Source organism: Variovorax sp. V93, from assembly GCF_041154485.1.
GTDB classification, from domain to species: Bacteria; Pseudomonadota; Gammaproteobacteria; order Burkholderiales; family Burkholderiaceae_C; genus Variovorax; species Variovorax beijingensis_A.
Window position 1 is genome coordinate 727,875 of sequence record NZ_AP028669.1, and the last position, 226,672, is coordinate 954,546.

General features: G+C 67.6%; 199 protein-coding genes, 1 other RNA gene and 2 riboswitches (2 of these 202 only partly in view). Of the genes, 110 read left to right on the forward strand and 90 right to left on the reverse strand.

Going from position 1 to position 226,672, the window contains the following annotated elements:
- Positions 1–400 carry the beginning of an SMP-30/gluconolactonase/LRE family protein gene (locus ACAM54_RS03265; protein ID WP_369649814.1) on the reverse strand. 707 nt of this gene lie to the left of the window's left edge, so the window shows 400 of its 1,107 coding nt (coding positions 1–400); the start codon lies at positions 398–400; its stop codon lies beyond the left edge, outside the window.
- Between the two features lie 203 nt (positions 401–603).
- On the opposite strand from ACAM54_RS03265, the gene ACAM54_RS03270 reads away from it, so the two are divergent.
- The gene (locus ACAM54_RS03270) at positions 604–1,038 is read left to right on the forward strand and encodes a CBS domain-containing protein (RefSeq protein ID WP_369649815.1); all 435 of its coding nucleotides are present in this window, start codon (positions 604–606) and stop codon (positions 1,036–1,038) included.
- Positions 1,039–1,076: 38 nt separating this feature from the next.
- Here ACAM54_RS03270 and ACAM54_RS03275 read toward each other — a convergent pair whose 3' ends face one another.
- From ACAM54_RS03275 to ACAM54_RS03290, 4 genes are all read right to left on the reverse strand, one after another.
- Positions 1,077–1,295, reverse strand: a complete 219-nt coding sequence (locus tag ACAM54_RS03275) for a hypothetical protein (RefSeq protein ID WP_369649816.1) — start codon at positions 1,293–1,295, stop codon at positions 1,077–1,079.
- A gap of 84 nt (positions 1,296–1,379) precedes the next feature.
- Entirely contained in the window at positions 1,380–3,578 is a 2,199-nt protein-coding gene (locus tag ACAM54_RS03280) for a copper-translocating P-type ATPase (RefSeq protein ID WP_369649817.1), read from the reverse strand.
- A 118-nt stretch (positions 3,579–3,696) separates the two neighbouring features.
- Positions 3,697–5,220, reverse strand: a complete 1,524-nt coding sequence (locus ACAM54_RS03285) for an amidase (protein WP_369649818.1) — start codon at positions 5,218–5,220, stop codon at positions 3,697–3,699.
- A gap of 116 nt (positions 5,221–5,336) precedes the next feature.
- Positions 5,337–6,323, reverse strand: coding sequence for a Bug family tripartite tricarboxylate transporter substrate binding protein (locus tag ACAM54_RS03290; RefSeq protein ID WP_369649819.1), 987 nt, complete (start codon positions 6,321–6,323; stop codon positions 5,337–5,339).
- Positions 6,324–6,467: 144 nt separating this feature from the next.
- Here ACAM54_RS03290 and ACAM54_RS03295 point away from each other — a divergent pair, with 144 nt between their 5' ends.
- Entirely contained in the window at positions 6,468–7,382 is a 915-nt protein-coding gene (locus ACAM54_RS03295; RefSeq protein WP_369649820.1) for a LysR family transcriptional regulator, read from the forward strand.
- A gap of 103 nt (positions 7,383–7,485) precedes the next feature.
- Positions 7,486–7,863: an HU family DNA-binding protein gene (locus ACAM54_RS03300; RefSeq protein ID WP_021005443.1), complete on the forward strand. Its 378-nt coding sequence runs from the start codon at positions 7,486–7,488 to the stop codon at positions 7,861–7,863.
- 75 nt (positions 7,864–7,938) lie between these two features.
- Here ACAM54_RS03300 and ACAM54_RS03305 read toward each other — a convergent pair whose 3' ends face one another.
- On the reverse strand, positions 7,939–8,847 hold the full coding sequence (locus tag ACAM54_RS03305) for a LysR family transcriptional regulator (RefSeq protein WP_369649821.1): 909 nt from the start codon (positions 8,845–8,847) through the stop codon (positions 7,939–7,941).
- Positions 8,848–9,162: 315 nt separating this feature from the next.
- On the opposite strand from ACAM54_RS03305, the gene ACAM54_RS03310 reads away from it, so the two are divergent.
- The 4 genes from ACAM54_RS03310 (at position 9,163) to ACAM54_RS03325 (ending at position 17,578) form a co-directional block, all read left to right on the forward strand.
- On the forward strand, positions 9,163–10,104 hold the full coding sequence (locus tag ACAM54_RS03310; RefSeq protein WP_309923733.1) for a TRAP transporter substrate-binding protein: 942 nt from the start codon (positions 9,163–9,165) through the stop codon (positions 10,102–10,104).
- A complete protein-coding gene (locus tag ACAM54_RS03315; RefSeq protein WP_369649822.1) occupies positions 10,101–13,070 on the forward strand; it encodes an EAL domain-containing protein in 2,970 nt (989 codons plus the stop codon). Before ACAM54_RS03310 ends, ACAM54_RS03315 begins: the two co-directional genes overlap by 4 nt.
- Before the next feature lie 29 nt (positions 13,071–13,099).
- The gene (locus ACAM54_RS03320; RefSeq protein ID WP_369649823.1) at positions 13,100–15,505 is read left to right on the forward strand and encodes a diguanylate cyclase; all 2,406 of its coding nucleotides are present in this window, start codon (positions 13,100–13,102) and stop codon (positions 15,503–15,505) included.
- Positions 15,506–15,652: 147 nt separating this feature from the next.
- Positions 15,653–17,578, forward strand: coding sequence for a PAS domain S-box protein (locus tag ACAM54_RS03325; protein WP_369649824.1), 1,926 nt, complete (start codon positions 15,653–15,655; stop codon positions 17,576–17,578).
- A gap of 25 nt (positions 17,579–17,603) precedes the next feature.
- Here ACAM54_RS03325 and nadE read toward each other — a convergent pair whose 3' ends face one another.
- Genes nadE through ACAM54_RS03345 form a run of 4 tightly spaced genes read right to left on the reverse strand, consistent with a single transcriptional unit; the run spans position 17,604 to position 22,197 of the window.
- Positions 17,604–18,452, reverse strand: a complete 849-nt coding sequence (nadE, locus tag ACAM54_RS03330) for an ammonia-dependent NAD(+) synthetase (protein ID WP_369649825.1) — start codon at positions 18,450–18,452, stop codon at positions 17,604–17,606.
- Positions 18,453–18,470: 18 nt separating this feature from the next.
- Positions 18,471–19,640: a phospholipase A gene (locus ACAM54_RS03335; RefSeq protein WP_369649826.1), complete on the reverse strand. Its 1,170-nt coding sequence runs from the start codon at positions 19,638–19,640 to the stop codon at positions 18,471–18,473.
- Positions 19,637–20,095: a hypothetical protein gene (locus ACAM54_RS03340; RefSeq protein ID WP_369649827.1), complete on the reverse strand. Its 459-nt coding sequence runs from the start codon at positions 20,093–20,095 to the stop codon at positions 19,637–19,639. Before ACAM54_RS03340 ends, ACAM54_RS03335 begins: the two co-directional genes overlap by 4 nt.
- Positions 20,092–22,197, reverse strand: a complete 2,106-nt coding sequence (locus tag ACAM54_RS03345) for an ATP-dependent helicase (protein ID WP_369649828.1) — start codon at positions 22,195–22,197, stop codon at positions 20,092–20,094. Before ACAM54_RS03345 ends, ACAM54_RS03340 begins: the two co-directional genes overlap by 4 nt.
- 120 nt (positions 22,198–22,317) lie before the next feature.
- Here ACAM54_RS03345 and ACAM54_RS03350 point away from each other — a divergent pair, with 120 nt between their 5' ends.
- Complete coding sequence (locus tag ACAM54_RS03350; protein WP_369649829.1) at positions 22,318–23,331, forward strand: AEC family transporter; 1,014 nt, start codon at positions 22,318–22,320, stop codon at positions 23,329–23,331.
- A gap of 6 nt (positions 23,332–23,337) precedes the next feature.
- Here the strand turns inward: ACAM54_RS03350 and ACAM54_RS03355 are convergent, their stop codons facing one another.
- Positions 23,338–23,988 (reverse strand): hypothetical protein, encoded by a 651-nt coding sequence (locus ACAM54_RS03355; protein WP_369649830.1) that lies wholly within the window; start codon positions 23,986–23,988, stop codon positions 23,338–23,340.
- A gap of 255 nt (positions 23,989–24,243) precedes the next feature.
- Here ACAM54_RS03355 and ACAM54_RS03360 point away from each other — a divergent pair, with 255 nt between their 5' ends.
- Positions 24,244–24,453, forward strand: coding sequence for a hypothetical protein (locus ACAM54_RS03360; protein WP_012745878.1), 210 nt, complete (start codon positions 24,244–24,246; stop codon positions 24,451–24,453).
- A 30-nt stretch (positions 24,454–24,483) separates the two neighbouring features.
- Here the strand turns inward: ACAM54_RS03360 and ACAM54_RS03365 are convergent, their stop codons facing one another.
- From ACAM54_RS03365 to ACAM54_RS03375, 3 genes are all read right to left on the reverse strand, one after another.
- Complete coding sequence (locus ACAM54_RS03365; protein WP_369649831.1) at positions 24,484–26,598, reverse strand: primosomal protein N'; 2,115 nt, start codon at positions 26,596–26,598, stop codon at positions 24,484–24,486.
- A 475-nt stretch (positions 26,599–27,073) separates the two neighbouring features.
- Positions 27,074–28,186, reverse strand: a complete 1,113-nt coding sequence (hemE, locus tag ACAM54_RS03370; protein ID WP_369649832.1) for a uroporphyrinogen decarboxylase — start codon at positions 28,184–28,186, stop codon at positions 27,074–27,076.
- 33 nt (positions 28,187–28,219) lie between these two features.
- Positions 28,220–29,155 (reverse strand): LysR family transcriptional regulator, encoded by a 936-nt coding sequence (locus ACAM54_RS03375; RefSeq protein WP_369649833.1) that lies wholly within the window; start codon positions 29,153–29,155, stop codon positions 28,220–28,222.
- A gap of 77 nt (positions 29,156–29,232) precedes the next feature.
- On the opposite strand from ACAM54_RS03375, the gene ACAM54_RS03380 reads away from it, so the two are divergent.
- Entirely contained in the window at positions 29,233–29,952 is a 720-nt protein-coding gene (locus ACAM54_RS03380; protein ID WP_369649834.1) for an SDR family oxidoreductase, read from the forward strand.
- Positions 29,953–29,959: 7 nt separating this feature from the next.
- Here the strand turns inward: ACAM54_RS03380 and ACAM54_RS03385 are convergent, their stop codons facing one another.
- From ACAM54_RS03385 to ACAM54_RS03400, 4 genes are all read right to left on the reverse strand, one after another.
- Complete coding sequence (locus ACAM54_RS03385) at positions 29,960–31,330, reverse strand: MFS transporter (RefSeq protein WP_369649835.1); 1,371 nt, start codon at positions 31,328–31,330, stop codon at positions 29,960–29,962.
- Positions 31,331–31,435: 105 nt separating this feature from the next.
- On the reverse strand, positions 31,436–32,128 hold the full coding sequence (locus ACAM54_RS03390) for a thioredoxin family protein (RefSeq protein ID WP_186454149.1): 693 nt from the start codon (positions 32,126–32,128) through the stop codon (positions 31,436–31,438).
- 93 nt (positions 32,129–32,221) lie between these two features.
- Positions 32,222–34,432 carry a protein-disulfide reductase DsbD family protein gene (locus ACAM54_RS03395; protein WP_369649836.1) on the reverse strand — a complete coding sequence of 737 codons (2,211 nt, stop codon included), beginning with the start codon at positions 34,430–34,432 and terminating at the stop codon, positions 32,222–32,224.
- 52 nt (positions 34,433–34,484) lie between these two features.
- Positions 34,485–35,234 (reverse strand): alanyl-tRNA editing protein, encoded by a 750-nt coding sequence (locus ACAM54_RS03400; RefSeq protein ID WP_369649837.1) that lies wholly within the window; start codon positions 35,232–35,234, stop codon positions 34,485–34,487.
- A 166-nt stretch (positions 35,235–35,400) separates the two neighbouring features.
- Here ACAM54_RS03400 and ACAM54_RS03405 point away from each other — a divergent pair, with 166 nt between their 5' ends.
- A complete protein-coding gene (locus tag ACAM54_RS03405) occupies positions 35,401–36,747 on the forward strand; it encodes a sorbosone dehydrogenase family protein (protein WP_369649838.1) in 1,347 nt (448 codons plus the stop codon).
- A 10-nt stretch (positions 36,748–36,757) separates the two neighbouring features.
- Here the strand turns inward: ACAM54_RS03405 and ACAM54_RS03410 are convergent, their stop codons facing one another.
- On the reverse strand, positions 36,758–37,324 hold the full coding sequence (locus ACAM54_RS03410; protein ID WP_145742286.1) for a GNAT family N-acetyltransferase: 567 nt from the start codon (positions 37,322–37,324) through the stop codon (positions 36,758–36,760).
- A gap of 14 nt (positions 37,325–37,338) precedes the next feature.
- Positions 37,339–38,349 carry a zinc-binding alcohol dehydrogenase family protein gene (locus ACAM54_RS03415; protein WP_369649839.1) on the reverse strand — a complete coding sequence of 337 codons (1,011 nt, stop codon included), beginning with the start codon at positions 38,347–38,349 and terminating at the stop codon, positions 37,339–37,341.
- 97 nt (positions 38,350–38,446) lie between these two features.
- Here ACAM54_RS03415 and ACAM54_RS03420 point away from each other — a divergent pair, with 97 nt between their 5' ends.
- Positions 38,447–39,364 carry a LysR family transcriptional regulator gene (locus tag ACAM54_RS03420; protein WP_369649840.1) on the forward strand — a complete coding sequence of 306 codons (918 nt, stop codon included), beginning with the start codon at positions 38,447–38,449 and terminating at the stop codon, positions 39,362–39,364.
- On the opposite strand, the gene ACAM54_RS03425 is transcribed toward ACAM54_RS03420, so the two are convergent.
- The 5 genes from ACAM54_RS03425 to pgaA form a co-directional block, all read right to left on the reverse strand.
- The gene (locus ACAM54_RS03425; protein ID WP_145742281.1) at positions 39,348–40,145 is read right to left on the reverse strand and encodes an SDR family oxidoreductase; all 798 of its coding nucleotides are present in this window, start codon (positions 40,143–40,145) and stop codon (positions 39,348–39,350) included. The two genes, ACAM54_RS03420 and ACAM54_RS03425, sit on opposite strands and share 17 nt — an antisense overlap.
- An 82-nt stretch (positions 40,146–40,227) precedes the next feature.
- A complete protein-coding gene (locus tag ACAM54_RS03430) occupies positions 40,228–40,779 on the reverse strand; it encodes a PgaD family protein (protein ID WP_369649841.1) in 552 nt (183 codons plus the stop codon).
- Positions 40,763–42,046, reverse strand: a complete 1,284-nt coding sequence (pgaC, locus tag ACAM54_RS03435; protein ID WP_369649842.1) for a poly-beta-1,6-N-acetyl-D-glucosamine synthase — start codon at positions 42,044–42,046, stop codon at positions 40,763–40,765. Before pgaC ends, ACAM54_RS03430 begins: the two co-directional genes overlap by 17 nt.
- Positions 42,043–44,082 carry a poly-beta-1,6-N-acetyl-D-glucosamine N-deacetylase PgaB gene (gene pgaB / locus ACAM54_RS03440; RefSeq protein ID WP_369649843.1) on the reverse strand — a complete coding sequence of 680 codons (2,040 nt, stop codon included), beginning with the start codon at positions 44,080–44,082 and terminating at the stop codon, positions 42,043–42,045. Before pgaB ends, pgaC begins: the two co-directional genes overlap by 4 nt.
- Positions 44,082–46,415, reverse strand: coding sequence for a poly-beta-1,6 N-acetyl-D-glucosamine export porin PgaA (pgaA, locus tag ACAM54_RS03445; RefSeq protein WP_369649844.1), 2,334 nt, complete (start codon positions 46,413–46,415; stop codon positions 44,082–44,084). The genes pgaB and pgaA overlap by 1 nt, the downstream gene beginning before the upstream one ends.
- Before the next feature lie 340 nt (positions 46,416–46,755).
- Between pgaA and ACAM54_RS03450 the strand changes: the two genes are divergently transcribed.
- Positions 46,756–47,583 carry a creatininase family protein gene (locus tag ACAM54_RS03450; RefSeq protein ID WP_369649845.1) on the forward strand — a complete coding sequence of 276 codons (828 nt, stop codon included), beginning with the start codon at positions 46,756–46,758 and terminating at the stop codon, positions 47,581–47,583.
- Positions 47,584–47,587: 4 nt separating this feature from the next.
- Here ACAM54_RS03450 and ACAM54_RS03455 read toward each other — a convergent pair whose 3' ends face one another.
- From ACAM54_RS03455 to ACAM54_RS03500, 10 genes are read right to left on the reverse strand one after another with little or no spacing between them, the layout of a single operon-like run.
- A complete protein-coding gene (locus ACAM54_RS03455) occupies positions 47,588–48,565 on the reverse strand; it encodes a threonine dehydratase (protein WP_369649846.1) in 978 nt (325 codons plus the stop codon).
- 13 nt (positions 48,566–48,578) lie between these two features.
- Complete coding sequence (locus ACAM54_RS03460; protein WP_192325339.1) at positions 48,579–49,211, reverse strand: LysE family translocator; 633 nt, start codon at positions 49,209–49,211, stop codon at positions 48,579–48,581.
- Between the two features lies 1 nt (position 49,212).
- Positions 49,213–49,905: a VOC family protein gene (locus ACAM54_RS03465; RefSeq protein ID WP_145742265.1), complete on the reverse strand. Its 693-nt coding sequence runs from the start codon at positions 49,903–49,905 to the stop codon at positions 49,213–49,215.
- A gap of 11 nt (positions 49,906–49,916) precedes the next feature.
- Positions 49,917–50,840: a PhzF family phenazine biosynthesis protein gene (locus ACAM54_RS03470; protein WP_369649847.1), complete on the reverse strand. Its 924-nt coding sequence runs from the start codon at positions 50,838–50,840 to the stop codon at positions 49,917–49,919.
- 5 nt (positions 50,841–50,845) lie between these two features.
- The gene (locus tag ACAM54_RS03475; protein ID WP_369649848.1) at positions 50,846–51,487 is read right to left on the reverse strand and encodes a glutathione S-transferase family protein; all 642 of its coding nucleotides are present in this window, start codon (positions 51,485–51,487) and stop codon (positions 50,846–50,848) included.
- Between the two features lie 5 nt (positions 51,488–51,492).
- Positions 51,493–52,164, reverse strand: a complete 672-nt coding sequence (locus ACAM54_RS03480; RefSeq protein ID WP_369649849.1) for a LysE family translocator — start codon at positions 52,162–52,164, stop codon at positions 51,493–51,495.
- A 24-nt stretch (positions 52,165–52,188) separates the two neighbouring features.
- Positions 52,189–52,821 (reverse strand): DJ-1/PfpI family protein, encoded by a 633-nt coding sequence (locus ACAM54_RS03485; RefSeq protein ID WP_369649850.1) that lies wholly within the window; start codon positions 52,819–52,821, stop codon positions 52,189–52,191.
- A gap of 24 nt (positions 52,822–52,845) precedes the next feature.
- Complete coding sequence (locus ACAM54_RS03490) at positions 52,846–54,048, reverse strand: PLP-dependent aminotransferase family protein (protein ID WP_369649851.1); 1,203 nt, start codon at positions 54,046–54,048, stop codon at positions 52,846–52,848.
- Between the two features lie 30 nt (positions 54,049–54,078).
- On the reverse strand, positions 54,079–55,035 hold the full coding sequence (locus tag ACAM54_RS03495; protein WP_369649852.1) for a DMT family transporter: 957 nt from the start codon (positions 55,033–55,035) through the stop codon (positions 54,079–54,081).
- The gene (locus ACAM54_RS03500; protein ID WP_369649853.1) at positions 55,032–55,631 is read right to left on the reverse strand and encodes a LysE family translocator; all 600 of its coding nucleotides are present in this window, start codon (positions 55,629–55,631) and stop codon (positions 55,032–55,034) included. Before ACAM54_RS03500 ends, ACAM54_RS03495 begins: the two co-directional genes overlap by 4 nt.
- A 103-nt stretch (positions 55,632–55,734) precedes the next feature.
- Between ACAM54_RS03500 and ACAM54_RS03505 the strand changes: the two genes are divergently transcribed.
- The 3 genes from ACAM54_RS03505 to ACAM54_RS03515 all read left to right on the forward strand — a co-directional run bounded on the left by ACAM54_RS03505 (position 55,735) and on the right by ACAM54_RS03515 (position 59,310).
- Positions 55,735–57,150, forward strand: a complete 1,416-nt coding sequence (locus ACAM54_RS03505) for a PLP-dependent aminotransferase family protein (RefSeq protein WP_369649854.1) — start codon at positions 55,735–55,737, stop codon at positions 57,148–57,150.
- Between the two features lie 90 nt (positions 57,151–57,240).
- The gene (locus ACAM54_RS03510; protein ID WP_192325329.1) at positions 57,241–57,984 is read left to right on the forward strand and encodes a PhaM family polyhydroxyalkanoate granule multifunctional regulatory protein; all 744 of its coding nucleotides are present in this window, start codon (positions 57,241–57,243) and stop codon (positions 57,982–57,984) included.
- Between the two features lie 45 nt (positions 57,985–58,029).
- Positions 58,030–59,310 carry an FIST C-terminal domain-containing protein gene (locus ACAM54_RS03515; RefSeq protein ID WP_369649855.1) on the forward strand — a complete coding sequence of 427 codons (1,281 nt, stop codon included), beginning with the start codon at positions 58,030–58,032 and terminating at the stop codon, positions 59,308–59,310.
- An 18-nt stretch (positions 59,311–59,328) separates the two neighbouring features.
- Here the strand turns inward: ACAM54_RS03515 and ACAM54_RS03520 are convergent, their stop codons facing one another.
- On the reverse strand, positions 59,329–60,630 hold the full coding sequence (locus ACAM54_RS03520) for a D-amino acid dehydrogenase (protein WP_369649856.1): 1,302 nt from the start codon (positions 60,628–60,630) through the stop codon (positions 59,329–59,331).
- 91 nt (positions 60,631–60,721) lie between these two features.
- Positions 60,722–60,828, reverse strand: a riboswitch (glycine riboswitch).
- Between the two features lie 39 nt (positions 60,829–60,867).
- Positions 60,868–60,961, reverse strand: a riboswitch (glycine riboswitch).
- Between the two features lie 94 nt (positions 60,962–61,055).
- Here ACAM54_RS03520 and rfbB point away from each other — a divergent pair.
- The 9 genes from rfbB (at position 61,056) to ACAM54_RS03565 (ending at position 70,744) form a co-directional block, all read left to right on the forward strand.
- Positions 61,056–62,138 carry a dTDP-glucose 4,6-dehydratase gene (gene rfbB / locus ACAM54_RS03525; RefSeq protein WP_369649857.1) on the forward strand — a complete coding sequence of 361 codons (1,083 nt, stop codon included), beginning with the start codon at positions 61,056–61,058 and terminating at the stop codon, positions 62,136–62,138.
- The gene (gene rfbD / locus ACAM54_RS03530; protein WP_369649858.1) at positions 62,135–63,025 is read left to right on the forward strand and encodes a dTDP-4-dehydrorhamnose reductase; all 891 of its coding nucleotides are present in this window, start codon (positions 62,135–62,137) and stop codon (positions 63,023–63,025) included. The genes rfbB and rfbD overlap by 4 nt, the downstream gene beginning before the upstream one ends.
- A 44-nt stretch (positions 63,026–63,069) precedes the next feature.
- Positions 63,070–63,972, forward strand: coding sequence for a glucose-1-phosphate thymidylyltransferase RfbA (gene rfbA / locus ACAM54_RS03535; protein WP_192325321.1), 903 nt, complete (start codon positions 63,070–63,072; stop codon positions 63,970–63,972).
- Entirely contained in the window at positions 63,969–64,517 is a 549-nt protein-coding gene (rfbC, locus tag ACAM54_RS03540; protein ID WP_307698404.1) for a dTDP-4-dehydrorhamnose 3,5-epimerase, read from the forward strand. Before rfbA ends, rfbC begins: the two co-directional genes overlap by 4 nt.
- A 345-nt stretch (positions 64,518–64,862) precedes the next feature.
- The gene (locus tag ACAM54_RS03545; protein ID WP_369649859.1) at positions 64,863–65,975 is read left to right on the forward strand and encodes a glycosyltransferase family 4 protein; all 1,113 of its coding nucleotides are present in this window, start codon (positions 64,863–64,865) and stop codon (positions 65,973–65,975) included.
- Between the two features lie 10 nt (positions 65,976–65,985).
- Positions 65,986–67,236 carry a glycosyltransferase family 4 protein gene (locus tag ACAM54_RS03550; protein ID WP_369649860.1) on the forward strand — a complete coding sequence of 417 codons (1,251 nt, stop codon included), beginning with the start codon at positions 65,986–65,988 and terminating at the stop codon, positions 67,234–67,236.
- 37 nt (positions 67,237–67,273) lie between these two features.
- The gene (locus ACAM54_RS03555) at positions 67,274–68,203 is read left to right on the forward strand and encodes an NAD-dependent epimerase/dehydratase family protein (RefSeq protein WP_369651895.1); all 930 of its coding nucleotides are present in this window, start codon (positions 67,274–67,276) and stop codon (positions 68,201–68,203) included.
- A 41-nt stretch (positions 68,204–68,244) separates the two neighbouring features.
- Positions 68,245–69,438, forward strand: coding sequence for an FkbM family methyltransferase (locus tag ACAM54_RS03560; RefSeq protein WP_369649862.1), 1,194 nt, complete (start codon positions 68,245–68,247; stop codon positions 69,436–69,438).
- Positions 69,439–69,481: 43 nt separating this feature from the next.
- Positions 69,482–70,744: a glycosyltransferase family 4 protein gene (locus ACAM54_RS03565; protein WP_369649863.1), complete on the forward strand. Its 1,263-nt coding sequence runs from the start codon at positions 69,482–69,484 to the stop codon at positions 70,742–70,744.
- A gap of 450 nt (positions 70,745–71,194) precedes the next feature.
- On the opposite strand, the gene ACAM54_RS03570 is transcribed toward ACAM54_RS03565, so the two are convergent.
- Positions 71,195–72,091, reverse strand: coding sequence for an NAD-dependent epimerase/dehydratase family protein (locus tag ACAM54_RS03570; RefSeq protein ID WP_369649864.1), 897 nt, complete (start codon positions 72,089–72,091; stop codon positions 71,195–71,197).
- Positions 72,088–73,125 carry a GDP-mannose 4,6-dehydratase gene (gmd, locus tag ACAM54_RS03575; protein ID WP_369650942.1) on the reverse strand — a complete coding sequence of 346 codons (1,038 nt, stop codon included), beginning with the start codon at positions 73,123–73,125 and terminating at the stop codon, positions 72,088–72,090. Before gmd ends, ACAM54_RS03570 begins: the two co-directional genes overlap by 4 nt.
- A 402-nt stretch (positions 73,126–73,527) precedes the next feature.
- Between gmd and ACAM54_RS03580 the strand changes: the two genes are divergently transcribed.
- Complete coding sequence (locus ACAM54_RS03580; protein WP_369649865.1) at positions 73,528–77,577, forward strand: glycosyltransferase; 4,050 nt, start codon at positions 73,528–73,530, stop codon at positions 77,575–77,577.
- A gap of 56 nt (positions 77,578–77,633) precedes the next feature.
- Here ACAM54_RS03580 and ACAM54_RS03585 read toward each other — a convergent pair whose 3' ends face one another.
- Genes ACAM54_RS03585 through ACAM54_RS03595 form a run of 3 tightly spaced genes read right to left on the reverse strand, consistent with a single transcriptional unit; the run spans position 77,634 to position 80,608 of the window.
- The gene (locus ACAM54_RS03585; protein WP_307698395.1) at positions 77,634–78,383 is read right to left on the reverse strand and encodes an ABC transporter ATP-binding protein; all 750 of its coding nucleotides are present in this window, start codon (positions 78,381–78,383) and stop codon (positions 77,634–77,636) included.
- 3 nt (positions 78,384–78,386) lie between these two features.
- On the reverse strand, positions 78,387–79,193 hold the full coding sequence (locus ACAM54_RS03590) for an ABC transporter permease (protein ID WP_307698394.1): 807 nt from the start codon (positions 79,191–79,193) through the stop codon (positions 78,387–78,389).
- Positions 79,190–80,608 (reverse strand): mannose-1-phosphate guanylyltransferase/mannose-6-phosphate isomerase, encoded by a 1,419-nt coding sequence (locus ACAM54_RS03595; protein ID WP_369649866.1) that lies wholly within the window; start codon positions 80,606–80,608, stop codon positions 79,190–79,192. Before ACAM54_RS03595 ends, ACAM54_RS03590 begins: the two co-directional genes overlap by 4 nt.
- Before the next feature lie 175 nt (positions 80,609–80,783).
- Between ACAM54_RS03595 and ACAM54_RS03600 the strand changes: the two genes are divergently transcribed.
- The 3 genes from ACAM54_RS03600 to ACAM54_RS03610 are packed head-to-tail and all read left to right on the forward strand — an operon-like array spanning position 80,784 to position 84,766.
- A complete protein-coding gene (locus tag ACAM54_RS03600) occupies positions 80,784–82,664 on the forward strand; it encodes a glycosyltransferase (protein ID WP_369649867.1) in 1,881 nt (626 codons plus the stop codon).
- Positions 82,661–83,665: a glycosyltransferase family 2 protein gene (locus ACAM54_RS03605; protein ID WP_369649868.1), complete on the forward strand. Its 1,005-nt coding sequence runs from the start codon at positions 82,661–82,663 to the stop codon at positions 83,663–83,665. Before ACAM54_RS03600 ends, ACAM54_RS03605 begins: the two co-directional genes overlap by 4 nt.
- Before the next feature lie 39 nt (positions 83,666–83,704).
- Positions 83,705–84,766, forward strand: a complete 1,062-nt coding sequence (locus ACAM54_RS03610; protein WP_369649869.1) for a glycosyltransferase family 2 protein — start codon at positions 83,705–83,707, stop codon at positions 84,764–84,766.
- 24 nt (positions 84,767–84,790) lie between these two features.
- Here the strand turns inward: ACAM54_RS03610 and ACAM54_RS03615 are convergent, their stop codons facing one another.
- Both ACAM54_RS03615 and ACAM54_RS03620 read right to left on the reverse strand, forming a co-directional pair.
- Entirely contained in the window at positions 84,791–86,824 is a 2,034-nt protein-coding gene (locus tag ACAM54_RS03615; protein ID WP_369649870.1) for an acyltransferase family protein, read from the reverse strand.
- 83 nt (positions 86,825–86,907) lie between these two features.
- Positions 86,908–87,666, reverse strand: coding sequence for a glycosyltransferase family 2 protein (locus tag ACAM54_RS03620; RefSeq protein ID WP_369649871.1), 759 nt, complete (start codon positions 87,664–87,666; stop codon positions 86,908–86,910).
- 45 nt (positions 87,667–87,711) lie between these two features.
- Here ACAM54_RS03620 and ACAM54_RS03625 point away from each other — a divergent pair, with 45 nt between their 5' ends.
- Both ACAM54_RS03625 and argB read left to right on the forward strand, forming a co-directional pair.
- Complete coding sequence (locus tag ACAM54_RS03625; RefSeq protein WP_369649872.1) at positions 87,712–88,809, forward strand: glycosyltransferase family 4 protein; 1,098 nt, start codon at positions 87,712–87,714, stop codon at positions 88,807–88,809.
- 64 nt (positions 88,810–88,873) lie between these two features.
- Positions 88,874–89,767 carry an acetylglutamate kinase gene (gene argB / locus ACAM54_RS03630; protein WP_145742205.1) on the forward strand — a complete coding sequence of 298 codons (894 nt, stop codon included), beginning with the start codon at positions 88,874–88,876 and terminating at the stop codon, positions 89,765–89,767.
- An 11-nt stretch (positions 89,768–89,778) separates the two neighbouring features.
- Here the strand turns inward: argB and ACAM54_RS03635 are convergent, their stop codons facing one another.
- Together ACAM54_RS03635 and galE are read right to left on the reverse strand one after the other, a co-directional pair.
- A complete protein-coding gene (locus tag ACAM54_RS03635; RefSeq protein ID WP_369649873.1) occupies positions 89,779–90,165 on the reverse strand; it encodes a hypothetical protein in 387 nt (128 codons plus the stop codon).
- 112 nt (positions 90,166–90,277) lie between these two features.
- A complete protein-coding gene (gene galE / locus ACAM54_RS03640; RefSeq protein WP_145742198.1) occupies positions 90,278–91,315 on the reverse strand; it encodes a UDP-glucose 4-epimerase GalE in 1,038 nt (345 codons plus the stop codon).
- Between the two features lie 121 nt (positions 91,316–91,436).
- Between galE and slmA the strand changes: the two genes are divergently transcribed.
- The 5 genes from slmA to ACAM54_RS03665 all read left to right on the forward strand — a co-directional run bounded on the left by slmA (position 91,437) and on the right by ACAM54_RS03665 (position 96,165).
- Positions 91,437–92,090 (forward strand): nucleoid occlusion factor SlmA, encoded by a 654-nt coding sequence (gene slmA, locus ACAM54_RS03645; protein ID WP_145742197.1) that lies wholly within the window; start codon positions 91,437–91,439, stop codon positions 92,088–92,090.
- 97 nt (positions 92,091–92,187) lie between these two features.
- Positions 92,188–93,711, forward strand: a complete 1,524-nt coding sequence (locus ACAM54_RS03650) for a catalase (protein ID WP_369649874.1) — start codon at positions 92,188–92,190, stop codon at positions 93,709–93,711.
- Between the two features lie 150 nt (positions 93,712–93,861).
- A complete protein-coding gene (locus tag ACAM54_RS03655) occupies positions 93,862–94,464 on the forward strand; it encodes a DUF1326 domain-containing protein (protein WP_369649875.1) in 603 nt (200 codons plus the stop codon).
- Positions 94,461–95,285, forward strand: coding sequence for a DUF2182 domain-containing protein (locus ACAM54_RS03660; protein WP_369649876.1), 825 nt, complete (start codon positions 94,461–94,463; stop codon positions 95,283–95,285). Before ACAM54_RS03655 ends, ACAM54_RS03660 begins: the two co-directional genes overlap by 4 nt.
- Positions 95,278–96,165, forward strand: a complete 888-nt coding sequence (locus ACAM54_RS03665; RefSeq protein ID WP_369649877.1) for a DMT family transporter — start codon at positions 95,278–95,280, stop codon at positions 96,163–96,165. Before ACAM54_RS03660 ends, ACAM54_RS03665 begins: the two co-directional genes overlap by 8 nt.
- A 12-nt stretch (positions 96,166–96,177) precedes the next feature.
- On the opposite strand, the gene ACAM54_RS03670 is transcribed toward ACAM54_RS03665, so the two are convergent.
- From ACAM54_RS03670 to ACAM54_RS03695, 6 genes are read right to left on the reverse strand one after another with little or no spacing between them, the layout of a single operon-like run.
- Positions 96,178–97,236: a malate/lactate/ureidoglycolate dehydrogenase gene (locus ACAM54_RS03670; RefSeq protein WP_369649878.1), complete on the reverse strand. Its 1,059-nt coding sequence runs from the start codon at positions 97,234–97,236 to the stop codon at positions 96,178–96,180.
- A gap of 7 nt (positions 97,237–97,243) precedes the next feature.
- Positions 97,244–98,770, reverse strand: a complete 1,527-nt coding sequence (locus ACAM54_RS03675) for a UxaA family hydrolase (RefSeq protein WP_192325295.1) — start codon at positions 98,768–98,770, stop codon at positions 97,244–97,246.
- A gap of 25 nt (positions 98,771–98,795) precedes the next feature.
- Entirely contained in the window at positions 98,796–100,190 is a 1,395-nt protein-coding gene (locus ACAM54_RS03680) for a TRAP transporter large permease (RefSeq protein ID WP_369649879.1), read from the reverse strand.
- Positions 100,191–100,208: 18 nt separating this feature from the next.
- Positions 100,209–100,766, reverse strand: coding sequence for a TRAP transporter small permease (locus ACAM54_RS03685; protein WP_369649880.1), 558 nt, complete (start codon positions 100,764–100,766; stop codon positions 100,209–100,211).
- A 15-nt stretch (positions 100,767–100,781) separates the two neighbouring features.
- Positions 100,782–101,777, reverse strand: coding sequence for a sialic acid TRAP transporter substrate-binding protein SiaP (locus tag ACAM54_RS03690; RefSeq protein WP_369649881.1), 996 nt, complete (start codon positions 101,775–101,777; stop codon positions 100,782–100,784).
- Between the two features lie 48 nt (positions 101,778–101,825).
- Positions 101,826–102,539: a FadR/GntR family transcriptional regulator gene (locus tag ACAM54_RS03695; protein WP_369649882.1), complete on the reverse strand. Its 714-nt coding sequence runs from the start codon at positions 102,537–102,539 to the stop codon at positions 101,826–101,828.
- 143 nt (positions 102,540–102,682) lie between these two features.
- Here ACAM54_RS03695 and ACAM54_RS03700 point away from each other — a divergent pair, with 143 nt between their 5' ends.
- The 19 genes from ACAM54_RS03700 to ACAM54_RS03790 all read left to right on the forward strand — a co-directional run bounded on the left by ACAM54_RS03700 (position 102,683) and on the right by ACAM54_RS03790 (position 122,637).
- On the forward strand, positions 102,683–103,417 hold the full coding sequence (locus ACAM54_RS03700; protein ID WP_145742177.1) for an SDR family oxidoreductase: 735 nt from the start codon (positions 102,683–102,685) through the stop codon (positions 103,415–103,417).
- Positions 103,414–104,160, forward strand: coding sequence for an SDR family NAD(P)-dependent oxidoreductase (locus ACAM54_RS03705; RefSeq protein ID WP_369649883.1), 747 nt, complete (start codon positions 103,414–103,416; stop codon positions 104,158–104,160). The genes ACAM54_RS03700 and ACAM54_RS03705 overlap by 4 nt, the downstream gene beginning before the upstream one ends.
- 29 nt (positions 104,161–104,189) lie before the next feature.
- Positions 104,190–105,038, forward strand: coding sequence for a fumarylacetoacetate hydrolase family protein (locus tag ACAM54_RS03710; RefSeq protein ID WP_047786203.1), 849 nt, complete (start codon positions 104,190–104,192; stop codon positions 105,036–105,038).
- A 132-nt stretch (positions 105,039–105,170) separates the two neighbouring features.
- Complete coding sequence (locus ACAM54_RS03715; RefSeq protein WP_145742171.1) at positions 105,171–105,953, forward strand: GntR family transcriptional regulator; 783 nt, start codon at positions 105,171–105,173, stop codon at positions 105,951–105,953.
- 19 nt (positions 105,954–105,972) lie between these two features.
- Complete coding sequence (locus ACAM54_RS03720) at positions 105,973–107,175, forward strand: ABC transporter substrate-binding protein (protein WP_369649884.1); 1,203 nt, start codon at positions 105,973–105,975, stop codon at positions 107,173–107,175.
- Positions 107,176–107,458: 283 nt separating this feature from the next.
- Complete coding sequence (locus ACAM54_RS03725; RefSeq protein ID WP_369649885.1) at positions 107,459–108,331, forward strand: branched-chain amino acid ABC transporter permease; 873 nt, start codon at positions 107,459–107,461, stop codon at positions 108,329–108,331.
- On the forward strand, positions 108,328–109,308 hold the full coding sequence (locus ACAM54_RS03730; protein ID WP_369649886.1) for a branched-chain amino acid ABC transporter permease: 981 nt from the start codon (positions 108,328–108,330) through the stop codon (positions 109,306–109,308). Before ACAM54_RS03725 ends, ACAM54_RS03730 begins: the two co-directional genes overlap by 4 nt.
- On the forward strand, positions 109,301–110,062 hold the full coding sequence (locus tag ACAM54_RS03735) for an ABC transporter ATP-binding protein (RefSeq protein ID WP_369649887.1): 762 nt from the start codon (positions 109,301–109,303) through the stop codon (positions 110,060–110,062). The genes ACAM54_RS03730 and ACAM54_RS03735 overlap by 8 nt, the downstream gene beginning before the upstream one ends.
- Positions 110,063–110,188: 126 nt before the next feature.
- The gene (locus ACAM54_RS03740) at positions 110,189–110,899 is read left to right on the forward strand and encodes an ABC transporter ATP-binding protein (protein WP_369649888.1); all 711 of its coding nucleotides are present in this window, start codon (positions 110,189–110,191) and stop codon (positions 110,897–110,899) included.
- A 32-nt stretch (positions 110,900–110,931) separates the two neighbouring features.
- Positions 110,932–111,897, forward strand: coding sequence for a tripartite tricarboxylate transporter substrate binding protein (locus ACAM54_RS03745; protein WP_369649889.1), 966 nt, complete (start codon positions 110,932–110,934; stop codon positions 111,895–111,897).
- The gene (locus tag ACAM54_RS03750) at positions 111,894–113,183 is read left to right on the forward strand and encodes a 3-isopropylmalate dehydratase large subunit (RefSeq protein ID WP_369649890.1); all 1,290 of its coding nucleotides are present in this window, start codon (positions 111,894–111,896) and stop codon (positions 113,181–113,183) included. Before ACAM54_RS03745 ends, ACAM54_RS03750 begins: the two co-directional genes overlap by 4 nt.
- Entirely contained in the window at positions 113,180–113,710 is a 531-nt protein-coding gene (locus tag ACAM54_RS03755; protein ID WP_369649891.1) for a 3-isopropylmalate dehydratase, read from the forward strand. Before ACAM54_RS03750 ends, ACAM54_RS03755 begins: the two co-directional genes overlap by 4 nt.
- Positions 113,691–115,034: an MmgE/PrpD family protein gene (locus ACAM54_RS03760; RefSeq protein WP_369649892.1), complete on the forward strand. Its 1,344-nt coding sequence runs from the start codon at positions 113,691–113,693 to the stop codon at positions 115,032–115,034. The genes ACAM54_RS03755 and ACAM54_RS03760 overlap by 20 nt, the downstream gene beginning before the upstream one ends.
- Positions 115,035–115,064: 30 nt before the next feature.
- Positions 115,065–116,033: a Bug family tripartite tricarboxylate transporter substrate binding protein gene (locus ACAM54_RS03765; RefSeq protein ID WP_369649893.1), complete on the forward strand. Its 969-nt coding sequence runs from the start codon at positions 115,065–115,067 to the stop codon at positions 116,031–116,033.
- A 2-nt stretch (positions 116,034–116,035) separates the two neighbouring features.
- Positions 116,036–117,721 (forward strand): hydantoinase B/oxoprolinase family protein, encoded by a 1,686-nt coding sequence (locus ACAM54_RS03770; protein ID WP_369649894.1) that lies wholly within the window; start codon positions 116,036–116,038, stop codon positions 117,719–117,721.
- Complete coding sequence (locus ACAM54_RS03775) at positions 117,718–119,772, forward strand: hydantoinase/oxoprolinase family protein (protein ID WP_145742149.1); 2,055 nt, start codon at positions 117,718–117,720, stop codon at positions 119,770–119,772. Before ACAM54_RS03770 ends, ACAM54_RS03775 begins: the two co-directional genes overlap by 4 nt.
- A complete protein-coding gene (locus tag ACAM54_RS03780; protein WP_369649895.1) occupies positions 119,769–120,365 on the forward strand; it encodes a cysteine hydrolase family protein in 597 nt (198 codons plus the stop codon). The genes ACAM54_RS03775 and ACAM54_RS03780 overlap by 4 nt, the downstream gene beginning before the upstream one ends.
- A complete protein-coding gene (locus ACAM54_RS03785; RefSeq protein ID WP_369649896.1) occupies positions 120,362–121,777 on the forward strand; it encodes an FAD-dependent oxidoreductase in 1,416 nt (471 codons plus the stop codon). Before ACAM54_RS03780 ends, ACAM54_RS03785 begins: the two co-directional genes overlap by 4 nt.
- Positions 121,774–122,637, forward strand: coding sequence for an oxaloacetate decarboxylase (locus ACAM54_RS03790; protein WP_145742143.1), 864 nt, complete (start codon positions 121,774–121,776; stop codon positions 122,635–122,637). Before ACAM54_RS03785 ends, ACAM54_RS03790 begins: the two co-directional genes overlap by 4 nt.
- Before the next feature lie 9 nt (positions 122,638–122,646).
- Here the strand turns inward: ACAM54_RS03790 and ACAM54_RS03795 are convergent, their stop codons facing one another.
- A complete protein-coding gene (locus tag ACAM54_RS03795) occupies positions 122,647–123,534 on the reverse strand; it encodes a substrate binding domain-containing protein (protein ID WP_369649897.1) in 888 nt (295 codons plus the stop codon).
- Between the two features lie 130 nt (positions 123,535–123,664).
- Here ACAM54_RS03795 and ACAM54_RS03800 point away from each other — a divergent pair, with 130 nt between their 5' ends.
- The 13 genes from ACAM54_RS03800 (at position 123,665) to ACAM54_RS03860 (ending at position 137,208) form a co-directional block, all read left to right on the forward strand.
- Positions 123,665–124,423: an SDR family oxidoreductase gene (locus tag ACAM54_RS03800; protein WP_145742139.1), complete on the forward strand. Its 759-nt coding sequence runs from the start codon at positions 123,665–123,667 to the stop codon at positions 124,421–124,423.
- 131 nt (positions 124,424–124,554) lie between these two features.
- The gene (locus tag ACAM54_RS03805) at positions 124,555–125,253 is read left to right on the forward strand and encodes a TetR/AcrR family transcriptional regulator (RefSeq protein WP_145742137.1); all 699 of its coding nucleotides are present in this window, start codon (positions 124,555–124,557) and stop codon (positions 125,251–125,253) included.
- 58 nt (positions 125,254–125,311) lie between these two features.
- Entirely contained in the window at positions 125,312–127,108 is a 1,797-nt protein-coding gene (locus ACAM54_RS03810) for an acyl-CoA dehydrogenase C-terminal domain-containing protein (RefSeq protein ID WP_369649898.1), read from the forward strand.
- Between the two features lie 42 nt (positions 127,109–127,150).
- Entirely contained in the window at positions 127,151–127,585 is a 435-nt protein-coding gene (locus ACAM54_RS03815; protein WP_209537064.1) for a DUF2147 domain-containing protein, read from the forward strand.
- Positions 127,586–127,621: 36 nt separating this feature from the next.
- Positions 127,622–130,021: a 3-hydroxyacyl-CoA dehydrogenase/enoyl-CoA hydratase family protein gene (locus ACAM54_RS03820; protein WP_369649899.1), complete on the forward strand. Its 2,400-nt coding sequence runs from the start codon at positions 127,622–127,624 to the stop codon at positions 130,019–130,021.
- Between the two features lie 63 nt (positions 130,022–130,084).
- The gene (locus ACAM54_RS03825) at positions 130,085–130,504 is read left to right on the forward strand and encodes an endonuclease domain-containing protein (protein WP_369649900.1); all 420 of its coding nucleotides are present in this window, start codon (positions 130,085–130,087) and stop codon (positions 130,502–130,504) included.
- Positions 130,501–131,703, forward strand: a complete 1,203-nt coding sequence (locus ACAM54_RS03830; RefSeq protein ID WP_369649901.1) for an acetyl-CoA C-acyltransferase — start codon at positions 130,501–130,503, stop codon at positions 131,701–131,703. Before ACAM54_RS03825 ends, ACAM54_RS03830 begins: the two co-directional genes overlap by 4 nt.
- A gap of 19 nt (positions 131,704–131,722) precedes the next feature.
- Positions 131,723–132,628, forward strand: coding sequence for an alpha/beta fold hydrolase (locus ACAM54_RS03835; protein ID WP_145742128.1), 906 nt, complete (start codon positions 131,723–131,725; stop codon positions 132,626–132,628).
- Positions 132,629–132,660: 32 nt separating this feature from the next.
- Positions 132,661–133,494 (forward strand): acyl-CoA thioesterase II, encoded by an 834-nt coding sequence (locus tag ACAM54_RS03840; protein ID WP_145742126.1) that lies wholly within the window; start codon positions 132,661–132,663, stop codon positions 133,492–133,494.
- A 6-nt stretch (positions 133,495–133,500) separates the two neighbouring features.
- Positions 133,501–134,250, forward strand: a complete 750-nt coding sequence (locus ACAM54_RS03845) for an SDR family oxidoreductase (RefSeq protein ID WP_369649902.1) — start codon at positions 133,501–133,503, stop codon at positions 134,248–134,250.
- 256 nt (positions 134,251–134,506) lie between these two features.
- Positions 134,507–135,100, forward strand: coding sequence for a 2-hydroxychromene-2-carboxylate isomerase (locus ACAM54_RS03850; RefSeq protein ID WP_145742122.1), 594 nt, complete (start codon positions 134,507–134,509; stop codon positions 135,098–135,100).
- Positions 135,101–135,141: 41 nt separating this feature from the next.
- Positions 135,142–135,906: an enoyl-CoA hydratase gene (locus tag ACAM54_RS03855; RefSeq protein WP_124959754.1), complete on the forward strand. Its 765-nt coding sequence runs from the start codon at positions 135,142–135,144 to the stop codon at positions 135,904–135,906.
- Positions 135,907–136,101: 195 nt separating this feature from the next.
- The gene (locus ACAM54_RS03860) at positions 136,102–137,208 is read left to right on the forward strand and encodes an ABC transporter substrate-binding protein (RefSeq protein WP_369650943.1); all 1,107 of its coding nucleotides are present in this window, start codon (positions 136,102–136,104) and stop codon (positions 137,206–137,208) included.
- Positions 137,209–137,214: 6 nt separating this feature from the next.
- Here the strand turns inward: ACAM54_RS03860 and ACAM54_RS03865 are convergent, their stop codons facing one another.
- Positions 137,215–137,640, reverse strand: coding sequence for an acyl-CoA thioesterase (locus ACAM54_RS03865; protein WP_145742120.1), 426 nt, complete (start codon positions 137,638–137,640; stop codon positions 137,215–137,217).
- Positions 137,641–137,682: 42 nt separating this feature from the next.
- On the opposite strand from ACAM54_RS03865, the gene ACAM54_RS03870 reads away from it, so the two are divergent.
- Positions 137,683–139,518: an ABC transporter ATP-binding protein/permease gene (locus ACAM54_RS03870; RefSeq protein ID WP_209502752.1), complete on the forward strand. Its 1,836-nt coding sequence runs from the start codon at positions 137,683–137,685 to the stop codon at positions 139,516–139,518.
- Between the two features lie 35 nt (positions 139,519–139,553).
- Complete coding sequence (locus ACAM54_RS03875; protein ID WP_145742118.1) at positions 139,554–140,492, forward strand: 2-hydroxyacid dehydrogenase; 939 nt, start codon at positions 139,554–139,556, stop codon at positions 140,490–140,492.
- A 108-nt stretch (positions 140,493–140,600) separates the two neighbouring features.
- On the opposite strand, the gene ACAM54_RS03880 is transcribed toward ACAM54_RS03875, so the two are convergent.
- Positions 140,601–142,043: an amidase gene (locus ACAM54_RS03880; protein ID WP_145742116.1), complete on the reverse strand. Its 1,443-nt coding sequence runs from the start codon at positions 142,041–142,043 to the stop codon at positions 140,601–140,603.
- Between the two features lie 61 nt (positions 142,044–142,104).
- Here ACAM54_RS03880 and ACAM54_RS03885 point away from each other — a divergent pair, with 61 nt between their 5' ends.
- The 6 genes from ACAM54_RS03885 (at position 142,105) to ACAM54_RS03910 (ending at position 148,131) form a co-directional block, all read left to right on the forward strand.
- A complete protein-coding gene (locus ACAM54_RS03885; protein ID WP_192325231.1) occupies positions 142,105–143,091 on the forward strand; it encodes a LysR substrate-binding domain-containing protein in 987 nt (328 codons plus the stop codon).
- Positions 143,092–143,280: 189 nt separating this feature from the next.
- Positions 143,281–144,732 carry an aspartate ammonia-lyase gene (locus ACAM54_RS03890; protein ID WP_145742113.1) on the forward strand — a complete coding sequence of 484 codons (1,452 nt, stop codon included), beginning with the start codon at positions 143,281–143,283 and terminating at the stop codon, positions 144,730–144,732.
- A 172-nt stretch (positions 144,733–144,904) separates the two neighbouring features.
- On the forward strand, positions 144,905–145,807 hold the full coding sequence (locus tag ACAM54_RS03895; protein WP_145742111.1) for an amino acid ABC transporter substrate-binding protein: 903 nt from the start codon (positions 144,905–144,907) through the stop codon (positions 145,805–145,807).
- A 124-nt stretch (positions 145,808–145,931) separates the two neighbouring features.
- Complete coding sequence (locus ACAM54_RS03900; RefSeq protein ID WP_145742109.1) at positions 145,932–146,663, forward strand: amino acid ABC transporter permease; 732 nt, start codon at positions 145,932–145,934, stop codon at positions 146,661–146,663.
- A 1-nt stretch (position 146,664) separates the two neighbouring features.
- Complete coding sequence (locus ACAM54_RS03905) at positions 146,665–147,354, forward strand: amino acid ABC transporter permease (protein ID WP_369649903.1); 690 nt, start codon at positions 146,665–146,667, stop codon at positions 147,352–147,354.
- A gap of 39 nt (positions 147,355–147,393) precedes the next feature.
- Positions 147,394–148,131: an amino acid ABC transporter ATP-binding protein gene (locus ACAM54_RS03910; protein ID WP_018903696.1), complete on the forward strand. Its 738-nt coding sequence runs from the start codon at positions 147,394–147,396 to the stop codon at positions 148,129–148,131.
- Between the two features lie 59 nt (positions 148,132–148,190).
- Here the strand turns inward: ACAM54_RS03910 and ACAM54_RS03915 are convergent, their stop codons facing one another.
- From ACAM54_RS03915 to ACAM54_RS03975, 13 genes are all read right to left on the reverse strand, one after another.
- Positions 148,191–149,129, reverse strand: coding sequence for a nucleoside hydrolase (locus ACAM54_RS03915; RefSeq protein WP_369649904.1), 939 nt, complete (start codon positions 149,127–149,129; stop codon positions 148,191–148,193).
- 46 nt (positions 149,130–149,175) lie between these two features.
- Positions 149,176–150,213: a DctP family TRAP transporter solute-binding subunit gene (locus ACAM54_RS03920; protein WP_145742103.1), complete on the reverse strand. Its 1,038-nt coding sequence runs from the start codon at positions 150,211–150,213 to the stop codon at positions 149,176–149,178.
- A gap of 370 nt (positions 150,214–150,583) precedes the next feature.
- Complete coding sequence (locus ACAM54_RS03925; RefSeq protein ID WP_145742101.1) at positions 150,584–151,882, reverse strand: TRAP transporter large permease; 1,299 nt, start codon at positions 151,880–151,882, stop codon at positions 150,584–150,586.
- A complete protein-coding gene (locus ACAM54_RS03930) occupies positions 151,879–152,463 on the reverse strand; it encodes a TRAP transporter small permease (protein ID WP_145742099.1) in 585 nt (194 codons plus the stop codon). The genes ACAM54_RS03925 and ACAM54_RS03930 overlap by 4 nt, the downstream gene beginning before the upstream one ends.
- 113 nt (positions 152,464–152,576) lie before the next feature.
- Positions 152,577–153,590, reverse strand: a complete 1,014-nt coding sequence (locus tag ACAM54_RS03935; protein WP_145742098.1) for a tripartite tricarboxylate transporter substrate binding protein — start codon at positions 153,588–153,590, stop codon at positions 152,577–152,579.
- A 56-nt stretch (positions 153,591–153,646) separates the two neighbouring features.
- Entirely contained in the window at positions 153,647–155,590 is a 1,944-nt protein-coding gene (locus tag ACAM54_RS03940) for an acyl-CoA synthetase (protein WP_369649905.1), read from the reverse strand.
- Positions 155,591–155,642: 52 nt separating this feature from the next.
- The gene (locus ACAM54_RS03945; RefSeq protein WP_369649906.1) at positions 155,643–156,635 is read right to left on the reverse strand and encodes a Bug family tripartite tricarboxylate transporter substrate binding protein; all 993 of its coding nucleotides are present in this window, start codon (positions 156,633–156,635) and stop codon (positions 155,643–155,645) included.
- 40 nt (positions 156,636–156,675) lie between these two features.
- Positions 156,676–157,884 carry a CaiB/BaiF CoA transferase family protein gene (locus ACAM54_RS03950; RefSeq protein WP_369649907.1) on the reverse strand — a complete coding sequence of 403 codons (1,209 nt, stop codon included), beginning with the start codon at positions 157,882–157,884 and terminating at the stop codon, positions 156,676–156,678.
- Between the two features lie 62 nt (positions 157,885–157,946).
- Positions 157,947–158,759: an oxepin-CoA hydrolase, alternative type gene (locus tag ACAM54_RS03955; protein WP_369649908.1), complete on the reverse strand. Its 813-nt coding sequence runs from the start codon at positions 158,757–158,759 to the stop codon at positions 157,947–157,949.
- Positions 158,756–159,898 carry an acyl-CoA dehydrogenase family protein gene (locus ACAM54_RS03960; protein WP_369649909.1) on the reverse strand — a complete coding sequence of 381 codons (1,143 nt, stop codon included), beginning with the start codon at positions 159,896–159,898 and terminating at the stop codon, positions 158,756–158,758. The genes ACAM54_RS03955 and ACAM54_RS03960 overlap by 4 nt, the downstream gene beginning before the upstream one ends.
- Positions 159,899–159,910: 12 nt before the next feature.
- Complete coding sequence (locus ACAM54_RS03965) at positions 159,911–161,119, reverse strand: acyl-CoA dehydrogenase family protein (protein WP_369649910.1); 1,209 nt, start codon at positions 161,117–161,119, stop codon at positions 159,911–159,913.
- A gap of 10 nt (positions 161,120–161,129) precedes the next feature.
- Positions 161,130–162,320 carry an acetyl-CoA C-acyltransferase gene (locus ACAM54_RS03970; protein ID WP_369649911.1) on the reverse strand — a complete coding sequence of 397 codons (1,191 nt, stop codon included), beginning with the start codon at positions 162,318–162,320 and terminating at the stop codon, positions 161,130–161,132.
- A 29-nt stretch (positions 162,321–162,349) separates the two neighbouring features.
- Positions 162,350–164,485, reverse strand: coding sequence for a 3-hydroxyacyl-CoA dehydrogenase NAD-binding domain-containing protein (locus ACAM54_RS03975; protein ID WP_369649912.1), 2,136 nt, complete (start codon positions 164,483–164,485; stop codon positions 162,350–162,352).
- Between the two features lie 150 nt (positions 164,486–164,635).
- Here ACAM54_RS03975 and ACAM54_RS03980 point away from each other — a divergent pair, with 150 nt between their 5' ends.
- Both ACAM54_RS03980 and ACAM54_RS03985 read left to right on the forward strand, forming a co-directional pair.
- Positions 164,636–165,568: a LysR family transcriptional regulator gene (locus ACAM54_RS03980; RefSeq protein ID WP_369649913.1), complete on the forward strand. Its 933-nt coding sequence runs from the start codon at positions 164,636–164,638 to the stop codon at positions 165,566–165,568.
- A 318-nt stretch (positions 165,569–165,886) separates the two neighbouring features.
- Positions 165,887–166,405, forward strand: a complete 519-nt coding sequence (locus ACAM54_RS03985) for an ureidoglycolate lyase (RefSeq protein WP_145742078.1) — start codon at positions 165,887–165,889, stop codon at positions 166,403–166,405.
- Here ACAM54_RS03985 and ACAM54_RS03990 read toward each other — a convergent pair.
- The 7 genes from ACAM54_RS03990 to ACAM54_RS04020 form a co-directional block, all read right to left on the reverse strand.
- Entirely contained in the window at positions 166,402–166,764 is a 363-nt protein-coding gene (locus tag ACAM54_RS03990; RefSeq protein WP_145742076.1) for a TfoX/Sxy family protein, read from the reverse strand. The genes ACAM54_RS03985 and ACAM54_RS03990 overlap by 4 nt on opposite strands.
- Before the next feature lie 70 nt (positions 166,765–166,834).
- On the reverse strand, positions 166,835–168,016 hold the full coding sequence (locus ACAM54_RS03995) for an amidase (RefSeq protein ID WP_369649915.1): 1,182 nt from the start codon (positions 168,014–168,016) through the stop codon (positions 166,835–166,837).
- A 34-nt stretch (positions 168,017–168,050) separates the two neighbouring features.
- On the reverse strand, positions 168,051–169,073 hold the full coding sequence (locus tag ACAM54_RS04000) for an ABC transporter ATP-binding protein (protein WP_369649916.1): 1,023 nt from the start codon (positions 169,071–169,073) through the stop codon (positions 168,051–168,053).
- A 13-nt stretch (positions 169,074–169,086) separates the two neighbouring features.
- The gene (locus ACAM54_RS04005) at positions 169,087–170,124 is read right to left on the reverse strand and encodes an ABC transporter ATP-binding protein (RefSeq protein WP_369649917.1); all 1,038 of its coding nucleotides are present in this window, start codon (positions 170,122–170,124) and stop codon (positions 169,087–169,089) included.
- A gap of 345 nt (positions 170,125–170,469) precedes the next feature.
- Positions 170,470–171,381, reverse strand: a complete 912-nt coding sequence (locus tag ACAM54_RS04010; protein WP_192325199.1) for an ABC transporter permease — start codon at positions 171,379–171,381, stop codon at positions 170,470–170,472.
- A 5-nt stretch (positions 171,382–171,386) separates the two neighbouring features.
- Positions 171,387–172,340, reverse strand: coding sequence for an ABC transporter permease (locus ACAM54_RS04015; protein WP_145742068.1), 954 nt, complete (start codon positions 172,338–172,340; stop codon positions 171,387–171,389).
- 20 nt (positions 172,341–172,360) lie between these two features.
- Positions 172,361–174,019 (reverse strand): ABC transporter substrate-binding protein, encoded by a 1,659-nt coding sequence (locus ACAM54_RS04020; protein ID WP_369649918.1) that lies wholly within the window; start codon positions 174,017–174,019, stop codon positions 172,361–172,363.
- Positions 174,020–174,114: 95 nt separating this feature from the next.
- On the opposite strand from ACAM54_RS04020, the gene pyrC reads away from it, so the two are divergent.
- Positions 174,115–175,146, forward strand: a complete 1,032-nt coding sequence (gene pyrC, locus ACAM54_RS04025) for a dihydroorotase (RefSeq protein ID WP_369649919.1) — start codon at positions 174,115–174,117, stop codon at positions 175,144–175,146.
- Positions 175,147–175,167: 21 nt separating this feature from the next.
- On the opposite strand, the gene ACAM54_RS04030 is transcribed toward pyrC, so the two are convergent.
- Positions 175,168–177,345: a hypothetical protein gene (locus ACAM54_RS04030; protein WP_369649920.1), complete on the reverse strand. Its 2,178-nt coding sequence runs from the start codon at positions 177,343–177,345 to the stop codon at positions 175,168–175,170.
- A 237-nt stretch (positions 177,346–177,582) separates the two neighbouring features.
- Between ACAM54_RS04030 and ACAM54_RS04035 the strand changes: the two genes are divergently transcribed.
- From ACAM54_RS04035 to htpX, 3 genes are all read left to right on the forward strand, one after another.
- Positions 177,583–178,404 carry an NYN domain-containing protein gene (locus tag ACAM54_RS04035; RefSeq protein WP_369649921.1) on the forward strand — a complete coding sequence of 274 codons (822 nt, stop codon included), beginning with the start codon at positions 177,583–177,585 and terminating at the stop codon, positions 178,402–178,404.
- A complete protein-coding gene (locus ACAM54_RS04040; protein WP_369649922.1) occupies positions 178,401–179,141 on the forward strand; it encodes a DUF3025 domain-containing protein in 741 nt (246 codons plus the stop codon). The genes ACAM54_RS04035 and ACAM54_RS04040 overlap by 4 nt, the downstream gene beginning before the upstream one ends.
- Positions 179,142–179,295: 154 nt before the next feature.
- Positions 179,296–180,171, forward strand: coding sequence for a protease HtpX (htpX, locus tag ACAM54_RS04045; RefSeq protein WP_145742056.1), 876 nt, complete (start codon positions 179,296–179,298; stop codon positions 180,169–180,171).
- Positions 180,172–180,266: 95 nt separating this feature from the next.
- Here htpX and ACAM54_RS04050 read toward each other — a convergent pair whose 3' ends face one another.
- From ACAM54_RS04050 to cysK, 4 genes are all read right to left on the reverse strand, one after another.
- On the reverse strand, positions 180,267–181,079 hold the full coding sequence (locus ACAM54_RS04050) for a ProQ/FINO family protein (RefSeq protein ID WP_369649923.1): 813 nt from the start codon (positions 181,077–181,079) through the stop codon (positions 180,267–180,269).
- Positions 181,080–181,133: 54 nt separating this feature from the next.
- Positions 181,134–181,763: a flavin reductase family protein gene (locus tag ACAM54_RS04055; protein WP_369650944.1), complete on the reverse strand. Its 630-nt coding sequence runs from the start codon at positions 181,761–181,763 to the stop codon at positions 181,134–181,136.
- A gap of 11 nt (positions 181,764–181,774) precedes the next feature.
- Positions 181,775–183,415, reverse strand: coding sequence for an NAD(P)/FAD-dependent oxidoreductase (locus tag ACAM54_RS04060; RefSeq protein ID WP_369649924.1), 1,641 nt, complete (start codon positions 183,413–183,415; stop codon positions 181,775–181,777).
- A gap of 72 nt (positions 183,416–183,487) precedes the next feature.
- Positions 183,488–184,408: a cysteine synthase A gene (gene cysK, locus ACAM54_RS04065; RefSeq protein WP_369649925.1), complete on the reverse strand. Its 921-nt coding sequence runs from the start codon at positions 184,406–184,408 to the stop codon at positions 183,488–183,490.
- A 104-nt stretch (positions 184,409–184,512) separates the two neighbouring features.
- Here cysK and rnpB point away from each other — a divergent pair.
- The 6 genes from rnpB to ACAM54_RS04095 all read left to right on the forward strand — a co-directional run bounded on the left by rnpB (position 184,513) and on the right by ACAM54_RS04095 (position 190,153).
- An RNA gene (rnpB, locus tag ACAM54_RS04070) (RNase P RNA component class A) lies at positions 184,513–184,860 on the forward strand.
- 110 nt (positions 184,861–184,970) lie between these two features.
- Positions 184,971–185,450, forward strand: coding sequence for a MarR family winged helix-turn-helix transcriptional regulator (locus ACAM54_RS04075; RefSeq protein WP_145742050.1), 480 nt, complete (start codon positions 184,971–184,973; stop codon positions 185,448–185,450).
- Positions 185,451–187,529 carry an FUSC family protein gene (locus ACAM54_RS04080; protein ID WP_369649926.1) on the forward strand — a complete coding sequence of 693 codons (2,079 nt, stop codon included), beginning with the start codon at positions 185,451–185,453 and terminating at the stop codon, positions 187,527–187,529.
- A complete protein-coding gene (locus tag ACAM54_RS04085; protein WP_145742046.1) occupies positions 187,526–187,732 on the forward strand; it encodes a DUF1656 domain-containing protein in 207 nt (68 codons plus the stop codon). Before ACAM54_RS04080 ends, ACAM54_RS04085 begins: the two co-directional genes overlap by 4 nt.
- Positions 187,733–187,742: 10 nt before the next feature.
- Positions 187,743–188,678 (forward strand): efflux RND transporter periplasmic adaptor subunit, encoded by a 936-nt coding sequence (locus ACAM54_RS04090; RefSeq protein ID WP_369649927.1) that lies wholly within the window; start codon positions 187,743–187,745, stop codon positions 188,676–188,678.
- A complete protein-coding gene (locus ACAM54_RS04095) occupies positions 188,675–190,153 on the forward strand; it encodes an efflux transporter outer membrane subunit (RefSeq protein WP_369649928.1) in 1,479 nt (492 codons plus the stop codon). Before ACAM54_RS04090 ends, ACAM54_RS04095 begins: the two co-directional genes overlap by 4 nt.
- 42 nt (positions 190,154–190,195) lie before the next feature.
- Here ACAM54_RS04095 and ACAM54_RS04100 read toward each other — a convergent pair whose 3' ends face one another.
- Genes ACAM54_RS04100 through ACAM54_RS04110 form a run of 3 tightly spaced genes read right to left on the reverse strand, consistent with a single transcriptional unit; the run spans position 190,196 to position 193,174 of the window.
- Entirely contained in the window at positions 190,196–190,744 is a 549-nt protein-coding gene (locus ACAM54_RS04100; protein WP_145742041.1) for a hypothetical protein, read from the reverse strand.
- Between the two features lie 58 nt (positions 190,745–190,802).
- The gene (locus tag ACAM54_RS04105) at positions 190,803–191,516 is read right to left on the reverse strand and encodes an RNA pseudouridine synthase (RefSeq protein WP_145742039.1); all 714 of its coding nucleotides are present in this window, start codon (positions 191,514–191,516) and stop codon (positions 190,803–190,805) included.
- Entirely contained in the window at positions 191,513–193,174 is a 1,662-nt protein-coding gene (locus tag ACAM54_RS04110; RefSeq protein WP_369649929.1) for an MBL fold metallo-hydrolase, read from the reverse strand. Before ACAM54_RS04110 ends, ACAM54_RS04105 begins: the two co-directional genes overlap by 4 nt.
- Positions 193,175–193,293: 119 nt before the next feature.
- On the opposite strand from ACAM54_RS04110, the gene ACAM54_RS04115 reads away from it, so the two are divergent.
- A complete protein-coding gene (locus ACAM54_RS04115) occupies positions 193,294–194,337 on the forward strand; it encodes a Bug family tripartite tricarboxylate transporter substrate binding protein (protein ID WP_369649930.1) in 1,044 nt (347 codons plus the stop codon).
- A gap of 23 nt (positions 194,338–194,360) precedes the next feature.
- Here ACAM54_RS04115 and ACAM54_RS04120 read toward each other — a convergent pair whose 3' ends face one another.
- Positions 194,361–195,239, reverse strand: coding sequence for a TorF family putative porin (locus tag ACAM54_RS04120; protein ID WP_369649931.1), 879 nt, complete (start codon positions 195,237–195,239; stop codon positions 194,361–194,363).
- 172 nt (positions 195,240–195,411) lie between these two features.
- Here ACAM54_RS04120 and ACAM54_RS04125 point away from each other — a divergent pair, with 172 nt between their 5' ends.
- From ACAM54_RS04125 to ACAM54_RS04135, 3 genes are all read left to right on the forward strand, one after another.
- On the forward strand, positions 195,412–196,362 hold the full coding sequence (locus ACAM54_RS04125; protein WP_192328628.1) for a LysR family transcriptional regulator: 951 nt from the start codon (positions 195,412–195,414) through the stop codon (positions 196,360–196,362).
- Between the two features lie 71 nt (positions 196,363–196,433).
- Entirely contained in the window at positions 196,434–197,522 is a 1,089-nt protein-coding gene (locus tag ACAM54_RS04130) for an adenosine deaminase (RefSeq protein ID WP_369649932.1), read from the forward strand.
- Between the two features lie 14 nt (positions 197,523–197,536).
- Positions 197,537–198,526 carry a Bug family tripartite tricarboxylate transporter substrate binding protein gene (locus ACAM54_RS04135; protein ID WP_369649933.1) on the forward strand — a complete coding sequence of 330 codons (990 nt, stop codon included), beginning with the start codon at positions 197,537–197,539 and terminating at the stop codon, positions 198,524–198,526.
- Here the strand turns inward: ACAM54_RS04135 and ACAM54_RS04140 are convergent.
- Complete coding sequence (locus tag ACAM54_RS04140) at positions 198,486–199,475, reverse strand: DMT family transporter (RefSeq protein ID WP_369649934.1); 990 nt, start codon at positions 199,473–199,475, stop codon at positions 198,486–198,488. The two genes, ACAM54_RS04135 and ACAM54_RS04140, sit on opposite strands and share 41 nt — an antisense overlap.
- Before the next feature lie 138 nt (positions 199,476–199,613).
- On the opposite strand from ACAM54_RS04140, the gene ACAM54_RS04145 reads away from it, so the two are divergent.
- From ACAM54_RS04145 to ACAM54_RS04165, 5 genes are all read left to right on the forward strand, one after another.
- Entirely contained in the window at positions 199,614–200,816 is a 1,203-nt protein-coding gene (locus ACAM54_RS04145) for an amidohydrolase family protein (RefSeq protein WP_369649935.1), read from the forward strand.
- 117 nt (positions 200,817–200,933) lie between these two features.
- Positions 200,934–201,218, forward strand: a complete 285-nt coding sequence (locus tag ACAM54_RS04150) for a hypothetical protein (protein WP_369649936.1) — start codon at positions 200,934–200,936, stop codon at positions 201,216–201,218.
- 51 nt (positions 201,219–201,269) lie between these two features.
- A complete protein-coding gene (locus ACAM54_RS04155; RefSeq protein WP_369649937.1) occupies positions 201,270–202,016 on the forward strand; it encodes a hypothetical protein in 747 nt (248 codons plus the stop codon).
- A gap of 105 nt (positions 202,017–202,121) precedes the next feature.
- Positions 202,122–202,349, forward strand: a complete 228-nt coding sequence (locus tag ACAM54_RS04160; RefSeq protein WP_369649938.1) for a hypothetical protein — start codon at positions 202,122–202,124, stop codon at positions 202,347–202,349.
- A 47-nt stretch (positions 202,350–202,396) separates the two neighbouring features.
- Positions 202,397–204,763, forward strand: coding sequence for a phosphocholine-specific phospholipase C (locus ACAM54_RS04165; RefSeq protein WP_369649939.1), 2,367 nt, complete (start codon positions 202,397–202,399; stop codon positions 204,761–204,763).
- An 18-nt stretch (positions 204,764–204,781) separates the two neighbouring features.
- Here ACAM54_RS04165 and ACAM54_RS04170 read toward each other — a convergent pair whose 3' ends face one another.
- Entirely contained in the window at positions 204,782–205,696 is a 915-nt protein-coding gene (locus ACAM54_RS04170) for an alpha/beta hydrolase (protein ID WP_369649940.1), read from the reverse strand.
- A gap of 237 nt (positions 205,697–205,933) precedes the next feature.
- On the opposite strand from ACAM54_RS04170, the gene ACAM54_RS04175 reads away from it, so the two are divergent.
- Both ACAM54_RS04175 and ACAM54_RS04180 read left to right on the forward strand, forming a co-directional pair.
- Complete coding sequence (locus tag ACAM54_RS04175; protein WP_145740618.1) at positions 205,934–206,293, forward strand: hypothetical protein; 360 nt, start codon at positions 205,934–205,936, stop codon at positions 206,291–206,293.
- A 114-nt stretch (positions 206,294–206,407) separates the two neighbouring features.
- Positions 206,408–206,824 (forward strand): hypothetical protein, encoded by a 417-nt coding sequence (locus tag ACAM54_RS04180; protein WP_369649941.1) that lies wholly within the window; start codon positions 206,408–206,410, stop codon positions 206,822–206,824.
- A 426-nt stretch (positions 206,825–207,250) separates the two neighbouring features.
- Here the strand turns inward: ACAM54_RS04180 and ACAM54_RS04185 are convergent, their stop codons facing one another.
- The 3 genes from ACAM54_RS04185 to ACAM54_RS04195 are packed head-to-tail and all read right to left on the reverse strand — an operon-like array spanning position 207,251 to position 212,279.
- A complete protein-coding gene (locus ACAM54_RS04185; RefSeq protein ID WP_369649942.1) occupies positions 207,251–208,573 on the reverse strand; it encodes a hypothetical protein in 1,323 nt (440 codons plus the stop codon).
- Entirely contained in the window at positions 208,573–209,613 is a 1,041-nt protein-coding gene (locus ACAM54_RS04190; protein WP_369649943.1) for a hypothetical protein, read from the reverse strand. Before ACAM54_RS04190 ends, ACAM54_RS04185 begins: the two co-directional genes overlap by 1 nt.
- Before the next feature lie 26 nt (positions 209,614–209,639).
- Positions 209,640–212,279 carry a type VI secretion system Vgr family protein gene (locus ACAM54_RS04195; RefSeq protein WP_369650945.1) on the reverse strand — a complete coding sequence of 880 codons (2,640 nt, stop codon included), beginning with the start codon at positions 212,277–212,279 and terminating at the stop codon, positions 209,640–209,642.
- Between the two features lie 503 nt (positions 212,280–212,782).
- On the opposite strand from ACAM54_RS04195, the gene ACAM54_RS04200 reads away from it, so the two are divergent.
- Positions 212,783–214,915 (forward strand): alpha/beta hydrolase domain-containing protein, encoded by a 2,133-nt coding sequence (locus ACAM54_RS04200; protein WP_369649944.1) that lies wholly within the window; start codon positions 212,783–212,785, stop codon positions 214,913–214,915.
- Here the strand turns inward: ACAM54_RS04200 and ACAM54_RS04205 are convergent.
- Positions 214,878–215,819, reverse strand: coding sequence for a LysR family transcriptional regulator (locus ACAM54_RS04205; protein WP_145740631.1), 942 nt, complete (start codon positions 215,817–215,819; stop codon positions 214,878–214,880). The genes ACAM54_RS04200 and ACAM54_RS04205 overlap by 38 nt on opposite strands.
- Positions 215,820–215,880: 61 nt before the next feature.
- Between ACAM54_RS04205 and ACAM54_RS04210 the strand changes: the two genes are divergently transcribed.
- From ACAM54_RS04210 to ACAM54_RS04245, 8 genes are all read left to right on the forward strand, one after another.
- A complete protein-coding gene (locus ACAM54_RS04210; RefSeq protein ID WP_369649945.1) occupies positions 215,881–216,258 on the forward strand; it encodes an I78 family peptidase inhibitor in 378 nt (125 codons plus the stop codon).
- A 17-nt stretch (positions 216,259–216,275) separates the two neighbouring features.
- Entirely contained in the window at positions 216,276–216,935 is a 660-nt protein-coding gene (locus ACAM54_RS04215; protein WP_369649946.1) for a 2-hydroxychromene-2-carboxylate isomerase, read from the forward strand.
- A gap of 7 nt (positions 216,936–216,942) precedes the next feature.
- Positions 216,943–217,827, forward strand: a complete 885-nt coding sequence (gene dapF, locus ACAM54_RS04220; protein WP_369649947.1) for a diaminopimelate epimerase — start codon at positions 216,943–216,945, stop codon at positions 217,825–217,827.
- Positions 217,824–218,522, forward strand: a complete 699-nt coding sequence (locus tag ACAM54_RS04225) for a DUF484 family protein (protein ID WP_021005622.1) — start codon at positions 217,824–217,826, stop codon at positions 218,520–218,522. The genes dapF and ACAM54_RS04225 overlap by 4 nt, the downstream gene beginning before the upstream one ends.
- Complete coding sequence (locus ACAM54_RS04230; RefSeq protein ID WP_369649948.1) at positions 218,519–219,157, forward strand: YdcF family protein; 639 nt, start codon at positions 218,519–218,521, stop codon at positions 219,155–219,157. Before ACAM54_RS04225 ends, ACAM54_RS04230 begins: the two co-directional genes overlap by 4 nt.
- The gene (locus tag ACAM54_RS04235) at positions 219,141–220,184 is read left to right on the forward strand and encodes a tyrosine recombinase XerC (protein WP_369649949.1); all 1,044 of its coding nucleotides are present in this window, start codon (positions 219,141–219,143) and stop codon (positions 220,182–220,184) included. The genes ACAM54_RS04230 and ACAM54_RS04235 overlap by 17 nt, the downstream gene beginning before the upstream one ends.
- Entirely contained in the window at positions 220,181–221,401 is a 1,221-nt protein-coding gene (locus tag ACAM54_RS04240) for a class I SAM-dependent rRNA methyltransferase (protein WP_369649950.1), read from the forward strand. The genes ACAM54_RS04235 and ACAM54_RS04240 overlap by 4 nt, the downstream gene beginning before the upstream one ends.
- Before the next feature lie 85 nt (positions 221,402–221,486).
- Positions 221,487–222,539 (forward strand): GTP-binding protein, encoded by a 1,053-nt coding sequence (locus ACAM54_RS04245; protein WP_369649951.1) that lies wholly within the window; start codon positions 221,487–221,489, stop codon positions 222,537–222,539.
- Positions 222,540–222,666: 127 nt separating this feature from the next.
- Here ACAM54_RS04245 and ACAM54_RS04250 read toward each other — a convergent pair whose 3' ends face one another.
- Complete coding sequence (locus ACAM54_RS04250; RefSeq protein ID WP_369649952.1) at positions 222,667–224,136, reverse strand: YdgA family protein; 1,470 nt, start codon at positions 224,134–224,136, stop codon at positions 222,667–222,669.
- Between the two features lie 757 nt (positions 224,137–224,893).
- On the opposite strand from ACAM54_RS04250, the gene dksA reads away from it, so the two are divergent.
- Positions 224,894–225,517, forward strand: coding sequence for an RNA polymerase-binding protein DksA (dksA, locus tag ACAM54_RS04255; protein ID WP_012746056.1), 624 nt, complete (start codon positions 224,894–224,896; stop codon positions 225,515–225,517).
- 81 nt (positions 225,518–225,598) lie between these two features.
- A protein-coding gene (locus ACAM54_RS04260) for an STAS domain-containing protein (protein WP_261380236.1) crosses the window boundary here: on the forward strand, positions 225,599–226,672 show its 5' portion. The gene runs 573 nt beyond the window's last position; the window shows 1,074 of its 1,647 coding nt (coding positions 1–1,074); it begins with the start codon at positions 225,599–225,601; its stop codon lies off the right edge, out of view.

The window sequence follows — 226,672 nt, forward strand, 5'->3', positions numbered from 1 at the left end:
TGACCGAATGCTCGCAGGTGACGAGGCGGCCCTGGCGATCGCGCGTGTTGCCGTTGGCATAGTTGGCGTTCTGCTTGTGCACCGTGAACTTGCCGGTCTTCTCGTCGTACTTCATGAGCCGGTTGTTCGGAATGTCGCTGCACAGCAGGTAGCCGCCTTCCGGAAAGTACACCGGCCCCTCGGCCCAGCGCATGCCGGTGCCCAGTTGCTCGACGGTGCTGCTGTAGATGCGGTACTTGGCAAAGCTCGGATCCAGGATCAGCACCGACGGGTCCGGATAGCGCTGGCTGGGCTTGAAGTCGAAGGACTGCGCGCCGGCCAGCCCGGCGAAGGCGGCCAGTCCGGAGCCCGCGGCATTCTTCAGGAAGCGGCGGCGAGGCTGGAGGGCTTTGTTCTGCATCTGTAGATCTCCTTTGTCGTTGTGGAAAACCGGCGGACGCCGATCTTACGTACCCGCAGGGCGCAGCCGGGCCCTTCGCTGCGCGAAGTGCGACATGGCTTACTTGCGGTCCCCGAGACTGCCGACACAACCCGCCCGCCGCACGCCTAAGCTGGGCCTTGCAGCGAGCCTGCGATCCGACTCTGCTGCAGAAGGGGCATGCGATGACTCAGGTACATGAAGTGATGACGCGCGGCGTTCGCACGGTCGCACCGGGCGACACCATCGTGCAGGCGGCCAAGGCGCTCGAGGAGCTTGAGGTGGGCGTGCTGCCGGTCTGCGACGGCAACCGGCTGGTCGGCGTGGTGACCGACCGGGACATCGCCGTGCGCGGCGTGGCCCGCGAGATCGATCTGGGCGCTTCGCCGGTCAGGCAGATCATGACCGCCGACGCGTACTGGTGCTATGCCGACGACACGGTTGACGAAGCGCTCAGCCAGATGAGCGCGGTGCAGATCCGCAGGCTTCCGGTGGTCGACCGCGACAAGCGCCTCGTGGGCATCCTGTCGCTGGGCGACGTGGCGGCCAAGGGCGAGGCCGGTGCGGCGGCCGATCCGCTCGGGAAGATCTCCGAGCCTGCGCGGCCGAGGCACTTGTAGCAACGGCCCGCGGGCCGTGCGTCAGCGGCTGGTTTCTCTCAGGCGCTCTGGTTGGCGGGCTGGCTGGGCGCGCGCCGGCGAATCTCGCTGTAGAGCGCGCGCTGTCCCGCGGCCAGCGCGGCCTCATAGGTGTCCGCCGGATCGAAGGCGTCGCGAAGCACCTTGGGGTTCGCTCCTTCCGCATCCGTTTCGAGCAGGCGCCAGACAAATGAACCGAGGGCTGGCTCCTCGATGATGAGTTCGATGGGCTGTGTCATCCGTCCAACTTGCATGAATCCGCGCCAGATGTATGTAGGCCGAATTCGAATGCTGCCGGCCCGGCGCCCGATGGCGCGTCAAGGTCAGCCGGGCTTGCCGCCTGCGCCCTCTGCCCTCAGCCGCAATGCATTGCTGATGACCGACGCCGAGCTCAGGCTCATCGCCAGCGCCGCGATCATCGGCGACAGCAGCCAGCCGGTGAACGGGAACAGCACGCCCGCGGCCAGCGGCACGCCGAGCGCGTTGTAGACGAACGCGAAGCCCAGGTTCTGCTTCATGTTGGCGACGGTCTTCTCGGAGACGATGCGCGCCTGCGCAATGCCGCGCAGGTCGCCCTTGACCAGCGTGACCTGGGCGCTGTTCATCGCCACGTCGGTGCCGGTGCCCATCGCCACGCCGACGTCGGCCCTGGCGAGCGCGGGCGCATCGTTGATGCCGTCGCCGGCCATCGCGACGATGCGGCCTTCTTGCTGCAGCTTCTCGACCAGCGCCAGCTTGTCGGCCGGCTTGACTTCGCCGTGCACTTCGTCGATGCCCAGCCTGGCGGCCACGGCGCGCGCGGTGGTCAGGCCGTCGCCCGTGGCCATGATCACGCGCATGCCCGATGCCTTGAGCGCCGCCAGCGCTTCCACGGTGGTGGCCTTGATTGGATCGGACACGGCAAGCAGGCCGGCAAGCCTGCCGTCGGCCGCCAGGAACATCACGCTGGCCCCTTCGGCGCGCAGCGCCTCGGCTTGCGGCCTGAGCGCGTCGACCGGCACGCCAAGCTGATCCATCAGCGCGGTGTTGCCGAGCGCCAGCCGCTGGCCACCGACGCTGCCGTTCACGCCGATGCCGCTCGCGGACTCGAACTCGTCGGCCGCGGCCAGTGAGAGATTGCGCTCGCGCGCCGCACGCACGATGGCATGCGCCAGCGGATGCTCGCTGCCCTGGTCCAGGCTTGCCGCGAGGCGCAGCACATCGTCCTCGGTGAAGCCGGGCAAGGCCACCGCGCGTTCGAAGCTCGGCCTGCCTTCGGTCAGCGTGCCTGTCTTGTCGACGATGAGCGCATCGACCTTGCGGAAGTTCTCGATGGCGGCCGCATCGCGGAACAGCACGCCCTGCGTGGCGGCCTTGCCGGTGGCCACCATGATCGACATCGGCGTGGCGAGGCCGAGCGCGCAGGGACAGGCGATGATGAGCACCGCCACCGCATTGATGAGGCCGTGGGTCCAGCTTGGCGCCGGCCCGAAGAATCCCCACGCGAAGAAGGTCAGCAGCGCGATGCCGATCACGGCCATCACGAAGTAGCCGGCCACGTGGTCGGCCATGCGCTGCATCGGCGCGCGGGAGCGCTGGGCCTGCGCCACCATCTGCACGATGCTCGCGAGCACGGTCTGCGAGCCGACCTTTTCCGACTGCATCACCAGCGCGCCGCTCGTGTTGAGCGTGGCGCCGATGAGCTTGTCGCCCGCCCGCTTGGTCACCGGCAGCGGCTCGCCGGTGAGCATGGACTCGTCGACCGCGCTCGCGCCCTCGACCACCACGCCGTCCACCGGCACCTTTTCGCCGGGCCGCACGCGCAGTTTGTCGCCGACGTGCACGTGGGCGATCGGCACGTCTTCTTCCGTGCCATCGGCGCCGATGCGCCGCGCCGTCTTGGGCGCGAGGCCCAGCAGCGACTTGATCGCGGCCGAGGTCTGCGAGCGCGCCTTGAGTTCGAGGATCTGGCCGAGCAGCGTGAGCGAGATGATCACCGCGGCCGCCTCGAAGTACACCGCCACGCGGCCCATCGACATGAACGCGTCGGGAAACACGCGCGGCGCCACCGTGGCCACCACGCTGTAGGCGAAGGCCGCCGCGGTGCCCAGGCCGATGAGCGTCCACATGTTGGGGCTGCGGTTAGCGACCGATTGCACGGCGCGCCTGAAGAAGGGCCATCCCGCCCACAGCACGATGGGCAGCGAAATAACCAGCTCGATCCAACTCTGCGTGGCCATCTCGAACCACTGCAGCCGGTGCCCCGCCATGGCGAGCACGGCCACGGCGAGCGTGAGCGGCAGCGTCCACAGGAAGCGGCGCTTGAAGTCGCGCAGCTCGGGGTCTTCGCCCTCGTCGAGCGGCGGCATCTCGGGCTCCAGCGTCATGCCGCACTTGGGGCAGCTGCCCGGATGGTCCTGCCGGATCTCCGGATGCATCGGGCAGGTGTAGATGGTGCCGGCGGGCGCAGGCGCGTGCGCATGCGGCGCGCGGTGGCCTTCGTGATGCGGATGCTGCGGTGCCCCGGAATGCACGTGGTTCATCGAGTGCTCCAACGAGAAAACAGAAAGATGCTGCGCACCACGCGCAGCGCATCGCTAGTTTCCAGGTTGACACCGTGTCAAGGTCAAGGCCGGCACGGTGGCCGGCCGCGCGGCTTTCTCAGACGGCGGAGGTGGCGGCTGCAGGCGCGCTGCTGCCCGCACCGGGCGGCGCCGTGACGATCGACGTGAGCGCGGGTTCGGCCGCGCGCAGCGATGCGATGTCGGGCCGCGGGCGGCGCAATTGCGCGTCGGCCGCGAAGGCCTTTTCCATGGCGTGCGCCGCCGCAAGCACCTGGTGGTCGGCCCTGAACGCGCCCACGATCTGCAGCCCGAACGGCATGCCCGCGTGGTCGAGGCCACAGGGCAGCGCCAGCGCCGGATGCGTGGTCAGCGTGACCACGTAGGTCAGCGCGAGCCAGCGGTAGTAGTTCGCCTGCTTCTCGCCGTTGATGGTGTCCGCATACAGCTGGGTCCATGGAAAGGGCGACACCGGCGTGGTGGGCGAGAGGATCAGGTCGTAGTCGGCGAAGGCGGCCTGGAAGCGCTTGATGAGCCGGGTCTGCTCGGCCTGGGCCCAGGCGCTGTCGAGCAGGCTCATCTGCGCACCCATTTCGTAGTTGGCGCGGGAGTTGGGACCCAGGCTGGCCGGGTCGCGCTGGTAGGCGGCATGCATGCCGGCCACGAAGGCCTCGGCGCGCAGCACGTCGAAGCAGCGGTGCGCTTCGCCGAGGTCGAGTTCGATCTTGTCGCAGCGCTTGAACAGGTGCCGCATCGCGCCGATCTTTCCGCGCATGGTGGCGCGGATGCCGTCGTCCACCGCGCAGGTGCCGAAGTCTTCGGTCCATGCCACGCGCAGTTGGCTCAGGTCGATGCCGGCGGGCTCCAGGAAGCTGAGCGGATCGAGCGGATAGCTCAGCGGATCGCCCGCATGCATGCCGGCGGAGGCGGCCATCTGTAGGCAGGCGTCCTCCACCGTGCGGCCCATCGGGCCCACGACCGAGATCGGCGTCCAGCCCAGCAGCTTGCGCACGCTCGGCACGATGCCGGGCGAGGGCCGGAAGCCCACCACGCCGCACTTGGCGGCCGGAATGCGCAGCGAGCCGCCGGTGTCGGAGCCGGTGCACACGGGCAGCATGTCGCAGGCCAGCGCGGCGGCCGAGCCGCCGGAGGAGCCGCCGGCATTGAGGTTCGGGTTGAAGGGGTTGCCGGTGGCGCCCCACACCTCGTTGCGCGAATTGGCGCCGGCGCCCATCTCCGGAACGTTGGTCTTGCCCGCCACGATGGCGCCGGCCCTGCGAAGGCGCGCCACCAGCTCGATGTCTTCCTGCGGCACGTGGTCGCGGAAGATCGCGGAGCCCCAGGTGGTGAGCAGGCCTTCGGTAGGTTCGAGATCCTTCACGCCGAGCGGCAGGCCATGCAGCAGGCCCAGCGTGTCGCCGCGCATGACGGCGCTTTCCGCCGCCCGGGCCTCGGCCCGCGCGCGCTCGAAGCAGGTGGCGGTCACGGCGTTGATGAAGGGGTTCACGCGCTCGATGCGCGCGATGCAGGCTTCGAGCAGCTCGACCGGCGAGACCGCCTTGCTGCCGATGAGCCGGCGCAGTTCGACGGCGGAGTGTTCGATCAATTCGGTGTGGTTGCTCATGTCGGTTGTTGTTCCATCTGGCTGAGGCCAGCGCGCCCGCGGAACGGGCTTTGCCCGGCCGCCGGGTGCGCCCCCCAGTGGGGGGAGGCGCCGAAGGCGCTTCGGGGGGGCGTCCATCAGTCAGCGGTGATGTTGGCGCGCGCGGCGATGGCGCGCATCAGCGGCAATTCCTTGGCGATCAGTTCGCTCACGGCGGCCGAGTTGCTGTAGCCCGGCTCCAGGCCCTGGGCGGCGAGCTTGGCGCGCGTGTCGGGATCGGCCATGGTCGCGGCCAGCGCCTTTTCGAGCCTGACCTTCACGTCGGGCGGGAGGCCCTTCGGCGCCGCCAGCGCCAGCCAGCTGTCGGTGTTGATTTCGGGGTAGCCGCTCTCGGCCATGGTGGGCACGTCGGGCAGCAGCGTCGAGCGCTTGGCCGTGGTCACGGCAATGGCCTTGATCTTGCCGCTCTTGAGCTGCGGAATGGCCGCGCTCACGGTGTCGATGCTGAACGGAACCTGCCCACCCATGAGGTCGGTCATGGCCGGGGCGCTGCCCTTGTACGGCACGTGTGTCATCTTGAGGCCGGCGGCATGCAGGATGGTCTCGCCGGCGAACTGCGAGGTGGTGCCGGTGCCGTAGGACGCGTACGAATACTTTCCGGGCGAGGCCTTCACGTAGTCGACGAACTGCTTGACGGTCTGCACCGGCACTTCGCTGTTCGCAAGCAGGATGAGGCCCACCCGCCCGGCCAGGCCGATCGGCTCGAAGCCCTTGACCGGGTCGTAGGGCAGGTTGGGGCGGATGGCGGGATTCACCGTGAAGGTGGTGCCCGAACTGATCAGCAGCGTGTAGCCATCGGGCGCCGCCTTGGAGACATAGCTCGCGCCGATCACCGTGCCGGCGCCGCCGCGGTTCTCGATGACCACGGGCTGGCCGAGCTCCTTGCCCAGGCGCTGGGCAATCACGCGTCCGTTCACATCGGTGGCGCCGCCGGGCGGAAAGGGAATCACGAGCGTGACCGGGCGCGACGGAAACCCGGTGTCGGCGGCCAGCGCGGCGAGCGGTGCCAGGCCAAGGCAGGACAACAGCAGCACCATGCGGGCGAGTGCGGGGAGGCGTTTCATGAAGGACTCCTGGAGGAACAGAGCGGGGATGCAGGTTCATCCTAGGAGCCGCAAAGCGCTGCCACAAGCGCAATGTTTAGAATTGTTGATTGCCGATTCGGCAATCGACAAACGCGCGTCGCCCCGCTGCGACAAGGAAGAAACATGTCGCTTCACACGCTGCAGGAGACCGCGGTCCGCTACTTCCTGGAGGTGGTCAGGACCGGTTCGGTGAAGGAGGCCGCGCTCAAGCTCAACGTGGCGCCTTCCGCCGTGAGCCGGCAGGTGGCGCGCCTGGAGCGCGAGCTCGACACGCTGCTGTTCGACCGGCACGCGCGCGGCATGGTGCCCAATGCGGCCGGCGAGCTGCTGGCCGCGCATGCCAAGCGGGTGCAGCAAGACATCGAGCGCGTGGCCGGCGAGATCCAGGGCCTGCGCGGCCTGCGCAGCGGGCGCGTGCGCGTGGCGAGCACCGAGGGCTTCGCGTTCGACTTTCTTCCCACGCTGATCTCGCGCTTTCGCGCCAGGTACGAGGGCATCCGCTTTCATCTGGAGGTCTGTCCGCCCCACGAGATTCCCGGCCGCATCCGCGACGGCGAAGCGGACGTCGGCATCACGCTGAGCGCGGTGCCCGAGCCCGGCATCCGGATCGAGCTGCGCCACCCCAGCCCGATCCTCGCCGTGATGGCCAGCGACCATCCGCTGGCGGCGCAGCGGCAGCTCTCGCTGCGCCAGGTGGCGGCCTATCCGCTGGGCCTGCCGCCGCGGGACAGCTCCATCCGGCAGCTGCTCGACATCAGCTGCAGCCGGCAGGGGCTGCAGTACGTGCAGGCCATGTCGAGCAACCATGCGAATGCGCTGGTGAGCTTTGCGGCCGCGGGCGGCGGCACCATCGCCTTCTATGGCGAGCTGTCGATCCGCACGCAGCTGAAGTCGAAGGCGCTGGTGGCCATCCCGCTGAAGGACCGCGAGATGAACGAGCGCCACCTCGAAGTCGAGACGCTCGCGGGCCGCTCGCTGCCCGATGCAGGCAAGGCTTTCGTGCGGTTTTTGACGGATGCCATCCAGGCCTCGGCCTGAGGGCGGCCGCGCGTGCGCTACACTCCGCGCCGCTTGCAGCCGGCCTCAGCCGCTGCGCCGTCATTGGCAACATGACGAGAACAAACCAAAGGAAATTTTTCAAGTGAACCGTATCGAACTGGTCGAAAAGATCGCCACCGCCCACAACGTCAGCAAGGCCGAAGCCGCCCGCATCCTGGAAACCGTCACGGGCTCCATCGTCGCCGCAGTGAAGAAGGGCGACCCCGTCCAGCTCATCGGCTTCGGAACCTTCAAGCAAGTGGCGCGCGCCGCACGCACCGGCTTCAACCCGCAAGCCGGCGCAAAGATCAAGATCGCCGCGCAGAAGGTGCCCAAGTTCGTGCCGGGCGCAGCGTTCAAGGCCGCCATCGACCCCAAGGCTGCAAAGCGCAAGGCCGACAAGGCAGCCGCCAAGCCCGCCGCCAAGAAGGCCGCACCGGCCAAGAAGGCCGCACCCGCCAAGAAGGCTGCCAAGAAGTAATGAATGGATCGCAGCCGCAAGGCTGCCTCCACGCAGGACGGCCCTCGGGCCGTTTTCTTTTTTCCGGGGCGGCTCTCAGGCTGGCGTTCCCAGCCGCGCGAGGACCAGATCGTGCAGCGTCTGCGCCGCCACCGAGAGGCTGCCCTCCCGGCGCTGCACCAGGTAGATGGTGCGTGTGAGACCGGGCAGCGGCAGCGGCCGCGTCACCAGCGTCTCGCGCTGGAAATGGAAGAGCGTGAGCTCCGGCACCACGCTGATGCCGATGCCGGCCTCGACCAGCCCCATCACCGTGGCCAGGTGCTCGACCTCGAACACGGCGTTGAGCCGCAGCGGGTGCAGCGCCGCGTCGAGCGACTGGCGCACGCTGCTGTTGCGCGCCATCTGGATGAAGGGCCATGGCGCGAGCTGCCGTGCCGTGAGCCTGGCGGCGCTGGCGAGCGGATGGTCCTTGCGGCAGACCAGGTGAAAGCGGTCGCCGCAGAGCTTGCGGCCGCGCAGGTCGCTGGCTGCGGCGCCGCCGGCGCCGGTTGCCGCGAGCGCGAAATCCGCCTGGTGGCTGCGCAGCTGGGCAATGCAGGCGTCCGACAGCGCGTCGTGCAGCTCGACCGTGATGCCGGGCCACGCCTGCATGAACTCCGCCAGGATCGCCGGCAGCCGTCCTGCCGCCAGGGAGGGCAGGGCCGCCACGCTCACGCGGCCCTTGCGCCGCTGGGCATGGTCGGCCAGGTCGCCGATGGCGCCCTGCATGTCGTCCAGCAGCCGCCGCGCCGAGGGTTCGAACAGCCGGCCCTCGGGCGTGAGCTGCACGCTGCGCGTGTCGCGGTCGAACAGCCGCGCGCCGAGCGTTTCCTCGAGCGTGCGGATCAGTGCACTGAACGCGGGCTGCGACAAGTGGCAGGTCTGTGCCGCGCGCGTGAAGTTGCGCTGCTCGGCCAAGGCCGTGAACGCGCGCAGTTGGCGGCTGGAAAGCTCGGGCGCTGGCATCGGTCTGGAATCTGGGTGAGTGGAGCCGGGAATCCGGGCCTGTGGATGGTATTCCTGTGCCCTGTACGCAACGTGCCTTGGCGATTCCGGCCGGTGGGCGCCAGAAACGGCGTTTTTGTAAAAAATTTGTGACTTAAGGCCCAATTCGGCATCATGATCCGGGCCATGAGGTCCGGCGAAGTTTCTCCCGCTTGGCGACGCGTGCTCTGGGCGCATGTTGCCGTTCTTTTTTTTCTTGCTTTCACTGCAACGAACAGCAAGGCTCAGCAGCCGGCGTCTGCGCAGGGTCTGCGGATCGTGGGCGGGCTGGCGAGCGTGAGCCAGTACACGCTGCATGAAGAGCGCTTCTGGAGCCAGGACCTGCGCCGCCTGAGCGGCGGAAAGTACAGCGCGAGCATCGTTCCGTTCAACCAGGCGGGCGTTCCGGGGCAGGAAATGCTCAATCTGATGCGGCTGGGCGTCATTCCATTCGGCACCGCGCTGCTCAGCCAGGTCAGCAACGAGTATCCCGAGCTGGGCACGCCCGACATTGCCGGACTGAATCCCGACATGCCCACGATGCGGCGGGTGGTCGCAGCCTTCAGGCCCTACCTCGAGAAGACGCTGCGCGAACGCCATGGCGTCGAGCTTCTCGCGGTGTACGTCTACCCCGCCCAGGTGATCTTCTGCAAGCGGACCCTGACGCGGCTTTCGGACCTGGCGGGGCGGCGCGTCCGCGTTTCGGGCAGCAGCCAGGCCGACTTCATCCGCGCGCTCAACGGCGTGCCCGTCTTCACCGAATTTTCGGAGCTCATGGCCAACATGAATTCGGAGAACACCGAATGCGCCATCACCGGTGCGATGTCCGGCAACACGCTGGGCCTGCACAAGATGACGAGTTCGCTCTACACCATGCCCATCAGCTGGGGCCTGGCCGTCTTCGGCGCCAACGCGGATGCCTGGAATGCGCTGCCTGCGGACCTGAAGGCCCTGTTGAAAGCCGAGCTGCCGAAACTCGAGGCCGCGGTCTGGAACGAGTCGGAGCGCGACACCGGCAACGGCATCGCGTGCAACACGGGCGCCGCGACCTGCACGAAGGGCACCAAGGGCGCGATGGTCGAGGCGCGCCCGTCCGCGGATGACGAGCGGCGCCGGCGCGAGATTTTCGCCACCAGCGTGCTGAGCCGGTGGGTGCAGCGGTGCGGGGCCGTGTGCGCGGAAGTGTGGGACCAGACCGTCGGTCCCATCGCCGGGATCAAGGCGCCTGTCGGGCAGTGACCAAGCCTGTGCCCAGCCGCATCACCGGCTTCGTCTACGGCGTTGCGGCGCTGTTTCTCGCGGCCGTGCTCGCCATTGCCGGGCTGATGGCATGGCAGATGTACCAAAAGGAGATTGCCGACAGCGAGGCCCAGGCCGTGCGGTTCATCGGCACCTCGGAGGCTGCGCTCAACCGCAGCCTGCTCGGGGCGAACACGCTGCTGGCGGGCCTGGGGCAGTTTCTGCGCAAATCCGGCGAAGGCAGCATCGCAAGCGACCTCGCGCAGCCCGAGACCGCGCAATTGATCGAAACCAGCGTTCGCCAGAGCCTGCTGGCCCGGTACGTCGCCTTCCTGACGCCCGAGGGCCGGGTGATCGGGTCTTCCGACCGGCGGGGAGCGAAGCTGGCGGTACAGCTGCCCGACGGATTCCTGAAGGAGGCTCTGGCCCATCCCGGATCCGTGATGTCGATCAGCACGCCCTCGATCAGCCCGGTGACTTCCCAGCAGGTGCTGTATCTTGCGCGCGTCCTCACGCTCGCGGACGGCGGCAAGCTGGTCGCGGTGGCCGAGGTGCAAGTCTCGATGCTCACCACCATCCTTGCGCAGGGGGCCAACATCAGGGGGCTCGAAGTCACGCTGGAGCGCGAGGGCGGGCTGCTGCTGACCAGCATGCCGCCGCGCGACGATCTTGCGGGGCGCACCATCAGCCCCGCCCTGACGGACCAGGCGGACGGGCGTCCCCGGCGCATGCTTTCCCGGCTCAGCGGTGCGCCGGCCATCGTCGTTGCCCGGCCCACCTTGCACCGAAGCCTGCTGATCGTCGCGAGCATTCCGATCGAGTCCGCCCTCGCGGACTGGCGCAGGGACTGCAATGTCGTTGCGGCCGCGGCCCTGGCCTTCATGCTGATGATCCTTGCGGTCGCTTACTTTGCCCTCGCGCAGCTGCGGCGGCAGTGGCGCGCGCGCGCCGAGCTGCTGCGCTCCAAGGCCACGCTGGACCAGGCGCTCGAATCCATGGTGGACGGTTTCGTGCTGCTCGATCCCAATGACCGCGTCGTCACCTGGAACCGCCGCTTCGTCGATTTCTTTCCCTGGGCAGAGCCCTTGCTGGCCCCGCAGGTGCCGTTCCAGCGCATCACGGAACTGAACGCGCGCCACCTGATGACGCAGAACGAGCAGGAGATCACGCTGCTGAACGGGCAGGTGATCGTTGCGGTGAACAGTCCCACGCCCGACGGCGGCCTGGTGTGCGTCTACCGCGACGTGACCGAGAGGAAGCGCCACGTCGCCGACATCCTCGAAGGCAAGGCGCAGCTGCAGGCCACGCTGGATGCCTTGCCCGACGTGCTGATGGACGCCGGCATCGACGGCCGCTGCTACAGCTTCCATTCGCCGCGCCGCCCCAGGCCCGCGTTCAAGGTGCGCGAGCCGGTGGGCAAGCTGATGTCGGACCTGCTGCCGGCGAATGCCGCGGCCGAGGTGATGGTGGCGCTGCGCGATGCCTTCGAAACCGGCTTTTCCACCGGCCGGCAGTTCGAGATCCGGACCGCGCGGGGCGTCACGTGGTTCGAGATCTCGGTCTCCCGCAAGGTGATCGGCGAAGGCGCCGCCGCGCGCTTCATCGTCATCCTGCGCGACATCACCGAGAGCAAGCTGGCGGCCCGCGAGATCGAGCACCTGGCGTTCTACGACATTCTCACGGGCCTGCCCAACCGCCGGCTGCTGCTGCACCGCCTGCAGGCCACCATCGACGCGAACGTGCGGCGCTCGCGCCACGGCGCGCTGCTGTTCCTGGACCTGGACGATTTCAAGACGCTCAACGATGCGCTCGGGAACGCCACGGGCGATGAACTGCTCAAGCAGGTGGCGCTGCGGCTGCAGGACAGCCTGAAGGAGGGCGGCACGGTCGCGCGGCTGGGAGGCGACGAATTCGTGGTGCTGCTGGACAACCTCAGCGACGACGCCGGCGTTGCCGCGATGCAGGCCAATACCGCCGGCGAGGCCATCCTCACGGTGCTGAACGAGTCGTTCCAGCTCGCGGACCACCAGTACCACAGCACCGGCAGCATCGGCGCCGTGGTGTTCAGCGCCACGCAGCAGTCGCTGGAGGATCTGCTGAAGCAGGCGGACATCGCCATGTACTACGCCAAGTCCGCGGGCGGCAACGCGCTGCGTTTCTTCGAGGCCTCGATGCAGACCGCCATCACGGCCCGCGCAACGCTGGAGAGCGAGCTCCACGCGGCGCTGGCGGGCGAGCAGTTCGTGCTGCACTACCAGTCCCAGGTGGCCTCCAATGGCCACGTGGTGGGCGCCGAGGTGCTGATCCGCTGGCAGCATCCGGTGCGGGGCGTGGTGCAGCCCGGAGGCTTCATCGAGCTGGCGGAGGAAACCGGGCTGATCGTGCCGATCGGCATGTGGGTGCTGGAGACGGCCTGCCTCCAGCTCGAGCGCTGGAGCCACGATGCGAGGCGCCGGCACCTGCGGCTGGCGGTGAACGTCAGCGCGCGCCAGTTCCGCACCGACGACTTCGTGGACCGCGTGCGCGACGTGCTCCGGCGCACCGGCGCCGACCCGACGCGGCTGGAGCTCGAGCTCACCGAAAGCCTGCTGCAGGACAAGGTCAGCGAAACAATCTGCAAGATGCAGTCGCTCGCGGCGTTGGGCGTGCGCTTTTCCATGGACGACTTCGGCACCGGCTTCTCGTCGCTCTCCTACATGACCCAGCTGCCGCTGAACCAGATCAAGGTCGACAAGTTCTTCGTGCAGAGCATCGGCATCGATCCGAAGGTCGAACTGATCATCCAGGCCATCATCGGCATGGCCCGCAATCTCGATCTCGAGATCGTGGCGGAGGGGGTCGAAACGCAGCAGCAGTTCGAATTCCTCCAGGCGCACGGTGCCATGCTGTGCCAGGGCTACCTGTTCAGCAGGCCGGTGCCGCTCGATCAGTTCGATGCCCAGCTGGATGTCGAGATGGCGAGCTGAACGCACGCCGCGCTCTCCAGGCCACTGCGATGCGCCCTCCATTCCCCGCCGTCCCCCGCCTGAGCCTGCGCGCGCGCCTGTCCGCCGGCGTGCTGGCGATCGTCTTCCTGACGACCATGGGGGTCACCGCCGCCGCGCTCCATTTCCTCAAGCGCAACATGGAGGCGGCCATCGCCGGTGAGGAGTTCGAACGGATATCGGCCATTGCCGGAGCCGTGGACCAGAAGTTCCTGAGCCGGCGCACCCTGCTCAAGGCCTTCGGCGACGGCATCGAGAGCCGCAGCCTGGCCGGCCCCGGGGAACTGCAGGACCTGGTCATGCAGCACGGCTCGCTGAGGGAGGCGTTCGACAACGTGGCCTTCACCGGCATGGACGGCGAACTGGTGGCCAACCTCAACGGCACGCAGCCGATCGGCAAGGTCAACATCAAGGACCGCGAGTACTTCCAGCGCACGGTTGCCGCCCGCGCGGGCGTCATCTCCAAGCCCTTTCGCAACCGCGTGAGCGGCCTGGCGCAGATCGCCCTGACCGAACCCGTGCTCGATCGCGGCGGCAACGTCGTGTATGTCATTACCGCCTTCGTCAACCTCAAGGAAAAGAACTTCCTGGGCGAACTTGCCAACGTGAAGTTCGGCAAGAGCGGGTACATGTTCATCACGGACACGGACGGCATCGTCATCGACCACCCCGACAGGTCCCGGCTGCTTCAGCGCGCGGACGCCGGCGGGGCCCGCAACCCTGCCACCGAGCGCGCCATCGCCGGCTTCGAGGGCACGATGGAGGCCGTCGATCCCGCGGGCGTCCATGGTCTCTACGCCTTCAAGCGCATCGGCCAGACCAACTGGGTGCTGGGCGCGATGTATCCGCGGAACGAGGCCTTTGCCCGGATCGACCGGATCGAGCGCTATGCCTGGGCCGGCGCACTGCTGCTGACGCTGCTGGCCGGGGGGCTGGCCTTCATGACCGCGCGGGCGCAGCTCGCACCCCTGTCGCGCCTGCGCGAGCACATGCAGGTCTCGCGCGCCGCCACCGCCTATGCGCCCATGCAGGAGGCGCCGCCGGACGACGAGGTCGGCGATCTCTCGCGGACCTTCGACCTGCTGATGTCGGAGCGGCAGGCCGCCAACGAGAAGCTGGCCGCCAGCGAGAGATTCCTGCGCGACGTGACCGACAACCTGCCGGCGGTGGTGGCCTACTTCGACAGCAGCCAGCGCTGCCTTTTCGCGAACAAGGCCGGGCTCGGGATGCGCGGCAGGACCATGGCCGACATCGGGCGCATGACCATGCAGGAGTCGCTGCCCGACCACGTCTACCAGCAACTCGTGCCCGGCATCGCCAAGGTGCTCGCGGGAACGCCGACGCGCACCGAAGGCACCTACGAGCGCAACGGCAAGCTGGGCTTCTTCGAATGCCATCTGGCGCCCGACATCCGCGACGATGGCGTATTGGCCGGCTACTACGTGATGACCTTCGACGTGAGCAAGCGCAAGCAGGCCGAAATGCACAGCGCCGGAAGCGAGCGGCGCCTGCGCGGGCTGACCGACAACGTGCCGGCGCTTCTTGCCGAGCTGGACCTCGAGGAACGCGTGGTCTTCTGCAACGGCAAATACCAGGCCTGGCTCGGCGTCTCGCCGGAGGCGATGACGAACCGCCCCATCCACGAGGCCATCGGCGAGGCGCACTACGAAATCCGCAAGCCGCTGCTGGCGCGGGCATTCGCGGGCGAGGTGGTGTCCTTCGAGCAGACCGCCAGCCTGCTGATCGGCGAGCGGACCTTGCAGACCACCTATCTGCCCCAGCGCAATGCGCAAGGTGCGGTCACCGGGCTGTACATCCTGTCGAACGACGTCACCGAGCTCAAGCAAAAGCAGATGAAGCTGGATGCCCTCGCGCGCGAGGATGCGCTCACCGGCCTGCCCAACCGCCGCTCGTTCGAGGAGCATGCGCGCGACGCCATGGCCAGGTCCCGGCGCGCCGGCCTGCCGGTCTGCCTGCTGTTCCTGGACATCGACTACTTCAAGTCCATCAACGATTCGCTGGGCCATGCGGCGGGCGATGCGGTGCTGCGGGAATTCGGCCGCCGGCTGAGGGAGAGCGTGCGCGAAACCGACATGGCGGCGCGCTACGCGGGCGACGAGTTCGTGATCCTTCTCGAAGGCGCCAGCGGCGCCGCCGAGGCGCAGGTGGTGGCCGGCAAGGTGCTGGCCGCCATGCGGCCGCCTTTCCACCTGCCCGGCCGCACGCTGCAGGCCACCACCAGCATCGGCGTCGCGATTTCGGAGGAGGACGAGGATTTTCCGTCCCTGTTCGTGCGCGCGGACACCGCGCTCTATGCGGCCAAGAAAGAGGGAAAGAACCGCTTCATGATGGCGGCGCCCAGGCCCGGAAACCCGGGCGGTGCGCCGTGGCCGCGCGAAGAGCCTTCCAGCGCCTGAGGCCGGCAGCACCGCGCATGCGGTGCGCAATCTGGACCTTGTCCTACGCGAAAAGTAACCATGGCTGGCCTAAATTGGCACCACCGTTTCACGACGGGCACCGCACGCCGTGGCATCGATCGCGCGGCCACTGAAGGGAAAAGAGCAATGGCAGATCACGGCGCTGGGAGTGCACCCCTGAACCAACGCACTCTGACCGACGCCGATTTCAGGCTGATGGTCGATTCGGTCACCGACTACGCCATCATCGTCCTCGATCCTGGCGGCATCGTCATCAGCTGGAACGAGGGCGCCCGCAAGCTCAAGGGATACGACGCTCCCGAAATCCTGGGGCGGCACTTCTCGCTTTTCTATCCGACCGAGCTGCTCGAGCAGAACCGGCCGGAACACGCACTCGAAACGGCACGCCGCGATGGCCGCATGGAGGAAGAAGGCTGGCGCCTGCGCAGCGACGGCACGCGCTTCTGGGCCAGCGTGGTCATCACGCGGATCACCGGCTCGGGCGGAGAAACCCGCGGCTTTTCGCTGATCACGAGGGACCGCAGCGAGAACCGCCGCCAGGACGAGATGCTGCGCATGAGCGAGGAGCGCTTCCGGCTGCTGGTCGAGGGCGTGAAGGACTATGCGATCTTCATGCTCGACCCGGGCGGCCACATCGTGAGCTGGAATCTCGGCGCGCAGAAGAACAAGGGCTACGAGGCCTCGGAAATCATCGGACAGCATTTCTCCAGGTTCTATCCGCCAGAGGTCGCTGCCAGCGGCTGGCCCGAACAGGAACTGCGCAATGCGCTGCGCGACGGGCGCTTCGAGGACGAGGGCTGGCGCATCCGCAAGGACGGCAGCCGGTTCTGGGCCAGCGTGGTGATCACCGCGCTGCACGATGCCACCGGCAGGCACCGCGGCTTTGCCAAGGTCACGCGCGACCTCACGGAGCGCCGCCGCGTGACCGCGCTGGAGGACGAAGGGCGCCGCGTGACGAACTTCCTTGCGATGCTCGGGCACGAACTGCGCAATCCGCTGGCGCCGATCTCCAACGCGCTCGAGCTCCTCAAGCGGGAGAAGACGGAGTCGGCCGCGGTCGTGCACACCCGCGACATCATCGGCCGGCAGCTGCGCCAGATGACCCGGCTGGTGGACGACCTGCTCGACGTCGGCCGCATCACGAGCGGCAAGATCCAGCTCGAGAACAAGCCGGTCCGGCTGCGCGATGCCATCGCCGAGGCCATCGAGGCGGTGCGCCCGCTGATCGACGGCAAGTCGCAGACCCTGCACCTGCAGATGCAGGATGCGGACCCCTGGATCGCGGGAGACAGCGCGCGCGTCATCCAGATCGTCAGCAACCTGGTCCACAACGCCGCAAAATTTACCGGGAACGGCGGCAACATCCACGTGTCGCTCTCGCGAAGCGCAGCGGATGCGGACATCAGCGTGCGCGACGACGGGCCCGGCATACCGCCGCAGGACCTGCAGCGGATCTTCGACCTGTTCGTGCAGGGCGAGCAAAACCTGGCCAGGACGCAGGGCGGGCTGGGCCTGGGGCTCAGCCTGGTGCAGCAGCTGACGACTCTGCATGGCGGGCGCGTCAGCGCGTTCAGCACCGGCAGGCCAGGCGAGGGCAGCGAGTTCGTGGTGCAGTTCCCGACCACCCAGGCGCCGGTCGCCATGCTCGAGGCGCAGCCGCGGCCGGTGGGCGAGCAGCGCGTGCTGGTGGTGGACGACAACGTGGATGCGGCCGAGACCATGGCGATGCTGCTGGAGGCGCTGGGCTACAAACCCAGCGTCGTGCATGGCGGGCTGGCCGCCATCGAGGCGGTGAAGGCGCAGGACCCGGATGTGGTGCTGCTGGACATCGGCCTGCCCGACCTGAGCGGCCATGAAGTCGCGCGGCGCGTGCGCGCGGAGATGGTCAACCCCCCGCCGCTGATCGCCGTCACCGGCTACGGGCAGGCCAGCGACAGGGACACCAGCCTGGAGGCCGGCTTCCGGGCCCATCTGACGAAGCCGGTCGATGTCGACAAGCTCTCGGCGCTGCTCGAGCACCTGCTGGAGCCGCCTCGCTTCAAGGCCGCATAGAGGCGCGTAGAGCCGTGCTGGAAAGCTAGGCCGGCTGCGGCGGCTCCACCGGCAGCGCGCGCTTGTGGGCGCTCTTGCGGTGCGTGGCAAGAATGATCTCGCGCGCCGCCGCAGCCACCGGCTTGCCTTCGAGGAAATCGTCGATCTGCTCGTAGCTCACGCCGAAGGCGTCTTCGTCGGGCTTGCCCGGCACCAGCGACTCGAGGTCCGCCGTGGGCACCTTGAACACCAGCTCGTCGGGCGCGCCGAGCCGCTGCGCGAGGGCCCGCACGCGGCGCTTGTCGAGGCCGGTGAGCGGCGTCACGTCGGCCGCGCCGTCGCCGAACTTGGTGAAGAAACCCATCAGCGCCTCGGCCGCATGGTCGGTGCCGATGACGATGCCGTCGTGCGCGCCGGCCACCGCGAACTGCGCGATCATGCGCTGGCGCGCCTTGATGTTGCCGAGCACGAAATCTTCGTGCGCCGCGTCGCGGAAGGCCAGGTCCCCCTTCTTGAGCGCCGCGAGCATGCCGTCGGCCGCGGGGCGGATGTCGACGGTGAGGATGCGGTCGGGCCTGATCACCGCGAGCGAGGCCTGCGCCTCGTCCTCGTCCTTCTGCACGCCGTAGGGCAGCCGCATCGCGATGAAGGTGGCGCCGTAGCCCTGCGCGCGCAGCCTTTCGACGGCGCGCTGCGCGAGGCAGCCGGCGGTCAGCGAATCGACGCCGCCGCTGATGCCGAGCACCAGCGCCTTGAGGCCGGTGCCTCGCAGGTAGTCCGCAAGAAAGGCGGTGCGCCGCTCGATTTCCGCCGCGGCATCGAAGACGGGCGCAACATGCAGCGCCGCGATGATCTCGCGCTGTGTGGCGTCGACGGGAGTCAGGTGCTGATCCATGAAGCGATCCTTGCTTGCCTAGAAATCCACCAGGCTCAGGCCGATGCTGAGCACGGTGCGCTTGCGGTTGTAGTCCACCAGCGTGTCGCCGTAGCCGTGGAACAGCTGCGTATGGAAGCGCAGGTTGCTCTTGGTCGAATCGCCGATGGTCTTCAGCCACTCGAGCCGAATCGACCCGCGGCCGCTTTCGCGCAGGTTGTTGCGCACCGTGACGCCAAGGGTGTTGTCGCGGTTGAAGTTCCAGCGGCCCGTGACTTCGGCGCGGCCGATGTAGTTGGAGATGTCGGGGTTGTCGTCCTTCGCGGCTTCTTCCGAAACCCGTTGCCAGATGCGCCCGGTGAGGCTGAAGCGGTCGTCGAGTTCGGCGCCGCCCATCAGGTAGACGCGGTTCCAGCTGCGCGACAGCGGCAGGCTCTGGCCGTTCGACTGGTGCACCAGGCCCACGCCCGCATAGCGCCAGCGCCAGCCGCCGGGCAGGTTGAAGTCCAGCGGATAGACATACATCAGCTCGGGCTCGTGGTCCGTGGTGCGGAATGGCCGCGAGATCGAGCCGTTGAACAGCTGCCAGGTCGATTGCTGCGAGTAGGCGAACCACAGCGAGTCCTTCCTGGCGGGCTCGTTCTGCGTGAGCAGGCCCTGGGCGACCTTGGTGCGCACTGACAGGCCGATGCGCATTTCGTTGGCCTGGTAGGCCACGGGGGTTCCGGTGTGGCCTTCGGACGGCGACGTGGGCGTCTCGGGCTTGTTGCCGGCGGCCGAGACCGACACGTTCAGCGGCCGATAGCCGCGGAACCCGAAGGTGCCGCAATCGGTGCCGTTCTCCAGCTCCCAGAAGCGCGACAGCGCCGAGTACTGGCGGTCGCGGCAGCCTTCGTTGGTGTCGACCGAAATCACGCGGGTGGCCGGTATCGAGGCGTCCACCGGCGGTGCCGGCTGCGTGCTGGCCAGCACCGGCGGCGCCACGGGCACCGACACCGGAGGCAGCGTCTGCTGCTGTGCCCAGCGGTCGAAGCAGGCGAGGCGCGCTTCGTTGTTGTTGCCGAGGGCGGCGCATTGCTGCCATGTCAGCTGTGCGTCGGCCAGCGGGCTGCGCGGCCGGTCGACGGCCTGCGCATGCGCGGCGCCGCCGCCAAGGCAGGCTGCGAGGATCGCCAGCCCGGAGAAGATGGCGTGTGTTCGTTGGGTCATTGGTTTCCTTGCGTCCCCCCCGTTTTGTTCAGCACGAACGGATGCGTGCTTTCGTCCGCGGCGTTGCGCCACGTGCCCCTGAATTCCCGGCCGCATGAGCCGGGCTGCAGGGTGCCGGCCCAGACGCCGCTGATCGCGCGGCCGTCCAGCGATTCGTCGATGGAGAGGGCGCCGTCGTCGTCGACGTCGCCCGCGAGCTGCGCCACCTCGGGCCGGGCGCCGCCGTCCGCGGTGTGGCGCGTGATGGTGCCGCGCACGCCGGCGTAGTCGGGGTGTTTGCCGAGCTGCACCGTGGCCGCGGCGGGAGCGCCGTCGAAGCGCGCCTCCCAGCGGCCGTAGAGCGACTGCAGCGGCAGCTCGCGCGCATCGGCGGGGCAGCCGCCGCCCTGCGTTGCCGTGGCACAGCCCGTGGCGGCAAGAAGAACGGCGAGGAAGGCGGGCAGCAGCCTCTTCATGGCGCCGCCGCGGCCGCGGCCTTGGCGGCCGCGCTGTCCTGTGCCTTGCGCGCGAACTCGGCGCGCAGCGCCTTGAGCTTCTCGCGCGGGTCTTCGCGGGTGGTGGTCTTGTCCAGGCCCATCTCGGCGATGAAGCGGCTCGGCACGCAGGGCACCATCTCGCGGCCCTGCTTGCGCTTCTTGGTCCAGCTCACGGCCAGGCTGCGCTGCGCACGCGTGATGCCCACGTACATCAGGCGGCGCTCTTCCTGCAGCCGCTGCAGCGTGTCGTCGCTCACCTGGAGCTGGCGGCCGTTGTCGTCCTCGAGCTTGAAGGGCAGCAGGCCCTCGGTCACGCCGATCAGCATCACGTGCGGCCATTCGAGGCCCTTGGAGGCATGCAGCGTGGACAGCGTGACCACGTTCTGGTCCTGCTCGCGCTCGCTGATGGTCGACAGCAGCGAGATGGTCTGCGCCACCTCGAGCAGGCTCTTGCGCTCGGTCTCGATGTTGCTGTCGGCGCCCGAGGCGTCGTCGAGGGTGCCGCCGGCGCGCTGCGACATCCAGTCGACGAACTCCATCACGTTGGTCCAGCGCGCGGCCGCGGCCTGTTCGCTGTCCTCGCCGTCGTAGAGATGCTTCTCGTAGTCGATCTCCTTGAGCCAGTCGAGCATGAAGGTGCGCGAGTCTTCCGCGCCCATGGTGCGGCGCGCGCGGTATTCGAGGTCGTTGATGTAGCGGCCGAACTCGTGGATGCCCTCGAGCGTGCGCTTGGGCATCACGCTCGGCAGCGACGGGCTGAACAGCGCCTCGAACAGGCTCAGCTTGTACTGGCTGGCAAAGGTGCCCAGGCTCGCGAGCGTGGTGTGGCCGATGCCGCGCTTGGGCGTGGTGATGGCGCGCAGGAACGCGGGGTCGTCGTCGTTGTTGACCCAGAGGCGGAACCAGCCGCACAGGTCCTTGATCTCGGCGCGGTCGAAGAAGCTCTGGCCGCCCGACACCTTGTAGGGAATCTGCGCCTTGCGCAGCGCCTGCTCGAACACGCGTGCCTGGTGGTTGGCGCGGTAGAGGATGGCGAAGTCGCGGAACTCCTTGTACTGCTTGCCCTGCACGGCGGTGTCGCCCGCGCGCAGGCTGATGATGCGCGCCACCGCGCGCTCGGCCTCGTGCGCCTCGGAGTCGGCATCGACCACGCGCACCGGCTCGCCTTCGCCGAGCTCGGAGAACAGCGTCTTCGGAAACAGCTTGGGGTTGGGGCCGATCACGTTGTTAGCCGCACGCAGGATCGCGCTGGTCGAGCGGTAGTTCTGCTCGAGCTTGATGACCTTCAGGTTGGGATAGTCGACCGGCAGCTTGCGCAGGTTGTCCAGCGTGGCGCCGCGCCAGCCGTAGATCGACTGGTCGTCGTCGCCCACCGCGGTGAAGCGCCCGCGCTCGCCGGCCAGCGCCTTCAGCACCTCGTATTGCGTGGCGTTGGTGTCCTGGTATTCGTCCACCAGGATGTGGCCCAGCGCGGCCTGCCACTTGGCACGTACCTCGTCGAAGTCGCGCAGCAGCTTGAGCGGCATGCCGATCAGGTCATCGAAGTCGACGCTCTGGTAGGCCGTGAGCCGCTCCTCGTAGCGCGCCATGATGCGCGCGGTGATGCGCTCGTTGTCGTCCGCCGCGGCCGCCTCGGCCTGCGCGGCGTTCAGGCCCATGTTCTTCCACTTGCTGATGGTCCACTGCCAGATGCGCACGGTGGCGGTGTCGGTGGTGCCGCCCGCGTCCTTGAGGATCTTGGTGACGTCGTCGCTGTCCAGGATGCTGAAGGCCGGCTTCAGGCCGAGCACGGCGCCGTCCTCGCGCATCATGCGCACGCCCAGCGCGTGGAAGGTGCAGATCACCACATGCTTCGCCTCGCGCCCGATCAGTCCCTTGGCGCGCTCGCGCATTTCGCTCGCGGCCTTGTTGGTGAAGGTGATGGCCGCAATGCGCTTGGGCTCGAGCCCGGCCTGGATCAGGCGGCCGATCTTGTGCGTGATGACGCGCGTCTTGCCCGAGCCCGCGCCCGCCAGCACGAGGCAGGGGCCGTGCAGGTAGTTGACAGCTTCTTGTTGCGCGAGATTGAGACCGGAGGACATGGGGAGTGGGGACGGAAGGCCGCGAAGGAACGGCTGGCGCAAAGCGCGCAATGATACGGGGCGCATGTTTCCGGGTAGGCCGCCAGAGTTCACGATGCGGGACGCGGCGACAATCAGCGCGTGCTGCCTGTATTTCTCGTAACTTTTCCTTTCTTCGCGCTGATCGCGGCCGGCTACGGCGCCGCGCGCGCCCGGATCCTGCCGCTGGACGCGATTCCGGGCCTCAACACCTTCGTGCTGTACTTCGCGCTGCCGTGCATGCTGCTGCGCTTCGGCGCGGGCACGCCGATCGGGCAGCTGCTCGATGGCAGCGTGGCGCTGGTCTGGGGCCTGAGCGCGCTGGCCGTGGTGGCGGGCGTGGTCGTTTTCACCCGCAACGCACGCATCGGCTGGAACGACGGCGCCTTCGGCGCACTGGTCGCGGCCTTTCCGAACACCGGCTTCATGGGCGTGCCGCTGCTGGTGGCACTGCTGGGCGCGCAGGCTGCGGGGCCGATGATCATCACCATCGCGTTCGACCTGGTCGTGACTTCTTCGCTGTGCATTGCGCTGTCGCGCCTGGACGGCGCCGGCGGGCCGCACGGGCCGCGGCTGGCCGCGCGCCAGGCGCTGCGCGGCGTGCTGGTCAATCCGATGCCGTGGTCGATCCTGCTGGGCGTGCTGCTCTCGGCGGCGCGCTGGCGCCTGCCGGGGCCGGTGGAGCGCACCATCGCCATGCTGGCCGATGCGGCGTCGCCGGTGGCGCTGTTCACCATCGGCGCGGTGCTGGCGCGCTCGGCGCTGCTCGCGCGCGAGCACGGCGCCAGCGCGGCGGTGGCGGCCGCCATGGGCACGAAGTCGGCGGTGCCTCCCAGGGCGCCGCTGGCCGACGTGCTGCCGGTGGTGGCGGCCAAGCTGCTCGTGCATCCGGTGCTGGTCTGGGTGCTGGGGCAGGGGGCCATGGCCCTGGGCCTGCCGCTGTCTTCTTCGGCGCTGATGGTGATCGTGCTGGTGGCGGCGCTGCCGAGCGCGAGCAACGTTTCGATGCTGGCCGAGCGCTTCGGGGCCGACAACGGCCGTATCGCGCGCATCATCCTGTGGACGACGGTGGCGACCTTCTTCAGCTTTCCGTTCGCGGTCGGCGTGCTGCGCTGAGCGGCCTCAGGGCGTCAGCACGCCCAGCTTGAAAGGATCGGCATCGGACAGGCGCTCGCACTTGGAGAAGTCGCGGCCCTGGGTGCCGTCGCAATAGAACGCGTTGTAGATGCGGCCGAACAGCGTCGGGCTGGCTGTGAAGAGCACGCCGTGCTCGGGCTGCCAGTTGTCCCTGGAATTCTCCCTGGGTGTCCCGGCGGCGCGGGTTTCCGTGGGCTGGACGGGCGCGGCCGCCGCAATGGGCGTGAATTCCGCCAGCGTCTTGTGGGCTTCCTCGCCGCGCCAGCGCACCGCCAGCTCGGCGGCCGTGGGCCTTGCCGCCACCGGCAGCAGCACGCCGTTCACCTGCAGGCCGTAGCCGAAGCGATGCGCCTTGCCCGCCAGGAAGGCATAGGCGCAGGCGGCCATGCACTGGCCGCGGATCTCGGTGTCCACGCCGCTCGCGCGGATGGCGTCGGCAAAGGCGCCGGCCGCCTCGGCGGTACCGCCGAACGAATCCTCGAACACCACGGTGCGCACGGTGCCCCTGCCCAGGTGCTCGGTGAAAGTCTTGATGGCGCTGCCGTCGAGCATGCCCGACACCACGAGCCGGCTGCCCTGCAGGTCGAGTTCGGCCGCCGGGCATGCAAGGCATGCAAACAGGAAAACCGCAACCACAGCAGATGAAGGCAGTTTCACGACAGACGACCCCGAGGACCAGCGCGCTTTGCTTGAGGTGCGCCGCCGGAACGGGCGTCGCACAGCGACAGCTTGTGCAGCGCGCGGGGGCGCAGTCAACGGTTTTTTCAGAATATTTCCGCTGCCGAGTAACGGCCGTAAGGCATAGCTACTGCTACTACTTCAGATGAATACTTGAGTTTGCATAATGCCTGCTAGAGTGTTAACAAACCAATGTTTGAATGGGGCAGCACGATGGCAATACTTATTCGTATCCTGCTGTGGCTGGCCTGGGTTGCCGGCGTGAGCTGGTCCTGGCATGCCGACATGCTCGGGGCCGGCACTTCGCTCGCGCTGGGCGCCCTGAGCCTCGTGGTGTTCGCATGGCCCGCCAGCAGCGCGCGGCGCCGCAGCACCGAATTGCGCTACGTCGACGTCGGCAAGGAGCCTGCAGGCCTGTACTGAGTGTCGCGGCCGGGGCCTGCGAGGCAGGCCCTAGATGCTGTGCGGGTCGACATCGACCAGCCAGCGGATCACGCCCTTGCCTTCGGGCGTGCGCCTGAGGGCGTGCAGCAGCGGCTGCCACTGCGCCAGCAGGCGCTGCAAGGCGGCACGCGAGGGGCTTTCGATCAGCATCTGCGCCCTTTCCACGTTGGCCACGCGCTGGATCGCCAGCGGCACCGCGGGATAGCGCACCACCCGGTCGGCGCCTTCCAGCGCCTCGGCGGCGGCGCTGGCTGCGTTCAGGAACGCCTGCGCGGCTTCCTGGGTGCGCGCATCGGCCCGCAGCAGCGCCTGGAAGGCAAAGGGCGGCATGCCGGCGGCGGCGCGCTCCTCCAGCTGCTGCCGCGCGAAGGCCGTGTAGTCGTGCTTGCGCAGCGCGGAAAAAAGCGGGTGCTGCGCGTGGTGGGTCTGGATCCACATCTCGGCCGTGGCGCCCTGCGCCGCCAGGTAGGCGGCGTCGCGGCCCGCGCGGCCGGCCGACTGCATCAGCAGGCTGAACAGGCGCTCGGGCGCACGGAAGTCGCTGGAGAACAGCGCGCCGTCGGGGTTCACCGCCGCCACCAGCGTGATGCGCCGGAAGTCGTGCCCCTTGGCGATCATCTGCGTGCCCACCAGCACGTCGACCTCGCCCGAATGCACGGCCGCGAGCTGCGACTCGAGCGCGCCCTGCTTCCTGGTGCTGTCGGCATCGATGCGCGCAATCCTGACGGGCCCGGGCACCGCGCTGCCGTCGGGCCGCCTCACCGCGGCGAACAGTTCCGCGAGGTGTTCTTCGAGCCGCTCGGTGCCGCGGCCCACGGGCGCGATGTCGGGGTTGCCGCAGGACGGGCAGGCGCGCGGCACGCGCTCGGTGAAGCCGCAGTGGTGGCAGCGCAGCGTGCGGTCGATCTTGTGGAACACGCGGTAGGCGCTGCAGCGCGGGCATTCGCTTTTCCAGCCGCAGTCGGCGCAGGCCAGCACCGGCGCATAGCCGCGGCGGTTCAGGAATACCATGCTCTGCTCGCCGCGCCCGATGCGCTGGCCGATGGCGTCGAGCAGCGCGCCCGAGATCACGGTCTTGGGCGGCTGCAGGTTCATGTCGACCAGCCGCACCGTGGGCAGCTCCCCGGCGCCGATGCGCGACGGCATGGCCAGCCGCACATAGCGCCCGCCCGGGTCCTCGCCCTCGGCGGGGCGGCTTTGGTGCCAGCTTTCGAGCGAGGGCGTGGCCGAGCCGAGGATGACTTTCGCGCCCTCGCGCTGGCCGCGCCAGACGGCGAGGTCGCGCGCCGAATACCGCGCGCCTTCCTGCTGCTTGTAGCTCGGGTCGTGTTCTTCGTCGACCACCACGAGCTTCAGGCCCGGCATCGACGCGAACACCGCCATGCGCGTGCCCAGCACGATGCGCGCGGCGCCGCTGTGCGCCGCGAGCCAGCTCGCGAGCCGCTGCGGGTTGGTCATGCCGCTGTGCAGCGACACCACCGCGTCGTCGCCGAAGCGCGCCTTGAAGCGCGCTTCGAGCTGCGGCGTCAGGTTGATCTCGGGCACCATCACCAGCGCCTGCGCGCCGGGGTCGGCCGCGAGCAGGTCGGCCACGCAGCGCAGGTAGACCTCGGTCTTGCCGCTGCCGGTGCTGCCGACCAGCAGGAAGGTGCCGGCCTCGCCCGCCTCGATGCGGGCCAGCGCGGCGGTCTGCTCCGCGCTCAGCGCGACCGGGTGCGCGGCCTCGGCCGTCTCGGCCACGGGGCCGGCCGCCGTCTTGCGCTTGAGCCGGCGCGCCAGCTGCGTTCCGCTCAGGTCGCGCAGCTGCGGCGGCAGCGCGGCCAGGGCGATCTCGCCGATCGAACGCTGGTAGTAGCGCGCAGCAAAGGCCACGAGGTCGCGCCAGGCATTGCCGAGGGGGGCCAGCGCGTCCAGCGCGGCGCCCACGGGCTTCAGCGCCATGTCGGGCTCGGCATTGTCGAGCGGGACCGGCGGATTCCAGACCACGCCCAGCACCTCGCGCCGGCCCAGCGGCACCCGCACCAGCGTGCCGGGCACGAGGGGGATCGGGCTGGCATAGCTCAGCAGGTCGCCGAGCGCCGCATGGGCGGGCGTCTGCACCGCGATGTCGAGCCGCCAGGCCATTGCGGCCGGCCCGCTTGCCGCCGCCGGCGCGGAGCCGGCCGCTGGCGCTGCGGCTGTTTCGGAGGCAGGGTCGACGGTGGGAATGGGCGTCCTTGTTGGCAAGGTTTGTTAATGCGACTTTGAGCAAGATCGCTTAAGTCGTTGATTTTCCAGCGCTTTGGGAGCCATCCAGAGTTTCTGTGGATAACTTTGTTGACAACCGGGCTCGACACGCCGGCGAGCCTTGAAAATCAAGCCTCTGGCTGGATTGCCCTCAAAAAAAGCAAAGTTCAATTTCTATATAAATCAACAACTTAGCGTCGCTACTGGTTTAGGAGCAAAGAGGGGAGACCTACAGATAATCTTGCGCAGTGCAACACGTGTTTTGTGCATAAGTCGGTGTTCCTACACCGTTTTTATGCTTGACAAACGCCAGGAAATCGATTTTTGGGGCCGCGGCCGCGTCCCTGCGCGGCGGGCGGCTCGTTTACCGTTTTTAACCTTTGCGCAGGGCGCGCGATTGTGCATGCACCGCCTGCACCAGCGCCGCCACATGGTCCGGCGGCGTGAACTGGCTGATGCCGTGGCCCAGGTTGAAGATGTGGGTCGGGCCCTTGGAAGCGGCATCGGCATGCGGCTTGCCGAAGGCCCGCAGCACCTTCGCCACCTCGGCCTCGATCTGCGCGGGCGGTGCGAACAGCACGTTGGGGTCGATGTTGCCCTGCAGGGCCTTGGCCTTGGCATCCGAGCCTTCGCCGACCAGCCGGCGCGCGGCCGAGAGGTTCACGGTCCAGTCGACGCCGAGCACTTCGCAATCGAGTTCGCGCATGGCCTCGAGCCAGAGGCCGCCGCCCTTGGTGAAGACGATGCGCGGCACCGGCTGGCCGTCGGCACCGTTGCGCTTGAGGCCGGCCAGCACGCGCGCCGTGTAGGCGAGGCTGAATTCCTGGAACGCGCCGTCGGCCAGCACGCCGCCCCAGCTGTCGAACACCATCACGGCCTGCGCGCCGGCGTCGATCTGCGCATTGAGGTAGGCGGCCACCGAATCGGCATTGACCGCGAGCAGGCGGTGCAGCAGGTCGGGACGCGCGTAGAGCATGCTCTTCACGAGCCGGTAGTCGCTCGAGCCCGCGCCTTCGACCATGTAGCAGGCCAGCGTCCAGGGGCTGCCCGAAAAGCCGATCAGCGGCACGCGGCCGGCCAGCGCCTTGCGGATCGACGCCACGGCGTCGAAAACGTAGCGCAGCCTGGCCATGTCGGGCACCTCGAGCGCCGCAACGGCCGCTTCATCCTGCACCGGGCGCGCGAAACGCGGGCCTTCGCCGGCCTCGAACGACAGGCCCAGCCCCATCGCGTCGGGCACGGTCAGGATGTCGGAGAACAAGATGGCCGCGTCGAGCGGATAGCGCGCGAGCGGCTGCAGCGTGACTTCGGTGGCGTAGTCGACGTTGGTCGCCAGCCCCATGAAGCTGCCGGCCCTGGCGCGCGTGGCCACGTACTCGGGCAGGTAGCGTCCGGCCTGGCGCATGAGCCAGACGGGCGTGTGGTCGGTGGCCTGGCGCCAGCAGGCCCGCAGGAAAGTGTCGTTTTGCAAGGGGGCGAAAGGCATCCCCCGATTGTCGCAGGCGCCCGCGCCCGCGCCTCAGGCAAAAGCCTTGCCGCCGAAGGTCCCGGTCAGCAGGCCGATCAGCCATTGCAGGCCGGGATCGGCGTCGCGCACCGAAGGCCACATCGCCGACACCGCGTAGCCGGGGCTGTCGAAAGGCAGCGGACTCACCGCGAGCCCGAGCGCGTCGCGCCAGCTGCCGGCTGCGAAGGTCGGCACTGTGGTGATCGCGGCCATCTGCCGCACGATGAAGGGGCTGGTCGCGAAGTTGCGGCTCGAGAACACGACCCTGCGCGCGAGCCCCTTCCGCTGCAACAGTTCGTCGACCAGTCCGCTCAGGTCGGCACCGAAGGACGTGAGCAGATGCGGGTGGCTGAGGTATTCCTTCAGCGTCAGGTGCTTGCCGCGCGCCTTGACGAGCGCGGGGTTGTACACGCACACGAAATTCCAGTCGAACAGCGCGCGCTGCCGGTGCCAGGCCGCGCATTCGGTGAACACGCCCAGCGCAAGTTCGATCTCGGCCGCATCGAGCAGGTCGCGCGCCGTGGTGCGGTCCGCCGCCCGTGCGATCAGCCGGATGCCCGGCGCCTCGGCCGACAGCCGTTGCATGAGCGGTGGCATCAGCGCGATCTCGAGCGCATCGCTCAGGCCGATGCGGAACACCCGCTCGGCCGTTGCGGGATCGAAGGCGGGTTTCGAATGCAGCGCCTGCTGCAGCGACAGCAGCAGCGGCTCGATCGCACGCGACAGTTCGATCGCGCGCGGCGTGGGCGTCATGCCGTGCGAGGTGCGCACGAACAGTTCATCGCCAAAGGCCGCACGAAGGCGCTTGAGTGCACCGCTCAGGGCCGGCTGCCCGAGGAACAGGCGGTTGGCTGCGCGGGTGACGCTGCGCTCCTGAAGCAGTGCATGGAACACCAGAAGCAGGTTCAGGTCGAGCCGCCTGAAATCACTTTGATTGATGTTGTTCATGATTCCAAACGATTGGAATGATAAGCCTGCGATCCCTACGCTGAAGTCCTTGCAAAACATCTTGTGAAGGATCTGACATGGCTTTGGAACACCAGACAGTGGCGGTGATCGGCGGCTCCTCGGGCGTGGGGCTGGAAACCGTGCGGCGGCTCGCGGCGGCCGGCGCGCGCGTCTTCGCGGCGGGGCGCGACAGGGAGAAGGTGCGGCAAGCCACCAGCGGCCTGGGCGGCAGCGTGAGCGCGCATGGGGTCGATGCCTGCGATCGGGGGGCGCTCGATGCGTTCTTCGAGACCACGGGGCCCATCGACCATCTGGTGCTCACGCTCAGCGGCGGCGAGGGCGCGGGCGAGTTCGCGCAGCTCGACCTGTCATCGCTGCGGCGCGGCTTCGAGGCCAAATTCTGGCCGCAGCTCGAAGCTGCGCAGGCCGGCCTCAAGGTGCTGCGAAAGGGCGGCAGCATCACTTTCGTGACGGCGATCTCGGCGCGCAACGCATTGCCCGGCACGTCGGGGCTCGCCGCCATCAACGGGGCGCTGGAGGCCATGGTCGGCAGCCTCGCGCGCGAGCTCGGGCCGAGCCGCGTGAATGCGGTGTCGCCGGGGCTGGTCGATACGCCCTGGTGGAACCGCATGCCTGCCGCAGCCAAGGACGAGCTGTTCCGCCAGCAGGTCGAGCTGCTGCCCGTCGGCCGCGTCGGCCAGCCGCAGGACGTTGCGCATGCGATCGAGTTCCTGATCGGGAACGGCTACACCACGGGCACGGTCATCGAGTGCGATGGCGGCCTGCGGCTGGTCTGAAAAGAACTCAGACCAACGGCACGCGCTGCGCATCCTCCGGGTTCACGTTGCGCCGGTAAAGCATCAACGTCGCCACCAGCCCGCAGGCGGCGGCGGCCGTCATCCACAGGCCCGGCGCGCCCTTGTCGCCGGTCATCTCGATCAGCCCGGTGGCGATGGCCGGCGTGAAACCGCCGAACAGCGCCGTCGCGAGGCTGTACGCGAGCGAGAAGCCTGCAGTGCGCACATTGACCGGCATCACCTCGGTGAGCGCCACCACCATCGCGCCGTTGTAGCTCGCGTAGAGGAACGACAGCCAGAGCTCCACCTCCAGCATGCGAGCGAAGCTCGGCGCGCCGACCAGCCACTTGAGCGATGGGTACGCGGTCAGGATGGTCAGCACCGTGAACAGGATCAACAGCGGCCTGCGGCCCACGCGGTCGGACAGTGCGCCCATGACCGGCAGCCAGATGAAGTTGGAGATGGCCACGCACAGCGTGACGACCAGCGCATCGGTCGTGCTCAGGTGCAGCACCGACTTGCCGAAGGTGGGCGTGTAGACCGTGATCAGGTAGAACGACACGGTGGTCATCGACACCAGCATCATCCCGGCGACGACGAGGCCCCAGTTGGCCACCATCGACTGGAAGATCTCGCGCGCATCGGGCCGGTGCTTGCGCGCCATGAACTCCTCGGTCTCCTGCAGCGAGCGGCGGATGATGAACAGCACCGGCACGATCAGGCAGCCGACGAAGAACGGAATGCGCCAGTAGAAGTCGCCGATCTCCTGCGAGGTGAAGGTCACGTTGAGCCAGTAGCCGAGCGCGGCCGCCACGATGATCGCCACCTGCTGGCTGGCCGACTGCCAACTCACGTAGAAGCCCTTGCGCCCCGGCGTGGCCATCTCCGACAGATAGACCGAAACGCCGCCCAGCTCCACGCCGGCCGAGAAGCCCTGCAGCAGCCGCCCGACCAGCACCAGCAGCGGCGCCGCGAAGCCGATGGTGGCGTAGGCCGGCACGCAGGCGATGAGCAGCGTGCCCACTGCCATCAGCGCGAGCGTGGCGATCAGGCCCTTGCGGCGGCCCACGCGGTCGACGTACGCGCCGAGGAAGATCGCGCCCAGCGGCCGCATCAGGAAGCCCGCGCCGAAGGTCATGAAGGTCAGCATCAGCGAGGCGAATTCGTTGCCCGCCGGGAAGAAGGCCTTCGAGATCTGCGTGGCGTAGAAGCCGAACAGGAAGAAGTCGAACATCTCCATGAAATTGCCGCCCGTCACGCGCAGCACGGTGGCGAATTTCGAGGAGGAGGAAGAAAAGGCGCTGGAAGAAGCGGTGCCTGAAGCGGCGCGGTCGGCGGCCGCGGCCGATGGTTGCGCGGCGGATTGCGCAGGATTCATCTCGTTGTCCCCTTGGGCGGTGTCGTTCACCCGAGGGTAGGCCGGGGTTCCCGACCACCGCCTGACCGCGCGAGTCAGGTACCTGTCACTGCCCGTGGGGCGTCGTCAGCTCTTGTACTTCACCGAGCAGCCGTAGGGCCGCGTCGAGGCCGTCGAGATCGGCTTGCCGCCGAAGGCCTCGCCGAGCGCCTGGTTCACGTAGTTGGTCGCGCTCTTGATGTCGTCCGGCCGCGCCGAGGCGATGCTGTCGATGCCGCCGGCATACACCAGCATGCCCTTGGGATCGATGATGAAGATGTGCGGCGTGGTGCGCGCGCCGTAGGCCTGGCCGATCACGCCGTCCTCGTCCATCAGCACCGCGGTGGGCGCGGCCTTCTGCGACTTCATCCAGGCGTCGAGCGCGGCGGGCTGCAGGTAGTCGCTGGCCGCGCGCTCGGTGGAATTGACCGACAGCCAGACCACGCCCTGGGCGGTGGCGGCCTTCTGCGTGGCGGGCATGTTGCCGCTGTTGTAGTGCTTGCGCACGAAGGGGCAGCCCGGGTTGGTCCACTCGAGCACCACGAACTTGCCGGCAAAGTCGGACAGCTTGTGCTTGGCGCCGCTGGTGTCCACCGCAACGAAGTCGGGCGCCTGCTGGCCCACGGCGGGCGCGGCGAAGGCATGGTTGCCCATCAGGAAGGTGGCGCCCAGCGCCACGGCGGCCGCCACCACGGCGCGGCGCGAGGCGCGGCTGAGGGCCGCGCGGGCGTGGCGCGCGGCACGAATGGAACGCGAGTCGGACGATGGCGAAAGTGTCATGGCCAGCTGGAACTCCAAAAGAAAAAACGAACAACGGCGACAGCTTAGGCCGCTTTGCTCATGTGAATGTGACAACCCATGTCAGGCCGGGGGTCAAAGCGCGGCGAGCGCGGCGCGCACCTCGTCCTTGCCCAGGATCTCGGTCAGCACGACCGGCGCCTTGCCGGGCGCCTGCAGCACATACAGCGGCACGCCGCTGCGTCCGAGCGCGGTCAGGGCGGCGGTGATGGCGGGGTCGCGGCGCGTCCAGTCGGCGCGCAGCATCGCGACCTTCCTGCGGTCGAAATCGGCCAGCACCTCGGCATCCGCCAGGGTGGCCTTCTTGTTGTACTGGCAGGTCACGCACCAGGCGGCCGTGAAGTCGATGAACACCGGCTGCCCGGCGCCCGTGAGCTCGGCCACGCGCTCGGCCGACCAGGGCTGCCAGCGCTGCCCCGCGGTGGCCGCTATCTTGGCCGGCTCCACCGTCTGCAGCACGTTGCGTCCGATGGCCGCGGCCAGCACCGCGGTGAAGGCGACCATCAGCGTGGCGATCACCAGCCGCGTGCGGCCGCGCAGCGTCAGTGCCCAGACGATGGCGGCCATGCACACCAGCAGCGCGAGCAGCGTGCCCGCGCCGTCGATGCCGCTTTGCTGGCCCAGCACCCAGACCAGCCAGGCCACGGTGGCGAACATTGGGAACGCCAGCAGCCGGCGCAGCGTGTTCATCCAGGGGCCGGGCCTGGGCAGCAGCAGCGCCACGGCCGGGATGAAGCCCGCGACCAGGTACGGCAGCGCCAGGCCCAGGCCCAGCGCGGCGAACAGCAGCAGCGCCTGGGTGGCCGGAAGCCCGATGGCAAAGCCGAGCGAAACGCCCATGAACGGCGCGGTGCAGGGCGAGGCGATCACCACCGCCAGCACGCCCGAGAGAAAGTCGTTGGCAATGGGATGCCGGGCCTGGGCCGAGCACAGCGACAGGGGCGCCGCGCGGCCGAACTCGAACATGCCCGCCAGGTTGAGCCCGATCAGCGTGAACAGCGCCGCCAGCGCTGCCACCACGGCCGGCGATTGCAGCTGGAAGCCCCAGCCGAGCTGGGCGCCGGCCGCGCGCAGCGCCAGCATCGCGCCGCCCAGCGCGAGCACCGAGAGCATCACGCCGGCGGTGTAGGCCAGGCCCGCGGTGCGGTGCGCGCGGTGGTTGCCGGCCTGCCGCGCGAAGCCCAGCACCTTGATCGCGAGGATCGGGAAGACGCAGGGCATGAGGTTCAGCAGCAGCCCTCCGAGCAGCGCACCGAGCAGCGCGGCCATCAGCGTGACCGTGGGTTGCGGCGGCAGTTCCGAAGAGGTCGATGAAGGAGCGGCGGCCGCATTGGCGGCAAGGGCCGCCTGCAGCGCGGGCGAAACCTCCGCGCGCGGCGCAGCGGCGGGCCAGCTGCCGCTGACGGGCGCCTCGGCACGCCAGGCCACCGGCTGGCCCGGCTGCCGGTCGGCCTCGGCCAGCGCCACCACCAGCGGCAGGGTCGTCGGGCTGGCGCTGCGCTGGTCGGCCAGCGGCAGCGTGGCGGTCCAGGTGCTGCCTTGCCAGCTTTGTGTCCAGTCCTTGCCGGATTCGGCGGCGGTGCGGATCAGCTCGGGCGTTTCGGGGAAGAAGCCCAGGGTCTTGCCGTGGATCGAGGCGGGCAGGCCTTCCAGCCGCACCTGCAGCGTGTTGCCGCTGACCTCGACGGCGCCCGGCTTGCCCAGCGGCTGCGGCTGCGCGGCCTGCGCCGCGTCGAACTCGGCCTTGTGCAGCGCGGTCGAGCCCTGCAGCGGCAGCGCCAGGGTGAATTCGCCTTCCTCGGGAATGCATTCCTTGCGGCACACCAGCCAGCTGGCCTTGAGCCGCACGTCGAGCGCCGAAGCGCCGGCGCCCAGGGCCAGCGGCGGCTTGAAGTTGCTCGACACCTCGAGCGGCACCGGCAGCAGCACCGTGCCTTCGTAGCCGTAGTTGGCGAGGTTGCCGACCGGGATCTTGCGCGGCACGGGCCAGGCGATCTCGCCGGCCGCCACGCCGCTCGGCAGCGTCCAGTTCAGTTCGGTGGGCAGGCCCGAATCGCCGGCGTTCTTCCAGTAGGTGTGCCACTCGGGCTGGTGGGTGATCTGCAGCCCGACCCAGACCGGTGCGCCCGGCGCAACGCCCTCGGGCGCATGCGCCACCAGTTCGGCGCGCACGTGGGGGGTGGTGACCACCGCGCCCGGTTTTGATGCCAATTGGGCCGCAGCCGGCATGCAGGCTGCGGCGGCTGCTACCAGAAACGTAGCGATGTGAAAACGGGAAAAGATCATGCCGTCAGTCGGAGCAGGGGAGCGGTGCGAAGTTCCGGTCGATTGCGCGGGCTCAGGCGGCCCAGCCCAGCACCACGCGGCGGCTGTTGGCGCTCTTTTTCTCGATCTTGGTGACCATCACCGCGCCGATCTCGGCGGTGTTCGCAACATGCGTGCCGCCGCAGGGCTGGAAGTCGATCTGCGCCTCGCCTTCGCCGCCGATGCGGATGGTGCGCACCGTGCCCGTGCCGCGCGGCGGCTGCACGCTCATGCTCTTGACCAGCGCGGGATTCGCGTCGAGCTCCTCGTCGGTGATGGCGCCCACGGTCAGCGGATGCGCGGCTTCCACCAGCCGCGCGAGGCCGGCCGTCAGCGCTTCCTTGTCGAGCGGATCGGTCATGTGGAAGTCGATGCGCGCGTAGTCGGGCGTGATCGAGCAGCCGTTCACCGGCACCGGCACCAGGTGGCACAGCAGGTGGCTCGCGGTGTGGAAGCGCATCAGCCGGTGGCGGCGCTCCCAGTCGAGGCGCGCGGTCACGGCGGCGCCGGGTTCGAGCGCGGCCAGCAGTTCGGCCTGGCCCGGCGCGGGCACATGGACGACTTCCTGCGTGGGCTGGCCTTCCTCGTTCTTCGCCTTGCGGGTGTCGGCAATGACGATTTCGCGGCCGTCGGCCAGTGCCAGCACGCCGGTGTCGCCGGCCTGCCCGCCCCCCAGCGGATAGAACACCGTGCGGTCCAGCACGATGCCGGTATCGTCGATGCGCAGGATGCGGGCTTCGCAGGCGCGCAGGTAGGCGTCGGCGCGGAACAGGTCGTCGGTCATGCGGCCGATGGTAGCGGCGATGCGTGAACGGGGTGCGCCCACGCCCAAAAGCGCCCATGGCCGACAGCCCATGCCGGTGCCGTCCTCATGATTTGCCGAAGGAACGCCGAAGCGAACGAAGAAAGAAGAAAGGCGGCCTCCGCGCCGCAGCAACCAAGGAGCGCGAATGAAGGTACCGAGCATCGCCATTTCCCCGCTGGCCGCCGTGGCTGCAGCGCTGGCGCTGGCCGGCTGCGGCGAAACCGCCAAGCTGGCGCCCGAGGCCACCACCGGGCCGCGTCCGCAACTGGCCGAACCCCACAAGACGCTGATTCCCACCGTCAACGTGGCCACGGCGGTCGGCTGGACCGACACCGCCGCCCCCAAGCCCGCCCCGGGCCTGCGCGTGAACGCACTGGCGCGCGGGCTGGACCATCCGCGCTGGGTCTACACGCTGCCCAACGGCGACGTGCTGGTGGCCGAAAGCAACAAGCCGCCCAAGCCCGAAGGCAGCGACGGCGCCGGCGGCCTGATGGGCAAGATCCGCAACTGGGTCATGGGCAAGGTCATGGGCCGCGCCGGGGCCAACGTGCCCAGCGCCAACCGGATCACGCTGCTGCGCGATGCCGACGGAGACGGCGCGGCCGAGGTGCGGCAGGTGTTCCTGTCGAACCTGAGCTCGCCGTTCGGCATGGCGCTGGTGGGCAACGAACTGTTCATCGCCAACGCGGACGCGCTCGTCAAGGTGCCCTACACCGAGGGCCAGACCACGATCGGCGCAACGCCCACGGTGGTCACGCCGCTGCCCGCGGGCATCAACCATCACTGGACCAAGAACGTGATTGCCAATCCCGAGGGCACCAAGCTCTACGTCACGGTCGGCTCCAACAGCAACATCGGCGAAAACGGGATGGCCGCCGAAGAAGGCCGCGCCGCCATCTGGGAAGTGGACGTGAAGAGCGGCCAGAAACGCCTGTTCGCGGGCGGCCTGCGCAACCCCAACGGCATGGCCTGGCACCCGGAGGCCAAGGCGCTGTGGACCGTGGTCAATGAGCGCGACGAGATCGGCAGCGACCTGGTGCCCGACTACCTGACCTCGGTGAAGGACGGCGCCTTCTATGGCTGGCCCTGGAGCTACTACGGCAGCAAGGTGGATGCGCGCGTCACGCCGCAGAACCCCGAAATGGTGGCCAAGGCCATCGCGCCGGACTATGCGCTCGGCGCCCACGTCGCGGCGCTGGGCCTGGTGTTTTCGGACGGCCGCGGCATGCCGCCCCAGTTCGCGAGCGGCGCCTTCATCGGCGAGCATGGCTCCTGGAACCGCAAGCCGAAGTCGGGCTACAAGGTGGTGTTCGTGCCGTTCGCCGGCGGCAAGCCGAGCGGGCCGCCGGTCGACGTGCTGACCGGCTTCCTCTCGGCCGACGAAAAGGCGCACGGCCGCCCGGTGGGCGTGGCGCTCGACAAGAGCGGCGCGCTGCTGGTGGCCGACGACGTGGGCAACGTGGTCTGGCGCGTGTCGGCGCAGGCGAAGTAGCGCGCGGCCTTCATCGTTGTTGCGGCCGCGCGATGCGATAGAGCCGGTGCCGCCGCAACGCATGCCCCTCGGGCACGGCCGGGTGATCGAAGGCGCCCTCCAGGTCCTCGCGCATGCCCAGGCGCTCCATCACCGCCGCCGAGCGGTGGTTGCCGAGCGCCGTGAACGCCACGATCTCTTCGAATCCCAGCCGCTCGAAACCCATCTGCAAGGCGGCGCGCGCGGCCTCGGTCGCCAGCCCCTGGCCCCACCATTGGCGGGCGAAGCGCCAACCGACCTCGACGCAGGGCGAAAAGGGCAGCGCGGCCAGCGGCACGTTGAGGCCCGTGAAGCCCGCGAACTCGCCCGATGCCTTGTGCTCCACGGCCCAGAGGCCCCAGCCCTGCTCGGCGATGCGGGCGCTGATGCGCGCGGCCAGCGCATCGCTGTCGGCCCGCGTGGGCACCGGCAGCAGGAATTCCATCACCTGCGGATCGGCCGCGAGCGCGGCAAATGGCGCGAGATCGCTCTCGCGCCATTGCCGCAGCCGAAGGCGCGGGGTTTCGAATTCGATCGGGGGCTGGATGCTGTCGGCCATGCGGCCGATTGTGCTCAGAACCCCGCGAGCACCACCTTGCCCTGCGCCTTGCCGCTCTCGATCAGCGCATGTGCCTTCCTGAGGTTGGCGGCGTTGATGGTTCCGAAGCTGGCGTTCGCGGTGGTGCGGATGCGCCCCGCATCGACCAGCGCAGCCACCTCGGCCAGCAGCGCGCCCTGCTCGGCGATGTCCGGCGTTTCGAAGCGCGAGCGCGCGAACATCATTTCCCAGTGCAGCGAGATGCACTTGGTCTTGAGCGGCATGGCGTCGAGCGCCGGCAGGTCGTCGATCACCGCGAGCTGGCCCTGGGGCTTCAGGCTTTCGATGATCTGCGCATAGTGCTGGCCGGTCTGCGTGAGGCTCGCGACCATGTCGACCTCGCCGATGCCCGCGGCCTGGAGTTCGGCCGCGAGCGGCTTCGAGTGGTCGATGACTGCGTGGGCGCCGAGCGCGAGGCACCAGGCCCGCGTCTCGGCGCGCGAGGCCGTGGCCACCACGCGCAATTGCGTGAGCTGGCGCGCGAGCTGGATCAGGATCGACCCCACGCCGCCGGCCCCGCCGGTGACCAGCAGCGTCTGGCCCGCGCCGCCGTTCTTCGGCACCTGGAGGCGGTCGAACAGCAACTCGTAGGCGGTGATGGTGGTCAGCGGCAGCGCCGCGGCCTGCGCATCGTCGAGGCTCGTGGGCGCGAGCGCCACGATGCGCTCGTCCACCGCATGCAGTTCCGAATTGGCACCGGGCCGCACGATCGAGCCGGCGTAGTACACGCGGTCACCCACCTTGAAGTTCTTCACGCCGGCGCCGACGGCCTCGACCGTGCCCGCGGCATCCCAGCCCAGCACCTTGGCCTGGCCGGCTTCGGGCGCCATGTTCCTGCGCACCTTGGTGTCGACCGGGTTGACCGAGATGGCCTTCACGCGCACCAGCAGGTCGCGCGGGCCGGTCACGGGGGCGGGCAATTCGATGTCCTGCAGCGACTCGGGGTTGTCGATGGGCAGGGGCTGGTAGTAGCCGATGGCTTTCATGGGGAGGACCTTTCCTTGTGTGTTTCCCGGACGATGGCTCGACTGTAGGATGGCAACCAAGAATTGATAAGACCGCCTCGATGAGCAACACTTTCAAATGAAGATTGAAAATATCTCGGACCTCCAGGTGCTGGTGCAGACCGCGCGCGGCGGCACGCTCACGGCCGCGGCCCATGCGTTGGGCATGACGCCGGCGGCGGCCAGCGCCACGCTCAAGCGGCTGGAAACGCAGCTCGGCGCCCGGCTCTTCGAGCGCTCGACCCGCGCCATGCGCCTGACCTCGCAGGGCCAGACGCTGCTCGACTACGCCGTACGCGCCTTCGAGCTGCTGGACGAAGGCGAATCGCTGGTCACGGCCGAGCGCGGCGAGCTGGTCGGCACCTTGCGCGTGGCCGCCCCGTCGGACCTCACGCGCAGCACGCTGCTGCCCTGGTTCGACGAATTCCTGGCGCTGCACCCGGGCGTGCAGCTGTCGCTGTCCGTCGGCGACCGGCTGCTCGACGTCACGCGCGACGAGGTCGACGTGGCGCTGCGCTACGGCGCGCTGGCCGATTCGCGGCTGGTGGCGCGGCCGTTCGCGCTGACCCATCCGCTGCTCACCGCATCGCCAGACTACCTGCGCCGCCACCCCGCGCCGAAGACGCCGCAGGACCTGGTGCATCACAACTGCCTCACCTTCGACCGCGGCGGGCGCCGCCATCGCACCTGGCGCTTCGCGCAGAACGGGCAGTGGACCGAAGTGCGCGTGAAGGGCGACCGCAGCGTGGACGACGCTTCGCTCGCGCGCGAGTGGGCGGTGGCCGGCCGCGGCATCACGTTGAAGTCCGCGCTCGACGTGCGCAACGACATCAGCACCGGCCGGCTGGTGCACCTGCTGCCCGAATGGGACACCGAGCCCTACCCGCTGCACGCATTGCTGCCGAGCGGGCGCTTCGTGCCCGCGCGTGTGCGGGCGCTGGTGGATTTCCTGGCGCTGAAGTTCGAGGCGCTGACGGCCGTCAGATCATCGGCGTGACCGCGCCGTCCATCGCGACGATCGCGCCCGTCACATAGCTTGCCCTCGGCGAGGCCAGGAACACGACCGTGTTGGCAATTTCCTGCGGCGTGGCGATGCGCCCGAGCGGCAGCCGGGCCGTGGCGCGCTGCAGCGCCTCGTCGCTGCCGATGCCCTGCAGCTTCGCGTCCGCCTTCAGGCCTTCCTGCAGCCGCTCGGTCAGCGTGAGGCCGGGGTTCACCGCGTTCACGCGCACGCCCTTGGCCGCATAGGCCGCGGCCATGCCGGCGCTCACCAGCATCAGCGCCGCGTTGGCCGCGCCGCCGGCCATGTGCACCGGGCTCGCCACCTTGCCGCCCTGGCCGATCACGTTGACGATCGCGCCGCGGCCGCGCCGGCCCATGCGCTTGACCACCGGATCGATCATGTGGATGTAGGTGAAGTACTTGGCATCCATCGCGTCGTGCCAGGCGGCGGCATCCAGCTCGTCGGGCGGCGTGCGGCGCGCGGCGCCGGCCGAATTGACCAGCACGTCGACCGGGCCGAAGGCCTGCTCGGCCGCATCGAGCGCGGCCACGGCGCTGGCCGGATCCTTGAGGTCGGCCGCATGCACCGAGACCCGGCCCCCGGCCTGCGCGAACGCTTCGGCCAGCGTCTTGCGGCCCCGCTCCAGGTTCTGCAGGTCGCGCGACACGAGGCTCACGCGCGCGCCCTCCTGCAGGAAACCCAGCGCGCAGGCCAGGCCGATGCCCTTGCTGCCGCCGGTGATGAGAACGTGCTGGTCCTGGAGCTGGAGATCCATCGAAAAGTCCTTGAAGGGTTGCTGCGAACCCGGGCGATTGAATCACCGACGCGAAACCCCTGCAGCGATGCGGCCGTACCGGTCAGCGCGCGGCGGTGGCCGTTTGCAGCGCGGACTCCGGCAGGCCGCGGGCCGCGTCCTCGGCATGGCGCAGCTGACCGTCGCGGTCGTGGTGCACCAGCAATTGGCGGGCGCGCTGCCAGGTGGACAGGCGCGCCGGCGGCACCGCGATGTAGGAGGCCAGTGCGAACAGCGACGACTGCTCCTGGTCCGGCGGCGTCTCGCGCAACTGCTGCAGCCGGCGGAACGGCGCCATCAGCAGCATCGAGACCAGGATCACGCCGATCACGGTGGCATAGAGGCCCAGCAGGTGCAGCACCTCGGGCTGCGAGCGAGCGCCGAGCACGTAGGGCCAAGCGTACCAGACTGCGCAGAACCAGATCGCCACCGTGACGGCCGGGCGCAGCACGCGCAGCCACAGGTACATGGCCAGCGTGCGCCGCGGCGAGCGGCCACTGCCGAAGGCGCGCAGCGAAATGCGCGCGGCATCGATGATCGGCTCTTCTCCTTTGGGCTGGCCCCAGGAGCGGCGCCGTACCGGCGGCGGGGTGTGGGATTCAGGGTGGTGGTGCATCGGAAACTCCTCGGTCAGGGCTCGTCCACACCGCACGCTTGCCGCGGCGGCGCATCAGGGCTTTGGGAAGGGCGATGACGGTGGCCGCCATCGTGATGGTCCAGAAAGCGATCGGGTACCAGATCGTTCCGGCGAAATAGCGCAACAGGTCGCGGTCGTAGCGGCGATCGATCCACAGGCTCAGCAGCATCTGCAGGATGCAGGTCATGGCCAGCAGCGTGCCCTGCCAGTGCGGCAGCAGCGCCGAATGCCAAGCCGACGCCGCGGGCAGCCACGGCCGCAGAAAGCCGATGAGCAGCACCAGCGCCATCGCATAAGCCCACACCACGCTGACCATGTACTCCGCATAGATCAGCCACATGCGCCATTGCCGCGGCCGCAGGATGCGCGTGGTGTAGCGCAGCATGGTCTGGATGCCGCCGACGGCCCAGCGCAGGCGCTGCTTCCAGAGGCCGCGCAAGGTCTCGGGCATGAGGATCCAGCACAGCGCGCGCGGCTCGAAGCGCAGCTGCCAGCCGCCGAGCTGGAGCTTCCAGCTCATGTCGATGTCCTCGGTGAGCACGTCGGGGCTCCAGAAGCCCACGTCGATCACGGCGCGGCGGCGGAACATCGCGATCACGCCCGACACCGTGAACAGCGTGCCCACCAGCTGCTGCGAGCGCTTGATGAGTCCGATGATCGAGGAGAACTCGCCCACCTGCATGCGCCCGAGCAGCGTGGTGCGGGTGCGGATGCGCGGATTGCCGGTCACGGCGCCGATGCGCTCGGACTCCAGCATCGGGTTCAGCATCCAGGCAATGGCGTTGGCGTCCACCAGCGCATCGCCGTCGATGCCCAGGATGTACTCGCCGCGCGCGAGCTGGCAGGCGGTGTTCAGGCCCACGGCCTTGCCCTGGTTGCTGGCGTTGTGGATCACGCGCAGGCGGCTGTATTCCTGCGTCATCGCATCGAGCAGCTCGCCCGTGCCGTCGGTGCTGCCGTCGTTGACCGCGATCACCTCGAAGTTCGGATAGCGCGTGCGCATCAGCTGCTCGATCACTTCGCGCAGGTGGGGCGCCTCGTTGAAGCAGGGCACCACCACCGTCACCAGGGGGCGCGACGCAAGCAGGTCCAGCGGATCGATTTCGACGTCGCGCCGGCGTTCGAACACCCAGGCATGCGACAGCCCGCCCGCCATCCAGACATAGGCCATGAAGAAGGGGTAGTAGAAGACGAAGCCGAACAGCAGCGGTGGCAGCGCCTCGGACAGGGCGTGGAAGGTGGTCATGGCGAGCGGCCCTCTTCGGGTGGCGGCGCCAGGGCGGGCAGCGCGCGCGGCAGCAGCGCGCGCACCGAGATCGCGCGGCGCACCACCTCGAGCGAGGGCTGGTTGGCGAGGAAGTCGTCGGGGTAGTAGCCCAGGTGCCGCACGCCCATGCGGTGCAGCAGCGTCCACTGGCGCGCGAGTTCCTCGTCCGGCACGGGGCGGCCGGTGCGCCAGTCGCGCGCCTGCAGTTCGAAGACGGTGCCGTCCAGGCCGCGCGGCGTGCCGGCCGCGCGGCGCGCAAGGCGTGCGAGCCAGGCCTGCGCATCGGCCTCGTGCTCCATGCGCGGCATGGCCATCAGCGCCACGTAGTCGTAGGCCGCGAGCGCAGCTTCGTAGTCCTGCGCGAACCATTGTTCCGCCGCGGGTTCGAGCACCGGCCGCGCATAGAGATTGCGCGCGGTTTCCAGCCCGGGCCGCCAGGCGCCCACGCGTGCGGCGAGCTCCTGGGTGAATGCCGTCAGGTACCGCGTCTTGGCACGGGTCCAGCGCGCCATCAGGGCCGGGTCGGCGCGGATGGCCGCCACGTCGGCCGGCAATCCCCAGCGGCCGTATTCGGCGAGCGCGGGCGGGCTGGCGTCTTCGTCGTCCGACAGCATCGCGTCGTCGTGGAACAGCAGCCCCTCGAAGAAGGCATGGCGCCCGAGGTCTTCGTAGATGCCGCCGACCAGCGCGCGCACTTCGGGGTCGAAGGGCGAGAGCCGGTGGTAGCGGTCCGCGGGTGTGCCACCGTCCGCGGTGCGTACCGTATGCGCCGCGAGCGGGTTCGACGCCGGCAGGCGAAACGCCATCACCGGCATCCAGGCATAGACCTTCACGCCGGTGCGGCTACGCAGCTGCCAGGCCGCGCGGCCGAAGAGGTCGGCGCGCATCGGCAGCTGGCGGTTCGGAAAATAGAGCGCATCGGCCACGCCGTCGCCATCGGGATCGGCATAGGCCTGCAGGAACACGGCGCGCGGACGTATGGCCGCGACGCGGTCGAGCAGGGCCGAGAGGTTGCGCTCCTGCTGTGCCGGATCGGGGTCGTAGACGTAGTCCAGGTCGACGTGCATCACGCGGTTGACCGGCCGCAGCTCGCCGCCCACGGGGCTGCTCAGCAGACGGGCGTATTCGGGCGCCTCGTTGTCGTAGGCCACCAGCGCGCGGCGGATCCGCGACAGCGGCACCGAGGCCGTGTTCGGCCCGTCGTCGAGGGTGAAGGTGACGGGCATCCCCGCGCGCTCGGCGGCCTTCAATGCCGCGCTGTTGTAGGCGCCGTAGGGCCACACCATCGCGCGCACCCTGGCGCCGGTGCGGGCCTCGATGATGCCGCGGCTGCGGCGCAGGTCGGATTCGATGCGCTGCACGTAGGCGGCGTCGTCCTCGTAGCGGCCCGTGGCCGGGTCGTAGCGGTGCGTGGCGGCGGCCGGCAGCATGTTGCCTTGCGGATTGGCCGGCACGCCGTTGTGCATGGCATGGCTGTGGCTCGCCAGCTCGACCAGGCCGGAGCGCGCCATTTCGGCGGCCTCGCTCCAGCGCAGGAAGTCGCCGCGCGGCGCGGGCTTGTCGCCGTAGGGAACGCTTGCGCCCTCCGGCACGTCGAGCCAGCTCGTCACCAGCGCCAGCAGCGCGGGATAGCCGAAGCGCTTGAGCAGCGGGAAGACCTTGGTGTAGGCGCTGCGGTAGCCATCGTCGAAGGTCAGCAGCACGGGCTTGGGGGGCAGCGGCCGGCCGCCGGCGCGCGCATCGATCGCCTGCTGCAGGCTGATGGGGTGGTAGCCGTTGTGCCGCAGCCAGGCGAACACCTCGGCCAGCGTGCGCTCGTCGATGGCGGTGCCGTCGGGCGAACTCTCGAAGCTCGCGCGCACGTTGCTGCGCACGTCGTGGAAGGAGAGCACGCGAAAGCTCAGGCCGTCGTCGGTATCGGCGGGCGGCAGCGGCTGGGCCGCGCCGGGCAGCGCGAGCGCCAGCAGCAGCCAGGCCATGGCCGCGCGCAGCAGGGTGGTCAGGTCGGTTCGCATCAGGGCAGGGGCATCGAAAGATTCAGGAAGACGCTGCGCTGCCGTTCGCGCACGCCGTCATAGGGATGGCTGGAGATACCCAGCCCGTAGCGCAGGGTCAGCTTCGGCCCCAGGTTCCACCTGTGCTCGTAGCGCACGCTCCACAGCGGGCCAGTGCCGAAGCCGGCCTGGCGATAGCTGCCGCCGCCGATCTCCACGGCCTGGAAGAACTGCCTGTCGTCGCTTTTCCAGTGGAGCCATTGCGCACGCACGGTGAGCAGGGCGCTGGCATCGCGGGGCGGGCTGAAGTACGCAACCTCCTGCTGCCGGCCGCGGCTGGCGCCGGCGCTGAGCCGGGTCTCGAGCTGGAAGCGCGGCGTGCTGACCCAGCGTTCGCGCCACGTGAAGTCGAGGGCGTTGCGCAGGTTGCCGTCGCTGAAGTCGAGCCGCTGCCATTGCAGCTCGAAGCGGCGCGACTCGTTGACCACGTGGCTCACGCCCAGGCCGGTTTCGCGCGCACCGATGCGTGCAATGCGCGCCTTCCAGGGCAGCTCCTTGCTGTCGCCGTCGAAGGTGGCCGAGAGCCGCCATGCGTCCCCGGCGCGGTAGTCGACGCGCGCGGCCGCGCTGGTGCGATAGGGTCCGGTGTTCGAATGCTGCACGGCGCCCTCGGCCAGCCAGCGGCCGCGCTGCCAGGCGAGTCCGATGCCGCCGCGTGCCCAGTTTCCGTTGCCGTCCGAAGTGTCTGCGCGGCCCAGCACCTGGTCGTAGAAGATGCGCCATTCGTCGTCGATCAGCCCCGAGCTGAGCCGGCTCGCAACACGCCATTCGCGGTTCGCGATGGCGGCGGCGCCGGAGGCTGCCTCGGCATCGAGGTCGAGCCGCGGGCCGGTGGCTGCGCGCCGCTTGCGGGCCAGGTCGCGCACCTGGGCGGTGTCGGGTGCGTCGGCCTCGAGCGATTCGGCGCGGCGGCGGGCCTCGCGGAATTCGCCGGCATCGAGCAGCGCCTCGACATGGCCGGCGCGTGCGCCGATGTCGTGCGGGTGGTCGGCGGCCAGTGCTTCATAGCGCGCGAGCGACGCCTCGGGGTGGTCGCGCAGCCGTTCGGCCAGGCCTGCGCCGGCGGCGAAGCCGGCGTTGAGAGGCGCTTCGCCGGTCAGCAGCGCGAAGCGCCGCTGCGCGAGCGCATGCCGGTCGCCGTAGAGCAGCAGCATGGCGCGCATGCCGTTCGCTTCGGTGTACTCGCCATTCGGCAGGCCCGCCTCGGGCGCGAGGCGCAGCGTGGCGGGCGTGGCGCCCTCGATGCGCGCGAGCAGCGCATCGGCTTCCTCGAATCGGCCGGTATCGAGGTAGGCGTAGGCCAGCCCCTGGTAGATCGGATCGGCGGCCGGCAGTGCCGGGCCGCTGCCGGCCACAGCCGCCTCGAACAGCGGCACCGCATCGACCGAGCGGCGTTCCTGCGCGAAGGCGCGGGCCGCGGCGCCGAGCGCATAGGGCGGCAGCACCGATCCGTCGGCGCGCAGTGCCTCGAACAGCGCAATGGCGTCGGCCGGGCGGCCGCGCTCGACCAGCGCCAGCAGCCGATCGGACTGCAGCTGCAGGCGAACGGAGCGCCACGCATCGGCATCGGCAGGGTCGGCGTGCAGTGCCGATGCATCGAGCCGGGCCAGCGCGAACTCCTGCTGCGCCAACACCTTGTCGAGTGCGGCCACGCGCGCCGCACCGACGCGCTCGTCGCGCTCCAGCACCGCCCAGCGCAGTTGCTGTGCGAGCGCCTGCTGCTGCAGGGTGCACAAGACCAGCGCCGTGAAGGCGCCGGGATTCGCGCGCTCCGCCGCTTCGGCTTCCTCGAAGGCCGCGGATGCGGCACCGCTCGACGCCAGCAGCAGTTCGGCTTCGCGCTGCGCATCGCGCGAAGCCGGCAGGCGGGCGCGCCAGACGGCGATGGCCTCGCCCTGCAGCGCGAGGTCCTGCGTGCGGCGCGCCGCCAGGGCCAGCGCGCCGAGCGCGTAGTCGTGCAGGCTGGCAGGCGGCCCTTGGCGGCCCAGCGCCGCGGCATCGGCGAACTGGCCGTCTGCGGCAGCGATCGCCACGGCATCGGAAATGATGCGTTGCCGCTCGGCATGGCCCGGCGCTGCCGCCAGCCATGTCCTCAACTGCTGCAGCGCCTGCAGCGCCTGCAGCGGCGCGATGCGATGCGCGCGATAGGCGGCGATCAATGCATCGTGTTGCTGCGGCGTATAGATGGCCGCAGCGTGATCGGCTGCCGCGGGCGAGGCAATGGCAACCGGGGCCGCCGGTGCGGCGGAGGCGCCGAACGCCAGCAGGCAGACGACCGGAGGCAGCTTCCGCAAAGCCTGTGTGAGGTATCGAGGCCATGGGTCGGCCGGCGCCGCATTGCGTCCAGCCACGACCGTGCCTCCATCGTTCTTGTGGATTGACACTCTGCTCCCTTTGATAGCACTCCTGCACGGCGAATCGCCGTTCAGGGCAGAACTTCTCGAAGCCACGAAAGCTGTATTGAAAAGTTCCTAGAAAGTGACTCTATGGGAGTTTGTTAACAAACTACTCACAAGCGATGAAAGATGTGACCAGAGCGTGAACTGATTCGCAGATCAAGGGGCATCGAGGCTTCCACGTGCGCTTCGCACGGGCCATCTGGGCGCCGGCAGCGCCTCAGCCTAAGATCGCGAGATGCACGCACAACCGGCCTCCCTGCCCCGCTTCTGGTCCCAGCTCACCACGCGCGATTTCGCGGCGCTCGACGCGGCTGCCACGGTCGCGGTGCTGCCCCTCGGCGCCACCGAGCAGCACGGGCCCCATCTGCCGCTGGGCGTGGACACGGTGCTGGCCGACGGCATCGTCGCCGCGGCGCTGCCGCTGCTGCCGGCCGCGCTGCCGGTGCTGTTCCTGCCGACGCAGCAGATCGGCCTGAGCCCCGAGCACGCGCGCTTCGCGGGCACGCTCACGCTGTCGGCCGAGACCTTGATCCGCATGTGGAAGGAGATCGGCGCCGGCGTGGCGCATGCCGGCGTGAAGAAGCTGGTGCTGTTCAATGCGCACGGCGGCCACGTGGGCGCGATGGACATCGTGGCGCGCGAGCTGCGCGCGGCGCACGGCCTCATCGTCTACAGCGTGAGCTGGTTCAACCTGCCGCTGGGCGATGCGGGCGCGCAGTTCGGCGCCCACGAACACCGCTTCGGCGTGCATGCGGGCGAGATCGAGACCTCGATGATGCTGGCCCTGGCGCCGCAGCAGGTGCGCATGGGCGAGGCGAAGAATTTTCGCTCCACCTCCGAGCAGCGCGCGGCCGGCTACGCGATTCTCGGCAACGGCAAGAGCGCCAAGCTCGGCTGGGCCATGGAGGACTACAACGCACAGGGCGCGGCCGGCAACGCCGCCGCCGCGACGGCGCCGCGCGGGCAGGCTGTTGTCGATGCGGCTGCGGAGCAGCTCGCACTGTTGCTGGCGGAGGTGTCTCGGATGCCGCTGGATACGGCCCGTACGGGGCCGCTGCCGTAGCCGTTCAGGCCGCCCAGCCAACGCCCCCCAGCACCTCGGCAAACATGCCGGAATCGACATTGCCGCCGCTCAGGCAGATGCCCAGCGTCTTTCCGCGCCAGCGCTCCTGCTGCTGGAGCGCACCCGCCAGCGCCGCGGCGCCAGCGCCTTCGGCCACGTTGTGCGTGTCGCTGAAGAGAATGCGCATGGCCTCGGCCACCTCGTCGTCGGTGACGGCGATCACGTCGTCGGCCTCGCGCAGGATCACCTCCAGCGATTCGGGCACCGGCGTGCGGCAGGCCATGCCGTCGGCCAGCCGCGTGCCGGCCGGCGACTCGACGGGCCGGCCTGCGCGGAACGAATCGCGGTACGCCGTGGCATGCGCCGACACCACGCCGACGAGCCGGGTCGACACGCCGCAGTGCGCCCGCGCGGCGGCCCCGGCCGCGAAGCCGGAGCCCAGCCCGATCGGGATGAACAGCACGTCGGGCGGCGCATCTTTCAGTGCGCTGAAGAATTCGACATACGCCGTCGACACGCCGCGCACCAGCTCGCGGTGGAACGAGGGCACGCGGTGCATGCCGTCGCGCTCCGCAAGCAGGGCCGCATGCTCCGCGGCCGCCTGGAAGTCGTCGCCATGCTCGACCAGCTGCACGCCCAGTGCGCGCATCGCGGCGTTCTTCTCGAGCGAGTTGCCATGCGGCACCACGATGGTGGCCGCGAGCCCGTGGCGCCGCGCCGCAAAGCCGACCGACTGCCCGTGGTTGCCGCGCGTGGCGCTGATCGCATGGCGCACGCCGGGTTGCTCGCGCGCCAGCGTCTCGAAATAGGTCAGCCCGCCGCGGATCTTGAAGGCGCCCGCGGGCGTGTGGTTCTCGTGCTTGGCCCACACCGTGCAGCCGAGGCGCTGCGCGAGCAGCGGCCATGCGTACTGCGGCGTGGGCGGCATGGCGGCACCCACGGTGCGCTGCGCGGCTTCGATTTCTTCGCGGCTGAATCTCACGCGCTTTCCTTTTTCACTTGCGTTCCGTCAGCGCCACGCGCACCGCCAGTGCGGCCAGCACGCTGCCCATGACGTAGCGCTGCGCGCGCAGCCAGCCGGCGCTTTGCGAGAGCACGGCCGTGATGCTCGCGGCGCCGAGGATCATCACGGTGTTGACCGCGGCGCTGCTGGCCATCTGCGCGACGCCCAGCTGCATGCTCTGCAGCAGCACCGAGCCGCGCTCCGGATGGATGAACTGCGGAAAGAACGAGAGGTAGAACATCGCGACCTTCGGGTTCAGCAGGTTGGTGAGAAAGCCCATGCGAAACAGCTTGCCCGGCGGATCGGCCGGCAGCGCGCGCGGCTCGAAGGGCGCATTGCCGCCGGGCCTGACCGCCTGCCATGCGAGCCACAGCAGGTAGGCTGCGCCGGCCAGCCGAATGGCGTCGAACGCGAGCGGCACGGCCAGCAGCAGCGCGGTGAGGCCGAGCGCGGCTGCGAACAGGTGCGCAAGAAAAGCCATCATCACGCCGCCGAGCGAAACCAGTCCGGCGCGCCGGCCCTGGATCAGCGTGCGCGACACGCAATAGATCATGTTCGGCCCCGGCGTGAGCGCCAGCAGCAGCGAGGCGAGTGCGAACCAGGCGATTTCGGTCAAGCTCAGCATGTCAGAGTCCTTCGGATTGAAGCGTGACGGGGCCGCGGGGCGTGTCGAGCACGGCCGCCAGGTTGGGCGCGCCGGCCTGCACCGCCAGGCCGGCCATGCCGATGGCCGACAGCGCCGCAGAAAGGTCGGCCGCGCGCGGATGCGTGGCCTGCAGCGAGCGCATCGCCAGCCCCGAGGCCGGCATGGCGTCGGTGGGGTGCACCGGGCCCCACTGGATCAGCGTGGGCAGCGCGCCGTAGAAGAGGCGCTGGCCATCGTCGCGCACCGTGATCTGCCATTCGAGCCGGCCGGCGGGCGTGTCACGCGAGGCTTCGAGCAATTGGCCGCGGTCGATGTGCGCGTGCTCCTCGCGCGCCAGCGCCTGCAGCGCGGCGTGGGCGTCGGGCACGCGCGCGACGAAGTGCACCAGCCGCGGTCCGCGCCGCACAAGCCCGGCCTGCAGCACGGGGTCGTCGAGGTCGAACCAGCGGCGCGTGCCGGGGCGCGAGGGCCGCTTGCCGGGCTCGATCGCGATGATTTCGAGGTAGGCCTGCGGGAACGCCTCGGCCGCGATGTTCAGCAGCCGGTTGTGCGTGCCCATCAGCGGATGTGAGCCACCAGGGCCCGGCGTGACGCCCAGCGTGGCCTCGCACCACGCCACGCCCTCAGCCAGCGAGGCAGCGGCGATCACCAGATGGTCGAGTTGCGCGCGCATGGTGCTTTGCCTTACAGCGTGACCTGGCCGTCGATGCAGGTCACGGCATCGCCGCCGACCCACACCTTGCCGTCGGCGTCGCGCTCGATGTACACGCGCCCGGAACGGCCGAGGCACTGGCCCTGCGCGGCCGTGTAGCGCGCGGGCATGTGGCCGTCGGCAATCAGCCATTCGGCCAGGCTGGCGTTGAGGCTGCCGGTGACCGGGTCTTCCTCCACGCCGATGGGCGCGGCAAAGGCGCGCACCTCGAGGTCGATCTTCGGGTCGTCGTCTCCGGTGGCAACGGCCTTGCCGCCGAAGGCGCGCGCCTCGCGGTTCGAGCGGCCGATCAGCATCGACGAGCCCTGCTCGGCGGGCATGCCCGCCACGCCGGCCTTCACGCCCAGCTCCTTGAGCATGCGGTGGTCGGGCACGAGCCGCAGGACCGTGTCCGCATCGCTCAGCAGCAGGCCGAACCACACCGGGCCGTTGTCGAGCACCTGGGCCGCGACCACCTGCTGCGCCTTCAGGCCCAGCGCGCCCGCCACCTTGGCCAGCAGCGTGGGGCTGGGCGCGCTGCGCTTGAGCGGCGGGGCCGAGAAGGCCAGGCGTTCGCCTTCATGGCGCAGCGGCACCAGGCCGGCCGCGCACTGCTGCACGATCCGGCCCGCCGCCTTGGGCTTGCCGCCGGCCTGCAGCCAGGCGTGGCAGCTGCCGATGGTGGGATGGCCGGCAAAGGGTAGCTCGCCGCCGGGCGTGAAGATGCGCACGCGGTAGTCGGCCGTGGGATCGGTCGGCGGCAGCAGGAAGGTGGTTTCCGAAAGATTGGTCCACTGCGCAAAGCGCTGCATCTCGGCGTCGTCGATGCCACCGCCATCGAGCACCACGGCGAGCGGATTGCCGAGGTAGGGCGTGGCGGTGAAGACGTCGACTTGTTTGAACGGGCGGGGTTTCATGGGTTTCATTCGAGCGGAAGATCGAGCACGCCGCGCGTGCCCGGCCGGGAGATCAGTTCGCCATACCAGCGTTCCAGGTTCGGCCAGCTGGGGCGCTGGTATTCGGCGGGTGGCAGGCCGAACCAGCGGTGCGCCTCGCAGCCGATGGGAATGTCTGCCATCGTGAAGCGGTCGCCGGCCATGAAGGGCTGCCGGGCCAGGTGCGCGTCGAGCATCGCGAACAGCGCCTCGCTTGCATGGACCGAGGCCGCGATCAATGCCGGTTCGCGTTCGGCCGGCAGCGTGCGCACCCATTGCACGAAGGCGTCGCGGCTTGCGCGGTTGAGCGTGGTCTGCTGCCAGTCCATCCAGCGCTCGGCATCGAAGCGCGCGGGCAGTTCGCTCGGGTAGAACTTGCCATGCGAATGTTTGGCGCAGAGATAGCGCACGATCACATTCGACTCCCACAGCGTGACGCGATCGCTGCCTTCGCCGTCGTCGATGGTGGGCACCGTCGCATTCGGGTTGAGCGCCAGGTACTCGGGCGTCTGCACCACGCCGAAGCGGCCGCCGGCCTCGGTGCGTTGGAAGTCGAGCCCGAGTTCCTGCGCGCACCAGACGACCTTGCGCACGTTGATCGAACTGATGCGGCCCCAGATGTTGAGCATGGTGTTCAGCTTCCTTGGACAGGTGTGGCGGACAGGGCGGATGGCACGGCGGGACGGTCGAGCAGCAGCAGGCGGATCGCCAGGCCGACCATCACCAGGGCCAACAGGCCGCGCTGGAACTTTTCAGTCCCCGGGCGCCGCTGCAGCCATCGGCCGACCTGCCCGCTGCAGGCGCCGAGCAGCGTGTTGAACGCGAGCGCGGCTGCCGACAGCATGACGCCGAGCTGCACCAGTTGCAAGGGCACGCTGCCGCGCGCCGGGTCGACGAACTGCGGCAGAAACACCATGAAGAACAGCAGCGCCTTCGGATTGACGAGGTTGTTCAGGAAGGCCATGCGCACGATGCGTGCGAAGGCGGACGGCTGCGCACGCGCGCCCGCGAGGAGCCCGCCGCCGCTGCGAACGGCCTGCACCGCAAGCCACAGCAGGTACAGCGCGCCCGCGTAGCGCAGCAGGTCGAAGGAAGGCGGCCAGGCCGCCACCAGCGCGGTCACGCCCGTGGCGGCGAAGAGCGTGTGCACCAGGTCGGCCGACGAAATGCCGAGTGCCGCCGCGAAGCCGCCGCGCGGGCCATGGGCCACGCCGTGCGAGAGCACGAAGGCCATGTTCGGCCCCGGCGACAGGAACAGCGCGAGAACGGCCAGCAGGAAGAGCGCGAGCGTGGCGAGGCTGATCATGATGTGCGTCCTGCAGCGCTTCCTTCAGGCCGCGTCGGCCGTGGCCGCCGCAACCGTGGGGAGATAGGGCGCGATGTTGCACAGGGTGCGCGCCACGTAGTCTTCCTTCTCGCCCACCGGCGCAACATAGTGCAGCGCGCTCTTCGCGGCCTCGATGCCTTCGCTGCGTGCGATGAGCCAGGCTGCAAGGTAGGGCGCCGACAGGCAGCCGCCCGCCGTTGCCACGTTGCCGCGCGCGAAGAAGGGCTGGTTGAGCACCTCGACGCCGGCCTCCTGCACCCAGGGCTTGGTCGTGAGGTCGGTGCAGGCCGGCACCGCACCCAGCAGGCCCAGCTTGGCGAGCAGCAGCGTGCCCGAGCACTGCGCGCCGATCAGCTGCCGCTTCGCATCGAGGCGGCGCAGCGCGCCCATGATGGCCGGATCGGCCGCGATCTCGCGCGTGCGGATGCCGCTGCCGACGAGCACCGCGCCGGCTTCGGCGGCCGCTTCGAGCGTGGAGCTCGCATGCACGGTGACGCCGTTCATCGAGGTGACCGTGGCGCTGGGCGCGGCCAGCGTCACGCGCCATCCCGGCCTCTTGATGCGGTTGAGCACCCCGAGCGCGATCAGCGAGTCGAGTTCGTTGAAGCCGTCGAAGGTAAGGATGGCGATGTGCATCGTGACGTATCTCTGCTTCGTGGCTCAGACAGGTTGGGGCGCGAGCTTGCGCTCGCCCAGCAGCGCCAGTTCCTCGCGCAGCGTCAAGGCCAGCGCGGCGATGGCGGTGTCGATTTCCTCGACGCTGGCCGTCACGAACGACAGCCGCAGCGTGCGCGGATCGCCCTGGTCCGCATAGAAGGGCGCACCCGGCACGAAGGCCACGTTGCGCTCCACCGCCTTGGGCAGGAGCGCCACCGTGTCGATGCCCTCGGGCAGGCGCGCCCACAGGAACATGCCGCCCTTGGGCGCGTTGAACTTCACGTCCAGCCCGGCCATCTCGCGCGTGAGCGCGGCCATCATCGCGTCGCGCTGGCGCTTGTAGAGCGCGCGGATGGTCGGCACGTGGCGCTCGAGGAAGTTGTCCTTCATCACGGCCGAGACCATGCGCTGCGTGAAGATCGGCGTGTGCAGGTCGACCGCCTGCTTGGCCTGCAGCAGCTTCGGAAAGATGGCCTTCGGCGCCACCAGGAAGCCCAGGCGCAGGCCCGGTGCGAGCACCTTCGAGAACGAGCCCAGGTAGATGCAGCCTTCGGGGTTGCGCGCGGTCAGCGGCAGCGGCGGGGCTTCGTCGAACCACAGTTCGCCGTAGGGGTTGTCCTCGACGATCGGCAGGCCGGCGGCGGCCGCGGCGGCCGACACGGCGGCGCGGCGCGCCTCGGTCATGGTGCGGCCGGTGGGGTTCTGGAAATTGGGCAGCAGGTAGATGAAGCGCCCATCCTTCGCCTTGGCCACCAGGTCTTCGACGATCACGCCTTCGTCGTCGCTCGCCACGCTCACCGGGTTCGGCTCCATCGGGCCGAAGGCCTGCAGCGCGCCCAGGTAGGTGGGCGTTTCGACCAGCACCTTGCTGCCCGGATCGATGAGCACCTTGGCCACCAGGTCGAGGCCCTGCTGCGAGCCGGTGGTGATGAGCACCTGCGCGGGATCGACGTTCCACGGCAGCATGTCGGCCACGGCCTGGCGCAGCGGCGCATAGCCTTCGCTCGCGGCGTATTGCAGCGCCGCCTGGCCGTCGTTGTGCAGCACCTCGGCGCAGGCGTCGGCAAAGGCCTGGATCGGGAAGGTCTTGGGCGAGGGCAGGCCGCCGGCCAGGCTGATGATGCCGGGGCGCTCGGTGACCTTGAGGATTTCACGCAGCACCGACGGATTCATCTTGGCGGCGCGGGCGGCGAGTTTCCAGTTCATGGGGTTTTCTTTCAGGCGGGTGAGGTGAGATCAGGATTGTTCGGCATGCGCTGCACGCGGTGAAACGGCAGGAACGGGCTGCGGCTGCGAAAGGCGCTTGCCGAGCACCACCGTGCAGACCACGGCCATGGCAAAGCCCAGCGTGACCACGTCGAGCGGTTCGCCCAGCAGCGGAATGGATGCAAGGATAGAGAGAAAAGGCTGCAGCAGCTGGGTCTGGCTCACGCGCAGCGCGCCGCCCAGGGCCAGGCCGCGGTACCAGGCGAAGAAGCCGATCCACATCGAGAACACGCCCACGTAGACGAAGCCCAGCCAGGCCGAGGTGGCGATGGGCTCCGTGGGCCACATGGCCAGCGTGGCGGGCAGCGTCACGGGCAGCGCCATCACGCAGACCCAGCAGATCACGCGCTCCGCGCCGAGCGACGGCGTGACCTGCGCGCCGTAGATGTAGCCGAACGACGCCGCGACCACTGCGCCGACCAGCAGCAGGTCGGCCCATTCGAAGCCGAAGCCATGGCCGCCCTGGCTCGCGCGCAGCACCGAGAACATCACCACCAGCAGGCTGCCCGCGATGGCGCAGAGCCAGAAGCCGAGCCGCGCGCGCTGGTGCAGCACCCAGGCCGCGACCGCCGCGGTGACCAGCGGCAGCAGCGCCGTCACCACCGCCGCGTGGCTGGCCGTGACGACGCGCAAGGCGTAGCCCAGCAGCAGCGGATAGCCGATCACGTTGCCGAGTACCGCCATGCCAAGCGGCTTCCACTGGTGCGGCGCGGGCCGCGGCGAGCGCGTGGCGAGCAGGAAGACCGCGGAGAGAATGCCCGCCAGCGCGGCGCGTCCGAGCGTGACGAACCAGGGCGACAACTGCGGCGCGTCCTGCGTGCCGGTGGCCAGCCGCGTCATCGGCAAGGTGACCGCGAACAGCGCCACGCCGATCACGCCAAGCCACATGCCGAGCGTCTCGTCCTTGATAAGGAGGCGGCTGCTCATACGCTCAGCATCCACCAGGCCGTAAGCACCAGCACCAGCCCCATCGCACGGTTGAACCACAGCAGGCGCTTTCCCTTGGAGAGCCATTCGCGCAGCAGCGCGCCGGCCAGGGCGTAGGTGAAGTTGCTGATGAAGGCGTAGACCAGCATCACCGGCGCGACGATGGCAAAGCGCCCGAGCGCATCGGGCTGCCCCGCGATCCAGCCGGCCACCAGCGTGAGCGCGAGCAGCCAGGCCTTGATGTTGACGAACTGCAGCATCACGCCCTGGCCGAAACCGACAGAGAGGCTGGCGCCGTCGGCCCTGCCGAGCGTGCTGCTGCCGCTCAGCTTGCAGGCCAGCCACAGGAGGTAGCCCACCCCCAGCGCCTTGATGCCCAGGCGCAGCGAAGGCACTGCCACCACCAGCGCGCCGATGCCGGCTGCGCACAGCACCAGCAGCAGCGTCCAGCCGACCGGCACGGCCACCACGAAGCGCATGGCGCGCGGCAGGCCGCCGTTGGCCGCCAGGGCGGTGGAAAGCGTGGTGTTGGGACCGGGCGAGAAACTCATCGCCGTGGCCAGCACCAGCAGCGCGGTGAATTCTTGCCAGTTCATTGCATACACTCTAAACTTTCACACCATTACAGTTCCAATACAGTTGATCGAACATATTCGAAAACTGTATTGGTCTTTCTTTCGACACAGAAGCCCGGCGCAGATGCTGACACGAACCTCCACCCAGTCGCTCACGGGGCAATTGGCCGACCGGCTGGCAGAACGCATCCGCACCCGGCTGCTGCCGCCCGGTGCGCGCCTGCCCTCGGTGCGCGAATGCGCGCGCCAGCAGGGCGTGAGCCCCTACACGGTGGTGGCGGCTTACGACCAGCTGCTGGCGCAGGGCCTGGTCGAGGCGCGCCGCCAGCGCGGGTTCTACGTGCGCGATTCGGCGCCGGCGCAGGATGGCCGCCCGCCCAATGCGGCGCCCATGGTCATCCAGATGATGGCCTCGCGCGTGCCGGCCGATGCGAGCTCGCTCATCCGCAGCATGTTCCACCGGCCCAGCGACAAGCCGCAGCCGGGCATGGGGGTGTTTCCGCCCGAATGGATGTCGTCCACCTTCATGCCGACGGCCGTGCGCCGCATGACCAGTACAGCGGCGCTGCAGGAGCTTTCGCTCCAGTACGGCGAACCCTCGGGCGACGCCGCGCTGCGGCGCAGCCTGTCGAACAAGCTGGTGGGCATCAACGTGCCCGCCGCGCCCGACCAGATCGTGACCACGGTGGGCGCCACGCACGCGCTGGACATCGTGAGCCGCACCTTGCTGCGCGCCGGCGATCCGGTGATGGTCGAGGAGCCCGGCTGGGCGCTGGAGTTCGCGCGGCTCGAGGCGCTGGGCATGCGCATCCTGCCGGTGCCGCGCCGCGCCGACGGGCCCGACCTGGAGGTAATGGCGCAGTACTGCCAGCTGCACAACCCCAAGCTCTTCGTCAGCGTGAGCGTGCTGCACAACCCGACCGGCTACAGCCTCACGCCCGGCAGCGCGCACCGCGTGCTCAAGCTGGCCAACGAGCACGACTTCCACATCGTCGAGGACGACACCTACAGCCACCTCGCGCCCGAGCACGCCACGCGGCTCAGCGCCCTCGACGGGCTGCAGCGCACCATCTACGTCAGCGGGTTCGCCAAGATCCTGGCGCCCAACTGGCGCATCGGCTTCCTGGCTGCCTCGCCGGAACTGAAGGAGCGGCTGCTCGAAACCAAGCTGCTGGCCACGCTCACCACGCCCACGCTGTTCGAACGGGCGCTTTCATGGTGCATCGACCAGGGGCAATTGCGGCGGCATTCCGAGCGCGTGCGCATCCGGCTCGACGGCGCGCGCGGCCGCGCGGTGAAGCTCGCGATGGCGCACGGTTGCAGCTTCGCGTCGGAGCCGGCGGGCCTGTTCGGCTGGGTCGACACCGGCGTGGACACCGACGCGCTCACCCAGCGCATGCTCGACCAGGGCTACCTGCTCGCGCCGGGCTCGCTGTTCCATGCGCGGCGGCCGCCGAGCACGATGATGCGGATCAATTTCGCGACCTCGCAGGACGCGGCGTTCTGGAAGGTGTTCAGCAAGGTGCGCGCGGAACTCTGACGGCTCGAACGGGCGGGGCTGGCAGGCCCAAAACGGCGGTGCCTTGGAGTAAGCTGGCATCACAAGAAAACCCAACCCGGAGACCTCCGCATGAGCAATGCCAGCCAACCCTTCGACTTCAGCCAATTCGTCCCCGGATTCGATTTTCTGAAGAACCTTGCCGGCGGTGGCGCCGGCGGTTCGGCGGGCGGCGCGGTGCCCGGGTTGCCGAGCCTCGCGAGCTGGGTGGCCCCCACGCTGAGCGTGGAAGAGGTCGACAAGCGCATCCAGGAACTCAAGACGGTGCAGTACTGGCTCGAGCAGAACGGCCACGCGCTCAAGGCCACCATCCAGGCGCTCGAAGTGCAAAAGATGACACTTTCGACCTTGCGCGGCATGAACGTGCGGATGGAAGATATCGCCAGCGCGTTCACCAAGCAGGCGGCCGCCGTGGCGCCTGCCGCTGCTGCGCCGGCACCCGCACCGGCGGCTGCGGCGCCGGCCGAACCGGAAGCCGAGCCCGAAGAAGCCCCGGCGCCTGCGAAGAAAGCGCGCAGCAAGCCGGCTTCAGGCGGTGGTGGCGGCAATGGCGGCGCCGGCGTGATCGATCCGATGCAATGGTGGGGCTCGCTGACCGAGCAGTTCCAGCAGATCGCGAGTTCGGCGCTGCAGGATGCGGCCCAGCTCAAGGTGCCGGCCATGGCCCAGCCGATGGCCGATGCGGTGGGCAAGGCCATGGGCAAGCCGGCGGCGGCTCCCACGGCCTCGAAGCCCGCGGCCAGGAAGGCGGCAGCGCCCGCCGCCGCAAAGAAGGCATCGGCCGCCGCGCGCAAGCGAACGGCCGGCCGGCGCTGACGTCATACACACACATTTCTTGAAGAGAACGGGTTGGCACGCATCATGAAGCTGTTTCCTTCCGGCCATGCCACCCACCCGCAATGGCGCATGGCAGCCGGCCTCGTGCTGGCCCAGTTGCGCGCGCAGATGGCGCTGCCCGACTACGCGCCGTCGCCCACGCTCGGGCTGCTCTACATCACCGACCACTACGCGGCGGACGCGCAGGACATCCTCGACCACCTGAGCGCCGAACTGCCCGAGGTCACCGACTGGTCCGGCACGGTCGGCATCGGCGTCTCGGCCAACAATGCCGAATATTTCGACGAGCCCGGACTCAGCCTGATGCTCTGCGCGCTGCCAAGCGACCAATACCGCGTGTTCTCCGGCGTGGCGCCGCTGGGCAATTCGGAAATGAGCGGCTTCGAGGCCCATACGGCGCTGGTGCACGCTGACCCCGCCACCCCCGACCTGACCGAACTGATCGGCGAGATGGCGGGCCGCACCAACACCGGCTATCTGTTCGGCGGGCTCTCGTCGGGACGCGGCGGCGCGCTGCAGTTCGCGGTGGGCGGCAACGGCAACATCCGCGGGCATGGCGCCGCGGGCGGCGTGTTCTCGGGCGGCTTGTCGGGCGTGGTGTTCGGCGAGGGCGTGCGGCTGGTGTCGCGCGTCACCCAGGGCTGCCAGCCGCTGCGCTCGGGCGCCGGGCGCGAGCGCGAGATCACCGAAGCCGACGGCAACCTTCTGCTCAAGCTGGACGGCGAACCCGCGCTCGACGTGCTGCTGGACGACCTGCAGGTGTCGCTCGAGCGGCCGCAGGAGGCCATCGACGCCGTGCGCGCCACCCTGGTGGGCCTGGCCGACGCGGGCAGCGACGGCATCCGCCGCACCGGCGACCTGGGAGCCGACGTGCTGGTGCGCCACATCATCGGCCTGGACCCCACGCGCCGCGGCATCGCCATTGCCGACGTGGCGGAGGCCGGCATGCGCCTGACCTTCTGCCGCCGCAATGCGCAGGCCGCGCGCGCCGACCTGATGCGCATCTGCGCGGAAATCCGCGAGGAACTCGAGCCCGAGGAGCAGACGCTGGCCACCGCGCGCGCCGTCGCGGCCGGGGAGGCCGAAGCGGCGCCGCATCCGGCGCGCCGCATCGCGGGCGCCGTGTACGTGAGCTGCTCGGGGCGCGGCGGGCCGCATTTCGGCGCACCGGGCGCCGAGCTGCAGATCGTGCGGCACGCGCTGGGCGACGTGCCGCTGGTCGGCTTCTTCGCCGCGGGCGAAATCGCCCGCCACCATCTTTACGGCTACACCGGCGTGCTGACGGTGTTCACCAGCAAGGACTGAACCCAGCCCTGCCTGTGTTCAGGCCGGTTGCAGCACGCGCGCTGCCGGCGCAGGCAGGCCGGTGAACGCAAAGTCCACCTCGGGCGCGAGCCCGCTCACGATGCGCGCGATCGACTTGCCCGAACCGCAGGCGTGCGTCCAGCCGAGCGTGCCATGGCCGGTGTTCAGGTACAGGTTCGGCAGTTTCGTCTTGCCGATCAGCGGCACGTTGCTCGGCGTTGCGGGGCGCAGGCCGGTCCAGAACTGGGCCTGCGTGGTGTCGCCGGCGCCCGGAAAGAGCTCCTCGACGCGCCGCACGATCGCCTCGCAGCGCACGCGGTTCAGGTCGCGGTCGTAGCCGTTGAGCTCGGCCGTTCCGGCAATGCGCAGCCGGTCGCCCGAGGCCGAGGTGTAGCGCGAGAACACGAGCTTGAACTCGTCATCGGTCAGCGAAACCTGGTGGGCCCTGGAGGCGTCCTTCACCGGCAGCGTCACCGAATAGCCCTTGGCCGGATAGATCGGCAGCCGGATGCCCAGCGGCGCGGCAACGATCGGGCTCAGCGAACCCATCGCGAGCACGAAGGCGTCGCCGCGGATGCGCTGGAAGCGGCCTTCGCAGTCGGTGGCTTCGACATGGTCGATGCTGCCGCCGGCCTCGCGCAGCGCCGTGACCGTGTGGCTCATGAGGAACTTCACGCCCGCTGCGGCCGCGCGCTTCGCCAGCTCGCGCGCAAAAAGGTTCGCGTCGCCGGACTCGTCCTCCGCCGTGTAAGTGGCGCCGGCCAGCTTCGGGCGGATGTGGGCGAGGGCGGGCTCGATCTTCACGGCCTCGTCGGCCGAGATCACCCGCCGCTCGCAGCCGAGCGCGCGCATCTGTTCGGCCGGCTCCAGGGCGCCGTCGAACTCCTTCTGCGTCGTATAGAAGTGCAGGATGCCCTGCGTGCGCTGGTCGTAGTCCAGGCCGGTGTCGCGGCGCAGCTGCTGCAGCACGTCGCGGCTGTAGGTGCCCAGTCGCACGATCTGCTCGATGTTGTGCCGGGTGCGCGCCGGCGTGCATTCGCGCAGGAACTGCAGGCCCCAGAGCCACTGGCGCATGTCGGCGCGGATGCGAAAGAGCAGCGGCGCATCTTCCTTGCCCAGCCATTGCAGCACCTTGAGCGGAGCGCTCGGGTTGGCCCAGGGCTCGGCATGGCTGACCGAGATCTGCCCGCCGTTGGCAAAGCTGGTTTCGGCGGCCGGCGTGGCCTGCCGGTCGATCACGGTCACCTCGTGGCCGAGTTGCTGGAGGAAGTAAGCCGAAGTCACGCCGAGCAGGCCGGCGCCAAGAACGATCACGCGCATTTCAAGTACCTTTTGAAGATGGGCACTTGAACGGCGGACTTGGTGTGCTACTGATTCAATAGCGAGCAACCGGACGAACGCCGTCCAAGTCGCCGCTCCCCCTGTCCTTGGTACCTGAGAGATTCACCTGTTGCACCTTGCAACGGGTTTGCTCCTTCGGTGCATCGCGCGGGGCGATGGCTCTCCAGACGGCCTGTCAATTGATGCAGTACATGCCACGCAACTCTTTGAAAGAACTTCAAGGTTACGTTCGGCCGACCTGAGCGTTTATGGGAGTTTGCGCCTTCGGTGGAGTAGCAATAAGTACTACTCGCTCTCCTGCAATGAAACGATTGTAGGCGGAGGCCGCAAAGCCGCCAACCATGAATTTTGACAATTCGGAGCAATGGGATAATTGTCATCGATTCGAAACTTCGGGGAGACTCATGATCCTGGTAACCGGCGGCGCGGGCTTCATCGGCGCCAACTTCGTACTCGACTGGCTGGCGCAGGGCGACGAGCCTGTCGTGAATCTCGACAAACTGACCTACGCCGGCAATCTCGAGACGCTCGCGTCCCTCAAGGGCGACCCGCGGCACATCTTCGCGCAGGGCGACATCGGCGACAGCGCCCTGGTCGATCGCCTGCTGGCCGAGCACAAACCGCGGGCCATTGTGAACTTTGCCGCGGAATCACACGTCGACCGCTCCATCCACGGCCCCGAAGACTTCGTGCAGACCAACGTGCTCGGCACCTTCCGCCTGCTCGAGTCCGTGCGCGGCCACTGGAGCGCGCTGCCGGCCGAGCAGAAGGCCGCCTTCCGCTTCCTGCACGTGTCCACCGACGAGGTCTACGGCTCCCTCTCCAAGACCGACCCCGCCTTCACCGAAGACAACAAGTACGAGCCCAACAGCCCCTACTCGGCCAGCAAGGCCGCCAGCGACCACCTCGTGCGCGCCTGGCACCACACCTACGGCCTGCCGGTCGTCACCACCAACTGCTCCAACAACTACGGGCCCTTCCACTTCCCCGAGAAGCTCATCCCGCTGATGATCGTCAACGCCCTGGCCGGCAAGCCCCTGCCCGTGTACGGCGACGGCATGCAGGTGCGCGACTGGCTCTACGTGAAGGACCACTGCAGCGCCATCCGGCGCGTGCTCGAAGCCGGCAAGCTCGGCGAGACCTACAACGTCGGCGGCTGGAACGAGAAGCCCAACATCGAGATCGTCAACACCGTCTGCGCCCTGCTCGACGAACTGCGCCCGCGCGCCGACGGCAAGCCCTACAAGGCGCAGATCAGCTACGTCACCGATCGCCCGGGCCACGACCGGCGCTACGCCATCGACGCGCGCAAGCTCGAACGCGAGCTCGGCTGGAAGCCCGCCGAAACCTTCGACAGCGGCATCCGCAAGACCGTCGAGTGGTACCTTGCCAACGGCGAATGGGTGCGCAACGTGCAAAGCGGTGCCTACCGCGAATGGGTCGAGAAGCAATACGACGCCGCACCCGCGGCCCAGGCCGCGGCATGAAGCTGCTGTTGCTGGGCAAGGGCGGCCAGGTCGGCTGGGAGCTGCAGCGCAGCCTCGCACCGCTGGGCGAGCTGGTCGCGCTCGATTTCGACAGCACCGATCTGAATGCCGATTTCAGCCGCCCCGAGCAACTGGCCGACACCGTGCTGAAAGTGCGCCCCGACGTCATCGTCAATGCCGCAGCCCACACCGCCGTCGACAAGGCCGAGAGCGAGCCCGAGTTCGCGCGCAAGCTCAACGCCACCTCCCCCGGCGTGGTGGCCGAAGCCGCGCAGCAGATCGGCGCGCTCATGGTGCACTACTCCACCGACTACGTTTTCGACGGCAGCGGCAGCACGCCCTGGCAGGAAGACGACGCCACCGGTCCGCTCAGCGTGTATGGCCGCACCAAGCTTGAAGGCGAGCAACTGGTGGCCAAGCATTGCGCGAAGCACCTGATCTTTCGCACCAGCTGGGTCTATGCCGCGCGCGGCGGCAACTTTGCCAAGACCATGCTGCGCATCGCCAAGGAGCGCGATCGCCTGACCGTCATCGACGACCAGTTCGGCGCGCCCACCGGCGCCGAGTTGCTGGCCGACGTCACGGCGCACGCCATTCGCGCAACCCTGCAGGACCCCGCCAAGGCGGGGCTCTATCACGCGGTGGCGGGTGGCGTTACCACATGGCACGGCTATGCGCGCTTCGTGATCGAGCAGGCGAAGGCGGCGGGCGTGGAACTCAAGGCAGGTCCGGAAGCGGTCGACCCCGTGCCCACCAGCGCCTTTCCCACATCCGCGACACGCCCCGCCAACTCGCGCCTGGACACGCACAAGTTGCAGTCCACCTTTGGCCTGGTGCTGCCGCACTGGCAGCAGGGCGTGGCCCGCATGCTGCGCGAGACCCTTTGACAGCAGCGCTAGCGAAGCACGCAAGAAGCGGAGAACACAACACAATGACCACCACGAAGACCACGCAACGCAAGGGCATCATCCTGGCCGGCGGCTCCGGCACCCGGCTGCACCCCGCCACGCTCGCGCTCAGCAAGCAGCTGCTGCCGGTGTACGACAAGCCGATGATCTATTACCCGCTCAGCACGCTGATGCTCGGCGGCATGCGCGACATCCTGATCATCAGCACGCCGCAGGACACACCGCGCTTCCAGCAACTGCTGGGCGATGGCAGCCAGTGGGGCATCAACCTGCAGTACGCGGTGCAGCCCAGTCCCGATGGTTTGGCGCAGGCCTTCATCATCGGCGACGAGTTCCTGGGCAATGCGCCGAGCGCGCTGGTGCTGGGCGACAACATCTTCTACGGCCACGACTTCGCGCACCTGTTGGCCGACGCCGATGCGAAGCCCTCCGGCGCCACCGTGTTCGCCTACCATGTGCACGACCCCGAGCGCTATGGCGTGGTGGCCTTCGATGCGCAGGGCAAGGCCAGCAGCATCGAGGAAAAGCCGTTGAAGCCCAAGAGCAGCTATGCGGTGACTGGCCTGTACTTCTACGACAACCAGGTGGTCGACATTGCCAAGGCCGTGAAGCCCAGCGCGCGCGGCGAGCTGGAGATCACGGCCGTCAACCAGGCCTACCTGGACCGGGACCAGCTCAACGTGCAGATCATGCAGCGCGGCTATGCCTGGCTGGACACCGGCACGCACGAGAGCCTGCTGGAGGCCGCGCAGTTCATCCAGACCCTGGAGCATCGGCAAGGCCTCAAGATTGCGTGTCCGGAAGAGATCGCGTGGCGCAACGGCTACATCGACAGCGAGCAGCTGGCCAGGCTTGCCGCGCCGCTGCAGAAGAACGGCTACGGCAAGTACCTGAACCACCTGCTGGCCGAGGAGGTGCGCTCGTGAAGGCCACGCCGACCGCGATCCCCGAAGTGCTGATCATCGAGCCGAAGGTGTTCGGCGATGCGCGCGGCTTCTTCTACGAGAGCTTCAACGGCAAGGCGTTCGACGAGGCCGTGGGGCGGCACGTCGAGTTCGTGCAGGACAACCATTCGCGCTCGGCCAAGGGGGTGCTGCGCGGCCTGCACTACCAGATCCAGCAGCCGCAGGGCAAGCTGGTGCGCGTGGTGCGCGGTGCGGTATTCGACGTAGCTGTGGACATCCGCAAGTCGTCGCCGACGTTTGGTCAATGGGTGGGGGTGGAGCTCAGCGAGGACAACCACAGACAGCTGTGGATACCGGCCGGGTTCGCACATGCCTTTCTTGTGGTTAGCGCGACAGCAGACTTCCTCTACAAGACCACAGACTACTATGCGCCGGCGCACGAACGCTGCATAGCGTGGAACGACCCGAAAGTCGGTATTGCATGGCCAGACATCGGGATGGCGCCCATGCTGTCCGCGAAAGATCAAGCCGGCGTTTCACTGAATCAAGCCGAAATCTTCGACTGAAAAGTAGCGAAGAACCGGTTGCGATGTAGTCGGTCCTGCAATTTCCTCGCCTCCCGCATGAATTACTAGTTTTGCAGGAGCGGCGACGGTGCACCCAGTCCTCGAGAATCGTTGGAAGATGGATTAATTTCTGAGGGATTCGCGTGATGACCGGGCGCAGCGACACGAGCGAGCATGTAGTGCATTTTTTATCAAATTGGTCGTATTTCCTCCGGCAAGCCGATGCGGGTGTCACTGGACCGGGGGGCACAATCTTCATTCAGATATCAAGGGGGCAATCAAATGTATAAACACACGAGGCCCGCGCTTAAACAGTTTCAACCAAATTCTTGAATTAAGGGCGCCATGAAAAGCGGTGAGAAGTTCCGTATTGCGCATCTGAGTCCAGCGTATTTTTCTCCAGACTCGTATGTGGGCGGCGGGGAGAGATATGTTGACTATCTCACGCAATCCTTGCAAACGGTCGCAGGCTTTGAGCAGGCCATATTTTCGATTGGACCAGATGATCAATTATTTTTGCGAAATGGCATCCCGGTCCGTGTTCTGAAAAACGAATCTTCACATCCGGGTATGACAAACGCACTGTCGACACGGCTGTGGCGCGAGCTTGACGGGTTCGATCTCGTTCACATACATCAGTGCTTGACGTTATTCGGCGCGTTCAGCACGTCTATCGTTCGCTCGTTAAAAATCCCAGCTATTGGTACCGATCTTGGCGGTGGAGAGGACCCGCAGATGTTGCGCGGTCGAGGAATCGAGCTTTTGGACGGACTGATTTCTATTTCGAAGTATGCCCACAATCTAGTGGGTTCGCATTTCAAGGGGCCGCACGAAATTCTCATTGGGCCTGTGGATACTGACCGATTCGTGCCGGCCTCACGGGAACCGTCTGCCAATGTAGGTCAAATTTTGTGTGTCAGCCGCATATTGCCACATAAAGGAATCGACCGTGTGATTGCAGCGCTGCCCTCCTCCCTTAATTTGACGATCGTTGGCCGCCCTTATCATCAGCCATATTACGAACTGCTTGTAAAAATGGCGGAAGGAAAAAACGTCCGGTTCGTTCTAGAAGCCGACGACGACGCCCTTCTTGATATATACAATAATAGTGCAGTGTTCGTGCAAGCTTCCACGGCCCGTGATATTTATGGAAACAATATTGCGAAGCCTGAATTGATGGGTCTGACTACCCTGGAGGCGATGTCATGCGGTTTGCCTGTTATTGTATCCGACGCCGGGTCTCTGCCGGAACTGGTGACCGATGCTCGATTCGGTCAAGTGTTTTCCTCGCACGATGATTTGGTAGCGATTTTCGAAAAAGTGGCTGCCGGAGCCTGGCCGGCATCTGATGCCGGAGAACTTGCGCGTTCACACGTTATTTCTCATCATGGCCTCAGTGCAATTGGAGCTCGTTTGGCTGCCTTTTACAGGCGCACCATAGTGAGTCGAAAAAACTAAGGGTACAGCATTGCGAATTCTGTTTCTCACCAATCTTTACCCGCCACTCATAATAGGTGGCTATGAAATTGCTTGCGCGCAAACTGCAGAAGCGATGCGTAGTCGCGGGCATGAGGTCCAAGTCCTCACCACCTGGAGCCATGTTCCGCAGGAAACAAAAACGCCGGACTGGATCCGTAGGCGTCTCGATCTGCACTGGTATGTTCCTCATACTCCAAACCAGACCCTAGAAGCTCGTGATCTCCACAGTGCGGTCTGCTCGTCCTATGCCAACACACTCCATTTGTTGGATGCCTTGTTAGATTTCCGTCCAGATGTTGTGTCTGCATGGAATCTGACAGGAATAGGTGGGTTGGCCATGATGGACTTGTTGAATCATCTGGACGTGCCTTGGACGCTTTATTTGGGAGATAGAGTGCCGGTTGATATTGCAGCCAATGTCCCGGCCGACGTCAGAGGAATATTTAATGCTCGAGGAGGCGAGGTCTATGAGAAAGCGCGTATTTTCTCTGTAAGTCAAAATCTTCTTGATGAGATCGAGACCGAATCAAGTATATCGTTTCCCCAGGGTGCTGATATTGTGGCTGGGTGGGCTGATCTTTCTCAATCATTGCCACACCAGCCGTACTTGCAGAATGGGAAAGCGCGGTTCGTGGCAGCAAGTTCCGTTGCGCCTCACAAAGGCACTGATCTAATTATCGAGGCCAGTGCGCAGTTACAGGAGAGCGGAGTTGATTTTTCAGTCGACATCTTTGGTGAAGGCGATTTGCCACGCTATGTAGATATGGCAAAGCGGCTGCGTGTGGAAGAACGTGTCCGATTTCTTGGTTCGCTGCCCTACATGGATCTCTTGAGGGCGTATTCAGCGTATGACGCATTTCTTTGTCCCACCTGGGAGAGAGACCCGTTCCCCTTTGCGCCCCTAGGGGCTGCGGGTTGCTACACCCCGCCGATATTGACCCGGAATTGTGGAACTAGCGAGCGACTAGTCGACGGTGTCCACTGCATAAAGATCGAGCGCACAGCAGAAGATCTTGCAAGAGCAATGGCCGAAGTTGCGGCTGGCCAAGTGAATTTGGCAAAGATGGGCCGGGCCGGTCGACGTTTAGTCGAGAGCGATCTGTCTTTTGAGCGTCATCTGGACAAAATGGAACGTGCATTTGAGGAGTGCGCGCGCTCTTGGGAGATGCCCGAAGATCCGAAGCTTCCGCTGCTTCTGTTTCTGAAGCACAATTTGTCGGTGAGGTTGCGCTTTGGGTGAATTTTATCAAACAGGACAGGCACAGCGGCACCTAATTTTGGGTGGGGACGGTTTTATCGGTCGCCATGTGGCGTTGCTGTTGGCCCGCAAAGGCTTCAGTGTGACAATTGCCACGCGGTTACCTCAAACTTTTGCTTTCCCGGATGCCGAAGCTAGTCGCATTTCGAGAAAATCCTTCGAGTTGGCTTCGGCCGATTGGGACGAGCTTGTAAAAGACGTCGATGTGGTGCACCACTACGCTTGGAGTTCCATACCTGCTAGCGCAAATGCTAATCCGGCCGGCGATCTTCTTTTGAACGTTTCCGCCACCATCGGACTACTTGACGCGTTGAGACGAAAAGGCCAAGGGCGCGTTGTATTTACATCTTCGGGCGGAACTGTATATGGAAAGGTAAACAGAACCCCAATCGATGAAGACGTCGTGCTTAGACCGATTACTGCCTACGGGGCAGGAAAGGTGTCCGCGGAGATATATCTGAGTTTATTCCGCTCCATGCATGGCATCGACTGCAGGGTCGCTCGGATTTCTAATCCATATGGCGCGGGTCAAAATGTGGAGCGAGGTCTTGGGGTAATTACAACATTCTTGCATCGCTCATTGACTGGAGAGGACATCATTATTTGGGGCGACGGAAACGTAACGCGCGATTTCATTCACATCGCTGATCTGGCTGCTTGCTTGGCCAATCTGGCCGTGGCGCCACCTTCGGATCAGTTCATCTTCAACGTCGGCACCGGCCTTGGTGTGAGTCTGAATCAGGCCGTCGATGAAATTGAGAAAATTTTAGGTCGCCAGCTCACCGTCAGGCGCTCTCCATCCCGCCTCATTGATGTACCAGTCAATGTTCTCGCCATTGATCGGGTATGTCGAGCGCTAGGCTGGGAACCACAGGTTTCATTGTCGGCAGGAATTGATAACACCATTAGAGACTTGAAAGCTGGCTGCGCGTTTTCCAGTCTGATCTAATGTAGGCATTCTTTTAATTGTAGTTTAAGATGGAGAAATAGATGGAGCTTGGAAATCTATCGGAGTTTGGGCGATCAAGATCTTCAACTCGGTGGGCAACGAATCCGGTGCGGAGGTTTGTTTGGTGGTTAATTGCCCCATATTTTCGCGGTGCTGAGGGGCGGATCGCCGCCAGAATTGATGCGGTTGATTTGGGTATTCGTAACCAAATCCCGGAAATCTCAGCTGAGATTGAAAAGGTCGCGGTTGAGGCGGAAAAAAGGGCTTCCGCCAAGGTTGACTCTTTGACAGGCGGATTGCGAAAAGACGCATTTGCCATCGCAAATCGTATTGCGGGTCTCGAAGAAGAAGCAGGTGTCCTGAGCGGCAATCTCTCTACATTAGACCGAAAAATTCAGTCGATTGCTCATGGAGTGGAGGAGCGCATAAGTAAGCTTGAAATTTCTCTCCAAAAATATGAACAGCTGGGTGCAAATCTGCCGCAGGAAAAAAATTCGAACGGTTTGATTATCGCCAAGGGGCAAGCGGCCGAGCGACTGCTCGTGCGGCAAAATGATCATATTGGGAAGCGGATTATTGCGGGCGAAGAGTGGGAGCCGCATGTGCGAAAAGCAATAGAAGAGGCCGCCAGACCAGATGGGGTCGCAATTGATGCGGGCGCGTATATTGGCATACACACACTTACGATGTCGCGCTGCTTTTCCACCGTTCATGCGTTTGAGCCGCAACTGGGGATCTTTCAGGTTCTTTGTGGCAATTTAGCCTTGAATGAGCGTTTGAACGTCGTCACGCACAACGGAGCACTATACGATCGTAGCATCGCGATGCGACTCGCCCCACAGGACCATCAAGAAATAGGTGTTCCGATGGTTGGTGGTGATATTGATTACAACCGAATTGAAAATGCTGCGGCTTTGTCGTTCGAGATTGCGGCTCCGGGCGATCCGCACGTTGATGCAATCGCTCTCGATGATTTGGCGCTCGAAAATGTCTCGTTGATTAAGATCGACACTCAGGGCTCGGATCTCCGAGTGCTGGCCGGTGCGGAACGCACAATTGCCAAATCAAAACCAGTCGTTCTCTTTGAGTGGGAGCGGGATTTGGCGGCACTTCATGGGGCTACGCTTGAAGGTTTTTTTGCGTTTTTTGAGAAGCTCGACTACGCGGTCGAGGTTTTGCATGAGACCTCTCCTGGGCGGCAGGCTGACTATATTGCCAAGCCTCGAAGCAGTTGAGATTCTCGATGTCTAACGGTTTTCTTGAAATTCGATAAACGTAATGCGGATATTGATTCTGGCTCCCTGGCCATATCGCCATCCTCGTAATGGCGGACAACTTCGCGCCGCGTCTATAACAAGGGCCTATGAAGACGCCGGCCACGAAGTGCGGTCCGCGGGCCTATACATTCCCAGTGGATGCCGGGCTGATGACGTCGGGCCGACGGACATTGCCCTGAGCGGTGGAGCCGCGGAATTCCATGGAGCACTCCCAAGCGATAGGCGACGTTCGGAGATGTCTTGGTGGGAAGCTGTGGCGGCAGCACCAGAGAGCTTTGCTGCTTTTGCCGAGATCGTGCGTGAATATCGACCAGATCTATTGCAGTTTGAAGAAATTGCGCTCTGGCCTGTGGTGAGGCGACTAAAGCGCGAAAGATATTTGGAAGGCGTGACGATCGTACATTCGTCTTATAACTTCGAAACTATTGCATGGGGCCATAGGAGCGTTGCCGCGGGCGATGTAACGCCAGAGACGCTTCGCGATATCGCACAGATCGAGCAAGACATTGCCTCGGAGGTAGATCTTATAGTCGCTGTCTCGGACGGCGACGCTCGGGAATTCGTCAAACTTAATGCTGCAAAGGTGTGCGTTGCACCAAATGGCGTCGCTTGCGTTCAAAGCTCGACTATGGAGTCGGTTTCGTCATATCTGCCGGCTAGCTCGCCTTATGCCTTATTCGTTAGCAGTGCTCATCCGCCAAATGCACGAGGTATTGTCGATTTCGCCGCGGGAGCTTCCGGCCATCCGCTGCGCCACGGCGAGATTATGGTTTGTGGAAAAGTTGGGGCGCTCATGGAAGTTGCTCCGCAATTCAGAAAGGCGACGAAGATTCTGGGAAGATGCCGCTTCCTGGGCTGGGTCGATGACGTTGCGCTAAACGCGCTCTATAGAAATGCCAGAGTAGTAATTCTTCCAAAAATGTATTCGGGAGGATCGAATTTGAAGACGGCGGAAGCTATTGTCAGTGGCCGTCCTATAGTTGCGACTAAGCTTGCCTTTGAAGGTTTTGAACAGTGGATTGGCCTGCATGGCGTTGCAATAGCTGATGACCCCGACGAGTTTTGGAGGCTTGTCGATAGCTACCTGATGAACGAGCATGTCGAGCAACCCCGGCTACAGGAGACTGTCGAGGGATTGCTATGGAAAAATTGTCTTAAGCCTATGATTCGCGCAGCTGAATCAGCCCGCGCTCACGCGACACGTATCGACCCGCTGGACGGATCAATGAGGGCCGATGCGTCAGCTGTGGAGGAACACTTGTAGGTCGCCGGCTCGTTTGGAGAAAGTGTTTGCTAAGTGGTGGGCCCTGTAATTCCCTCGCGCGCCGCATGAACACTGGTTTTGCGGAGCGCTGGCGGCGCACCGAATCCTCCGAGAATCGTTGGAAGATGAATTGATTTCCGAGGGATTTACGTGATAATCGAGGCCAGCGACGCGCCTGACTTTTCCGTCAGCGATTGGTCGAGATGATTGAATTGCGCCGCGCTCGCGATGGCCTTGTCATCGAATAAGACGACCTGTTCGGTTCGAGCTTGCAGATCGCCGGCGGTGGTATTCGCTGCAGCGGGCCGGCCCACGCCTGCCAACGCGCCTGATGGTCAGCCTGCTGCATCTGAAGCACACCTATGAATTCAGCGATGAAGAGCTCGTCATTCTTCAAATAGACAGGCTCGCTGCGTGCGCATCACGAAGATCGACGATCGGCATGGATGCTTAGCCGAGGACCTGTGCGGTTGCAAGGCTCCTGTCGAGCGCTGGTAACAACATGCGCCGTAGCGTTTCCTCCAAAGTGGGGGCTTCAAGTTTGGCGCCATATCTTGATAGCAACGCATTCAATTTCGCCGGACTACCGCAAAGCCGATGTACCTCATTGCCTCGGACAAAGGCCGGATTGACAGATACCTCCATTTTGTGGCCCGTTATCTGAGTGAAAGAGTCGATTACGTGCTGAAGCTCGTAAGGTTGACCTGAACACACGTTGTAGATTTCACCGGGCTCACCATACGCGAGCAGCAAAAGATACGCGCTGCACACCATCCGAACGTCGTTGAACTCCCGCTCTACATGGAGGTTGCCAAGCGCAATAGAGGGTGCTCGGTTGGCAAAGTGCATGGCCAGCTTCGGAATCAGGAAGTTCACGTCTTGACCCGGCCCCGTATAGTTAAAGGGGCGAGTGATTATCAGATTCAGTCGATCCTCATATGTCCGGGCCATGCATTCCATGGCGAGCTTGCTCGTGGCGTAATGATTGACCGGCGCGGGTGGCTGGGCCTCACTGATCGGCGACTGCGCTGTGTTGCCGTAGATGTTGGCGCTGCTGGCCAGAAGCACACGTTGGGGCGGCGCGGGCAGCCTGGCGAGCGCATCGAGCAGGTTCGTGGTGCCCACCACGTTGACGGCATAGAACGCCTTTTCGTCCGCATGCCCGACGAAGCTGATCGCCGCCAAGTGAACTACCGCGTCAGGTGACGCCTCGAGCACTTCCTGGCGAAGCGCGTCGCTGTCCGTCAGATCGGATTGCAGCGCAATGACCGAGTTTCCCTCGGCCAATGCGCGTTCGGTGAAATGCCGACCGGTAAAACCCTCGGCGCCGGTTAGCAGGATTCTCAAAACGAGAAGCCCTGGCGATTGCGCCGCAGGTCTGCCTCGACCATCATCTGGCAAAGTTCCTCGAGCGTGGTCTTTGGCTCCCAGCCGAGTTTGGCCTTGGCCTTGGCCGGGTTCCCGATCAGTAGTTCGACTTCCGCGGGTCGATAGAACTTCGGGTTGATGCGCATGACAGTCTTTCCGGTGGCCGTGTCCACGGCGGACTCGCCTTCGCCGCTGCCCTTGAAATCCACTGCGATGCCCGCGCCCTTGAACGCCATGCTCACGAAGTCTCGGACGGTTTCGGTGCGGTTGGTTGCCAGCACATACGTATCGGGCGTGTCGATCTGCAGCATCCGCCACATGCCCTCGACGTATTCTTTCGCAAAACCCCAATCGCGCTTGGCGTCGAGATTGCCGAGTTCAAGGGTGTCGAGCTTGCCAAGCTTGATCTTGGCGACGCTGTCCGTGATCTTGCGGGTCACGAACTCGCGCCCGCGCAAGGGGCTCTCGTGATTGAACAGGATGCCGCTGCAGCCGAAGATGTCATAGCTCTCGCGGTAGTTGATGGTCATCCAGTGGGCATAGAGCTTGGCAACGCCGTAGGGACTGCGCGGATAGAAAGGTGTGTCTTCCACCTGCGGAATGGCCTGCACCTTGCCGAACATCTCGGAGGTGGACGCTTGATAGAAGCGAATTTTCGGGTTGACGAGGCGGATGGCTTCCAGCAGGTGCAGGGCGCCCACGCCTGTGATCTGCGCAGTCGCTACAGGCTGGTTGAAGCTCACGCCCACGAAGCTCTGGGCCGCTAGGTTGTAGACCTCGACCGGTTCCGCTTGGCGGATCAACTCGATCGAACTTCCCAGGTCGGTCAGGTCGTACTCGATCAGATGCAGGTCGGGGTTGTTCTGAATGCCCAGTTCCTCGATGCGCCAGAAGTTGACCGAACTGGTGCGCCGATAGGTGCCATAGACGACGTATCCCTTGGCGAGCAGCAACTCGGCCAGATAGGCGCCGTCCTGGCCGGTGATGCCCGTTACAACGGCATGTTTCTTCATGAGAACCTTCTCTGTATTGTCTAAAGATCGCGTGACGCGGTGGCTTGTGCCATTCATCGGGAGGCGCCGCGAATGGATAGGCCGTCGAGCCCCGATTTTGCCAAATCGGAGAGGCCTGATTCAGGGCATATTTGGTTACGTAACTTGCCAGCGGATGGGTATTCAGGGGTTACAGCGATCAACGGCAGCGCTTTCGACTCGTTGTAGGTCGGGCGAGGCACGCGCAGAGCCCGCAACTGCAACACCTTTCAAGATTTGCGTGGCTGAAAGCCAACAGTCAATGGGGATAATAAATGTGAAGAGCGCCGGACATATGCACCAAGGGGCGTGCCCGACGCAGGGAGCAAGGACTGGCATCGAACGGGGCAGGCCCGCCAAATGCTCCAGATATACAAAGCAAGTATGAGTGACACACCACGAGACGCAGAAAAACTCGCCGAAGCGGAGCGGCAGATCGCCGCACTGAAACTACGGTTGGAGTTGCAGGAGCGACTCGTACTAAGCAGCGACGACTCCTTTGAGGCCCAGATCGAATCGGCAAATCAGCGCGTGGCGCTTGCGCTGCAGCAGCAGAACGAGTTGCTCCGATCGGCATCCTGGCGCCTGACAGCTCCGTTGCGGAGGGTGTCGGCGGCGATTCCTTCGTCTTGGCGTGGGTATCTGCGCCGCGCGGCGAAGGCAACATGGTGGGCAGCGACGCCCTGGCGCTTGCAGCAGCGGCTGCAGTTTCTCAAGGAGCGTCGCCGAACGGATGACACGAATGCCTCTCGCGTTGTGCCCGCCGCAGGCACTGATGCCGGCTGCGACGGCCAGAACGCCTATCGCCAATGGATCGCCGAGAACGAGCGTCGCTCGACCGCGCTTGTGGGGGGGGGCGCGAGTCCGCGGCTGAGTTTCCTGCTTTGTGCAAGTGGTGCGCAGCTAGAGATGCTGGGCGAGACGGTGAAGTCGATTCGTGCACAAGACTTGCCCCAGTGGCAACTCGTCGTCGCCAACACGAGTGATCATGCCGACGCGCTTGATGAGTCCCTTCGTGCGTTGCAGGACGAAGAGCTGCGCCTCATCCCGGTACCCGCTCATGGCAAGAGCCGCGCCGAAGCGCTGGCCGCCTGCCTTTCGCATGCCGACGGCGATTTCATCGCGGTGCTGGATGCCGGCGATGTCATTGCACCGGGCGCTGCTATCGAAATCGCAAATGCGCTGGCCGAGGCGCCGGCCAGCGATATTCTTTATTGCGATGAGGACGAGCTGTCGGTCGAAGGCGGCCGAATTCGGCCCTACTTCAAGCCGAGTTGGTCGCCGGAACTGCTCTATGCCTTCAACTACTTCGGACGTTTGACGCTGCTGCGTCGGCAGCTCGTCGAGGCCGCGGGGGGCATCGACTCCGAAGCGGGTACCGGCTTCGAGTGGAATCTGAATCTGCGCGCGAGCGACATTGCGCAAACCATCACCCGCATTCCCAAGGTGCTGTGCCACCGCGCGGCCGGCGGCCACCGAGACAGGCCAGCCGCCGATTCGGCGGAGGCTGCAGAACAGCGCGCGGCATTGCGCAAGTTCTGGGCGCAGAAGAGCATTGACGCTTCCGTTCAGACGCAACCCGATGGCACCCAGCACGCGACCTGGACGATTGACCAGCCACCGCTCGTTTCGATCGTGATTCCTTCCAAGAACAAGGACCACCTGCTGCGCATGTCTGTTGGCGGGTTGCTGCGGGGAACGGCATACGCGAACAAGGAAATCATCATTGTGGACACCGGCTCTACCGAGCCGGAAACGCTGGCGTATTACGCCGAGCTCGCATCGGAGCCAAGCGTTCGCATCGTTCATTTCAACAAGACCTTCAACTATTCCGCGGCGTGCAACTACGGCGCTGCGTTCTCGCAAGGCGAGATCCTGCTGTTCCTGAACAACGACATCGAGGTCACCTCTCCCGACTGGCTGCACGAAATGGTGCGCGTCGCGATGCGCCCGGGCGTCGGAGTGGTCGGTGCCAAGCTGGTGTTTCCTTCGGGCGAACTGCAGCATGGTGGCGTGGGCGTCGGCATTCACCTGTGTGGCCTGATGTATCGCAGCGCCGAGGGGCGCGGCTGGGGCATCTTCGGCTCGCCGGACCACGCCCGCAACTGGCTCGCGATCATGGGCGCATGCCAGATGGTGCGGCGCGATGCCTTCGAACGCGTTGGCGGCTTCGACGAGTCGTATCTGATCGCAATGAGCGACGTTGCACTCTGCCTGAATATCTGGCGCGCCGGCTACCGAACTGCCTACGTACCGCAGGCGCGTCTCGTGCATCACGAAGGTGCGACGCGAGGCAACAGCAACCCCGGGATTGACATGTGCCGGGTGGCTGACGACATTCGTGCGCTGGGTATCGACGACGACCCTTATCTTCATCCCGAGCTGGACGCGAACCACGCGATTCCGGCCCTTCGAGTCGGCGCGGCGCCCGCGGTCCGCGAGAAGCTCAAGGCCAGCCTTCGCGAGTTCGGGTCGCCAAGGCCGCAGGTACAGACTCTCGATCTGTCGAATGACGGCGCATGCCTGGCCGTTGCCATGCTGCCGCGCGAGAGCGTGATCTGGATGCCCCAGCCCGCGCACGGAGTGCGCGACGTCTGGTCTGCGGCCAGGTGGTGTCTGGATCTCTTGCGTACGTGCGCGGATGTTCGCCTGCGTTTCCCCGCTGCGCTGTCCGAAGGCCCCGGTGGCGCATTCTGCCGCTGGCTCGAAACTGAAGGCGCGGGCCGTTTCGGACTCAGTGAAGAGGCGCTCTCCTCAATCCGCATGTTGTGGTCGGAGGATCTCGCGGCTCGTGCACGGCAGGTGTTTCTCTTTCACTCGGAAGTCAGGGCCGTGCTGCCTCATGGCCTGCTGCCCATTGGCAGGCGCGAACTGTTCCACTGGTTCATGCAGCACGGCCGGCGCAATGCGGGCCTGAGGCTGGAGGAAGTCTGGTGGCTGTTCTGGACGGCCGCGGAAACACCCGAGGCCGAACTGGTCAGGGCCTACGAATTCACGGCAGACTGGCAAAAGCTCTACCCCGACGGGTTGACGGTTTTCGGCCGCCGCGCGTTTGCCTCCTGGTTCTGCGCAAATTACCGCGTGGCGGAATTGTGGGCCGACCCGACGCGCTGGCCGGTCGACATCCCGCCCGCTCGGCAGCTTCGATCGGCCTATCGCGCGCGCGAGCAATGGCAGCGCGCACATCCCGAAGCACTCGACAAGATTGAGGCCGCCAAGGCGCTGATCGAATGGCTCCAGTTGCCCGAAGCTATGCAGCCCGAGACGGTGCGCGCATGGTGCGCCGGTCTCGACAAGGAGGCCGTGGCGGCCGAAATGACGGCGCTCGGCATCAACGTCATCGGTCATTTCTCGTATCCGTCTGGCCTGCGGGTTTCCGTGGAGGCGCTGGTGAAGGGCTTGCGCACTGTGGGCGTACAGACAGCGCTGCGCGACCTCCGCACGGACAGGAAAGACGACCCGGTCCACGCGCAGTTCCGCGATTTCGAGGACTTCGAAACAACCATCATCCACACACAGCCCGAACCGTTTTTCAACGAGGCCTACAGCCGCAGCGATATGAGCGAGCACGTGCCGCGCACCTATCGGATTGCTTACTGGTACTGGGAATTCGACTCGATTCCCGATTCGTGGCTCGATGCGGCCGCCAAGGTCGACGAAGTCTGGACGGCCACCGAATTCGTTGCCAAGGGCCTGCGCGAGCGGCTTTCGATTCCTGTGCGGACGATGTTCCCTGGCGTTGCGCTTGGTAACTATCAGCAGCGAGAGCGCAAATACTTCGGCCTGAAGGACGGCAGCTTCACATTCCTCTTCACGTTCCACATGATGAGCGTAATGGAGCGCAAGAATCCGCTTGGCCTTATCCAGGCATTCAAGACGGCGTTCTCTGCGCAGGACGATGCGACACTGGTGCTGAAAACGTCGTTCGGGGACCGTCATCCGGCGCAGCTGCAGGAACTGCGCGCTGCCGCAGAAGGCCACAACATCGTGGTGATCGATCAGGTCTACAGCCCCGACGAAGTGCTGTCGCTGATGGACGCGTGCGACGCTTATGTGTCCCTGCATCGCAGCGAAGGATTGGGCCTCACGATGGCCGAGGCCATGCTGATGGGAAAGCCGGTCATCGCCACCAACTACTCCGGCAACGTCGACTTCATGGGCGAGGAAGACAGCCTGTTGGTGCCCTACAAGTTAGTGAGGCTTGGTCGTCCGATCCCGCCTTACGACGAGAAGCTCAAGTGGGCGGAACCGTCGACAGAGCATGCGGCCCAATTCATGCGGCGCCTGTACGAAGACCGCGAATGGGCGAAGCAGATCGGTGCGCGCGGCAAGGCCCGCGCAGCGATCGACCTTTCCCTGGAAACGGCGGGCCGCAGGGCCGCTGCGCGGTTGGCTGAGATCCGGGCATTGCTTCGGACCACTTCAAAGGGCTGAGCCAAAGGGCGCCGGGGCGACGCCTGCGGTGCGCTCAATGGCTGTTGATCAATCGATCAGACGGTCAACCGCCGCTCAGCCAACTCGGCCATGTACTCTTCCATATCCACCGCTTCGAGCCGGCCATGATTGAGCTTCACAACCTTGTTGCATTCTTTCGCGATCAGATCGGGCGAATGCGAGGCGAGCACCAGAATGCCCGATTTGGATACCACATCGCGCATCCGCTTCTCGGCCTTTTCGGTGAATTCCGCATCGCCCACTGACAGCCACTCGTCCATGAGCAGGATGTCCGCCTCGACGCTGGTCGAGATCGAGAAGGCCAGGCGCATCATCATCCCTGTGGAGTAGGTGCGCACAGGCATGTCCACATACTGGCCGAGTCCGCTGAATTCGCAGATCTCGGGCGTACGCTGGTCGATCTCTTTCTTGCTCATGCCCATTACCAGGCCGCGCAGCATGATGTTCTCTACGCCCGTCGCGTCCATCTCGATACCTAGTGATGGATCGATAAGGCTCGACACGCTTCCTTCACGCCGGAACTCACCTGCCGAGGGTTCGTAAACACCAGCCAAGGTGCGCAGCAGGGTCGACTTGCCGGCGCCGTTGTGGCCGATGAGTCCCAACCGATCACCGCTGCGAAGTTCGAGGTTGATGTCGCTCAGCGCCTGGACGACGGTAACGCCTGTCTCCTTGCCGAAGCGCCCGCCCGTGACGGATGCCGCAAGCGTTTTCTTCAGCGAGGCCGCGCCCGCACCATAGATGGGGAAATTGACTGCGACGTTCTTGAGTGAGATGGATGCCATATATCAGAGCCAGTAAACGACGCGCCGACGGTATTTGACGAAGAGCAGCGTGGAGGCGACAACGCTCACGGCAGTCCATGCCAGGATGCCGAGCCAGCTATGCATTTCTGCCACGCCGCCCATCAGCGGAGTGCGCAGCAGGTCGAGCATCTGTGCGAAGGGATTCCACAGGATGTACTGAGCGCGCCCCGGAAGGCTCTCAGGAAGCCAGAAAACGGGCGTCAGAAACATCAACATCTGCATCACGCTGGTCACGATCTGGGTCACGTCCCGATACCGCGTGCAGATCAGGCCGAGCAGCAGGCCGAGAGCGTGCGCGTTGACGACCAGGATCGCGAGGGCCGGCAGTACGAGCAGTGCCGACCATGACAGTGAAATGCCGGCCCAGAGCGCCACCGGGATATACAGCACGATCTGGTGCGCGAACTGAATCAAGTTGCGCGCGATGCTGCGCCAGACGAACAGGCTGATCGGGAAGTAGCCCTGTTTCAGGTAATTGGACGAGCCCACGAATGCGTTGCACGCCTCGGATACCACGCTGGAGAAGAAGCCCCAGAAGATGATCCCGAGTGCGAGGTGCGGAAAGAACTTGGACAGTTCCGTGCCGAAGAGCGAGCTGTAGAGCGGGCCCATGCCGCCGATCATCGCGCCCATGCTCAGTGTGAGCCAGAGCGGGCCGAGCATCGAGCGCCGATAGCGCAGCACGATGTCGAACCACGCCAGGGTCCACCAGATGTCGGTGCGGCGCGTACCTTCCCACCAGTCGGACAGGGCGCTGCGGTGGAGGTTGGAGTGAATTTCTTGGGTCATGTGCGTCCGTAGGTGTCTGCGAGCCTGACGATATCGTCCTCGCCAAGGTAAACACCGCACTGGACTTCGATGAGCACCAATAGTTCTTCGCCGATGTTGGTCAAACGATGTTTCTCCTTCAATGGGATGTAGCGATACTCGCCCGGCTTCGTGACATGTTCGGTGTCGCCGATCTGGACGATGCCTCGCCCTTGCACCACGACCCAATGCTCGGATCGCTGGTGGTGATATTGCAAAGACAGCGATTCTCCGGGCTTGACGGTGATCCGCTTGACTTTGTAATCGTTTTCTTCCTTCAGCGTTGCATAGGTGCCCCATGGGCGATGCACCACCGAGGGCAGGTGAACCGCCTCATGCTTTCGCGCCTTCAGTGTGTCGACAACCTTCTTGACTTCCTGTGCGCTGTCTTTGTGGGCAACGAGAAGCGCGTCGGGAGTGTCGACGATGACGAGATTGTGAACACCCAGCGTCGCCACCAGCTTCGGGATGTGGCTGTCGACCTGCACATGGGTGTCAGTGGTGTCGATCGCCACGACGTCCGATGGCATCGTGTTGCCGCTCGCATCGGGCGGCTGAGCTTTTGCGACTGCGGGCCAGGAGCCAACGTCGCTCCAATGGAACTTGGCCGGCACGACGTGCACATTGTCGGCAGGTTCCATCACTGCATAGTCGATGCTGATGTCGGGTTGGAGTCCAAAGGCGTGCAGGTCGAACTGGATCAAATTGCCCTCGTGTTCCGATGTCCGCAGTGCCTTTCTGGCGGCGACCAGCAGTTCGGGCGCGTACTTCTCGAAGGCGGCCACAATTGCGTCTGCCGTAAAGCAAAACATGCCACTGTTCCAGTAGTAGCGTCCTGTTGCCAGATATTCCTGCGCGGTCTGCAGATCGGGTTTCTCGACGAAGCGCTTGGCTGGTTGGCTGGAGCGCGAAACCTGGGCCACTTCGATATAGCCGAAACCGGTGTCCGGACTCGTCGGGCTGATGCCGAAGACCACCAGCGCGCCTTGCGTGGCGAGCTTGAAGGCCTGATTGGCACTTGCGACGAAGGCTTCGACGTCGGGCACAAGGTGGTCGGCGGACAGCACGAGCATCACGGTGTCGCCGCCGAATTGCTCGATGCATTGCAGCGCTGCAAGCGCAATGGCCGGGCCGGTATTGCGGCCTTTGGGCTCGAGCAGCAGGGTGGCATCGGGCGGATCGGCCATCTGGTCCAACACATCCTTGGTGAGGAACAGATGATCCTTGTTGGTGACGATCATCAGATCGCCAGTGCCGCAGGCTTGGCCGCGTTCGATGGCCTGCTGCAGCAGCGTCGAACCGCCGAGCTTCATGAAAGGTTTGGGAAATGCTTGCCGGGATGCCGGCCAGAGCCGGGAACCCGCTCCCCCTGAGAGCACAACTGATAGAACGTGCATTTTTCTTGTGGGTGTGAAGAAGGGGATAATTTTACCGGCCCGGCTCCGACAGGCCCGTAACCAGTGGAAGCATCTATTTTCGTGATATCGAGCAATGTTCAGTAAGCCTACGCTGCCAGCCGCACAGCCCCAACAGCGGCGCCGCGGGCTCGATGGACGCTCGAGCAACGCTCAGTTGCAACGCCAGGTCGATGTGCTGGAGGGCCGGATCGGGGCCTTGCAGGAACAGATCCGCACGCTGACGCAGTCCACCAGCTGGCGTGTGACGGCACCGCTGCGCTGGGCGACTGATTGTCTCAGGCGAATCACGAGGGGCACCGGCGTCCGGGCAAACGAGCCCGCCCAGGGCGGGCCCTACTCGGAATGGGTTGCACACTACGACGCCCCGGACGCAGCTTCGCTCGACGCTGTCCGGCTCGAAACCGGCAGTTGGGCGATGCGCCCGCGCTTCTTGATCCTGGTGAATGGCGATGCCGCCGGCGCGCCGGTGCTGCAAGGCGTGATCGGTTCGCTCCTGACGCAGACCTACGCTGAATGGCGGCTCTGCCTGGTGCGGGAGGACGCACCGGGCGAGGAAATCCGGAGCCTGCTCGACAATCTTGGCGCAACTGATGCCCGTATCCGGCGCCGCGCGATCAATGCCGTCGAAGCAGCCTCCGCCTTCGGCCCTGCCGACTGGGTCGTGTGGCTCGACAAGGCCTGTATGCTGCCGGCCCACGCGCTGTTCTGCGTGGCCAGGGAGATCGTCGAGCATCCCGCGGCCTCCATGATCTACGCTGACGAAGACCGGATCGACGCCGAAGGAAGGCGCAGCGATCCCTTCTTCAAGCCCGACTGGAACCCCGATCTTTTTCTCGGCCGCAATCTCTTTTCCCCGCTGGCCTGCATCCGGGTTTCACTGTTCGAAGACGCCGGCGGTTTGCGCCAACCATTCGACAAGGCCCCTGGCCTCGATCTGGCGCTGCGCTGCACCGAGCGCGCGAGCGCAGAGTCGATTCGACACATTCCCCGCGTGCTTGCGAGTGTCTTCGGCTCGACGTCTCCCGTGGCAGATCAGAGTGCCGGCGAACACGCCCTGAATCGACACTTCGAGCGGATCGGCGTCGCCGCCACCGCCAAGGCCACGCCTTTCGGCTTTCGCACCCGCTATGCCCTGCCGACGCAGCGCCCCTTTGTCTCGCTGGTCATCCCCACGCGCAATGCCCTGGACCTCGTACGCCAGTGCATCGAGAGCATCGTCATGGAGACGGCCTATCCGAACTACGAAATCCTGCTGGTCGACAACGGTTCGGACGATCCCGAAGCCCTGGCCTACTTTGCAGCATTGAATGCGCAGCAGAACATCACCGTCATCCGCGACGAACGCCCGTTCAACTACTCGGCGCTGAACAATGCGGCCGTGGCAAGAGCGCGCGGAGAGCTCATCGGCCTCGTCAACAACGATATCGAGGCAATCTCGCCCGATTGGCTCGACGAAATGGTGTCTCTCGCGCTGCAGCCCGGCGTAGGCGCGGTCGGCGCCAGGCTGCTTTACCCCGACATGACCATCCAGCACGGAGGCGTGATTCTCGGCGTGGGTGGCATCGCGGGGCATGCCTACAAGCACCTGCCTTCGACCGCGCCGGGCCATGGGGGGCGGGCCCAGCTCGTGCAGTCCTTCAGCGCGGTGACCGCCGCTTGCCTGGTCGTGCGCAAGTCGCTCTATGAACAGGTGGGCGGCCTCGACGAGGAGCATCTGGGCGTGGCTTACAACGATGTCGACTTTTGCCTCCGGCTGCGCGAGGCGGGTTTTCGCAACGTGTGGACGCCTTACGCAGAGCTGCTGCATCACGAATCGGCCACGCGCGGACTTGAAGTGGCCGATGCGTCGCGCCATCGCCTGGCGCATGAGGCCGAATGGATGCAGCGCCGCTGGGGCGCGCTGATTGCGAACGACCCGGCCTACAACCCGAACCTGACGCTGAATTTCGAAGACTTCGATCTGGCGTGGCCACCGCGCGTGGCACCCATCGCTTCGCCGCATCCACAACCCGCTCCCAAGGCGGGCAATCCATGAGCATCCCCCCTTCCCTCGAAGTCTCCGTCGCCCTGTGCACCCACAACGGCGCGCGTTTCCTGCGCGAGCAGGTGCGCAGCATCTGCCTGCAGACCCTGCCGCCGGTGGAGATCGTGCTGTCCGACGACGCATCGACCGACGGTTCGGTGGACGTGGTGCGCGCCGCGGTGGCCGAGTGCGCGGCCGAACGGCCGGAACACCCCGTGGCCCTGCGCATCTTCGAGAACAGGCCCGCGTTGCGCGTGGTCAAGAACTTCGAACAGGCGATCGGCGCCTGCACCAGCGAGCTGATTGCGCTCAGCGACCAGGACGACGTCTGGCTTCCCGAGCGCCTCGCGCAGATGGTGCCGCATTTCGAGCACGACCCGAAACTGCTCCTCCTGCACACCGACGCGCGCCTGGTTGACGCCGAGCTACGCGACATCGGCCACACGCTGTTTCATGCGCTCGAGGTGACTCCGTCCGAGATCGAGCGCATCCACGGCGGCAAGGCTTTCGACGTGTTCCTGCGGCGCAACCTTGTGACAGGCGCGACCACGCTGTTTCGCCGCGCGCTGCTCGAACATGCCATGCCTCTGCCCGTCGAATGGGTGCACGACGAGTGGCTGGGCATCATCGCGTCGGCCATCGGCCGGGTCGATCTGCTGGAGCAGCCGCTGATCGACTATCGCCAGCATGCGTCGAACCAGATCGGGGCGCGGCGCGACACCTTCGAAGCCAAGGTGCGCAAGGCCCTGGCTTCCAGGGGCAACACGCACGTCGAGCGGGCCATCAAGGCCGAGCTCCTCCTCGCGCGGCTGCAGAAGATCGGAGGCCGGGTGTCGCAGGAGATTCTCGAGAAGGTCCGCAGCAAGATCGAGCACCAGCGCTTCCGCGCCGCCTTGCCCGCGTCCCGGCTCGCCCGTTGCCTGCCGATCTTCCGCGAAGCCATGACCGGCCGCTACGACAAGTTCGGCCGTGGCTTCCGGGGCGTGGTGCGCGACCTCTTCGAATCTGTGTAGGCTTGCGCCCCAAGCGAATCGCGTCACTTCAGAAAAACAATGACCCCCACGAATCCCTCTCCAGCAACCATTGCCGGCGCTCCGGGCGCTTCACCCAGCGTGGTGGTGATCATCCCGTTCTACAACGGCGCCGATTTCATCGAGCGCTCGGTTCGCAGCGTGTTCGAGCAATCAGTGCCCGCGAATGAAGTGATCGTGGTCAACGACGGCTCCCGGCCCGAGGAGCGCGCGGCGCTCGATGCCCTTGCGCAGCGTTATCCATTCCGCATCCTGGACAAGGAGAACGGCGGCCAGGGCTCCGCGCGCAACGCCGGGGTGGCGGCTTCCACGTCCGAGTTCATCTGCTTCCTCGACCAGGACGATTTCTACCTGCCGAACCACATCGAGACGCTCGTCACCTCGATCCCTCCCGACGACCGGCTCTTCGGCTATATCTACGCCGACCTGTACGAGGCCGACGGCGACGGCAACGTGATCCGTACGGGCGTCATCAAGGACCATGCACAACACCCGAAGCGCAGCATCTTCGACCTGTTGCGCTACGACATGTTCGTGCTGCCCTCGGCCACGCTCGTGAGCCGCAAGGCATTCGAAGCGGTGGGCGGTTTCGACTCGCAGTTCATGGGCTACGAGGATGACGACCTCTTCCTGCGCATTTTCCGCAAGGGCTACAGCAATCACTTCGTGGACAAGGCGGTGACGGTCTGGTGCATCCACACGGCGAGCACGTCGTTCGGCATCCGGATGGTTCGCAGCCGCTTCAAGTATTTCAAGAAACTGCTGCAGATGTTCCCCGACGAGCATCAGCGCGGCCGCTACTACCTGCGCGAATACCTGATGCCGCGCTTTCAGCTGTTCTTCGTCAATGAAGCGATCGAGGCGATCAAGAAGGACGACCAGTACCGGGGGGAGATGAGCGCGGTGCTGGCCGAGTACGCTGCCATCGTCTTTGCGAACCCTTATGTGGGCCGCAAGAAGAAGCTGCGCCTCTGGATCACGCTCTTCCTGCTGCGCCACAGCACGCCGGGCATGGTCCGCTTCGTGGGCGCGGTCACTCGGCTGCCGGGCATCCGCAGCCTGCGGCGCATCTACAAGAGCTGACGCAGCGGCTCGCCGCCGGGCCAGCTAGCGAGCGGCCGCCGCGGGCTGCTTCTGCGTCGTCATCGCCACGTCGATGTAGGTGGCGAACTGGCGTACATATTCGGCCCGCAGGTGGCCGGAGTCCTTGTAGATCGGCGTCGCGTCCGCGTCCGCCCGGGTGCACTGGTCGTTCTTGCAGAGTGTCGGGATCGGATCGATCACGATCGCACCGCTGCGCTTCGCGATCTGGCGCATGCGTTCGTGGAGCTCCTTCTGCACCGGCGTCCAGGGTGCGGTCGGCGACATGCGCGCCACTTTCATGTCTCCAAGCCGCCCTCCCTTGATGAATTCTTCGGGCCCAAAACCTTCCCCCACCGGATTGTCCAGCACCAGATAAACCTGCTTGTGCTTGGCAAGGTTCGTCATTACCGCCTCGAGCATGTTGAGCGCAAGGTCCACGCCGCCGCCGCCCATGAAGCGGTGTTTGGTCTTGCCGTCGGAGTAGTAGTAACGGTCCGCGTCGGCGTTCGCGGCATTGGGCTTGCCGGTCTCCGAGAAGTAGCAGTTCCAGCAGCCGCCGAACACCACCGCATCGAACTTGTCGCTGATGGCCAGGCGCATGGCGCCATCGCGGCGCTCGCCGCACAGGTTGTTCTTTTCGTCGACCACGTTGGGAATGGGCGGGCAGGCGCCCCAGGTGGCGAAGGAGAGCGAATCGAGCGTGTCGGGCGCGATCTTGCTGAGTTCCACGGCGCGCGGGCCGTATTGCTCGATGTGGCTGTCGCCGAAGAGCAGCACCCGGCGCTTGCCATGGCCGATCTGCTGGAGCACCTCGCCGTCGACCTTGATGGGGCTCAGCCCGTCCGGGTAACCCCAGTCCTTGGCAGCCGCGGCCGTCTTGTTGAAGTAGGGGTCGCTGTGCCGCCCCACGTAGTAGCGCGTGGCCGCCAGGGTGCCCAGCACCACGAAGCCCACCATCAGCGCCACCAGCACCGAGATGACGGTGTCGTTCTCGCTGCGGCGCGTGCCGCGCTCGACGAAACGGTAGGTCAGCCAGGCCAGCACGACGGCCGCCAGCAGCATCAGCGCGCGCAGGCCATTGGAGGGCAGGTCGCCCTCGACGATGCGCGCATACACCAGCAGCGGCCAGTGCCAGAGGTACAGCGGATAGCTGATCAGGCCGACCCATACCATCGGCTTCGAGGCGAGCACGTAGCGGTTGAGCACGCCGGTCGGGCCGGCCGCGATGCAGTAGAACGCACCCAGCGTGGGCAGGATGGCCCAGAACCCCGGGAATGCCTTGCCGCCGCGGATGAACGCGAGGCCCAGGCCGATCAGCACCAGCCCGGCGATCGACTGCGCATGGCGGCCCCAGCCCGGCTTGGGCAGGGGCCGGTGCAGCCGCATGTACGCCAGCATGCCGCCGATCATCAGCTCCCAGAAGCGCGACAGCGGCGAATAGAAGGCCGCCGTGCGGTGGCTGTGGATGGTCGTGACGTTGAGCAGGAACGACAGGGCCGCCACCGTGCCCACCACCGCGAGCACGCGCCACTTGCGCTTCCAGGCCAGGCCCAGCAGCACGGGCCAGAAGATGTAGAACTGCTCCTCGATGGCCAGCGACCACAGGTGCAGCAGCGGCTTGGTTTCGGCCGCGTTGTCGAAGTAGCCGGCTTCGCTCCAGAAGGCGAAGTTCGAGACGAAGCCGGCGCCCGCCGCCACGTGCTTGCCGAGCTGCTCCCACTCGTGCGGCAGCAGCGCATACCAGCCGAAGGCAAAGGTCGCGGCCAGCACCAGCACCAGCGCCGGGAAGATGCGCTTCACCCGCCGGGCGTAGAACTCGCGGTAGCTGAACCCGTCGCCCTCGAAGCTGCCCAGGATGATGGTGGTGATCAGGAAGCCCGAGATGACGAAGAAGATGTCGACCCCGATGAACCCGCCCTTGATCCACTGCGGAAACGCGTGGTAGCCGAGCACGGAAAGCACGGCGACGGCGCGCAGGCCGTCGATGTCGGGTCGGTACTTGGGATGGAGCAGGTGGGCGTGTTCCTGCGGGGCTGTCGGGCTGCTCGTGGTCGTCATCGTCGTCGTTGGGGAGGGGAAGGCGCCTGCGGTCTCTGGCTTCCCGGCCCCGGATTGTCTTCGCAAACGCACAAGCGCCTTTTTCAGGCCTGGCGGGATCGGGCCCGCAGGTAGCGCCAGAACGCACCCGAGGTCCACACCTTGAACAGGCTGGTCACGTGCCAGTAGAGGTGCTTCCTGCTGCTGCGGCTGGCGCGCTGGGCCTCGTGGCGCGCGAGCAGGTCTTCGCCCACCTGCAGCTTCCAGCCCGCCAGCTGGGTGCGGGCGCAGATGTCGAAGTCTTCGCCGTACATGAAGAAGCGCTCGTCGAAGCCCCCGATCTGGCGGTAGGCCTGGCTGCGGAACAGCATGAACAGGCCCGGAATCCAGTCCGGCACCGCCGGGCGCACGTACCCCGGCTTGCGCCGCGTGAGGATCTCGAGCGGCGTGATGATGGCGCGGTGCTGCTCGGGCGTGCTGCGGCCGGGCTCGAGGATGCGCGGCGTCAGCAGGCCGGCATCGGGCGCGGCCTGGGCCATCAGCGGCGCCAGCACGTCGCCGTCCAGGCGGATGTCGGGGTTGAGCACCAGGAACCACGGCGTATCGCAGTGCCCGAAGGCCTGGTTGTGGTTGGCGCCAAAGCCCTTGGGGCTGGCGTTTTCGATCCGCTCGACCGCAAAACCCCAGTCCAGGCCGGCCAGCACGTCGGGTTCGGGGATGTTCAGCGTGAGCACGACCTTGGCGGTCGAACTGCGGCAGAAACGGTCCAGCTGCTCGAGCAGCGGGCGCACCAATGCCAGCTGGCCGTGGCTGACGATCGAAATGGTGATCGGGGGGGAAGAAGGGGAAGGGGGCGCTGGCATGGTCTAATTTCGCTCGGGAATTCTAGGGTTCCCCAACACCCACACATGATTGCTCTGATCGTCATCAGTTTCTTCGTCTCCGCCTTCGGGGTCCAGGTGTTCATGCGCCGCGCGCGCAGGCACGCCCGGCTCTATGGCGCCGACATGCCCCAGCGCTTCCACAAGGGCCACGTGCCGCGGCTCGGGGGGGCGGGCATCCTGCTCGGCATGGGCGTGGCCTGGATGGCCTCCGGCATCACCGGTACCGACCCGTTCAACGTGTCCTGGCCGCTCAAGACCTCGATGCTCACGCTGCTGTGCATCGCGCCGGCGGTCCTCGGCGGCATCGTCGAAGACGTGACACAGAACGTCAAGGTGCGCTGGCGGCTGGCGCTGACCATCGGCTCTGCGCTGCTCGCGTGCTGGGTGCTGGGCCTTGGCCTGTCGCGCACCGGCATCGAGGTGGTCGACGGCTGGCTGGCCATGGTGCCGTACGGCGCCGTGCTGTTCGCGGCCCTGGCCATCGGCGGGCTGCCGCATGCCTTCAACATCATCGACGGCTACAACGGGCTGGCAGGCACGGTGGCGGTGCTGGTGTGCCTTGCCATTTCGCACGTGGCGCTGCAGGTGGGCGACCGCCAGCTCGCGGCCATGATGGTCTGCCTGGTCGGCGCCACCATCGGCTTCCTGATCTGGAACTATCCGCGCGGCAAGATCTTTGCCGGCGACGGCGGCGCCTACGTATGGGGCATGGTGATTGCGCTGGCCTGCGTGACGCTGGTGCAGCGCCACCGCGTCGTCTCGCCGTGGTTTCCGATGCTGCTGCTGATCTACCCGGTCTGGGAGACGCTGTTCTCCATCTACCGCAAGCTGGCGCGCGGGCAGTCGCCCGGCACCGCCGACGCGCTGCACTTCCACCAGCTGATCTTCCGGCGCATCGTGCGTGTGGCGTTCGCGGACGACGAGGCGCGCCAATTGCTCGCCCGCAACAACCGGACCTCGCCCTACCTCTGGATGTTCGCCGCGCTGTCGGTGGTGCCGGCCGTGCTGTTCTGGAACAACACCATCGTGCTGATGCTGTTCTGCCTGCTGTTCGTCACGACCTACGTGGGCGCCTACCTGATGATCGTGCGATTCAAGGTGCCGCGCTGGCTGCGCCCGTGACGGCTTCCTTGCTGCAAGAATTCCTTCTTCCCATCGTCCTCACCGTTTTGGAGCCTGCCCGCCCATGACCGATCCCGTCCTCAACATTCCCCCGCGCGACAAGGCCGAGATCCTGGCCCAGGCGCTGCCGTACATCCGCAAGTTCCACGGCAAGACCATCGTCATCAAGTACGGCGGCAACGCCATGACCGATCCGGCCCTGCAGGCCGACTTCGCCGAAGACGTGGTGCTGCTCAAGCTGGTCGGCATGAACCCGGTGGTGGTGCACGGTGGCGGCCCGCAGATCGAGGCGGCGCTCAACCGCCTGGGCAAGAAGGGCAGCTTCATCCAGGGCATGCGCGTGACCGATGCCGAGACCATGGAGGTGGTCGAATGGGTGCTGGCCGGCGAGGTGCAGCAGGACATCGTGGGCCTGATCAACCAGGCCGGCGGCAAGGCCGTGGGCCTGACCGGCCGCGACGGCGGCATGATCCGCGCGCAGAAGCTCAAGATGGCGGACCGCGCCGACCCCACCCTGCACCACGACGTGGGCCAGGTCGGCGACATCGTCTCCATCGACCCCAGCGTGGTCAAGGCGCTGCAGGACGACGCCTTCATTCCCGTGGTGAGCCCGATCGGCTTCGGCGAAGAGAACGAGAGCTACAACATCAACGCCGACGTGGTGGCCGGCAAGCTTGCCACCGTGCTCAAGGCCGAGAAGCTCATGCTCCTGACCAACACGCCCGGCGTGCTCGACAAGGACGGCAATCTGCTCACCAACCTGAGCGCGCGCGAGATCGACGACCTGTTTGCCGACGGCACCATCTCGGGGGGCATGCTGCCCAAGATCGAGGGCGCGCTCGATGCCGCCAAGAGCGGCGTCAACGCGGTGCACATCATCGACGGCCGCGTGCCGCACGCGATGCTGCTCGAGATCCTGACCGACCAGGCCTACGGCACGATGATCCGCGCGCGCTGAGGCCCGCAGCCTCAGCCGTTCACGTTCACCCTCCCAACCGCGGGTTTCCGGCCCAGGAATTCGAATCCCGCGGCGCCCACCTCCTGCACCGACTGCGGCAGCTTCTCGAAATCGGTCCAGAGCGGCGTGCCGCGCAGCGACGGATCGCGCCACAGGTCCACGAGCTCGCCCGCGGGGGCCTCCCGGAAGCGTTCCGCGGCTTCGTCGGACACGTTGGCGCGCAGCGCCTGCTCGCACTCCGACGCCAGCCAGCTGACGGAGTGATTCGGCGCGAAATTCTCCGACACCCGCACGCGCTCGGCCTCGAACTCGCGGAACCACTGCTCCAGCCCGTAGCGGGTGCAGTTGAAGAAGTGCCAGGGCCGCTCGTGCAGCGGCTGCATGAAGGCCGTGCGCACCAGGATGCGGCCGCCGGACTTGAGCTTTCCCGGCAGGTTCCCGCGTGTGCATTCGTTGCATGCCCGGGAAGGGCGGGGGGCTTCTTTCCGGGGGGGGCACAGCCGGGAGCGGTCAGCCGGCGGTCAGTGACCTTTCGTAGCCGTTCGGATTGCCCTGCTGCCAGCGCCAGCTGTCGGCGCACATCTGGTCGAGCCCGCGGTGCGCGCGCCAGCCGAGCGTGGCTTCCGCCAGCGAGGGATCGCCCCAGTAGGCGGGCACGTCGCCGGGCCGGCGCGGACCGATCTCGTAAGGCAGCGGACGCCCGCTCGCGCGCTCGAAGGCATGCACCACCTCCAGCACCGAGGCGCCACGGCCGGTGCCGAGGTTCAGCGTGACCAGGCCCTCTTGGCCTTGCGCATGCCGAAGCGCCGCCACATGCCCCTCGGCGAGGTCCATCACATGCACGTAGTCGCGCACGCCGGTGCCGTCGGGCGTGGGGTAGTCGTTGCCGTGGATCAGCAGCTTGTCGCGCTGCCCCACGGCCACCTGGCACACGAAGGGCATCAGGTTGTTCGGCTTGCCCTGCGGGTGTTCGCCGATCAGCCCGCTTTCATGCGCGCCGACCGGGTTGAAGTAGCGCAGCAGCGCAATGCGCCAGCCGGGCTGCGCGCGCTGCAGGTCGGCCAGCGCCTCTTCCACCATGCGCTTGGAGCGGCCGTAAGGATTGGCCGGCCTGCAGGGCGCGTCTTCCGGAATGGGCGAATGGTCGGGTTCGCCGTACACCGTGGCCGAGGACGAAAAGATCAGCGTCCGCACGCCCGCCTGCTGCATGGCCGAGGCGAGCACGAGGCTGCCGTGCACGTTGTTGTCGTAGTAGGTGAGCGGGTCGGCCACCGAGTCGCCCACGGCCTTGAGGCCCGCGAAGTGGATCACGGCCGAAAAGCCTTCTTCGCCCAGCACGCGGTCGAGCAGGGCCCGGTCGCGCACGTCGCCCTCGATCAGCCGCGGCGCGCTGCCGGTGATCTGCCGCAACCGCTCCAATACCCGGATGTCGCTGTTGCCCAGATTGTCGAGAATCACCGGTGTGTATCCGGCGGTGGCCAGCGCGACGCAGGTGTGGCTGCCAATGAAACCTGCACCACCCGTCACCAGAACGCTTTTTGGGGCCATGAGAACTCTTGCTTGGTTGGATGGGCCGATTCTGTACGAGCTTTCCCCGGGGCCGGTTTGCGCGCGCTCACTGCGCGGCCCTGTGCGAGAATCAATTGATTACATCTTTGCACGCGCTTCCATGCAGAACGAAGAGACAAGCCATCCCGGCACAGAAACCCCTACCGAGACGTCGACGCCCGTCGCGCCGGTCCGAAAGCGTCCCAAGCCCGGGGAGCGGCGCGTGCAGATCCTGCAGGCGCTGGCCGCCATGCTCGAGCAGCCCGGCGCCGAGCGGGTGACGACCGCGGCACTGGCCGCGCGGCTCGACGTCAGCGAAGCCGCGCTCTACCGCCACTTCGCGAGCAAGGCCCAGATGTTCGAAGGCCTGATCGACTTCATCGAGCAGAGCGTCTTCACGCTGGTGAACCAGATCCTCGAGCGCGAAGGCGCGACGGGGGCCCAGCAGGCCGCAAAGATCCTCACGCTGCTGGTGCAGTTTGCCGAGCGCAACCCCGGCATGACGCGCGTCATGGTGGGCGACGCGCTGGTGTTCGAGAACGAGCGTCTCCAGCAGCGCATGAACCAGTTCTTCGACAAGATCGAAGCCACCCTGCGCCAGGTGCTGCGCGGGGCAGCCGCCGCGGACGGCTCGGCCACCCCGAGCGTCGATGCGCAGGTGCGCGCCGCCGCGCTCACGGCCTTCGTGGTCGGGCAGCTGCAGCGCTTCACGCGCTCGGGCTTCCGCCGGGCGCCGTCGGAGCACCTCGAAGCCACGATCGCGCTGATCGTCTAGGTCGGCCGCCTATCGAGGCGATAGCTCAATGTGATGCAGCAGGGCTGCGTCCATTGAGAGAATGCATGGGCTCATCAACTCAAGAGGAAGCCCACCCATGACCGATTCCCGCAAGCTCACCACCGAAAACGGCGCGCCCGTCGAGAACAACCAGCAGTCGCAGACGGCGGGCCCCGGCGGCCCCGTGCTGATGCAGGACCACCACCTGATCGAAAAGCTCGCCCGCTTCGACCGTGAGCGCATTCCGGAGCGCGTGGTGCATGCGCGCGGTTCGGGCGCCTTCGGCACCTTCGAGGTCACGGCCGACGTGTCGAAATGGACCAAGGCCAGGTTTCTGAGCCAGGTCGGCAAGAAGACCGAAGTGCTGGCGCGCTTCTCAACCGTGGCGCTCGAGCTCGGCTCGGCCGACACCGTGCGCGACCCGCGCGGCTTCGCCCTCAAGTTCTATACCGAAGAAGGCAACTACGACCTCGTCGGCAACAACACGCCGGTCTTCTTCATTCGCGATCCGCTCAAGTTTCCCGACTTCATCCACTCGCAGAAGCGCGATCCCTACAGCCATGTGCAGGAGCCCAACAACGCCTGGGACTTCTTCTCGCATTCGCCCGAGGCCACGCACCAGTTCACCTGGCTGTTCGGCGACCGCGGCATTCCGAAGAGCTACCGCCACATGGACGGCTTCGGCTCGCACACCTTCCAGTGGGTGAACGCCAAGGGCGAGGCCTTCTGGGTCAAGTACCACTTCAAGACCAACCAGGGCATCGAGACCTTCGTGGCCGAAGAGGCGCAGCGCGTGGGCGGCGAAAACCCGAACCACCACCACCTCGACCTGCTGCATTCGATCGAGCGCGGCGAGTTCCCGAGCTGGCGCGTCCAGGTGCAGATCATGCCGGTGGCCGAGGCGCAGACCTACCGCTTCAACCCCTTCGACCTGACCAAGGTCTGGTCGCACAAGGACTATCCGAAGATCGACATCGGCATCTTCACGCTCAACCGAAATCCCGACAACTACTTTGCCGAGATCGAGCAGGCCGCGTTCAACCCGGCCAACTTCGTGCCCGGCATCGGCCCTTCGCCCGACAAGATGCTGCAGGGCCGGCTGTTCAGCTACGGCGACACGCAGCGCTACCGCCTGGGCATCAACCACACGCAGCTGCCGGTGAACCGCCCGCACGCCACCACGGCGCAGAACTACGGCCGCGACGGCGCGATGCGCGGCGACGGCAACGGCGGCCGCGGTCCCAACTACGAGCCCAACAGCTTCAGCGACGCACCCAAGCAGAGCAACGAGCCGGTCTACGCACCGCTCGAGATCCATGGCTGGACCGGCAGCCACCAGTGGCAGAAGCACCCCGAGGACAACGACTTCGTGCAGGCCGGCGACCTCTACCGCCTGATGGACGAAGCCGCCAAGGAGCGGCTGGTGAACAACATCGCGGGCGGCCTGGGCGCGGTGACGCGGCAGGACATCATCGACCGTTCGGTGAGCTACTTCCGCCAGGCCGATGCCGACTACGGCGCGCGGCTCGACAAGGCCATCAAGGCCGTGCAGGCGAAGCTCAAGGGCGAGGAAGTGAGCGTGCAGGTCGGCAAGCCGGCGCACGACGCGAGCCGCAGCTGATCCGAGGCGGCAATGGGGTACCCAGGGGAGGGCGCGAGGCGCGGCATCGCACTCGACTTGCTTCATCGCGAAGCGTAGGATCAGCGCCCCCCTTGCCGCTGAGTCGCGGCGACAAGCCTGTGTTCGTGTGGCTTCTGAACGGAGGTTCGTATGAGCTATCACCTGGAAGGTCGCCTGCTCGAGGTGTGCAACTGCAACGTCCTGTGTCCCTGCTGGATCGGCGAGGATCCTGACAACGGCACCTGCGACACCATCGTCGCGTGGCGCATCGACAAGGGAACCATCGACGGCGTCGACGTTGGCGGCAACACCATCGCGGCCGTGGCGCATGTGCCCGGAAACATCCTCGAAGGCAACTGGACGGCCGCGATCTTCGTCGACGAAAACGCCTCCCAGGCGCAGGAAGAGGCGCTGCTCAGGGTCTACACCGGCAAGGCCGGCGGACCCATCGCCGATCTGGCCGCCCTCATCGGCCAGGTGGTGTCGGTCGAGCGGGCGCCGATCCGCTTCACCGTGAACGAAGGCAAGGGCGAGTTGGAAATCGGCAAGGACTACTACGCCGAACTCGAGCCCTACCGCGGCGCCACCGGCGGCCAGACCACGCTGTCGGACACCGTGTTCTCGACGGTGCCGGGCGCGCCGGTGTTCGTCGGCAAGGCGCCCACCTACCGCTCGAAGAACCCTGCCCTCGGCATCGATCTCGACATCAAGAACCACAACGCCCTGCAGAGCACCTTCGTCTTCGACGCATGAGCCTCCGCCCGGCCGTTCCGAAGGGGGCTGCTCGCACTGCCGTGAGCCACCGACGCGTGTTCCTGCCGGTTCTTGCCGCGCTGGTCATGCTCGCGTGGGTGGTGTTGTGGGCCTGGGCGCGCAGCCCTTACGGACGCTATCTCGAACACGGCGACTGGACCGCCTCCGGGCCGGCCGCGTTCCTGTGCCAGGCCATTCCCGCCGGCGGCGTGGTCGTGCCTGCTGTGCTCTATGCCTTTGCGTGGATCCTCATGACAATGGCCATGATGCTGCCGACCACGCTGCCGCTGTTCAACGCCTTCGACCGCCTGACCGCGGCGCGCTCGGACCACGCGCGCCTGCTCGTGATGCTGGGGCTCGGCTACATGGCCGTGTGGGGTGCCTTCGGGCTGCTGGCGCACGGGCTCCACAGCGCGGTGCTGGCGCTGCTCGCGAGTGCGCCCACGCTGGCCTGGCACGGCTGGGTGATCGGCGCCGCGACCATCGCGCTGGCCGGCGCCTTCCAGTTCAGCAGCCTCAAGCACAAGTGCCTCGAGAAGTGCCGCACACCGCTCGGCTTTGTCATCGAGCACTGGCGCGGCCGTGCGCAGGCCCGCCAGGCCTTCGCGCTGGGCCTGCACCACGGCCTGTTCTGCGTCGGCTGCTGCTGGGCGCTGATGCTGCTGATGTTCGCGCTCGGCACCGGCAGCCTGGGCTGGATGCTTCTGCTGGCCGCGGCCATGGCGCTGGAAAAGAACGTTCCCTGGGGCCATCGCCTGAGCGCACCGATGGGCTTCGCGCTGCTGGGTTGGGCGGCTTTCGTGGTGGCGACGCATGTCTGAAGCCATCTCCGAGGTGCGCCGCGCGCCGTCCACCCTGCAGACCGTCGCGCTGACCGCGGTGGCCATGGTGGCGTTCGCGGCCAATTCGCTGCTGTGCCGGCTCGCGCTGCAGCAGCGCGGCATCGACCCGGCCAGCTTCGGCAGCATCCGGCTGGTGTCCGGTGCGCTCACGCTCGCGCTCGTCGTGCAGTTCCGGGCGCGGCCTGCTGTGCCCGGCCGCGCCGACTGGCTTGCGGCCGCGATGCTGTTCGCCTACGTCGCGTTCTTCTCCTTCGCCTACCTCAGCCTTTCCGCGGGCACGGGCGCGCTGATCCTGTTCGGCGCGGTGCAGCTCACGATGCTGGGCGCGGGCCTGGGCTCCGGCGAGCGCTTCGGGCCCGTGGCATGGCTCGGCTTCGTGCTGGCGGCCGGCGGGCTCGTCTACCTGGTGCTGCCGGGCGTCGCGGCGCCGCCGCTGCTCGGCGCCGTGCTGATGGCCATCGCCGGCGTGGCATGGGGCGTGTATTCGCTGCGCGGCCGCGGCGTGCCCGATCCGCTGGCCGCCACCGGCCGCAACTTCATGCGGGCCGTGCCGCTGGCCCTGGCGCTGAGCCTTGCCTTCATGATGCGCGCCCATGCGGATGCCACCGGCATCGCGCTGGCCGTGGCCTCCGGCGCATTGACCTCGGGCCTCGGTTATGTCGTCTGGTATGCGGCGCTGGCGCGCCTTTCGGCCATGCAGGCAGCCACCGTGCAGCTGTCGGTGCCGCTGCTGGCCGCGTTCGGCGGCGTGCTGCTGCTGTCGGAGGCGATCACGCCGCGGCTGGCGGCCGCCTCGGTGGCCATCCTGGGCGGCATTGCGATCGTGCTGAGCCAGAAGTCGCGCAAGGCGCGGCGTTAGAAGCGCGGGCCTTTACGCGACCGCCACGCCCACCTTCGCCCCGGCCGCGACGATCTCGCCCCAGGTCGCATCGTCCAGCCAGATGCCGTTGCGCTCGCGCGCCACGCGTGCGGCGCGCTCCGGTTCGCCCGCGATCTGCACCTGGTCGAAGCCGGCGCCCGGCGGGCTCTGGCGCAGCCAGTCGACGAAGGCCGTCGCTTCCTGCGCGAAGCTCTCCTGGGTACCGAGCCTGGCGGGGTCGATCAGGATCGTCAACATGCCGTTGAGCACCGTACGCGCCGTGTCGGCCGGGCGGTGCCAGGTGCCGCCGCCGGTGAGTGCGCCGCCCAGCAGCTCGCAGGCCATCGCCATGCCGTAGCCCTTGTGTTCGCCGAAGGTCATGAGCGCGCCGAACAGGCCATTGGACTGCGGCACCACGACCACGCCCGGGTCGTTGGTGGGCGCGCCGCGCTCGTCGATCAGGTAGCCGTCGGGCACGCGCTCGCCCTTGTTGTGGGCGACGCGCATCTTGCCCTGCGCCACGCGGCTGGTCGCGAAGTCGAGCAGGAAGGGCTCGGCGCCCGCCAGCGGAATGCCGATGCAGCACGGGTTGGTGCCGAAGCGTCCGTCGCCCCCGCCCCACGGCGCCACCACGGGCCGCGACAGCACGTTGACGAAGTGCATCGAGACCAGGCCCTCGGCCGTCGCCATTTCGGCGAAGTGCCCGATGCGGCCCAGGTGGTGCGCATTCGCGAGCGTGAAGATGCAGCTGCCGTGCTGCTTCGCCCGCTCGATGCCGAGCGCCATCGCCTGCACGCCCACGATCTGGCCGTAGCCATGCTGGCCGTCGAGCGCGAGCAGGGTGCCGATGTCCGTGTTGACCTTGACCGCGGCATTCGGCACGAGCCCGCCTTCGGCCACGGCGTCGACATAGCGCGGCAGCATGCCCACGCCGTGCGAGTCATGGCCGCTCAGGTTGGCCAGCACGAGGTTGGCGGCCACCTGCGCGGCTTCGGCCGGCGTGCTGCCGGCGGCTTCGAGGATGCGGGCGCAGTGCGCCCGGAGAACAGAGGAGGAAAGAGTTTGGGGCATAGGTTCCTTACATCACTGCGCCGACTTGCCAGGGCACGAATTCGTTCTGGCCGTAGCCATGCTTCTCGCTCTTCGAGGGTTCACCGGATGCCGTGGCCAAGACCAGTTCGAATATCCGCTGGCCCATCTCCTGGATCGAACTGGTGCCATCCACGATCTCGCCGCAGTTGATGTCCATGTCCTCTTCCTGCCGCTGCCACAGCGCCGAGTTGGTCGCGAGCTTGAGCGAGGGGGAGGGCGCGCAGCCATAGGCCGAGCCGCGTCCGGTCGTGAAGCAGATGAGGTTCGCGCCGCCCGCGACCTGCCCGGTGGCGCTCACGGGGTCGTAGCCCGGCGTGTCCATGTAGACGAAGCCGTGCGCCGTGACCGGCTCGGCGTATTCGTACACCGCCTCGAGGTTGCTGGTCCCGCCCTTGGCCACCGCGCCGAGCGATTTTTCGAGGATGGTCGTGAGGCCACCGGCCTTGTTGCCCGGCGAGGGGTTGTTGTTCATCTCGCCTTCGTTGATTGCGGTGTAGTGCTCCCACCACTTGATGCGGTCCACCAGCTTCTGGCCGACCTCGCGCCGGACGGCGCGGCGCGTGAGCAGGTGCTCGGCGCCATAGACCTCGGGCGTTTCGCTCAGGATGGCCGTGCCGCCGTGCGCCACCAGCAGGTCGACCGCCGCACCCAGCGCCGGGTTGGCGCTGATGCCCGAATACCCGTCCGAGCCGCCGCACTGCAGCCCGATCGTGATGTGCGCCGCGCTGCAGGGTTCGCGCTTGACCGCATTGGCGCGCGGCAGCATCTCGTTGATCAGCGCGATGCCTTTGTCGACCGTCTTGCGCGTACCGCCGGTGTCCTGGATGTTGAAGGTGCGGAAGTTCTCGCCTTCGGCCAGGTGGCCGGTCGCGAGCCAGGCATTGATCTGGTTCGCCTCGCAGCCCAGGCCCACCACCAGCACGCCCGCGAAGTTCGGGTGCGTGGCATAGCCCGTGAGCGTGCGCTCCAGGATCTGCATGCCCATGCCCTGCGTGTCCATGCCGCAGCCCGTGCCGTGGGTGAGCGCCACCACGCCGTCGACATTCGGGTAGCCGGCCAGCGCCGATGGATTGGTCTTGCGCGAGAAGTGGTCGGCAATGGCGCGCGCCGCGGTGGCCGAGCAGTTCACGCTCGTGAGCACGCCGATGTAGTTGCGCGTGGCCACGCGGCCGTCGGCCCGCTTGATGCCCATGAAGGTGGCCTCGCGCTTCGCGGGCGCAGGCTTCACGTCGGCGCCGAAGGCGTAGTCGCGCTCGAAGTCGCCCTTGTCGGGGCCCATGTCGAGGTTGTGCGTGTGCACGTGCTCGCCGGCCGCGATCGGCTTGCTCGCGAAGCCGATGATCTGGTTGTAGCGGCGCACCGGTTCGCCAACAGCAATGGCGTGCGTCGCCACCTTGTGCCCGGCGGGAATCAGGCCGCGCACGGCAAAGTCTTCGACCTTGGCGCCGCCGACCAGCTGGCTGCGCGCGATCACGACATCGTCGGCCGGATGCAGGCGAATGAAGGGATTCATCGTGGAACTCGTGTTGTGTTGGGGATCAGAAGAACATTTTCGGCAGCCAGAGTACCAATGAAGGTACATAGGTGATCACCACCAGTGCCAGCAGCAGCGGGATGAGCCACGGAAGAATGGCCATCGTCGTGCGCTCGAAGCTCAGGCCCGCCACGCGCGCCAGCACGAACAGCACCATGCCCATCGGCGGATGCAGCAGGCCGATCATCAGGTTCAGCACCATCACCAGGCCGAAGTGGATCGGGTCCACGCCGAGTTGCGTGGCAATCGGCAGCAGGATCGGCACCAGGATGGTGATGGCGGCCGTCGGCTCCAGGAAGCAGCCCACGAACAGCATCAGCAGGTTGGCCAGCAGCAGGAACACCCAGGCTTCCTTGGTGAAGCCCAGCACCCAGCTCGCGATGTCGGTGGTCACGCCGGTGGCGGTGAGCATCCAGCCGAAGATCGACGCGGCCGCCACGATGAACAGCACGGTGGAGGTGGTCTCGATGGTGTCGAGGCAGACCTTGACGAACATCTTCCACGACAGCGTCTTGTACCAGCCAAAGCCCAGGATCATCGCCCACACGCAGGCGGCAATCGCGCCCTCGGTGGGTGTGAACAGGCCCGTGCTCATGCCGCCGATCAGCAGCACCGGCGTCATGATGGGCAGCAGCGCCTCGAAGCGGAAGATCCGGTCGAGCACGAACAGCGATGCGAGGCCCCCCAACACCGTGAGCTGCGGCGGCGTGCCCAGCTTGGCCACCAGCAGCCACATCAGCAGCGGCCAGGCGATCACCACGGCGAGCTCGCACATGGCCTTGAAGAAGCGCGTGCTCGAGAACTTGACGTCGCCGCCCCAGCCGTTGCGGTGCGCAAAGTAGGCCACCGTGAGCATCATCAGGATGGCCAGCAGTGCGCCGGGCAAGATGCCCGCGAGGAACAGCGCCCCCACCGACACATTGGCCATCATCCCGTAGATCACGAAGGGCAGGCTGGGCGGAATGATCGGGCCCAGCGTGGCCGAGGCGGCCGTCACGCCTACCGCGAACTCGGTCGAATAGCCGTGCTCCTTCATCGCCTTGATCTCGATGGTGCCCAGGCCCGCGGCATCGGCAATGGCGGTGCCGCTCATGCCCGCGAAGATCACCGAGCCGAGCACGTTCACATGGCCCAGGCCGCCCTTGAGCCAGCCCACCAGCGCGAGCGCGAAGTTGTAGATGCGGGTGGTGATGCCCGCGTTGTTCATCAGGTTGCCGGCCAGGATGAAGAAGGGCACCGCCAGCAGCGGAAAGCTGTCGATGCCGCTCACCATGCGGTGGATCACGACGAAGGGCGGCAGGCTGCCGCTCGCGAGGATGTAGGCCAGCGAGGCACCGGCCATGGCCACGGCCACCGGAATGCCGCCCGCCATGAAGACAAGAAAGAATATTTTCAGCATGCAGATGTTCTCGGGGGCTCAGCGGTCGGCGAGCGTGGACTCGGGGCGTTCGAGCACGCTGTAGCCGCGCTTCCAGTGGATGCGCGCGACCTGCACCGAGCGCCAGGTCATCGCGATGAAGCCGAACAGGCACAGGCCGTAGACGATGTTCATTGGCGCATCGACGATCGTCATGCGCGTGGTGTTGCCGATCTTCAGCATCATCTGCACCGTCATGACCACGGCCGCGGCAAAGAAGGCGGTGCGCAGCACGTCCACCGCGCGCGAGATCCAGCGGCCCATCGCCGCCGGCATGTGGCGGTAGAAGAAGTCGACCTGGATCTGGTTGTTCTTCGCGACCCCGATGGCGGCGCCGATGAAGACCACCGCGATCAGCATGTAGCGCGCCACCTCCTCGGTCCATGCGGCCGAGTCGTTCATCACGTAGCGCGTGACGAACTGGTAGAACACCGTGAGCGCGAGCATCCAGAAGATCGCAAGCGAGATCCAGCCTTCGGCGATGGTGTGGGAAAGGTCGACGGCCTCGTCTTCCGCGTGGAAGTGCCCTTCGTCGTCGATGATCTTCGGTTCAGTCATGCCGGCGCCCTGGGTTTACTTGATGCTCGTGATGCGGTCGTAGTCCTGCTGGCGGTAGCCGTGGTCGGTGGGCTTGGTGTTCTTCAGCACGGCTTCGCGGAACGCGGCCTTGTCCACGGTGATCACGTTGTTGCCGCGCTTCTTGAACTCCTCGACCAGGCGGATTTCCGAGGCGATGATGTCGCGGCCGGTCTTTTCGGCGGCCTCCTGCATCACGTCGGTGAAGATCTTCTTCTCGTCGGCCGAGAGCTTGCCCCACAGCTGGCCGGAGACCACGGTCAGCAGCGAATCGACGATGTGGCCCGTGAGCGAGATGTTCTTCTGCACCTCGAAGAACTTCTTGGCCTCGATGGTCGGCAGCGGGTTCTCCTGCGCATCGACCGTGTTGTTCTGCAGTGCCAGGTAGACCTCGGCGAAAGCAATGGGCGTGGCGTTGGCGCCCAGGGCCTTGGGGAAGGCCAGGTAGGCCGGTGCGTCGGGCACGCGGATCTTCAGGCCCTTCATGTCTTCGGGCTTGGCCACCGGCCTGGCGGCGCTCGAGGTGACATGGCGCGCGCCGTAGTAGTTGAGCGCCGTGATGTGGTTGCCGCTCTTGTCGTCGTAGCCCTTGGCGAGCTCCTGGAACACATCGCTCTTGGCGTACTTCAGCAGGTGCTCCGCATCGCGGAAGATGAACGGAAAGTAGGTCACGGCCAGCGGCTTGTAGGTGTTGCCCGCGAAGCTGGCACCGGTCAGCACGATGTCGACGGTGCCCAGCGTCAGGCCCTGGTTGATGTCCGACTCCTTGCCCAGGCTGGAGGCCGGGAACACCTGGATGTCGTACTTGCCGTTGGTGCGCTTCTTGATTTCTTCCGCGGCCCACACCGAGTACTTGTGGAACGGCTCGGAGGTTTCGTAGACATGCGCCCACTTGAGCTTGGTCTGCGCGCCGGCGATGCCGGCCGTGCCCAGCGCGGTGGCCGCCAGGGCGCAGGCGGCGATGGCCTTGAGGGTGTTGCGTTTGCTGTTCATCGGTTTGTCTCCGTTGGTGTGATGTGTTGAAGAAGTCGCCGGCGCGGTTCAGGACGAGGCTTTCCTGGCGCGGCGCCAGCTCGCGCTGAACCGCTGGTGCGAGTTGTCCATGTGGGCGTGCATGGCGGCGCGCGCGGCCTCGGCATCGCGTGCGGCCACGGCGTCGCGGATGGCCTCGTGCTCGGCAATGGCCGAGCGCCAGGAGGCCACCGTCTCGAAGTAGCCGCCCAACCGCGTGAAGATCGGTCCGTTGCGCGAATCCCAGAAGCTCTGCACCGTTTCCACCAGCACGGCGTTGCCGCTGGCATTGACGATGGCCACGTGGAATGCGCGGTCGCCTTCGAGCGGCAGTATTTCGCGGTCGGCGAGCCCGCGCATCGCTTCGATGGCGCGGCTCATGGCGTCGATGTCCTTGCGCGTGCCCACGGCGGCCGCAATGGCGGCGGTCTCGCCCTCGATCACGCGGCGTGCGCGAATCAGCTCCAGAGGGCCCCATTCGGTGGGCGCCACCGGCTTGCTCGCGCGGTGCGAGCGGTCCAGCACGTACACGCCCGAGCCCGTGCGGACCTCGACCCAGCCCTCGACCTCGAGCGCGATCAGCGCCTCGCGCACCGAGGGCCGGCTCACGCCGAGCTGCTTGGCCAGGTCGCGCTCGGCCGGCAATCGCGCGCCGGCCAGGAACTCGCCCTTGCCGATCAGTCCTCGGAGCTGGTCGGCAATCTGGCGATAGAGGCGCTGGGGTTCGACGGTCTGGAGCGGCACGGCGGGGGGGGGGGGGTTAAGGGTTGTCCTGAATTGGACAAGTGGTAAGGCCAATTCAGAATACGATCCGCACTGCGCCGCTGCCATCGGGCCAAACCCTGAACGTCCGGCAGCCAGCGCCCCATTTTTCCAAGGAGACATGCATGAGACTCAAGGGCAAGACCGTGCTCGTGACGGCAGCCGGACAAGGCATCGGCCATGCGAGCGTGCTCGCGATGGCCGCCGAAGGCGCGCAGGTCTGGGCGACCGACGTGAACGAGAAGTTGCTCGAGCGCTACACGGGCGTCGCCAACGTGCGCACGGCCCGGCTCGACGTGCTCGACAAGGACGCGATCGTCGCCTTCTTCAAGAGTCTTCCCGCGCTCGACGTGCTGTTCAACTGCGCCGGCGTGGTGCACAACGGCACCGCGCTCGAGGCCACCGACAAGGACCTCGAATTCGCGTTCGCCCTCAACGTGCGCGCGCAGTTCTGGACCATCCAGGCCGCGCTGCCGGGCATGCTGGCCGCAGGAAGCGGCAGCATCATCAACATGGCGAGCGTCTGCTCGAGCATGAAGGGCCTGCCCAACCGCTTCGTCTACGGCACCACCAAGGCCGCGGTGCTGGGCCTGACCAAGAGCGTGGCGGCCGACTTCGTGGCGCGCGGCATCCGCTGCAATGCCGTGTGCCCCGGCACGGTCGACACGCCCTCGCTCGGGGAGCGCATCAATGCCAACGAGGACCCCGAGGCGGCGCGCCGCGCCTTCATCGCGCGCCAGCCCATGGGCCGGCTCGCGCAGGCCGAGGAAATCGCGCCCGTGGTGGTGTTCCTGGCCAGCGACGAATCGGTGTTCGCCACCGGCCAGGCCTTCACGGTCGACGGCGGCATCACCATATGAACCAGCTCGATTTCGCGGGCCGCCACGCAGTGGTGACCGGCGGCGCGAGCGGGCTGGGCTACGGCATCGCCGAGCGGCTGATCGCGTCGGGCGGCAGCGTCACGCTGTGGGACCGCGACGCAGCGGCCGCGCAGAAGGCCGCAGCGGCTCTGGGCGGCAAGGCCTTCGCCGTGACGGTTGACGTGGCGCAGCAGCCTTCCGTGGCCCGGGCAGTGGCGGCCACGCTGGCGCATGCGCCGCGCATCGATGCGCTGGTCAACAGCGCCGGCATCACCGGCCCCAACACGAAGCTGTGGGACTACCCGGTCGACGACTGGCGGCAGGTGATGGAGGTCAACATCAACGGCGTGTTCCTGTGCTGCCGCGAAGTGGTGGCGCAGATGCGCGCGCAAGGCTACGGACGCATCGTGAACATCGCCTCGGTGGCCGGGAAAGAAGGCAACCCCAACGCCAGCGCCTACAGTGCGAGCAAGGCCGCCGTCATTGCGCTCACCAAGTCGCTCGGCAAGGAACTGGCCGACACCGGCATCCGCGTCAACTGCGTGACGCCCGCGGCGGTGAAGACCGCCATCTTCGACCAGATGACGCCGGAGCACATTGCGTTCATGCGGTCGAAAATACCGATGGGCCGCTTCGGCACGGTAGAGGAAGTGGCCGCAATGGTCGGCTGGCTCTGCACCGAAGATTGCTCGTTTTCCACCGGCGCCGTGTTCGACCTGTCCGGCGGCCGCTCCACTTACTAGATAGTCAGTCTCCCCCAAGAAAGGACCACATGAAACTCGTTCGCTATGGCAATCCCGGCAAGGAAAAGCCCGGCCTCATCGACGACAACGGCCAGCTGCGCGACCTGAGCGCGCTGGTCAAGGACATCGGGCCCGAGCAGCTCGGCGACGCCGCGCTGGCCAAGCTGCGCAAGCAGAAGGTCGACAAGCTGCCGCTGGTCAAGGGCAAGCCGCGCTTCGGCAGCCCGGTGGCCAACGTCGGCAAGTTCATTGCCATCGGCCTGAACTATGCCGACCACGCGGCCGAGTCCGGCCTGCCGATTCCGAAGGAGCCGGTGGTCTTCATGAAGGCCACCAGCTGCATCCAGGGCCCGAACGATCCGGTCATGCTGCCCAAGAACTCGGTCAAGAGCGACTGGGAGGTCGAGCTCGGCGTGGTCATCGGCGCGCGCGCGCGCTACGTCTCGCAGAAGGACGCGCTCAACTTCGTGGCCGGCTACTGCACCATCAACGACGTGAGCGAACGCGAGTTCCAGATCGAGCGCGGCGGCACCTGGGACAAGGGCAAGGGCTGCGACACCTTCGGCCCGATCGGCCCGTGGCTCGTGACGCGCGACGAAGTGCCCAACCCGCAGAAGCTGTCGATGTGGCTCGACCTCAACGGCAAGCGCATGCAGACCGGCAGCACCAGGACGATGATCTTCAGCATCGCCAAGATCGTGAGCTACCTGAGCCAGTTCATGACGCTCTTGCCCGGCGACGTCATCACCACCGGCACGCCGCCCGGCGTGGGCCTGGGCATGAAGCCGCCGCTCTACCTGAAGAAGGGCGACGTGATGACGCTGGGCATCGAAGGCCTGGGCGACCAGCGCCAGGAAGTGATTCCGTTCAAGCTGTAAGCGGCAAGCGAGCAGCCCCAAACGGCGCGGCGGGCATTGGCCCGGCGCGCCGTTCTTCTTTGTGCCGCTGCGGTTTTAAATGTCCCATTGACAGAACATTGAAACTGCAAAAACATCAAAGGCATGTCGCAGATGCCTTTGCCGAAGTACCACCAGATCTACCTGGTCCTGCGTGAGCAGCTGCACGAAGGCCGATTTGCGGAGGGGCTGCCCGGCGAGCTCGCGCTCATGGCGCAGTTCAACGTGGCGCGCGTCACGGTGCGGCGCGCGCTCGAGCAGCTGTCTTCCGAAGGCCTGATCGCGCGCAACCCGGGGCGCCGCACGCGCGCGCTGCCGCCCGTGCCCGCGGGCGAAGCGAACAGCGGCAGGAGCATGGAGCGTGCCAATCTGCGCGGCCTGCTCGAGAACCTGGTGACGATGGGCCTGCACACCTCGGTGAAAGTGATCGAGGTCGCCACCATCACGGCCTCCACCCAGGTGGCCGAGGCGCTGCAGCTGCAGCTGGGCGACCCGGTGCAGAAGGCGGTGCGCGTGCGCTCCACCAAGGAAGGCCCGCTTTCGCACATCACCACCTACGTGCCCGATTCCATCGCGCGCCGCTTCGGCCGCCGCGAGCTGTCGAAGAAGCCGATCCTCGTGCTGCTCGAGGAGTCGGGCGTCAAGGTCGGGCGCGCGCACCAGACCATTTCCGCGCGCCTGGCCGACAGCCTGATCGCGCAGCACCTCGACGTGTCGGTCGGCTCGGCCCTGCTCGCGGTGCGCCGCCTGATCTACGACGAGGACGAGCGGCCCGTGCAGTGGCTGCACGGCCTCTACCGCCCCGACCGTTACACCTACGAGATGCAGCTCTCCCGCGTGGGCGGCATCGACGCGAAGGTGTGGGTCAGCAAAGACGTGTCAGCCAAGTTCAACTGAAGAGAAAAAGGAAAGCCCCATGCAGAACCGCCGCAGTTTCGTGTCGCAGTCCGCCGCCCTGGCGACCGCCGTCGCCTTCCCGCTCGTGGCCGGCGCGCAGCCCAAGACCGTCAAGGTCGGCGTGCTGCATCCGGTCACCGGGGCGTTGGCCTACTCGGGCCAGCAGTGCCGCCTCGGCGCGCTGATGGCCATCGAGGACATCAACGCTGCCGGCGGCATCAAGTCGCTCGGCGGCGCGAAGCTCGAGGCGCTGCTGGGCGACGCGCAATCGCAGCCGCAGGCCGGTGCGGCCGAGGTCGAGAAGATGAACGAGGCCGGCGTCTCGGCCATCGTCGGCGCCTACGCCTCGGCCATCTGCCTGGCGACCACGCAGGCGGCGGCCAAGTACAACCTGCCGCACGTGGTCGACGTGGGCGTGGCCGACCAGATCGTCGAGCGCGGCCTGAAGAACACCTTCCGCTTCGGCCCCGGCTACAGGAAGTCGACCGAGGTGGCCATGGCCAACCTGCTGGTGCTCAACAAGGCCGCGGGCAACCCGGCCAAGACGGTGATGATCATCCACGAGGAGTCGCTGTTCGGCGCCGGCACCGCGCAGCTGCTCTCGCGCGAACTGCCGGGCTACGGCTTCGAGGTGAAGGAGGTGGTGAAGCACGCCAACCCCACGCGCGACTTCAACAACATCGTGCTGCGCATGAAGTCGGTCAACCCCGACATCGTGATCCCCGCCAACTACTACAACGAGTACGCGCTGCTGGTGCGCACCATGCAGCAGCAGAAGGTGGTGCCCAAGGCGATCTTCTCGGTGCTGGGCGGCGCCGCGTCGAGCTACAAGTTCATGAAGGAGTTTCCGGACGCGGCCAACGGCATCATCGACTGCAACCACTGGTTCAACCCGAAGGACAAGCGCTCGCAGGAGCTGCGCAAGCGCGTGGAGGCCAAGGGCCAGTTCTTCAGCTACGAGGTCTTCATGACCTACACCTCGATGTGGCTGCTGGCCGATGCGCTGGAGCGCGCGAAGTCGGCCGAACGCGCCGCCATCGTCGATGCGCTGGAGAAGAGCACCTTCTCGAATCACATCATGCCGTACGGTCCGACGAAGTTCGTCAACGGGCAGAACGAGGGCGCGCAGCCGTTGATGACGCAGGTGGTGAAGAACGACATCAAGGTGATCATCCCGCGCGACTACCGCGAGGTGGAGCCTGTGTTTCCGCTCAGGGCATGAACACGTTACCGCATGGTGTGGGCACGCTGCGGGTGCGCCCTTCGTATTCCGGCCGCGCCTGTTCCACCCTGGAGCCCGGTATGCGGTGCGGGCCGGGCGATCCCCTCTGCGCGGCCGAGGAGCGCAGCGTTTCGCGGATCAGGGCTCGCAGCTGTTTGAGCGAAGCGAGTTCTGCGAGACCCCGCGAAGCGCGAGCACCGCAGGGCAGCCCGAAGGGCCGGCGCAGTGGGGTCGCACGGCCCGCACCGCATACCGGGCGGACCCCACAAAGCGCACGAAACAAATGTTCGACTTAAGCATCCTCTTCCCCTCGATCCTGAACGGCCTCACCACCGGCGCCGTGTACGCATTGATCGCGCTGGGACTCACCCTGATCTACGGCGTGCTCCACATCATCAACTTCGCCCACGGCGCCTGCCTGATGCTGGCGCTGTACGCCGTCTACTTCCTCAAGGAGCGCTGGGGCATCGACCCCTACATGGCGCTGCCCATCGCCATCGCCGGAATGTTCGCGCTCGGCTACGGCCTGCAGCGCATCGTCATCAACCGCGCCGGCCACGGCAAGGACGAGAACATCCTGCTCGCCACGCTCGGCATCGCCATCGTCATGGAGAACCTCGCGCTGCTGTTCTTCAAGTCGGACACCCGCAACATCGACACCGCCTATTCGCTCAGCACCGTCGCCATCGGCCCCGCGATGATCGCCGTGCCCAAGCTCGTGGCCTTCGCGGGCGCGCTTGTCGTCTCCGGCATCCTGTTCTGGATCATGGGCCGCACCGATCTCGGCCGCGCCATCCGCGCCGTCGCCAAGGAGAAGGAAGGCGCCAAGCTCATGGGCATCGACGTGGACCACGTCTACGCCATGAGCTTCGGCATCGGCCTGGCCTGCCTCGGCGCGGCGGCCTGCTTCCTGCTGCCGGCCTACTACGTCAACCCGCAGGTAGGCGGCGGCTTCGTGCTCGTGGCCTTCACCATCGTCGTGCTCGGCGGCATGGGCAGCTTCGTCGGCGCGCTCGCCGGCGGCTTCCTGGTCGGCGTGGTCGAGTCGCTCGGCGGGCTGTACCTCGGCGAATCGCTCGGGCAGATCGGCATCTTCGCGATCTTCATCGGCGTGGTGCTGTTCCGGCCCCAGGGCATGTTCGGAGCCAGGGCATGAGCAGCGCGCACAGGCAACTCGCGGGCATCGCGCTCTTCGCGGTGCTGGCCGGCTGCGTGCCGCTCGTCACGAAGTCGGGCGTGACGCTGAACTTTGTGATGATGGCGCTCTACGCCACGCTCATTGCGCAGGCCTGGAACATTCTCGGCGGCTTCGGCGGGCAGTTCTCGTTCGGGCATGCGCTGTTCTTCGGCACCGGGGCCTACATCCAGGCCATCGCGCAGCTGCAGGGCGGCATCAACGCCTGGGTCGCGCTGCCGCTGGCGGTGGCCGGCGCCGCACTGGTCGGGCTCTTCGTCGGCGCGCTCACTTTCCGCTACGGCCTCAAGGGTTCGTACTTCGCGCTCGTCACGCTGGCCTTCGCGGAGGTGTTCCGCATCCTCGCGCTGTCGGTGAACTTCACGGGCGGCGGCGTGGGCCTGATGGTGCCGCTGCGCGAATCGGCGGCCAACCTGCAGTTCGCCTCGCGCGCCGGCTACCTGTGGGTGGTGCTGGCCATGGTGGTGCTGGCGCTGCTCGTGACCTGCTGGCTGCGCAACGGCCGCTTCGGTGCCTACCTCCAGGCCGTGCGCGACAACGAGGATGCGGCGCGCGCCGTGGGCGTGAACCCGTTTCGCGTCAAGCTCGCGGCCATCGGCATCTCGGCCGCCTTCATGGGTGCGGCCGGCGCCTTCTACGTGCAGGTGTTCCAGTACATCGACGCCGGCATCGCCTACGGCCCGGCGGTGTCGGTCGAGGCGCTGGTGGCGGCCATCGTGGGCGGCATGGGCACGCTGTGGGGCCCGGTGCTGGGCGCGGTCGTGCTGCACCTGCTGTCGGACCTCACGCGCAACCTGTTCGGCGAACTGCCGGGCATCAACATGGTGATCTACGGCATGGTGCTGGTCGTGATCGTGATCTTTTTGCCGCGCGGCGTCGCGGGGCTGGGGCTGTCGGTGCGGCAGCTGTGGAGCGCGAAGGGAGGCCGCCATGACTGAGGCGCTGCTGGCCGTGGGCGGTCTCTCGCGTTCCTTCGGCGGACTCAAGGCGGTGCAGGACGTGAGCCTGTCGGTGAAGGAGGGCAGCCTGAGCGCGCTGATCGGCCCCAACGGTGCCGGCAAGACTACGCTGTTCGCGCTGATGTCGGGCTTCCTCAAGCCCGATGCCGGCAGCGTGCGCTTCGCGGGCCAGGACATCACGGGCCGCGAGCCGCACCGCAATGCGCTGCTTGGCATGACGCGCACCTTCCAGATCGTGAAGCCCTTTGCGGCGCAGACGGTGCGCGAGAACATCGCGGTCGGTGCGCACCTGCACCAGCGCGGCCGCCGCGAGGCGCTGGCGCATGCCGAGGCCATCGCGCTGCGCGTGGGCCTTGCGCCGCAGCTCGACAAGCCCGCGTCGGACCTCACGGTGGCCGGCCGCAAGCGGCTCGAACTGGCGCGTGCCCTGGCCACGCGCCCGCGCCTGCTGTTGCTCGACGAAGTGCTTGCCGGCCTCAACCCGCAGGAGATCGCCGAGATGATGCCGGTGGTGCGCGGCATCGCCGACAGCGGCGTCACGGTGCTGATGATCGAGCACGTGATGCAGGCCGTGATGCACCTGGCCGAGCATGTGTGGGTGCTGGCGCAGGGGCAGTTGATTGCCGAAGGCAGCCCGGCGCAGGTGACCTCCGACGACAAGGTCGTCGAAGCCTACCTGGGCCATGGCACCGCGGCGCGGCTGCGCAAGGCCGCTTCGGGAGTCCAGGCATGAGCGCGCGCCGGGCCGCTCCCAAGCAAGCTCGCACCGCAGTGCGAAGCACGGAGGTATTCGAATGAGCGCGCGCCGGGCCGCTCCCAAGCAAGCTCGCACCGCAGTGCGAAGCACGGAGGTATTTGAATGACCGCGTTGCTGGATATCCAGGGCCTGCGCGGCGGCTACGGCCGCGTCGAGGTGCTGCGCGGCGTCGACCTGCAGGTGAACGCCGGCGAAATGGTCGCGCTGCTCGGCAGCAACGGCGCGGGCAAGTCCACCCTCAACAAGATGGTCTGCGGCCTGTGCCCCGCCTGGAGCGGCAATGTGCGCTTCGACGGCAAGGATCTGAGCGGCGCGCACTACCGCGACGTGGTGAAGGCGGGCCTGATCCAGGTGCCCGAGGGCCGCAAGGTGTTTCCCAACCTCAGCGTGCTGGAGAACCTGGAGCTCGGCTCCTTCACGCGGGCGCGCGAGCGCCGCGCGGCCAACGTCGAGAAGATGTTCCACATCTTCCCGCGGCTGCGGGAACGCATGGCGCAGCTCGCCGGCACCATGAGCGGCGGCGAGCAGCAGATGCTGGCCATCGCGCGCGGACTCATGGCCGAGCCCGTGCTGCTGATCCTCGACGAGCCCTCGCTCGGGCTTTCGCCGCGGCTGGTGGAGGAGATGTTCTCGCTGATCCGCGAACTGCGCGACGGCGGCCTCGCGGTGCTGCTGGTGGAGCAGAACGTGGGCCAGTCGCTCGAGATCGCGGACCGCGCCTACGTGCTGGAGAACGGCAGCGTTCGTTTTTCGGGCCTGCCCGGCGAGCTGCTCGGCAGCGACGAACTGCGGCGCGCCTACCTGGGGCTCTGACGTGCCCTCAAAAAAATGAGCCAGGAGACTTCATGAAACGCCGCGACATCCTCATTTCGTCCACCGCGCTGGCCTCGCTGGCCATGGCCGGCGGTGCACGCGCGCAGATCGGCAATGCGCCGGTCCGCATCCTCGTCGGCGCCCCCGCCGGCGGCTCGACCGACACGCTGGCCCGTTCGCTGGCCGTCAGCATGGGGCCGGCGCTCGGCCGCACGGTGATCGTCGAGAACCGGCCCGGCGCGGGCGGCAACATCGCGGCCGATGCCGTGGCCAAGGCCGCACCCGACGGCAACACGCTGCTGATGAGCTTCACCAGCCATGCGATCAATGCCACGCTCTATCCGACGCTGCCCTTCGACCCGGTGAGGGACTTCACCGCGCTCACCTGCGTGGCGACCTCGCCCTCGATCCTCGTCGCGCATCCGTCGGTGCCTGCGAAGGACGTGCGCGAGCTCATTGCACTCGCCAAGGCGAAGCCGGGCCAGCTCAACTTTGCGATCGGCGCGGTGGGCTCGTCGCTGCACATGGCGGGCGAGGCCTTCAAGATGCAGTCGGGCGTCGACATCGTGAACATCCCCTACAAGGGCACCTCGCCCGCCGTGCAGGACGTGCTCGCCGGCCAGGTGCAGCTGATGTTCGCGGCCGTGGGCAACGTCAAGGCGCACATCCAGGCCGGCAAGCTCAGGGCACTGGGCGTGACCACGGGCAAACGGCTGCCGGCCTTTCCCGACGTGCCCGCGATCGCCGAGGCGCTGCCGGGCTACGAGTCGAGCGCATGGTTCGGCCTCTTCGGCCCGGCCCGCATGCCGGCGGACCGCGTGAAGCAGATCGGCGACGCCGCGCGCCATGCGCTGCAGCAGGCCGACATGCGCCAGCGCCTCGACACCGAGGGTGCGATACCGGTGGGCAACTCGTCCGAGCAGTTCGCCGCCTTCGTGCAGAGCGAGATCACGCGCTGGGCCAAGGTCGTCAAGTTCTCGGGAGCCAAGCCGGAATGACCTTCAACGCTTCAGACCGCGCGCTGGCGCAGCAGACGCTGGCGCAGAAGCTCATCGCGCGCGCCAGCGGCCGCGCGCAGGTGGCGGTGGGAGAGATCGTGACCTGCGGCGTCGACATGGCCATGTTCCACGACTCCTCGGGTCCGCGCCGGCTGCAGCCGATGCTCGAGGAGCTCGGCGCGCAGATCTGGGACCGCTCCCGCGTGGTGCTGGTCATGGACCACTACGTGCCCGAGCGCGACGACGACTCGCGCCGCATCGTGCGCATCGCGCGCGACTGGGCGCGCGAGCAGCAGCTGCCGCACGTGTACGACAGCCAGGGCATCTGCCACGTGGTGGTGCCGCAGCACGGCCACATCCGCCCCGGCATGCTGTGCGTGGGCGGCGATTCGCATTCGCCCACGGGCGGCGCATTCGGCGCCTACATGTTCGGCATCGGCAGCACCGAGATGCTGGGCGTGATGGTCATCGGCGAGATCTGGCTGCGCGTGCCCGAGACCATCCGCATGTGGTGGGACGGCGCGCTGCCCGCCGGCGTGACCGCCAAGGACATGATGCTGCACATGATCGGCCGCTTCGGCATGAACGGCGGGCGCTACCAGGCGGTGGAGTTCGCGGGTCCGGCCGTCGCCGCGCTGTCGATGCAGGAGCGCATGACGCTCTCCAACATGAGCGCCGAGCTGGGTGCGCAGGCCGGCCTGATCGCGCCCGATGCCACCACCGCCGCGTTCCTCGCACAAGCCGGCGCCCCGCCGGTCGACATGGCACCCTGGTTCACCGACGAAGGCGCCGCGCTCACGCACCACCGCTTCGACGCCGCCACGCTCGAGCCCTACGTCGCCGCGCCGCACAGCCCGGCCAACGCGCACGGCGTGAGCCGGTACCTGGGCACGCATGTCGACGTGGCCTACATCGGCGCCTGCACCGGCGCCAAGCTCGACGACCTGCGCGCCGCGGCCCAGGTGCTGCGCGGCCACAAGGTGGCGGCGGGCATCCGCCTGATCGTGGCGCCGGCCAGCCTGCACGACCAGGAGCGGGCGCGCGAAGAGGGCGTGCTGCAGGTGCTGATGGACGCTGGCGCCGAACTGTTCCCGACCGCCTGCGGCGCTTGCTCGGGCTACGGCGATCCGATGGGCGACGGCATCACGGTGATCTCGACCACGGCACGCAACTTCAAGGGCCGCATGGGCTCGCCGACCGCGCAGGTGTACCTGGGCTCGCCCTACACGGTGGCGGCGGCCGCACTGCGCGGCTGCGTGACCGATCCGCGCGAGGTGCTCGCATGACTACCGACATCCTGCACCGCCCGCATCGGGTCTGGCGCCTGGGCGCCGACATCGACACCGATGCGCTCGCGCCCGGCCATGCGATGAAGCACGGCATCGACGTCATCGCGAAGCATTGCCTCGAAGCCATCCGCCCCGAGTTCGCAAGCAAGGTGCAACCGGGCGACGTGATCGTGGCCGGCCCCAACTTCGGCATCGGCTCGTCGCGCGAGCAGGCCGTGGCCGTGCTCGTTCAGCTGGGCGTGGCCGCGGTGATTGCGCCTTCATACAGCGGCCTGTATTTTCGCAATGCCTTCAACGTGGGCCTGCTGCTTCTGACCTGCGCCGAAGCCGAGTCGCTGCAGGACGGCGAACGCATCGTGCTCGACACCCGCACGCCCGCCGTGCGCACCGCCGATGCGCACACGCTCGCCTGCGAGCCCGTGCCGGGCTTCCTGATGGAGATGGTCGATGCCGGCGGCCTGCTGCGGCTGTTGCGCCGGCGCATGGCAGCGAAGAAGGAAGCCGATGCACAGCACTGGCACTGAACACGATCCGCAACGTGCCGTGCTGCAGGCCACGGTGGCGCTGCACGCGGCGCAGTCGGCCACCGCCGAGGCCGCGTCGCAGGCGCGGCGCCTGCTGGTCGACACGGCCGGCTGCGCACTCGCGGGCCGGCATGCGAGCGAGGTGCAGCGCCTCGAAGCCGCGCTCGCGGCTTGCGAGCCCGGCGATTTCGCTTTCCCCGGCGGCCCGCCGATGGCGGTGCAGGCCGCCGCGCAGGTGCTGGCCATGGCCGCGACCTGGGACGAGGCCTGCGAGGGCCATGCACTCGCGCACGGCCGGCCCGGCGTGCCGCTGGTGGCGGCGCTGCTGCCACTTGCGCTGCGGCGCAGCGCCAGCCTTGGCGAGTTCATCGATGCCTTCGTGCTCGGCTACGAGGTCGGCGCGCGCTGCGGCGCCTGGCTGCGCATCCGGCCCGGCATGCATGTCGATGCGAACTGGCCCGCGCTGGGCGTCGCGGCCGGCGTGGCGCGCCTGCTCGCGCTGCCGCCGGCGGGCATCGTGCAGGCCATCGACATCGCGGCCTGCCAGCTCGCGACCAGCCTCTACCTGCCGGTGCAGCAGGGCCGCACCGCGCGCAACACCTACCTCGGCCACAGCGCATCGCTGGGGCTGCAGGCGGCCTTTGCCAGCGCAGCGGGCATCGACGCGCCGGACGGTGCGCTGGATCACTACGCGCACACGCATTCGGCAGCGACCGCGCAGCCGATGCCCGGTGCGGCGACGCCGCTGCTGCGCGATGCCTATCTCAAGCCCTTCGCGGCCGTGCGCCACGTGCACTACGGTGCCACTGCCGCGCGCCAGATCCGCGAGCAGCTGGCCCGGGACACCACCGGCATCCAGGGCATCGTGCTCAAGATATACGAAGAGGCGATCGTCTACTGCGGCAACCGCGCGCCGCGCACGCCGATCCAGGCGCAGTTCAGCCTGTCTTTCGGCGTCGCGGCGATGCTGCGCTTCGGCGATGTCGATCCCTCCGTTTATGCCGTGCCGCGTTTCGACGACCTCGAACTGCGTCGGCTCGAAGCCCTGGTCGTGCTCGAAGCCGATGCCGGACTGACGGCACGCGGGCAACGCGGTGCCACGCTCCAGGTGTCGCACGCGGGCGGCACGCTCGAGGCAGCCGTCGGCACCATCGCGGGGGACGCTGCCCGCCCGCTCGACCGCGCGGCGCTCATCGCCAAGTTCGCGCACTACGCCGCGCACAGCGTGCCGGGCCCGAAGGCCGCGCGCTTCTGCGAAGGCGTGCTGGACGCGCCCGCAGGCACCAGTCTCCGCGAGCTGTGGCAGCAGCTTGCCGACGCCTGAACCACTCATCACTCTCACCACCTACCCACCATGAAACTCCTGCGCCATCTCGCGAGCACGCTCCTTGTCTGCCTGCCGCTGGTCGCCGCCGCGCAGGCGGGCGATTTTCCGAACAAGGCGATCCGCATCGTCGTGCCGTTCCCGCCGGGCGGCGCCACCGACGCGGCGGCGCGGCTGGTTGCCGTGAAGATGGGCGAGCACTGGGGCCAGCCGGTGGTGGTCGACAACCGTGCGGGCGCGGGCGGCAACGTCGGCTCCGACCTCGTCGCCAAGGCGCCGGCCGACGGTTACACGCTGGTGATGGGCGTGACCGGCTCGCATGCGATCAACACCTCGCTCTACAGCAGGATGCCCTACGACCCGGTGGCCGACTTCGTCGCCATCAGCCAGGTGGCGGTGGTGCCCAACGTGCTGGTGGTGCATCCCTCGGTGCCCGCGAAGAACCTGGCCGAGCTCATGGCGCTTGCGAAGAAGGAGCCCGGCAAGCTCAACTACGCCTCGCTCGGCAACGGCACGGCCGCGCACCTGGGCATGGAAATGCTCAAGTCCGAGGCCGGCGTCGACATCACGCACGTGCCTTACAAGGGCAGCGCGCCGGCGGTGTCCGACCTGCTCGCGGGGCAGGTGCAGATGATGGTGGACGGGCTCCCGTCGGCGCTGCCGCACGTCAAGGCCGGCAAGCTGCGCACCATTGCGCTCACCAGCCTGCGCCGCGCGCCGTCATTGCCCGACTTGCCGACCATCGCCGAGACCTACCCGGGCTTCTACGCCGATGCATGGTCGGGCCTGTTCGCGCCCAAGGGCACGCCGCAGCCCGTGGTGGACAAGCTCTCGGCCGAGGTGCAGCGCATCCTGAAGCTGCCGGAGGTGCGCGAGAAGCTGACGGCGCTGGGCGCGGAGCCCGTGGGCTCCACGCAAGCGGAATTCGCCGCGCACGTGAAGCGCGAGATCGACAAATGGGCCAAGGTCGTCAAGACCAGCGGCGCGAAAGTGGACTGAACATGAACGACACCCTCGACCCCGTCACGCTCGCCGTGCTGCGCGGCCGCCTCGAACAGGTGGCCGACGAGATGGACGCCACGCTCTACCGCAGCGCGTTCAATCCCATCATTGCCGAGGCGCACGACGCCTGCCACGGCCTCTACGACGCCACGACCGGCGACACGCTGGTGCAGGGCAAGTCGGGCCTGCCGGTGTTCGTGGGCGCGATGGCCTTCGCGGTGCGCGCCACCGCCAAGGCGGCCGCGCCGCGCGGCGGCATGAAGGACGGCGACATCTGGATCAGCAACGATGCCTACGACGGCGGCACGCACGCCAACGACTTCAAGCTGGTCAAGCCCTTCTTCCGCAACGGCAAGCTGTATTGCTACATGGCCTCGGCCGCGCACTGGCACGACGTGGGCGGCGCGGTGCCCGGCAACTACAACCCCGCGGCCACCGAGTGCTGGCAGGAGGCGGTGCAGATTCCGCCGGTGCGCATCGTGCAGGGCGGCGTGCTCGATGCCGACGTGCTCGCCATCCTGCAGGCCAACACGCGCCTGCCCGACAGTCTCTGGGGCGACCTCAACGGCCAGCTCGCCGCGCTGGAGCTCGGTGCGAAGCGGCTGCACGGCCTGCTCGACGAATACGGCGACGGCCTGGTGCTGAATGCGCTCGGCGAGCTGCGCGGCCGCGCGCTGCGCCTCATGCGCTCGCACATCGCCTCGCTGCCCGACGGCCGCTACAGCTTCGGGGACGTGCTCGACAACGACGGCATCGTCAACCAGCCGCTCACCATCGCGCTCGACATGACGGTGGCCGGCGACCGGCTCACGCTCGACTTCTCGCGCACCTCGCCGCAATGCGCGGGGCCGGTGAACATTTCGCGCGCCACGGCGGTCGCGGCCTGCTACGTCGCGCTCAAGCACCTGTTCCCCGACGTGCCCGCGAACGCCGGCGTGCTGGACGCGGTGGACTTCGTGATTCCCGACAAGCTGGTGATCAGCGCCGAGCGCCCGCGCCCGGTCGGCGGCTACACCGAGACCATCCTGCGCATGATCGACGTGATCTTCAGCGCCGCCGCGCAGGCCGACCCCACGCGCGCGGTGGCGCAGGCCTACGGCACCATCAACGCGCTGTCGATCGCGGGCCACCGCAGCGACAAGGGCCGCGAAGGCCAGCGCTGGGTGATGTTCAGCTTCTTCGGCGGCGGGCACGGCGGCCATTCGGGCGGCGACGGCCTGTCGCACGGCAACGCGCCGATCTCGACCGCGACGATTCCGCCGCTCGAAATCCTCGAGGCCGCCTACCCCGTGCGCTTCACCGAATGGTCGCTGCGCGCCGATTCGGGCGGCGACGGCCGGCACCGCGGCGGCCTCGGCGCCGTCTACGAGATCGAACTGCTCGAGACGGACGCCGAGGTGTTCGTCTTCGGCGAGCGCGGCACCTCGCCGCCCAAGGGCATCGCGGGCGGCGGCCCGGGCGCCCTCAACGTGTTCCGCTACGAGAACGCGGGCGAATGGCACACGCCGCCCATGGTGTCGAAGATGCGCGGCATCCAGCTCGCGCGCGGCGAGCGCGTGCGGCTCGAAACGCCCGGCGGCGGCGGCTGGGGCCGTTCCGGCGAGCGGCCCGCTTCGCAGCGCGAAGCCGATGCTGCCATGGGCTACGTCACGGCCGCTAGCGGCGGCAAGAAAGCATCCGAATGAGCACCACAAGCAAATCCCTGGTCGTCGGCGTCGATGTCGGCGGCACCTTCACCGACCTGTTCGTGCTCGATGAGGCCAACGGCAGCGCGCGCATCGTCAAGGTGCCCTCCACGCGCGGCGAGGAAGCGCGCGGCTTCATGAACGGCGTGGCGCGCGTGGCCGATTCGGCCGCGGCCATCGCCACCATCGTGCATGGCACCACCGTCGGCACCAATGCGCTGCTCGAACGCAAGGTGGCGCGCACCGGCATCATCACCACGCGCGGCTTTCGCGACGTGCTCGAGATGCGCCGCCGCGACCGGCCCGAGACCTGGGGCCTGCGCGGCAGCTTCGTGCCCGTGGTGCCGCGCGACCTGCGCCGCGAAGTCGACGAGCGCGTGCTGGCCGACGGCACGCTGCACACGCCGGTCGACCTGGACCAGGTGCGCGCCGAAGCACGCTCGCTGCTCGAGGCCGGTTGCGAGGCCGTCTGCGTGTTCTTCATCAACACCTACGCCAACCCCGAGAACGAACGGCTCGCCGTGGCGGCCGTGCGCGCGCTCTGGCCCAACCCGCACGTCACCTCGGCCAGCGAGGTGCTGCCCGAGATCCGCGAGTTCGAGCGCTGCTCGACCGCCACGCTCAATGCGGCGCTGCAGCCGGTGGTCGGCAGCTACCTCGGCCGCCTCGAAGCCGACCTGCGCGCGCAGGGCTTCGCGGGCGAGCTGCTGGTGGTGCAGAGCAACGGCGGCGTGATGTCGCGCCAGACCGCGAGCGACCTGCCGGTGCGCACCGCGCTCTCGGGCCCGGCGGCCGGCGTGATCGCCTGCGCGGCCATCGCGCGCGCCGCGGGTTTTCCGAATGCGATCACCGGCGACATGGGCGGCACCTCGTTCGACGTGTCGCTGGTGGCCAACGGCGAGGCTGCGCTGGCCGCGCAGACCGCGATCGAGTTCGGCATGGTGATCCGCTCGCCGATGATCCAGATCGAAACCATCGGCGCGGGTGGCGGTTCCATCGCTTCCGTGGATGCGAGCGGCATGTTGCAGGTTGGCCCCGAGTCCGCCGGCAGCGTGCCGGGACCGGCGTGCTACGGGCGCGGCAACATGCGCCCGACCGTGACCGATGCCAACGTGCTGCTCGGCCGCATCGCCGCCGACCGGCCGCTCGGTGGCGGGCTGCTCGCGGCGTTGGACGCAGAGAAGTCCCGGCAGGCCATCGAGGCGCACGTCGCGCGCCCGCTGGGCCTCGATGTGCACGCCGCGGCCGAGGCGATCCTTACCGTGGCCAATGCGCGCATGGCGGGCGCGATCCGCCTCGTGTCGATCGAGCGCGGGCACGATCCGCGCCGCTTCGCGTACATGCCCTTCGGCGGCGGCGGTGCGCTGCATGTGTGCGCGATGATGCGCGAGGTGGGCGTCGCCACCGGCATCGTGCCGCGCTATCCCGGCGTGACCTCGGCGCTGGGCTGCGTGATCGCCGACATGCGCCACGACGCGGTGCAGACCCTCAACAGGCCGCTGGCCGAACTCGACGTGGCCGACCTGCAGCGCCGCATCGACGAACTTTCGGCCGCCTGCCAGCAGCGCCTCGACTCCTCGGGCGTGCGCTTCGACGAAGTGCGCGAAGTGATCGCGCTCGACATGCTCTATACGGGCCAGACCCACACGCTGCCCGTGGTGCTGGCCGATGCGGGCCGTACGCCGATCACCGCGCAATCCATTCGCGCCGCATTCGAGGCCAGTTACAGCGCCGCTTTCGGCCGGGTGCTCGACGGCATCCCGATCCGCGTGATGAACCTGCGCTATGCGCGCATTGGCGTGCGGCCCAAGTTCGACCTGAAGGTGCTGGCCCCCGAAGGGCAGGGCAGCACCGCGCCGCTGGGCACGCAGCGCGTGTTCCACCATGGCCAGTGGCACGAGGCCGTGCGCTACGCGCGGCTCGAGCTGCCGGTGGCCGCGCGCATCGAAGGGCCTGCGATCCTCGAGCAGGCCGACACCACTGTGTGGCTCGAACCCGGCTTCCACGCCGAGGTCGATGCGCACGGCAACCTGCTGGTGAGGCCGTCATGAGCGCAGCGAAGACGGCGCTGGTCATCATCGACCTGCAGAACGACTTCCTCGATGCCAAGGGCGCCTATGCGCGCGGCGGCGACACCAACCCGCCGGCCTTGCTTCTGCCGGTGCGCGTGGCCGAAGTGGCGCGCGCGCTCAAGGCCGCGGGCGGCCTCGTGGTGGCCAGCCAGTTCACGCTGTGGCCCGATGCGGCCGGCGAGCCGATGGTGTCGCCGCACCTGAAGGCGCTGCGTCCTTATCTGAGGAAGGGCGACTTCGCGCCCGGCAGCTGGGGCCAGGCGAATGTCGATGCGCTGGCCGGACTCGTCGACGTGGCGGTCAGCAAGGTCGCGTATTCGGCCTTCTTCAACACCCAGCTCGACTGGGTGCTGCGCCGCGCGGGCATCGACACCGTGGCGGTGTGCGGCATCGTGACCAACGGCGGCGTGGCCAGCACCGTGCGCGATGCGCACATGCGCGACTACCGCACGCTGGTGCTGGCCGACGGCTGCGCGGCCTTCGGCGAAGAGCGCCATCAGACCTCGCTGGCCGACATGCGCAACGTGGCCGAGGTGATCGACTGCGCGGCCTTCATCGCATCGCTCGCATGACGGCAAGCCCCTCGCGCCACATCCGCCGCGCGGCACAGGTCAGGGCCGAGGTGCAGGTGCCGGTGGCCATCGTCGGCGGCGGTGCCTGCGGGCTCACGGCCGCGCTGATGCTGGCCGATGCGGGCGTGGACTGCGTGGTGCTGGAGCGCGATGCGTTGCCGAGCGGCTCGACCGCGCTGTCCTCGGGCTTCATTCCCGCGCCCGGCACGCGCACGCAGCGGGCGCATGGCGTGCAGGACGACAGTGCCGAGCGCTTCGCCGCCGACATCCAGGCCAAGGCCCATGGCCGCGCGGCGCCCGCGCTGGTCGAGGCCTATGCGGCCGCCATCGGGCCGGCGCTCGATGCGCTGCAGGAGCGGCACGGCCTGCAGTGGATGCTGCTCGACGGCTTTCTCTATCCGGGCCACAGCGTGCATCGGATGCATGCGCTGCCGCAGAAGACCGGCGCATCGCTGATGGCGACACTGCAGGCGGCCGTCGAGGCCGCGGGCATTCCGGTGCTGACGCAGGCGCTGGTCGACACGCTGGTGCTCGACGACGGAGACCGCGTGATCGGCATCGACTGTGCGCGGCCCGGCGGCAGCCGCGAAACGCTGGGCTGCGGCGCACTGCTGCTCGCCTGCAACGGCTTCGGCGGTAATTCGGAAATGGTCCGCACGCTGCTGCCCGAGATGGCCGAAGCCACCTTCGGCGGCCATGCCGGCAACGACGGCAGCGCGATCCTCTGGGGCGAAGCGCTGGGCGCACGCCTGCGCGACCTGGGCGGCTACCAGGGCCATGGCTCGTGGGTCACGCCGCAAGGCGCGCTGATGTCCTGGGCCGTGATGATGGAGGGCGGCGTACAGCTCAACCGCGAGGGGCGGCGCTTCCACGACGAGACGCAGGGCTACTCGGAAGCCGCCGTGCACGTGCTCGCGCAACCGGGCGGCATTGCATGGAACGTGTTCGACACGCCGCTGCTTGCACTGGCGCGGGGCTTTCCCGACTTCTGCGAGGCCGAAGCGGCAGGTGCGCTGCGCCGCTGCGAATCGGTGGCTGCGCTGGCGGATTGCATCGGCTGCGAGCCTTCCGCCTTGCAGGGCACGCTCGACGCCATGCGCGCCGGCACGCCGCCGCCCGATGGCCGCGTGTTCGCACGCGCACTCGAAGCGCCGTACTTCGCAGTCAAGGTCACGGGTGCGTTGTTCCACACCCAGGGCGGCCTCGACACCGCGCCCGACATGCGCGTGCTGCGGCACGACGGCACGCCCTTCGCCAACCTGTTCGCCGCCGGCGGCGCGGCGGGCGGCGTGTCGGGCGATGCGGTGTGGGGCTATCTCTCCGGCAACGGCTTGCTGAGCGCCGTGGCCGGCGGCTACATCGCGGCGCGCACGGCGGCCGCACTGATCCAATCGACGGAAGCATCCGCATGACGAATCCATCCTTCAAGACCCGGCTCGCGCGCAACGACATCGTGCTCGCACCCGGCGTGTACGACGCCCTCAGCGCCCTCGTGGCCGAGCAGGCCGGCTTCGAGGCGCTGTACCTCTCGGGCGCATCGATCGCCTACACGCGGCTCGGCCGCTCCGACATCGGCCTGACCACCTTCACCGAGGTGGCCGACACGCTCGCGCGCATCACCGAGCGCGTGAACCTGCCCGTGATCGTCGATGCCGACACGGGCTTCGGCAACGCGCTCAACACGCAGCGCACCGTGCGCGGATTCGAGCGCGCGGGCGCGGCGATGGTGCAGATCGAGGACCAGACCTTTCCCAAGCGCTGCGGCCACCTCGACGGCAAGACCGTGGTGCCCGAGCGCGAGATGGTCGGCAAGTTGAAAGCCGCGCTGGACGCGCGCACCTCGAGCGACACGCTGATCCTCGCGCGCACCGATGCGGTCGCGGTCGAAGGGCTGGAGGCCGCGCTCGACCGCGCCGAGGCCTACCTCGCCTGCGGCGTCGATGCGCTCTTCATCGAGGCGCTGCGCTCGCCCGGGCAGATGGACGCCGCCTGCCGGCGCTTCGGCGACCGCGTGCCGCTGCTCGCCAACATGGTCGAAGGCGGCAAGACACCGATCCAGGATGCCGATGCGCTGCAGGCCCATGGCTTTCGCATCGCGATCTTTCCGGGCGGCACCGCACGCGCCGTGGTCCATACGCTGCAAGGCTACTACGCGAGCCTGCACCGGCACCGCACCACGCAGCCGTGGCGGCCGCAGATGCTGGACTTCGACGCCCTCAACGAGGTGATCGGCACGCCGGAACTGATGCGCACCGGACAGAAGTACGACTGACCTGCCGCCTCAGCGCAGCACGCGGACCAGCTCGTCATACACCAGCCGCACGCGCGCGGGCACCGGCGCGCGCTGCGAGCGGTAGACGTGGATCGGCCAGGGCTCTGGGGCTTCGGCTTCGAGCACCGCCACCAGCTCGCCCGACTGCAGCAGCGGCTCGGCCAGCGGCCCCACGAGCTGGCCGAAGCCCAGGCCCGCGCGCACCGCGGCGCATTCGGCATCGACGTCATCGGTGACGAAGGCCGGCGCGGCGACCGGCACCTGCCGCCCCTTGCTGAAGAACCAGGACCACGGGCGGCCCGAGCTGCGGTCCATCAGCGCGGTGAGCGGAAAACCGGGCAGCATGTCGAGACTCTTCGGGATGCCGGTGCGCTCGACCAGCGCGGGCGCGGCCACCACGTGGAGCCGCATCTTGCCGACCGTGCGCGCAACGAAGCGCGCATCGCGGATCGGGCCCGCGCGCACGCCGATGTCGATCTGTTCGTCGACCACGTCGGCATGCGCCTCCGACAGCCGCAGGTCGAGCACCAGGCCCGGATGCGCGGCCAGCATCGGCGCGAGCGCTTCCGGGATCAGGCGCCGGCCGAACACGTTGGGCGCGGTGACGCGCACCGTGCCCGCGTGCTGCGACAGCGCGCGCCGGTCGGCGCGGTGGAACAGCGCATCGACGCCGCCGACCGCGGCACGCGCGCGCTCGGCGAGCTGCCGGCCGAAATCGGTGAGCTGCACGCCGCGCGTGCTGCGGTGGAACAGCGGCTCGCCCAGTTCTTCTTCCAGCTCGCGCACCGCGCGCGTCACGACCTGCGGCGAAACGGACAGGCGCGCGGCGGCCTCGCGGAAATTGGCAGCGGCGGCGGCGGTGCAGAACACGCGCAGGGCTTCGAGACGGTTGGCCATGGGGGGCTTTCAAGAGAAGGTGTATTCCAGGTCAAGGAATTCTGAAGTCGCCAGAGTTTCATTTACGGGAACGCGTGGATTTTCCACACTGCATGCACTTCTTCAACAACACATCCGAAAGGAATTTCCCATGACATCCGTTCAAGACAACATCCGCGGCAAGGTCGCCATCGTCACCGGCGCGAGCAGCGGGCTCGGCGAATCGACAGCGCGCCACCTGGCCGCGCGCGGCGCCAAGGTGGTGCTCGCGGCGCGCCGCACCGACCGGCTGGAGAAGGTCGTCGCCGAGATCCGCGAGGCCGGCGGCGAGGCCATCGCCGTGGCCACCGACGTGGCCAAGCGTGCCGACCTGGAGCAGCTTGCCGCAGCGACGGTCGAGGCCTTCGGCCGCATCGACGTGCTGGTCAACAACGCGGGCGTGATGCCGCTGTCGCCGATCGAGAAGCTCAAGGTCGACGAGTGGGACCGCACCATCGACGTCAACATCAAGGGCGTGCTCTACGGCATTGCCGCGGTGCTGCCGCGCATGCAGGCCCAGGGCGGCGGCCACATCGTCAACGTCGCGTCGATTGCGGGGCTCAAGGTGTTCACGCCGATCGGCACCGTCTACAGCGCGACCAAGCATGCGGTGCGCGCCATCTCCGAAGGGCTGCGCGTCGAGATGGGCAACAGCGGCGTGCGCGTGACCATCGTCTCGCCCGGCGCGGTGGAGTCGGAGCTGAAGTTCGGCAGCACCGACGCCGAGAGCGCGGCCGGCGTGAAGGCGTTCTACGAGGCCAACCAGATTCCCGCCGATTCGGTGGCGCGCGCGGTGGTCTATGCCGTGGAGCAGCCCGCGGACGTGGACATCAACGAGGTGGTGCTGCGGCCGGTCTCGCAGGAGTTCTGATTCGGGAGGGCGGGGCTTGGCGGCCCCGCTGCGCACCCATTAACCTTCAACCGTAGAAGGTCATTGCCAGCCAAAAGTGCAAAGCCCCTGCAAAATAGAACGACCGTTCGTTTTATTCCGGAGCTTTCACGATGTCTGTCAATGCCGTTCCCGCCAAGCCGGCCCGCGCCGCCCAGAAGGGCCAGCAGACCAAGGCCGTGATCGTCGACGCCGCGCTGGCGCTGGCGGCGCAGATCGGGCTCGAGGGCCTGTCGATCGGTGCCGTGGCCGAGCTCACCAAGATGAGCAAGTCGGGCGTGTTCGCCCACTTCGGCTCGCGCGAGGAACTGCAGATTTCCGTGGTGCGCGAGTATCACGCACGTTTCGAACAGGAAGTGTTCTTTCCCGCCCTCGAGGCGCCGCGCGGCCTGCCGCGCCTGCGCGCCATGTTCGCCAACTGGATGAAGCGCACCTCGGCCGAGATCGACTCGGGCTGCATCTACATCAGCGGCGCCTCCGAATTCGACGACCGTCCCGGCCCGGTGCGCGATGCGCTGGTGGAGTCGGTCAGCATCTGGCAGGCGGCCGTGCTGCGCGCGATCGTGCAGGCCAAGAGCGAAGGCCATCTGCGCGCCGATGCCGATGAGCGGCAGCTGGCCTTCGAGATCCACGGCCTGATCCTCGCGCTGCACTACGAAGCGCGCTTCCTGCAGGTACCGGGTTCCATCGGCCGCGCCAACGTCGGCTTCGACAACATCCTGGCGCGCAGTGCCACGCCCGATGCGCCGCCCGCCGAAGCCGCGGCAGCGGCCAAGCCCGCCGCCTCCCGCCGGCTCAAGCCGGTGCGCTGAGCGGCCCCGTTTCCCTTTTTTCTTTTTCCCTTTCAGTTTTCGACCAGGAGAGTCCCGGATGCCCAGCTACAACCCACCCTTGCGCGACATGCAGTTCGTGCTGCACGAAGTGCTCAACGTCGCCGACGAACTCAAGGCGCTTCCGGCCCATGCCGAGACCGATGCCGACACCATCAACGCGGTGATCGAGGAGGCCGGCAAGTTTGCCGCCGAGGTGACCTTCCCGCTCAACATCAGCGGCGACGAAGAGGGCTGCACGCTCGACAAGGCCACGCATGAAGTCAAGACGCCCAAGGGCTTCAAGGACGCCTATGCCAGGTACGTCGAAGGCGGCTGGCCCGCGCTGTCGTGCGACCCAGCCTTCGGCGGCCAGGGCCTGCCCTTCGTGGTGAACCAGTGCCTGTTCGAAATGCTCAACAGCGCCAACCAGGCCTGGACCATGTACCCCGGCCTCTCGCACGGCGCGTACGAAGCGCTGGTGGCCCACGGAACCGAAGAACAGAAGAAGACCTACCTGCCCAAGCTCACGAGCGGCGAATGGACCGGCACCATGTGCCTGACCGAGCCGCACTGCGGCACCGACCTGGGCCTGCTGCGCACCAAGGCCGAGCCGCAGGCCGATGGCACGTACCGTATCACCGGCAGCAAGATCTTCATCTCGGCCGGCGAGCACGACATGGCCGACAACATCATCCACCTGGTGCTGGCCCGCCTGCCCGATGCGCCCAAGGGCAGCAAGGGCATCAGCCTGTTCGTGGTGCCCAAGTACAAGGTGAAGGCCGACGGCTCGCTCGGCGAGCGCAACCCGATCTTCTGCGCCGGCCTCGAGCACAAGATGGGCATCCATGGCAATGCCACCGCGCAGATCGTGATCGAAGGCGCCACCGGTTCGCTGGTGGGCGAGCCCAACAAGGGCCTGCAGGCCATGTTCGTGATGATGAACGCCGCGCGCCTGGGCGTGGGCAACCAGTCGCTCGGCCTGACCGAAGTGGCCTACCAGAATGCGCTGGCCTACGCCAAGGACCGCATCCAGATGCGTTCGCTCTCGGGCGTGAAGGCCAAGGACAAGGAAGCCGATCCGATCATCGTGCACCCCGACGTGCGCAAGATGCTGCTCACGGCCAAGGCCTACGCCGAAGGCGGCCGCGCGCTGCAGATCTTCTGCACGCTGCTGCTCGACAAGGCGCACAACCATCCCGACGAGAAGGTGCGCAAGGATTCGGACGAACTGGTGGCGCTGCTCACGCCGATCGTCAAGGCCTTCATCACCGACAACGGCCACATCGCGACCAACGCCTGCATGCAGGTGTTCGGCGGCCATGGCTTCATCAAGGAATGGGGCATGGAGCAGTTCGTGCGCGACAACCGCATCAACATGATCTACGAGGGCACCAACACCATCCAGTCGCTGGACCTGCTGGGCCGCAAGGTGCTGGGCAACAACGGCGCGTCGCTCAAGAAGTTCGGCAAGCTGGTTGCGAAGCTGGTGGAGGAAGAAGGCGTGAACGAGAAGATGGCCGAGTTCATCAACCCGATCGCGGGCCTGGGCGACCAGCTCACCAAGTTCACCACCGAGATCGGCTTCAAGGGCTTCCAGAACCCCGACGAAGTGGGCGCCGCCGCGGTCGACTACCTGCGCGTGGCCGGCCACTTCGTGTTCGGCTACCTGTTCGCGCGCATGGCGCAGGTCGCGCTGCGCGAGATCGCGGCCGGCAACACCGACCCGTTCTACGTCGCCAAGCTGCAGACCGCGCGCTTCTACTTCGCCAAGCTGTTCCCCGAGACCGCGACGCTGATGCGCACCGCGCGCGCCGGCAGCAAGGTGCTGATGGACACCGACGCTGCGCTGGCCTGAAGCCTTCGTCCGTTCTTCTCATCGTCCGACCGGGAGCCGTTCATGAAATCGACGCTTGCAGCCATCGTCCTTGCCGCCACTTCCGCCGTGGCCGCGGCCCAGACCACGCCAGTGGGGCTGTGGCGCAACGTCGACGACAAGACCGGCGAGGCCAAAGCCGAGATCCGCATCGGCGAGGCCAACGGCGCGCTCATCGGCCGCATCGAGAAGTCGCTCAAGAAGGACGCCAAGCCCGATGCGATCTGCGACGAATGCAGCGACGACCGCAAGGGCAAGCCCATCACCGGGCTCGACATCATCCGCGGCGGCAGGAAGGCCGAAGGCAAGGACGTCTGGGAAGGCGGAAAGATCCTCGACCCCGAGAACGGCAAGGAATACCGCGCGAGCTTCACGCCGATCGAAGGCGGCAAGAAGCTCGAGGTGCGTGGCTACTTGGGCCCTTTCTGGCGTACCCAGACCTGGAACCGTGTCCAGTAGACCGCCGCGTTTTCAATCCAAGAAATACCAATCAACATGTCCCGATTCCAAGTGAAGAAAGTCGCCGTGCTCGGCGCCGGCGTGATGGGCGCGCAGATCGCGGCCCACCTCGTCAACGTGCGCGTGCCCGTGGTGCTTTTCGACCTGGCCGCAAAGGAAGGCCCGAAGAACGGCATCGTCTCGCGCGCCATCGACAACCTCAAGAAGCTCAAGCCCGCGCCGCTCGGCGACGTGGCCGACGCGGTGCTCATCGAGCAGGCCAACTACGAAGACGACCTCGCCAAGCTCGGCGAGTGCGACCTCGTCATCGAAGCCATTGCCGAGCGCATGGATTGGAAGCTCGATCTGTACAGGAAGATCGCACCGCATGTCGCCAAGCATTCGATCCTGGCCTCCAACACTTCGGGCCTGTCGATCACCAAGCTCAGCGAGGCGCTGCCTGAAGCGCTGAAGCCGCGCTTCTGCGGCATTCACTTCTTCAACCCGCCGCGCTACATGTTCCTGGTGGAGCTGATCAACACGCCCACCACCGAGCCGCAGGTGCTCGACGATCTCGAGGCTTTTGTGACCAGCACGCTCGGCAAGGGCGTGGTGCGCGCGCACGACACGCCCAACTTCATTGCCAACCGCGTCGGCATCGCCGGCATGCTGGCCACGCTGAAGGAAGTCGAGAAGTTCGGCCTGACGCCCGACGTGGTGGACGACCTCACCGGCAAGAAGCTGGGCCGCGCGAGCTCGGGCACCTTCCGCACCGCCGACGTGGTGGGCCTGGACACCATGGCGCACGTCGTGAAGACGCTGCAGGACAACCTCAACGCCGAGACCGATCCGTTCTATGCCAACTTCTCGACGCCGCCGGTGCTCGCCAAGCTGCTCGAACTCGGCAACCTGGGCCAGAAGACCAAGGCCGGCTTCTTCAAGAAGGTCGGCCGCGACATCCTGCGCTTCGACCTCCAGAGCGGCGAGTACGTGCCCGCCGGCGCCAAGGCCGACGAGGTGTATGGCCGCATGCTCAAGAAGCCCGCGGGCGAACGCCTGAAGCTCTTGCGCGAGAGCGAAGGGCCGCAGGGGCAGTTCCTCTGGGCCATCCTGCGCGACGGCTTCCACTACGCCGCGGTGCACCTGGCCGACATCGCCGAGAGCGCGCGCGACATCGACTTTGCGATGCGCTGGGGCTTCGGCATGAAGCAGGGCCCGTTCGAGCTCTGGCAGGAAGCCGGCTGGGCGCAGGTCGCCAAGTGGGTGCAGGAAGATATCGACGCCGGCAAGGCGCTGAGCACGGTGCCGCTGCCCAAGTGGGTGTTCGAAGGCCCGGTGGCCGAGGCCGGTGGCGTGCACACGCCCGAAGGCTCGTGGAGCGCATCGCAGAACAAGTTCATTCCGCAGCGCAAGCTGCCGGTACACGGGCGCCAGCTGTTCCCCGAAAGCGTGCTCGGCGCGAACGCGGCGGATGCCAACACGGCCGGCACCACCATCAGCGACGAAGGCGATGTGCGCGTGTGGACGCTCGACGGCGAAGTGCTGATCGCGAGCATCCATTCGAAGATGCATGCGATCAGCCCCGACGTGGCCGAGGCGCTGGGCGCCGCAGTCGACCTGGCCGAAGCCGAATACAAGGGCCTCGTGATCTGGTCGCCCGATGAGATGTTCTCGGTCGGCGCCGACCTGCAGGCGATGCTGCCGGCCTTCGTGGTCGCGGGCATCGGTGCGGTGGAGGGCGCGGAAGAAGAGCTGCAGAACGTGATGCTCAAGATCCGCTACGCGAGCGTGCCGGTGATCTCGGCCGTGCGCGGCATGGCGCTGGGCGGCGGCTGCGAGCTGGCCATCCATTCGGCCAGGCGCGTTGCCGCGATGGAGAGCTACATCGGCCTCGTCGAAGTGGGCGTGGGCCTGATCCCCGGCGCCGGGGGCCTGACCTACATCGCACGCCGCGCGGCCGAGAACGCCGCGGCCTCGACGGGCACCGACCTGCTGCCGTTCCTGACCGAAGGCTTCACGGCCGCCGCGATGGCCAAGGTGGGCACCGGCGCGCTCGATTCGAAGAAGCTGGGCTATCTGCTCGACAGCGACGTGATCGTGCCGAACAAGGACGAGCTGCTCTACGTGGCGCTGCAGCAGGCGAAGGCCATGGCCGATGCCGGCTACCGCCCGCCACTGCGCCGCAGCTTCCGAGTGGCCGGCCGCAGCGGCGCCGCGACGATCAAGGGCCAGCTCGTGAACATGCGCGACGGCGGCTTCATCAGCGCGCACGATTTCCACATCGCGAGCCTGATCGCGCACGTGGTGACCGGCGGCGACGTGGACGCGGGCTCGCTCGTGACCGAGGAATACCTGATGGCACTGGAACGCAAGGCGTTCTGCTCGCTCATCGTGCATCCCAAGACGCAGGAGCGGATCATGGGGATGCTGAGCACGGGGAAGCCGGTGCGCAACTGACCTGCATTTCTCCTTCCCCCTCCGGGGGAAGGCAGGGATGGGGGCGACCTCCAACCAAGCACGATGCGAAACCAGTCCACGCCCCACGCACGCGCAAACGCGCAGGTGCTTCGCCGCGAGATGACCGATTCGGAGCGAAAGCTCTGGGGCGGACTGCGCGCTGAGCAGCTGGGTGTGAAATTTAGGCGCCAGCATCCGCTGGGCAACTACGTCGCGGATTTCGCGTGCCTTGCACCCAAGCTGATCGTCGAACTCGACGGATCGCAGCATCAGGTGCAGCAAGGCTACGACGCGCGACGTGACGCATTCTTCCGCGCGCAGGGTTTCGATGTGCTGCGCTTTGCATCGAACGATCCGTTCACCAATCTTGATGGGGTTCGCCAGGCCATTGCCAATCGGCTTGCCGAGTTGATGCCGCCGGCCCCCATCCCAGCCTTCCCCCGGAGGGGGAAGGAGCAAGAAAATCCAGGAGCTTCTTCATGAGCAGCAAACAAGTCCAAGACGCCTACATCGTCTCCGCCACCCGCACCCCCATCGGCAAGTCGCATCGCGGCTACTTCCGCAACTACCGCCCCGACGACCTGCTCGCGACCACGCTCAAGGCCGCACTCGCCGCCGTGCCCGGCCTCGATCCCAAGGCCATCGAGGACATCATCTGTGGCTGCGCGATTCCCGAATCACAGCAGGGCCTGAACGTGGCGCGCATCGGCGCGGTGCTGGCGGGCCTGCCGACCAGCATCGGCGGCATCACCGTGAACCGCTTCTGCGCCTCGGGCCTGTCGGCCGTGCAGATGGCAGCGGACCGCATCCGCGTGGGCGAGGCCGACGTGATGATCGCGGCCGGCGTCGAAAGCATGAGCATGGTGCCGATGATGGGCAACTCGCCCTCGCTGTCGCCCTCGATCTTCGAGCGCGAGGGCGACGTGGGCATTGCCTACGGCATGGGCCTTACGGCCGAAAAGGTCGCGCAGCAGTGGAAGGTGAGCCGCGAGGCGCAGGACGCGTTCGCGCTCGCCTCGCACCAGAAGGCCCTGGCCGCGCAGAAGGCCGGCAAGTTTGCCGACGAGATCACACCCATCGAAGTGACCGACCGCACGCCGGACCTGGAAACCGGCGAATCGATTGCCAAGACGCGCACCGTGAATCTCGACGAAGGCGCGCGTCCCGACACCAGCCTCGAAGGCCTGGCCAAGCTGCGCACCGTGTTCGCCGCCCGCGGCACGGTCACGGCCGGCAACAGCTCGCAGACCTCCGACGGCGCGGGCGCGCTGATCCTCGCGAGCGAAAAGGCGGTGAAGCAGTACGGCCTCACGCCGCTCGCGCGTTTCGTGAGCTTTGCCAGCAAGGGCGTGCCGCCGCACATCATGGGCATCGGCCCGATCGAGGCCATTCCGGCCGCGTTGCGCTATGCGGGGCTCAGGCACGAGGACATCGATTGGTTCGAGCTCAACGAAGCCTTCGCCGCGCAGTCGCTCGCCGTGATCGACACGCTGGGGCTCGACCCGAGCAAGGTCAACCCGATGGGCGGCGCGATCGCCCTGGGCCATCCGCTCGGCGCGACCGGCGCAATCCGTGCGGCCACGGTGGTGCATGCGCTGCGGCGCGAGAACCTGAAGTACGGCATGGTCACGATGTGCGTGGGCATGGGGCAGGGCGCCGCGGGAATTTTCGAACGCGTCTGAGCGTTCCACCCCCTGCCGCATGCAAGCGCACCAGCACCAGAAACTTCGGGTGGACGACGAGACGCAGCTCGCCGTGCGCCGCTATGAGCCGGCGGGTGAGGCTCGTGCCAGCATCGTCATCGGCGGTGCGATGGGCGTGCGCCAGTCGTTCTACGAACCCTTCGCGCAGTGGCTCGCGCAGCAGGGCCTGCGTGTCTGGACCTTCGACTACCGCGGCTCGGGCGATTCGCGCAACGGCGCCTCGCTGCGCGGCTTCGAGGCCGACCTGTTCGACTGGGCGCGCGACTACGAAGCGGTGATCGACGCCGCCAAGGCCGCGCTGCCCGAACAGCCGCTCTACCTCCTCGGCCACAGCCTGGGCGCGCAGCTGCCGGGTTTCCTGCGGCGGCCTGAACAGGTCGACGGCCTCGTCAGCATTGCGGCCGGCAGCGGCTACTGGCGCGAGAACGCGCCCAAGCTCAGGCGCAGCATCCTCTACTTCTGGTTCGTGCTCGTGCCGCTGGCCACGCGGCTGTGCGGCTACTTTCCGGGCCGCCGGCTCAAGAAGGTGGGCGACCTGCCGCGCGGCGTGATCCTGCAGTGGCGGCGCTGGTGCCTCCACCCGCGCTACAGCGTGGGCGCCGAAGGCGATCTGGCGCTGCAGAGCTACGGGCGCGTGCGCTTCCCGGTGCTCGCGCTGTCGATCACCGACGACGAGCTCATGACGCTCGCCGGCACCGAAAGCCTGCTGAGCTTCTATGCCGGCGCGCCGCGCGCCATGGAGCGCATTGCGCCGGCCGACGTGCAGGCGCGGCGCATCGGGCACTTCGGCTTCTTCCGCGAACAGTTCAGCCAGAGCCTGTGGCCGAGCACGGTCGAGAAGCTGCACCGGCTGGCCGCGCTTACCGCAGTGCAGCAAGCCGGCGTCCCGCACACGACTGCGTGACGCCATCCACCGGAGGCACACTGCAAATCATCATGAGCATGCAACACCCCTTCGACAAGGCCATGGCCCTGCAGCACAGCGACATCCGCGTGGGCCATTTCACCGGCGCCACGAGTCCGGACTACTGGAACATGGTCGGCCCGTTCGGCGGCGCCACCGCGGCCATCGCGCTGCAGTCGGTGATGCAGCATCCGGATGTGCTGGGCACGCCGATCGCGCTGACCGTCAACTTTGCGGCCGCGCTGGAGGCCGGCGCATTCGACGTGCAGGCCACGGCGGTGCGCACCAACCGCTCGACCCAGCACTGGACCGTGCAGATCACGCAGCCCGGCGCAGGCGGCGCGCCGAACATGACCACCACTGCCACCGTGGTGACGGCCGCGCGCCGCGACACCTGGGGCCAGAGCGACCTGCCGATGCCCGAGGCGCCCCGGCCCGAGACGGTCGAGCGCCTGAGCATCGGTCCGTCCGGCGTGGCCTGGCTCGACCAGTACGAGATGCGCCTGTTCAGCGGCCGCATTCCCGCGAAGTGGGACGCGAGCCTGCATCACAGCGAAAGCCGGCTCTGGCTGCGCGACGCGCAGGCGCGGCCGCTCGACTTTGCCTCGCTGGCCGCCATGAGCGACGTGTTCTATCCGCGCGTCTGGCTGCGCCGCGCCAAGCATGTGCCGGCCGGCACGGTGTCGATCACCACGTATTTCCATGCCGGTCCGGCGCAGCTGGCCGAGGTCGGCACGGGCTACCTGCTGTGCCGGGCGGCGGGGCAGCAGTTCTTCAACGGCTTCTTCGACCAGGCGGCGCATCTGTGGAGCGAGCAGGGCGTGCTGCTCGCCACCTCGAACCAGATCGTCTACTACAAAGAATAGCGATCGATGACTTCCATGCAAAAGACCGCACTCATCGTCGGCGCCGGCGACGCCACCGGCGGTGCCATTGCCCGCCGCTTCGCACGCGAAGGCTATGCCACCTGCGTCACGCGCCGCAGCCTCGACAAGCTGCAGCCGCTGGTCGCGCAGATCGAGGCCGCGGGCGGCCGTGCCCACGCCTTCGGCTGCGATGCGCGCAAGGAAGAAGAAGTGGTGGCGCTCGTCGAGCAGATCGAATCGACGATCGGCCCGATCGAGGTGATGGTGTTCAACATCGGCGCGAACGTGCCCGAGAGCATCCTGAGCGAGACCGCGCGCAAGTACTTCAAGGTGTGGGAGATGGCCTGCTTCTCGGGCTTTCTGAACGGGCGCGAGGTGGCCAGGCGCATGGTGGCGCGCGAGATGACGAAGAGCGGGCATCGCGGCACGATCATCTTCACGGGCGCCACGGCCTCGCTGCGCGGCGCGGCCAACTTCGGCGCGTTTTCGGGTGCGAAGATGGCGCTGCGTGCGCTGGCCCAGTCGATGGCACGCGAGCTCGGGCCGCAGGGCATTCACGTGGCGCACGTGGTGGTCGACGGCGCCATCGACACCGAGTTCATCCGCAGCAATTTTCCCGAGCGCTATGCGCTGAAGGAAAGCGACGGCATCCTGAACCCCGAGCACATCGCCGACAGCTACTGGATGCTGCACTCGCAGCCGCGCGATGCCTGGACGCACGAGCTCGATCTGCGGCCTTGGTCGGAGAAGTTCTGAGATGACTTCGTGCTGTTCGATTCGTCGTGTTGTGTTTGAAGTTCTTCGTTCAGGGCGCGCTCCCGCCGACGGGGTACCTTGCTCCGCGAATGTCCTCCGGCCTGCGGCCTCCCCCTTTATTTCGCTGCGCAAGGCACCCCATCGACGGGAGCGTTGGACAGAGCGGTCGTTGATCGCAAGATCATTAGCAGCGTGCCCTGTGCACGCGCCCTGAACAACAGCGCCAAGAACAAGAGCACCTCATAAGGAGACCCCAATGACAAAAACAGTCGAGTTCTATTTCGACTTCGGCAGCCCCGCCGCCTACCTGGCCGCCACGCAGTTGCCGCACGTGTGCGCCGACACCGGCGCCGAGCTGGTGTGGAAGCCCATGCTGCTGGGCGGCGTGTTCCAGGCCACCGGCAACCGGTCGCCGGCCGAGGTCGTGCCCAAGGCGCCGTACATGACCATCGACCTGCAGCGCTTTGCCAAACGCTACGGCGTGCCCTTCGTGCACAACCCGCACTTTCCCATCAACACGCTGCTGCTGATGCGCGGCGCCACCGGCATCCAGATGAAGGAGCCGGCACGCTTCGGCGCGTATGTCGATGCCGTCTTCCATGCGATGTGGGTCGAGCCGAAGAACATGAACGACCCGGCCACCGTGGCCGCCGTCTTGCAGAATGCGGGCTTCGACGCCGCCGCCTTGCTTGCGCTGGCCGGCACGCAGGACGTGAAGGACCGCCTGAAGGCCGTCACGCAGGAAGCGGTGGCGCGCGGCGTGTTCGGCGCGCCCACCATGTTCGTCGGCGACCAGATGTTCTGGGGCCAGGACCGCCTGGATTTCGTGCGCGAAGCCCTCGACGCCTGATCGCGCCGCCATCAAAACCGTTTTATCCAAGGACCATTTCCATGAGCGACATCCTCGTCCACACCGAAGCCGGTGTGATGACTCTCACCTTCAACCGCGTCGACAAGAAGAACTCCATCACCAGCAGCATGTACGGCGAGCTCGCCGATGCACTGGCTGCAGCCGAGGGCGATGCGGCCGTGCGCTGCGTGCTGATCCAGGGCGACCCCACCATCTTCAGCGCGGGCAACGACATCGGCGACTTCCTGAACGCGCCGCCCGCCGGCAAGGATTCGCCGGTGTTCCGCTTCCTGCGCGGCATCGCGGCCTTTCCGAAGCCCATCGTCGCGGCCGTGTGCGGCCCGGCCGTGGGCATCGGCACCACGATGCTGTTCCATTGCGACCTCGTCTATGCGGGCGACAACGCAGCGTTCTCGATGCCTTTCGTGAACCTGGGCCTGTGCCCCGAGGCGGCGTCGAGCCTGCTGGTGCCGCAGATGCTGGGTTACCACCGCGCGGCCGAGGCACTGCTGCTGGGCGAGCCCTTCATGGCCGAGGCCGCGCTCGAAGTGGGCCTGGTCAACCGCATCGTGCCGCCCACCGAAGCCAATGCCATCGCGCAGGTGCAGGCCCGCAAGCTCGCGGCCAAGCCGTTGAGCGCGCTGGTCGAGACCAAGCGCCTGCTGAAGAAGGCGCAGATGCCTGCCGTGCTCGAACGCATGGACGAAGAAGGCGCGAGCTTCGGCCGCATGCTGCGCGAACCCGCCGCACGCGAAGCCTTTGGCGCGTTCATGGAAAAGCGCAAGCCCGATTTCTCCAAGGTTTGAGGCGCGTTTCGCGCTTGCCCGCAAACGGTGCATGCGTACACTGTCGCCGTGCAAGTTTTCGAGACAAGATCGCCGGCAACGTCCACCCGGCGCACGAATGATGCTACTGAAAAAGTAGCAATCGACACCACGCGCAGGCGTACTTTAGGCCTGCTCGCAGGCACCCTGGCCGCGCCTTCGCTGGCCTTGGCCCGCGTGCGGCCGCTGCGCATCGGCGTCATCGGTTCCTGGTCCGGCCCCTATGCCGCCGGCGGGCGCCAGTTCGATGCCGGCATGTCGGTCTGGCTCGCCGCCCATGACCAGCGCATTGCGGGGCGTCCGGTCGAGCTGCTGCGCCGCGACGTGCCCGGCAGTGCGCCCGAGCAGGCGCGCCGCCACGCGCAGGACCTGGTGGAGGGCGAACGCGTGGACCTGCTCGCGGGGCTGGACTTCAGCTCCAACGCCTATGCCGTGGGTGCCGTGGCCACGCAGGCCAAGGTGCCGCTGCTGGTGATGAATGCGGCGTCGTCGGGCATCACGGCGCGTTGCCCGTTCGCGGTGCGGGTGTCCTTCACCATCGCGCAGGTCACGATGCCGCTGGCGCGCTGGGCGATCCAGCAAGGGCTGCGCGACGTCTGCACCGTGGTGGCCGACTATGCCTCGGGTGTCGATGCCGAGAGCGCCTTCGTCTCGGCCGTCACCGCCGGCGGCGGGCGCGTCGGCGCGATGCTGCGCGTGCCGCTCAACACGCTGGACTATTCGGCCTACATGCTGCGGCTGCGCGAGCTCAGGCCGCAGGCGGTGTTCTTCTTCCTGCCTTCGGGCCAGATGCCCGCGACCTTCCTCAAGTTCTGGCGCGACCGCGGCATGGCCGACACCGGCATCCGCCTGCTCGCGACCGGCGACGCCACCGACGACCACTACCTCGAAGGCATCGGCGAGCTGGCCGATGGCCTCGTGACCAGCCACCACTATTCGTTTGCCCACGAGTCGGCGGCCAACCGCCGCTTCACCGGCGTCTTCGAGGCCGAGTACGGCAGCCACCTGCGGCCCGGCTATTTCGCTGTGGCGGCGCACGATGCGCTCGCGGCGGCCGATGCCGCGATGAGTTCGCCGGCCGCGCGCAGCGGCTTGAGCGGCGAACGGCTGGTGGACGCTTTCCGGGGCCTCCAGCTCGAGAGCCCGCGCGGCCCGATCGAGATCGACGCCCACACGCGGGACATCGTGCAGGCCGTCTACATCCGCCGCACCGAAAGGCTCGACGGGCGCTGGGTCAACCGCGAGTTCGAACGCTTCGAGCGGGTGCGCGAGCCGGCGCTGTGAGCGCGCTCAGGGTTGCTGCTCGATCGGCCGGGGCCGGCCGTTGTCGTCGATGGCCACGTAGGTGAAGGTGGCTTGGGTCACCTTGACGTATTCGCCCTGCGCCTTGAAGCGCTCGGCGAAGACCTCGACCGTGACGGTGATCGAGGTGCGCCCGATGCGCACCAGCTTCGAATAGAAGGACAGGATGTCGCCCAGCCGCACCGGCTGCTTGAAGATGAATTCATTCACCGCGACGGTGGCCATGCGCCCCCTGGCGTAGCGTGCCGGAATGACCGAGCCGGCCAGGTCGCACTGCGCCATGACCCAGCCGCCGAAGATGTCGCCGTTGGCATTGACGTCGGCCGGCATCGGGATGACCTTGAGCACCAGCTCCATGTCGGCGGGCAGGCTCTTGAGGGTTGCGGCAGCGGCGGTGCTGGAAATATCGGACATGGGCACAATCTGGAACAAACGAAGCAACCACGATTGTCCCTCATGCGCCGCAGCGGCGAAGCCCTACCTCCTCCCCCCCACAGCGCCGCCGGCCATGCGCCGGCGCGCAGCGACCGCTCCGACTGGGCGACGCTGCGCCGCCTTTTCCCCTATCTCTGGCAGTACAAGTGGCGGGTGATCGCCGCGCTCGGCTTCATGGTGGGCGCCAAGGTGGCCAACGTGGGCGTGCCGGTGCTGCTCAAGAACCTGATCGACACGATGACGCCCAAGCCGGACATGGCGCAGGCGCTGCTGATCGTGCCCATCGGGCTTTTGCTGGCCTACGGGCTGCTGCGCTTTTCGACCGCGCTGTTCGGCGAACTGCGCGAGCTGATCTTCGCCAAGGCCACCGAGGGCACGGCGCGGCGGATCGCGCTGGAGGTTTTCGGCCACCTGCATTCGCTGAGCCTGCGCTTCCACCTGGAGCGCCAGACCGGCGGCATGACGCGCGACATCGAGCGCGGTACGCGCGGGGTGCATTCGCTGATCTCGATGTCGCTCTACAGCATCGTGCCGACCCTCATCGAGCTGGCGCTGGTGCTCACCATCCTGGGCGTGAAGTTCGATTCGCTGTTCGTCTGGATCACGGGCGCGGCGCTGGTGCTCTACATCACCTTCACGGTCACGGTGACCGAGTGGCGCACCCAGTTCCGCAAGACCATGAACGAGCTCGACTCCATGGCCCAGAGCCGCGCGGTCGATTCGCTCTTGAACTACGAAACCGTCAAATACTTCAACAACGAGGAGTTCGAGGCCAGGCGCTACGACGCCAGCCTGGACCGCTACCGCAAGGCCGCCATCAAGAGCCAGCGCACGCTGAGCATGCTCAACACCGGCCAGCAGCTGATCATCGCGACCAGCCTGGTGCTGATGCTGTGGCGCGCGACCTCGGGCGTGGTGGAAGGGCGCATGACGCTGGGCGACCTGGTGATGGTCAACGCCTTCATGATCCAGCTCTACATTCCGCTCAACTTCCTGGGCGTGATCTACCGCGAGATCAAGCAGAGCCTGACCGACCTCGACAAGATGTTCGTGCTGCTGGAAAAGGAGCGCGAGGTGCGCGACGCGCCCGGCGCGCCGCCGCTCGCGGGCGCCGACTCCACCGTGCGCTTCGAGGACGTGAGCTTTGCCTACGAACCCGCCCGGCCCATCCTCAAGCACGTGAGCTTCGAGATCCCGGCCGGCAAGACGGTGGCCGTGGTGGGCCCCTCGGGCTCGGGCAAGTCGACGCTCGCGCGGCTGCTCTACCGCTTCTACGACGTGCAGCAGGGCCGCATCACCATCGGCGGGCAGGACATCCGCGAAGTGCAGCAGTCGAGCGTGCGGCGCGCGATCGGCATCGTGCCGCAGGACACGGTGCTGTTCAACGACACGGTCGAATACAACATCGCCTACGGCCGCCCCGGCGCCACGCGCGAAGAGGTGGAAGGCGCAGCTCGCGCCGCGCGCATCCACGACTTCATCTCGGCCACGCCCAAGGGCTATGAAACCACGGTCGGCGAGCGCGGCCTCAAGCTGTCGGGCGGAGAGAAGCAGCGCGTGGCCATTGCGCGCACGCTGCTCAAGAACCCGCCGATCGTGATCTTCGACGAGGCCACCTCGGCGCTCGACTCGGCCAACGAGCGCGCCATCCAGTCGGAGCTCAGGAGCGCCGCGCAGGACAAGACCACGCTGGTGATCGCGCACCGCCTGTCGACCGTGGTCGACGCGCACGAGATCCTGGTGCTCGAAGCGGGCGTGATCGTCGAGCGCGGCACGCATGCCGAGCTGCTTGCGAAGCAGGGCCGCTATGCGCAGATGTGGGCCTTGCAGAAGAGCGAAGCCACACCGCTGATGTAGCCCGACCATTTTTGATATCGATGAGGAGTTCAGACGTGTCGACCAAGATTCCCCTGCTGGTGCTCAACAGCCTTTCGAGCGCCCACCAGGCCCAGATTGCCGAGGTCTACGACATGACCTATGCCTTCGACCCCGCCGCGCGCGCCGCGGCGATTGCCGAGCACGGCAAGAAATTCCGCGCGGTGCTGACCATCGGGGTGATCGGCATCACGCCCGAAGAGATCGCGGCCATGCCGGCGCTCGAGCTGATCTGCTGCCTGGGCGCGGGCTACGAAGGCGTGCCGCTCGAAGTGACGCGTGCGCGCGGCATCGCCACCGCCAATGGCGCAGGCACCAACGACGACTGCGTGGCCGACCATGCCTTCGGTCTCTTGATCGGCATCGTGCGCGAGTTCCGCAAGCTCGACCGGCTGTGCCGCGAGGGCGTGTGGCGCGAAGCCATTCCGCAGCCGCCGAACGTGTCGGGCAAGAAGCTCGGCATCCTGGGGCTCGGCACCATCGGCCAGAAGATCGCGAAGCGCGCGGCTGCCTTCGACATGGAGATCGGCTATCACAACCGCAAGCCGCGCGAAGGCGCAGCGCACCGCTACTTCGATGACCTGAAGTCGCTGGCCGCCTGGGCCGATTTCCTGGTGCTGGCCGCGCCGGGCGGGCCTGCCACGCGCCATCTCGTGAATGCCGAGGTGCTCGATGCGCTCGGGCCGCAGGGCTACCTGGTCAGCATCGGGCGCGGCAGCGTGGTCGACACCGAGGCGCTGGCGTCGGCGCTGCGCGAGCACCGCATTGCCGGGGCCGGCCTCGATGTGTACGAGAGCGAGCCGAATCGTCCCGAACCGCTGGTCGGCCTCGACAACGTGCTGCTGACGCCGCACATGGCGGGCTGGTCGCCCGAGGCCACGCAGAAGTCGGTCGACCATTTCCTTGCGAATGCCGAAGGGCACTTCGCGGGGCGCGGCGTCCTCACCCCCATCTGAATCCTTGCTCCTTCCCCCTCTGGGGGAAGGTTGGGATGGGGGCAGGCAGAGCGCTCGATGGATGCGCCGCGTGCCCCCACCCCAGCCTTCCCCCAGCGGGGGAGGGAGTCAAGCCAATACGGGGGGGTGACGAGAGCCCCAGCCGCAGGCCTGGTCATAGGCATGCCCCAGCCGCAGCACCTCGAGGTCCGCATGGATCGGCCCGGCCAGCTGCAGCCCCATCGGCAGCCCGCCTTCGCCGAAGCCGGCGCGCACGTTCAGCGTCGGCAACCCGGCCAGCGTGAACGGCGTGACGATCTCCATCCAGCGGTGATACGTGTCGCTCGCCACGCCAGCGACTTCCTTCGGCCAGTGCAGTTCCGCGTCGAACGGAAACACCTGCGCGGTCGGCGCCAGCACGAAATCGAAGCGCTCGAACAACTTGAGGAATGCACGGTACACGTTCGAGCGGTAGAGCGAGGCCTGGTAGAGCGAGGCCGCATCGAGATGCCGGCTCTGCTCGATTTCCCACTGCGCTTCCGGCTTGAGCTGCGCGAACAGCTTCGGGTCGCTCAGGTAGGCGCCGAGCTTGCCGCCCACCAGCAGCTGACGCAGCCGCAGCCAGGCGCTCCAGTTGTGCTCGCGCGGCACGTCGAGCGTGCAGGGCTCGACCTCGCAGCCGATGGCGCGGAAGGTGTCCAGCGCCTTCTCCCCGAGTTCGCGGATGCCGGGCGCGAGCGGCAACTCGGGCCAGAGGCTGCCGAGCCAGCCGATGCGCAGGCCTTTTCCATCGCCGTCAAGCGCGATGGCGTCGGGCGAGGGCAGCGCCTGCGGCGACGACAGCGGGACGCGCGTGTCGAAGCCCGCCTGCACCGCGAGCAGCCGCGCGGCGTCTTCCACCGTCCGAGCCATCGGGCCTTCGGTGCCCAGCTGCTGGAAGAACAGCTCCTGCTCGGGATCGCCAGGCACGCGGCCGCGCGAGGGCCGCATGCCGATCACGTTGTTGAACGCGGCCGGGTTGCGCAGCGAACCCATCATGTCGCTGCCGTCGGCCACCGGCAGCATGCCCAGGGCCAGCGCCACGGCCGCGCCGCCGCTGCTGCCGCCGGCGCTGCGCTCGGGCGCATAGGCGTTGCGCGTGATGCCGAACACCGGGTTGTAGGTGTGCGAGCCCAGGCCGAATTCGGGCGTGTTGGTCTTGCCGATCACGATGGCGCCGGCCGCGCGCATGCGCGCGACGTGCAGGCTGTCGGTGCGCGCCGGCGAGCGCGGCGACAGCGGCGAGCCCATCGAGGTCGGCAGGCCGGCCGCGTGGCTCAGGTCCTTCACCGCCAGCGGAAAGCCATGCATCCAGCCACGCCGTTCGCCGCGCGCCAGCTCGGCATCGCGCTCGCGGGCTTCGGCCAGCAGGGCCTCGGGCTCGCGCAGCGAAACGATGGCGTTGAAGCGCGGGTTGAGCGCCTCGATGCGCGCCAGCGAGGCTTGCATCAGTTCTTGGCAAGACACGCTGCGGGCCGCGATGCGGCGCGAGAGTTCGGTGGCGCTGAGGTCGAGCAGGTCGGCTGAAGGCATGGCGAATGCGGGAAAAGGAGGGGGAGCCCAGTATGGCGCGGCGCTCGCATAATCGCCGCGTATGGAAACAAAGTGGCTCGAAGACTTCATCAGTTTGGCGGAAACGCGCAGCTTCAGCCGCTCGGCCCAGTTGAGGCACGTGACCCAGCCCGCGTTCTCGCGCCGCATCCAGGCGCTCGAAGGCTGGGCCGGCACCGACCTGGTCGACCGCAGTTCCTACCCCACGCGCCTCACGCCTGCGGGCCAGACGCTCTACAGCCAGGCCATCGAGATGCTGCAGTCGCTGCAGAGCACCCGCGCCATGCTGCGCGGCCACTCGGCCGCCGGGCAGGACGTGATCGAGATCGCGGTGCCGCACACGCTGGCCTTCACCTTCTTTCCTTCGTGGGTGACCAGCCTGCGCGAGCACTTCGGCCCCATCAAGAGCCGGCTCATCGCGCTCAACGTGCATGACGCCGTGCTGCGCCTGGTCGAGGGCAGCTGCGACCTGCTGATCGCCTACCACCATCCGTCCCAGCCGCTGCAGCTGGACGCCAACAAGTACGAGATGGTCAGTCTGGGCGAGGAAACCGTGGCGCCCTGGGTCAAGGCCGATGCCGACGGCGCGCCGCGCTTCCGGCTGCCCGGCCGGCCCGGCCAGCCGCTGCCCTACCTGGGCTATGCGCCCGGCGCCTACCTGGGGCGGGTGGTCGACCAGCTGCTGAAGGAGTCGGGCACCGCCATCCACCTCGACCGGGTCTATGAAACCGACATGGCCGAGGGACTGAAAGTCATGGCGCTCGAAGGCCACGGCATCGCCTTTCTGCCGCAGAGCGCGGTGCGCAAGGAGATCAAGGCGCGCAAGCTCGTGAGCGCGCTGCCGCCCGAGATCGACAGCCTGGAGGCGACGATGGAGATCCGCGCCTACCGCGAGCGGCCCGGCGCGCCCGCGCCGGTGAAGACCGGCACAGGCCGCGCCGCGAAGGCTTCGGCCTCCGAGGGCCTGCAGCCCAAGCGCACGGCCGATGCGCTATGGTCGTATCTGGTTGGCGCCCAGCCCGGACGCTGACATCCATCGATTGACGCGCGGAATTTGTGCGCTGCACAATCTATAAATGCAGCGCATAACACTCCCCGCAAACGGCATTGGCGCCGCGGGCCGGGCGGCACTACAGTCGCGGCAGTTTTTTGCCGCTGTCACACAGCAATCTTTACGGCACGCGCCATCCGCGTGCTTTTTTTTAGCCGAGGAACCTGTATGAGCCCCAATTTCAGGACCGAACACGACTTTCTCGGCGAGAAGCAGATTCCTGCCATTGCCTACTGGGGCGTGCACACGGCGCGCGCGGTCGAGAACTTCGCCATCTCCGGCACCCGGGTGTCGGCCATGCCCGACCTGGTGCGCGCGCTGGCCTTCGTGAAGAAGGCCGCCACCCGCGCCAATGCCGACCTCGGCGCCATCGACCGCGAGCGCGCAGCCGCCATCATCCTGGCCTGCGAGGACCTCATCGAGGGCAAGCTGCTCGACGAATTCGTGGTCGACGTGATCCAGGGCGGCGCCGGCACCTCCACCAACATGAATGCCAACGAGGTGATCTGCAACCTCGCGCTCGAGAAGCTCGGCCATGAGAAGGGCCGCTACGACGTTCTGCATCCCAACGACCACGTCAACGCCTCGCAGAGCACCAACGACGTCTACCCGACGGCGGTGCGGCTGGCGCTGTGGTTCGCCATCGACAAGCTGCTCGAATCCATGGCCGAGCTGCGCCGGAGCTTCGAGGCCAAGGCGCTCGAGTTCAAGGACATCCTGAAGATCGGCCGCACCCAGCTGCAGGACGCCGTGCCCATGACGCTGGGCCAGGAGTTCCTGACCTACGCCATCATGATCGGCGAGGACGAGGCCCGCCTGGGCGAGGCGCGCGCGCTCATCGAGGAAATCAACCTGGGCGCGACCGCCATCGGCACCGGCATCAACGCGCCGCACGGCTACGCCAACCTGGCCTGCCAGTACCTGGCCGAGCAGACCGGCGTGCCGCTCAAGCAGTCGGCCAACCTCATCGAGGCCACGCAGGACACCGGCGCCTTCGTGCAGCTGTCGGGCGTGCTCAAGCGCGTGGCCACCAAGCTCAGCAAGACCTGCAACGACCTGCGCCTGCTCTCCAGCGGTCCGCAGGCCGGCTTCGGCGAGATCCGGCTGCCCGCGCGCCAGGCCGGCTCGTCGATCATGCCGGGCAAGGTGAACCCGGTGATCCCGGAAGTCATGAACCAGGTGGCCTTCGAGGTCATCGGCAACGACATCACCGTGACCATGGCGTCCGAGGCCGGCCAGCTGCAGCTCAACGCCTTCGAGCCGATCATGGGCTGGAGCCTGTTCAAGAGCATCAAGCACCTGGGCAATGCCTGCACGACGCTGCGGCAGAACTGCGTCGACGGCATCGAGGCAAACCGCGAATTCCTGGCCAAGCGGGTGCGCGAATCGGTCACGCTGGTCACAGCGCTCAATCCGCTGATCGGCTACGAGAAGGCGGCGCTGATCGCAAAAACCGCGCTGGCCACCGGCGGGCCCATCGACCTGGTGGCCGAATCGCTCGGCATCATGACGCGCGCCGAGATGGAGGCGCTGCTCGTGCCCGAGAACCTGACCCAGCCCGTGCGCCTGTCCGCGCCGGTGCCGGCGGCTGCCGAGCCCTCGGGCACAAAGGCTGCTTAGTGAAAGTCGGACAATGCCAATGGGTCCACCTGCACCACGACGGCGCTTCGATGCGCGTGGTCGGTGCTGTCGCCATCGAGAATGCACCGGGTTGGTCCGGGTATTCCCCATGACGTGAATGTCTAGAATTTCGTTGTATCTGTATCTTCCAGTCACCTCAGGAGTTTTCCGTATGAACAAGCAAGTATTGGCATTGGCAATCGCAGCCCTGGCTGCCGGCGGCGCCTTTGCACAGGCCAATGACACCCTGGCCAAGATCAAGGCCTCGGGCGCTATCACCGAAGGCGTGCGGGAATCCTCCGGTCTGTCGTACACGCTGGGCAATGGCCAGTACACCGGCTTCCACTACGACGTGTGCGCGAACATCATCAAGGACATCCAGAAGCACCTGGGCCTTGCCAAGCTGGAAACCAAGTACCAGCCCGTGACCTCGCAGAACCGCGTGCCCCTGGTGCAGAACGGCACCGTCGACCTCGAGTGCGGCTCCACCACCAACAACGCCACGCGCCAGAAGGACGTTTCCTTCGCGGTGACCACCTACGTGGAAGAAGTGCGCATCGCGGTCAAGGCCAACTCGGGCATCACCTCCATCAAGGACCTCAACGGCAAGACCGTGGCCACCACCACCGGCACCACCTCGGTGCAGACCCTGCGCAAGAACGAGCGCGCCGGCGGCATCGACTTCAAGGAACTCTATGGCAAGGACCACTCCGACAGCTTCCTGCTGCTCGAATCGGGCCGCGCCGACGCCTTCGTGATGGACGGCTCCATCCTGGCGTCGAACATCGCCAAGTCGAAGTCGCCCGCCGACTACAAGATCGTCGGCGAGGTGCTCAGCGTCGAGCCCATCGCCATCATGATCCGCAAGGACGACCCCGCCTTCAAGAAGGTGGTGGACGACAGCATCAAGGCGCAGATCAAGAACGGCGACCTCGCCAAGCTCTGGGACAAGTGGTTCCTGAAGCCGATTCCGCCGTCGAACGTCACGGTGAACCTGCCGCTGTCCGAAGCCACGAAGGCGGCCTGGGCCAACCCGAACGACAAGCCGATGGAAGACTACGCGGCCAAGAAGTAAGCACGGCAAGGTCATCTGCGCAACGCCCGCCGCCCCCGGCGGGCGTTTGTTTTCGCAAATGCGGCGCGCGGGCACGGCCTTAGCTAGCCAGCAGTCTGGAAATCTGAAAAAAGGAGAGTCCCCGATGGGATCAAACTGGGATTGGCAGGTCTTCTTGCAAGACCCGGGCGGGAAGTTCCCGACCTACTGGCAGTGGATGCTGTCCGCATGGGGCTGGACCGTGTCCGTGGCCCTGCTGGCACTGATCGTCGCGCTGGTGCTGGGTTCGCTCATCGGCATCATCCGCACCTTGCCCGACAGCCCGTGGCTCGTGCGCTTCGGCAATGCCTGGGTCGAGCTGTTCCGCAACATTCCGCTGCTGGTGCAGATCTTCCTCTGGTACCACGTGATCCCGGCGCTGGTGCCGGTCATGAAGGGCGTGCCCAGCTTCGTGCTGGTGGTGCTGGCGCTGGGCTTCTTCACCTCGGCGCGCATCGCCGAACAGGTGCGCTCGGGCATCCAGGCGCTGCCCAAGGGCCAGCGCTACGCGGGCATGGCGGTGGGCTTCACCACGCCGCAGTACTACCGCTACGTCATTTTGCCCATGGCCTACCGCATCATCATTCCGCCGCTCACCAGCGAGACGATGAACATCTTCAAGAACTCGTCGGTGGCGTTTGCCGTGTCGGTGACCGAACTCACGATGTTCGCCATGCAGGCGCAGGAAGAAACCTCGCGCGGCATCGAGGTGTACCTGGCGGTGACGGGGCTCTACGTGATCTCGGCCTTTGCGATCAACCGCATCATGGCGTTCATCGAGAAGAAGACGCGCGTGCCGGGCTTCATCGTCTCGGCCAGCGGCGGCGGGGGACACTGACATGATGAATCTCGACCTGTCGTTCTACAACTGGGACGTCATCAGCAACTTCGTCGTCAAGGGCTTCTACTTCAGCATCATGCTGACGATCGTGGCCACCATCGGCGGCGTGATCTTCGGCACCGTGCTGGCGCTCATGCGGCTGTCGGGCAAGAAATGGCTCGACGCGCCCGCCGCCGTCTACGTCAACGGCATGCGCAGCATTCCGCTGGTGATGGTGATCCTGTGGTTCTTCCTGCTGGTGCCGGCCTCGTTCTACGCGGCCTTCGGCTCCGTCGGCTCGAACTACCGCTCGGAAATCTCGGCCGTGATCACCTTCATCGCGTTCGAGGCGGCCTACTTCAGCGAGATCATGCGCGCGGGCATCCAGTCGATCCCGCGCGGCCAAGTGTATGCGGGCCAGGCGGTCGGCATGACCTACGGCCAGAACATGCGCCTCGTGGTGCTGCCGCAGGCCTTCCGCAACATGCTGCCGGTGCTGCTCACGCAGACCATCATCCTGTTTCAGGACACCTCGCTGGTCTATGCCATCGGCGCCTACGACATGCTCAAGGGCTTCGAGACCGCGGGCAAGAACTTCGGCCGCCCGATCGAGGCCTACCTGCTCGCGGCCGTGGTTTACTTCATCATGTGCTATGCCTTGTCGTGGCTCGTCAAGCGCCTCCACAAGAAGATTGCCATCATTCGCTGATCGAGTGGCTGAACCGGAGAGAAAGAAATGTCCGAAAAAATGATTGAAATCAAGAACGTCTCGAAGTGGTATGGCCCGGTGCAGGTGCTCAACGATTGTTCGGTGAGCATCTCCAAGGGCGACGTGGTGGTGGTGTGCGGGCCCTCGGGCTCGGGCAAGTCCACCCTCATCAAGACCGTGAACGCGCTCGAGCCCTTCCAGAAGGGCGAGATCACCGTCAACGGCATTCCGCTGCACGACCCCAAGACCAACCTGCCCAAGCTGCGTTCCAAGGTCGGCATGGTGTTCCAGCACTTCGAGCTGTTCCCTCACCTGTCGGTCACCGAGAACCTCACGATCGCGCAGATCAAGGTGCTCGGCCGCAGCCCCGACGAAGCCAAGACCCGCGGCCTCAAGATGCTCGACCGCGTGGGCCTGATGGCGCACAAGGACAAGTTCCCGGGCCAGCTCTCGGGCGGCCAGCAGCAGCGCGTGGCCATTGCCCGTGCGCTCAGCATGGACCCGATCGTGATGCTGTTCGACGAGCCCACCTCGGCGCTCGACCCCGAAATGGTCGGCGAAGTGCTCGACGTGATGGTGAGCCTGGCCAAGGACGGCATGACCATGATGGTGGTCACGCACGAAATGGCTTTTGCCCGCAAGGTGGCGAGCCGCGTGATCTTCATCGACGTGGGCGGCAAGATCCTGGAAGACTGCCCGAAGGACGAGTTCTTCAGCCATCCGGAGAACCGCCAGCCGCGCACCAAGGACTTCTTGAACAAGATCCTGCAGCACTGATCCGCTGCGGCGCAAGGACAAGAGCCACGCTGTTTTGCAGCGTGGCTTTTTTTTAATGCCTACGGCAGCCGTGCGATGTACTCCGTCAGCAGGTCGAAGAAGCCCTGCGCATCGCCATCGGCGATCCAGTTCACGTTGGGCGTGCGATGCAGGCTGCCGTGCCAGTCGGCCGCCGTCTGGCCAAAGCCCATGCCCTCGCGGCTGTCGATCTCGACGTGGATGGGCCTGCCCTTGAAGAGCGAAGGCCGCAGCAGGTAGGCCGTGACGGTGGCGTCATGCACCGGCCCGCCGGGCATGCCGTAGTGCTGCATTTCCTGCGGCGCGTAGGCGTCCAGGATGTCGGCGACGATGGCGCCGGCCCGGTTGCCGAGGCCGCGCAGCCGCGCGATGCGCTCGTCGCTCGTGAGGATCTTGTGCGTGACGTCGAGCGGCAGCATGGTGATTGGCACGCCGCACTTCAGCACGGCCTCGGCCGCATGCGGATCCGCAAACACGTTGAACTCCGCCGTGGGCGTGATGTTGCCGCCGTTGAAGTGCGCGCCGGCCATGAGCACCAGTTCGCGCAGGCCGCGCGCAATGTCGGGCGCTTGTTCAAGGGCCAGCGCCAGGTTCGTCTGCGGCCCGAGCATCGCGAGCGTGATGCTCTTTTCGGGCGCGGCGCGCAGCGTGCGGACCAGGTAGTCGACCGCATGGCCTTCGGCCAGCGGTGCGGCGGGCTCGTGCACCTTCACGCCGGTGATGCCTTCGCGGCCATGGATGTTGGCCGCGTAGATCGGCGTGCGCCGCAGCGGCCGTTCGGCGCCCGCATACACCGGAATCTCCGGCCGGCCGGCCCATTCGCAGGCGAGCCGCGCGTTGCGCGAGGTCTTGGCCAGCGGCACGTTGCCGGCCACCGTGGTCAGCGCCTGGACCGCGAGCGATTCGGGCGCCGCCAAAGCGAACAGCAGCGCGATCACGTCGTCCGCGCCGGGGTCCGTGTCGATGATCAGGGTGTGCATGGCCGCATTGTCGCGGCCCCCGCCCCGGTCCACGGGGACGCGGGCTTTACTTCTGGCGCGCCGCGATGGCTTTCTCGGCCTTGGCCACGAGGTCCGCGCCCACGGTCGACTTCCACTTGTCGTACACCGGCCGCGTGGCCTTCACGAAGGCGTCGCGCTCGGCGGGCGTGAGTTGGGTCACGGTGACGCCCATGGCGGCAATGTCCTTGAGCACCGGCTTGTCGGCTTCCACCAGGCCCTTGCGCGCGAGCGCGATTTCCTGCTTGCCGGCGTCGACGGCGGCCTGGCGCACGATGGCCTGGTCGGCCGGCGTCCACGAGGCCCAGATCTCCTTGTTGACCACGAACACCAGCGGGTCGGCCACATAGCCCCAGGTGGTCACGAATTTCTGGCCCACGGTGTGCATCTTGAGCACGGTGAACAGGAACAGCGGGTTCTCCTGGCCATCCACGGCGCCGCTGGCGAGCGCGGGCTGCGCGTCGGCCCAGCTCATTTGCGTGGGGTTGGCGCCGAGCGCGGTGAACATGTCGGAATAGATCGGCGAGCCGACCACGCGGATCTTCATGCCCTTCAGGTCGGCCGGCGACTTGATCGGCTTCTTCGAGTTGGTGATCTCGCGGTAGCCGTTCTCGCCCCAGGCGAGCGGCACCACGCCGGCCTTGTCGAGGGTCTTGAACATGTCCTTGCCGACCTCGCCCTGGGTGAGCGCGTCGATGGCCGCGTAGTCGGGCATCAGGAAGGGCATGGAGAACAGGTTGAGCTGCTTGACCTGCGGCGACCAGTTGATGGTCGAGCCCACGGCCATGTCGATCACGCCCTGGCGCAGCGCGCTGAACTCGCGCGTCTGGTCGCCCTGGATGAGCGACACACCGGGGTACAGCTTGATGTTGATCCGGCCCTGGGTGCGCTCCTTCACGAGGTCGGCCCAGATCTTCCCGGCCTGGCCCCAGGGCGTCGGCGGGCCGAGCACCAGCGACATCTTGTACTCGGGCTTGTAGGCGGCCTGCGCCATGGCGCCGGTCGAGAACAGGCCCAGGGCGGTGGCTGCGGCGGCAAGGCCGAGCAGGGTGCGGCGGAATTTCATGAGAGGTCTCCTTGTTTTCTGAACACAACTAAGCGATGGATGTTTTCGGGAACGGTACTGGGCTGGAGGTGTTCTTGGCGGTGTTGTTCAGGGCGCGTGCACAGGCCACCGGGTACTCCCCTCCGCGAATGTCCCCCGGCCTGCGGCCTCCTCCTTGATTTCGCTGCGGGAGCACCCGATGCCCTGTGCACAGTGGACGCGGCTCTGGTGCTGGCCGATCAACGACCGCTCTGACCAACGATCACGTCGATGGGGTGCCTTGCGCAGCGAAATCAAGGAGGAGCCCGAAGGGCGGGGGACATTCGCGGAGCAAGGCACCCCGTCGGCGTGATCGCACCCTGAACAAAGCATCCAAACGCACCGCCCCATTTCAGTACCCCAGCTTCCTCGGAAGCCACAAGGCAAGTTCCGGGAACGCAATCACCAGCACCATCACCACGAACATCGAGAACAGCATCCAGCCGACCCACTGCACGGTCTCTTCCATGCGCACCTTGGCGATGCGGCACGACACCATCAGGTTGACCGCGAGCGGCGGCGTGAACTGGCCGAGCGCCACCTTGAGCGTGAGGATCACGCCGAACCACACCGGGTCCCATTTGTAGTACTGCACGATCGGCAGCAGCAGCGGCACGAAGATCAGGAAGATCGATACGCCGTCCAGGAACATGCCGACCGTGATGAGCAGCAGGATCAACAGCGCCAGGATGCCGTATTCGCCCAGGCCCGAATTCACGATGGCGCGCGTCACCGGGTCGATGATGCCGAGCGTCGAGAGCGAGTACGCGAAGATGCCCGCGAGCGACACCACCAGCAAAATCACCGCCGAGAGCTCGCCCGATTCGCGCAGGATGACGAACAGGTCGCGCACCTTGATGGTCCGGTGCACGCACATGCCCACGAACAGGCCGTAGAACACCGCCACCACCGCGGCTTCGGTGGGCGTGAACCAGCCCGCGCGCATGCCGCCCAGGATCAGCACCGGCGCCGCCAGGCCCCAGCTTGCATCGCGAAAACTCTTCCAGAACGGCGGGCGCGGCAGCGTCGCTTCGAGCGCGCCCATCTTGTGCTGGCGGGCCAGCAGCACGGCCGGGATCATCAGCGCCAGGCCGGCCATCACGCCCGGAACCATGCCGGCCGCAAAGAGCGCCGGCACCGAGGCGCCGGGCACAAGCACCGAGTACACGATGAACGCGACCGAAGGCGGAATCAGGATGTCGGTGGCCGCCGCGGCGCCCACCACGCTGGCCGAGAAGGCGGCCGGGTAGCCCGCGCGCGACATGGCCGCGATCATCACCGCGCCCACGGCGGCGGCATTGGCCGGGCCCGAGCCCGAGATGCCGCCGAGGAACATCGCCACCGCAATGGCCACCAGCGGCAGCATGCCGGGCCCGCGCCCGACGATGGCGACCGCAAAGTTCACGAGCCGCAGCGCCACGCCCGAGCGGTCGAAGATGGAGCCCACCAGCACGAACATCGGAATGGCCAGCAGCGGGTACTTGCCGAGGCCGGCATAGAAGTTCTGCGGCACGGCCAAGAGGCCGAACCACTGGGCGTCGCTGTTGGCGAGCGCGATGCAGGCGGCGCCCGCCAGGCCCAGCGCGGCGCCGATGGGCACGCCCACCAGCATCATCGCGACGAAGGCGACGAAGAGCAGGGTGGGGATCACGATGCGTCGCCCTTGCCGCCCGGGTTCTTCGTGTCGCTGCGGTATTCCTTGCGGCCGCGGCGGACCATGAGGCCCACCGCGCGCAGCGCGATGGCGAACGACACGACCGGCAGCCAGATCGAATACCACCAGGCCGGCAGGCCGATGCCCGGCGTGGTCTCGTCGAAGCGGTAGTCGTCCCACACCATGCGGATGCTGAGCGCGCCGATCAGCGTGAACAGGATGGCGATCATGAGCGCGCCGAACTGCGCGAGCCGCTTGCGCCGCGCCATCGAGCCGCTTTCGGAAAAGTATTCGATGCGGATGTGACGGTCGCGCGCCACCGCGGCCGAGCCGGCCACCAGCGCCAGCATGATCATCAGGAAGACCGAGAACTCTTCGGTCCATGCGAACGAAGAGTCGGTGAAGTAGCGCACCAGCACGTTGGCAAAGGTGATGAGCGCCAGCGCGCCCATGATGATGACGGTGAGCCAGTCCTCGATGGCGAGCGGCACCCGGGTGGGCTCGTCGGCGGCTTCGATGTCTGGGGGAAGGGGGCTGGCGGCGTCCAGCAGGGGGCCGGACTCGTTGGGAGTGGTCATCGAGAGGGAGGGGGAAAGCAGCTATGGATGGTAACGATCCATGTCCATTCGTTCATCGGGGTTTTCCTAAGCTGCGGCCCCGCTCCGCTCTCCTCCGGCCCTCCCGGAACGGGCTACTCGAGCTTGGCGCCCGACTCCTTGATCAGGCGCTCCCAGACCGGGCTTTCCTTCTTGTACACGGCGGCAAAAGCCTCGGGCGAACTCTCCTTCAGGTCGAAGCCCATCGCCGCCACGCGCGCCTGCACGTCGGGCTGGCGCGTGGCCTTGCCCACCTCTTCGGCAATGCGCTGCACGATCGGCTTGGGCGTGCCGGCCGGCATGGCAATCGCGAGCCAGCCGGCCACGCGGTAGGCCTCGTCGTCCAGGCCCTGCTCGGCCAGCGTGGGCACGCTGGGGAGCGTGGCCATGCGGCGCTCGCCGCTCACGCCGATGGCCTTGAGCTTGCCGGCCTCGATGTGCGGCTTGGCCACCAGCGCGCTGGCAAAGGCCATCTGGATCTGGCCGCCGATCAGGTCCTGCAGCATCGGCGCCTCGCCCTTGTAGGCGACGTGGTTCATCTCGGCCTTCTGCGTGAGGCTCATGTGCGCGCCGGCCAGGTGCGGGTAGGCGCCCACGCCGTACGAACCGTAGGCCACCTTGCCCTTGTTGGCGGCCACGTATTTCAGGAGCTCGGGCCCGCTCTTCACGGGCACGCTGGGGTGCACCACCAGCACCAGCGGCGCGGTGGCGATCTGGTAGACCAGCGTGAGGTCGCGCTGCGTGTCGTAGGGCAGCTTCTGGTAGAGGAACTGGTTGGTGAGCAGCGAGTTGCTCAGCGCCAGCACCAGGGTGTAGCCGTCGGCCGGCGCCTTGGCCACCGCGTCGGTGCCGATGATGCCGGCGGCGCCGGGCTTGTTGTCGATGATCACGGGCTGGCCCAGGCCCGCCGCCATCTTCTCGCCGATCACGCGAGCCAGCACGTCGGTGGCGCCGCCCGCGGCAAAGGGCACCACCATGCGGATCGGCTTGCTCGGATAGGCCTGCGCCCAGGCGGCCGTGGAAGTGGCCGCGATCGCGAGCGAGGCGATGCCGCAGTGCAGGGCGCGGCGGGTGATCCCGCGCATGGTGGTGGTGAAAGTTGCGCTCATGTTCGATGTCTCCGGCTGTCGTTGTTGTCTGTCGAAAAAAAGAAGCGGGCGCGCGGCTATTCGGCCAATACCTGGGTCTTGAAGGGAAGCGCCTCGAGCGCCGTGCGGATTCGCGCCTGCAGCGGCGCCGCGAGCGCGCCCGCGGCCGCGGCATCGATGCGCACCTGCACCAGGCTGTCGCCCTCGCTGCGCACGCGCGGCCGGGCGGCCGGCGCCACGCCGAGCTCGCCGCAGACCTGCGCCACCGTGGCTGCCACCACGCGGCTGGCGGCCATGGCGCGCAGCTCGGGCTTGTAGATCTTGCCGACGTTGGTCATCGGCATCTGCTCGATGACGGTCACCGAGCGGGGCCTGGCCGGCGCCTCGTCGACGCGGGCGGCGGTGAAGGCCAGCAGTTCGTCCTCGGTGGCCGAGGCGCCGGGCACCAGCGTGGCGAAGACCACCGGCAGCTCGCCCGCATAGGCATCGGGCGCACCCACCGCGGCGCACAGCTGCACCGCGGGATGCGCGCCCAGCGCGTCCTCGATCACCTTCGGGTCGATGTTGTGGCCGCTGCGGATGATCAGGTCCTTCGAGCGGCCGCTGAGGTTGAGCCTGCCCTCGCCGTCGATCCAGCCCAGGTCGCCGGTGGCGAGCCAGCCGTCGGCCGTGAAGGCCTTGGCGTTGTCGGCCGGATCGACGAAGCCGGAGAACAGGTTGGGCGACTTGAACAGCACCATGCCCTGCTCGCCGGGCGGCAGCTCGCGGTCGCTGGCGTTGCCGTTCTCGTCGAGCGCCACGATGCGCATCCGCATGTAGGGCAGCGCAAAGCCGACGCAGCCCGCGGGCCCGACCACGCCCGGCGGCGTGATGGTCGAGATGCCGGCCATCTCGGTCATGCCCAGGCTCTCGTGCACATGCAGGCCGAACAGGCGCTCGAAGCGCGCAGCCAACTCGGGCGAGAGCACGGCGGCGCCCGTGCGGCAATAGCCGATCGAGGAGATGTCGGCGCCGTCCAGCGGCACGTTCGCCAGCGCCGCCAGCACCGTGGGCACGGCCGAGAGCGAGGTCGGCCGGAATTTTTCGACCAGCTTCCAGTAGTTGGCGAGCACCTCCTTGTTGCGCAGCAGCGAGGTGGTCGGAATGATCACTTCCATGCCCGCCGAGAGCGAGGCCAGCGAGGCCGGCAGCACGCCCGCCACGTGGAACAGCGGATAGCCGTTGATCGAGATGCCCTGTTCGTTCATGCCCGCGACCTGCACGCTGGCCCAGGCCGTGAACACCTGCGCGCCGTGGCTGTGGCGCGCAAGCTTGGGGGCGCCGGTGGTGCCGCCGGTGTGGAAGTAGGCGGCGATGTCGGCCGGCGCGATGTCACGGCCGCTCACGAGGCGGTCGGAAGGCTGTGCCGAACGCAGCAGGTCGAAGTCGGCCACGCCTTCAGGCAAGGGACCTGCTCCGCCCGGCGCTTCGTCATGCGGCGCCACGCGCAGCACGGTCGCGAGCGTCGGCACCTGGCCGCGCAGGCGCATCGCCTTCGACCACATGCCCGATTCGCCGTCCGAACCGTAGGCGACCAGCACCTTGGCGCGGCCGGCGGTCATCAGCGCCACCAGCTTCTCATCGGTGAGCAGCGGATTGAGCGGCTGCACGATGCCGGCCGCCTCGCCGCCCCAGAGCGCAAGGTGGTATTCGAGGCAGCCCGGCAGCAGCACCGCCACCGCATCCTGCGGGCCCACGCCCAGTGCGTGCAGCATGTTCGCGGTCTGGTGGATGCGCGCCAGCAGTTCGGCGTACGACCAGCGGATCGGCGCGTCGGCCGGGTTGCCGGTGCGCAGGAAGGTCAGCGCGGTCTTGCCGCCGAAGGCCGCGCCCGCGTTGCGGAAGATCTCGTAGGTGCTGCGGACCGTCAGCGCCTCTTCGAGCGGGGTCTCCTCTAGCTTGCGGATGTCGGCAAGGCTGCGGACCGGGAGCGTCGGGCGAAAGGGTGCGCCGGCCGCGTTCGTCTTGTTGCTGTCTGCCATGGCGTGTCTCCTGGATATTGTTGTGTTGCCGGCCGCGCGCAAAAGCGCTGTTCTACTGGTTCGTGATCTTGTTGTCGCGGATGACCTTGCCCCAGCGCTCGAAATCCTGGCGCATGCGCGTGCCCGTCTGCTCCGGCGTGCCGTAGGCCGCGAAGGAACCGACGCCCTCGAGCTTGTCCTGCACTTCCTTGTCGGCCAGCGCGGCCTTGAGCTCGGCGCTCATGCGATCGACCACGTCCTTGGGCGTGCCCGCCGGTGCCAGCAGGCCGCCCCACGAGGTCGCATCGAAGCCCGGGAAGCCCTGCTCGGCGACCGTCTTCACATCGGGCAGCAGGCTCACGCGTTTGCCCGAGCCGACCGCGATGGCGCGCAGCGTGCCCGAGCGGATGTGCGGCATCACCGCCACCAGGTCCGAGAACATCGCGGGCACCTGCCCGCCGATCAGGTCGGTCACCGCCGGTGCGCTGCCGCGGTAGGGCACGTGCTGCATCTCGAACTTGCCGATGTTCTTGAGCTGCTCGGTCGTCAGGTGGCCGAAGCTGCCCGCGCCGGCCGTCGTGTAGTTGAGCTTGCCGCCCTCGGCCTTGGCCTTGGCGATCAGGTCCTGCAGGCCGTTCACGCCGGGCAGTACCTTGGGGTTGACCACCATCACGATCGGCAGGTCGTACACCGTGCCCACGGGCGTGAAGCTCTTGAAGATGTCGTAGGGCGTCTGGCCGTACAGGTGCGCGGCCAGCAGCGTGGGCGTGGCCAGCATCACGAAGCTGTAGCCGTCGGGCACGGCCTTGGCGGCCGCCGCCGCGCCGATGGTGCCCGAGGCGCCGCTGCGGTTGTCGATCAGGATGTTCTGCTTCAGGCCCTGCGACATCTTCTGCGCCACGATGCGCGTGGCGACGTCGGTCGGTCCGCCGGGCGGAAAGGGCACGATCAGCGTGATCGGCTTGGCCGGCCAGGCCTGCGCGAAGGCGGCGCCGGCGACGAGCGGAAGGGCGAGTGCGAGAAGGGCGCGGCGAACGGGACTGCGGGGGGAGGAAAGGGATGCCATTGGGTCTTGTCTACTTTGGAAATGCGGGCGCCTGTCTTGTTCAGACGACGCCACTTGTCTTCAATGCCGCCAGCTTCTCGTCCGACAGGCCGAGCAGGGACTGCAGCACCTCGTGCGTGCCTTCGCCCAGCTGCGGCGGCGCGCTGCGCACGGGCAGGCGCTCGCCGTCGAAGCGGTAGGGCGGCGCCAGCACGTTGACCTTGCCGGCCACCGGATGCGGCTGCTCGGTGACGAGGCCGGCGTCGGTCGCGCGCCTGGAGTTGAGCGCTTCGAGCAGGCCCAGCACTTCGCCGCAGGGAATGCCCGAGGCGCTGAGCTTGGCCAGCAGGTCGGCGCGCGGGCGCCTGGCGAGCTCGGCGTGCAGCTCGGGCAGCAGCGCCGCGCGGTTCGCCGAGCGCAGGATGTTGGTCTTGAAGCGCTCGTCGGCCGCGAGGTCGGGCCGCTCGATCACCTCGGTGCAGAAGCGCGCGAACTGGGCGTTGTTGCCCACGGTGATGACCAGCGGGCCGTCGGCCGCATCGAACACGCCGTAGGGAACGATCGACGGATGCGAGTTGCCGTAGCGCGGCGGGTCTTCGCCCATCAGCAGCGCTTCGAGGCCGTAGTAGGCGGTGATCATCAGGCCGCAGTCGAACAGGGCCATCTCCACATGGCGGCCCTTGCCGGTCTTCTCGCGCTGGTAGAGCGCCGCGAGCACGGCCTGCGCCGAGTACATGCCGGTGAACAGGTCGACCATGGCCACGCCGAACTTCAGCGGCGGCTGGCTGGCCTCGCCGTTGAGCGCCATCAGGCCGGCCTCGCCCTGCACCACGAGGTCGTAGCCCGGGCGCGCGGCCTCGGGGCCGGTGCGGTCATAGCCCGAGATCGAGCAGTAGATGAGGCCCGGATGCTCCTTGCTGAGCTGTTCGTAGCCCAGGCCCAGCTTGTCGATGCCGCCGAACTTGAAGTTCTGGATGACCACGTCGCACTGCTTGGCGAGGTCGCGCGCGATCTGCTGGCCTTCGGGCGTCTGCAGGTCGAGCGTGACCGAGCGCTTGTTGCGGTTCACGCTGTTGAAGTAGGCCGTTTCGGTTTTGCCCACGCGCAGGCCCCAGTCGCGCGTGTCGTCGCCGCGGCCCGGGTGTTCGACCTTGATGACCTCGGCGCCCATGTCGGCCAGCACCATGCCGCACCAGGGGCCCGCGAGGATGCGGGACAGATCGAGGACGCGCACGCCGGCGAGCGGCAACGAGGAATTCAGCGAGGACATGACGGCAACTCCAGGAAAACGAAAACCCCCCGCGTCCGCATGCGAGGGAGGGGCGGCGCGCGTCAGGACGCGTCCGGCTTCTGGCGGCGCAGCGCGACGAAGTCGGCCTTGCGCTTGCCGAGGAAGGCGCCGATGCCTTCGGCGGCTTCGGCATCGGCCTGCGACTCGACCATGTACACGGCCTCGGCTTCGAGCTGTTCCTCGAGCGTGGCACGGTGCGCCTGGCGGCACAGCGTCTTGATGCGCGCGCTCGCGCGCTGCGGGCCGTCGGCCACCTTGGCCGCGAGCGCGATGGCCTCGGCCAGCGCCGCGCCCCTGTCGGTCAGGCGGTTGACTGCGCCCAGTGCATGCAGGCGCTCGGCCGGCATGCGGTCGCCGGTCAGGCACATCTCGGTGAGCACCTGGCGCGAGACGAACTCCGCGAGGAAGGCGGTGGCGCCGCCGTCCGGCGTGAGGCCGACCTTGACGTAGGCCACCGTGTAGAACGCATCGCGCGCCGACACCAGCATGTCGCAGGCCAGCGCCATCGACAGGCCGGCGCCAGCCGCGCCGCCTTCCACGGCCGCGATCACTGGCTTGCTGCAGTCGCGCAGTGCGCGGATCAGGTTGTTGAGGCCTTCGAGAATCTCGCGGCGCTCGGCCATCGGCAGCTCGCGCCGCTTGGCCAGCAGGTTCAGGTCGCCGCCGGAGCAGAAGAAATCGCCTGCGCCGGTGAAGACGATGGCGCCGACCTCGGGGTCGTCCTGCGCATCGGCGAGCGCGGCCGAGAGTTCGGCATACAGCGTCGGCGTGATCGCGTTGCGCGCGGCGGGGTTGCTGTTGGTCAGGATGCGGACGGCGCCTTCCTGCGAGATCAACACGGTCTTGCCGCTCATGCCGCCAGCTCCTTGCCGAGCGCGATATAGCGCTGCAAGTGGTGATCTTCGTCGCCCAGTTGGTGGTCGATCATCACGAGGCGCTTGGCGTAGTGGGGCAGCGGCAGCTCCCACGTCATGCCGATGCCGCCATGCATCTGGATGCTTTCTTCCGCCACCAGCGCGCCGATGCGGCCGATGCTGAACTTGGCGGCCGACAGCGCACGCTCGCGCGCCACGCGGTCGGTGCCGTCGATGGCGGCTGCGGCGTTGATCACGGCCGAGCGGGCCTGTTCGATCTCGAGCAGCAGGTCGGCCATGCGGTGCTGCAGCGCCTGGAAGCTGCCGATCAGCATGCCGAACTGCTTGCGCGTGCGCAGGTAGTCGAGCGTGGCGGCCTTGGCGGCTTCCATCGCGCCCAGCGCTTCGGCGCAGAGCGCGAGCACGCCGCGGCCGATGGCGCGTTCGAGCGTGGCATGGCTCTGGCCTTCGGTGCCGAGCAGTCCATCGGCGCCCAGCTTGACGCCGTCGAGGGTGAGTTCGGCGACGCGGCCGCCGTCGATCGCGGGGCAGCCGCGCACCGAAAGGCCTGCGGTCTTCGCGGGCACGAGGAACAGCGAGATGCCGGCTTCGTCGTCGACCTTGCCCGAGCTGCGGGCCGAAACCAGGAACAGGTCGGCCTGCTCGCCTTGCGGCACCACGGCCTTGGCGCCGTGGAGCACCCAGCCCTCGCCGCTGCGTTCGGCGCGGGTCGCCACGCGCGTGCGTTCGTAGTGCGTGTCGGCCTCGTCATGTGCGAAGGCCACGACGGTTGCGCCGTTGATGATGTCGCCGAGCGTTTGCTTCTGCGCATCGCTGCCGGCCGCGCTGAGCGCCTCGCCGACCATCACGGCACCCAGCAGCGGCTCGACCACGAGCCCGCGGCCCAGTGCCTCGAAGACCACGGCAATGTCGAAGCCCCCGCCGCCGAAGCCGCCGTCGGCCTCGCTGAACAGTGCGCCGATCACGCCCAGTTCGGCGAAATTCTGGAAGATTTCCTTGCTGAAACCATGCGCCGATTTCGCGATGCGGTCGCGCGCATCGAAGGCGTACTGCTCGGCGATGAAGCGGTTCAGACTGTCGGCGAGCATGCGCCGGTCTTCGGTGTGTTCGAAGTTCACTGCGTGTCTCCTTTACAGGCCCAGGATCATCTTGGAGATGATGTTCTTCTGGATTTCATTGGAGCCGCCGAAGATCGACAGCTTGCGGTTGTTGAAGTAGCGCGCGGCCGCGGCCGATGCGTAGGCCGGGCCGAAGGTCTCGCCCTCGAAGCCGTCGTGCAGCGCTTCCTCGATGAAGGGCCGGCCGTAGACGCCCATCGCGCGGCGCGCGAGCGACGAGATCTCCTGCCGGATCTCGGTGCCGCGGATCTTGAGCATCGAGCTTTCCGCGCCCGGCACGCCGCCGCCGGCCACCGCCGCGATCACGCGCAGGTTGGTGGTCTTCATGTTTTCCAGGTCGATCTCGACGCGCGCCATGCGCGCGGCAAACGCCGGGTCTTCGGCCAGCGGCTTGCCGTTCTTCGTCTGCGTGGCCGCAATGCCCTTGAGCTGTTCGAGCGCAGCCACCGAGAAGCCCACGCCCGCGATGTTGGTGCGCTCGTAGGTCAAGAGGTACTTGGCGCAGGTCCAGCCCTTGTCCTCTTCGCCGACGAGGTTCTCGGCCGGCACGCGCACGTCGGAGAAGAACACCTCGTTCACTTCATGCTCGCCATCGAGCGTGATGATCGGCCGCACTTCCACGCCGGGCGATGTCATGTCGATCAGGAGGAAGCTGATGCCTTCCTGCTTCTTCGCCTCGCGATTCGTGCGCACCAGGCAGAAGATCATGTTGGCATGCTGGCCCAGCGTGGTCCAGGTCTTCTGGCCGTTCACGATGTAGTGGTCGCCCTGCGCGTCGATGCCGCGCACGGCCGAGGTCTTCACGGCAGCCAGGTCGGAGCCCGCGCCGGGTTCCGAATAGCCCTGGCACCACCAGTCGTCGCCGTTCAGGATGCGCGGCAGCCAGTACTTCTTCTGCGCCTCGTTGCCGTACTTGATGAGCACCGGGCCCAGCATGTTCACGCCGAAGGGCACGATGCGCGGCGCGAAGGCCAGTGCGCATTCGTGCTCGAAGATGAACTTCTCCACCGCCGTCCAGCCGGGTCCGCCGTACTGCTCGGGCCAGTGGTTGGCGAGCCAGCCGCGCGCGTTGAGGATGGCGTGCCATTCCTCCATGTCGGCCTTGGCGAGGATCTTGCCGCTGCGCACTTTCTCGGACAGCCGCACCGGCAGCTTGGCCGCCAGGAAGGTGCGCACCTCGCTGCGGAAGGCTTCTTCTTCGGTCGTGAAGTTCAGGTCCATGGCGCGCTCCTCAAAAAATCTCGAACAGGCCCGCCGCGCCCATGCCGCCGGCAATGCACATCGTGACCACCGCGTACTTCGCGCCGCGGCGCTTGCCTTCGATCAGCACATGGCCCGTGAGGCGTGCGCCGGTCATGCCGAAGGGGTGGCCGATGGAGATTGCGCCGCCGTTCACGTTGAGCAGTTCCGACGGAATGCCCAGCTTCTCCTGGCAGTAGATCGACTGCGAAGCGAAGGCTTCGTTGAGTTCCCAGAGGCCGATGTCCTCGACCTTCAGGCCGTGGCGCGCGAGCAGCCTGGGCACCGCGAACACCGGGCCGATACCCATCTCGTCGGGTTCGCAGCCGGCCACCGCAAGGCCGCGGAAAGCGCCCAGCGGCTGGATGTTGGCGCGCGCTGCGTCCTTCGCTTCCATCAGCACGCAGGCCGAGGCGCCATCGGACAGCTGCGAGGCGTTGCCGGCGGTGATGAACTTGTCGTCGCCCATCACCGGCTTGAGCTTGGCGAGCGCCTCGTAGGTGGTGCCGCGGCGGTTGCAGTTGTCTTCGGTGGCGGTGACTTCGCGGTAGCTGACTTCCTTGGTTTCCTTGTCGGTCACCGCCATGGTGGTGGTGCAGGCGACGATCTCGTCCCTGTAGCGGCCGGCCAGCTGCGCCTCTTCGGTTTTGCGCTGGCTCTCGGCCGAGAAGCGGTCCTGCGCTTCGCGGCTGATGCCGTAGCGCTGGGCCACGATGTCGGCGGTCTCGATCATCGCCATGTAGAGCGCGGGCTTGTGCTGGACGATCCACGGGTCCATGCCGCTGTCGCCGGCATCGGTGGCGCTGCGCGAGCGGATCTGCGAGATGCTTTCCACGCCGCCCGCGATCATGGCCGGCGCGCCGTCCACCACGATGCGGCCCGCCGCCATCGCGATCGCCTGCAGGCCCGAGGCGCAGAAACGGTTGACCGTGGTGCCGGCGATGGAGATCGGCAGACCCGCGCGGATGATGGCCTGGCGCGCGATGTTGCGGCCCGTGGTGCCTTCGGGGTAGCCGCAGCCGAGGATCGCGTCCTCGATCAGCGCAGGGTCCAGGCCGGAGCGCTCGACCGCGGCCTTCACCGCAAAGGCCGCGAGCGTGGGGCCCGGGGTGATGTTGAACTCGCCGCGGTGCGCCTTGGTGAGCGGGGTGCGGGCGGTGGAAACGATGACGGCTTCGCGCATGGGGATGGCTCCTGGACGGCTGGCTCTGGTTACTCGGATTGATTCAGGCTGGCGAAATCGGCACCGCGCTCGACCAGTTCCACCAGCAGCGGCGAAGGCTTCCAGAAGATCGGGTCTTCTTTCGCGAACTCGCGGATGTCGGCCAGCACTTTCGGCAGGCCCACGGTGTCGGCGTACTTCATCGGGCCGCCGCGGTGCCGCGGAAAGCCGTAGCCATAGAGAAAGGTCACGTCCACGTCGAGCGGGCGCAGCGCGATGCGCTGGAGCACCACGTTGGCGCCCTCGTTGATCATCGCGGCCATGTAGCGGCGCATGATTTCTTCCTCGGTGAAGGCGCGCGGCGTGATGCCGGCGCGCTCGCGCTCGGCGTCGATGATGGCCAGCACCTCGGGGTCGGGCTGGCCGGTGCGCGCGCCTTCGGGATACAGGTAGTAGCCGCGCTGCGTTTTCTGGCCGAACCAGCCGCGCTCGCAGATGCGGTCGGCCACCTGCACGTAGCGCGCCTGTGGATCGCGCGTGGCGGCCTTGCGCTTGCGCGTGGCCCAGCCGATGTCGCCGCCCGCGAGGTCCGACACCTGGAACGGGCCCATCGGGTAGCCGAAGTTGCGCACCGCCTCGTCGATCTGGTACGGAGACGCGCCGTCTTCCATCATGTGGTCGGCGGCCTGGCGGTACACCGCGAGGATGCGGTTGCCGATGAAGCCGTCGCACACGCCGGCGCGCACCGGCACCTTCTTCAATTTCTTTGCGAGCTCGAAGCCGGTGGCGACCACGTCGGCGCTGACCTTGGCGGGTACCACGATCTCGAGCAGCTTCATGATGTTGGCCGGCGAGAAGAAGTGCAGGCCCACCACGTCCTGCGGACGCGAGATGCTGTCGGCGATCTCGTCGATGTCCAGGTACGAGGTGTTGGTGGCGAGCACCGCGCCGCGCTTGCACACGCGGTCGAGCTCGGCGAACACGGCCTTCTTCACGCCCATCTCTTCGAACACGGCCTCGACCACGATGTCGACCTGTGCCAGCGCGTCATAGCTCGTCGAGCCCGAGAAGCGCGCCATCACGCTGTCCTTGGCCTCGGGCGTCATGCGGCCCTTCTTGATCAGGCCGTCGTACACCTTCTCGACATTGGCGCGGCCGCGCGCGAGCTGGGTATCGTCGCGCTCGATCATGGTCACGGGCAGGCCTGCGTCGAGCATCGCCACCGCAATGCCCGCACCCATGGTGCCGCCGCCGACGATGCCGGCCGATGCGAGCGCGCGCGGCGCGGCGGACCGGGTCTCGGGCGCCTTCAGCACTTCGCGCTCGGCGAAGAAGGCATGGATCAGGCCGGCGCGCTGCGGGCTGTCGATGCATTGCAAAAACAGCTTGCGCTCCAGCGCCATGCCTTCGTCGAAGGGCAGCGTGAGCGCGGCTTCGACGGCCTCGATGATCTTCATCGGCGAGAACAGGCCGCGGCTCTTCTTCGCGGTTTCGGCGCGAGCGGCTTCGAGGGCGGCGCGGCTGGCTTCCTTGTCGGCCAGGCCGCCAGCCTCGCGCGTGCGGCGCACGGGCGCCTTGGCGGCGACCAGTTCCTTCGCATAGGCGAGGCCTTCGGCGCGCGCGTCGGCCTCATTGCCGAGACGGTCGACGAGGCCGAGCGACAGCGCTTCCTTCGCGCCCGCATGGCGGCCGCTGAGCATCAGTTCGAGCGCGGGCTTGACGCCGATCAGGCGCGGCGCGCGCTGCGTGCCGCCCGAGCCGGGCAGGAGGCCGAGCTGCACTTCGGGCAGGCCGAGCTTGGCCGACGGTGCGGCCAGGCGGTAGTGCGCCGACAGCGCCACTTCGAGCCCGCCGCCGAGCGCGGCGCCGTGGATGGCGGCAATCACCGGCTTCGTGCAGTTCTCGATCTTCAGGCACACCTCGGGCAGCGAGGGCGGCTGCGGCGTCTTGCCGAACTCGCGGATGTCGGCGCCCGCGATGAAGTTGCGGCCCGCGCCGACGATCAGCACCGCGGCAGCGGCGCCGTCGGCCTCGGCCGCCTCGATGGCGGCCACGAGGCCGCGGCGCACATCCACGCCCAGGGCGTTGACGGGCGGGTTGTCGATGGTTACCACGAACACGTCGCCAAGACGCTCGAAGCTGACGGGACCGGAAGACGTGGAGGGGCTGGAGGGTGTGGTGGCCATGTGCTTTGTCTCTTGCGTGGCGAGCCCTGCTGCAAACGCGAGGGGCCCGAGGCTCTGGGGTGAACCCCGCATTCTTGGCCCGTGCCGGTGCTTTGACAATTGCATAGGCCATTGACAGACTGTCAAAGGATTTTTGACACAATCCGCTGCATGGACCTCCAATCGCTGACCCTGCTGGTGGAAATCCTTGACGCCGGCAACCTGAGCGCGGCGGCGCGCCGGCTCAAGATGAGCCGCGCCAACGTCAGCTACCACCTGAACCAGCTGGAGCGCTCGGTCGGCGCGCAGCTGGTGCGGCGCACCACGCGGCGCGCCGAACCGACCGAGATCGGCCTGCGCCTGTACCAGCACGGCGTGGCCATCCAGGCCGAGCTGCTGGCCGCAAAGGAATCGGTCACCACGCTGGGCCAGGGCCTGCAGGGCCGCGTGCGGCTGAGCGTGCCCAGCGGCTACGGGCAGCTGGTGATGGCCGGCTGGCTGATCGACTTCAAGCGGCAGTACCCCGGCATCGTGCTCGACGTGGTGTTCGAGAACCGCATCGAGGACCTGCTGCGCGACGAGGTCGACATCGCGATCCGCGTGATTCCCGAGCCGCCGCAGAACCTGGTCGCGCGCGAGATGGGGCCGGTGCGCTATGTGGCCTGCGCTTCAAGCGCTTATGCGCAGAAGCATCCGCTGCCGGTGCAGCTCGACGAACTGCAGGGCGCGCCGGTGGTCACCGCCGCCGTCATCGGCCGGCAGCTGCGCGTGTCGGCCTACCAGGGCCAGAATCTGGGAGAGGTGCGGCGCGAGGTGATCCTGGAGCCGACGCTGATCTCGGAGAATTTTTTATTCCTGCGCCAGGCCATCCTCGCGGGCCTGGGCATTGGCCTGGTGCCCGACTACGTGGTGCAGGAGGACGTGCGCAGGGGCGACGTGGTGACCACGCTCGACGATTGGCGCCTTTCGATCTTCGGCACGCAGATGTTCATGCTCTACATGCCCAACCGGCAGCACACGCGGGCGATCCGCACCTTCATCGATTTCATCCTGGAGCAGGTGCGGGCGCCCGGCACGGAACCGGGCGATCAGTCGCAGCGGTAGCTGACTTCGCCCGCCGGCGCGCCGGTTGCCGCCGCCTCCGGATCGAGGAAGCGCATCGGCGCGCCGAAGTTGCGGCAGTAGGCTTCAGCTTCCTGCACGGTGGGCGACTTGAATACACCGTCGCCGAGCCAGCTGACGCGCGGCGCGGGGCCCGATGCGCACGCTGCGACAAGAAGAGCGGCTGGAACGGGGAGGCAAAGGATGAGGGAGCGTCGCATCGGGAAGCGCTGGCTGCGCAGGTGAGGGCGAAAGAGAAAAGGGGCCCGCGGACTGTAGCGCCTGGTGACCATCGGCATGTTTTCTGCTGTACTCCGCCGCATGAACGATGCTGCTCCCCACGCCCCGGTAATGCTCGCGGCGCAAGCGCTGACACCCGAGGCCTTCGCGCCCTACGGCACGGTACTGGCTGCGCCCGCCGGCACGGGACGCCTGATCAATGGCGGCAATGCCGAACGCTTCGACCTCGTCGGCGACCTGCAGCTCGGCGCGCAGGGCGGCCGGCCGATGCTCGCGCTGTTCCGCGCGCAGGCGCGGCGTTTTCCGCACGAAGTCGCGGAGTTGGAGCGCCACGCGCTGGGCAGCCAGACTTTCGTGCCGCTGGGCGAGCGGCGCTTCGTCATCGTCGTGGCGCCGGCCGGCGAAGCGCCCGCGCCTGGTGCGCTTGCTGCGTTCGTCACCGACGGGCTGCAAGGCGTGACGCTCGCGCCCGGCACCTGGCACCACGCGCTGCTGGCGGTGGATGCGGGCGACTTCGTGGTGGTGGAGCGGGCTGCGGCGAGTGTCGATTGCGATACCTGCGCGCTGGCGGCGCAGGTGGTCGTCGACTGGCACAACTAGGCGCTCTTGCCGGCCGGTTTCTTTTTCTTCAGGCCTTGCGCCGCGAGAACGGATTCCCTTGCCAAGGCGGCCAGCGCCTCATGGTCCTCGATGATCTCGATGGGCACCTCGAAGTACTTCCTGACCTGGACCCGCCGCGCCCTGGTGTCGTAGGCAAAGCAGGTGCTGCCGAGTTTCTCGTACCTGGGCCGAGTGTTCTCGTCCACGACGAAGTAGAGGCTGCCGCCCATGACCATCGCGAACTGCGTGGCGTGGGCCGAGAGGCCGGTGCCGCCGAAGAAGCGGTTCGTCGTGATGCCGCCGATTCCAGAGAGCCGGTCGACGATGAAATCCACGAATTGCGGCGAGGCCTGCGACATGTTGCTGTTCCTGCGCTCAACGCATGATGGAAGGCAGCAGTGTCGCCCAATTCAGGGCGCAATCGGCTCGTCAGCCGCCGGCAATGCGCTCCGCCAGGGCGATCAACGACCGGTCCGACCCCGCCGGCCCGAGCAGCGAAATGCCGAGCGGCGCACCGTGGCGTTGCGCGAGCGGCATCGACAGCTGCGGAAAGCCGGCAAGGCCCGCGATGCACAGCATCTGGATCGCGCGGTTGCGGTAGTCCTCCAGGCCGGCCTCGCCTTCGCTGCGCAGCGGCGCGATGTCGGGCATGGTCGGCATCAGCAGCACGCCGTCGCTGCCGAGCAGCTTGGCCAGATGGCTGCGGAAGGCGGCGCGGAAGGCGCGGCCGGCAACGATCTGCGCATCGGTCACGCCGCGCGACCAGGCAAAGCGCTCGGCCACGCCCGGGCCCAGCGGCGGCGCGTAGCGCTCGATCAGCGGACCGTCGGTCAGCCAGGCCTCGTGCGCCTGCACGTAGCGGAAGTTCCAGTACATCGCATCGAAGGAGTCGAGCGCGACCTCGATGCCTGCCGCATCGCCGAGCACGCGCTGCACGCGCGCGGCGGCATCCGCCAGCGCATCGGCCGCGGCCGGCACCGCGAGCGACCACACGTCCTCGGGGCGCAGCAGCCGCACGCGCGCGGGCAGCGCGACCGTGTCGGCGCCCAGCAGCACGTCCGCCACGCGCGCGAAGGTGCCGATGTCGCGTGCGAACCAGCCGCAGGTGTCGAGGCTGGGCGCGAGGTCCAGCGCGCCTTCGAGGCTCACGCGGCCGTGCGTGGGCCGCAGGCCGTACAGGCCGCAGTGGTTGGCCGGCGCGCGCACCGAGCCGCCGGTGTCGGTGCCGAGCGCGAAGTCGCACAGGCCCGAGGACACGGCCGAGGCCGAGCCGGACGACGAACCGCCGGTGATGCGGTCTTTCGCGGCGCCGTTGACCGGCGCGCCGAAGTGCGCGTTGTTGCCGTTCATCGAGAACGCGAGTTCGTCGGTCACGGTCTTGCCCGCGAAGCGCGCGCCCGCATCGAGCAGCTTCTGCACGGTGGGCGCGGTGCGGGTCTTGATGCCCGACATCGCGAGCACGATCGGGCTGCCGCCGCCGGTGGGATAGCCGGCCACGTCGAACAGGTCTTTCGCTGCAAAGCTCAGGTCGGCCAGCGGACCGGTGGGCGCATGCGGCACCGGTGCGTCGGGGTAGGGAACGAAGGCGTGGGCGGGGTCGTGCAGAGGCATGGTGCGCTGTTTGTGTGTGCGTTGCAGGTGCGGGTCAGGCGACCAGCGTGGGTGCGATGGCGGCGGCGGCATCGGTATGGATGCAGCGCGCGCGGTGCTTCGGCGCGAGTTCGACCACCGGCGGCTGCGCGGCGCGGCAGGCATCGGTGGCGAGTGCGCAGCGTTCGGCAAAGGCGCAGCCGGGCGGCAGCGCCGAGAGATCGGGCGGCGCGCCGCCGATGGTCTCCAACCGCGCGCCGCGCGCCAGTGCGCCATGCGCGCGGCTCTTGAGCAGCGCGATGGTGTAGGGGTGGCGCGGCGAGCGGATCAACTCGCGCGCCGTGCCTTCCTCGACGATGCGGCCGGCATACATCACGGCAATGCGGTCGGCCACCTCGACCGCGGCGCCGATGTCGTGCGTGACGAAGATCACCGACAGGCCGAGGTCGCGCTGCAGCTCGCGCAGCAGCAGCAGGATCTGGATCTGCACCGTGGCGTCGAGCGCGGTGGTCGGCTCGTCGGCCAGCAGCAGCTGGGGCTTGCAGGCCAGCGCGAGCGCGATCATCGCACGCTGCCGCATGCCGCCCGACATCTCGTGCGGGTAGGCCGCCAGGCGCCGTTCGGGGCTCGGGATGCGCACGCGCTCGAACAGCGCGAGTGCACGCTGATGCGCCTCGGCCTTGCTCACCGACTCGTGGCGGCGGATCGACTCGACGATCTGCGCGCCGACCGAATACACCGGGTCGAGCGCGAGCAGCGGCTCCTGGAAGATCATCGAAGCGACCTTGCCGCGGAAGTCGTCGAGCTCGCGCGCGGGCATCGCGAGCACGTCGCGCCCGGCCACCTGCACCTGCCCGCCGATGCGCGTGCGGCGCTCGGGATGCAGGCGCAGCAGCGTGCGCAGGGTCACGCTCTTGCCGGAGCCCGATTCGCCGATCAGCGCGACCACTTCGCCGCGCCGCACCTCCAGGCTCACGCCGCTGACCGCATGCACGGGCTTGCGGCCGCCGCTGAAGCTGACGCTGAGGTCGCGCAGGCGGACCATCGGCTCGGAGGAGGAAGAAGTCGGGTGGTTCATGGTCGTCATGCGTTCACGCCGCCCTGGCCAGCGGCACGGCCATCGGATGTCCGCTGCCGGCCTCATGGACCAGGCAGCTCGCCGCATGCCGCGCGCCGGTGGCGATGGGCTCGGGCACCACCTGGCTGCACACCGGTGCGGCCAGCGCGCAGCGCGGATGGAAGCGGCAGCCCGTGGGCGGGTTGATCGGATTCGGCGGGTCGCCGGCCAGCGCCGCCTCTTCGGTGCGGTGGTCGGGGTCCATCGAGGGCATCGACGAGAGCAGGGCGCGGGTGTAGGGATGCGCCGGCGCATCGTAGAGCGCGTCGGCCGGCCCGATCTCGGCCACCTGGCCCAGGTACATGACCATCACGCGGTCGCTCACGTAGCGCACCACGTTGAGGTCGTGGCTGATGAACAGATAGGTCAGGCCGAATTCGGCCTTGAGGTCGAGCAGCAGGTTGATGACCTGCGCTTCCACCGACTTGTCGAGCGCCGACACGGCCTCGTCGAGGATCACCATGCGCGGCTGCAGCGCGAGCGCGCGCGCGATGTTGACGCGCTGGCGCTGCCCGCCCGAGAGTTCATGCGGATAGCGTTCGGCAAAACGCTGCGGCTCGAGCCCGACGCGCGCAAGCAGGTCGCGCGCACGCGCCACGGCCTCGCGCCGTCCGACGCCGTGCACCTGCGGACCGAAGGCCACCGAGTCTTCGATGGTCAGGCGCGGGTTGAGCGAGGCGTAGCTGTCCTGGAACACCATCTGCACCTGGCGCCGGAATTCCTTGAGCGGCAGCTCGCGGCCGCCGACTTCGCGGCCGTCGAAGATCACTTCGCCCCGCGTGGGGGCAATCAGCTGCATCAGCAGCCGCGCGGTGGTCGACTTGCCGCAGCCCGATTCGCCGACCACGCCGAGCGTTTCGCCCTTGAGCACTTCGAAATCGACGCCGTCGACCGCGCGCACCACGCCACCGCCGCGGCCCAGCGGATCCTTCTTGAGCGGAAAGTGCTTGACCAGGCCGGTGATGGTGAGCAGCGGCTGTGCGGGGCCGCCGATGTCTTTCAGTGCGTCCATGTTGTCACGCTCCTTCGTTGCTTTGTTCTTGGCGCTGTTGTTTCAGGGCGCGTGCACAGGCCTCCGGGTACTCCCCTCCGCGAATGCCCCCCGGGCTTCGCCCTCCTCCTTTATTTCGCTGCGGGGAGCACCCGATGCCCTGTGCACGATGGGCGCGGCGCTTGTGCTGGCGGATCAACCACCGCTTTGTCCAACGATCCCGCCGATGGGGTGCCTTGCGCAGCGAAATCAAGGAGGAGCCCGAAGGGCGGGGGACATTCGCGGAGCAAGGTACCCCATCGGCGGGAGCGCGCCCTGAATAACCCGCATCAAACACAACGCGCAGAACAAAAAGAAACCCCATCCCTACCCCTTGTTGTCCATCGCCGACCGCAACCCATCGGACAGAAGATTGAAGGAGATCGAAGTGATGAAGATCATCGCGCCCGGCAATGCAGCGACCCACGGCTGCACGTAGATCGCGGTGCGCAGCGTGTTGAGCATCAGGCCCCACTCCGGCTCCGGCGGCTTCACGCCCAGGCCCAGGAACGACAGGCCCGAGGCCAGGATCATCGACACCGCGATCAGGCTCGTGGCGTAGACGAAGATCGGACCGAGCACGTTGCCCAGCACGTGCACCCGCACGATCGTGAACGGGTTCGCGCCCGAGGCGCGCGCCGCCTCCACGTAGTCGCGCGTGCGCACCTGCGTGGTCACGCTCTCGGCCACGCGCGCGATCTGCGGAATGAACACGATGGTCAGCGAGATCAGCGAGTTGACCACCCCCGCGCCCAGCGTGCCCGACAGCGCAATCGCCAGCAGCACCGAGGGAAAGGCGTAGAACACGTCGATGGTGCGCATGATCAGCGTGTTGGTGAAGCCGCCCGCGTAGCCCGCGACGATGCCGATCACCGTGCCGAAGACGAAGGCGCAGATCACCGGCGTGATGCCGATGAACAGCGACAGCCGCGCGCCGACGATCAGGCGCGACAGCATGTCGCGGCCCAGTTCGTCGCTGCCCAGAGGCAGGCCCTCGGTGCCGATCGGCTTGAGCCGCTTGAGCATCGAGGAGGCGTAAGGGTCGGCCGGCGCGAGCCACGGCCCGAACACGGCCAGGCCAATCAGCAGCAGCACCACGAACGCCGCACCCATGGCGACCGGATCGCGCGTGAAGCGCAGCAGCGCCGAAGTCCAGTAGCCGCGCGAGCGCTGCATCGGCAGCAACGGCTTCACGTCGGCGGTGGCCGAGGAAGAAGAGGGGAGGGGCAGTGCGCTCACGGTCGTCAGGCCCTTGCAATCCGCGGGTCGAGCAGCGTTTGCAGCACGTCGACCAGCAGGTTGAGCACCACGAAGAACAGCGCCAGCACCAGGATGGTCCCCTGCAGCAGCGGCAGGTCGCGCTGGAAGATCGCGGAGTTCAGCAGAAAGCCGGTGCCGGGCCATGAGAACACGGTCTCGATCAGGATCGAGCCGCCCAGCAGGTAGCCCAGCTGCAGGCCCATCACCGCGAGCGCCGTGGGCGCCGCGTTCTTCACCATGTGGCGGAACACGCCCAGGTGCGTGAGGCCCTTGGCGCGCAGTCCGACGATGAATTCCTGGTCGAGGATGTCGGCCACCAGCGCACGCACGGTGCGCGCGACGATGCCCATCGGGATCACCGACATCGTGAGGGCCGGCAGGATCAGGAACTGCACGTGCGCCCAGTCCCAGGCCCAGTCGCTGGAGCCGCCGGGGCCCGCGCCGGTGGCCGGCAGCCACATGAGCTGCGACGAGAACACGATCACCATCACCATGCCCAGCCAGTAGTGCGGCACGCTCACGCCCAGCACCGACAGCATCGAGGCCAAGCGGTCGAGCCACGAGTTGCGGAAGTAGCCCGCCACGAAGCCGAACAGGCAGCCCAGCACGAAGCCGATGAAGGTCGCCACCACCGCGAGCCGCAGCGTGTTGCCCACGGCCGTGAACACCTCGCCCGCCACCGCGCGGTTGCTCGCGATGGACACGCCGAGGTCGCCATGCAGCGCGCGCCAGACCCACATCGCAAACTGCTCGGGCAGCGATCGGTTGAAGCCGTAGAGCTCGCGCAGCTGCGCCTGCAGATCAGCCGAGGCGTCGGGCGGCAGGATCGACACCAGCGGATCGCCGGGCGCGATGTGCACCAGCAGGAAGCACACGAGCGCCACGCCGACCATGATCGGCACGGCGTAGATGATGCGGCGCAAGAGGTAGGCGAGCATGGTGGCTGGCTGGAATGAGGTCAGTCCATCGCCATCGTCGCGATGTCGATGAACCAGCTCTTGGGCTGCACCACGTTCTTGACCTTGGCCGACATCGCGCGCGGCCCCACGTCGTGCGCGATCCACACGAAGGGCGCATCGTCCACGATGTGGGTGTGCAGCTTCGCAAGCGCGGCATCGCGCGTCTTGTCGTCGAAGCTGGTGCGCGCGTCGGCCACCAGCTTGTCGACCTCTGCGCTGCCGTAGTAGCCCCAGTTGTTGGACACCGGCGGGAAGGCCTTGGTGCTCACGAAGCGCACCATCGCGAAGAACGGGTCCATCGCCGCAAAGCTGATGTTGACCGCATTCGCGCCGTTGGCCGACGGGTCCTTCGCGCCCTTGCGCCAGTTGGTGAAGAGCGTGTTCCATTCGATCACGTCGAACTGCACGTCGAAGAAGCACTGCTTGAGCGACTGCTGCGCGAATTCGTTCATCGGCAGCGGCTGCATCTGGCCCGAGCCCGAGGCCGAGATCTGCACCTTGACCTTGATCGGCTTGGCGGCCGAGTAGCCGGCCTGCGTCATGAGCGCCTGCGCGGCCTTCACGTCGTAGCGGATGTCGAAGCCCGGCTTGCCGAACCACGGATGGCCCGGCGGCACCGTGCCCTTGGGCTCGGCCATCATGCCGCCCAGCAGCTGCTTCATGCCGCCGCGATCGATGCACAGGTTGGCCGCCTGGCGCACGCGCTTGTCGAGCCAGGGCGATCCCTCGGCGAACGACAGCTGCCACGGCCACACGTGCGGCTGCGCGTTGGAATAGATCTTGAAGCCGCGCTGCGTGATCTGCGCCATGGCGTCGGGTGCGGGCGCCTCGATCCAGTCGACCTGGCCGCCCAGCAGCGCGGCGGTGCGCGCATTGGCCTCGGGCATCGGCAGCATCACGACCTTGTCGATCTTCGGCACGCGCCTGGCGTCCCAGTAGGCCTTGTTGGCGGCCAGCTCCAGGCGCTCGCGGGCCACGAAGCGGGTGACCTTGAACGGGCCCGAGCCCGCGGGGTCGGCCGCGAAGGCGGTCCAGGCGGCCTTGGCCTTGTCGGCGGGTGTGGCGCCGGCCGCGGCGTCGAACTTCTTCTGCCAGTGGGCCGGCGAGGCCATGAACAGGTTCGTGAGGTTGATCGGCAGGAAGGCGTCCGGCTCGCTGGTGGTGAGTTCGACCGTCAGGTCGTCGATCTTGCGCGCAGTGCGCAGCGTGGGCATGCGCGAAGCGGTCACGCCGACCTGGCTCGGGTCGAACTGCGGGGCGTCCTTGTCGAGCACCTTCTGCACGTTCCACACCACCGCGTCGGCATTGAAGGCGGAACCGTCGTGGAACTTGACGCCGGGGCGCAGCTTGAAGACCCACTTGGTCTTGTCCTTGGCGTCGACGGCCCACGAGGCGGCCAGCGCCGGGATCAGCACGCTCGGCGCGTCGGCCTTGGACAGGTCCCACTGCGTGAGCGAGTCGTAGATCGGAATGCCGGTGAAGCGGTTGCCCTCGAAGCCCTGGTCGGGCTGGCCCAGCGTGCGCGGAATGTCGGCCGCGGTCATGGCGATGCGCAGCGTCTTCTCCTGGGCCAGGGCCGGTGCCGCGAAGGCCAGGGTGGCGAGCGCCGCGCAGGCGGCCAGGGGTTTCAGGATCGAGGCAGAGGCGGCACGCTTCACAGGAGCTCCTAGGGGTGAAAGGGCGAAGGGATCAAACCGGTGGTGAAGCACGACGTGTGCCAGCCGCAAGGCCGCGATGCGACAATGGCCTTCCCATGACAGACACCCTCACCATCACCCGCCCGGACGACTGGCACCTGCATGTGCGCGACGGCGCCGCCCTCGAAGCCGTGGTCCCGCACAGCGCGCGCCAGTTCGGCCGCGCGCTGGTCATGCCCAACCTGCGCCCCCCTGTGACCACCGCGGCGCAGGCCATGGCCTACCGCGACCGCATCCGCGCGGCGGTGCCGCCGGGCACGGCCTTCGAGCCCGTGATGTCGCTCTACCTGACCGACAGGCTGCCGCCCGAGGAAATCGCGCTGGCCGCGGAAGCCGGCGTGCGCGCGCTCAAGCTCTACCCGGCCGGAGCCACCACCAACAGCGATGCCGGCGTGACCGACATCCGCCACACCTACAAGACGCTCGAGGCCATGCAGAAGCACGGCCTGCTGCTGCTGGTGCATGGCGAGGTCACCGATCCGGCGGTCGACCTGTTCGACCGCGAGGCCGTCTTCATCGACCGCGTGATGATTCCCCTGCGCCGCGACTTTCCCGAGCTCAAGGTGGTGTTCGAGCACCTCACCACGAAAGAGGGCGCCCACTACGTGCGCGATGCCAACCGCTTCACGGCCGCCACCATCACCGCGCACCACCTGCTGTACAACCGCAACGCCATCTTCACCGGCGGCATCCGCCCGCACTACTACTGCCTGCCCGTGCTCAAGCGCGAGACGCACCGCGTGGCGCTGGTGGAGGCGGCCACCAGCGGCAGCGACCGCTTCTTCCTCGGCACCGACAGCGCGCCGCATCCGGCCCACCTGAAGGAGCATGCGCTCGGCTGCGCCGGCTGCTACACCGCGCTGACTGCCATCGAGCTCTATGCCGAGGCCTTCGACAACGTGGACGCACTCGACAAGCTCGAGGGCTTCGCGAGCTTCCACGGCGCCGACTTCTACGGCCTGCCGCGCAACAGCGGCACCATCACGCTGAAGCGCGAAAGCTGGACTGTGCCGGAAACCGTGCCCTACGGCGACGCCACGCTCAAGCCGCTGCGCGGTGGTGAAACGCTGAACTGGCGCATGGGCTGAGTTCGACCGTCGCCCCGTGCGTCAGGGGGGATCGCTCAATTGCCGGCCCCCCATAACAAGTTGCAGATAGCCTTGCGTGGCTGGATTGCCGGAACGGCCCACCACCATCAGCAATGCACTGGGCTCGACGGTAGCATCGTATTGGTCTGCGGGCGAGGCGGTGTCCCATCCGATGCGAATGCCGCTCGCGTGGGGGCGCGCAGTAGGGTAGGTTGATATGGGCTCAAGGGTGATGGAAAAGGGAAGTGAGCTGCCGTCGGGCTGATTGAAAACCGTGTTTATCGCATTGACGGAAGTTCCACCGCTACCATAACCGCCGAGCGTCGATACCGTCAGCGGAAATGAGTTTGCCGGCCACTGGAAGGGTGCCCAAGTCGTGAGGCCAACCTCAAAGACCGCGCGGTTCGATGAATCAACGGCGGCGCGCAGGTAAACATTTTTGCCCCCGATGCGTGCCACGGAGAAATGGAAGTTGTCGCTCGCGTTCGCCGTGTTGGTGGCGACCCAATCTCCGGCTTCCGAGCCCTTGGTGACTGAGTAGTTCCGATCTGGCGTACACATTGGCTTCAACGGATCTGTGGAACAGACGCCAAGCGTGGGCGTGTTGGCACCGCTGTAGTACAGGTCGAACGTGCTGGTCGTCGAGTCGGCTATTCCTGCGCCACGCGTCACGCTAAACATGTTGAAACGCGGGAGACTGCCAACAAGATGAAATTCTGTTGCGTCAATGACCAGATTGCGAGCCGCGACGAATGGTTGGAGCGCATAGCGACCCGAACCGTTCGACTCCAGAAATGGAAAGGCGCCGATGACAGCGTCAATAGTGACCTGGAAGCGCGCAGCTGACGAAGGGGCTACCCTATCTGTGGCAAATACATAGACATGTTTTTGCACCGGATCGGCAGCGAAGGGCCCGCGAACCGAGTGGCCTGACTCATCCACCATCTCGTATTGATGCCTGTCGAAATCAAGTCGCAAGCGCTGCTTGGTGCCATTGGAGGCGAACACCGTGTAGCTGTCGTTGCGTGGATCCACGGCCACCCCTTCGCCGGTTCCCCATAAGCCGATCACTCCATTCTGGTAAGGCTCGCTAGTACCCGGCCGCGGGAGGGCTACCATGGCCCAGAGTCCGGCGCCGCGTGCACCGTACAGCGTCGAATTACCCGATTGGAGTCCGCGCGCACCGATCGGTGCATCGTTGGCTAGCGTGACCAGCGGGCGCTGTTCGACGGTCCAATTACCGTCTGCATACACAGCGGATTGTCGGACACTGTCCGCATGCACGCTTGTTCGGGTCCACGCGTCACCGACTTGGAGCGCAGGCTCGTTTCCGCTGGTGCTACTCGCGGTAAAAGCGCCGTACATCGTGGCGGCTGTCCATTCGGTAGTTTCTGGCAAGCCGATACGAAACTGGAGATCAAGGTTCGGCAGCCGCCCGGCAGCCAAATAGACGTTCTGCCCCCCCACTCGGGCCACTGAAAAATCGATCTGCTCTGTTGTGTCGGCCGTTGTTAGACGCCAGATGCCGGGACGCTCTGTAGCGACGATGGCATAGGTCTTCAAGAGCTGCGTGGGACAAACTTCGAGTCGGTAGAAACCGGTATCCGAGCGGCACACCCGCAGTTGCGTCCCGCCGCCGGAAATGCTGATTTGGTGTGCCAGCGAGTAAGCGACGTTTTGAAACGGTGTACCGTAGGTGAAGCGGTTGTAGGTGCCGTCCATTGCGGACTGGGCGCTAACCAGGTTCGTAACGCCCAAGAAGGGATAGGAGATGCCAACCGTGCCTTCCAAGGATGTCCGAGCCAGTGGAAACGTACCGACGATGGCATCACCGAGAAGACGAAAGCGAGCGAGGTTGACTACGGAATTGACTTTGCTACGCTGAAGCACAAAGGTGCCTGGCTGCATAGGATCATCAGAAAATTCACCAGATGCGATCATGCCAACAACGGGCGAGTTGATCGGCTGTAGTACGTTGCTATTTCCTCCATCGCTTGGAGCAAATACGTAGCGTCGATTGCTGAAATCGAGGTCAAGGGTGTACTGCCCTCCGTTGGCGGAAAAAACCCGATAGCGGCGCTTAAAGGGACTTTTCGCGAGCGGACGCAGAGGCGTGGCCAGTTCCTTGTTGGCAACGGGATCCTCGATGAGCGCGCTAGCCTGCGTCTGCCCTGACGCTGTGATTGAAGCGGGGAGCACGGAACCATCCCCTCCGCCGTTCCCGCCACAACTTGTGAGACATATCGCCGCGAACCCGCCAAACAGTATGCGATGCACTTGCACGCTTCCTCCGTTTTGAGATTTATCCGATCAATCGTAACTGAATGTCTTTGATGGATGCGACATGCTGCGCGGGACTGCCTCATGGGCCGCGCAGGTGGGTCTGCATAGAGGAAGCGGGAGATACTCGTCCTTCGACTTTGATAGGAACTTCATATGACTTCCACGCCGTGCGTGATGCTCCTGATCGACGCCGACAACGTCTCCTCCGACGTGATCGAGCAAGCCGTGCAGCGCACGCTGACCGAGCACGGCGCCGTGCACGTGCGCCGCGCCTATTGCAACGCCGAGACGGCGGTCAAGCAGCAGGCGCTCTTCAAGCGGTTGTCGGTGCGGCCGATGGTCAATATTTCGGCCGGCAAGAACAGCACCGACATCGCGCTCGCCGTGGATGCCATCGATCTCGTGATCGCCGAGCGCCCCGACCTGGTGGTGCTGGTGTCTTCCGATTCCGACTTTGCGCCGCTCGTGATCCGGCTGCGCGAAAAGGGCTGCCGCGTCTGCGGCCTCGGCCAGCAGGGCAAGACCGGCGAAGAGACCGTGGCGGTCTACGACGAGTTCACCGACCTGCAGCACCACGGCGCGCCGGTCGCGCCCCGCAGCGCGCCCGCGAAGAAGGCCGCGGCCAAGGTGGCCGCGAAGCGTGCGCCGGCCAAGACGGAAAAGACGGAGAAGAGTGCGGCCGCGCCGGCCCGCAAGACCGCGGCCAAGGCCCCGGTCCGAAAGACCGCCAAGGCCGCAGCGAAGCCGCTCGCGCCGCAGCCGCCTTCCGAAGCCGCCGAATTCATCCTGCGGGCGGCACCTGCGCTGCGCAGTGGTGCCGACGTGCCGCTCAACGACGTGGCCCAGGCCCTGCGCGCGGCCGGCCTGCTCGGCAAACACGGCAGTTCGCTCAAGCTGTTCGACAAGCTCCCGGCGGAGTTCGCCGTGCTGCAGCACCCCGACCGCATCCGCTGGACCGGAGCCGCCACGCCTTGAGCCTGGCGGCGGTCGACTGGGCGCAGCCCTGGCTCGCGCCTTATCGCGCCATCGGCCAGGCGGCGGCGCAGACGGCGCTCGGCACCTCGGTCGCTGCCGCGCTGCAGCGGGAAGCAGCGCCGGGTTTCAGGCCCGCCTTCGTGCCGCAGTCGGCGCTGCACGCGGGGCAGGCCTACGAAGTCCACATCTTCCAGACCGGCACCGTGCCGACGCGCGACAACCTGCACGACTTCTTCAACGGCCTCGTCTGGCTCGCCTTTCCGGAGGCCAAGCGCCGCCTGAACGAAATGCAGGCCGCCGAGATTGCCCGCTCGGGCGTTGGCGCCACGCGCGGCCCGCTGCGCGACGCGCTCACGCTGTTCGACGAGAACGGCGCCGTGCTCGATGCGCCCGAGCCGCTGTGGCAGGCGCTGGCCGAGCGCGACTGGCACACGCTTTTCGTGACGCAGCGCACGCTGTGGTCCGAGGCGCGCCTCTGGATCTTCGGCCATGCGCTGCTCGAAAAACTCGCCACCCCGCGCAAGGCGCTCACCGCGCATGTGCTGCGGCTGCCGCCACCCGCTGCCGGCGGGCCGGCGGCGCCCTGCGATCGGGCGCTGGCACGCAGCCTCGATCCGCATCAGCTGGCGCAAAAACCCTTCGTTCCGCTGCCCGTGCTGGGCGTGCCGGGCTGGTGGGCCGGCAACGCGGCGGCCGATTTCTACGACGATCCCAAGGTCTTCAGGCCCGGTCCGTAGAACTTTTGCTCCTATCATCGCTCTACCCGCGAGCCGCGGTGCGGCTCTCCAGAATCCAAACAACAACACAGGAAGAGCGCCATTTCCTGCACGGCTTGAAGAGGGCCATCCGGTCCTCATCTAGGCGGCAGCATTCCCCCACGGAGAATTCAACTTGAAACGTATCCTTCTGTTCGTTTTGACCAATGTGATGGTCGTTGCAGTGCTCGGCATCGTCGCCAGCCTGCTCGGCGTCAACCGCTTTCTGACGGCCAACGGGCTGAACCTCACGGCGCTGCTCGGCTTTGCGCTCATCATGGGCTTCGGCGGCGCGATCATTTCGCTCCTGATCAGCAAGCCCATGGCCAAGTGGACGACCAAGCTGCACATGATCGACAACCCCCAGTCGCCCGACGAGGCCTGGATCGTCGGCACGGTGCGCAAGTTCGCCGACAAGGCCGGCATCGGCATGCCCGAGGTCGGCATCTTCGAAGGCGAGCCCAATGCCTTCGCGACCGGCGCGTTCAAGAACTCGTCGCTGGTGGCGGTGTCCACCGGCCTGCTGCAGAACATGACGCGCGAAGAAGTCGAGGCCGTGATCGGCCACGAGGTGGCGCACATCGCCAACGGCGACATGGTCACCATGACGCTGATCCAGGGCGTGATGAACACCTTCGTCGTGTTCCTCTCGCGCGTGATCGGCTATGCGGTCGACAGCTTCCTGCGCCGCGGCGACGACCGTTCGTCGGGCCCGGGCATCGGCTACTACGTGAGCACCATCGTGCTGGACATCGTGCTGGGCTTTGCCGCCGCCATCGTGGTGGCCTGGTTCTCGCGCCAGCGCGAATTCCGCGCCGACGCCGGCTCGGCCGCGCTCATGGGGCAGAAGCAGCCGATGATGAATGCGCTGGCCCGCCTCGGCGGCCTGCCGGCCGGCGAACTGCCCAAGGCAGTGGAAGCCATGGGCATCACGGGCAGCATCGGCAAGCTCTTTGCCACGCACCCGCCGATCGAAGAGCGGATTGCGGCGCTGCAGAACGCGCGCGGCTGATCGATCGAATCACACTGCGACAGCAAAAGAAAAGCCGCCACGGGTTGCCGTGGCGGCTTTTTCATTGGGGCCGGCGCGCGCGGCGGCCCGGGCGATCAGGCCGCCGGAGCCGCCGGCTGCCGCTCGGCCCGTGCGCGGGCGAGCGTGCGGCCCACTTCGCCGGCATCCATGCCGTACATCTCGGCGAACTCGTGTTCGCTGCTGCGGCCGCTCGCTTCGAAGGCGCGCAGCAGCGCCTCGCGCTTGGCGGCCTGGCGGGCCAGCTCGACCAGCGCTTCGTCGAGCACGGCGTTGGTTTCCTCGTCGCGCGAGCGCACCAGCACCGCGTAGGCCTCGCGGTCCAGGCCCGAGGCTTCCACGGCGCGGGCGATGCGCGCCACGAGCTGCGCACGCAGGTCCTCGCCGGGGTTGCGCTGCACGCGGCGGCGGTGCAGCTCGAGGATGGCGTGGTGCACATGCTCGGGCGCGACCGGCTCCACCGGATTGCCGTCGAGGTCGTGGCGCGCAAGGCCCGCGGCCACCGCCTCGAGGTAGCGCGTGGAGCGTGCGTGCAGGCCCAGCGCAACCTTGAGCTCGTCCTTCTTGAAGTCGTCGGGGTGCTTCTCGAGCAGGTCCTGGAACACGCCGAGCTTGAGCGGCAGGAAGCGCGCGCCGAACATGTGGGGGTACAGCTCGAACAGCTTCTCCAGCGCGGGGTGCACCTTGCGTGCGCGCTGCTGCGGCTGCTGTGCCGCCTGCTTCGGCTTCTGCTTTTGCTGCTGCTGCTGCCGCGGCTGGCGCGGCGCGCGCGGCGCCCGGGGCGGGCGTCCATCGGCGCTCGGCTGCTGCTGCTGCTGCGCGGCGGTGCCCTCGGCTTCCGCCGGCTGGACTTCCTGGATTTCTTCTTGGGGCGTGGCGGTGTCGGTCATCGGTCGGTCTTGTCTGGTTGGCTGGCAGCGGCGGAAAAAATGGATGCCGCGCGTTCAGCGCGGGCGGAACATCTTGAAGAGATTGTCGGGGCTGATCTCGAAGTAGTCGGCCGGGCCGCCGCCGCGCAGGATGGGCTGCGCCGCGGCGGTGTCGTAGATGCCGTTCTTCAGCAGGTGACGCGCGATGTGCACGCCCACCACTTCGCCGAGGATCAGCCAGGTGGGCACCGGCACGCCGTCCACGCCCTGGAGCTGCAGCAGCTGCGTGAGCCGGCACTCGAAGGACACCGGGCTCTCGGCCACGCGCGGCACCGCGATGCGGCGCGACGCCGCGGGCGTGAGGCCGGCGAGCTCGAACTCGTTCACCTCGGGCGGCACGGGGGCGCACGACTGGTTCATCTGCTCGGCCAGCGGCCGGGTGGCCAGGTTCCAGCCGAACTCGCGCGTCTGGCGGATGTTGTGCAGGCTGTCCTTGGCGCCGATGCTCGCAAAGCCCACGATGGGCGGCGTGTAGTTGAAGGCGTTGAAGAAGCTGTAGGGCGCGAGGTTGAGCCTGCCGTTCTCGTCCTGCGACGAAATCCATCCGATCGGCCGCGGGCCGACCATCGCATTGAACGGATCGTGCGGCAGGCCGTGGCCCTTGGCAGGCTCGTAGAAGTGGAAATCGTCGTTCGGCACGGCCATCGGTTCCTTGCTCATTTTCCGGCGACGCTGCGCGCAACGGCTTCGGCGACCTTGATGCCGTCGACGCCGGCCGACAGGATGCCGCCCGCATAGCTCGCGCCTTCGCCGGCGGGATAGAGGCCGCGCACGTTGAGGCTCTGGAAGTCGTCGCCGCGCGTGATGCGGATCGGCGAGGAGGTGCGCGTTTCCACGCCGGTGAGCACCGCATCGTGCAGGTCGAAGCCCTTGATCTTGCGGCCGAAGGCGGGAAAGGCCTCGCGCATCGCCTCGATGGCATAGGCCGGCAGCGCCTGGTGCAGGTCGGTGGGTGTGACGCCGGGCTTGTACGAAGGCATCACGCTGCCGAGCGCGGTCGAGGGCTTGCCCGCGATGAAGTCGCCCACCAGCTGGCCGGGCGCGCGGTAGTCGCCGCCGCCGAGCACGAAGGCCTTCGACTCGAGCTCGCGCTGCAGTGCGATGCCGGCGAGCGCATCGCCCGCGGTCCCGGGCGTCCAGCCGGGAAAGTCGCGCGGATCGATGCCCACCACGATGCCCGCGTTGGCGTTGCGCTCGTTGCGCGAATACTGGCTCATGCCGTTGGTGACCACGCGGCCCGGTTCGCTGGTGGCCGCCACCACGGTGCCGCCCGGGCACATGCAGAAGCTGTAGACCGAGCGGCCGTTGCTCGCGTGGTGCACCAGCTTGTAGTCGGCCGCGCCGAGCAGCGGATGGCCCGCATGGCGGCCCCAGCGCGCGCGGTCGATCAGGCCCTGAGGGTGCTCGACGCGAAAGCCGATGGAAAAGGGCTTGGCCTCGATGTGCACGCCGCGCGCATGCAGCATGGCAAAGGTGTCGCGCGAGCTGTGGCCGAGCGCCATCACCACGTGGTCGGCGCGCAGCTCGCTCGCCTGGCCGGTGGCCTGGTCGAGCACGGTGAGGCCGCGAAGCTGGCCGTTCTCGATCTGCACGTCGGTCACGCGCTGCTCGAAGCGGATCTCGCCGCCGAGCGCCACGATCTGCTCGCGGATGTTCTCCACCACCTTCACCAGCTTGAAGGTGCCGATGTGCGGATGCGCGACGTAAAGGATCTCGGGCGGGGCGCCGGCCTTCACGAACTCTTCCATCACCTTGCGGCCGAGGAAGCGCGGGTCCTTGATCTGGCTGTAGAGCTTGCCGTCGGAGAAGGTGCCGGCGCCGCCTTCGCCGAACTGCACGTTCGACTCGGGGTCGAGCACGCTCTTGCGCCACAGGCCCCAGGTGTCGCGGGTGCGCTGGCGCACGGTCTTGCCGCGCTCCAGCACGATGGGCTTGAAGCCCATCTTCGCGAGCATCAGCGCCGCGAAGATGCCGCAGGGGCCGAAGCCGATCACCACCGGCCGGGGGGCGCCTTCGGGCGCCTGCGCGGGCGGGGTGTAGCGCATGTCGGGCGCGGCCTGGATGTGCGGATGCGCAACGTGCTTCGCGAGCAGCGCGGCTTCGAGTCCGGCGTCGGCCAGCTGCACGTCGGCGATGTAGACCGTGAGCAGGTCGGCCTTGCGCGCATCGAAGCTGCGCTTGAAGACGGTGTGGGAAGCGATCGCTTCGAGCGGGACGTCCAGCGTCCGGGCGATCAGGGCGGCCAGCGCGTCGGGGGCGTGGTCCAGTGGGAGTTTGAGTTCGGAGAGTCTCAGCATGTCGTGGGGCTTGTGTTTATCAAGCAGGCCACGGATTTTACGCGCCGAGGCGCTATGAAAGGGATAGCTGGGTCAGGCTGGCAGGAAGCCTTCGACCGAGAGATAGCGCTCGCCGGTGTCGTAGTTGAACCCCAGCACCACCGCATCGGGCGCCAGCGAGGGCAGCTTCTGGGCGATGGCCGCGAGCGTGGCGCCGGAGGAAATGCCCACCAGCATGCCTTCCTCGACTGCGCAGCGGCGGGCCATTTCGCGCGCCGGTTCGGCGTCGACCTGCAGCACGCCGTCGAGCAGCGAGGTGTCGAGGTTCTTCGGGATGAAGCCCGCGCCAATGCCCTGGATCGGGTGCGGCGAGGGCTGGCCTCCCGAGATCACCGGCGAGGCCACCGGCTCCACCGCGAACACCTGCAGCTTCGGCCACTTCTTCTTGAGCACCCGCGCCACGCCCGTGATGTGGCCGCCGGTGCCCACGCCGGTGATCAGCACGTCGATGCCGTCGGGGAAGTCGGCCGCGATTTCCTCGGCCGTGGTGCGCACGTGCACGTCGATGTTGGCGGGGTTGTTGAACTGCTGCGGCATCCAGGCGCCCGGCGTGCCGGCCACGATTTCCTCGGCCCGCGCAATGGAGGCCTTCATGCCGCCGGCGCGCGGCGTCAGGTCGAAGGTGGCGCCGTAGGCGAGCATGAGGCGGCGGCGCTCGACCGACATGCTGTCGGGCATCACGAGGATCAGCTTGTAGCCCTTGACGGCGGCGACCATGGCCAGGCCGATGCCGGTGTTGCCCGAGGTGGGTTCGACGATGGTGCCGCCGGGCTTCAGCGCGCCGGACTTCTCGGCGTCTTCCACCATCGACAGCGCGATGCGGTCCTTGATGGAGCCGCCGGGGTTGGCGCGCTCGGACTTGACCCACACCTGCTGCTTCGCATTGCCGAACAGGCGGTTGATGCGGATATGCGGCGTGTTGCCGATGGTCTGGAGGATGTTCTGGGCCTTCATGGGATCTCCTTGGGCTTTTGTTGGGGCAGGGCTGGTCGGTCGAAGCGCCATTGTGGAGCGGACGGCCGGCGCCTGCGAGGGTATCGAGCGATAATCCCCCTCGTGAAGCACGCCAGACCGCCGCTGGTGCAAGCCCGCAAGGGGCGACGCCGCAAGGCGCCGCGTCGAAAGACCGCACTGGAGGAACGTCCGGACTGCACAGGACAGCGCAGGAGTTAACGACTCTCCACCGTGAGGTGAGGATCAGAGCAACAGAGACGAGCCGATTCAGTTCGGGTGAAACGGGCAATCTCTGCGCGCAGCAACACCAAGTAGGCCAGTATCGAGGTGGTTCCGCTGAGCTGGCGGGTAGGTGGCATCGAGCCGTTTGGCGACAAGCGGCCCAGAGTAATGGCGGTCACGTTGGGGGCAACTCCAACGCACAGAATCCGGCTTATCGGCGGGCTTCACACTTTTCTTTTTCCTTCTCCCTGATTCGCCGTGGGGTTCTTCCATGGGGCAGCAGCGGTGCCGCGGCTTTTCTCCTAAAATAGATAGCAAGCTAACTAATTGGAGAGAAGCCATGGCCCATGTCTCGAAGACGCGCGAAGCCGCGCTGATGTCGCTCGGCATGGCGCTCTCGCTGCTGCAGCGCGGCTACCGGGCCGCGGCCGACAAGGCGGTGGCGCATGTCGGGCTTTCGCAGTCGCTGGCGTGGCCGATCGTGATGATCGGCCGGATGCACGGCGGCGTGCGCCAGGGCGTGCTCGCCGAGGCGCTGGGCATCGAGGGGCCTTCGCTGGTGCGCTCGATCGACCAGCTGGTGGAGGCCGGTTTCGTGGAGCGCCGCGAAGACCCGGCCGACCGCCGCGCCAAGACGCTGCACCTCACGCCGGCCGGCGAGGCCGCCTGCCAGCCCATCGAGGCCGCGCTGCGCGGCATGCGCGCCACGCTGTTCGAAGGCGTGGCCGACGAGGACATCGCCGCCTGCCTGCGCGTGTTCGCGGTGCTCGGAGAACGGCTCGGCCGCGCAGCACCGGGGCCGCAGGAAGGGCGCAGGTAGATGGCCGCGTTCCGGCTGCCGCGCTTCAGCCGCGCGGAGCTTCTCTTTTCTGCCAAGAGCTTTGCCGCCGCGATGCTGGCCATGTACCTGGCCAGTCGCGCCGGCCTGCCGCGTCCGTTCTGGGCCTTGATGACCACCTATGTCGTGGCCCATCCGCTGGCCGGCGCGGTGCGCTCCAAGGCCCTCTACCGCTTCTGCGGCACCTTGATCGGATGCGTGGCCACGGTGCTGCTGGTGCCCGCGCTGTCGAATGCGCCGGAGCTGCTCACGCTGGTGCTCGCGCTGTGGGTGGGGCTGTGCCTGTGCATTTCGCTGTTCGACCGCACGCCGCGCTCGTATGTCTTCATGCTCGCGGGCTACACCGCCGCGCTGATCGGCTTTCCTTCGGTGCAGACGCCGCTCGCGCTGTTCGACACCGCGGTGGCGCGGGTGGAGGAAATCGGCCTGGGCATCCTGTGCGCCACGCTGATCCACAGCATTGCGTGGCCCACGGGCCTGGCGCCGACCGTGCTGGGCCTGCTCGACCGCACGCTGCTGGATGCGCGCCAGTGGCTCACCGACCTGCTGCAGCCCGCGGGCCGCAGCACCGACGCCGATCCGCAAACGCTTGCTGCCGACCGCCGCCGGCTGGCCGGCGACATCACCCAGCTGCGGCTGCTGTCCACCCACGTGCCGTTCGACACCACGCACCTGCGCTGGACCGCCGGCGCCATCCGGGCCATGCAGGACCGCGTGGCGGCACTCACGCCCGCGCTGTCGGCCGTGGAGGACCGGCTGCTGGCGCTGGAGCAGGCCGAAGGCGCGATCGCGCCGGACGTTGCGGCGGTGCTTGCGCAGGCCGCGCAATGGCTGCAGGAAAACGACGCCGCGCGCGCGCAGTCGCTGCAACTGCTGCGCCGCTCGATCCAGGCGCTGGGCGCCACGCCGCAGCACAGTCCCTGGAGCCGCGCCTTGCGCATCGGGCTCGCGGGCCGGCTCGAGGAACTGGTCGAGGGATGGCGCGCCTGCGCGCGGCTGCGCATGGACATCGACGAGGGCCTGCAGGGCGCTCTGCCGCCGCGCCGCATGGCCGCGCTCGGCAGCCGCGTGCTGCACCGCGACTACGGCATGGCGCTGCTGTCGGCGCTGGCCGCGGTGCTCGCCATCTGCCTGTGCGGCGCCTTCTGGATCGTGACGGGCTGGCCCACGGGCTCGGCCGCCACCATGATGGCCGCGGTCTTCTGCTGCTTCTTCGCGACCATGGACGATCCCGTGCCCGCGATCCACGGCTTCCTGAAGTACACGCTGTGGTCGATTCCCGTCTCCGCGCTCTATGTGCTGGTGCTGATGCCGCTGGTGCAGGACTTCGGCATGCTGGTGGCGGTGTGCGCGCCGGCCTTCCTGCTGCTGGGTGTCTACATGGCGCGGCCGGCGCATTTCATGGCGGCCATGGCGCTGCTGTTCGGCGTGGCCGGCACGCTGGCCCTGCACGACACCGCCAATGCCGACCTGGTGAGCTTCATCAACAGCATGCTCGGGCAGGTCATCGGCGTGGTGGTTGCTGCGCGCGTCACGCGGCTGGTGCGCTCGGTGGGCGCCGACTGGAGCGCACGGCGCATCCAGCGCGCCACCTGGCGCGAGCTCGGCGAGATGGCCGGCGTCTCGCAGCGCCAGGGCGCGCAGGGCGACGCCTACGCCGTGCGCATGCTCGACCGCATCGGCCTGCTCGCACCGCGCATCGCGCAGGCCGGCGGCAGCATCGAGGGTGTGGCCGCCAACGACGCGCTGCGCGACCTGCGCACCGGCGCCGACATCGACGTGCTGCAGCGGGTGCGCGCGCAGCTGCCGCCGGCGTCGGCCTCGGCGCTTCTGGGCGGCATCTCGCAGTTCTTCCTCCAGCGCGGCAGGGGCCGCATGCAAGCGCGCCCCGCCAGCCTGCTGCCGCAGATCGACGAGGCGCTGTCGGCGGTGCTTGGCGCGCAGCATGCGCCGTCATCCGCATCGCGCAGCGCAGTGACCGCGCTGGTGGGCCTGCGCCGCAATCTTTTCCCCGATGCACCGCCGCGCCTCGCCGTGGCCGGACAAGGAGCCTCCAGATGATTGGCGAAGCAAGTTTCTACGGCCTCTACGTGCCATGGCTGCTGGTGCTGGCCGGCATTGCGCTGGCCGCCCTCTGGGGCGTGCGCCATCTGCTGGCCCTGGCCGGCCTCTACCGCTGGGTGTGGCATCCCGCGCTGTTCGACATGGCGCTTTATCTGCTGCTGCTCTACGGCATCAGCCGCGCGGCCTCCTTCCTTCAATGACGAGATCCAGATGAAAGCCCCTTTTCCCACCGACAGCTCCTGGCCGATGCGCCTCGGGCGCATTCTTCTCACCGCGGCCGTGGTGGCGGCCGCCGCATGGGCCGGCCTGCAGCTCTGGGACCATTACGAGCTCGCTCCCTGGACGCGCGACGGCCGCGTGCGCGCCAACGTGGTCCAGATCGCGCCGGACGTGTCCGGGCTGGTCACCGCGGTGCCTGTGCGGGACAACCAGGCCGTGCAGGCCGGGGCCCTGCTGTTCGAGGTGGACCGCGCGCGCTACGACCTTGCCGTGCGCCAGGCCCAGGCCGCGCTGGCGGCGCAGCGTGCCGCCAGCGCACAGGCGCAGCGCGAGAACGCGCGCAACGCGGGGCTCGACGCGCTGGTGTCGCAGGAGGCCCGCGAACAGGCCCGCGCCCGCGCGGAGCAGGCGCGCGCCGCCGTCGCACAGGCCGAGGTGGCACTCGATGCGGCGCGCCTCAACCTGCAGCGCGCCGAGGTGCGCGCGCCGGCCGACGGGCTGGTGACCAACCTCGACCTGCGCACCGGCAGCTATGCATCGGCCGGGCGGCCGGTGCTGGCGCTGGTCGATGCGCATTCCTTCTTCGTCGAGGGCTACTTCGAGGAAACCAAGCTGCCGCGCATCCACCTGGGCGATCGCGTGCGCGTGACCCCGATGGGCGGCGGCGCAGTGCTCGAAGGCGCGGTCGACAGCGTGGCCGCCGGCATTGCCGACCATGACCGTTCGACCAGCGCCAACCTGCTGCCCAGCGTCAACCCGACCTTCAACTGGGTGCGGCTCGCGCAGCGCATTCCGGTACGCATCAGGCTCGATCCTTTGCCGCAGGGCGCGCGGCTCGTGGCCGGCCAGACCGTGACCGTGCAGGTGCTCGAGCATCCGCCAGCGCGCCATGCGGGTGCATCGGCCGCCGAGCCGAAGAAGGGATGAGCGCCATGTCACCTGCTTTTCGCATGGCTTCGCTCGTGGTTGCGGCGGGGCTGGCGGCCTGCGCGGCGGTCGGCCCCGACTACCGCCAGCCGCCCGGGGCGCTGGCCAGCCAGCCCGGCGCCGCGCGCCCGTTCGCCGAGGCGCCCGCGCACGCCGCGCCGCTGCCCGCGCACTGGTGGCGGCTGTACCGCGACCCGCTGCTCGACCAGCTGGTCGCGCAGGCCCTCGCGCACAACACCGACTTGCGGCAGGCCGTCGCGAACCTGGAGCGCGAGCGCGCCATCGAGGCCGAGGTCGCCGGCGCCCGGCGCCCCACGATCGGCGTGAACGGCGGCCCTTCGTTCGGCCACGCGTCCGGCCTGTCGATGCTGCAGAAGGACTACGAGCCGCCGAGCCGCTTCAACTACAGCGCGGGCGCTTCGCTGTCCTATCAGGTCGACCTGTTCGGCCAGATCCGCCGCAGCATCGAAGCCGCGGGCGCCAGCACCGAGGCCGCCGCGGCCGCGCTCGACCTCGTGCGCGTGAACGTGGCCGCGGGCACCGCGCGCGCCTACGCTCAGGCCTGCTCGACCGGGCTGCGCCTGCAGATCGCGCAGAAGTCGGTCGCTCTGCAGCAGGACGCGCTGGATGCCACCGAGCGCCTGCAGCGCGCGGGCCGTGCCGGCGCCATTGACGCGAGCCGCGCACGCGCGCAGCTGGAGCAGTTGAACGCCGCACTGCCGCCGCTGCAGGCCGAGCGCCAGGGCGCGCTCTACCGCCTGGCCACGCTGACCGGTGCGCTGCCGCAGGACTTCCCGCGCGAGGTGGCCGGCTGCGCCGTGCCCCCGCGGGTGGCCGGCGCGCTGCCGGTAGGTGATGGCGCGGCACTGCTGCGGCGCCGCCCGGACATCCGCCAGGCCGAGCGCAGCCTGGCGGCAGCCACCGCCCGCATCGGCGTGGCCACGGCCGATCTCTATCCGAAGGTGACGCTGGGGCTCTCGGCCTCGTCGGCCGGGCCGGCCAGCGATTTCGGCCGCAAGGACACCGTCGGCTGGAGCATGGGCCCGCTGATCTCCTGGACCCTTCCGAACACCGGCATCGCGCAAGCCCGCATTGCCCAGGCCGAGGCCGGCACGCGCGCCGCGCTCGCGAAGTTCGACGGCACCGTGCTGACCGCATTGCGCGAAACCGAGACCGCGCTCGGCACCTATGCGCGCGAGCTCGACCGCCGCGCCGCGCTGCAGGCCTCGCGCGACCAGAGCGCCAAGGTGGCCGCGCAGGCGCGCCAGCTCTACCAGAGCGGCCGCACCGCATACCTCGACGCGCTCGATGCCGAGCGCTCACTGGCCGCGAGCGACGCGGCGCTGGCGGCCAGCGAGGCGCAACTGGCCGATGACCAGGTGGTGCTGTTCATGGCGCTTGGCGGCGGGTGGGAGCCGGACGATACGGCCGCCGTTCCCGCGCCCGCATCCGGCCCCGCCACCACGATCCGCTGACCGCGGCCGCCGCTTCCCGGCCGCGCGCGATGCCCACGCGCCTCAGCGCGTGAAGAGCCAGCCGCCCTTGGGCTGGCGCGTCAGTTCATGCCGCCGCACCGAACGCTCCTCGCCGTCGTCCCCCACGTACACCACCTCGAAGCGCAGCCGCTTCGGCGAGACCATCTTCCAGTTCTGGATGCGCTTGACCGTCACGCAGGCGGTCCTGTCGTGGTACTGCATCTCCGCCATCGGTCCGCCCTGGAAGCCGGTGCCGTCGAACAGCCGGCCCGGCGCCGCGAACGGATTGAGCACGGCGCCGTTGCGCGCGGTGATGCAGCCTTCGGTTCGCACGAAGGATTCGATGGTGGGCGCGGCGCTTTGCACCACCTTGGCCACGGCCGGCGAAGGCGGCTTGGTCACGATGGCCTCGCGGATGCGTTCCACCTGCTCCTCGGTGATCGGCGCGAGCCCGCTGGGCGACACGACCGGCGGCGGTGCCGGGGGCGGTGGTGGCGCGGACAAGGGCAGCAATGGCGCGAGATAGCTGCAGCCCGCCAGCGCCAGCGGCGCGGTGCAGGCGAGTGCGGCGATCCGGGTTCCGAACTTCATGGACGGGTCTCCTGTCGTCGATTCCTCTTCGGGCCTTGTTCGTGCCTCTTCTTCGATGTCAAAAGCGCTCATGCGGCGAAAGATAGCGCCACTGGCCGGGCTCCAGCCCCGCCAGCGGCACGCGGCCGATGCGGATGCGCCGCATAGCCAGGATGCGCAGGCCGGCTTCGTCGCACAGGTGCGCGATCTGTCCGGGCCGCGCGCCCTTGAGTGCAAAGCGCAGGCCGGTCTGGTCGTCGGCCTGGCGGCCGATGCTCACGCGTGCGGGCGAACGCTCGAAGCGCGCGAGCTGCTCGGGGCTCACCTTGCCGGCCACGTCGACCATCACCTCGTGTTCGAGCACGCCCGCATCTTCCTGCAGCTTGCGCTCGATGCGCCATTCCTGCGTGTAGACCACGAGCCCGCTGGCGCCGGTTTCGAGCGGCGTCATGCAGCGCTGCGCCTTAGCGTGCGCCGGCAGGAAGCGCATGCCCGCGCGTTCGGGCTCGTGGTGGTTGGCGGCCACCAGCAGCCGGTGCGCGGAGTCGGTGGCCATGCCGGCCGGCTTGTGCAGCAGCAAGGTGACGGGCAGCACCGGCTCGGGCTTGGCGCCGGGCTCGATCTCGACCTTCTGGTGGCCCTGCACGCGCGACTGCGGCAGCAGCGCCGGCACGCCGTCGACGCGCACCGCGCCGTTCTCGATCAGCAGCTCGGCCTCGCGCCGCGAGCAGCCCGCGATGGCGGCCACGCGCTTGGCAAGGCGGATGCCTTCTTCTTCGGAAGCGCCGCTCATGGCGTGGAGGCCCGTTGCCGGATGCGCGCCACGTGCGCGGCCAGCGAGCGGGCGGCCACCGGCCACATGCGCTCGGGCACGTCGTCGTAGGCCAGCGGCAGCCAGTCGTCCGGCGTGCCCCCGGGCAGCCTCTGCATGGCCGCGGCGATCTTGGCTTCGCGCTTCAGGCGGTGCGCCTTCAGCTGCGCGATGGCGCTGCGCGCGCTGCCGATGACGTGGCCGTGCGCCGGCAGGATGAAATCGATGCCGCCGGCCTCGCAGGCCGCATCGAGCTTGTCGAGCGAATCGATATACGCGTTCATGTCGCCGTCGGGCGGATCGACCACCGTGGTGCTGCCGTTCAGGATGTGGTCGCCGGAGAACAGCAGCCCGTCTTCCTCGAGCACCAGGCACAGGTGGTTGGCCGCGTGGCCCGGCGTGTGGATGGTGCGCAGCGTGTGGGTGACGGGCTCGCCTTCGGCCGTGCTGCCGCTGATCACCAGGCGCTCGCCGTCGCGCAATTCGCGCTCCGCGGCAAAGCGCGCCGAGGAGCGCGCCGTGGGCGCCGAAGACAGCCCGAGGATCGGCGGCTTCTCCTTGCACAGCGCCTGCAGCGGTGCCGCACCGGGCGAATGGTCGGCATGCGAATGGGTGCACACGATCATGCGGATGTTTCCTTCGGTGGCACGCCAGAGCCGATCAATATGCGCCGCGTCGTTCGGGCCCGGGTCGATCACGAGGTAGCCCGTGGCTGCGTCGCCCACGATGTAGCTGTTGGTGCCCGGGCCGGTCATGGCACCGGGGTTGGGCGCGGTCAGGCGCTGCACGTTCCTGAGCAGCGGCACGGCGCGCTCGCTCTGCCAGTCGAGTGCATGCCGCAGCTGCCCGTCGGGGCACACCAGCGCGAGCTCGCCATAGGGCGAGTCGCTTTCCATGTAGCGCGCGTCCTGGCCGCGCAGCAGGCCCGCGCGCGGGCAGCTGGTCCACAGCGGCTTTTCGGCGGCGCAGGCTTGCAGCACCGCGTCGACGCTGGCATAGGCCGCGAGCCGCTGCAGCGTGCGCACCGTCGGAAAGATCATGAAGAAGCTGCCCGCCGCATGGCGCGCCAGCGCATCGGCCGGCCGCACCCAGCAGGGCTCGAACTGCTCGCTCTCGTCGGCCGTGGGCGTCTGGCCCTCGGGCATGCACGCCACCAGGAAGGGCACGTCGAAGCGCTTGGGCAGGTCGCGGTCGGTGATCCAGTGCGCGAGGCTGAACACCTGGTCGCACGCGAGCACCAGCCCGCGCGCGGCGCACTGCTCGGCAAAGGACACGGGCGAGGCAGTGCTGCGGTCCATCGACGCGATGTCCTGCGCGCTCACGGGCCGGCCGTCGGCATGGCGCGCGAGCAGAACGCCGAGCTCCTCGAAGCCTTCGCGGATGGCCGCGATGGCTTGCGTCAGCTGCAGGCCGCTCTGGGTGGGCCGTCGCGCGGCGATGCGGCTGGCGGCTTCGTCGGCTGCATCGATCTGCCCGCCGGGGAACACATAGGCGCCTGGCGCGAAGCTTGCAGTGCCGGAGCGGCGCGTCATCAGCACTTCGATGCCGGCCTCGGAATCGCGCAGCAGCAGCACGGTGGCTGCCGCGCGCACGGGTGCGGGCTCGCGTGCGGGGTGGAGTTGTTGGGTGGGACGGACCATGCGGCGATTATGGAGAGATCGCTCGACGCGGTTGCGTGCCGCATAAGCTCATACCGGATCGGGCATGAACCGCGCGCCACAATCCCGGGCTGCACCGCCCGCATCGAGGAAAGACAGTCATGATCCATTCTCCCTTCTCTCACCACCTCAGGTTCTCGTCGTCGTTCTTCACGCGGCGCCTGCGCCCGGCCCTGCTGCTGGCGGGCGCCGCGCTGGGCGCGGTGGCATCGTCCGCTGCCTTTGCGCAGGGCGACTGGCCGCAGCAGCCGGTCACGCTGATCATGGGTTTTCCGGCCGGCTCGGGCGTCGACGTGGTGGCACGTGCCATCCAGGAGCCGCTCGCCCGCCAGCTGGGAAAGCCCGTGATCATCGACTACAAGTCGGGCGCGGCCGGCAACATCGCGAGCGAGTACGTGGCCCATGCCAAGCCCGACGGCTACACGCTTTCGTTCGGCACCGCCGCCACCCATGGCAGCAACGCCGCGCTCTACAAGAAGTTGCCGTTCGACGTGGAGGCCGACTTCGTGCCGGTGGCGCCGGTGCTCGACGTCTCGAACGTGCTCACCATCAACCCGGACGTGATCAACGCCAGGACCTTGAAGGAGTTCGTCGATCTCGTCAAGGCCAACCCCGGAAAGTACAACTATGCGTCTACAGGCAACGGCGCCGGCACGCACATGGCCTTTGCCGAATTCAATTCGCGCCTCGGCTTGAACATGGTGCACGTGCCCTACAAGGGCGGGCCCGAGGCCATCACCTCCGTGGTGCGAGGGGAGACCTGCTGCATCATGAACCAGGTGCAGACCGTGCTGCCGCACTACAAGGCCGGCAAGGTGCGCCTGCTGGGCGTGACCACCGCCGCGCCGGTGGCCGCGGTCAAGGAAGTGCCCACCATCGCCTCTAGCGGCCTCGCGGGCACCAAGGGCTTCGACAGCTCGATCTGGTTCGGCATCTTCGCGCCCAAGGGCACCGATGCGCAGATCGTCGACAGGCTCAACGCCGCGGTAAAGGCCGTGCTCGAACAGCCCGAGATCCGCGAGCGCTTCGAAAGCCAGGGCAACACCGTGCGCATCGAATCGCCCGCGCAGTTCAAAAAGACGGTGCACGACAACCGCGTGAAGTGGGCCGAGGTTGCGAAGGCCGCGAACATCAGCATCGACTGAGGATGCCGGTGCGCTGACCGGGGTCAGAGCGTCTTGGTCAGCGTAACGATGAAGCGCGCCTTGTTGGGCGAATAGGTGGTCTGGCCGAAGGTGCCGAAGCCGAAGTCGTAGCCGGGGTTGGCCACCGCCAGGTACGAGCTCTTCTTGTTGGCGCCCTGCACCGAGCCGGCCAGCGCCAGGCCGTTGCCGAAGTCGTACGACACGCCCACGTTGTAGTCCACGTAGCTCTTGTAGCCCAGGCTGCGGATGTCGCTGGACATGTGGGTGTAGCCCACGGCCGCCTTCAGCGTGAGCTTGGGCACGATCTCCTTGCTGTAGGCCAGGTTCAGGTAGCCCGTGTTGCGGCCCTTCAGCCCCGAGCCGGCCTTGTTGCCCGCGTAGCCGAAGTAGTCCTTCGACACCGTGTGCGAGTACTTCAGCGTGAACGAGCCGATGGCCTCGTCGGCCCAGGTGCCGGCGCCGTACAGCTCGGTGGTGTTGCCCGCGGAGTTGCCCGGGTAGATGTAGCTGAGTGCGCCCACGTCCAGGTCGAAGGGGCCGGCCTTGAACTTGTAGCCGCCGTAGATGTCGCTCTCGATGCTGTTGCCCTGCAGCCAGTTGACGCTGGAGTTCCAGTTGCCCACGTAGAAGCCGCTCTCGCCGAAGGCGTAGTCGAAGCCGCCCTGGATGGCGGGCTTGAAGCCCTTGGTCTTGGCGTAGTCGTTCTTCCCGATCATGTCCTGGTCCTGACCGCGGAACTTGTAGTTGCTGGTCACGGAGATATTGGTGGTCAGCGGGAAAGCCGCGGGGGCGGGCGCATCGGCGGCTGGTTGCGCGAGGGCCGCGCCGGGCCGCGCGAGGACGGCGGCGATCAGAACGGGAAGGGCGAGCACCGAGGAGGCGGCGCGGATCGATCTTTGCATCGGGAGGACTCGGGGATGAATGGAGAGCGAAAGCGTAGGAGGGCGCGTATCAAAGCCGTGTAAAGACTGAGGGCCGCTGCGCAAAAAAACTGCAGATGCGGTGTGCGTGCAGAATCCGGATCGCTTCGCCGCGCGCGTCCCGCCCAGGCAACGTCAACCTTCCGCAAACACCATGTCCTTGCCCGAAACTGGCGACCACGACCGCCGACTGGACGAGTCGCTGCTGCGCTCGCTCCATGCGCTGCTGAGCGAGGCCAGCGTGTCGCAGGCCGCGGCAAAGCTGGGCGTCGCGCAGTCTGCGCTGAGCCGCCACCTCAAGGTGCTGCGCCAGCTCACCGGCGACGAACTGCTGGTGCGCGTGGGCAACCGCATGGTGCTCACCGAGCGCGCGCAGGCGCTGGCTGCGCCCACGCGGCGCATCCTCTCCGACATGTCGCTGCTCACTGCCGAGGCCGGGCCCGTCGCGCCGCACGAACTGCGCCAGAGCTTCCGCATCGCAACCTACGACTTCCTGCCGCGGCAGTTCTTTGCCGACATCGCCGAGCGGGTGGCGCGGCAGGCGCCCGAGTGCGACGTGGTCATCCGCGGCCTGGGCTCGCGCTTCGAGCACTACCGCCAGCTCGCGGACGGCGAGGTCGACATGGTCATCACCATCTGGCCCGAGCTGCCCGGGCACCTGCGCGCCGCGAGCCTGCTGACCGAGCCGATGGTCTGCCTGATGCGCGAAGGCCATCCGCTGGCGAAGGCGCCGATGACCCTCGAGGACTACCGCAAGGCGCGGCACCTGTCCTCGCTCGAGCACGTGCCGGGGCAGGGCACCATCATCGACGCGCAGCTCGCTGAACTCGGCGTGTCGGTCCGTACGGCGATGCACACCCAGTTCCTCGGCGTGGCACCGGCCATCCTTGCACGCACCGACCTCGTCTTCACCACCGGCCGCCTGCTGGCCGAGGACTTCGCGCGGCAGTATCCGTTGGCGATCGTGCCGTTCCCCGCAAAGATCAAGCCGCACCGCTACCGCCTCGTGTGGCACGAGCGCACGCACAAGAACCAGGCCATGCGCTGGCTGCGCGGCGAACTGACCGCGGCCGCGCGCGAGCTGGCGCATCGGCCGAGGTCATGACGGCGCTGTCATAACCCGCTGCACAGCGCTGTGCTGGGCGCGGGCGGGGGGCGTCGCTATCGTTTCCGTCCATGTCGAAGCTTTCCTCTCCCGTGCCGGTACGCCCAGACCTGCTCGCCCGCCTGCCGAAGACCGATCTTCACTTCCACATGGCCGGCACGCTGCGTCCGGCCACGCTGGCCGCGCTGGCGCGCCGGTACGACCTGCCGCTGCCGCGCCCGGTCGAGACGCTCTATGCCTATCGCGACTTCTACGACTTCATCGACGTGCTGCGCATCGCCGCGCAGGCGGTGCGCACCAGCGCCGACTTCGAGCGCGTGGCCTACGAGGCCGTGGAGGATGCGGCGCGCGGCAGCAACGCGCGCCATGTCGAGCTGTCGTTCAACCCGCAGTACTTCATGCCTGCCGGCGTGCCGTATCGCGTGCAAATCGAAGGGCTGGCCGCCGGCCTGCACGCCGCGCGCCGCGACTTCGGCTGCTCGGGCCTGCTGATCGCCTCCTTCGACCGCGGCCTTCCGCTCGACAGCGCCGAACGCGCGATGGACGACATCCTCGGACTGCGCTCGGACCTCGTGGTCGGCGTGGGCCTCGACGGCCCCGAGGGCGCAGGCCCCCCGGCGAAGTTCGCCGCCCTGTTCGGGCGCGCCGGCCGGGCCGGCCTGAAGCGCACCGCCCACGTGTGCGAGGACAACCAGACGCTCGACGAGGCGCCGCCTTCCAACGTGGACGACTGCATCCGCCTGCTGGGCTGCGAGCGGCTCGACCACGGCTACAACCTGCTCGCCGGCGAAGGCGACTTGCAACGCGCGCGCGATCGCGGCATCTGGTTCTGCGTCTGCGGCATCACGAGCGTGGTGCGCAACCAGCGGCGGCGTCTCGACAGCGTGAAGCGCATGGTCGAGGCGGGCCTGCCGGTCAGCCTCAACACGGACGATCCCGCCATGTTTCACACCGACCTGACGCACACCTACGCCACCGTGCTCGAGGGCTGCGGTTGGGGCTGGCCGCAGGCGCGTGCCTTCAGCCTCGCGGGCGTGGACGCCTGCTGGCTCGACGATTTCGCCAAGCGGAGCTTGCGCGAGGAGTTCGAGCGGGAGATCGCCGAGCTCGAGCGGGAGCAGGGCGAGCAAGCCGCTTCGCTGGAAACAAACCGCGACTGAAAGCACGACACACCATGTACCTCGACATCGCACGCCGCCGCGCATTGCTTGCCGCACTGGCCTTCGCCTCATGCGCCACCGCCGCCATCGCCGAGCCCGCCTGGCCCGCGCGCCCGATCACCCTGATCGTGCCCTACGGCGCCGGCGGCAACGTCGACGTCATGGCGCGCTGGATCGGTCCCGAGCTGTCGGCCCGCCTGGGGCAGCCGGTGGTGATCGAGAACGTCTCGGGTGCCGGCGGCGTCATCGGCACCGAGAAGGCAGTGCGCGCGAAGCCCGATGGCTACACCCTGCTGCTGTCGGTCGAGAGCACGGTCGTGATCGCGAAGATGGTGACGCCTTCCACCGTGCGCTACGACGGCCTCGCGGACCTCGTGCCCGTCACCCTGCTCGGCTCCCAGCCACTGGCACTGGCGGGCAAGCCCGCACTGCAGCCGAAGACGGCCGAGGCGCTCTATGCCGAGCTGAAGTCGGCGCCCGGGAAGTTCAGCTATGCGAGTTCCGGCGTCGGCACCTCGCTGCACCTGGGCGGTGAACTGCTGAAGCAGCAGGGCGGTGTGGACATGGTCCACGTGCCCTACCGCGCGGGCGTGCAGATCGTCAGCGACCTGAGCGGCAACCAGCTCGACCTCGCGGTGCTGCCCCTGTCGATGGTGATCCAGCAGGCGCGCTCGGGCAAGCTGCGCGTGTATGGCGTGATGTCGGACAAGGCATCGGCCGCCATGCCCGAAGCGTTGCCTCTCGCAGGCGTGCCGGCCTGGCGCGGCGCCGAGGTGTCCGTGTGGCAGGGCATCTTCGCGCCCAAGGGGACGCCGCCCCGGATCGTCGCGCAACTGCACAGCGCACTGGCACAGGTGCTCGCGAACCCGGGCGTGCGGAAGAACTTCGAGGACGGCGGCGTCACGCCGCTGGGAGCCGGGCCGAAGGAGTTCGCCGACTTCCTCCAGGGCGAGGCGGCGAAGTTCAGCGCGATCGTCGCGAAGGGGAACATCCGGGCCGAGTAGAAGCGGGGCGCGAGCCGCCGATTCTCGCCATGGCGCTGCGCGCGGGCACCGTCATCGCGACCACGCCCGCCACGATGCATGCGAGCCCGGCCCACGCGGTGGGCGAGAGCACCTCGCCGAGGAACGCCACGCCGATCATCACGCCGACGGGCACGCGCAGGTACGCTTGCGCGGCGGTCGACATCGGCCCGAGCGTCTTGATCAGCCGGAAGTAGATCGTGAAGGCGAGGGCCGTGGAGAGCACCGCCAGCGCGAGCACGGCGGCCATCGACGCGGCCGAAGGCGCCAGCGTCCACGGCCGGTCGATCGCGAGGCTCGCGGGCAGCAGCATCGCCGCACCGCAGAGCAGCGAGCCCGCGGCCGGCACCATCGGGTCGAGTCCCTTGAACACGCGGCCGAACATCGCCGCGCAGCCATAGCAGACGGCCGCCGCCACCAGCCCGAGCTGCGCGAGCAGCGAATGCCCGAGGCCGTGCAGCGCCTCGAAGCCGACGATCAGGCAGATGCCCGCGAGGCCCGCCGCCACGCCGAAGAGCCGGCGCAGCGTCGGCTTCTCCGCACCGCCCATGCCCAGGCCCAGCAGGAAGATGAAGATCGGCGAGGTCGAGTTGAGGATGGTTGCGAGCCCGGCGTCCACGCTGCGCTCCGCCCACGCGATGAGCGTGAAAGGCAGCACGCTGTTGAGGCAGGCCTGCAGCGCGAAGCGGCGCCACATCACAGGCTCCCGCGGCAGCCGCACGCCGCGCAGGCGCAGCAGCCCGAGCAGCAGCAAGCCGGCGATCAGGGTGCGCGCCGCGATGAGCGTCACGGGCGGCAGCGTCTGCACGCCGATCTTGATGAAGGTGTACGAGGCACCCCAGCAGGTGGCGAGTACCGCGAGCAGCATCCATTCGAAGGCGATGCGGGGTGGCGGCTTGGCGGCGGCTGCAGCGAGTGTGGTCGTTGGCATGGTGCGCAGATCATCGAGAGTTCGCGGGGCGGACACTTCGGCCTGCAACGAAACGTGCGCGTGGTGACCGCGGGCCCGAATCTGGGTACGCTGCGCACGGCCCCGATCTCTTTGCATTCAACGCACGACCGACTCCCTATGCCTTCGCTCCTGATCCGCAATGTGCGCCCCATGGGTGCTTCCCCCGTCGATGTGCTGGTGCGCGATGGCCGCATCGCAGAAACCGGCGCCGCGCTTCCTGCGCCCGCCGATGCCGCCGTCGAGGAGGGCGGCGGCGCGCTGCTGCTGCCCGGCCTGGTCGAAGGCCACACCCACCTCGACAAGACGCTGTGGGGCATGGACTGGTACCGCAACGAGGTCGGCGCCAATCTCATCGACAAGATCGAGAACGAACGCGCCTTCCGGCATGCGAGCGGACACGACGCGGCCGCGCAGTCGCTGGTGCTGGCCAAGGCTTTTCTCGCGCTCGGCACCACGCGGCTGCGCACGCATGTGGACGTCGACACGCAGGCGGGCCTGCGCCATTTCGAAGGCACGCTGCGCACGCGGCGAGCCCTGCGCGATGTGCAGCAGATCCAGATCGTCGCGTTCCCGCAGTCGGGCCTGCTCGGCCGGCCGGGCACGGCGGACCTGCTCGCGCAGGCACTCGTGCAGGGTGCCGATGTGCTGGGCGGCCTCGACCCCTGCGCGATCGACCGCGACCCGGTGCGCTCGCTCGATGTGCTGTTCGGCATCGCCGACAGGCACCAGCGCCCGCTCGACATCCACCTGCACGAGCCCGGCGCCATGGGCGCGTTCTCGCTCGAGCTGATCCTGCAGCGCACCGAGGCGCTGGGCATGCAGGGCAAGGTCGCGGTGAGCCACGGCTTCTGCCTGGGCGACCTGGGCGAGCGCGAGCGCGACGTGCTGCTCGCGCGCATGGCCAGGCTCGGCGTGGTGCTGGTCACCAGCGCGCCGCCATCGCGCAGCGTGCCGCCGCTCATGGCCTGCCGCAAGGCCGGCGTGACGGTGCTCGGCGGCAACGACGGCATCCGCGACACCTGGTCGCCCTACGGCAAACCCGACATGCTGGAGCGCGCGATGCTGATCGGCATGCGCTACAACCTGCGCCGCGACGACGAGATCGACGTGGCGCTCGACACCGTCACCCACGCCGGCGCGCGCGGCTGCGGCTTCGAGGCCTATGGCCTGGAGGCCGGCTGCCGCGCCGACCTGGTGCTGGTCGATGCGCAGACACCGGCGCAGGCCGTGGTCTCGCGGCCGGTGCGCAGGCTGGTGGTGGCGGGCGGCCGTGTCGTGGCGCGCAACGGCGTGCTGCAGGCCGAGGTGGCGTGCTTGTAGCCCGCGCTGCCATGTGCGCCCTCGGCCTACGCAAAAGTCCGCTGCCGGCTGTAGAGCGCCGGGCCGGCGGCAGGAGAGTCTTCGCCGCAGATTCAATCTTCGAACGAAAGGCTTTCCATGCGCGCCAACGACAATTTGCTGTCCGGACCCATTGCCGATGAACTGACGCCGCTGGAAATTTCCCAGGCCGTCCTCCAGGGCGAAGAAAATCCGAACACCGCGCGGCCGCTCACGCCGCTCGAGCAGGCCGCCACGGGCATCGGAACAGGCAGCGGACAACGCTCGTCGCTAGCCCGCATCCTGTGCAGCCCCGCGGTGGCCTGGGGTGCCGCGGCCATGGCGGGCCTGGGCCTGCTCGCCGCGCTGGCCTATGCGAAGCGGGAGCCCACGCCCAGGCCCTGACGCCGCCGGCGAAGGCGGGCAACCAGAACCCGCCTCACTACACTGCTGCGGATGAGCCTTCCCCCTCCACCGCATCGCGTGCGAGAAGACCACCTCGTTTCCTACTTCCTGAGCGGCAATGCCATGCGCAGCCGCAGCGTGAGCGATGTGGTGCTGTCGGGCAGGGTCGATGTGCCTGCGCCTCCCGCGCGCCTGGTTGCGGATTGGGAGCGCGAGGTTTCCTCGCGGCTGGCGCTGGAGCCCGGCGATGTCGAGCCCTTGCCCCTGGCGCGTGCGCGTGCGCGCTGGCCGGACTACCGGCGCTGCGTGCAGGCCATGTCCGACTGGACCCGCGCCATCGGCGTGCCCGAAGCGCTCCTTGCCTCCAGCGAAGTCGCCCTCATGGCCTGCCGCGGCGCCAGCTACCACCATGACGGCGCGCAATACGGCGCCGCGGCCTTCTGCAATCTGTTCCTCTGCGAAGACAAGGAACTGGATGTGCACTTTCCGTTGACGGGCCACCGGATTCCGCTCGCCCGCGGCACGGTCCTGATGTTCGACACCGGCCAGCCGCACGCCGTCGTCGAGCGTGGCAGCAGCGGCTTCGACGCGGCCCGCTTCGCTCCCGGGCGCGACTGCACCCAGGTGTTCCTGAGTTGGGAGCTTCCGATCGAGGATGTGCATGTCGGGCGCGCGCTTCGCATTGCCTTCGACATCGACGCGCGAACCGCGTCGCAGCTCGCAGACGAGCAGGTCCGCGTCAATGGCGAGCCGGCCAGCCTGTGCCCGGATTCCGGCCGGTGGCGGCGCCCCGGCTGAGCGACAGGCAGGCACGCCGTCATCGCCGCTACATCGCGGTGTCACAGCTCTTTCTTAGGCTGGAGGCCCTCCAACCGCCTCGAGAAAAAAGGAGTGCCTCCATCCATGCATCCACGATTCATCCTGCGCGCGCCGCTCGCGCTGTCGGTACTGGCCCTTGCATTGACCGCCTGTGGCGGCGGTGATGGTGGAGGCGGCGGGGGCTTCAGCGGCGCTGCTGCCACGTCGGGCAATGCGCCTGGCTCGGCCCCGACCCCTGCAGGCACGGCCGGCAAGACCGATGCAGCCTCGCCCGGCGCGGGCAGCGAGCCCAGCGTGAGCTACGCGCCCTGACGCCCCATCGCATTCCGGCATCCTCAAGAATCAAGACGAACCCCGCCATGACCACACGCCGCAAGTTTCTCCAGACCGCCACCGGCTCCGGCATTGCCGCCGCCACGCTGGCCACCTTTCCACCCAGCATCCGCCGCGCGCTGGCCATCCCCGCGCACCACGAGACCGGCACCATCAAGGACGTCAAGCACGTCGTGCTGCTGATGCAGGAGAACCGCTCCTTCGACAGCTATTTCGGCACCTTCAAGGGCGTGCGCGGCTACGGCGACCGCTTTGCCGTGCCGGCACCCAACGGCAAGACCATCTTCCACCAGACCTACACCAAGACCACGCCGCCCAGCACCTACACGCCCTACCGGCTCGACGAAAGCCAGGGCAACGCGCAGCGCGCGGGCAGCACGCCGCACGGCTGGTCCGACTCGCAGGCCGCATGGGACCACGGCCGCATGTTCAAGTGGCCCGACGTCAAGAACCTGCTGTCGATGGGCTACTACGACACCGCCGAGGTGCCGTTCCAGCGCGCGCTGGCCGAGGCCTTCACGCTGTGCGACCACTACCACTGCGGCATGCACACCGGCACCATCGCGAACCGCCTGTTCTACTGGAGCGGCACCAATGGCCCGAACGGCATCAGCCCCGCCGACGGCAGCAAGGTGCAGCTTGCGGTGCTCAACAACCAGTTCAACGCGGGCAACGACATCGGCGCATCCACCGAAGGCTGGACCTGGACCACCTATGCCGACCGGCTCGAGAAGGCCGGTGTGAAATGGAAGGTCTACCAGAGCCTGATCGACAACTTCGGCTGCAACGAGATGATGAGCTTTCGCCACTGGCGCACCGCCATCGAGCAGATGCCGGCGGCGCGCCGCCCCGTCTACGTTCCCGCGACCGACATCACGCAGCCGGTCACCGCGGCCGGGCCGTTCTATGACCCGGCCATCGACGATGCGCTCAGCCCGCTCGCCAAGGGCTTCGGCAACACCATGCCGCAGGGCTTTCTCGAAACCTTCCGCGAGGACATCCGCAACGGCACCTTGCCTGCGGTGTCGTGGATCATTTCGCCGTCGGCCTACAGCGAGCACCCCGGACCATCGAGCCCGGCCAAGGGCGGCTGGTACGTGCAGGAAGTGCTGGACGCGCTGACCTCCAACCCCGAGGTCTGGAGCAAGACCGTGCTGCTCATCAACTTCGACGAGAACGACGGCTTCTTCGACCACCTGCCGTCGCCCGCGGTGCCCTCGCGCAACCCCGACGGCTCGCTGGCCGGCGCCACCACGCTGGCCGAGGCCGACACGGCCCTCGAGTACCACAACTACACGCCGGCCACGCCCAAGCAGCCCGCCATGGACGGCCGCCCCTACGGCCCCGGCCCGCGCGTGCCGATGTGGGTGGTCTCGCCCTGGAGCCGCGGCGGCTGGGTCAACTCGCAGGTCTGCGACCACACCTCCACGCTCATGTTTTTGGAGAAGTGCTTCGGCGTGGCCGAGCCGCAGATCAGCAAGTACCGCCGCGCCGTCTGCAGCGACCTCACGAGCGCCTTCAACTTCGGGCGACCCAACGACGAACCGCTGCCCACGCTGGCCGGCCGCAAGACCAAGGCCGAGGCCGATGCGCTGACTGCTGCGCAGGAGGCGCTGCCGAAGATCGTCCCGGCGGCCGACGCCGACCTGCCGGTGCAGGCCACTGGCGTGCGCCCCTCGCGCGCGCTGCCCTACGAGCTGCACACCAGTGCGCGCAGCGATGCGCTCAACGGCCGCGTCCAGCTGCTGTTCGCCAACAGCGGCCGGGCCGCCGCCGTGTTCCACGTCTACGACAAGCTGCACCTGTCGGACCGCCTGCCGCGCCGCTACGTGGTGGAGCCCGGCAAGCAGCTCGACGGTTACTGGAGCGCCATGGCCGACGACGCCGGCCTGTACGACCTGTGGGTGCTCGGCCCCAACGGCTTTCACCGCCAGTTCAAGGGCGACCTGAACCGGCTGCGCGCCGGCAGCGCGCCCGCGCCCGAGATCCGCGTGGGCTACGACGCGCGCCGCGGCGACCTCTACCTGCAGATGCGCAACGATGGCCGGCGCGACTGCCGCTTCACCGTGCAGCCCAACAAGGCCTACCCGCGTCCCGACGCCTACCAGGCCGGCGGCAGGGACCGCAACGGCGGCAACGGGCACGGCAACGATGGACATGGCAGCGACGACAAGGGCACCTACGGCCACAACCCCGACGGCTCGTGGAGCATCCGCGTCAAGGGCGGCGGCGAGACCGGCATGCGCTGGAGCCTCGACGCGAGCGGCCAGTGGTACGACTTCGTCGTGACCTGCGATGCCGATCCTTCCTTCTACCGGCGCCTGGCCGGCCGCATCGAGACCGGGCGGCATTCGGTGAGCGATCCGGCCATGGGCCTGCAGGACCGCTTCTGACCCGGCAGCGGGCTGCTGCTACGGCAGCAGCCTGGCGATCGCATCGGCGAACGACGGAATGTCGGTCTCGGTGTGCGTCGTCGAGTAGGTGGTCTCGGTGATCGACAGGCCCGGGTAGCCTCGGGCCAGAAGCCGCGCGTGCATTCGGCCCACAGGTTCGAAGTTGCACTCGACCGGCTTGTCGCAGCGCGTGAGAACCAGCGTTGCCGGCAAGGGCCGGTCGCCCAGCGCATCGTGCATTCGCTGCTCGAGGTCTTCGTACTCGGCCGTCTGGAAGTCGAACGCGGCTTCGAACGCCAGGAAGTGCGAGAACACCAGGCTGCCTGCCGCCCCCTCGAGGAACAGCGCGATGCCGGCCATGCTCCCGCTCAGCGACAGCCCGGTCAGCAGGCGCTGCCCTGCGTCGGCGCGGTACTTCGACTCGACGAACGGCACCAGTTCGAGCGCGAGGAAGTCGTGGTACGGCACGGCGCCCGGCATCGTGTAGTCCTGCTCGCGGCGCGCCGAGCCGCCGATGCCGACCAGGATCGCTTCGGTGCGGTGCTGCTCGAGGATGTTCCTGAGGTCTGAAAACCGCGTGTTGGGCGGATTGAAGACCCCGTCGGCGTCCATTGCGTAGATGACCGGATAGGCCGCCGAGCCGCCGTCGTAGGAGGCCGGCAGGTAGATCTCGAGTGCGTAGCTTGCGCCTGTCTTGGCCGAGGTGATGGTGTCGGAAACGACGCGGCTGGCGGCGGGCGGCGATTCGGCGGGCGTCGCGGGGGGCTCGGGTACCGGTGCTGGCGCTGGCTCGGGCGGCGCGGCCGGCGTATCGGGCGGCGGTGCAACGGTGGCCACCGGCACGAAGGCGCCACCGCCGCCTCCGCCACCTCCGCCGCAGCTCCACATTCCGAGCGCGAGCGCCCAGCTTCCGGCCCCTACGAACGCACGCATCCTTTGCCCAAGCTGCATCGGAGTTTTCCTCGAACCTGGTGCTTGAAGAGGCGCATCAGGGGCGTCGCGCCAAGGAAAAAAAGCGCCGGCCCGACGCGGACTTTTTCAGGATGCCACGGGAAGCCGTGGCTGCAGCGCTCTTCGGGGTAGCTGGAAAACGAAAAAGTCGTATCCATCCCAGGCGGGCACGAGGGTTGGCGGGCCGCGCGTCATCGGGGAGGCACTTACACTCCGGCCATGAGAAGCGCAAGGGATGTTCAATGCGGCCTGCAGCCCGTGGTGGAGCTGCGGAAAGAGGCTGCGTCGTACGCCTATTCCGTTCGCGCGCCGCGTTCGAAGGGCGTCATCCCGCCCAGCTCGTACAGCAACGGCGGCTTCTCGACGCTCGCCGACTGCCTGCTCGACGTGGCGCGCGCACTCGGTGGGGACTTCAAACGCATCTACGTGCGCCTGGACGGCTACTGCGTTGGAGAGCGCGATATCGCCGAACTGCGCCATGGGCCGCAAGAGGTCGCGGCCGCCCTGAGGGCTGCCTGCGACGCGATTGCGAGCGCCGCCGAAGCGGGTGCCGCCGCATCGGAAGCCAACGATCCCTGAGCACGGCCCCTGCGCGATGCGAGCTGAACCTGCGGGCCGATCCGGGTGCCTTTCTGCACCGTTTGTCATTCGCGGAAGCTACAGTCAGGTTCCGAACCATGAGGAGGCAGTCGCATGAGCTACGACTTGATGGTGTTTGCAGTGGAAGCCGCGCCCAAGGACCGGGCCGCATTTCTCGAGTGGTATGAAGGCCATGCCGAATGGGCGGAAGGGCATTCCTACGACAACCCGGATGTGAGCACGCCTGCATTGAGGGCTTGGTTCCTGGAAATGATCCAGTCCTACCCCGCCATGAATGGCCCGTTTTCGCCCGAAGAGTTTCCGGAGGACGACGCCGCCGTGACCGACTACAGCGTCGGGCGGGAAGTGATCTATGCGGCATTCGCGTGGTCGAAGGCTGAAGCGGCCTATGACGCCGTTGTCGCCGTTGCCGCGAAGCACGGGGTCGGGTTCTTCAATGCGAGCTCGGACGGCGCGGAGGTTTGGCTTCCCGACGGCAAGGGCGGCTTGCAACTGGCGCACTCCGCGTGAAGGTCCCGCAGGTTCTCGACGACGACACCAGCCAGACCGCCAATCCCGCCGCCATCAACAGGCGCATATCGCGGGCGTGGCGTCGTCCGGCGCATGAGACGCGATGGCGGCCGAGTTGGCTCGCGAGCCTGTCAGCGGCTATTGCAACGAACTTTGATGCGGTGCGCCGGGGCAGGAGCGATGCGCCTCATCTTGGGATGTTGCTCGGGCGGGCCCCTGCGTCTTCCTCGGATTCCTTCCACGCCGCCCAGCACTGTTGGCTGCAGCATGGCCACCAACCGAGCGGACCGCACTCTGCGGCCTCGCCGCAACCCGTTCGGCACCAGACGGTGTGCCTCCGCGACGCAGGCGCGCTGGCTTGATGCGGCCTTCGGCCCAACTGCCTCACCACCAACGCGAACGGCGTCCCCTCCACGGGCCGGTCCATCACTTGTCGTCCTTGGGATCGCTTGTCTGCTGCCAGTTCGTGTCGCCGAATGAACTGCGCTTGATGATCGGCATGATCTCGCCCTTCTCGAAGTAGCGCCGACTGTCCAACTGGGCCGGGGTGAACCACCAGCCGGCCTGCGGGCAGGGCTCGCCGCCGGGTATGAGAGGCTTCCTTTTCGAGCCTGCATTACGGCCTTCGTCGGGCGAGGGCTTGCGACGCTGTTCCGCACTGGGCCAGTCGCTGTCGTCGTCGAAGCGGCGCATCCAGTGCAATGAGCTCTCGTAGCCGAAACGGGGATTGGGGTCGCCGTCCCATGGGTCGAGCGTGTTGAGGTTCAGTTCGTCGCAGCGGATCGGGCGAATCAGGCGGTTCGCCTTGACCAGCACATCGGGCACGCCATCTTCCACCGGGTACAGATCGAGGTTGCCCAATTCGATCCAGAGGCCGTTGGCGGCGTCGGGATTGAGCTTGTCTCGCGGGTAGGGAACCGAGGTGATCTTGATGCGCGGGTCGGCCAGTTCGACACGGATCTGATGTTCGGGCTTGCCCAGCTTGCGCTGCCATACAGGCGAGAGCATGAAGGACCAAGTGGGTGGCCGCAGGCCTGCGCCGAGGTCAGAGGGAAGCACGATGCCAGTCTCGTCGGGAACATTGGCATGAAATCCCATCTTGAACGGATGATCAATGTCTAAGCCGTAGAAATAGTCGGCACAGATGCGCTCCAGCACGTCTGACTCGTACGCCCCCATCACGCCTAGACCGCCGTTCCCCACCTCGTAGCCCATGTACGCCTGCTCGGGCCGAAGCGACTTGATGCAGTCGAGCACGAAGTCCCGCCATCGTGCCTGGTTGCCATCCTCGTACCAGTCGTAGCAAAAGACCAGTTTGAGAGTGCTAAAGCACTGCCAGTGGTTATGAGTTACCTGGGCAGAATACGACCACAGCGGTGAAGAATCGGGCGACTCCATGTCAGTGGCCATCAAGAAGAAGGTCTCAAACTCTTCTTGGTGATGCTTTGCTTCGGCCCGAAGATCGGTCGGAAACCGCTTATCTCCTGCGTTGAGCCAAACCTGCGTGCGCGACTTGAACACCTTCTTGATGGGTTCGTCGACGATTCGGCCGAAGCGCTCCCAGATGTCGATGAACTTGTCCGCGACCGCCATGTAATCCTCGGGCCGGTGGTACACATAGAAGGTCACGTACGGGCAGATGCCCAACTCCCGACCTGGGTAGCCATAGAACCACTGCGGAGCGATCTTGCTCTCGCGGACAAATTTCTCTATCTCTTCGGGTTGAAGGAATAGTTCTGCTGTGCTCATCAAATGCCTCGTTTTCTGCTGTGCCGCGACCTACCGCTGGACTTCTCCGATTTCTGTTGCTTCGGCTCTTCCTTTTTCTCGTGCTCCGACGGCGTGTCCGGCTCCTTTTTTCCATGCACTGCAATGTCCTCGGGGTAGCGGAACAGCGACAGCCGGCCGCCCGAGTTCACGGGCTTGTTCTGAAAGCGAATTGCCGCTCTTTCTGTCTTGACAATAGCGGCTCGTCTGAGCATCTGGTTGTATGCGACGAACTGCGCAGCTTCGATCCGATCCCCCGGGAACTTGATCTCCACAATAGCGAAGATGTTGCCCTTGTCAGGCCGCTGATGCCGGTACTCCGAGATCATGAGGTCGGCCGCGATGCTGCCCTTGCGGTACTGGAACGGGCTGGGATAGAACGGATTGATTTTCCCCAGCCGCTGCAGCTTGGTGGCCTCTTCCACGGGATGATCGTCGAAGGATGGCGGCGGTCCGAAGTTCACCTCGCATTTCAACGGGCTGGCCCAGCTCAGGCACTCGTCCACGAACTCGAACAGCAGGTTGACCGCCAGCTGCTTCAACCTGATCACGAAGAACTCCTCGAGCTCCACATCGGTCAACTGCTCGACCGACATCGACAGCAGTTCCTCGATGATCTCGCGCTTGGCCCTGGGCAGATCCTTGATCGATACGCCCTTCTTTTTCCGAAGGCTCAGCACCGGCATGCGGTCGGCCGCGGCGCACACCTGGGTGATGGCATCGCGGAATGGAATCTTCTGCTCGATGGCCGCATTGATGGTGGCATCCGTGGCGCCGCGGCCGGCGGCCTTGCGCGTGTTCTGCCCCTGCGGGTCGGCGGCCTCGAGGGCCAGCAGGATCGCGACTTCCTCCTTCTCCTCGATCTTCTGCGCGATCTCGTCCTGGATGCTCTGGATGACCTTGCGAACCTCCTCCTTGGCCTTGCCGATGTCCTTGCCGTATTTTTCGACCCCTTCGTACAGTTCTTCGGCCAGCTCGCCCAATTCATGAACCGTGATGGCGAGGGCGATCAGCTCGAGCACGCCCCAGACGATGGCGGGTACCGGCATTACGCGGCCTCGCTTCCAGGAGCTCTGCCTGGTGCCGGCGCGCTACGGGCTTCGGCTTGTCCGGCCCTGGCCTCCAGCACGGACGACCAGTTCTCCGTCACTCGCTCGCTCTCGCGCATGATCGACTTGTAGCCCTTCAGACCGATGGCCATCTCGCTGTTGACCAGGCGGGTCTGGCCGGCCTTGGACGTATCGCCACTTTCCAGCAACTTGCGCTGCTGGTCATGGATTTCGTAGGCGTAGCCCTCGAAGGGGCGGTTGTCGGTCTTGAAGAGTTGGTAGTCGGCCTTGTACGGACCCAGGTCGAGATTGGGGAGCTTCAGTTCGATCGATGGCACCGGCACGCTCTTCGGCCCCACCATCGAATGCGAAGCCGCATGCGCACGCCACAGGCCATTGGTGCCGCTCTCGATGCCGCCGGCCGTCCAGCGCGTGTAGCTGGAGCCGCCGTTGACGAGCACCTCCTCCTTGGCCGTGATGGTGATCCGGCTGGCCTCCAGCTTGATGTCCAGCTTGGCCAGCGCGTTGATGCTGTCCCTGAGCGCCGTGAGGTCGATGTCCGCCGCCGCCGCCGCCATGCGGATGCCGTTGTTGAAGGCGACCATGCGCACCGCATCCTTGGCGCTCACCAGGAAGCTGTTGCCCGTGGCCACGCTGGTGTGCGCGCCGCTCGTGAGGGCCGTGTGTTCCACGCTCACGAGGTGGGTGCTCGCGGCCGTGGTGGCCTGGATGCCCGCGGGGCTCGCCAAGGTCAGGTGCGGCTCCTGGAACTCCGGGAACTCGCCCTGGCCCGGCCTGCCGCCGCTTCCCTTGATCGCGTCGTTCTGCGCCTTCAGCGCCCGGGCCACCTCGTCCTGGTCGCCCGCCTCGTGCGCCTGGGCCTGCTGCGCCACCTGCGCCAGGCTCTCGTGCAGGTCGCGCCCCTGCGTGAGCCGCGCCACCGTCTCGCGCATGTCGGTGATGTGGCCCTGCGCATTGGCGCGCGCCTCGGTGCTCAGCAGCAGGCCCCGGGCGGCGCGCAGTGCGCCATGGCCGTCGGTGCGCAGCTCGAAGCCCTGGCCCCGGTCGTCCTTGCGCCCGGCCGTGTCCTCGATGCGGCCGACATGGCCCAGGCTCAGGCTGGAGCTCTGGTGGTCGCTCTTGAGCTGGGCCTGCACCTTGCCCGTGGAATCGTCCAGCGCCAGGTGGTTGCTGCGCCCGCCGCCCAACTCGCGGCTGCGCAGGCCCGTGAGCTGCTTCTGCTGGGGCAGCTGCCAGGCCGGCATCTCGTCGGCGTTGTGCACCCGGCCGGTGACGATCGGGTAATCGGGGTCGCCGTTGAGGAAATCGACGATCACCTCCTGCCCGATGCGCGGCAGCGCGGCCGCGCCGAAGCTGGCGCCGGCCCAGGATGTGGACACGCGCAGCCAGCAGCTCGCGTTCTCGTTACGCTGGCCGAGCCGATCCCAGTGGAACTGCACCTTGATGCGGCCGTAGCGGTCGGTCCAGATCTCCTCGCCCGCGGGGCCGACCACCATCGCCGTCTGCGGGCCGCGGGTGCGCGGCTTGGGCGTGCTGCGTTGCGGGCGCCAGGCGTAGCTCGTGGGCTGGGCCTCGAAGGCGAAGCGCTGCACCGAGCCTTCGGAGGCATCCACCCCTTCGCTGGCCTGCAGGTTCTCCTGCAGCTCGTAGTCGACGGCCAGCAGCAGGTGCTGGCGGTTCTGGTCGTCGCGCGGGTGGTGCGTGAGCCTGAAGAGGTGGCCCGGGGCCAGGTCGCGCCGGTTGGAACGGCCGCTGGCCCGGCTGCGCTGGCTCAGCTGCTCCTCGGTGCGGATGCGCGCACAGGTCTCGCCGTCCTCGTGCTGCAGGTGGTCGCCCGGCCATTCGTAGCGCTCGAAGCCGTCGTGCGCGTGGCCCGGGGGCATCTGGCGGCGGCTGGCGAGGTCGGCCTGGGGCTTCTCGAAGTCGTAGTGGTTGCGAAAGTGGTGGCCCGGGCGGATCTCCTCGGCCTGCGCCCATTCGGTGATGCGCTCGCTGGCCTCCAGCCCGCCGGTCATGCCGGCCTTCTCGTGCGGGTGGTAGCGCACGGCCTCGCCGCCGGGCAAGGGGGCATGGGCGCTGGCGATGTCGTCGGCGAAGACCAGCACCTGCTGCCCGGCCTCGTGGCGAAACCAGTAGTAGATGCCTTCGTGTTCGCACAGGCGCGAGACGAAGTCGAAGTCGCTCTCGTGGTACTGCACGCAGTAGGTCCAGGGGCGGTAGCTGCGGTGGAGCTTCTGCTCCATCGGGTGGCCGTAGCGGCCCAGCACGGCCGCAACGATCTCGGGCACGGTCTGGTCCTGGAAGATGCGGAAGTCGGAGCGGCGCGTGGCCAGCCAGAGCCAGGGGCGCAGCCGCATCTCGTAGAAGGCCTGGCGGTCGTCTTCGTGCGACAGGCCGAAGCGGGTGACAAGGCCGGCGAGGTAGCGCGGGGCGCCGCTCTCGGTTTCCATCACGACGGTGGCGGGCTGGCCCAGCAGGGCCTTCGCGTCGATGGCGTTGCTGCTGCCCAGCAGCTCGAGGTCGAAGGCATAGGCCTGGCTGAGCGCCTCGCGCCCGGCCAGCCGGTGGAATTGCAGTGCCTCGCCCAGCGGCGAGTGCAGGATGGCGCGCCTTCTCATGGACGCGGACGAACCACGGGCGCGGGCGAGCGGGCTCGCGCGATCGAACATTGACATGAAAGCTCCCTGGCCGCCCTCAGAGGCTGGGGGGCCGTTTTGTTGGGAGATTATGTAAGCCGCTGTTGCAGGCCCGGAAGCGGCCCAAAGTAGTCATCGCGAACGCAGATACGCAATTCGTGAAGCAATGCACATCACCGTGTGCCGCGGGGCGCGTATCGGTGTCCGATGGACAGCCGCTCTGCTAGATTCCGTCCCGGTAGCCAATCCATTCAAAGAGTCTTTGACGCTCTGTTCTCCCTGAACCCTTCAATGAAGGTTTTTTTGGCTACCTCTCAACCCGCTTCGGCGGGTTCTTTTTTGGGCGGAACAGTCCTGAAGGAAGCGTCCTTAACCATCGGTTAAGACCGGCTAAACAAGACGCGAATTGTCGGCATGCCCTCGAATCGTGAGGATGCACAGCGCCGACGCCGTCGGATCCGCGCAAGAAAAAGACAGGAGACAGCATGCACCCGAGAAGCTCGACTGGGCGCCAGCCGCGCCTGCACTGGTTCGCGGCGGCGATGGCCGCGGTGGCAATCGCCGCCGGTGCACCGGCCGAGGCCCGCGTCACCCGCATCGTGATCGACAGCGTCGCGCCTCTCGCTGGGCAGTCGATTCCATACGAGCAGGTCCGCGGCCGCGCCTTCGGCGAGCTCGATCCGAACGATCCGCACAACAGCGTCATCACCGACATCCAGCTCGGCGCGGACGCCGACGGCAAGGTGCGGTATGAGACCACCTTCAATCTGGTGAAGCCGGTCGACATGAGCCGCGCGAGTGGCTTCCTCTGGCACGACGTGCCCAACCGCGGCGGCGCCGGCACCATCGCCGTGGAGGAGCGCGAACTGGGCGATGTCGGCCTGCGCAGCGGCTGGCAGGCGGACAACGCCGGCAACACGGGCATTCCCGCCAATCGGGCCGAGGGTGCCAATCACTGGGTGGCGGCACCCATCGCCAAGCTGAACGGCGTGGCTGTCACAGGCAAGGTGTTCGCGCGCATTGTCAACCGCGGCGGCGTGGGCTCCCAGCCGCTGATGGTGCAGACCAACCCCGTGCCTTACCTTCCGGCCACGCTGGACACGGCCCAGGCAACGCTGAAGACGCACATCAAGGAAACCGTCGATGGCGTCGTCACCGAGGGGCCGGCCATCGCCGCGGGCGACTGGGCCTTTGCCAGATGCGATGCCGGCAACCCGTTTCCCGGCACGCCGATCGACATCAACCCCGCCAATGCGCCCGGCAACCTGCCGGTGCACATCTGCCTGCGCAACGGCTTCGATGCCAAGCTGCTGTACCAGGTGGTGTATCCGGCCCAGAACGCCTACGTATTGGGCGTGGGCATGGCGGCGTTCCGCGACGTGGGCACCTTCTTCCGCTACGAGACGGCGGACGACTTCGGCACGCGCAATCCGGTGGGAGGCTTCGTCAAGGGCACGGCGGTGCGCGGTGTGTCGCAGTCCGGGAACATGGTGCGGCAGTTCATCTTCATGGGCCTGAACCAGGACGAGCGCAACCGCAAGGTCTACGACGGCGCCTGGCCGATCATCGCGGGCCGCCGGGTGGCGGCCAACTCGCGCTGGGCCCAGCCGGACGGCGTGCTGGAACTCTTTCAGCAGGGCAGCGAAGGCCCGCAGTGGTGGGTGGACTGGCCGGACCCGGTGCGCAAGCAGCCCACCGGCAGCATCTTCTCGCGCTGCAGCGCCAACGACACCTGCCCGAAGGTGATCGAGCATTTCGGATCGGCCGAGGTGTATGCACTGAAGCTGACGCCCGAGTGGATCGGCACGGCCGGCGACGCGGACATTCCGTTGCCGCGCAACGTGCGGCGCTACTACGTGCCGGGCAGTCACCACGGCGGCGGCGCGGGCGGCTTCACGCACATGCCCGCGGCCGCCACCGGCCCCACCTGTCCCGGCAACAACTTCGGCCGCGGCACCTTGGCGGCCAACCCGGTGCCGCACACGGAAATCACCAACGTGCTGCGCCTGGCCATGCGCGACTGGGTGCTGAACGGCACACCGCCGCCGCCCAGCCGCTGGCCGACGCTCGCGGCCCGGACGCTGGTCGACGCCAACAAGAAGGCGATGGGCTTTCCGAGCGGCGTGCCCGGCATTCCGGACTCGATCTTCCTGCCGCAGAACTTTGCGTTTCCGGTGTTCGACTACGACTGGGGGCCGCAATTCAATCATGCGGAAGCCTCCGGCGTGCCCACCCAGGTGCCGCCGTCCATCAAGAAGGTGATTCCGATGAAAGTTCCGAAGGTCGACGCCGACGGCAACGAGATCGACGGCGTCCCCACGGTGCTCGTGATGGCGCCGCTGGGCACCTACCTGGGCTTCAACGTCACCGCCGAGGGCTTCCACCGCGGCCAGGTGTGCAACTACGTCGGCGGCTATGTGCCGTTCGCCCGCACGCGTGCCGAGCGGGTGGCGAATGGCGATCCGCGCCTGTCGCTCGAGGAGCGCTACGGCAGCCACGAGGGCTACGTGGCCGCGGTGCGCGCCGCTGCCGAGAAGGCGTTCGCCGAGGGTTTTCTCCTTCCTGCGGACCGCGACCGCCTTATCCGGCAGGCTTCGGAGAGTGCCGTGCTCCGCTGAAGGGTGCCGCGCTTTCCTCGATCATTTCCACCAGGGCGGCCGCCGGCGTCGAGAGCTCCGCGCGGCTGCGCATGGCCAGCAGCAGCACGCGTTCCATCTCGACGCCTTCGAGGCCGACCTGCACGAGACCCAGGGCCTGGGCATAGAGCGCCGCCGCCGCTCGCGGCAGGATCGCCAGGCCGAGCCCGAACGCGACCATGCGGCACATCGAATCGAAGCTGCGCACCTGCACCCGGATGCGCGGCGTGCGCTTGACCGCGTCGGCCGCCGCCATCACCTTGCGCGTGAGCGATGCGCTGCGTGCCAGCGTGACCAGGTCGTGGTCGAGCACGTTCTCGATGGAGGCGTTCTGCCGGCCGGCCAGCGCATGGCCCGCCGGCACCAGCAGCACCAGCTGGTCGACATTGCAGACGAGGGTTTCCAGGCCTTCGTGCGGCACGTTGTCGCCGATCACGGCCAGCTCCGCCGTGCCCTTGAGCACGGCGCGGATCCCGTCCTCGCTCAAGGCGTCTTCCATGTCGATCACCACCTGCGGATAGCGGCGGGCGTACTCGGCCAGCACGCTGGGCAGGAAGCCGCCGAAAGCAGAGGGATTGGCGCACAGCCGCAGGTGGCCGGTGGCACCTGATTGAAGATCGTCGACCGCCTGCACGAGCTGTTCCAGGCGCGCGATCACCTCGATCGCGTGCCGGTGCAGGGTCTGGCCTTCGGGGGTGGCGGTCACGCCGCGCTGGCCGCGCTGCAGCAGCGCCATGCCGCAGTGCTGTTCGAGATCGGTGATGCGCTTGCTGGCCGCCGGAAGCGATACGCCGAACCGGTCTGCGCCCGCCGTCAGGCTTCCGCCATCGACGACCGCGACAAAAAGCCGCAGGGAGATGAGATCGAAACGGTTCAGGTTGATCATGGCGGGTGGATTTGACCACTGGCAACGCTACGATCCACCGAAAGAAGCAAGACACCACACCATGCCCATCTTCCCTCAACCCGGTTTCATCTTTTTCCCTGGTACGCGCGGCATCCTGGCGGCCGCCGTCTGCGCCGCATCGCTGTTCATGGCAGGGTGCGAGACGCAGCCCGAATTCCGCCCGCTGACTTCCGAGGCGCCGCCGCCGCCCACCTTCGTGACCGTGCCCAAAGAAGAAGCCTGCCAGGCTGCGCAGGCGCGCTATGCGCTCGGCCAGGCGCTCGATCCGCTGCTGCTGGAGCAGATGCGCACGCGCACCGGTTCCAAGTCCGCGCGCACCTCGGCCGCCGGCGCGCCGCTGCCGGCGCCGGCCGATCCGGCCCGGCTCAATGTCGACGTCGATGCGCAGGGCAGGGTGGTTGCCGCGCGCTGCGGCTGAAAGTCAATAATTCCGGGATGACCACCCACCCGACCCCCGCCGCCATCGCGCTCGACTGCTACTACAGCCTTTCCTCGCCCTGGGCCTACCTGGGCGGCCCGCAGCTGCAGGACATCGTGCGGCGCCACCATGTGCGGCTCACGCTCAAGCCCTACGACTTCCAGGCCGTGGTGCCGCAGACCGGCGGCATTCCGCTGAAGACACGGCCCGAGCCGCGCCGCACCTATCACGCGCTCGAACTGGCGCGCTGGCGCGACTACCTCGGCATGCCGCTCAACCTGGAGCCCGCCTACTATCCCAAGGGTGCGCCGGTCGATCCGAACTGGAACAAGTACCCGGGCTGGATGGTGATTGCCGCGCAGCTGCAGGGGCTCGATGCCCAGCCGCTTTCGCATGCGCTGCTGCGCGCACTCTGGGCCGAGGAGCGCGACACCTCCGAAGCCGCGGTGCGCATCGCGGTGGCCGAGGAAAACGGCTACAACGGCGCGGCGCTGCAGGCGCTGGAGCAGGCGCCCGAGACCTTGGCGGTCTACCGCGCCAACAGCGCCGACGCCATCCAGGCCGGCGTGTTCGGCGCGCCAACCTTCGTGCTCGACGGCGAGCGCTTCTGGGGCCAGGACCGGCTGGCCTTTCTGGACCGGGCGCTCGACAGGCGCCGCCATTCCGCGGGCGGATAATCCCCCGATGCGAATCCGCTTTACCAAGATGCAGGGTGCCGGCAACGATTTCGTCGTGCTGGACGAGACGCGCGGCACGCTGGGCCTCACGGCCGCGCAGTACCGCTTCCTGGCCGACCGCCATTTCGGCGTCGGCGCCGACCAGATCCTCACGGTGCGGCCGCCCTCCCAGGGCGCGGCCGAGGGCGTCGATTTCCAGTACGTGATCCACAACGCCGACGGCGGCGAGGTGGAGCAGTGCGGCAACGGCGCGCGCTGCTTCATGCGCTTCGTGCGCGAGCACCACCTGACCGAGAAGGACACGGTGCGCGTCGAAACGCTGGCCGGCATCATCGAGCCGCGCATGGGCGAAGACGGCCGCGTCACGGTCGACATGGGGCCGCCCGTCTTCGAGCCCGCCCGCGTGCCCTTCGACACCGCCGGCCTCGATCCGCAGCCCGACGGCGCCTGGCACACCTGGCACCTGGCCCTCGGCACGCATGCCGACTCGGCCATCGTGTCGGTCGCGGTGCTGTCGATGGGCAACCCGCATGCGGTGCAGGTGGTCGACAACGTCGACACCGCGCCCGTGGCCCGGCAGGGCCCGCAGATCGAGCACCATCCGCGCTTTCCGCAGCGGGTGAATGCCGGCTTCATGCAGGTGGTCGACCGCACGCACGTCAGGCTGCGCGTGTTCGAGCGCGGCGCCGGCGAAACGCTGGCCTGCGGCACCGGCGCCTGCGCGGCGGTGGTGGCGGGCATCCGGCTCGGCCTGCTGGAGCGCCGGGTCGATGTGCAGACGCATGGCGGCGTGCTCACGATCGGCTGGGAAGGCGAGGGCCATCCGGTGCTCATGACCGGCCCGGCCACCACGGTTTTCGAGGGAGACATCGAGGTGCCCGAGCTGCCATGACCCACTTCAGAAACAACAAAGACGACGCCATGAACCCGATCACCGAAGACGACATCGCCAACTACCTGGCGAACACGCCCGACTTCTTCGAGCGGCACGCGCAGCTGCTGGCGCAGGTGCAGCTCACCAGCCCGCACGGCAACCGCGCCGTGAGCCTGCAGGAGCGCCAGGCCGAGATGCTGCGCGAGAAGATCAAGGCGCTGGAGCATCGCCTGATGGACATGGTGCGCCACGGCACCGAGAACGTGGTCATCGCCGACCGCCTGCAGCGCTGGACCAGCGGCCTGCTGACCACGCGCGATCCGCGCAGCCTGCCCTACCGCATCGCGGTCGACCTGCAGTCGCTGTTCCTGGTGCCGCAGACCGCCATCAAGGTGTGGGACTGCGGCGCCGACTACCTCAACGAAGCCTATGCGCAGTGGGTGAGCGACGACGTGAAGGCGCTGGCCACCTCGCTGACCTCGCCTTACTGCGGGCTCAACTCGGGCTTCGAGGCGGCCAACTGGCTGCCCGAGCCGGCCGGCGCGATGTCGATCGCGCTGATCCCGCTGCGGCCCGATGCCGAGTCGCCGGCCTTCGGCCTCCTGGTGCTGGCCTCGCCGGACGCGCAGCGCTTCAACGCCGAAATGGGCACCGACTTTCTCGAACGCATCGCGGAACTGGCCTCGGGCGCGCTGTCGCGGCTGCGGCCTTGAGCGGGCAGCGCCGGTCCTGGCGGGCCGCCGCGCGGCCCGTGCTGTGGACGGTGCTGCTGGCCGGACTGCTGGCCTACTTGGTCATTGCGGCCGTCATCTGGCGGCGCGCGGTCGAGGCACTTGCCAATCCGCCCGAGCGGCCGGCCGACGCCGCGCTGGTCCTGGGCAACCGCGCCTACCTCGATGGCAAGCCCAATCCCTGCCTGACGGGCAGGGTCGATGCCGCCATCGCGCTGGCCGATGCGGGCCTTGCGAAGAAGCTGGTGCTGTCGGGCGGCGTCGACAAGGAAGACGGCCGCATCGAGGCCGAGGTGATGCAGCGGCATGCGCGCGCCCAGGGCTACGCCGGGCCGCTGCTGCTGGAGCCGGCATCGACCTCGACCCGCCTGAACCTCGCCATGTCGCGTCCGCTGCTGCAGGCGGCGGGCGTTCACGGCGTGATCGTGGTGTCGGAGCCCTACCACCTGTGGCGCGCGGAGCGCCTGGTGCGGGCCAGCGGCTTCGACAGGGACTTCGATGTCCAGTACGCGGCGGCGAGCACGCGCTGCTGGCGCCGCTGGGGCATGGTTTTCAAGGGTGCGTTGCGCGAGCCTCTGGCTGTCGTGAACAATGCGTTCAATGGCTACCTCCACTGAGACGGCGGGGACCGGCTGGGTCGACAAGTACCTGGAGCATGTGCGCGTCGAGCGCCGGCTGGCGGCGCGCACGGTCGAGCTCTACGCCATCCACCTGCAGGCGCTCGCGGCCCATGCTGCGGACGCCGGGCTCTCGCTCGACCGCGTGCAGACCGCGCACATCCGGCGCTGGATGGCGCAGCTGCACGGTGCCGGGCGCGAGCCGCGCGGCATTGCGCTGGTGCTCTCGTGCTGGCGCAGCTTCTACCGCTGGCTCGGCAACGAGGGGCTGGTGGGTTTCAATCCCGTGAAGGACGTGCATGCGCCCAAGGCCGCGCGGCCGCTGCCCAAGGCGCTGGCGGTCGACGATGCGGTGCGGCTCGCCGAACTCTACGACCCCGAGGCCGACCCCTGGACCGAGGCGCGCGACAGCGCGATCGTCGAGGTGCTCTACGGCTGCGGCCTGCGCGTGAGCGAGCTCACCGGCCTCGATGCGCGCGCCAGCGGCACGGCCCGCGGCTGGGTCGATCTCGACGCGCTGGAAGCCAACGTGCTCGGCAAGGGCAGCAAGCGGCGCATCGTGCCGATCGGCAGCAAGGCGGCCGAGGCGCTGCGCGACTGGTTCGCGGTGCGCGGCGAATGTGCGGCGCTGTCGACGGCCGCGCTGCGCGACCCGGCGGGCGCGGCGGCGCTCTTCATCAGCAGCAAGGGCGTGCGCATGTCCTCGCAGGCGGTGTGGAAGCTGCTGCGCGAGCGCAGCCTCAAGGCCGGCCTTGCGGCGCCCGTGCACCCGCACATGCTGCGGCATTCGTTCGCGAGCCATGTGCTGCAGTCGAGCAGCGACCTGCGCGCGGTGCAGGAACTGCTGGGCCACGCCAACATCGCGACCACGCAGGTCTATACCCGGCTGGACTTCCAGCACCTGGCCAAGGTGTATGACGCGGCACACCCGCGCGCGCAGGCGCGCCCCGAGGGCCCGCGCGCGCAAGCACGCCCCGAAGGTGCGCGGGCCAAGCCAAAGAACGACGACAACAAGCCAACCAAATGAAAACCCTCCGCCTCAAGCCCGGCAAGGAGCGCTCGCTGCAGCGCCGCCATCCCTGGATCTTCGAATCCGCCATTGCACGCGGCGGTGCCGATTCGGGCGAGACGGTGCGCGTCGAATCCCATGACGGCGCCTTCCTGGCCTGGGCCGCCTTCAGCCCGGTGTCCAAGATCCGTGCGCGGGCCTGGAGCTTTGTCGAAACGCAGCGCATCGATGCCGCCTTCCTGGCGTCGGTGTGCGCCCGCGCGGTGGCGGCCAGGGCGCTTTTCGACCTGCAGAGCGACGGTGTCCGGCTGGTCCACGGCGAGGCTGATGGGCTGCCGGGCCTGATCGTCGACCGGTATGGCGACACGCTGGTGGCGCAGTTCCTGTCGGCCGGCGTCGAGCGCTGGAAGGCCGCGATTGCCGATGCGCTGCTCGCGGCGACCGGCCTGCACAAGCTCTACGAGCGCTCCGACGCCAGCGGCCGCGAACGCGAAGGCCTGAAGCCGGTCACCGGCTGGCTGCGCGGGGAGGGCGCCACCGAGATCACGATTCGCGAGCACGGCTGGAAGCTTTCGCTCGACATTGCGACTGGCCACAAGACCGGCTTCTACCTCGACCAGCGCGACAGCCGCCAGCGCTTTGCCGAACTGGCGCAGCATCGGCGCTTTCGGCGCGTGCTCAACTGCTTCTGCTACACCGGCGGCTTCACGGTGGCCGCGCTCGCGGGCCTGCGGGCGGCCGGCGCGGTGGAAGGCGCCGAACTGGTGTCGGTCGATTCGTCGCAGCCGGCGCTCGAGCGGGCTCGGGCGCACCTCGCGCTGAACGGCTTCGGCGCCGAGGGTTCGGGCCTGAAGGCGGAATTCCTGGACGCCAACGTCAACACCGTGCTGCGCGAATTCATCGAGCAGGGCCGAAGCTTCGATGCCATCGTGCTCGATCCGCCCAAGTTCGCGCCCACGGCCGCCCATGCCGAGCGCGCCGCCCGCGCCTACAAGGACATCAACCGCCTCGCGCTCAAGCTGCTGGAGCCCGGCGGCGTCCTGCTGACCTTTTCATGCTCGGGCGGCATCAGCGCCGATCTTTTCCACAAGATCGTGGCTTCGGCCGGCATCGACGCACAAGTGGATGGCTACATCAGCGAACGGCTGGGCGCGGCGCCCGACCACCCGATGACCATCGAGTTTCCCGAGGGCGAATACCTCAAGGGCCTGGTGGTGGTGAGAAAGCCTGCTTGACCCCGCGCCAACGCAACTGAGTGGCATTGGCTAAACTGCCGGCCCAATCCCTTTTCTTCCTGTTTTCCGTTTCCGGAGCACACCCATGGCCCTCATTCCCGCCACCATCCTCACCGGCTTCCTGGGCTCGGGCAAGACCACGCTGCTCAAGCGCATCCTGACCGAGGCCCACGGCCAGAAGATCGCGGTGATCGAGAACGAGTTCGGCGAAGAGAACATCGACAGCGACATCCTCGTGACCGAGTCGAAGGAGCAGATCGTGCAGATGAGCAACGGCTGCGTCTGCTGCACCATCCGCGAGGACCTGCGCGAGGCGCTGCAGCTGCTGGCCGCCAAGAAGCGCCAGGGCCTGCTCGACTTCGACCGCGTGGTGATCGAAACCACCGGCCTCGCAGATCCCGGCCCCGTGGCGCAGACCTTCTTCATGGACGACGAGATCGCCGAGAGCTACCTGCTCGACTCCATCCTGACGCTGGTCGACGCCAAGCATGCGCCGCAGCAGCTCAACGATCGCCAGGAAGCACGCCGCCAGGTGGGCTTTGCCGACCAGATCTTCATCAGCAAGAGCGAGCTGGTGTCGGCCGAGGAGACCGAGGCGCTCATTCATCGCCTCAAGCACATGAACCCGCGCGCGCCGCAGCAGAAGGCGCATTTCGGCGACGTGCCGCTCAAGGACATCTTCGACCTGCGCGGCTTCAACCTCAACGCCAAGCTCGACATCGACCCCGACTTCCTCAAGGAAGACGAGCACGACCACCACGACCATGACCATGCGCATGGCGAGCATTGCGACCACCCCTCGCACCAGCACGAAGGCCACGGCCACCATCACCACACCGACGACGACGTCAAGAGCTTCGTCTACAAGGCCGACCGCCCCTTCGACCCGGCCAAGCTGGAAGACTTCCTGGGCGCCATCGTCAACATCTACGGCCCGCGCATGCTGCGCTACAAGGGCGTGCTGAACATGAAGGGCACCGAGCGCAAGGTGATCTTCCAGGGCGTGCACCAGTTGATGGGCAGCGACCTGGGCCCGGAGTGGGGCAAGGACGAAGCCCGCCAGAGCCGCATGGTGTTCATCGGCATCGAGCTGCCGCGAGAGATCCTGGAGCAAGGCCTGGAGCAGTGCCTGGTCTGAGGCCCTGACTTGCACCTTCCCCCGCTGGGGGAAGGTGGGATGGGGGCGGGCCGCCGATCAGGCGCCGTGCTTTTTTCGGGGCTGCCGTGCCCCCACCCCGGCCCTCCCCCCGAAGGGGAGGGAGGAATTACCGGCCCGGCGTGCCCAGCGGCTTGCCGTTGAGCTTCAGACCGCCTTCGGCGTATTCGATCTGCGCGGTGACGTCATCGCCCTCGCGCTTCACGAAGCCCTTTTGCTCGCCTTGCTCGACCAGCCCCGCCATCATTTCGGGCGGCGGCGTCTGGCCGCTCTCGGCGCCGGTGGCGGCCAGCTGTTCCAGCCATTGCATCGGCAGCCGCGCGCTGGCCTTGAGCACGCCGCGCTTCATGAGCAGTGCCATGCCGGGTGCCTGCAGGTCTTCGTCGGTCACGCCGGCCATGCCGGCCGTGTAGCTGATCTCGCCGCGCTTGCCGCCGATTTCGACCAGCAGCCTGTCGAGCCCGATCTCGGGGCTGTACTTGGCCATGGCCTTGAGGTCGGGCGCCAGCTGGTCGAACAGCACCTTCATCGCCGCCTGCGAGGCCTTGTTGCCGCCCTTGCCGCAGCCGTTCGCGGCGCTCGACTGCATCCAGGCATCGGCCAGCTTCTTGTAGCCGGCGGCGTGGATGCGGCGTCCGCCGCTGCTCATCTCGAACTTGTCGATCTTCGTCTCGCCGATCTTGCCGGTGCCCTTGACCGTACCGGTCGATGCGTAGAGCCCGTCTGCGATGGTGGCTTCGGCAAGCATGTCGATGTTCTGCAGCAGCACGGCCGGCAGGGCCTTGCCTTCGCCGCCCAGGCCCTTGGGGGCTGCGAATTCGAGGCTGTCGAGCCGGGCCTCGGTCTTGCCCGTGGCCAGGATCCAGCCCTCGCTCTTGTCCATGTCGGCCTTGCCGGCCAGCTTGCCCATCTTCAGCGTGGCGCCGGTGCGCGCATCGCTGACATCCAGCCCCGGCATCGTCAGGTCGTAGTGCACACGGGTCCGGGCGCCGTTCATCTCGATGCGGGCCTGCGCGCCCTGCCAGGCGAACCGGGCCTTGCCTTCCTCGGCCAGGCTGGCGGGCGCCACCGCCAGGTCGGTGGTGTAGGCGCCGTCGAACGACACCTTGGTGTGCGCCGTCAGGGGCTTGGCCTTGCCGAAGATCTGTTCGGCCTTGGCCTGGCCCTTCACGTCCAGCACCAGTTCGCTGTCGATGATGGCTGCCGCCAGCGTGCCACCGGCCAGCGGGCCGTGGCGGATGGTGTCGCGGAAGGTGATACGCACCGCCTTGAACGGCGTGGCGGCTTCTTCCGCTTCTTCTTCCTCATCCTCTTCCTCGCCGGGCTTGGCGGCAGGCACCTGCACCGCGGCGGCCGCATCGGCTGCGCAGCCGAGTTCGATCGTCACTGTGCTGACGGCACCGAAGAAGCCGCGTTCGTAGCTGCGCTCGACCACGCGCACCAGCGCAGTCTGCTTCGGCACCTCGTCCAGCGCGGCCTCGTAGCTGGACTTTACTTTCGAGCCGGCCAACCACGTGCCGCCACCATAGGCAAGTGCGATGGCCGCAGCCAGCACGCCCAGAACTGCTTTTTTGCTCAAGATTGATTTCTCTTTTGTATGAATGAGATCGACCCGCACCGCTCCCCCGGCGATTTCGGCAGGTCTTGCTACCCCCTCCGGCAGCGCCGGCGATGCTACCGGAGACAAGGGGGTTGCAGGCACATCACCCTTCGATTCGAGTTCTCTATACAATCGCGCGCCTGTTCCGGCAGCCACGCCTTCGCCCGATGGGGCGGGATGTGGCTGACGGTGCGGGGCGCCGCAGGTTCCTGGCGGGCTTTCGGGGGTATAACCCCGGGGTTCGTCACTGCGAGCACTCCGACGAGTGGAGCCCGCGCGGCTTGAAACCCGCCGTGGTTCCCTTGGGAGGAGACACCCAGTGAAAGCGCGTTCCAGTTCGTTCAAGGAGCCAGTCACCGTGAAGAAGCCCGCCGCCAAGGCCACGCCAGCAACCAAGCCCGCCGCCAAGAAAGCGGCGGCTGCAAAGCCGGCTGTACCCGCGGCAAAAAAGAGTTCTTCCGCTGCAAAGGCCCCGGACACGAAACCAAAAAGCGCTCCAAAGAAGCCAGCAACGCCGTCGGCCAAGGCCGCGACCGTTGCAAAGAAGCCCGTCAAGCCTGCAAAGTCTGCTGCGCCGCCGGTGGCATCCGCCCCGGACAGGAGTGCAACCAAAACTGCAGTTGCGGGTCAACCGCCATCCAAAACCGTCGGCCGCACTGCTGCCGTTCCTTCTGCCCCTCCGATCCCAATGAAAAAAACGGCTGCCGCCTCTTCTTCCGCCACGGCGACACCTTCGATGCCCGCTCAGACCGCTGCACCCGCCCCCGCGCGAGGTGGCCGCGTGTCCCGGCTGTCGCAGCTGACCGTGCCTTCCATGCCGCAATCGGTGGCTTCCACCGCGGCCAAGTCGTCGTTCTCGCAGGCGCCTTCCAATGCACTGGTGCCGCCGCCTCCCGTCGCGGTGAAAAAAGACCCGAAGCTCGCCAACAACTGGAAAGCCAAGTCGGCTGCCGAGTTGACCGACGCCGAAGTGATCGCCATGCCCGACTCCGAGTACATGAATGAAAAGCAGATGGCGTTCTTCCGCCTGAAGCTGGTCGAACTCAAGCGCGGCATTCTCGAAAATGCCGGCGAAACCACCGAGCACCTGCGCGAAGACACCGTGGTGGTGCCCGATCCGGCCGACCGCGCCACCATCGAGGAAGAGCACGCGCTCGAGCTGCGCACGCGCGACCGCGAGCGCAAGCTGCTCAAGAAGATCGAGCAGTCGATCCAGCGCATCGATGCCGGCGACTACGGCTACTGCGACGAAACCGGCGAACCCATCGGCGTCGGCCGCCTGCTGGCGCGCCCCACCGCCACGCTGTCGCTCGAAGCGCAGCAGCGCCGCGAGCTCAAGCAGAAGATGTTCGGGGACTGAACGAGCGGCCGAAGAAGAGAACCTGTTCGCCTCGAAACCTCGTCGATGCCAAAGGAAGAGTCGGGCCGCCTTTTTTCCAAGGTGGCAAAGTTCGTCCGCAATCCGCTCAAGGATTGGTCCGAGCTGAATTCGACTGCGGATTCCACGCTGCCCGAGCAGGCTTACAGCCGCGAAATGCTCAAGGAGATGATCGAGCGGCGCCAGCGCAACGATTTCGTTCGCCGGCGCGAGTTCGACATGCTGCGCAAGCTTCGCCAGCGCGAAGCCGCCGCCCACGCCTTCGAAGGAACGGTCACGCCGTCTTCCTTCAACCTGAACAGCACCACGGAAAAATCCGAGGGGCGCGCGCTCACGCTCAAGAAGATCGACGAGATCGAGGAGCAGATGTCGCAGCAGTGGTGGAAGGGCCGCGGCCCCAACGGCGAGGTGCTGTCCAATGCGCCGCCCGATGCCGGCGCCGAAACCCTGCCGCCGCCCGTCGACGCAGCCGAGCTGGCCAGCCTGCTTGCCGCGCCGGCCTACGGCCCCGCGCCGGCGCCTGCCGTCGTGCCGGCACCGGCCGTGGTTGCCGCGGCTGCGCCTGCCGCGCCCGCTGCGGGCGTTCCGGCGGCCAGCGGCACCTCGCTGCTGTCGGCACGGCTCGCGCGCGACGGCGCGCTCGAAGAAGCCGTGATCCGCTTCGCGCACGGCGACGATGCCGGCGCCGAGGCCATTCTTCTTCAGGCCCTGGCCTCCGAAAGCGCAGCGGCCGAGGGCGACCACGCCACCACCGAGCGCGACGACGCGCGTTGGCGCACGTTGTTCGACCTGTATCGCGCCACCGGCGATGCCGCCAGGTTTGCCGCGGCGCGCATGCGCTATGCACAGCGCATGAAGCGCATGGGACCGGACTGGGTCTCGCTCGACGAACTGGCGCGCAGCGTGAAGGCGGTGGCCGCCAGCGAACTCGCAGAACTGGCGCCGGCCGGCGCCGACTGGGCCAGCCCGGCACGCCTGGCGCGCGACGGCTTGATCCAGCTCACGCGGGCGCTGTCGCAGGCCGGCTCGGTCTGGACGCTCGACTGGCGCGCGCTGGTCGCCATCGAGGCCGACGCCGCTGCGCCGCTGCGCGTGCTGTTTGCACACTGGGCCGATTCGCCGGTCCAGCTGCGCTTC

What these genes read in the sequence shown, in the direction of transcription:
- ACAM54_RS03710 (WP_047786203.1), top strand. Translation starts at nt 104,190, where the DNA reads ATGAAACTCGTTCGCTATGGCAATCCCGGCAAGGAAAAGCCCGGCCTC.
- ACAM54_RS04095 (WP_369649928.1), top strand. Translation starts at nt 188,675, where the DNA reads ATGAGCGCCATGTCACCTGCTTTTCGCATGGCTTCGCTCGTGGTTGCG.
- ACAM54_RS03375 (WP_369649833.1), bottom strand. Translation starts at nt 29,155, where the DNA reads ATGAACAACATCAATCAAAGTGATTTCAGGCGGCTCGACCTGAACCTG.
- ACAM54_RS03780 (WP_369649895.1), top strand. Translation starts at nt 119,769, where the DNA reads ATGAGCGCAGCGAAGACGGCGCTGGTCATCATCGACCTGCAGAACGAC.
- pyrC (WP_369649919.1), top strand. Translation starts at nt 174,115, where the DNA reads ATGACAGACACCCTCACCATCACCCGCCCGGACGACTGGCACCTGCAT.
- ACAM54_RS03325 (WP_369649824.1), top strand. Translation starts at nt 15,653, where the DNA reads ATGGCAGATCACGGCGCTGGGAGTGCACCCCTGAACCAACGCACTCTG.
- ACAM54_RS04075 (WP_145742050.1), top strand. Translation starts at nt 184,971, where the DNA reads ATGGCCCATGTCTCGAAGACGCGCGAAGCCGCGCTGATGTCGCTCGGC.
- ACAM54_RS03615 (WP_369649870.1), bottom strand. Translation starts at nt 86,824, where the DNA reads ATGACGACCACGAGCAGCCCGACAGCCCCGCAGGAACACGCCCACCTG.
- ACAM54_RS03625 (WP_369649872.1), top strand. Translation starts at nt 87,712, where the DNA reads ATGATTGCTCTGATCGTCATCAGTTTCTTCGTCTCCGCCTTCGGGGTC.
- ACAM54_RS03565 (WP_369649863.1), top strand. Translation starts at nt 69,482, where the DNA reads ATGCGGATATTGATTCTGGCTCCCTGGCCATATCGCCATCCTCGTAAT.
- ACAM54_RS03800 (WP_145742139.1), top strand. Translation starts at nt 123,665, where the DNA reads ATGACATCCGTTCAAGACAACATCCGCGGCAAGGTCGCCATCGTCACC.
- ACAM54_RS04005 (WP_369649917.1), bottom strand. Translation starts at nt 170,124, where the DNA reads ATGGACGCACTGAAAGACATCGGCGGCCCCGCACAGCCGCTGCTCACC.
- ACAM54_RS03475 (WP_369649848.1), bottom strand. Translation starts at nt 51,487, where the DNA reads ATGCTCAACATCTGGGGCCGCATCAGTTCGATCAACGTGCGCAAGGTC.
- ACAM54_RS04235 (WP_369649949.1), top strand. Translation starts at nt 219,141, where the DNA reads ATGGCTACCTCCACTGAGACGGCGGGGACCGGCTGGGTCGACAAGTAC.
- ACAM54_RS03320 (WP_369649823.1), top strand. Translation starts at nt 13,100, where the DNA reads ATGCGCCCTCCATTCCCCGCCGTCCCCCGCCTGAGCCTGCGCGCGCGC.
- ACAM54_RS03560 (WP_369649862.1), top strand. Translation starts at nt 68,245, where the DNA reads ATGGAGCTTGGAAATCTATCGGAGTTTGGGCGATCAAGATCTTCAACT.
- ACAM54_RS03870 (WP_209502752.1), top strand. Translation starts at nt 137,683, where the DNA reads ATGCGCCGCAGCGGCGAAGCCCTACCTCCTCCCCCCCACAGCGCCGCC.
- ACAM54_RS03585 (WP_307698395.1), bottom strand. Translation starts at nt 78,383, where the DNA reads ATGGCATCCATCTCACTCAAGAACGTCGCAGTCAATTTCCCCATCTAT.
- ACAM54_RS03895 (WP_145742111.1), top strand. Translation starts at nt 144,905, where the DNA reads ATGAACAAGCAAGTATTGGCATTGGCAATCGCAGCCCTGGCTGCCGGC.
- ACAM54_RS03680 (WP_369649879.1), bottom strand. Translation starts at nt 100,190, where the DNA reads ATGCTGAAAATATTCTTTCTTGTCTTCATGGCGGGCGGCATTCCGGTG.
- ACAM54_RS04185 (WP_369649942.1), bottom strand. Translation starts at nt 208,573, where the DNA reads ATGAGCACAGCAGAACTATTCCTTCAACCCGAAGAGATAGAGAAATTT.
- ACAM54_RS03280 (WP_369649817.1), bottom strand. Translation starts at nt 3,578, where the DNA reads ATGAACCACGTGCATTCCGGGGCACCGCAGCATCCGCATCACGAAGGC.
- ACAM54_RS03880 (WP_145742116.1), bottom strand. Translation starts at nt 142,043, where the DNA reads ATGCCTTCAGCCGACCTGCTCGACCTCAGCGCCACCGAACTCTCGCGC.
- ACAM54_RS04110 (WP_369649929.1), bottom strand. Translation starts at nt 193,174, where the DNA reads ATGGTCCGTCCCACCCAACAACTCCACCCCGCACGCGAGCCCGCACCC.
- ACAM54_RS03665 (WP_369649877.1), top strand. Translation starts at nt 95,278, where the DNA reads ATGTCTGAAGCCATCTCCGAGGTGCGCCGCGCGCCGTCCACCCTGCAG.
- ACAM54_RS03970 (WP_369649911.1), bottom strand. Translation starts at nt 162,320, where the DNA reads ATGCGCGAAGCCGTCATCGTTTCCACCGCCCGCACCCCGCTCACCAAG.
- ACAM54_RS03400 (WP_369649837.1), bottom strand. Translation starts at nt 35,234, where the DNA reads ATGACCGACGACCTGTTCCGCGCCGACGCCTACCTGCGCGCCTGCGAA.
- ACAM54_RS03775 (WP_145742149.1), top strand. Translation starts at nt 117,718, where the DNA reads ATGAGCACCACAAGCAAATCCCTGGTCGTCGGCGTCGATGTCGGCGGC.
- ACAM54_RS03785 (WP_369649896.1), top strand. Translation starts at nt 120,362, where the DNA reads ATGACGGCAAGCCCCTCGCGCCACATCCGCCGCGCGGCACAGGTCAGG.
- ACAM54_RS03580 (WP_369649865.1), top strand. Translation starts at nt 73,528, where the DNA reads ATGAGTGACACACCACGAGACGCAGAAAAACTCGCCGAAGCGGAGCGG.
- ACAM54_RS03610 (WP_369649869.1), top strand. Translation starts at nt 83,705, where the DNA reads ATGACCCCCACGAATCCCTCTCCAGCAACCATTGCCGGCGCTCCGGGC.
- ACAM54_RS03380 (WP_369649834.1), top strand. Translation starts at nt 29,233, where the DNA reads ATGGCTTTGGAACACCAGACAGTGGCGGTGATCGGCGGCTCCTCGGGC.
- ACAM54_RS04155 (WP_369649937.1), top strand. Translation starts at nt 201,270, where the DNA reads ATGAGCCTTCCCCCTCCACCGCATCGCGTGCGAGAAGACCACCTCGTT.
- ACAM54_RS04000 (WP_369649916.1), bottom strand. Translation starts at nt 169,073, where the DNA reads ATGAACCACCCGACTTCTTCCTCCTCCGAGCCGATGGTCCGCCTGCGC.
- ACAM54_RS03295 (WP_369649820.1), top strand. Translation starts at nt 6,468, where the DNA reads ATGTCGCTTCACACGCTGCAGGAGACCGCGGTCCGCTACTTCCTGGAG.
- ACAM54_RS03830 (WP_369649901.1), top strand. Translation starts at nt 130,501, where the DNA reads ATGAGCAGCAAACAAGTCCAAGACGCCTACATCGTCTCCGCCACCCGC.
- ACAM54_RS03520 (WP_369649856.1), bottom strand. Translation starts at nt 60,630, where the DNA reads ATGCGCGTGATCGTTCTTGGCGCCGGCCTGCTCGGCGTGACTTCGGCT.
- ACAM54_RS03685 (WP_369649880.1), bottom strand. Translation starts at nt 100,766, where the DNA reads ATGACTGAACCGAAGATCATCGACGACGAAGGGCACTTCCACGCGGAA.
- ACAM54_RS03795 (WP_369649897.1), bottom strand. Translation starts at nt 123,534, where the DNA reads ATGGCCAACCGTCTCGAAGCCCTGCGCGTGTTCTGCACCGCCGCCGCC.
- ACAM54_RS03275 (WP_369649816.1), bottom strand. Translation starts at nt 1,295, where the DNA reads ATGACACAGCCCATCGAACTCATCATCGAGGAGCCAGCCCTCGGTTCA.
- ACAM54_RS03590 (WP_307698394.1), bottom strand. Translation starts at nt 79,193, where the DNA reads ATGACCCAAGAAATTCACTCCAACCTCCACCGCAGCGCCCTGTCCGAC.
- ACAM54_RS04195 (WP_369650945.1), bottom strand. Translation starts at nt 212,279, where the DNA reads ATGAGAAGGCGCGCCATCCTGCACTCGCCGCTGGGCGAGGCACTGCAA.
- ACAM54_RS03490 (WP_369649851.1), bottom strand. Translation starts at nt 54,048, where the DNA reads ATGAACTGGAAACTCGCCGCCCGCGCCGCCAAGATGAATCCGTCGGTG.
- ACAM54_RS04060 (WP_369649924.1), bottom strand. Translation starts at nt 183,415, where the DNA reads ATGCTGAGACTCTCCGAACTCAAACTCCCACTGGACCACGCCCCCGAC.
- ACAM54_RS03975 (WP_369649912.1), bottom strand. Translation starts at nt 164,485, where the DNA reads ATGGCCACCACACCCTCCAGCCCCTCCACGTCTTCCGGTCCCGTCAGC.
- ACAM54_RS03620 (WP_369649871.1), bottom strand. Translation starts at nt 87,666, where the DNA reads ATGCCAGCGCCCCCTTCCCCTTCTTCCCCCCCGATCACCATTTCGATC.
- ACAM54_RS03865 (WP_145742120.1), bottom strand. Translation starts at nt 137,640, where the DNA reads ATGTCCGATATTTCCAGCACCGCCGCTGCCGCAACCCTCAAGAGCCTG.
- ACAM54_RS04165 (WP_369649939.1), top strand. Translation starts at nt 202,397, where the DNA reads ATGACCACACGCCGCAAGTTTCTCCAGACCGCCACCGGCTCCGGCATT.
- ACAM54_RS03850 (WP_145742122.1), top strand. Translation starts at nt 134,507, where the DNA reads ATGACAAAAACAGTCGAGTTCTATTTCGACTTCGGCAGCCCCGCCGCC.
- ACAM54_RS03980 (WP_369649913.1), top strand. Translation starts at nt 164,636, where the DNA reads ATGGACCTCCAATCGCTGACCCTGCTGGTGGAAATCCTTGACGCCGGC.
- ACAM54_RS03905 (WP_369649903.1), top strand. Translation starts at nt 146,665, where the DNA reads ATGATGAATCTCGACCTGTCGTTCTACAACTGGGACGTCATCAGCAAC.
- ACAM54_RS03480 (WP_369649849.1), bottom strand. Translation starts at nt 52,164, where the DNA reads ATGATCAGCCTCGCCACGCTCGCGCTCTTCCTGCTGGCCGTTCTCGCG.
- ACAM54_RS03820 (WP_369649899.1), top strand. Translation starts at nt 127,622, where the DNA reads ATGTCCCGATTCCAAGTGAAGAAAGTCGCCGTGCTCGGCGCCGGCGTG.
- ACAM54_RS03855 (WP_124959754.1), top strand. Translation starts at nt 135,142, where the DNA reads ATGAGCGACATCCTCGTCCACACCGAAGCCGGTGTGATGACTCTCACC.
- slmA (WP_145742197.1), top strand. Translation starts at nt 91,437, where the DNA reads ATGCAGAACGAAGAGACAAGCCATCCCGGCACAGAAACCCCTACCGAG.
- ACAM54_RS04245 (WP_369649951.1), top strand. Translation starts at nt 221,487, where the DNA reads ATGGCCCTCATTCCCGCCACCATCCTCACCGGCTTCCTGGGCTCGGGC.
- ACAM54_RS04100 (WP_145742041.1), bottom strand. Translation starts at nt 190,744, where the DNA reads ATGAAGTTCGGAACCCGGATCGCCGCACTCGCCTGCACCGCGCCGCTG.
- ACAM54_RS04145 (WP_369649935.1), top strand. Translation starts at nt 199,614, where the DNA reads ATGCCTTCGCTCCTGATCCGCAATGTGCGCCCCATGGGTGCTTCCCCC.
- ACAM54_RS03660 (WP_369649876.1), top strand. Translation starts at nt 94,461, where the DNA reads ATGAGCCTCCGCCCGGCCGTTCCGAAGGGGGCTGCTCGCACTGCCGTG.
- ACAM54_RS03700 (WP_145742177.1), top strand. Translation starts at nt 102,683, where the DNA reads ATGAGACTCAAGGGCAAGACCGTGCTCGTGACGGCAGCCGGACAAGGC.
- ACAM54_RS03730 (WP_369649886.1), top strand. Translation starts at nt 108,328, where the DNA reads ATGAGCAGCGCGCACAGGCAACTCGCGGGCATCGCGCTCTTCGCGGTG.
- ACAM54_RS03545 (WP_369649859.1), top strand. Translation starts at nt 64,863, where the DNA reads ATGAAAAGCGGTGAGAAGTTCCGTATTGCGCATCTGAGTCCAGCGTAT.
- ACAM54_RS03675 (WP_192325295.1), bottom strand. Translation starts at nt 98,770, where the DNA reads ATGAATCCCTTCATTCGCCTGCATCCGGCCGACGATGTCGTGATCGCG.
- ACAM54_RS03735 (WP_369649887.1), top strand. Translation starts at nt 109,301, where the DNA reads ATGACTGAGGCGCTGCTGGCCGTGGGCGGTCTCTCGCGTTCCTTCGGC.
- rfbA (WP_192325321.1), top strand. Translation starts at nt 63,070, where the DNA reads ATGACCACCACGAAGACCACGCAACGCAAGGGCATCATCCTGGCCGGC.
- ACAM54_RS03365 (WP_369649831.1), bottom strand. Translation starts at nt 26,598, where the DNA reads ATGGCCTGGCGGCTCGACATCGCGGTGCAGACGCCCGCCCATGCGGCG.
- ACAM54_RS03920 (WP_145742103.1), bottom strand. Translation starts at nt 150,213, where the DNA reads ATGAAATTCCGCCGCACCCTGCTCGGCCTTGCCGCCGCAGCCACCGCC.
- ACAM54_RS03955 (WP_369649908.1), bottom strand. Translation starts at nt 158,759, where the DNA reads ATGAGCGGCAAGACCGTGTTGATCTCGCAGGAAGGCGCCGTCCGCATC.
- ACAM54_RS03990 (WP_145742076.1), bottom strand. Translation starts at nt 166,764, where the DNA reads ATGTCGCAGGCCTCGCCGCAATTCGTGGATTTCATCGTCGACCGGCTC.
- ACAM54_RS04085 (WP_145742046.1), top strand. Translation starts at nt 187,526, where the DNA reads ATGATTGGCGAAGCAAGTTTCTACGGCCTCTACGTGCCATGGCTGCTG.
- ACAM54_RS03425 (WP_145742281.1), bottom strand. Translation starts at nt 40,145, where the DNA reads ATGGATCTCCAGCTCCAGGACCAGCACGTTCTCATCACCGGCGGCAGC.
- ACAM54_RS03965 (WP_369649910.1), bottom strand. Translation starts at nt 161,119, where the DNA reads ATGGACCTGAACTTCACGACCGAAGAAGAAGCCTTCCGCAGCGAGGTG.
- ACAM54_RS03720 (WP_369649884.1), top strand. Translation starts at nt 105,973, where the DNA reads ATGCAGAACCGCCGCAGTTTCGTGTCGCAGTCCGCCGCCCTGGCGACC.
- ACAM54_RS03760 (WP_369649892.1), top strand. Translation starts at nt 113,691, where the DNA reads ATGCACAGCACTGGCACTGAACACGATCCGCAACGTGCCGTGCTGCAG.
- ACAM54_RS04115 (WP_369649930.1), top strand. Translation starts at nt 193,294, where the DNA reads ATGATCCATTCTCCCTTCTCTCACCACCTCAGGTTCTCGTCGTCGTTC.
- ACAM54_RS04200 (WP_369649944.1), top strand. Translation starts at nt 212,783, where the DNA reads ATGCACCCGAGAAGCTCGACTGGGCGCCAGCCGCGCCTGCACTGGTTC.
- ACAM54_RS03755 (WP_369649891.1), top strand. Translation starts at nt 113,180, where the DNA reads ATGACTACCGACATCCTGCACCGCCCGCATCGGGTCTGGCGCCTGGGC.
- ACAM54_RS03285 (WP_369649818.1), bottom strand. Translation starts at nt 5,220, where the DNA reads ATGAGCAACCACACCGAATTGATCGAACACTCCGCCGTCGAACTGCGC.
- rfbD (WP_369649858.1), top strand. Translation starts at nt 62,135, where the DNA reads ATGAAGCTGCTGTTGCTGGGCAAGGGCGGCCAGGTCGGCTGGGAGCTG.
- ACAM54_RS04225 (WP_021005622.1), top strand. Translation starts at nt 217,824, where the DNA reads ATGACCCACTTCAGAAACAACAAAGACGACGCCATGAACCCGATCACC.
- ACAM54_RS03405 (WP_369649838.1), top strand. Translation starts at nt 35,401, where the DNA reads ATGAAGGTACCGAGCATCGCCATTTCCCCGCTGGCCGCCGTGGCTGCA.
- ACAM54_RS03810 (WP_369649898.1), top strand. Translation starts at nt 125,312, where the DNA reads ATGCCCAGCTACAACCCACCCTTGCGCGACATGCAGTTCGTGCTGCAC.
- ACAM54_RS03670 (WP_369649878.1), bottom strand. Translation starts at nt 97,236, where the DNA reads ATGCCCCAAACTCTTTCCTCCTCTGTTCTCCGGGCGCACTGCGCCCGC.
- ACAM54_RS03740 (WP_369649888.1), top strand. Translation starts at nt 110,189, where the DNA reads ATGACCGCGTTGCTGGATATCCAGGGCCTGCGCGGCGGCTACGGCCGC.
- dksA (WP_012746056.1), top strand. Translation starts at nt 224,894, where the DNA reads ATGCCCGCTCAGACCGCTGCACCCGCCCCCGCGCGAGGTGGCCGCGTG.
- ACAM54_RS03805 (WP_145742137.1), top strand. Translation starts at nt 124,555, where the DNA reads ATGTCTGTCAATGCCGTTCCCGCCAAGCCGGCCCGCGCCGCCCAGAAG.
- ACAM54_RS03495 (WP_369649852.1), bottom strand. Translation starts at nt 55,035, where the DNA reads ATGAGCAGCCGCCTCCTTATCAAGGACGAGACGCTCGGCATGTGGCTT.
- ACAM54_RS03915 (WP_369649904.1), bottom strand. Translation starts at nt 149,129, where the DNA reads ATGCACACCCTGATCATCGACACGGACCCCGGCGCGGACGACGTGATC.
- ACAM54_RS03985 (WP_145742078.1), top strand. Translation starts at nt 165,887, where the DNA reads ATGAACGATGCTGCTCCCCACGCCCCGGTAATGCTCGCGGCGCAAGCG.
- ACAM54_RS03515 (WP_369649855.1), top strand. Translation starts at nt 58,030, where the DNA reads ATGAAGCTGTTTCCTTCCGGCCATGCCACCCACCCGCAATGGCGCATG.
- ACAM54_RS03790 (WP_145742143.1), top strand. Translation starts at nt 121,774, where the DNA reads ATGACGAATCCATCCTTCAAGACCCGGCTCGCGCGCAACGACATCGTG.
- rfbB (WP_369649857.1), top strand. Translation starts at nt 61,056, where the DNA reads ATGATCCTGGTAACCGGCGGCGCGGGCTTCATCGGCGCCAACTTCGTA.
- ACAM54_RS03415 (WP_369649839.1), bottom strand. Translation starts at nt 38,349, where the DNA reads ATGAAAGCCATCGGCTACTACCAGCCCCTGCCCATCGACAACCCCGAG.
- ACAM54_RS03420 (WP_369649840.1), top strand. Translation starts at nt 38,447, where the DNA reads ATGAAGATTGAAAATATCTCGGACCTCCAGGTGCTGGTGCAGACCGCG.
- ACAM54_RS03505 (WP_369649854.1), top strand. Translation starts at nt 55,735, where the DNA reads ATGCTGACACGAACCTCCACCCAGTCGCTCACGGGGCAATTGGCCGAC.
- dapF (WP_369649947.1), top strand. Translation starts at nt 216,943, where the DNA reads ATGCGAATCCGCTTTACCAAGATGCAGGGTGCCGGCAACGATTTCGTC.
- ACAM54_RS03950 (WP_369649907.1), bottom strand. Translation starts at nt 157,884, where the DNA reads ATGTCCTCGCTGAATTCCTCGTTGCCGCTCGCCGGCGTGCGCGTCCTC.
- ACAM54_RS03900 (WP_145742109.1), top strand. Translation starts at nt 145,932, where the DNA reads ATGGGATCAAACTGGGATTGGCAGGTCTTCTTGCAAGACCCGGGCGGG.
- ACAM54_RS03605 (WP_369649868.1), top strand. Translation starts at nt 82,661, where the DNA reads ATGAGCATCCCCCCTTCCCTCGAAGTCTCCGTCGCCCTGTGCACCCAC.
- ACAM54_RS03430 (WP_369649841.1), bottom strand. Translation starts at nt 40,779, where the DNA reads ATGCACCACCACCCTGAATCCCACACCCCGCCGCCGGTACGGCGCCGC.
- ACAM54_RS03650 (WP_369649874.1), top strand. Translation starts at nt 92,188, where the DNA reads ATGACCGATTCCCGCAAGCTCACCACCGAAAACGGCGCGCCCGTCGAG.
- ACAM54_RS04080 (WP_369649926.1), top strand. Translation starts at nt 185,451, where the DNA reads ATGGCCGCGTTCCGGCTGCCGCGCTTCAGCCGCGCGGAGCTTCTCTTT.
- ACAM54_RS03450 (WP_369649845.1), top strand. Translation starts at nt 46,756, where the DNA reads ATGCACGCACAACCGGCCTCCCTGCCCCGCTTCTGGTCCCAGCTCACC.
- ACAM54_RS03595 (WP_369649866.1), bottom strand. Translation starts at nt 80,608, where the DNA reads ATGCACGTTCTATCAGTTGTGCTCTCAGGGGGAGCGGGTTCCCGGCTC.
- nadE (WP_369649825.1), bottom strand. Translation starts at nt 18,452, where the DNA reads ATGGATCAGCACCTGACTCCCGTCGACGCCACACAGCGCGAGATCATC.
- ACAM54_RS03395 (WP_369649836.1), bottom strand. Translation starts at nt 34,432, where the DNA reads ATGATCTTTTCCCGTTTTCACATCGCTACGTTTCTGGTAGCAGCCGCC.
- ACAM54_RS03270 (WP_369649815.1), top strand. Translation starts at nt 604, where the DNA reads ATGACTCAGGTACATGAAGTGATGACGCGCGGCGTTCGCACGGTCGCA.
- ACAM54_RS04125 (WP_192328628.1), top strand. Translation starts at nt 195,412, where the DNA reads ATGTCCTTGCCCGAAACTGGCGACCACGACCGCCGACTGGACGAGTCG.
- pgaB (WP_369649843.1), bottom strand. Translation starts at nt 44,082, where the DNA reads ATGCGAACCGACCTGACCACCCTGCTGCGCGCGGCCATGGCCTGGCTG.
- ACAM54_RS03360 (WP_012745878.1), top strand. Translation starts at nt 24,244, where the DNA reads ATGGCAATACTTATTCGTATCCTGCTGTGGCTGGCCTGGGTTGCCGGC.
- ACAM54_RS03500 (WP_369649853.1), bottom strand. Translation starts at nt 55,631, where the DNA reads ATGAACTGGCAAGAATTCACCGCGCTGCTGGTGCTGGCCACGGCGATG.
- ACAM54_RS04150 (WP_369649936.1), top strand. Translation starts at nt 200,934, where the DNA reads ATGCGCGCCAACGACAATTTGCTGTCCGGACCCATTGCCGATGAACTG.
- ACAM54_RS04055 (WP_369650944.1), bottom strand. Translation starts at nt 181,763, where the DNA reads ATGGCCGTGCCGAACGACGATTTCCACTTCTACGAGCCTGCCAAGGGC.
- galE (WP_145742198.1), bottom strand. Translation starts at nt 91,315, where the DNA reads ATGGCCCCAAAAAGCGTTCTGGTGACGGGTGGTGCAGGTTTCATTGGC.
- ACAM54_RS03305 (WP_369649821.1), bottom strand. Translation starts at nt 8,847, where the DNA reads ATGCCAGCGCCCGAGCTTTCCAGCCGCCAACTGCGCGCGTTCACGGCC.
- ACAM54_RS04240 (WP_369649950.1), top strand. Translation starts at nt 220,181, where the DNA reads ATGAAAACCCTCCGCCTCAAGCCCGGCAAGGAGCGCTCGCTGCAGCGC.
- ACAM54_RS03410 (WP_145742286.1), bottom strand. Translation starts at nt 37,324, where the DNA reads ATGGCCGACAGCATCCAGCCCCCGATCGAATTCGAAACCCCGCGCCTT.
- ACAM54_RS03910 (WP_018903696.1), top strand. Translation starts at nt 147,394, where the DNA reads ATGATTGAAATCAAGAACGTCTCGAAGTGGTATGGCCCGGTGCAGGTG.
- ACAM54_RS03945 (WP_369649906.1), bottom strand. Translation starts at nt 156,635, where the DNA reads ATGGCATCCCTTTCCTCCCCCCGCAGTCCCGTTCGCCGCGCCCTTCTC.
- ACAM54_RS04035 (WP_369649921.1), top strand. Translation starts at nt 177,583, where the DNA reads ATGACTTCCACGCCGTGCGTGATGCTCCTGATCGACGCCGACAACGTC.
- ACAM54_RS03460 (WP_192325339.1), bottom strand. Translation starts at nt 49,211, where the DNA reads ATGCTGAGCTTGACCGAAATCGCCTGGTTCGCACTCGCCTCGCTGCTG.
- ACAM54_RS03750 (WP_369649890.1), top strand. Translation starts at nt 111,894, where the DNA reads ATGACCTTCAACGCTTCAGACCGCGCGCTGGCGCAGCAGACGCTGGCG.
- ACAM54_RS03940 (WP_369649905.1), bottom strand. Translation starts at nt 155,590, where the DNA reads ATGGCAGACAGCAACAAGACGAACGCGGCCGGCGCACCCTTTCGCCCG.
- ACAM54_RS04205 (WP_145740631.1), bottom strand. Translation starts at nt 215,819, where the DNA reads ATGATCAACCTGAACCGTTTCGATCTCATCTCCCTGCGGCTTTTTGTC.
- ACAM54_RS04160 (WP_369649938.1), top strand. Translation starts at nt 202,122, where the DNA reads ATGCATCCACGATTCATCCTGCGCGCGCCGCTCGCGCTGTCGGTACTG.
- ACAM54_RS04090 (WP_369649927.1), top strand. Translation starts at nt 187,743, where the DNA reads ATGAAAGCCCCTTTTCCCACCGACAGCTCCTGGCCGATGCGCCTCGGG.
- argB (WP_145742205.1), top strand. Translation starts at nt 88,874, where the DNA reads ATGACCGATCCCGTCCTCAACATTCCCCCGCGCGACAAGGCCGAGATC.
- ACAM54_RS03825 (WP_369649900.1), top strand. Translation starts at nt 130,085, where the DNA reads ATGCGAAACCAGTCCACGCCCCACGCACGCGCAAACGCGCAGGTGCTT.
- ACAM54_RS03715 (WP_145742171.1), top strand. Translation starts at nt 105,171, where the DNA reads ATGCCTTTGCCGAAGTACCACCAGATCTACCTGGTCCTGCGTGAGCAG.
- ACAM54_RS04120 (WP_369649931.1), bottom strand. Translation starts at nt 195,239, where the DNA reads ATGCAAAGATCGATCCGCGCCGCCTCCTCGGTGCTCGCCCTTCCCGTT.
- ACAM54_RS03885 (WP_192325231.1), top strand. Translation starts at nt 142,105, where the DNA reads ATGGAAACAAAGTGGCTCGAAGACTTCATCAGTTTGGCGGAAACGCGC.
- ACAM54_RS04215 (WP_369649946.1), top strand. Translation starts at nt 216,276, where the DNA reads ATGACCACCCACCCGACCCCCGCCGCCATCGCGCTCGACTGCTACTAC.
- ACAM54_RS03725 (WP_369649885.1), top strand. Translation starts at nt 107,459, where the DNA reads ATGTTCGACTTAAGCATCCTCTTCCCCTCGATCCTGAACGGCCTCACC.
- ACAM54_RS03390 (WP_186454149.1), bottom strand. Translation starts at nt 32,128, where the DNA reads ATGACACTTTCGCCATCGTCCGACTCGCGTTCCATTCGTGCCGCGCGC.
- ACAM54_RS03770 (WP_369649894.1), top strand. Translation starts at nt 116,036, where the DNA reads ATGAACGACACCCTCGACCCCGTCACGCTCGCCGTGCTGCGCGGCCGC.
- ACAM54_RS04175 (WP_145740618.1), top strand. Translation starts at nt 205,934, where the DNA reads ATGAGAAGCGCAAGGGATGTTCAATGCGGCCTGCAGCCCGTGGTGGAG.
- ACAM54_RS03345 (WP_369649828.1), bottom strand. Translation starts at nt 22,197, where the DNA reads ATGTCCTCCGGTCTCAATCTCGCGCAACAAGAAGCTGTCAACTACCTG.
- ACAM54_RS03890 (WP_145742113.1), top strand. Translation starts at nt 143,281, where the DNA reads ATGAGCCCCAATTTCAGGACCGAACACGACTTTCTCGGCGAGAAGCAG.
- ACAM54_RS03340 (WP_369649827.1), bottom strand. Translation starts at nt 20,095, where the DNA reads ATGAAGAGGCTGCTGCCCGCCTTCCTCGCCGTTCTTCTTGCCGCCACG.
- ACAM54_RS03935 (WP_145742098.1), bottom strand. Translation starts at nt 153,590, where the DNA reads ATGAGCGCAACTTTCACCACCACCATGCGCGGGATCACCCGCCGCGCC.
- ACAM54_RS04130 (WP_369649932.1), top strand. Translation starts at nt 196,434, where the DNA reads ATGTCGAAGCTTTCCTCTCCCGTGCCGGTACGCCCAGACCTGCTCGCC.
- ACAM54_RS03470 (WP_369649847.1), bottom strand. Translation starts at nt 50,840, where the DNA reads ATGAAACCCCGCCCGTTCAAACAAGTCGACGTCTTCACCGCCACGCCC.
- ACAM54_RS03815 (WP_209537064.1), top strand. Translation starts at nt 127,151, where the DNA reads ATGAAATCGACGCTTGCAGCCATCGTCCTTGCCGCCACTTCCGCCGTG.
- gmd (WP_369650942.1), bottom strand. Translation starts at nt 73,125, where the DNA reads ATGAAGAAACATGCCGTTGTAACGGGCATCACCGGCCAGGACGGCGCC.
- ACAM54_RS03840 (WP_145742126.1), top strand. Translation starts at nt 132,661, where the DNA reads ATGAGCATGCAACACCCCTTCGACAAGGCCATGGCCCTGCAGCACAGC.
- ACAM54_RS03835 (WP_145742128.1), top strand. Translation starts at nt 131,723, where the DNA reads ATGCAAGCGCACCAGCACCAGAAACTTCGGGTGGACGACGAGACGCAG.
- ACAM54_RS04050 (WP_369649923.1), bottom strand. Translation starts at nt 181,079, where the DNA reads ATGACCGACACCGCCACGCCCCAAGAAGAAATCCAGGAAGTCCAGCCG.
- ACAM54_RS03690 (WP_369649881.1), bottom strand. Translation starts at nt 101,777, where the DNA reads ATGAACAGCAAACGCAACACCCTCAAGGCCATCGCCGCCTGCGCCCTG.
- ACAM54_RS04015 (WP_145742068.1), bottom strand. Translation starts at nt 172,340, where the DNA reads ATGCTCGCCTACCTCTTGCGCCGCATCATCTACGCCGTGCCGATCATG.
- ACAM54_RS03485 (WP_369649850.1), bottom strand. Translation starts at nt 52,821, where the DNA reads ATGCACATCGCCATCCTTACCTTCGACGGCTTCAACGAACTCGACTCG.
- ACAM54_RS03335 (WP_369649826.1), bottom strand. Translation starts at nt 19,640, where the DNA reads ATGACCCAACGAACACACGCCATCTTCTCCGGGCTGGCGATCCTCGCA.
- ACAM54_RS03745 (WP_369649889.1), top strand. Translation starts at nt 110,932, where the DNA reads ATGAAACGCCGCGACATCCTCATTTCGTCCACCGCGCTGGCCTCGCTG.
- ACAM54_RS04170 (WP_369649940.1), bottom strand. Translation starts at nt 205,696, where the DNA reads ATGCGTGCGTTCGTAGGGGCCGGAAGCTGGGCGCTCGCGCTCGGAATG.
- ACAM54_RS03465 (WP_145742265.1), bottom strand. Translation starts at nt 49,905, where the DNA reads ATGCGCGCGCAACTCGACCATCTGGTGATCGCCGCTGCCTCGCTGGCT.
- ACAM54_RS03765 (WP_369649893.1), top strand. Translation starts at nt 115,065, where the DNA reads ATGAAACTCCTGCGCCATCTCGCGAGCACGCTCCTTGTCTGCCTGCCG.
- ACAM54_RS03510 (WP_192325329.1), top strand. Translation starts at nt 57,241, where the DNA reads ATGAGCAATGCCAGCCAACCCTTCGACTTCAGCCAATTCGTCCCCGGA.
- ACAM54_RS03385 (WP_369649835.1), bottom strand. Translation starts at nt 31,330, where the DNA reads ATGAATCCTGCGCAATCCGCCGCGCAACCATCGGCCGCGGCCGCCGAC.
- ACAM54_RS04140 (WP_369649934.1), bottom strand. Translation starts at nt 199,475, where the DNA reads ATGCCAACGACCACACTCGCTGCAGCCGCCGCCAAGCCGCCACCCCGC.
- ACAM54_RS03930 (WP_145742099.1), bottom strand. Translation starts at nt 152,463, where the DNA reads ATGACCACTCCCAACGAGTCCGGCCCCCTGCTGGACGCCGCCAGCCCC.
- ACAM54_RS03995 (WP_369649915.1), bottom strand. Translation starts at nt 168,016, where the DNA reads ATGCCTCTGCACGACCCCGCCCACGCCTTCGTTCCCTACCCCGACGCA.
- ACAM54_RS04135 (WP_369649933.1), top strand. Translation starts at nt 197,537, where the DNA reads ATGTACCTCGACATCGCACGCCGCCGCGCATTGCTTGCCGCACTGGCC.
- ACAM54_RS03705 (WP_369649883.1), top strand. Translation starts at nt 103,414, where the DNA reads ATGAACCAGCTCGATTTCGCGGGCCGCCACGCAGTGGTGACCGGCGGC.
- hemE (WP_369649832.1), bottom strand. Translation starts at nt 28,186, where the DNA reads ATGCCTTTCGCCCCCTTGCAAAACGACACTTTCCTGCGGGCCTGCTGG.
- cysK (WP_369649925.1), bottom strand. Translation starts at nt 184,408, where the DNA reads ATGAAGGCCCAGAACATCCTCCAGACCATCGGCAACACGCCGCATATC.
- ACAM54_RS04105 (WP_145742039.1), bottom strand. Translation starts at nt 191,516, where the DNA reads ATGAGCGGCGCTTCCGAAGAAGAAGGCATCCGCCTTGCCAAGCGCGTG.
- ACAM54_RS03290 (WP_369649819.1), bottom strand. Translation starts at nt 6,323, where the DNA reads ATGAAACGCCTCCCCGCACTCGCCCGCATGGTGCTGCTGTTGTCCTGC.
- pgaC (WP_369649842.1), bottom strand. Translation starts at nt 42,046, where the DNA reads ATGACCACCTTCCACGCCCTGTCCGAGGCGCTGCCACCGCTGCTGTTC.
- ACAM54_RS04210 (WP_369649945.1), top strand. Translation starts at nt 215,881, where the DNA reads ATGCCCATCTTCCCTCAACCCGGTTTCATCTTTTTCCCTGGTACGCGC.
- ACAM54_RS03655 (WP_369649875.1), top strand. Translation starts at nt 93,862, where the DNA reads ATGAGCTATCACCTGGAAGGTCGCCTGCTCGAGGTGTGCAACTGCAAC.
- ACAM54_RS04180 (WP_369649941.1), top strand. Translation starts at nt 206,408, where the DNA reads ATGAGCTACGACTTGATGGTGTTTGCAGTGGAAGCCGCGCCCAAGGAC.
- ACAM54_RS03845 (WP_369649902.1), top strand. Translation starts at nt 133,501, where the DNA reads ATGACTTCCATGCAAAAGACCGCACTCATCGTCGGCGCCGGCGACGCC.